The organism is Halomonas meridiana, from assembly GCF_009846525.1.
GTDB lineage: Bacteria > Pseudomonadota > Gammaproteobacteria > Pseudomonadales > Halomonadaceae > Vreelandella.
In genome coordinates, this window is record NZ_CP024621.1 from 336,878 (window position 1) to 562,916 (window position 226,039).

A 226,039-nucleotide genomic window follows, 5' to 3' on the forward strand; every position below is an offset into this window, starting at 1 on the left:
AGGCCAACTGCTGCTGCACCTCTTTGCCCAGACGCACGGCGGCCTTCTGACGTGCTTCGGTGAGCTGCTTGGCCTCGCTGCGGTAACGCTCGCGGTACTCGGCCACTTGGCTGCTGAGGGCTTCTAGATCGTCATCGCTGGCTTCGAGCTGCGCCACTTCCTGTTTGAGTTGGGCATGCAGCGCACAAATCTCTTCGGGCGCGACGTGGTGCTTACGGGCAATGCGGTGTACGTCGCCCATCCGCTCCTCTACCCACGCCAGCCGCTCTGGATCCAGTTCGGTAGTGCTGGCCAGTCGGTGCAGCTCACTGGCGGCTTCTTCGACTTGAATGCGTGCATCGCTCAACATGGTGAGCGTGTTGGCAAGCGTGCCTTTATCGCTGCCGGGCAGCGCGCTCAGGTGGGCGTAGGCTTGGTTGAGAAGCGACAGGGCGCCCCCTTCATCGCTTTCGCAGCAGTCGGCGGCAAACTGGGTTTCACGCAGGGTCTCTTCGGCGTGGGCCAGGGTGTGCTGTTCCTCTTCCAAGGTTTGCAGCTCGCCTTCGGCAAGGTCTAGCTGATCCAGCTCCTCGACTTGATAGCGCAGCAGTTGGCGTTTGGCCTCGACTTCGCTGCCCTCTTCACTGAGTTTTTTCAGCCGACGGCGAGCGCTGCGCCACTCGCGGAACGTCTCGGCGAGCTGCTGGCTGCGTTCGCGAAGTCCGGCGTAATCATCCAGTAGCGCCAAGTGCGTCTCTTCCCGCATCAAGGCTTGGTGGGCATGCTGGCCATGAATCTGAATCAACTGTTCGCCAAGGGATTTCAAATCGGCAATGGTCGCCGGGTGGCCGTTGATCCACGCCTTGGAGCGGCCGTTGGCAGTGACCACGCGGCGCAGCAGGCACTCGTCGGCGGGCAGTTCGCGGGCCACCAGCCATTCGGTAGCGGCGGGCAGATGCTGAATATCGAAACGGGCGGAGAGATCGGTTCGCTCGCAGCCGTGGCGCACGCTACCCGTATCGGCGCGCTCGCCCAGGCAGAGCCCCAGGGCACCCAACAGAATGGATTTACCCGCCCCAGTTTCGCCCGTAATGGCGGTCATGCCCCGGGTCAGGTCGAGTTCGAGACGATCAACGATCGCGTAGTCTTGGATCGCTAGCTGCGTAAGCATAAGGCCTCCTGAGGCGGTGCGGCACAGAAGCTGGATACTTATCCAATAATTGTTGTTTTATACAGTAGTCGATAACTCACTTCAATGCCCCTCTTGAGATGGCTTTTATGGCCCCCATATAGGCTGCATACGTGGTTAACACCCGCTACTTAACTCAGGTGGCCGCCACCGGCACCGTTACTTATTTCAGGAGCAAGGCATGGCAAAAGAACCGCAAACCCCGTTGGAAGATGAGCTGGCACGCCAAGAGCAGGAAGCAGAGGTCACCGACCAATCTGCCGAGGAGCGGTTGGTGGAAGGCGAACTGGAAGGGCTGATCGATGACGATGCGCCGCTGGAAGGCAGCGCCGGCAGCCCCGAAGCCGACGTGTTGGCCGCCCAGGTAGAAGAGCTGGAGCAGAGCCTAGCGGAAGCCAAAGACCAAGCGCTGCGCGCCGCTGCCGAAGCTCAAAACGTTCGCCGCCGAGCGGAGCAAGAAGCCGAAAAAGCGCGCAAGTTTGCCCTGGAGAAGTTCGTCAAAGAGCTGCTGCCCGTGGTGGATAGCCTTGAGAAAGCCTTGGAAAGCATGCAGGACGACGCGTCCGACGTGCATCGTGAAGGTGTCTCCATGACCCTCAAGATGCAGCTAGACGTGCTGAGCAAGTTTGGCGTCGAAAGCATCGAGCCCCAGGGCGAGCCCTTCGACCCACAGGTGCATGAAGCCATGGCGATGGTGCCGAACCCAGAGCTCGACCCCAACACCGTGATGGATGTGATGCAGAAGGGCTATCTGCTGAACGGCCGCCTCGTTCGCCCTGCCATGGTCGTGGTCAGCCAAAAAGCGAATTAAGCCGCGTTGACGCATTGCAGTAAAAAAAGCCCTTGAAATGCTGCAAGCGGCCCCCAAATAAAGGGCAACTCGCGGGAAAACCCGCAGACGCCAAGTAAGTAACAGCGGCGTAAAACATCAGTTTTGTTTCAACCGAATTCGAGGTTTTTGCTATGGGACGCATTATTGGTATCGACCTGGGCACCACTAACTCTTGTGTGGCCGTGCTCGATGGTGACAGCGCTAAAGTCATTGAAAACGCCGAAGGCGGTCGTACCACGCCTTCCATCATTGCCTACACCGACGACGGCGAAACCCTGGTAGGTCAGGCCGCCAAGCGCCAGGCCGTGACCAACCCGGAAAACACCCTTTACGCCATCAAGCGTCTGATCGGCCGTCGCTTCAAAGACGACGTCGTTCAAAAAGACATCAAGATGGTGCCCTACAAAATCGCTGAAGCTGATAACGGCGATGCGTGGGTAGAAGTGAAAGGCAAAAAAATGGCACCGCCGCAGGTAAGCGCGGAAGTGCTGAAGAAAATGAAGAAGACCGCCGAAGACTATCTCGGCGAAGCGGTCACCGAAGCGGTCATCACCGTACCGGCCTACTTCAACGACAGCCAGCGTCAGGCTACTAAAGATGCGGGCCGCATTGCCGGTCTGGACGTCAAGCGCATCATCAACGAGCCGACCGCCGCAGCGCTTGCCTACGGCATGGACAAATCCCGTGGTGATAAAACCATCGCGGTATACGACCTGGGTGGCGGTACCTTCGATATCTCCATCATCGAAGTCGCCGACGTTGATGGCGAAACGCAGTTCGAAGTGTTGGCGACCAACGGCGACACCTTCCTGGGTGGTGAAGATTTCGACCTGGCGCTGATCAACTATCTGGTCGACCAGTTCAAGTCGGACAGCGGTATCGATCTGTCTGGCGACAATCTGGCCATGCAGCGTCTGAAAGAAGCCGCCGAGAAAGCCAAGATCGAGCTTTCCAGCGCGCAGCAGACCGACGTGAACCTGCCGTACATCACCGCCGACAACACTGGCCCGAAACACCTCAACGTGAAGGTGACCCGTGCCAAGCTGGAGTCGCTGGTCGAAGACCTGGTTCAGCGTTCGCTCGAGCCGTGCAAAATGGCGCTGAAAGATGCAGGCCTGTCCGCGTCTGAAATCGACGAAGTGATTCTGGTCGGCGGTCAGACCCGTATGCCGATGGTTCAGAAGAAAGCGGCAGACTTCTTCGGTAAAGAAGCGCGTAAAGACGTGAACCCGGACGAAGCAGTGGCCGTGGGTGCTGCGATTCAGGGCGGTGTTCTGGGTGGCGACGTTAAAGACGTACTGCTGCTTGACGTGACCCCGCTGACCCTGGGTATCGAAACCCTGGGTGGCGTGATGACGCCGCTGATCGACAAGAACACCACCATCCCGACCAAGAAGACCCAAACCTTCTCGACCGCGGATGACAACCAGACTGCCGTGACCATTCACGTCGTCCAGGGTGAGCGTAAGCAAGTGTCGCAGAACAAGTCGCTGGGTCGCTTCGACCTCGCCGACATTCCGCCGGCACCGCGCGGTGTACCGCAGATCGAAGTGGCGTTCGACCTTGATGCCAACGGTATCCTGAACGTGTCTGCCAAAGATAAGGCAACCGGCAAAGAGCAGTCCATCGTCATCAAAGCGTCCAGCGGCCTCTCCGATGAAGAGATCGAGCAAATGGTACGCGACGCTGAAGCCCACGCGGACGAAGATAAAAAGTTCGAAGCGCTGGTGCAGCTGCGTAACCAAGCGGACGGCATGATTCACGCCACTCGCAAGACCGTTCAAGAAGCGGGCGACAAGGCGACCGATGACGAGAAACAGGCCATCGAAAACGCCATCGCCGAGCTGGAAGAAGCGGTGAAAACCGATGACCAGGACGATATCCAGAAGAAACTGGATGCGCTGACCGAAGTGTCCGGCCAGCTGGCGCAGAAGATGTATGCTGAGCAGGCAGACGCCGCGCAGGCGGGTGGTGAAGGTGCAGAAGAGGCCAACACCAAGCAGGACGATGACGTGGTTGACGCCGAGTACGAAGAAGTCAACGACGACAAGAAGAAGCAGTAACCCACCTCTTTCTGCCAAGGAAAGCGGTGACGCGGGAGGCAACTCCCGCGTTGCTGTTTCCGCGGCCGAGACGCCTATAGTGCGTAGCTAACCAGGAGGCGTAGGACCCATGTCCAAACGCGATTATTACGAAGTCCTGGGTGTCGAAAAAGGGGCCGATCAGAAAGAGATCAAAAAGGCCTATCGCCGTCTGGCGCAAAAATTCCACCCTGATCGAAACCCGGACGATAACACCGCAGCGGAAAAATTCCGTGAAGTGTCGGAAGCCTACGAAGTCTTGAGCGACGGCGAGAAACGCGCGGCCTACGACCAGTTCGGTCATGCCGGTGTGGATGGCCAGGGCGGCGGCTTTGGCGGCGGTGGCTTCGGTGGCGGCGGCGCTGGCGATTTCAGCGACATCTTCGGCGATGTGTTTGGCGATATCTTCGGTGGCGGCGGTGGCCGTCGTCGTGGGCCCAACGCACCCGCACGGGGTTCCGACCTGCGCTACAACCTAGAGCTGGATCTAGAGAGCGCGGTGGCGGGCACCACGGTGGATATCCGCGTCCCGCGCCATATCGAGTGTGACCGCTGTGACGGCGGCGGTGCCGAGCCGGGCTCCACCAAAGAGACCTGCCCCACCTGCCACGGCCACGGTCAGGTACGCATGCAGCAGGGCTTCTTCGCGGTTCAGCAAACCTGCCCGACCTGTCACGGCAGTGGCCAGCACATCAAAGTGCCGTGCCACAAATGTAACGGCGAAGGCCGCGTGCGTGAAACCCGCACGCTCTCGGTGAAGATTCCGCCGGGTGTGGATACCGGCGACCGTATTCGTCTCAACGGCGAAGGCGAGAGCGGCGTGAACGGTGGCCCGGCGGGCGATCTGTACGTTCAGGTTTCCATCAAGCCGCACCACATCTTCAAGCGTGACGGTAAACACCTGCAATGCGACGTGCCGATCAATTTCGTCGATGCAGCACTCGGTGGCGAGTTGGAAGTGCCCACGCTGGATGGCCGCGTGAAGCTGAAGATTCCGCCGGAAACCCAAACCGGCAAACTCTTCCGCCTACGCGGTAAAGGCGTGAAGCCCGTTCGCGGCGGAGCCCCTGGCGACCTGCTGTGCAAAGTAGTGCTGGAAACGCCCGTCAACCTCAACGACGAACAGAAAGACCTGCTTCGCCAACTGCAAGAGAGCTTCGATGGCAGCAACAGCCACAGCCACTCGCCGAAGAAAACCGGTTTCTTCGACAGCGTGAAGAAGTTCTTTGAAGAGATGAAGCCGTAAGAGCCCAGAGCGCTCTGAGGTAACAGCCCCAGCACCCCGGTGCTGGGGCTTTTTTATCTGCATCAACGCAGCAGGTGATCCATCCGCCACGACAAAGCCAGCGGATCAGGCTGGCTGTGCTGCGCGAGCCTAGCGTGAGACAAGCTGTGGCGACTTGCGTCACAATAACAGTATCCGCTTATCAATCGCTGGACGCTAACGAATGAAGGAAGTCACCTAATGCCTTTGGATGCTGTTGATCGCCCCTACGTAGGGATTTGGCTGCGCGTGCTGTCGGGGATGCTGTTTACGGGCATGCTGGTGTGTATCAAAGCCGTGAGCGATGAGGTGCCGGTGGGGCAGTCGGTATTTTTCCGTTCGCTGTTTGCGCTGTTGCCGATCGTGGTGTTTCTGGCCCTACGCCGGGAGTTTCCTCAGGGGTTGGCGACCCGGCGGCCGTTGGGCCATGCCTTGCGTTCAGGATTGGGCGCGGCGGCGATGTTTGCCTCGTTTGCCGCTGTGGCGGTGTTGCCGGTAGCAGAGACCACGCTGCTGGCGCAGTTGACGCCTATTTTTATGGCACTAGGCGGTGTCCTGCTGTTGGGCGAGCGCTTTACGTGGGTGCGTGCGCTGGCCATGGGGCTGGCGATGGGGGGAATGGCCGTACTGGTGTTGCCGAACGTGGGCGGTGCTTCCCAGTCGGGCCAGCTGGTGGGCTATCTATTGGCGGTGCTGAGCGCGGTGCTAACGGCGGGCGCGTTACTGACCGTGCGGCGCATTTCGCGCACGGAAACGGCAGGCGCTATCGCATTTTACTTCATTTTAGTGTCGGCCCTGGCGGGGCTGGCGACGCTGCCGCTGGGCTGGGCAGCGTTACGCCTAGAGGTGTTGAGCCTGCTCGTGCTGGCGGGGCTGTTGGGCGGGGCGGCGCATATCGCGATGACGCTGGCATTTCGCTATGCCGAGGCGTCGCGGTTAGCGCCGTTCGAGTACCTCGCCTTGCTATGGCCGGTGTTGGCGGATTGGTTGCTATTCGATATTCCGGCCTCGCACCACTTCTTCTTGGCGCTGCCTTTGATGCTGGGCGGTGTCGTCTTGGCGGCGCTAGAAGGTAAGCGCCTTAAATGGCCTCTTCGACGATAAGCTGAGGCCGCCCTTTCGAGCAGGGCTCGATGCGAGCGTTCACGTGGTAAACGCTGCGCAGCAGCTCGGGGGTAATGACGTCCTCCGTGGCGCCGCAGGCGATCAACCTGCCTTGTTCCAAGACCATGGCATGATCGGTAAAGCGCAGGGCGTGGCCAATGTCGTGTAGGGCGACCAGGATCAGCATTTGACGCTCGTCGGCTAGGCGTCTCAGTACGCTCAACAGGCTAATTTGCCGGTTGAGATCGAGCGCGGACGTGGGCTCGTCCAGCATGAGGATTTCAGGCTCCTGCACCAGCGCCTGGGCGGCGCTCACTAGCTGGCGCTGGCCGCCGCTCAAATCGCCGATGTCACGCTCGGCCAGCGCGCTAATGTTCAGCTCGGCAAGCGCTTTGTCCACTTGGGCAAGGTCGTCGGCTTGTACCGTCAGGCTACGCCCTTGCATGCGGGCCAGCAGCACGGACTCATACACCGATAAGACGGCTTTGGCACCGGTGTCCTGGGGCATGTAGGCCACGGGCCGCTCGGCGGTGGTGTGCGAAATGAGCACGTCGCCGCTGCCTTTCAGCAACCCCAGAATGCGACGAAACAGCGTCGATTTGCCTGCCGCGTTGGGGCCAAGCAGCGCCACGACTTGCCCGCCTTGAAAGCAGGGCGTGGAGATGTCGTGAACAATGGTTTTGCGCCCATAGCGGGCGCACACGTTCTTGAGCTGTAGCGTTACCATGCGGCCTTCTTGTGATTGAGCACGAGGAAAAGGAAGAAGGGAATGCCCACGAGCGACGTGATGATGCCGATGGGAATGATGGTGCCGGGAATGATGATCTTCGACAGCACCGACCCCACCGAGAGAATCAGCGCCCCGCACAGGGCCGAGCCGGGCAGGAAGAAGCGCTGATCTTCGCCCAGCAGCATACGGGCAATGTGCGGGCCCACCAGGCCAATGAAGCCAATCGTACCGACGAAGGCAACGGCGATAGCGGCCAGCAGCGACACAAGCACCAATACCTCTAGGCGCAGCGCGCGAGGGTTGACGCCCATGCTCTCCGCTTTAGCATCCCCTAGGCGCATGGCGGTGAGCGCCCAGCCGTGGCGTGCCAAAAGCGGCATTACCAGGGCGAGTACGCCAAGCGCGATCCAGAACTTTGGCCAGGTGGCTTTGGTGAGGCTGCCCATCGTCCAGAACACCACGGCGGCCACGGCCTCTTGGCTGGCAAAGAACTGGATCAGCGCCATCAACGAGTTGAAGATGAACACCATCGCAATGCCGAGTAGTACGATGGTTTCCACGGTGACGCCGCGTTTGAGGCTCAGCGCGTGAATTAAAAACGCGGTGAACATGGCCATCAGAAACGCGTTGATGGGCACCACGTATTCGATGGCGGTGGGGATGATAGCCACGCCAAAGGCCAAGCCCAGGGCAGCACCAAAGCTGGCGCCTGCGGAAATCCCCAGCGTGAACGGGCTGGCGAGCGGGTTGCTGAGGATGGTCTGCATCTGCGCGCCCGCCACCGAGAGGCTAGCCCCTACGACGATGGCCATGAGCGCGACCGGCATACGAATGTCCCACAGAATGACTCGCGCCTGCTGGCTGACGGCATCGGGAGTCACCAGCGCAGCGATCACCTCGGCCAAGCTGAAACGGGCGGGGCCGAGTGCCAAATCCACACAGAGACTGAGCAGCAGCGCGAGGGTCAGCCCCACCAGAATCAGCTGTCGACGCCACACTTGAGCGCGATAGAACGTGCGTCCGGTGGTTGGGTGGGCGACGTTGGCATTACTCATCATGAAGCGTTATCCAGTAGCCGGGCTGATAATCGATCGGCAGAAACCGGTCGTGAAGCTCTTCCAAGGTAGCCTCGGGGTCTAAATCTTCAAACAGCTCGGGATGGAACCACTTGGCCAGCTGCTGTACGGCAACGAAGTAGTAGGGGCTGTTATAGAACTGGTGCCAAATCGCGTGAACGTTCCCTGTCTCGACGGCGTCGATGCCGGTCATGGCGGTGCGGGTCGTTAACGCTTGCAGTTTTTCCCGTGCCTGCGCCTGGTCGGCGCCGGGACCAACACCAACCCAGTCACCGCCTGGCACGTAGGCATCCCAACTGCCGCCCGTGACCACCACGTGCTGCGGGTTGGCGGCGATGATTTGCTCGGGGTTGAGGTTGCCAAAGCTGGCGGGGATGATGCCGTCGGCGATGTTGGTGCCGCCTGCCAGCGTCACGTACTCGCCAAAGTTGGCAGGGCCGAAGCTCATGCAGCACTCATCCGAATAGCCGCCTGCACGATCGACGAAGACCCGTGGTCGTTCGGGATTGGCTTGCTCGATGACCTCCGTAACCCGGGCGAGCTGCGCTTCGGCAAAGGTGATGAACTCCTCGGCAGCGGCCTTGTCGTTCATCAACTGGCCGATCAGGCGCATCGATGGAATGGTGTTCTCGATGGGGTCTTCGCGGAAGTCCACGTACACGATGGGAATGTCCAGTTCCGCGAGCTTGTCATCGTAGGCGGCATCCTCGGTGGCTGCTTTTGCCTCGATGTTCATCAGAATCAGGTCAGGATTCAGCGACGCCGCTTGTTCGACATCGAAGGTACCATCTTTGAAGCCCCCAAAGGTGGGAATCGAAGCCATCTCAGGGAAGCGCTCTAAGTAGCGCTGGTAGTTGTCAGGGTCTGCTTGTGAGAAGTCTTCTCGCCAGCCCACCACGTGGGCCAGTGGTGCGTCGGGTTCGAGCATGCCCAGCAGATAGATTTGCCTGCCTTCGCCCAGGATGACGCGTTCGGCAGGGGCGTCTAGGGTGATCTGTCGGCCAGCAATATCAGTGACCGTGATGGGTGCCGCGATAGCCGACGCGCAAACGAGAGATGTCAGCGCACCGACGAAAGGAAGAGAGAGACGTAACAGCATAGTGGCATTGGTTACCTGAGTTCTTTAGCGTCTACGCTAACGATGAGTGTTTAATCAAACATAGATGTTGATGTTAATTGCTATTCTCATGTCGGCATTATCCTTAAAAGCGGGAAAGGTGTCGAGGTAAGCGATAAGCGTTAGCGTTGAGCAACACGCCGTTGCAACGAATTCTCATTCGTTGCTTGGCTCTTGCGGGGGCGGCGATTAGGCTAGTAGGGCATCACGTCTGTCGACTTGGAGAGAACCGCATGCCTTTATCCCGAGCAGAGATTGCCACCCCATCCGGCGCGCGGTTGATCAACCGCCTGTGCAAGCACTGGGCCCATAAACTTGAGGTGGAATACACCGAGCAGGACGCCAAAATCGTGTTTGCCAGCGGTACCTGCCTGATGCACGCCGAGCCAGAACGGTTGCTGGTCTCTATCGAAACCCTCGAAGAGGAGCACCTGGACCAGCTCGAAGGCGTGGTCGAAAGCCATTTGGTGCGGATGGCGAAAGACGAACCGCTAGAGATCGTCTGGGAAAATTGAAGTGATCGAGGGGCGGCGGCGTTAGCGCCGCATCGGCCGGGGTGGTCTGTTATAATCGCGGCCACCCTTTTTGTTTCTAGATTGATGCCAAATAGCGCACGCGTAGGAGTTTCCATGACCCGAATTGCCATTGTAGGCGTAGCTGGCCGCATGGGCCGCACGTTAGTCAACGCCGTCGAGCAAGAAGCCGATGCCTCCCTGGCGGGCGGTATCGTGGAGCCGGGCAGCTCCTTGGCCGGTGCCGATATCGGCGAGCTGGCGGGCGTAGGCAAGCGGGGCGTGGTGGCGGTCGATTCGCTCAGCGCCATCGTCGATGACTTCGACGTGCTGATCGACTTCACCGCACCGCAGGTGACGCTGGCGAACCTGGCATTCTGTGCCGAGCACGGTAAGCGCATCGTGATTGGCACCACCGGCATGAACGATGACGAACTGGCCGAGCTGGATAGCTACCGCGATAAAGTCGCCATGGTCTTCGCCCCCAACATGAGCGTGGGCGTGAACCTAACGCTGAAACTGCTGCAAACGGCGGCCAAAGCGCTGGGTGATGAAGGGTACGACATTGAAGTGATCGAATCGCACCACCGCCATAAAGTCGATGCGCCTTCCGGTACGGCCATCAAAATGGGGGAAGTGGTCGCGGAAAGCCTAGGCCGCACCCTAAAAGAGCACGGCGTGTTCGAGCGGGTAGGGCAGTGCGGCCCGCGCACCGACAAAGAGATCGGCTTTGCGACCGTTCGCGCAGGCGATATCGTCGGTGAGCATACCGTGATGTTCGCCACCGAAGGCGAGCGCATCGAGATTACCCACAAGGCCTCAAGCCGCATGACCTTTGCCAAAGGCGCTGTGCGCGCCGCTCGCTGGGTCGCCAGCCAGCCTCATGGCCGCTACGACATGCAAGACGTCTTGGAGCTTCATTGATTGGCAAAGCGTTCTTTACCCTATGCTGAAAATAAAGGGCTAGCCGACGGTCGGTAAATCCTGTAACATTCCAAAAATTTTGGCCGAGTGGCTTTCAATAGCCAGTAAAACGCCTGCAGCGAATGTCTGTGGTAGTCGATGTCAGTGGAAAGTGGACCACGCTTGTTGCACTGGCCGTTAGGTTAGAGAAAAGAGTCAGCGAACTGCTGCGCCATGGCCACGACCGTTACGGTGGCATGGATGAGAACAACAAGCGGGATGAAACCGATGTTTTTATTGTCGGCTTCGTCCCGCTTTTTTACGACCCGACGTTTGCACGCAAACGCCGGCAACCGGATCGCCGAGCCTGCGCCCACAGGCTCCCACCAGCATGGGAGAACTTGTCTTGAATAACCCCGCATTGAGCAAACCCGCGATATTGGCCCTGGAAGATGGCAGTGTGTTTCATGGAACGGCCATTGGCGCGGATGGAGTCACAAGCGGTGAGGTGGTGTTCAATACAGCCATGACCGGCTACCAGGAAATCCTCACCGACCCCTCTTATACCCGCCAAATCGTCACCCTGACTTACCCGCATATCGGCAATACCGGTATTAATTCCGAAGATGTGGAGTCCGCCTCCATTGCGGCAGCGGGCCTGGTGATTCGTGATCTTCCCCTGCTGGCCAGCAGCTTCCGCTCCGAGCAAACCCTCTCTGATTATCTGAAAAGCCAAAACGTGCTAGGCATTGCGGATATCGATACCCGACGCCTAACGCGTATTTTGCGCGATAAAGGTGCCCAGAACGGCGCGATTCTGGCAGGTGCCGATGCAGAGGGCGACGATGCCGTCGAGCGGGCGCTGGCAGCGGCGAAGGCGTTTCCGGGCTTGAAGGGCATGGATTTGGCCAAAGAAGTCTCTTGCAAAGAGGCTTACGAGTGGTCGGAAGGCGAGTGGACCTTGGGCGAAGGCTACGCGGATGCGAGCCAGGGCGAGCGCCCCTACCACGTGGTGGCGTTCGATTACGGCGTGAAGTTCAACATCCTGCGCATGCTGGCGGCGCGGGGCTGCCGCTTGACCGTGGTGCCGGCGCAAACGCCTGCGGCAGAGGTGCTGGCGATGAACCCGGACGGCGTGTTCCTGGCCAACGGCCCCGGCGACCCCGAGCCCTGTGACTACGCGATTAAAGCGATCCAGGAAGTGTTGGAAACCGACACGCCGGTGTTCGGCATTTGCTTGGGCCACCAGCTGCTGGCGCTGGCCTCCGGTGCCAAAACCGTCAAGATGGGCCACGGCCACCACGGTGCCAACCATCCGGTACAAGACCTGGATACCGGCACGGTGATGATCACCAGCCAGAACCACGGCTTTGCGGCCGATGAAGCGACCCTGCCGAGCAACGTACGTGCCACGCACCGCTCGCTGTTCGACGGCACTCTGCAGGGGATTGAGCGTACCGATCGTCCGGCGTTTAGCTTTCAGGGCCACCCGGAAGCCAGCCCTGGCCCGCGCGATGTAGCGCCGCTGTTCGATCGCTTTATCGCCATGATGCAGGCGCGCCGCTAGGTTCGCCGCGCTGCCTCTCATTGCCTAGTTACGCCGTTTTGATGCTCATCGTCACCACTTTTTGCGGGAACCGTTATGCCTAAGCGTACCGATATCAATAGCATTCTTATCATTGGCGCTGGTCCGATCGTCATCGGCCAGGCCTGCGAATTCGACTACTCCGGCGCCCAGGCGTGTAAAGCCCTGCGCGAGGAGGGGTACCGGGTTATTTTGGTCAACTCCAACCCGGCCACGATCATGACCGATCCCGCCATGGCCGATGCTACCTACATCGAGCCGATTACCTGGCAGGCGGTCGAGAAAATCATCGAAGCCGAGCGTCCTGACGTGATTCTGCCCACCATGGGTGGCCAGACCGCGCTGAACTGCGCGCTCGATCTGGACAAGCACGGCGTATTGGCCAAGTACGGTGTCGAGATGATCGGTGCCAATGCCGATGCCATCAACAAAGCCGAAGACCGCGATCTGTTCGACAAGGCGATGAAGAACATCGGCCTGGAGTGCCCCAAAGCGAAAGTGGCGCACACCATGGACGAGGCGTGGGAAATCCAGGCGGAGCTTGGCTTCCCGACGATCATTCGCCCCTCCTACACCATGGGCGGCTCCGGCGGCGGTGTGGCGTACAACAAGGAAGAGTTCGAAGAGATCTGCACCCGCGGTTTCGAACTGTCCAACAACCACGAGCTGCTCATCGATGAGTCGCTGCTGGGTTGGAAAGAATACGAAATGGAGGTGGTGCGCGATAAGAACGATAACTGCATCATCGTCTGCGCGATCGAAAACTTCGACCCGATGGGCGTCCACACCGGCGACTCCATCACCGTGGCACCGGCGCAAACGCTGACCGATAAAGAGTATCAGATCATGCGCGACGCCAGCCTCGCGGTGCTGCGCGAGATCGGCGTGGAAACCGGCGGGTCGAACGTTCAGTTCGGTATGGACCCGAAGACTGGCCGCATGGTCGTCATCGAGATGAACCCCCGCGTCTCCCGTTCGTCGGCGCTGGCCTCGAAGGCCACCGGCTTCCCGATTGCCAAGATCGCGGCGAAGCTGGCGGTGGGATATACCCTGGACGAACTGCAGAACGACATCACGGGCGGCCAAACCCCAGCGTCCTTCGAGCCGTCCATCGACTATGTCGTGACCAAAATTCCGCGTTTTACCTTCGAGAAGTTTCCCCAAGCGAACGATCGCCTGACCACCCAGATGAAGTCGGTGGGCGAGGTGATGGCGATTGGCCGTACGTTCCAAGAATCGCTGCAAAAAGCGCTGCGTGGCATGGAAACCGGTAACGACGGCCTCGACCCGATCATTACCGAGTTCACCGATGACGCCATGGCCCAGATCAAGGGCGAGCTGCAGGCGGCAGGGGCCGAGCGTATCTTCTTCGTGGCCGACGCCATGCGCGCGGGCATGAGCGTGGACGACGTGTTTGCGCTGACCAATATCGACCGTTGGTTCCTGGTTCAGCTGGAAGACCTGATTCTGACCGAAGCGGCGGTCTCCAAGCGCGCGTTGGCGGATCTCTCCGCTCGCGAGCTGTTCCAGCTCAAGCGCAAGGGCTTCTCGGATGCACGTCTAGCGAAGCTATTGGGTGTGTCCGAAAAAGAGTTCCGCAAGACTCGTCAGGCAGCCAATATCCGTCCGGTCTACAAGCGCGTGGATACCTGCGCTGCCGAATTTGCGTCGGACACGGCCTACATGTACTCCACCTACGAGGAAGAGTGCGAAGCGGACGTGTCTGATCGCCAGAAAATCATGGTGTTGGGCGGTGGCCCGAACCGTATCGGCCAGGGTATCGAGTTCGATTACTGCTGCGTTCACGCCGCCTTCGCCATGCGCGATGACGGCTACGAAACCATCATGGTCAACTGCAACCCGGAAACCGTCTCTACCGACTACGACACCTCTGATCGTCTCTACTTCGAGCCGGTCACGCTGGAAGACGTGCTGGAAATTGCCGATAAAGAGAAGCCGGTAGGCGTGATTGTACAGTTTGGTGGTCAAACGCCGCTGAAGCTGGCCCGCGAGCTGGAAGCTGCAGGCGTGCCGATTATCGGTACCACGCCGGACGCCATCGACCGCGCTGAAGACCGCGAGCGCTTCCAGGTGATGATCGACAAGCTCGGCCTGAAACAGCCGCCCAACGCCACTGCGCGCAGTTTCGAAGATGCCTTCGCCAAAGCCGAAAAAATTGGCTACCCCCTGGTCGTGCGCCCGAGCTACGTCCTGGGCGGTCGGGCGATGGAGATCGTCTACGACGCCTCCGAGCTCGAAAACTACATGACCAACGCGGTGAAGGTCTCTAACGACTCGCCGGTACTGCTGGATCACTTCCTGAGCGCCGCGGTGGAAGTGGATATCGATGCAGTCTCTGACGGCCAGCAGGTCGTAATTGGCGGTATCATGCAGCACGTAGAGCAAGCGGGCGTTCACTCCGGCGACTCCGCCTGTGCGCTGCCGCCTTACTCGCTGCCTGCCGACGTGCAGGACGAGATGCGCGAGCAGGTCAAGAAAATGGCCGTGGAGCTGGGCGTCAAAGGCCTGATGAACGTGCAGCTGGCGTGGCAAGATGGTGAGATCTACGTGATCGAGGTCAATCCCCGCGCCTCGCGTACCGTGCCGTTTGTTTCCAAGTGCATCGGCACCTCGCTGGCCCAGATTGCTGCGCGCTGCATGGCCGGTAAAACCCTCGCCGAGCAGGGCTTCGAGCGGGAAATCGTGCCGCACTTCTACAGCGTCAAAGAAGCGGTCTTCCCGTTCAACAAGTTCCAGGGCGTTGACCCGATTCTCTCGCCGGAGATGAAGTCCACCGGTGAAGTGATGGGCTCGGGCGATACCTTCGCTGAAGCCTTCTTCAAGGCGCAGCTAGGCGCGGGCGAAGCGATCCCGGCGCTGGATGGCGACCGTAAAGCGTTCCTGTCGGTGCGTGAACCTGACAAGCAGGGGATTATCGAAGTGGCCCGTTCTCTGCTAACATTGGGCTTCACACTTTGTGCAACACGCGGTACGGCAGCGGCCATAGAAGCCGCAGGGCTACCCGTGGAGCACGTCAATAAAGTCTACGAAGGCCGTCCCCATATCGTCGATCTGCTGAAGAACGACGAAATCGCCTACATCGTGAACACTACCGAAGGTCGTCAGGCAATTAACGACTCTTCGATCATTCGCCGTACTGCTCTCGCGCGCAAGGTGCCCTATGCGACCACCTTGGCGGGCGCTAATGCTGTTTGCATGGCGCTAGAGTACGGTAGGGAGATTACGGTGCGGCGCCTTCAGGATCTGCATGCAGGAGCAAGTCAATGAACAAGGTCCCGATGACGGTAGCGGGAGAAAAAAGCCTTCGCGAAGAGCTCAACCACTTGAAGGGCGAAGAGCGCCCCCGAGTGATTGCGGCCATCGCCGAAGCGCGTGAACACGGTGACCTCAAGGAGAACGCCGAGTATCACGCCGCCCGCGAGCAGCAGGGGTTTATTGAAGGTCGTATCCAGGAAATCGAGAGCAAGCTTTCGGGCGCCCAGGTGATCGATGTCACCAAGCTGCCGAAGACCGGTAAGGTGATTTTTGGAGTGACTGTGTCGCTCTTGAACCTGGATAGTGATGCCAGCGTTACCTATCGCATTGTTGGCGAAGATGAAGCCGACATTAAAGCGGGTCGCATTTCGGTCACCTCACCCATTGCGCGCGCGCTGATTGGTAAAGAAGAGGGCGATGTGGTGGTGGTGAAAACGCCCGGCGGCGACGTTGAGTACGAAATTGAGAGTGTTGAACACCTTTAATGCTGTGCGGATAGCGCCATAAAAAAGGCCCGATGCAGGTAGCTGCTTCGGGCCTTTTAGCTTAGCGGCGCTTGGCGCCGTGTCAGCATAGTACTGTGCGCGTTAGTGCCGCCCGTGATGGTTCTCGAAGCGGGTAACGTTGGAGAGCTTGGGGTTAGCCTTTGGGTTGCGGCGATAAAGCAGCGCCATTTTGCCAATGGTTTGCACCAGCTCGGCGTTGCTGTCAGCCAGCAGCTCGTTGATCATCGCAGCGCGGTCATCCCGTTCGGGTAGGGCGAGCTTTACTTTGATTAGCTCGTGATCATTGAGCGCGCGGCTGAGTTCTGCGAGCAGATTTTCGGAGACGCCGTTCTCAGAAACGGTGACCACGGGGTTCAAATGGTGGCCAATGCTACGAAATGCTTTCTTTTGTGCCTGTGACAAGCTCATGGTATCTTGCGGTATCCCGGTTAGCGCTTAACGTTCCATCTTACGGTGAAATGCCGCTAAGTGAAAGCAATCACGTGAACGCGCCCATCTCTTATTCCAGTGTCAGATTCCCACATGCAGCAAAAGCCCCCAAGCCGTAAACATTCAGTGAGCAAAACCAGCAACAACTGGAAGAAAGAACACTTCGACGACCAGTATGTGAAGCAGAGCTGGCAGGATGGCTACCGCTCCCGGGCGAGCTACAAGCTGCTAGAGTTGGACGAGAAAGATAAGCTGTTTCGCAACGGGATGACGGTCATCGACCTCGGCGCTGCCCCAGGTGGGTGGAGCCAAATCGCTGCCGAAAAAGTCGGCCCGGAAGGGGTCGTCATTGCGTCGGACATCTTGGAAATGGACGCTCTGGCCGGTGTGGACTTCATTCAGGGCGATTTCACCGAAGAGAGCGTGCTCAATGCGATTCTCGAACGTTTGGGAAATCGTCCGGTAGACCTTGTTATGTCGGACATGGCCCCCAATATGAGTGGTATGGCAGCCATCGATCAGCCCCAAGCCATGTATCTCGTCGAGCTGGCATTGGAACTGGCCCGGGAAACGCTTTCACCCAAAGGTCGGTTTTTGGTCAAGGTCTTTCAAGGCGAAGGGTTCGATGCGTATCTAAAAGAACTGCGCGGCAGTTTCGACCGTGTGGTCACTCGTAAGCCAGACGCCTCGCGTGCGCGCTCTCGGGAAGTCTACTTTTTAGCGGAGGGCTTTCGCGGTTAACCAGGGCTGGCAAGGCGCTGGCGCAATAGCAAAGATTTATCACCGCGATTGCCAGACAGGCAAGCGCAAGGTGTGTCACATTAGGCACAATGGACGAGCGTGACACAGATGGCCCAACGCCCAATGGGCTTTGGCAATGGTTGAACGTTAAGCTCTAGTGTAAGGTCAGAGTATTAGCGGTTAACCGACGGATTCTTGTAATGAGGGTAGTCCCTTGAACGATATGGCGAAGAACCTGATTCTGTGGTTGGTCATCGCGGCCGTTCTACTGACAGTGTTCAATAATTTCAGTACGGAAAGCGCACCGCAGACCACGAACTACTCCCAGTTCGTGCAGCAGGTGCAAAATCAGCAGGTACGTAGCGTCACCATCGATGGCTACACCATTACCGGTGAGCGCACGGATGGTTCGCAGTTCCAGACTATTCGCCCAGCAGCGGAAGACCCCAAGCTGATGGACGACCTGCTCAGCAATAACGTCACCGTGGTCGGTAAGGAGCCAGAGCAGCAGAGCATCTGGACACGTCTGCTGATCGCCAGCTTCCCGATTCTGCTGATTCTGGCCATCTTCATGTTCTTCATGCGCCAAATGCAAGGCGGCGCTGGGGGCGGTAAAGGCGGCCCGATGAGCTTTGGCAAGTCCAAAGCGAAGCTGCTCTCTCAGGACCAGATCAAAACCACCTTTGCCGACGTGGCAGGCTGTGACGAAGCGAAGGAAGAGGTCGAAGAGCTAGTCGACTTCCTGCGTGACCCGACCAAGTTCCAGCGCCTGGGTGGAACGATTCCCCGTGGCGTGCTGATGGTAGGCCCGCCCGGTACAGGTAAGACACTGCTGGCCAAGTCCATTGCGGGCGAAGCCAAAGTGCCGTTTTTCTCGATTTCTGGTTCCGACTTCGTCGAGATGTTCGTCGGTGTGGGCGCGTCTCGCGTTCGCGACATGTTCGAACAGGCCAAGAAGCAGGCGCCCTGCATCATCTTCATCGATGAGATCGATGCTGTTGGCCGTTCGCGCGGTACCGGCATGGGGGGCGGCAACGATGAGCGTGAGCAAACGCTGAACCAGCTGCTGGTGGAAATGGACGGCTTTGAAGCCAACGAAGGCATCATCGTCATCGCCGCCACCAACCGTCCGGACGTTCTCGACCCGGCGCTGCTGCGCCCCGGGCGTTTTGACCGTCAGGTCACCGTTGGTCTGCCAGACATTCGAGGCCGCGAGCACATTTTAGGCGTTCACCTGCGTAAGGTGCCGCTGGCCGATGACGTCAAGCCGCAGCTCATCGCACGCGGTACGCCGGGCTTCTCGGGGGCCGATCTCGCAAACCTGGTGAACGAAGCTGCTCTGTTTGCCGCACGCCGTAACAAGCGTTTGGTGGGCATGGATGAGCTTGAGCTTGCCAAGGACAAGATCATGATGGGCGCAGAGCGCAAATCCATGGTCATGACCGACAAAGAGAAGCTCAATACGGCTTATCACGAAGCGGGTCATGCGATCATCGGTTTGGTCATGCCCGAGCACGACCCGGTCTACAAGGTGACGATTATTCCCCGTGGCCGCGCGCTCGGTGTGACGATGTTCCTACCCGAAGAAGATCGCTACAGCCTGTCGCGTCAGCAAATCATTAGCCAAATCTGCTCGCTGTTTGGTGGTCGTATCGCCGAAGAGATGACATTGGGTGCCAACGGTGTCACGACCGGTGCTTCCAACGATATCAAGCGGGCGACCGAATTGGCCCATAATATGGTCGCCAAGTGGGGGCTCTCGGATGAGATGGGTCCGATCATGTACGACGAGGACGAGTCTCACCAGTTCCTCGGCGGCCCAGGCCAAGGTGGCGGCAAGCTGAAGTCGGGCGAAACCACGACGCGGCTCGATAAAGAAGTGCGCAAGATCATCGATGAGTGCTACGAGCAGGCGCGTCAAATCCTGCATGACAACCGCGATAAGCTGGATGCCATGGCAGAAGCGCTGATGAAGTTCGAAACCATCGATGCCAACCAGTTGAAGGACATCATGGAAGGTCGTGATCCTCGTCCGCCGGAAGGTTGGAACGACGGTGACTCCTCCGGTGGCGGCATGCGTGTCAGCGATGACAAGCCCGACACCAAGGCAGACGATCAAGCGTCGAACGCATCGAGCGACGATGGCGAAGAGGATGACGACGAGCCTCGTCGTCGGCCCTCCGATCCGCTGGGCGGCCCTGCCGGCCCCTAGGCCACGCAGGTCGCGCAGCCAAAGGCGTCCCCAATGGGGGCGCCTTTTTGTTATGCTGTGAGGCAGTGACAGTTACGTTTCATTTTTGATTTTAGGCGGCAGCATGACTCCGAACGTTGACCCTTCATCGCCTTCACGCCAAGCAGAGAGTGCGTTGCAGCTGCGCTGTGGGCGCCATACGCTTGATCTTTCATTCCCGCGCGTCATGGGAATTTTGAACGTCACGCCTGATTCGTTCTCCGATGGCGGTCAGCATGTCGCGCTGGACGATGCGCTGCGCCACGCCGAGCGTATGCTGGCCGAAGGGGCGGCGATGATCGACGTGGGCGGCGAATCGACCCGTCCCGGGGCAACGCCGGTTTCCGAGCAGCAGGAGCTGGATCGGGTCGCGCCGGTTGTCGAGGCGCTGGTGCGTGAACTCGATGCGTTGGTCTCGGTGGATACTAGTAGCGCCACGGTGATTCGTGAAGCCAGTGCCTTGGGCGCAGGCATGATCAACGATGTGCGGGCCCTAGAGCGCGAGGGTGCTCTGGCCGCCGCCGCCAGCAGCGGCTTGCCCGTATGTTTAATGCATCGTCAGGGTGAGCCCCAGAGCATGCAGCAAGCGCCGAGCTACCGCGACCCCGTCGAGCGTGAAGTGGCCGCCTACCTTGCCGACCGCATCGCTGCCTGCGAAGCCGTCGGCCTGCGCCGTCAGCGCTTGCTGATCGACCCAGGGTTTGGCTTTGGTAAAACCGTCGAGCACAACCTGCGGCTGCTGAAGTATATGGACTCGCTGAGGGCGCTGGAACTTCCCATTCTGGTTGGCATGTCACGCAAAAGCATGATCGGTAAAGTGCTGGGACGTCCTGTGGAAGAGCGGCTAGCCGGTGGCTTGGCGCTGGCGGCCATGGCGGTGGAGCGTGGGGCGAGCATCTTAAGGGTGCATGATGTAGGGCCAACGGTGGATGCCGTGAACATGGCGTGGGCGGTGCTGCAGGAAGGCTGTGAGCCGCCCGTGGATAAGGAACTTTGATAATGACAAGACGCTATTTTGGTACCGACGGCATTCGCGGTACCGTGGGGCAAGCGCCCATTACGGCCGACTTCATGCTCAAACTGGGCTGGGCGGCCGGGCAGGTGTTGCGCCGTGAAAAGGGGCGTACTCGCGTGTTGATCGGTAAGGATACGCGGATTTCCGGTTATATGTTCGAATCTGCGTTGGAGGCCGGTCTGTCGGCGGCCGGGGTCGATGTGTCGCTGCTCGGGCCAATGCCCACGCCGGGCATCGCCTACCTGACGCGCACCTTCCGTGCCGACGCCGGTATCGTGATTTCGGCGTCGCACAATCCGTTTGACGATAACGGCATCAAGTTTTTCTCTGCGGAAGGCAAGAAATTGCCAGACGAAGTGGAAGACCGCATCGAAACGATGCTGGAAGCGCCGCTCAGCACTGCCGATGCGGCGCAGTTGGGTAAGGCGACGCGCATCGATGACGCCGCTGGTCGCTATATCGAATTCTGCAAATCGACGCTGCCGGACCGGCTGAGCCTGCACGGGCTGAAAGTGGTATTGGATTGCGCTCATGGGGCCACTTACCATATCGCCCCCAGCGTGTTTCGCGAGTTAGGCGCGGAGGTGAGCGTGATCGGTGCTGCGCCGGACGGCTTGAATATCAACCATCAAGTTGGCTCGACGCACCCGGCGGCGCTACGCGCGGCGGTCATCCAGCAAGGCGCCGATTTGGGGGTCGCCTTCGATGGTGACGGCGACCGCGTGCTGCTCGTTGATGCCGATGGCCGCGAAGTCGACGGCGACGATATTCTCTACTTGATTGCTCGCGACCGCCACGAGCGCGGGCTGCTGGACGGCGGCGTGGTCGGCACGCTGATGAGCAATTTCGGCCTTGCCATGGCGCTGGATCGGCTCGGCATACCTTTCCAGCGTGCCAAGGTAGGTGACCGCTTCGTCATGGAAATGATGGCCGCCAACGGATGGGAGCTGGGCGGCGAAGCCTCTGGGCACATCGTTTGCGGTCACGTGCAGACCACAGGCGACGGCGTTGTATCGGCGCTACAGGTGTTGGCGCTGATGGTGCGCGAGCAGAAACCGTTGCCCGCCCTGTTGAAAGGGTTCGAAAAAGTGCCGCAATCGCTGGTCAATGTGCGCCTGCCCGCAGGATCGAATGCCAGCGACGTGATGATGGCCCAGCCGCTTCTCGACGCCGTGGCCGCCTTGGAAGCGGAGCTGGGTGACCAGGGGCGGGTGCTGCTGAGGCCATCGGGCACCGAGCCTTTGATTCGTGTCATGGTCGAAGGGCGCGCACATCTTGACGTCGATCGCTTGGCCCATAAATTGGCGGGCCAAGTCGAGGCGCTGCTTGGCTAACGATTTCGAAAAGTGGGAGCCGCTTTAGTGCGAAAAGCGCGCTGTGCCTGCGATTGGCCGTGCAACAGCGGTTGTCTTGACAAGGCGGCTCCTATACCATTTCGCTCCACCTTGAGTGAGGATTCTCCATGCGTACGCCATTGATTGCCGGCAATTGGAAAATGAACGGTTCCAAGGCGCTCATCGACGCGTTTGGCCAAGCCTTTGCGTCAGCGGCGCTGCCCACGTCCATCGACGTGGTCGTGATTCCGCCGTTTCCCTATTTAGACGCTGCGCGTCAGGCGTTTAGCGGCACGCCGTTGCAGTTAGGGGCGCAAACGCTTAACCCCCACCCCGCCGGTGCGCATACCGGCGAAGTGAGCGGCGGTATGCTCAAAGAGGTTGGCGCGGCTTACGTACTGGTGGGACACTCGGAGCGTCGGCAGCTCTACCGTGAAAGCGATGAGCAGGTGTGTGACCGCCTATTGGCGGCGCTGGACGCCGGGCTTACGCCGATTTTGTGTGTCGGCGAAACGCTGGAAGAGCGCGATGCGGGCCACACGATGGACGTTGTGCTAGGCCAAGTAGGCTATATCATGGATCGCCTATCGCCTGCACAGCGCTTGCAGGTCGTCATTGCCTACGAGCCTGTTTGGGCCATCGGTACTGGTCGCACGGCGACGCCAGCGCAAGCGCAAGAGGTCATGGCAGGCATTCGTGCCTATCAGGCAGGGTTTGATGCGTCGCTTGCTGAGCAGCTGACACTGCTTTACGGCGGTAGCATGAACGCAAGTAACGCGGCTGAGCTGCTGGCTCAGCCGGACATCGACGGCGGTTTGGTGGGCGGTGCCTCGCTCAAAACCGACGATTTCTACGCCATTTGTCAGTCAGCAGGATAACTCCATGCAAGTTGCAATTCTTATGGTTCACGTGGTGATTGCGGTCGCCTTGGTTGTACTCATCCTGCTTCAGCAGGGTAAAGGTGCCGAAGCAGGCGCGGCCTTTGGTGGCGGTGCATCGCAAACGGTCTTTGGTTCACGGGGTAGCGGTAACTTTCTTTCCCGCACGACCGGTATTTTGGCCGCAGGCTTTTTCGTGACATCGATGGCGCTGGCGTACTTTGCCACTCAGGCAGGCCAAGCACCGGAAGCCGGTATTCCCGATGCGCGAATGATCGAGCAGCAGCAAAACGTTCCAACGCTTGACGACTCCCCTGCAAGTATGGATAATACCGCGCCAGTGCTAGAGGAAAGCAGCGAGTAACATCTTGATGTCGCTTTCTTTAGCCTCCCCTGATGCCGAAGTGGTGGAATTGGTAGACACGCTATCTTGAGGGGGTAGTGACCTTACGGTCGTGCGGGTTCAAGTCCCGCCTTCGGCACCATCTGATTCGCTGGTTTACCAGCTTCCCAGAATGTCAGGATTGGCACCTGAGACGTAAGACGCATTTGAAACAAGTGCTCGGAATGAGTTCTTGACGTAACCTCTTCAAGTGTCTATTATCGTCGACCTAGATTGATGCGGGGTGGAGCAGTCTGGTAGCTCGTCGGGCTCATAACCCGAAGGTCATCGGTTCAAATCCGGTCCCCGCTACCATTTAGTTAGTAACATGGACATGTCTACAAGTGATCAAGATGGTACTTGGTAAGACAGCGAAAAGTTCGCGACATGTCGCTAAAATGGTACTACAGGTTTCTTTCGAAAAGCCCCTTCCTGTGAAGGGGCTTTTTGTTAGTAGCTTTTTGTAAATAGCTTTTTGCGAGCCAAGAGTGTCTCACGAGCGGATGTTGTCCGAATAGCCAGAGACACATTCCCAGGTAATGCCAATCAGCCACCTAGCTTTTCTTATGACTCCTGGCCAGGTGCCTGATGCAACGGCTATAGGAGCTTTGTCTGTGGCCACAAAACACGCTGCGCTTCACGCGCTGATCGAACCTGTCGTTGCCGCCATGGGCTTCGAGCTATGGGGTATCGACCATATTTCCCAGGGCAAGCATTCGCGGCTGGTGATTTACATCGAGCGCGAGAGCGGTGTCAGCGTGGAAGACTGCGCTGATATTAGCCGTCAAGTCAGTGCCGTGATGGATGTGGAAGACCCGATTCCCGGCGAGTATCGCTTGGAAGTCTCGTCGCCCGGCATGGCACGCCCCCTCTACTCCCTGGATCACTTTATCCGCTATCAGGGCCATCAGGTGGCTCTGAAGCTGCGCGTCGCGTTTGATGGGCGTCGCAAATACCAAGGGCTCCTCGCAGGTGTCGAGGGTGATGAAGTGCTGCTGCAACTGGAAGGCGAAGAGTACTGCTTTCCTATCGAAAGCATCGATTCTGCGCACGTTGTCCCGCAGTTCGACGAATAATACGGGTCGCGGCTTCCGGCAGGCGCCGGGATGATGCACAAAAGGACAGGTTTTCTGGCGAGGCAAACGCATGAGTAAAGAAATTTTAATGGTCGTGGACGCGATCTCTAATGAAAAAGGCGTCCCCCGCGATGTCATCTTCGAAGCGGTAGAAGCCGCGCTGGCCAGCGCGTCGCGCAAGCGTTTTGAGCATGAAGAGGCCAATGTGCGCGTGCATATCGATCGCCGCACGGGCGACTACGATACGTTCCGCTACTGGACCGTGGTCGAAGATGACGAATTCGAAACGCCAGACTACGAAATCAAAGAGAGCATCGCCGAGCAGCGCGATCCGCCGCTGAAACTGGGCGACGTGGTCGAGCAAAAGATCGAAAACGCCGTGTTTGGGCGCATTGCTGCGCAAACCGCCAAGCAGGTGATCGTGCAGAAGGTGCGTGAAGCCGAGCGCGCCGAAGTCGTGCGTCAATACGCCGATCGTGAAGGCGAGCTGGTGGCGGGTATCGTCAAGAAGACTACCCGTGACGGTCTGATCATCGACCTAGGTGAGAACGCCGAAGCGTTTTTGCCGCGCAACGAGATGATTCACGGCGAGCGCTACCGGATGAACGAGCGCGTACGTGCACTGCTGGTCAAAGTCGATCCGGATGCTCGCGGTGCTCAACTGCAGCTTTCGCGTACCTGTCCTGAGTTCATCATCGAACTGTTCAAGATCGAAGTGCCGGAAATCGCCGAGCAGCTGATCGAAATCAAGGGTGCCGCTCGCGATCCGGGGTCACGGGCGAAGATCGCCGTGAAAACCAATGATCGTCGCATCGACCCCGTCGGTGCCTGTGTCGGTATGCGCGGTTCTCGCGTTCAGGCGGTCTCGTCTGAATTGCAAAACGAGCGCGTAGACATCGTCCTGTGGGACGACAATCCCGCACAGCTGGTGATCAACGCCATGGCACCGGCCGATGTGGCGTCTATCCTAGTGGACGAAGACGCGCATGCCATGGACGTCGCAGTGGCTCAGGACAACCTGGCACAGGCGATTGGCCGTAGCGGCCAGAACGTCCGTTTGGCGTCTGAGTTGACCGGCTGGCGGATCAACGTCATGACCGAAGACGAAGCCGAGTCCAAGCGCGAGCAGGAAATCGACAGCTTAGTGGATTCGTTCGTCCAGCACCTGGGTGTCGATGAAGACGTCGCTCGATTGCTGGTGGAAGAAGGGTTCACCACCCTGGAAGAAGTTGCCTACGTGCCGCTGGAAGAGATGCTCGAAATCGAAGAGTTCGACGAAGAGCTGGTAGAAGAGCTGCGTGCACGTGCGAAAGACGAGCTGCTGACGATGGCCATTGCCTCGGAAGAAGCGCTAGACGGTGCCCAGCCAGCGGACGACCTGCTGGAAATGGACGGTATGGAGCGCCACTTGGCCTTCATCCTGGCTAGCCGCGGCATTGTCACAATGGAAGATCTCGCCGAGCAGTCTGTCGACGATCTGGTCGATATCGAGGAGTTGGACGAAGCGCGCGCAGCGGCACTGATCATGACTGCCCGTGCGCCCTGGTTTGAAGTCGATGACGCATCGGACTCAAACACACAGTAAACAGGTCACGGGCTGAGGAGGGTCACTATGTCAGATATGACAGTTAAAGATTTTGCAGTAAAGGTGGGCCGCGATGTGCCCCGCCTCTTGGAACAGATGAAAGAAGCCGGTTTGAAACACCGTTCAGAAAGCGACGCCGTCTCTGAAGACGACAAGCAGACGCTGCTGAGCTTTTTGAAGAAAAGCCACGGCGGCGGCGACAGCGAGCCGAGCAAGAATCGCATTACGCTGACCCGTAAAACCCGCAGCCGTATCAAGACCGGCGAGCGTGGTAAAACGATCGAAGTGCAGGTACGTAAGAAGAAAACGTACGTCAAGCGTGAGGAAGAAGAGAAGCCGAAAGCGCCTGAGCCCAAGCACTCTGGTCCGCGTCAGCTAGTGGGCGACATGGCAGAAGCGGAAGCCGAGCGTAAAGCACGCGATGCCCGCGCCGCGGAAGAAAAAGCCGCAGCGGCCAAAGCCAAGGCTGCCGAAGATGCCGCGCGTAAAGAAGCGGAAGAGCAGGCCAAGGCCAAAGCCGCTGAAGTGCCTGATATCGAAGTGCCCGAGCTGGAAATCGACGATACGCCAGCGGCCGATGACCTGCCGCCTGCACCGCCGAAAGAGGGTCGTACCGACCGTCGTACCGCACCGCCCAAAAAGGCGGCTGCGAAGAAGAAAGGTCGTGACGACGACGACGATCGCGGCGATCGCGAAGAGCGTAAGCGTGGCGGCGGCAAGAAAGTGAAGCGTGCCGAGCGCCGTGGCGGACGCCGCGGTGGCGCAAGCCAAAGCGGCAACGGCAAGCACGGCTTCCAGAAGCCGACGCAGCCGATCGTACGTGAAGTCTCGATCCCTGAGTCGATCAGCGTAGCTGAGCTGGCCGACAAGATGTCGATCAAGGCCAACGAAGTCATCAAAGCCATGTTCACCATGGGCGCGGCGGTGACCATCAACCAGACCATCGATCAGGATACCGCCGCGATCGTGGTGGAAGAGATGGGCCACAAGGTCAAACTGGTGAAGGATGATGCGCTGGAAACGGAAATGCTGGAAGGCATCTCCTACGAAGGCGAAGAGATCACCCGCTCACCGGTCGTCACCGTCATGGGTCACGTCGACCACGGTAAGACCTCGCTGCTGGACTACATCCGTCGTGCGAAAGTCGCCACTGGCGAAGCGGGCGGTATTACCCAGCACATCGGTGCCTACCATGTGGAAGATGACCACGGTGGCGTGACCTTCCTGGATACCCCGGGTCACGCGGCGTTTACCGCCATGCGTGCTCGCGGTGCGAAAGCCACCGACGTGGTCATCCTGGTGGTGGCGGCCGACGACGGCGTGATGCCGCAAACCATCGAAGCCGTCGAGCACTCGAAAGCCGCTGGCGTACCGATGGTCGTGGCCGTGAACAAGATCGATAAGCCCCAGGCCGATCCCGATCGTGTCAAAAACGAGCTGTCTCAGCACGGCGTCATCTCGGAAGAGTGGGGCGGAGATACACAGTTTGTTCACGTCTCTGCAAAGAGCGGTGAAGGCATCGAAGACCTGCTGGAAGCGATTCAGCTCGTGTCCGAGGTTCTCGAACTCAAAGCCGTGCCGTCTGCGCCGGGTAAAGGGGTCGTCGTCGAGTCGCGCCTGGACAAAGGTCGCGGTCCGGTCGCTACCGTGCTGGTACAAAACGGTACGCTAAAGAAGGGCGACATCGTCCTGGCGGGCCTGCACTACGGCCGCGTTCGTGCGCTGACCAACGAGCTGGGCAAGCAAGTCGATACCGCTGGCCCCGCGATGCCGGTCGAGATCCAGGGCCTGGATGGTACGCCGGATGCCGGTGACGACTTCATGGTCGTGGCCGACGAGAAGAAGGCCCGCGAAGTGGCTAACTTCCGTCAGGGTAAATACCGCGAAGTGCGTCTGGCACGTCAGCAGAAGGCCAAGCTGGAGAACATGTTCAGCCAGATGGGCCAAGACGAAGTGGCCAAGGTCAACATCGTCCTCAAAGCCGACGTACAGGGCTCGCTGGAAGCGATCAAAGGCGCCTTGGAAGAGCTTTCCACCGAAGAAGTACAGGTGGCCGTGGTCTCCTCTGGTGTGGGGGGTATCACCGGTACCGACGCCAACTTGGCGCTGGCCTCGGAAGCTATCGTGGTGGGCTTCAACGTCCGTGCCGATGCCGCTGCTCGTGAGATCATCGAGCGTGAAGGTCTGGATCTGCGCTACTACAGCGTCATCTACCACCTGATCGACGAAGTCAAACAGGCGATGAGCGGTATGCTCGCCCCCGAGTGGAAAGAAGAGATCGTGGGTGTGGCCGAAGTACGCGACGTGTTCCGCGCGCCGAAGATCGGTGCGGTGGCTGGCTGTATGGTCGTCGAAGGCACCGTGTCGCGCAGCAAGCGTATCCGCGTTCTGCGTGACAACGTGGTCATCTACGAAGGTGAGCTCGAATCGCTGCGCCGCTTCAAAGACGACGTACAAGAAGTGCGTAACGGTATGGAGTGTGGCATCGGCGTGAAGAACTACAACGATGTCCAGGTCGGCGACAAGATCGAAGTCTTTGACCAAGTGAAGGTCGAGCGCAGCCTGTAAGGCCGCGCGAGGAGCAACCATGCGCGAATTCAAGCGTACCGACCGAGTAGCCGACCAGCTCCAGAAGGAGCTGGCGGTACTGATCCAACGCGAAGTGAAAGACCCGCGCTTGGGCATGGTCACGGTGAGCGGAGCAACCGTCAGTCGTGACCTTGGCTACGCCGATATTTACGTCACCCTGCTGGGTGAACAGGATCCCGAGCGTATCAAGGAGAACCTGCAGGTACTGAAACGTGCAGCAGGGTTTCTGAGAAGCCAAATCGCCCAGCGCATCAAGCTGCGTCACGTACCCGAGCTGCGCTTTCATTTCGATGAAAGCGTGGTGCGCGGCCAGCACCTCTCATCGCTGATCGACGAAGCGGTCTCTTCTGACCGTGCCCGTCAAGCGGAAGACGAGGGCGGCAGTGAAGAGCAAGGTGAGGAGACGCGCTAATGGCCCGTCGCCGTCGCGGATTACCGGTCAATGGCGTGGTGCTGCTGGATAAGCCGAAAGGCCTCTCCAGCAATCACGCGCTGCAGCGTGTGCGCCGTCTGTTCGACGCGCAAAAAGCCGGGCATACCGGCACGTTGGACCCGATGGCGACAGGCTTGCTGCCTATCTGCCTGGGGGAGGCCACCAAGTTTTCCGCGCACCTGCTGGAAGCCGACAAGATGTATCGCACCCGGGTCGAACTGGGGGTGATCACCGATACCGGCGATGCCGAAGGCACGGTGCTGGAGCGTCGCGAGGTGCCAAGCCTTGCGGTCGAGGACATCGAATCCGTCTTGACGCGTTTTCGCGGTGAGATCGATCAGGTGCCCCCCATGTACTCGGCGCTCAAGCATCAGGGCAAAAAGCTCTACGAGTTGGCCCGCGAGGGGAAACAGGTTGAACGTGCAGCGCGGCGGGTAAGCGTGTATGATGCGCGCCTGCTTTCGTTCGAGGGCACGGCGTTCGAGCTGGAAGTCAGCTGCAGCAAAGGCACGTACATCCGCACGTTGGCGGAAGACATTGGCCACGCGCTGGGCTGTGGTGCCCATATCAGCCAGCTACGTCGGCTCAAAACCGGGCCGTTCGATGGCGATGCGATGTGGACACTCGAGGCGCTGGAAGCCCTCGCCAGCCAAGCCGACCGCGAGGCAGAACTGATGCCCGTGGACGTGCTGGTCGATCACCTGCCGTCGCTTAGCGTCGATGACACATCGTTTGGCCGACTGGCCCACGGGCAGTCAGCCACGCTCGCCATCGATGACCTGGCCCCCGATGCGTTGGCACGACTTTATTACGCCGAGACGTTTATCGGCCTTGGCGTTGTAAAAGGGCCGCGGGAAGTGGCCCCCAAGCGGCTGTTAAGTACGGTCGCTATCTCGTAAAGCGTTGCAAGGATGTGGCGATTTGCGCGAAAATAGTCGCTTGAGACTGCAAATATGCGTGGTCTCACCCATTCATTTTTAGGCATATTGCTTACTGGAGAGACAGATGGCATTAACCGCTGAGAAAAAGGCCGAGATCGTCAACGAATACGGCCGCGGCGATAACGATACCGGTTCCCCTGAAGTTCAGGTTGCACTGCTGAGCGCCAACATCAACGGCCTGCAGGACCACTTCAAGACCAACAAGCAGGATCACCACTCTCGTCGTGGTCTGATCCGCATGGTAAACCAGCGTCGTAAGCTGCTGGACTACCTGAAGCGTAAAGATTTCGAACGCTATCAGTCTCTGATTCAGCGTCTGGGTCTGCGCCGCTAAGTTCTTAACGGCAATGATTCGAAACGGGCAGCTCCTTGTGGGCTGCCCGTTTTTTTGTTTCTGGTAGCCGTACGGCGCGTCAACGCCTAGAATGGTGGCGAGTCAAACGACCCAAGCGAAAAGACAAGTAGCTATTAATGTTAAAGGAAGTAGCCGTGAATCCGGTCAAAAAAACGTTCCAATACGGTCGCAGCACCGTCACCCTCGAAACTGGGCGTATCGCTCGCCAAGCCACTGGTGCCGTGATGGTCACCATGGACGAAACCGTCGTGTTGTGTACGGTGGTGGCGAAGAAAGACGTCAACCCAGGCCAGCCCTTTTTCCCGCTCTCGGTACACTACCAAGAGAAAACCTACGCTGTGGGTAAAATCCCCGGTGGTTTCTTCAAGCGTGAAGGCCGCCCGACGGAGAAAGAGACCCTCACGTCGCGTTTGATCGACCGTCCGATTCGCCCGCTGTTTCCTAAAGGTTTCATGAACGAAGTGCAGGTCATCTGTACCGTTCTCTCCACCGACCGTAACCACGATCCGGATATCGCGGCCATGCTGGGCACCTCGGCAGCGCTGAGTATTTCTGGCGTACCGTTCAATGGCCCGATTGGTGCCGCCCGCGTTGGCTTCAACGAAGAGCAAGGCTACTTCCTGAACCCCACCGTTGAAGAGTTGACGACCTCCGAGTTGGACATGGTCGTGGCCGGTACCGAAAACGCCGTGCTGATGGTGGAGTCCGAAGCGCAAGAGTTGCTCGAAGACGAAATGCTGGGTGCCGTACTGTTTGGCCACCAGGAGATGCAAGTCGCGGTCAACGCCATCAAAGAGCTGACCGCTGAAGCCGGTAAGCCGCGCTGGGAGTGGCAGGCACCGGCAGAAAACGTGGCGCTGAAAACGGCCATGGCCGATGCCTTTGAAGCCAAAGTGGGCGAGGCTTATCGCATCACCGACAAGATGGCCCGCCAAGATGCACTCGCGGCGCTGAAAGACGACGCCGTCGAGCAGTTGGCGGCCGCGGAAGGCGAAGAGGAAGCGGAAGGCAAGTTCAGCAAGGATGACGTGAAAGGCGCGTTCGCAGCGCTTGAGAAGCGTGTGGTGCGTTCCCGCGTGGTCAAGGGCGAGCCGCGTATCGATGGCCGCGACAACGTCACCGTGCGTCCGCTGAACATCGAAGTCGGCGTGCTGCCGAAAACTCACGGTTCGGCCATCTTCACCCGTGGTGAAACCCAGGCCATTGCGGTCGCAACACTCGGCACGCTGCGTGATTCTCAGCTCATCGAGTCGCTGGAAGGGGAGCGTAAAGACCGCTTTATGCTTCACTACAACTTCCCTCCCTACTCGGTAGGTGAAGCTGGCTTCATGGGTGGCCCCAAGCGTCGCGAAATCGGCCACGGCCGTTTGGCGCGTCGTGGTGTTCAAGCGATGCTGCCGTCTGAAGAAGAGTTCCCCTACACCATTCGTGTGGTGTCGGAAATCACCGAATCCAACGGCTCTAGCTCCATGGCGTCCGTGTGCGGCTCCTCGCTGGCGTTGATGGATGCGGGCGTTCCGCTGAAAGCCCCGGTGGCCGGTATTGCCATGGGCCTCGTCAAAGACGAAGACGGCTACGCGGTGCTGACCGATATCCTGGGTGACGAAGACCACCTGGGTGACATGGACTTCAAAGTGGCCGGTTCTGAAGAGGGCGTCACTGCCCTGCAGATGGACATCAAGATTGAGGGCATCAACGAAGAGATCATGGAGACCGCGCTGCAGCAGGCCCACGATGCGCGCATCGGTATCCTGGCGCAGATGAACGCCGTGATCAGCCAGAGCCGTAACGAGGTGTCGGAAAACGCCCCCTCCATGGCGACGATCAAAATCGATCCGGACAAGATTCGCGACGTCATCGGCAAGGGCGGCGCCACCATCCGCAAGATTTGCGAAGACACCGGCGCATCGATCGATCTTGATGACGATGGCACCGTTCGCATCTACGCCGAAGACAAAGCCGCTGCCAAGAAAGCGATCGATACCGTACTGGCGATCACTGCCGAAGCGGAAATCGGCAAGCTGTACAAAGGCAAGGTCGTACGTATCGCCGACTTTGGTGCGTTCGTGAACATCATGCCGGGAACCGATGGCCTGGTGCACATCTCGCAAATCGTCCAGGAGCGCGTCAATAACGTGCGCGACTTCCTGAACGAAGGCGACGATGTCATCGTGAAGGTGCTGGATATCGACAACCGCAACCGCGTGAAGCTCTCAATCAAAGAGATCACCGAAGAAGAGAAAGCAGCGTTTGAAGCTGCCGAGGCGGATGTCGCTAGCTAACTAGCGCTCAGCGTAGGATGTACCGCCCCCGCAGCCCTTGGCTGTGGGGGCGGTGTCGTTTTGATAGGTCAGGAATGCGAGGACATAGCATGGAGCAGCAGGAATCGCCGCGTTGGTGGGCGGTGGTGGCCGTGATGATCGGTATTTTTTTGTTGGTGACCGCAGAGCAACTACCTATCGGTTTGCTCTCTCAGGTGGCAGAGTCGATGGGCGTGACCCCGGGTATGGCAGGGTTGATGGTGACGGTGCCCGGCGTCGTGGCGGCGTTTTCAGCGCCGCTGCTACCGGTGGCGGTAGGGCGTCTTGATCGCCGTATCATGCTGACGCTGATGATGGCAGTGATGGTGCTGGGCAGCGTGCTCTCCGCCATGGCCAGCAACTTTGCCCTACTGTTGGCGGCGCGAGTGTTGGTGGGGATCAGTATCGGCGGTTTTTGGGCCATTGCGGGCAGTATTGCGCCACGCCTGGTGCCTAGCGATCAGGTATCGCGGGCCATGACCATCATTTTTGGCGGCGTGGCGGCGGCCTCGGTGCTCGGCGTACCGTTGGGCACGCTGCTGGGTGATATCAGTAACTGGCGCGTTGCCTTTGGTGCCTTGGGGGGCTTGAGTTTGCTCACGGCGTTGGCGCTTTGGCGCTGGCTACCGCCACTGCCGCCTCGAGAGCCGGTGCGGCTTCGGGTGCTGGCGCAACAGCTAAAGAATCGTGGCGTGCGGGTAGCCGTATTGACCACGGGGTTTGTCGTGGTTGGCCACTTTGCGGCCTACACCTTCATTAGTCCTATTTTGCAAGAGATCAGCGGGGTAGCGCAGCGCCATGTCGGAAGCCTGCTGCTGCTGTACGGTGCGTCGGGGATTTTGGGCAATATCGTTGCGGGGATGTTTGCTGGCCGTCACCCCTACCGTGCGGTGCTCGCGATTCCTAGCGTACTGCTGGTGGTCGTGGCGATCTTCCCGGTGGTAGGCGTAGAGCCGACCAGTGGCGTGCTGCTGTTAATGCTGTGGGGCGCTGTATTTGGCAGCGTATCAGTGAGTATTCAGACGTGGATTCTACGCACGGCGCCCAACACGGAAGCCGCCACGGCGTTAATGGCGTTCGTCTTCAACATGTCGATTGGCCTTGGGGCCATGGTAGGTGGTCAAGTGGTCGATGGCACTAGTCTACCGGTGACGATGTGGGTCGCCTCGGGACTGTTTCTCATGGGCGTGCTATTGGTATGGCGCACGCCGTCGCGCATCGTTGGTGAAAAGCGCCGCTAATACGCGGTAGGCAAAAAAAGCCCCCGCCGTGGCGGGGGCACGCTTTAGCAAGGCACAGCGGGCGTTACGGACGCTCGATGGCCAGGGCAACCCCTTGGCCGCCGCCAATACATAGCGTCGCCAAGCCTTTTTTGGCATCGCGAGCAATCATTTCGTGGAGCAGTGTCACCAGCACGCGGCAGCCCGACGCACCAATGGGGTGACCTAGCGCGATGGCGCCGCCGTTGACGTTCACCTTCGACGTGTCCCAGCCCAGCTCTTTATTGACCGACAGCGCTTGAGCAGCGAAGGCTTCGTTGGCTTCGACGAGGTCTAGGTCATCCAGGCTCCAGCCCGCTTTTTCCAGGCATCGACGGGTGGCAGGGGCCGGTCCGATCCCCATGATGGCCGGGTCGACGCCTGCGTTGGAGTAGGCGGCAATGCGGGCTAGGGGCTCCAAGCCAAGCTCTTTGGCTTTTTCCGCCGAGCAGAGCATAACCACGGCCGCGCCGTCGTTCAGCGACGAGGCGTTACCCGCCGTCACGGTGCCGTCTTTCTTGAACGCAGGACGCATGCCAGCCAGCTTGTCTGCCGTGACTTCGCGAGGGTTTTCGTCGGTATCGAACACCACCGGGTCGCCTTTACGCTGCGGCACCTCGACCGGCACGATCTGGCCTTTGAATTTACCCTCTTTGATGGCGGCAGCGGCTTTTTGCTGGGACGCGGCGGCAAATTCGTCCATCTCTTCCCGGGTGATGCCGTACTTCTCTGCCAGATTTTCGGCAGTAATGCCCATGTGGTAGTTATTGAAAGCATCCCACAAGCCGTCGTGCACCATGGAGTCGATAGCTTTCCAATCGCCCATGCGCTGGCCGTTGCGCGAGTTCGGCAGGATGTGTGGAGAGGCGGACATGTTCTCCTGGCCACCGGCCAGCACGATCTCGGCATCGCCGCAGCGGATGGCTTGGGTCGCCAGATGCAGCGCTTTCAAACCCGATCCACACACCTTATTGATCGTCATGGCCGGGACGGTGTCTGGCAGGCCTGCCTTGATGGCTGCTTGGCGCGCCGGGTTTTGGCCAACGCCTGCGGTCAGCACCTGGCCCAGCAGCACTTCGTCGATCTGCTCCGGCGCAACGCCGGTGGAAGCGATAATGTCTTTGATGACCAGCGCACCCAAATCGCTAGCTGGAATCCCGGCGAGTGAACCCCCAAAACTACCTACAGCGGTGCGGCGAGCCGCCACAATGACCACGTCTTGCATACAATAACTCCTTGAGTAAGTGTCGCATCGTTCCTACGGCAGATAGACGTGTCGCCTATCCATTGTTGTTAGCGTCGTTATTAGCGTGTCGTGTCAGGCTTGGCTATCAGCATAGGGGAAGGTTGTGCATTGCGGCAATACGCTTTTAACGCCAATAAAAAACGGGCCGATCAACGGCCCGTTCTTAGCGCGTCAGTTGGCTTACGCCAGCTGTACCGGAATGGCGTTACTGGTATGGCTGACGTGGTTGCCTTCCTGTAGATACACCAACGCTGGCTGGTGATTCTCCAGCTCGGCCTCCGAGTAGTGCGCATAGCTGCAAATGATGATGCGATGCCCTGGCGAGGCCAAGTGCGCTGCCGCGCCGTTGATCGAGATCAGGCGCGATCCCTCTTCGCCACGGATGGCGTAGGTGGTGAAGCGCTCGCCATTCTCGACGTTGTAAATCTGGATCTGTTCGTTTTCGCGGATACCGGCCATATCCAGCAGGTCGCCGTCGATGGCGCACGAGCCTTCGTAGTTGAGAACGGCATGGGTAACGCGGGCCATGTGCAGCTTGGCTTTTAGCATGATGGTGTGCATGGAAACTCCTGAGTAACGGGCAAGCCTTGCAGGCTAGCGACGAGCAGCGCTGGGTAGCTGCACGCTGAGATTGTCGATGAGCCGGGCAGGACCGAGCTTGGCGGCGGCGAGCAGTACGGCATGATGCGTAGTATCGGTGACCGGGCCAAGGGTGGCATCCCGGAGTTCGAGGTAATCCGGCGTAAAGCCGGCATCATACAGCGCCGTTTTACCCCGGTGTAGTACCTGTTCGGCGGATTCCCCTCGTACCAGCGCATCACGCAGTTCGCACAGCGTTTTGTAGAGCATCGGCGCCGTGGCGCGCTCCTGCGCGCTGAGATAGCCGTTGCGGGACGAAAGGGCCAAGCCATCGTCGGCGCGCATGATCGGCACGCCGATGATCTCGATGGGCATGTGCAGGTCGGCCACCAGCTTACGAATCACCGCCAGTTGCTGATAATCCTTTTCACCAAAGCAGGCGACGTCCGGCTGCACCAGGTTGAATAGCATGCTCACCACGGTGGAGACACCGTCGAAGTGGCCGGGGCGCGAGCCACCGCAAAGCCCGTCGCCGACCTCGGGTACGTGAACACGAGTCTGCGCATCCAAGCCGTTGGGGTAAAGGGCGCTCACCGTGGGGGCAAACAGCAGGTCACAGCCGGCGTCGGTGAGCTGGCGCTGGTCGGCGTCGAACGTGCGCGGATAAGCGTCTAGATCTTCACCTGGGCCAAACTGCATGGGATTGACGAACAGGCTAGACACGACCACGTCGGCGTGCTGGCGGGCGGTGGCGATCAAAGCCAGATGGCCAGCATGCAGGTTGCCCATGGTCGGTACCAGCGCAATGCGCTGGCCCTTTTGGCGATAGTCGCGCAGCGTGGCGCGAAGCTCGGATATGTCTCGCAAAGTGCGCATAGTGAAGTCGCTGTTGCTCACTGAAAAACGGTTACGTAAAGCAGTTACTTAAAAACAGTGCTCTGGAGCGGGGAACGCTCGGGACTTGACCGCTTCATGGTACTGCTCGAAAGCACCCTGAATGGAGCTCGCCTCCGCCATGAAGTTCTTCACGAAGCGCGGTGTGCGGCCGTGGGTAACGCCCAGCACGTCGTGCATCACGAGAATTTGGCCGTCGGTATCCGGGCCTGCGCCGATCCCAATGACCGGCACGTCCAGCGCTTCGGTCACTGCTTTGCCCAAGCTGGCGGGCACGCACTCCAGCAGAATCACCGAGGCGCCTGCCTCGACCAGCACTGTCGCATCGTGGATGATCTGCTCGGCTTGCGCCGCTTCGCGGCCCTGCACTTTATAGCCACCCAGTTGGTAAACGGTTTGCGGCGTCAAACCCAAATGGGCGCACACCGGTACACCGCGGCGCGTCAGTTCGCGTATGCCGTCGGCCATCCACGCTTCGCCCTCTACCTTGACCAGTTCCGCGCCTGCTCGCATGAGCGCCGCGCCATCTTCTAAAAGGCGTTCGGTGGTGGCATTGCTCATGAACGGTAGGTCGACCATCAGCAAGCTGTGGCCTTTGCCGCGTGCGGCACAGCGGGTGTGGTAACAAATGTCATCGATGGTTACGGGCAAGGTGCTGCTGTGCCCCTGTAACACCATTCCCAGGGAGTCGCCTACCAGCAGGACATCGATACCCGCGGCGCTAGCAGCATGGGCAAAGGAGGCATCGTAAGCAGTCAGGCAGCTGAACGTTTCACCGGCGCGTTTATACGCCTGCAGGGTGCTCAGGGTGACGGTTTTCATGGCGTGCTCTCATTCAAACGTTATGGGGCCGATGCGGCGAGTGCGCACGAGGCGCCTGCGCTCTGCTCGGCCATTATTATCGCAGCGTCCCTGCCTGCGCGATGTGGCGTAACCGGCAATTGTTACCTGATTGGGGGCGTGGTGTCGAGATTTGTGTCAGATGGTAGCAGTGGCGGTGATATCGGTAGCACTTAAGTGCCGAATATCGCTCGTATTGAGGCGCGACAGCCACGCTTCGAGCGGTTGCTGGTGCAGCGTGATGGGCTGCTGAAGCGCCGTGGCGACCTCTGCCAGCGGTACGAGTACAAAAGCGCGGGCGTGCATCTGCCCATGAGGTACGGTCAAGCGGGGGTGCTGCAGGGTATGTTCGCCGTAAAGCAGCATATCTAGGTCCAGCGTGCGTGGCCCCCAGTGGCGTAGCCGCCGCCGCCGATGGCGCTGCTCCAGCACCTGTAGCTGGTCGAGGAGCGCCAGCGGCGATAGACGTGTCTCCAAACAGGCGACGGCATTGATGAAGTCCGGCTGATCTTGAGGGCCGATGGGCGCCGTGGCGTAGAGCGATGAGCTGGCCACTTGCCGTGACAACGGCAAGGCGGCCAATTCCTGGAGCGCCTGCTGCACCTGCCCAATGGGATTCTCTAAGTTGCTGCCAAGGCCGATATAGCAACGAACGGCGTTATTCACTGTTTGCCTTCCGCGGTTTGCGGCGCTTTTTACGACGGCGGTCGCCTTGGCTGGCCGGGTCGCTGCCAACCTTTTGCAACAGGCGACGCTGTTCGTGATCGTCGCCTTTCTGGAAGGCATCCCACCAGTCGCCAAGGCCGCGAGGAATTTCACCCGCCTGCTCACGTAGTATCAGCAGGTCAAAGGCGGCGCGAAAGCGCGGATGTTCACGGGTTTGGAACGCGCGCTTGCCCCGGCGCATCGGCAGGCGTGCCTGCAGCTCCCAAATTTCGCGCATGGGGATGCCAAACCGTTTGGGAATGGAGGTGTGCTGAAGCTGGCGCGATACGACCTGCTGAGCGGCGGTTTGTAGGGCGGGCACGGCAGGCATGCCCTCGCGCTCGAGCTCGGCCTGACGATGCACCACGGGAGCCCATAAAAAAGCCGCAAGCAGGAAGGCGGGCGTGACCGGGCGGTCGTCGGCAATGCGCTTGTCGGTATTGGCGAGCGCCTGCTCGATGAGCTCCTCTGCCCAGGCGGCGTCGGCCATGGCCTCTTCCGCTTCCGGAAAGAGCATGCCAAACAGGTTGTAGTGGCTCAGCAGGCGGAAAGTGATTAGCCCGTGGCCGGACATGAAGAGTTTGAGCACTTCATCGAACAGGCGTGCTGGCGGAATTTGCAGCAGCAGCGGCGCGAGGTCGTACATGGGCGCTTCGGTGGCAGGCTCGATGGTGAAGTCGAGCTTGGCCGCGAAGCGGACCGCGCGCAGCATCCGTACCGGGTCTTCACGGTAGCGGGTCGCGGGGTCGCCAATCAGCCGCAGCGTGCGCGATTCGATGTCCCGCGCCCCGTTGGCAAAATCATGGATCGTGAAATCGGCAATGTTGTAGTAGAGCGCATTGACCGTGAAGTCGCGGCGCAGCGCGTCCTCTTCGATATTGCCCCATACGTTGTCCCGCAGCAGCAGGCCATCGTCCGACTGGTGAGCGATATGGTCGCCGTGCTCGTCCTGGGGTTTACCACGGAAGGTGGTTACCTCGATGACTTCGCGGCCAAAGCGCACGTGAACGATGCGGAAACGGCGGCCAATCAGGCGTGAGTTGCGAAATAGGTCGCGCACCTGCTCGGGCGTTGCGTTGGTGGCAACATCGAAGTCTTTCGGCATTTTGCCCAGCAGTGCGTCGCGAATGCAGCCACCGACAAGATAGGCATCGAAACCAGCCCCATTGAGGCGGTACAGCACCTTGAGCGCGGCTTCACTGATTTGCTGACGAGAGACGGGATGCTCGGAGCGCGGAATAATACGAGGGCTGGGCGCATCGGAGGCGCTCTCTGGGGAATCGAGCAGGGATTTCAAGTGCTCTCCCGGACTATGTAATAAACGGGTAAATCCTTTAAACATGCGGCGATGTCGACTCGCAGTGTAGCGAAAACGGGTTCGAAAAACGTGACCGTATGGAGGACGGTAAGGGGTTGAGTGTATCCGACCCCCTGGGGCTTGCAAAGAGCGGTATGCAAAGAGCCGCCGACCAGAGCGTCGATGGGTGCCCATAAACGCGGAAAGGGGAGGCTACGTGAGCCTCCCCTATAAAGCAGACAATCAGCGTCCATGCTGCTGTTTTTATTCATGATGGCACATCGCCCTGAATACGCACCGCAGTCGGCAGGCGTAAAGAACCACTCTGATTCCGACCGCCTCGTATTCAAAACAATAATCCAACCGCGAACTTTTCTCTCCCGGCGAGTTGTTATTGGCTCCGGGGGTGTACACGTATGCTGCTATTGTTGTTGTTTGGGTGCAGACCCTTGTGTACGTCGCGTCCTTATTTGGGCACTTGCTGACTGTTGTTATTGTTCGCTGCGCTTTGTTGCATGGCTCCGCTTAGTGGCCTTGTGCTGCGCATGCAAGTAATGAGACTCAAGCCTGTTGTTCTTATTCGTGCCGTTATCTCTACCTGGCCCTGTTGTTTTTGTTTTGGCTCAGGTCGGGGCGGTGTCATGTTGTTCTTGTTAACGACTTACCGCGCTGCCCAGTTTGTTCTTCTTGCCTAGTAATAGTGCACTCGCCGTGCCACTCATTTGATACCCCATGTATTTCAGTGGTTTGGCGATTTTTGGGTAGGCCAGGGAACTATTTGGAAGAGAAAGTGTTACCCATTTTAACGGCTATTTTGCGTGTCATTGTGTGGGAAGGTAACAGTGGTTGGGTAACGATTTTTGGATATTTCTCAGGTAAATCAATCTATTAGACGTTAGTCTTACGGCCAATGACTAACGTCTTGACCGCTCTTATGGGGGCTAGCTTTGTCGGCGAGCGGTTTTCTTTCTCGGAATGCCCAGCCGCTGGCGGCGCTCCCACAAATTTTTACGACTAATCCCTAGCTTCTGCGCTAGCTCGGTTTCGCTCATTTGATCCTGGTGTTCCAGCACGAAATGTTGGAAGTAGTCTTCCAGCGAGAGGTCGTCTTCGTCGATGGTCGCCGCAGTCTCGCTGAGGGATGGAGCCGCGCTGGGCGCTGGCGGGTGAGAACGGTTGGTGACCGGACCAAGCCCTAAATCGTCGGGATGAATCAAATGGCCTTCGGCAAGAATCACACCGCGCTCTAGCGCATTTTCCAGCTCGCGCACGTTACCGGGCCAGGGGTAGTCGCGTAGATCCTGGCGGGCCGCTCTGGAGAGCCGTAGTCCTGGGCGTTCGTGGCGCTTGCAGGCCTTTTCCAGCAGGATGTCAGCGATTTTGAGTACGTCGTCTTCGCGCTCGCGCAGCGGTGGCAGGGCGATCTGCATCACGTTCAGCCGGTAGTACAAATCAAGCCGGAACTCGCCGCTTTTGGAAAGCGCGCGCAGGTCGCGGTGAGTGGCGGCAATCAGCCGAACGTTCACATGGCGGGTTTCCACGGAGCCAATTTTGCGGATTTCGCCCTCTTGCAGTACCCGCAGCAGGCGCGCTTGGGCATCCAGCGGCAGCTCGCCAATCTCATCGAGAAACAGCGTGCCGCCGTCGGCGGCTTCGACCAAGCCGGTGCGTGCCGCGCTGGCGCCGGTAAAGGCGCCTTTTTCGTGACCAAACAGCTCGGATTCGATCAGCGTTTCGGGAATCGCCGCGCAGTTCACGCAAATCAGCGGCGCTTTGGCGCGCTTGCTCTGCTGATGGATGGCGCGCGCGACCAGCTCCTTGCCAGTGCCAGATTCGCCTTGGATGAGCACGGTGACGTCCGCAGGCGCGGTTTTGCGGATGCGCGTGTACACCTCCTGCATGGCGGTACAGTCACCAATCATGGTTTGACGGCCGCCACCCTCGTCGGTGACATCCGGCGGCGTGCCCTGCTGCATCGACTGCTTGTGCAGAATACGCTCGACGGTTTCCAGAAGCTCGGTGTGGTCGAAGGGTTTGGCGACATAGTCGACCGCGCCCTGCTTGAGCGCATCCACCGCCGAACGCATGCTGGCGTAGCTGGTCATGATCAGTACCGGAGCGGGGGCCGCGAGTTCAATGAGCGTCGTGCCCGGCTCCCCCGGCAGGCGCAGGTCGCTGATGATGAGGTCAAAGTCGCTGAGTGGCTGCGTGCGGGCCTCTTCGGCGCTGGCCGCTTCGCTGACACTGTAGTGATGACGTTCCAGTAAGCGCTTTAACGCGCTGCGAATAATCGCTTCATCTTCAACAATCAGTATCCTGGGCATGGGGCAAGTGATCATCCTGTTGGTAAAGCGGTAGCCATAGCGTAATGGCCGTGCCGCGAGGCTTTCCGGGAGGTGGCGAAGCGACCTCTATTTTGCCTTGGTGCTCATTGATAATTTGATACGCCAACGATAGCCCAAGTCCGGTGCCTTCACCCGCCGGTTTGGTGGTGGTGAACGGTTCGAACAGGCGGTGTTTGACGCTGGGGTCGATCCCATGGCCGTCGTCAACGACGCGCCACCAAGCGTGACGGGCCTGAGTGCCTGCCTCAATTAGCACCGTTCCCTGGGGGGAGCAAGCATCCTTGGCGTTGCTCAGTAAATTTACCATGACTTGGGTAAGACGCTGAGCATCACCGCTCACCACAATGTCACTTGGGCAGTGATTGGTAAAGGTGACATCCTCCCCCGAGCGGGCTAAATGGATCAAGTGCAGGGCGTCGTCGCTGACCGTTTTCAGCGAGGCTGGGGCGGCAGGAAGCGGCAGTGCCGGGCGTCCGCCATGGGCAAAGCCCACCAGTGAGTTGACGATTTTAGTCACCCGCTGAGTGAGCTGCTGAATTTGGTCGGCGGTTTCCAAAAGCGCCGGGTCGTCGGTGTCGTAGCGCAGGTTTTGCGCCAGCGATGAGATGCCGGTAATCGGGTTGCCAATCTCGTGAGCGACCCCAGCGGCAAGCTGGCCAATGGAGGCGAGCCGCGCAGCGTGCACCAACTCCTCCTCCAGCCATTTCATCTCGGTATGATCCTCGACCAGAATGACGCTGCCGCCGCGGCTATCGTGGCCGCTGAGCACCGCTTTGTGCAGCGTCAAAAAGTAGTCTTTGCCGTGCAGCGTGACCGCCTGTTTGTACAGCGGCGTTTGGCTGGCATTCAGCACGCTGCCCAGTAGCGTGGGCCAGGGCGGCGGCAGGCTGTCGCGCCGGGAGCCGATCACGCTATCGCCGCTGATGCCAGAGAGCTGGGAGAGCGCTTGGTTCCACATCAGCAGCTCATCGTCGTCGCCTAACACGCACAGCCCCACCGGCAGATAGGCCAGGGTTTGCCGATGGTGACGGCGCAGCCCGTCGAGTTCTCTGGCAAGCCCGGTGAGACGCGAGCGGTAGGCTTCTAAGCGGCTCTCGACAAAGTGGATGTCGTCGGTGACAGGAGCATCGTCGTGGCGGTAGGGCAGGTAGCGGTCGACGATATCCCGCGCCACCGACGGCCCCATCAGCCCTGATAAGTTGGCCTGAATACGGTCACGTAAACGGCGCAGCGCATAGGGTCGGCGCTCTTGCGGGGTCAGGTTGAGCGCCTTTAAGGCGCGGTCCACCTCGCGACTGGCGGCTTCATCACCAAGTGCCTGAGCCAAGTGGGCGGGGAAGTCACCCGCCGTGGCGGCTTCCAGCGGTAGGCGTTTCGAGCGGATGACCGCATCCACCGAGCAGGCTTCTGCCGCCGAACGCTCGCCCTCTGAGATGCGCGTAAACAGCGACACCACGATCAGCAAAACGATATTCACCGCCAGCGAGATCAGCGTGGCGTTGTACCACGCGGGTGCATCGGCGGGCATCAACAGAGTGAACGGCAGTGCGGGAAGGGCGATATCGAACAGCAGCGGTAGCCATAACCCCCATAGCCAGACGCCAATACCGCCGATAAGGCCGGCAATCATGCCTTTGCGGTTGGCACCCGGCCAATAGAGCAGTGCTAGAAGGCCCGGCAAACACTGTGCCATGCCCACGAACGCGGCCAGCCCGAGGTTCGTCAGGGAGTGATAGCGCCCGACGCTTTCGGCAAACAGCCAGCCACCGACAATCACGGCCCCGACCAGCCCCCGGCGCAGCCACAGCAGCCAGCCGTAGAGGTCGCTACGCGCCTCTGGCGGACGGGCGACCAGCACGATGTGGTTTAGCACCATGCCGGAGAGCGCGAGCGCAATCATCATCATGGTGCCGCTGGCGGCCGCCAAGCCCCCAATGAACGCCAGCGCGCCGACCCACCAGTGCTCGGTCATCAGGTACGCCGCGTAAGCGGCCAGCGGTACGCTCTCGTTGGCCGACTGCGCCGCCCACAGGATCAGCGGCACCGGTAGCGCCATCAAGAGCAAAAAGAGCGGTAGTGTCCAACTGGCTTGCAGCAAGGTATGGCGAGAGAGGCTTTCGGCAAAGGTGATCTGAAATAGGTGCGGCATCATGAAGGCCGCCGCGAAAAACAGCAGCAGAAGCGTACGCCACTGGGGGGCTTCGAGCTGTGGGGTGGCGCTCTGGAGTGCCGCGCCCGGGCCTTCCAGCCAGCGCTGTAAATCTTGAGGGCCATCAAACACCCACCACAAGGCAATGGCACCGAGCCCGAGCATGGCCAGGAGTTTGATCACCGATTCGAAGGCAATCACGCTCAGCAGCGTATCGTGGCGGTGCCGATGACTGTGGCGGGCGCCAAACAGCACGGCGCAGGCGGCAATGATGCCACAGAACAGCAGCGCTACCGCAGCACTGTAGCGACTGCCGGTCAGTAGTTGCACGGCGTCACTCAAGGTTTGCACCTGAATGCCCAGTAGCGGCAGCACGGCGAGCAGGCTCAAGAGCGTCACCAGCGTTCCCGCCCAGCGGGAGCGGTAGCGAAAGGCGAATAGATCCGCCAGTGAAGAGAGCTGGTAAGTGCGGGTAATGCGCTGAATCGGTACCAGCAGCACAGGGGCGAGTAAGAAAGCTCCCGCTGGCCCTAGGTAGTAAGCGAGGTAGCCAAACCCGGCATTCGCGGCGAGTTCGATGCTGCCGTAGATGGCCCAGGCGCTGGCGTATACGCCGAGCGCTAGGGTATACACCATCGGGTGGCGAGTAATGCGCACCGGCACCCAGCCCCGCTCGACGGCCATGCCACAGCCAAACAGCAGCCCAAGATAGCCAAGCCCCAGTAATACGACGCCTACTAACTCAGCGTTCATCCAACTTCCTCTTCTGCTCGAGCCATAGCGTCAGGGCAATCAGGACCCCCCAAATGGCAAACGGGCGGTACCAGGCCACGCTCGGGTCAGCCCAGCCATCCATGAACAGCGGGGAGAGAAGATACCCGCCAAAGACAAGAAATAGCATGATGCGGTAAACGTACATCTTACGGCTCCGGTGGCGAAGAGCGGTGGGCCTGCGGGGCCAGCTGGGCCACCGACCAGTGCTCGATGGCCCAGCGTAGCTGCACGCTCGGCGCTTCATCGATTAGAGTCGGTGGCGGGGTCTGGTCGAGGAGTTGAAGCGCCTGAAATAGCTGGCGACGAATACCGCGGCTCTCCTCGGCCAGTGCAGGGGCGAGATTTTGCTTGGAGAGCTTTTGGCCGTCCGCCGTGACTACCAGCGGCAGATGCAGGTAGCGCGGCGTGGGCAGCTGTAGCGCTGCCTGTAACTGCTGCTGCCAAGGCGTGTTATCCAGCAGGTCGTACCCCCGTACGACATCGGTGATGCCCTGGTGGGCGTCATCCACCACCACCGCAAGTTGATAGGCCCATAGTTGATCTTTGCGTTTTAACACGACATCGCCCAGCTCGGTGGGATCGAAGCGCTGCTCGCCGAATAGCCGGTCGTGCCAGCCGACGGGGCGTTTGGCGAGGTCGCTGCGCAGCCGCCATGCGACCGGCTTGCTGGCATCGCGCACACCGTCTCGGCACCAGCCGGGGTAAATATCGTAAGCCTGCCACTGCTTGCGTGAGCAGCTACATGGATACGCCAGCCCCTGATCGATGAGCTGGTCCAGGGCTTGCTGGTAGGCATCATGACGATGGCGTTGCCATATTACCTCCCCATCCCATGTCAGGCCGAAGGCCTCTAGCTGGCGCAAGATGGTGCTGTCCGCGCCTTCTGGGCAGCGTGGTGGGTCGATGTCTTCGATCCGGAGCAGCCACTGGCCGCCCGCAGCGCGGGCATCCAAATAGCTGCCGAGCGCGGCAACCAGCGAGCCAAGATGAAGTGGCCCGGAGGGGGTGGGGGCAAAGCGCCCTCGATAGTGAGCGGTGGCGGTCATAGCAACCCGTGCGTGAAAACGGTCAAACGGTGAGAAGCACACAAGATGACAAACAAAAACGGGCACCTCAAGGGTGCCCGCTGTCGGCCATCGTCTTAGCCGGATGGCAGGGTGCTTAACCGCCTAGCTGCTTCTCTTTCAGCTCGGCCAAGGTTTTGCAGTCGACGCACAGTGTGGCGGTGGGGCGTGCTTCCAAGCGACGAATGCCGATCTCCACGCCGCAGGCTTCGCAGAAGCCGTAGTCGTCATCATCGATCTTCTCGATGGTTTCGTTGATCTTCTTCAGCAACTTGCGCTCGCGATCCCGGGTACGCAGTTCCAGGCTAAAGCCCTCTTCTTGCGTGGCGCGGTCGGCGGGGTCGGCGTAGTTGTTAGCATCTTCCTGCAGGTGGCGTACGGTACGATCCACCTCTTCCATGAGGTCCTGTTTCCAGTCCAGAAGCAGCTGGCGGAAGTGCGCGAGCTGCTTCTCGTTCATATACTCTTCACCCGGTGCCGGCTCATACGGTGTGAAGGACTTGGACGCTTCCGGTTTCTTTTCCGCTACTGGCATGGGAGTGCCCCTTACGTATGTGACTGCTGATCGACCATGAGCGTGTGTCACGATCTCACGCCAAAGGGATGCTTGTTTAGCTGAAAATTGCGCGCGATGCAAGCATAATAGTGCGCTTTCGACCATGGTCCCACATCTTGTGCGACCTGGGTCATGGTTTAACTACTGCTAGGTGAAGGAGCCGTTATGGCCTGGAATTCGCGTGTCGATCACGTTGCGCCTTTTCGCGTAATGCACTTATTGGAAATGGCTCAGGCGCGTGAAGCGGCAGGTCATGACGTGATTCACCTGGAAGTGGGCGAGCCCGATTTCGCAACGCCCGCTCCCATCGTCGCCGCCGGGCAGCAGGCGCTTGCCGAAGGCAGAACGCGCTACACCCCCGCAGCCGGTTTGGCGTCGCTGCGTGAGGCCATTGCGGGGCACTATGCCGAGCACTTCAATGCCACGGTGGATCCCGCCCGTATTCTGGTCACCCCCGGGGCGTCTGGCGCACTGCTGTTGGCCAGCCAGCTGCTCGTCGAGAGCGGCGACCGAGTGCTCATGGCCGACCCAAACTATCCATGCAACCGCCACTTCATGGCGTTGGCAGGGGCCGAGGTCGACGCCGTGCCGGTAGGGCGCGACAGCGGTTGGCAGCTCACCGCACCGCTGATCGAGCAGCATTGGCAGGCCAAGACGCGTTTAGCCATGCTGGCCAGCCCCTCAAACCCGACCGGGCATACGCTGGAGGCCCCGGCGCTCACGAAGGTGATCGATACGGTGGCGGCCAAGGGCGGCGATGTCATCGTCGATGAGATTTACCAGGGGCTGAATTACGACGACGCGCCGCTGTCGGCCACGTCATTGTCGGATGACGCCTTTGTGGTGAACAGCTTTTCCAAATACTTTGGCATGACCGGCTGGCGCTTGGGGTGGCTGGTCGCCCCGGAGCAGGCTGTCGAGCCGCTGACTCGGCTGGCACAAAACGTGTTCCTCGCCGCGCCAACGCCTTCCCAGCACGCGGCGCTGGCAGCGTTTACCCCGGAGTGCCGGGATATTCTGGAAACCCGGCGAGCCACTCTTAAGCAGCGCCGCCAAGTGCTGCTGGATGGCTTGGCCGAGCTAGGGCTTGCGCCGGATCTACCGCCCCAGGGAGCGTTCTATCTCTGGCTGGATATCTCCCGCTATAGTCGCGACAGCCAAGCCTTCTGCGAGCGCCTGTTGGTGGAGGAGAACGTCGCCATCACGCCGGGTATCGACTTTGCCGTACAGGGCGGCGAGCACCATGTGCGCATCGCGTTCACCAACGACGTGGCACGGCTGCAGGAGGCGGTGGTGCGCATCGCGCGCTTTGTGAGCCGCTTATGATGACCTATCCAGGGCTGGTGCCAGGTACGCTGCTGCGTCGCTATAAGCGCTTTTTGGCCGATGTTCGTCTGGATAGCGGTGAGGAGGTGGTGGCTCACTGCCCTAATACTGGCTCGATGAAGGCGGTGAACGTACCCGGCTGCCGGGTATGGCTCTCGCCCAGTCATAACCCCAAACGCAAGCTGGCCTGGACCTGGGAGTGGATAGAGTTGCCCGAGCCAGATGGTGGAACGGCACTGGCATCGGTGCACACCGGGCGAGCGAATGGCTTGGTCGAAGCAGCGATTAACGCAGGCGAGATAGCACCACTTACGGGCTATCAAACGTTAAAGCGTGAGGTAAAGGTAGGCGAAGCTCGGCTCGATTTTCGCTTGGATGATCCTGAGAAGGGCGCCGCCTTCGTGGAGGTCAAACAGGTCACGCTGAAAGAGGAGGATGGTCACGGCTACTTTCCCGACTCCGTGAGCGTGCGCGGCACCAATTTCCCGACTCCGTGAGCGTGCGCGGCACCAAGCATTTGCACACGTTGGCGGCGCTGGCCGAGCAGGGCGAGCGGGCAGTGCTGCTGTTCTGCGTGGCGCATGAGGGAATTGCGGACGTGGCACCGGCGACCCATATCGACCCTACCTATGCGGCAGCGTTAAGTGATGCGGTGAAAGCGGGTGTGGAAGTAGTGGCGTATGGCGTGAGGGTGGAGTGGCAGCAGAGTGTACCGGTAGCGGCCCGCCTGGCGCGGTCGCTACCGGTACGGGTTTAGCGTTCGATATAGAAGCGCTGGATAAAACTCACCGGCTCGGGGTTTTCATTGCGGTCGTAGCGCACGTCGAGATTGAAGCGCATCGGCTCGTCTTGGCGCAGGGTGAACGTGGCAAGATGGTAGGTGGCATCGCCATCGTGAACGGTGCGAAAACTGAGCGGCTCGCGGGTGTCGGTGAGGTCGCTAACATAGCCCTCAACGCTGGCGTTGACCGGTCGCGTGGAACCATCCGGCTGGCGCTCGCGCACGCTCACATTCACCAAACCGTGCCCGATACTGCGCTGGATACTGTTTGCCTGCGCCACTTCTGGAGTGAGAAAGCGCGTTTCGATGGCGTTGTAGTGGATCTCGTATTCGCCCACTCGCACCATCTGCTCTGCCGCTGCCTGGGTGGCGCTGAGCAGTGTCCCCAGCAGCACTAGCAGCAGTGGAAAGCGTCGCAGTGTCGCAATAGCCATAGCGTGTCTCCTCTCAAGGGTGAGCTAAGTGCGGTATTAGGCGCGTCGGCGCACTCGGAAAATGGCGATTTCACCAAACAGATTCGGCCACCACTTCGAGGTCCAGTGCCCCTTGTGGTCGCCAACGCCCACGGCGCGGTCAACAATCACCAGCCCTTTCTCTTTGCACAGGTGCTCGAAGTCGTTAAACGTCGATAGGTGGATATTGGGGGTGTCGTACCACGCGTGGGGCAGCGATTTTGACACCGGCATGTAGCCGCGTAACCCCAGGTGAATGCGATGACGCCAGTAGGCGAAGTTAGGGAAGGTGATGATTCCCTCCTCGGCTACTCGCAGCATTTCATCGAGCATTTTGTCCGGGCGGCGCAGCGCTTGCAGCGCCTGGGTCATGATGACCTGGTCATAGCTGTTATCGCAGAAGCTGCCCAGGCCGTCGTCCAGGTTATGCTCGATCACGTTGACGCCGCGTGCCACGCATTGGGTGATGCCGTCGGGGTCGATCTCTAACCCATAGCCGGTCACACCTTTCTCTTGGGCCAGCCGCTCCAGCAGAATGCCGTCGCCGCAGGCCAAGTCCAAAACGTGTGCACCTTGGGGAACCCAGTCGTAAATCAGTTCAAGATCCGTGCGCATTAGCGTGTTTCCTCCGCGCCTGCGGCGTCTAGGTGCTGCTCTCGGGCGACGCGGCCCATAAAGGCGCTGAACAGCGCTTGGTAACGCGGTTCCGGCAATAAGAAGGCATCGTGCCCATGGGGCGATTCAATATTGGCATAGCTCACCGATTTGCCCGCGCGCGTTAGCGCATCCACCAATTCCCGGGAGCGCGACGGCGGGAAGCGCCAATCGGTGGTAAAGCTGACGATCAAAAAGGGGCACTGCGCCGGTGCCAGGGCGCAGGCAAGATCGCCGTCGCAGCTGGCCGCCGGGTCGAAGTAGTCCAGCGCTTTGGTCATTAGCAGGTAGGTATTGGCATCGAAGGCGGTCGAGAAGGTATCGCCCTGATAGCGCAGGTACGACTCCACCTGGAACTCGACGTCGAAGCCAAAGTTCAAATCATCGCTGCGCAGGTCGCGGCCAAACTTGCTGCCCATGGCGTCTTCGGAGAGATAGGTGATATGTCCGACCATGCGGGCCAGCTTTAGCCCCCGTTTGGGCACGGTGTCGTGTTCGGCGTACCAACCGTCGAAGAACTCCGGGTCTGAGCGGATGGCTTGGCGGGCGACCTCGTTGAAGGCGATGTTCTGCGCCGAGAGGCGCGGCGTGGCCGCAATGACGACGGCATTGGCAACGCGTTCGGGGTAGGTGATCGTCCACTGCAGCACCTGCATGCCGCCCAAACTGCCGCCCACTGCCGCTGCCCAGCGCTCGATGCCCAGATGGTCGGCGAGACGCGCTTGGCTGGTGACCCAATCGCTCACCGTGACCACGGGGAAGTCAGGGCCCCACTGGCGGCCGGTGTCCGGGTTATGGCTCACCGGGCCGGTACTGCCGTGGCAGCCGCCCAGGTTGTTCAGCGACACCACGAAAAAGCGATTGGTGTCGATGGATTTGCCGGGGCCGATATGGGCATCCCACCAGCCGGGTTTGCGGTCCTCGGCGGTGTGGTAGCCCGCAGCGTGATGATGCCCCGACAGCGCGTGGCAAATCAGCACCGCGTTAGAGCGATCCGCATTCAGCGTGCCGTAGGTTTCGTAGATAAGCTCGTACTCCGGCAGCGTCTTACCGCAGGCAAGCGGCAGAGGCGTATCGAACTTAACCACGTGAGGAGTCACGAGGCCAACGGAGTCCGCTGGCCGGTCGTCATAAGCAAGAGTGTCTGAATCAGGCATCGAAAGCGCTAGTCCTGCAAAAATAAGTCCTGCAAAAAGTAAGCTCGGGGCGTTCGTTGCATCGATAGGCGCGTTATAGCCCTACGAGTGCCCCCGAAATGCCTGCTGCACGAATCAGCGAGCCCACAACAATGCCGTCTACCAGGTTGATGGCGATAAAGACCACGATTGGTGAAAGATCGATCATGCCTAGCGGCGGAATCACTTTTCTCACTGGAGCCATGATCGGCTCGACCAACTGCATCACCAGCAGTGCGCCGGGGTGGCTGGCATTCGGCGCGACCCAGCTCAGAATGATCATCACGATCATGGCAAAGAAGTAGATCTTCAAGATAGCGTTGGCCAGCGCGGCCACCCCGGCAATCAGCAGCCCTGCAACGGGCGGCATGCCCACGCCGATCACCATGAAAATGGCAATCATACTGACGACTTTCAGCACGAAACCGGCCGCCAGGGTGGCAAGATCAAAGCGACCGGCGACCGGCCCTAAAAAGCCTTGGAACAGCCCCACGACTGGCTGGGTGATTTTGACCACCGACTGGCTGAGCGGGTTGTAGTAATCCGCCCGCGATGCCTGCAGCAAAAAGCGCAGCATCAACAGAAACAGATAAATATTGATCAGCGAGTTCACCAGCATTAATCCGGCGCTGCCTAATTGACTTCCCATTGCGGCTTCTCCTCAAACATATCGTTCTTATGGCGTCATTCACGGCCCGTTAGCGGCGTGCGACTCATTCGTGTCCGCTGAGCTCTTTGGACATGGCATCGGCGCGCTCGGCGCAGGCCTGCATGGCGTCGGCAATGATCGTGCGTAGGTGCGCATCTTCCATATGCGCAATAGCGCGCTCGGTAGTGCCGCCGGGTGACATCACGTTCTGCTTCAAGGTGGCCGGGTCTTTGTCGCTGCGCTGGGCCATGGTGGAGGCCCCCAAGGCGGTTTGAATGGCCAAGCGGCGAGCGGTATCGGCAGGCAGGCCGAGCTTCACGGCGGCCTCTTCCATGGCTTCGAACATCAAGAAGAAGTAAGCCGGGGCGCTGCCGGAAACCGCGGTCACCGCATCCAGTAAACGCTCTTCCTCGACCCACTCGACAATGCCCACGGCTTCCATGAGCTGGGTGGCGAGGGTGCGCTGGGCATCGCTGACCGCCGCGTTGGCATACAGGCCGCTGGCGCCGATGCCGACCAGTGACGGGGTGTTGGGCATGCAGCGCACCAGGGCGTTGCCGCCGCCCAGCCACTGGTCGATGGTGTTGGCATCCAGGCCAGCAGCAATGGATATCACCAGCGGCGCCTGCTGCTGAACGCTTTCACGCAGGGCTTCACAAACGCCGCGCATGATCTGCGGTTTGACCGCCAGCACGACCACATCTGCACCGTTAACCGCTGCACTGTTGTCGGTGTGGGTATGAATACCCAGGCGCGCCGCGAGCGGAGCCAGTTCGCTTTCGTTGGGGGCCGTGGCGGTGATGTCGCTAGGTGAGATACCGCTTTCGATCAGGCCGCCGATAATGGCACCGGCCATATTGCCTGCGCCAATGAAGGTGATCTTGCTCGCCATGGGGGTATCCTTTTTCGCAAATGGCTGCGTCTTGCAGCGTGTAAAGTAAACCGTGTGTTGTGTGAGCCGCGTGCTGTGTGAACCGTAGTTAGCCCCGAGCGCCAAAAATGGCGGTGCCTAAACGTACCAGCGTGGCGCCTTCTAAGACAGCCGCTTCTAAATCGTCGCTCATGCCCATCGAGAGCGTATCCAGCGGCGCTTCAGGCAGTGCCGTCTGGAGCTCTTCCAAGAGCTGGCGCAGCGCTGCCAGCGGCTGGCGCTGTGCCTCTAGCGTCTCCGCCGGGGCGGGAATCGCCATCAGCCCGCGCAGGGCGAGGCCTGGCAGGGCGGCAATCTCTTGGGCCAGCGCTAAGGCGTCTTCCGGCAGCACGCCGGATTTCGATGCCTCGCGGCTAATATTGACCTGCAGGCAGACGTTTAGCGGTGGTAACGCTGCCGGGCGCTGTTCGCTCAGGCGTTTGGCGATCTTTAACCGATCAACGCTGTGTACCCAGGCAAACTGCTCGGCCACGGCGCGGGTCTTGTTCGATTGCAGCGGGCCAATGAAGTGCCACACAATGCCGTCAAGATCCTCAAGCGCCGCCTGTTTATCCAGCGCCTCTTGCAGGTAGTTTTCACCAAACTCGCGCTGGCCGTGCTGCCACGCTTCGCGCAGCATCTCGGCGGGCTTGGTTTTGCTCACCGCCAGCAGGGTGGCGCTGATGGGCGAGCGTCCGGCATCCTCAAGCGCCCGGCGCAGGCGTTCACGCGCAGATGCAAGTGACTCGGAGAGCGCGTTGTCTGTCATACTCAAGCACCTTACCGCAGCTGGGAAAGAGAGATGGATATTACCGAACTGCTGGCATTCTCGGCAAAGCAGAATGCATCCGACCTGCACCTTTCGGCGGGTCTGCCTCCCATGATACGTGTTGATGGCGATATTCGTCGGCTTAATGTGCCCGCCATGGAGAACAGCGACGTTCGGCGGCTGATCTACGACATCATGAATGATCGGCAGCGCCGCGACTACGAAGAGCACTTAGAAGCAGACTTCTCGTTTGAAGTGCCGGGCGTGGCGCGCTTTAGGGTCAATGCCTTCAACCAGGCACGCGGGGCGGGGGCGGTGTTCCGTACCATTCCCAATAAGGTGCTTTCCATGGACACCTTGGGCATGGGCGAGGTGTTCCAGCGCCTTTCGATGCTACCCAGGGGATTAGTGCTAGTGACCGGGCCCACGGGATCGGGGAAAAGCACGACCTTGGCGGCGATGATCGACTACATCAACGAACAGCGCTTCGAGCATATTCTGACCATCGAAGATCCGGTGGAGTTTGTGCACACTAGCAAACGCTGCCTGATTAATCAGCGGGAGGTTCACCGCGATACCCATAGCTTCTCTGGGGCGCTGCGAAGCGCGCTGCGCGAAGACCCGGACGTGATTTTGGTCGGCGAGCTTCGCGATCTAGAAACGATCCGCTTGGCGCTGACCGCGGCTGAAACGGGGCATTTGGTATTCGGCACCCTGCACACCACTTCCGCGGCAAAAACCATCGACCGGATTATTGATGTGTTTCCCGGCGAAGAGAAATCCATGGTGCGCTCGATGCTGTCTGAATCGCTCCAGGCGGTTGTCTCGCAAACGTTGTTGAAGCGTCAGGGTGGCGGACGCGTGGCGGCCCACGAGATCCTGATTGCCACGTCTGCGGTGCGTAACCTCATTCGCGAAGATAAAGTGGCGCAGATCTACTCCGCTATCCAGACCGGCGGCGCACTGGGAATGCAGACCCTGAATGCCTCGCTCGCTAAGCTGGTTAAAGAGGGCGTGGTGAGTATGGAGGAAGCCCAAGTAAGAGCTAAAGGCACGCTGACGTTAAAAGATGAGTAAGGCGGCACAAGGATAATAGACGCGATGAGTGAGCCAGCCAGCGGTATGACCGCGACCCAGTGGCTGCATCAGCTGCTGGGTATTATGGTCGAGCAGCAGGCCTCTGACCTGCTGATTTCGGTGGGCGCGCCGCCCAGCTTGAAAACGCCCAAGGGGCTGATGCCGCTGGGGCGTCAGCCGCTCTCCTCTAGCCAGGTGCGTAGCCTGGTGCTGAATGCGGTTCCCGAGAAGCAGCGGGAGCGATTTCAAGAGGAGCACGAGGCGAACTTTGCCCTAAGCTTGGAGAGTGCGGGGCGGTTTCGGGTAAGCGCCTTTCAACAGCGTAACGAGCCCGCCATGGTGGTGCGCCGTATTGCGCAGACCATTCCGACCCTTAGCGCGCTGGGCGTGCCTAGCCAGTTGGCGACGTTGGCCAATGCCAAACGCGGGCTGGTGCTAGTGGTAGGCGGCACGGGAACGGGGAAATCCACTACCCTGGCGGCGATGATTCAGGAGCGCAACGCCTCAGTCGGTGGGCATATCATCACCATTGAAGACCCCATCGAGTACCTGCATCCGCATCAGCGAGGCATCGTTAATCAGCGCGAAGTGGGGGTGGATACGGAGTCCTTCGAGGTGGCGTTGAAAAATACGCTACGCCAAGCGCCGGATGTGATCTTGATTGGTGAAGTGCGTACCCGCGAGACCATGGAGCACGCCCTCACTTTCGCGGAAACCGGGCATCTCTGTTTGGCGACATTGCACGCCAACAACGCGAACCAAGCCTTAGAGCGCATCCTTCACTTCTTTCCCCATGAGCGGCACGAGCAGGTGCTGATGGACCTGTCGCTGAATCTGCGTGCCGTGGTCGCACAGCAGCTGCTGCCTACTCAGCAGGGTGGCCGCTGCGCGGCGATCGAGATTCTGCTCTCGTCGCCACGGGTGGTGGATCTGATCCGAAAAGGACGTATTGATGAATTAAAGCAGGCCATGGCAGGCTCCCGCGACGCGGGGATGCAAACTTTCGATCAGGCGCTTTATGCGCTTTATCAAGCGGGCCAAGTCAGCCAGCAAGTGGCGCTGGCCCATGCGGATTCCGCCAACGACCTGCGGCTGATGATCAAGCAGGGTGACGCTGCTGCCAGCGGTAAGCCGTTAGATGCGCAGGTGCCGTCTCATCTGGCTCTACGCGACGGTGACGATTATTGATGGCCTTCGCCGCTAGGGGGCGTAAATACCGCCCAGCACCCTCGGGCCGCTGGCGCCTGTCACGGAAGGCAAGTTGCCGGGTAGTCCGTGCAGGCGCTGGTGGGCGAGCCAGGCAAAGGCTCCTGCTTCAATCCAATCCTCTGGCCAGCCCAGAGTAGCGGGGGAGAGCAGCGTGACCTTGGGCAGGTGCACGGCTAGCCTTTCCATCAAATAGGCATTGTGAGCACCGCCACCGCCCACCAGTAGCGTGGCACTGGGCTGGCTTAGCGGCAGTTGGGCCACCCCTTGCGCGACACTCACCGCCGTCAGTTCGGCCAGCGTTGCCTGAACATCACGGGGGGCTTCGTCGCCAGTGAGGTGGTCGCTCAACCACGCTAAGTGAAACAGCTCGCGCCCGGTGCTGCGCGGCGGCGGCTGATGAAAAAAGGGTTCTTGCAGCAGGCGGGCGAGTAGCGCTTGGTCGATTTGCCCGCTGGCCGCCCAAGTACCGTTCTCATCAAATCGCCCGGTGTGATGCTTGGCAAACCAGGCATCCAGCAGCACGTTCGCCGGTCCGGTATCGAAGCCCACCACGGCGCGCTCCTGCTCTTGAGGAAGCCACGTAAGGTTGGCAAAACCGCCCAGGTTCAGCACGAGCTGTTCGCTTGGGCGCTGCCCAAACAGCGCTTGGTGGAACGCGGGTGCTAAAGGCGCTGCTTGACCGCCAGCGGCCAAGTCCCGGCGGCGAAAATCGGCCACCACCGTACATCCCGTCAATTCTGCCAGCAGGCTCGGGTTATCTAGCTGTAGCGTATACGCCGGACCCCCCTGGTGACCTTGTGGCGCGTGCTCAATTGTCTGGCCGTGGCTGCCAATCGCCGTAATCTGAGCCGGGACGAGCCCCTGTTCCGTTAAGAGTGCTGTAACGGCCTGGGCCTGGAGGCGGCAAAAGGCATCCTCGGCGGCGGCCAGGTCGGCAAAGCGCGCTGCTGGCGCGTGGCAAAGGTGCAGTAGCTGCGCGTGCAGCGTATCGGGCATGGCAACGGCGGCCGTGGCTAATAGCTTAGGTGGCGTGCCAGGAGTGATGGCGACCAGGGCGGCATCAATGCCGTCCAAGCTGGTGCCTGACATGAGCCCGATATAGTAGGCCGTCGGTGTGGAGGAAGCGGTTTTCATCATGCGAGTCATCCAAAACGGGGTGAAGGCTCAACCAAGGCGGTGGAGCGTGATAACATCGCCCACTATTGATTATTTAAACGCCTTTAACGGCACATAGTACATGGAGAGAGGCAATGAGTGAGGTGGATCAGGCGTTAGCGCTGCTGTCGCGGGGGACGCATGAAATCTTGGTAGAAGACGAGCTGCGTAAAAAGCTCGCGTCCGGTCGCAAGCTGCGTATTAAAGCAGGGTTCGACCCTACAGCACCTGATTTGCACCTGGGCCACAGCGTACTGCTGACCAAAATGCGCCAGTTCCAAGATCTTGGTCACACCGTTATCTTTTTGATTGGTGATTTCACTGGCCGCATTGGTGACCCGACCGGTAAAAACGTCACCCGCAAGCCGCTGACCGAAGCCGACGTCAAGGCGAACGCAGAAACCTATAAAGAGCAGGTGTTCAAAATCCTCGATCCAGAAAAGACCGAGGTGCGCTTCAACGCCGAGTGGTTTGGCGAGCTAAGTGCCGCCAAGATGATCGAGCTGGCCGCGCAAAGTACTGTAGCGCGGATGCTGGAGCGCGATGACTTTGAAAAGCGCTACAAAGCCAACCAGTCCATCGCCATTCATGAATTCCTCTACCCGCTGGTGCAGGGGTACGACTCGGTCGCGCTGGAAGCCGACGTGGAACTGGGCGGTACCGACCAGAAATTCAATCTGCTCATGGGGCGCGAGATTCAGAAGCACTTCGGTCAGGGGCCCCAGGTGGTCATTACCATGCCGCTATTGGAAGGTCTGGACGGCGTGCAGAAAATGTCCAAGTCGCTTGGCAACTACGTGGGCGTGGATGAAGCACCGGGGTCCATGTTCAATAAGCTGGTCTCCATGCCCGATAGCTTAATGTGGCGTTACTTCGAGCTGCTCTCGCTCAAATCGAACGAAGAGATTGAGGCGCTGAAGCAGAGTGTCGAGCAGGGTGCGAATCCTCGCGATGTGAAAATGGAGCTGGCTCGTGAACTCATCGCTCGTTACCACGGTGATGAAGCCGCCGCGAATGCGCACAAGTCGGCGGGTAACCAACTGGCCGATGGTGAGCTGCCGGAAGACCTGCCGGAAGTAGAGGTCGATTTTGAGGGTGGCGAGCAGGCGCCGATTGCAGCCGTGCTCAACCGCTCTGGTCTGACCAAAAACAGCGCGCAAGCGAAAGACATGCTAAAAAACGGCAGTGTCAAAGTGGATGGTGAGGTCGTTGCTCAAGACACCATGCTCGCCACTGGTAAAGTGTATGTGATTCAAGCGGGCAAGAAGCGTTACGCTCGCGTGACCCTTGTTTGAACTTTCTGAAAACTTTTTCACATTAGCTCTTGCCAACCCGGTCGCGAATCCGTAAAGTACGCATCCGCTGCCGGGGACGCCAAGCGTTACCAGCGGTAAATGAGGCTAAAAACCTCTGGTTTTGTCAGGAAGTTAGCGCCATCTCGTTATTGATTGGATCGCTCGCTTCACTCGCTGAAAACAGCGGTTGACAAACACCACGGAATGCGTAGAATACGCCTTCCTCGCTAAGGCAACACGGTTCAGGTCATCGAGCCGGCACAGCGAAACAGCTCTTTAACAATTTGATCAGGTAATTCATGTGGGCGCTTGCCGATGAGGGTGAATCATCACCTATTATCAAGGCAAGCGACTCGTCAAACAGGCTTCGGCCTAATGAATGAATTCGTTTGACCCTTGAGCCAAGTTTGGTTCGCTTCTGTGGCTTTGGTCACAGGCAAGAACCGCATTGATCTTAAACTGAAGAGTTTGATCATGGCTCAGATTGAACGCTGGCGGCAGGCCTAACACATGCAAGTCGAGCGGTAACAGATCCAGCTTGCTGGATGCTGACGAGCGGCGGACGGGTGAGTAATGCATAGGAATCTGCCCGATAGTGGGGGATAACCTGGGGAAACCCAGGCTAATACCGCATACGTCCTACGGGAGAAAGGGGGCTTCGGCTCCCGCTATCGGATGAGCCTATGTCGGATTAGCTAGTTGGTGAGGTAACGGCTCACCAAGGCAACGATCCGTAGCTGGTCTGAGAGGATGATCAGCCACATCGGGACTGAGACACGGCCCGAACTCCTACGGGAGGCAGCAGTGGGGAATATTGGACAATGGGGGCAACCCTGATCCAGCCATGCCGCGTGTGTGAAGAAGGCCCTCGGGTTGTAAAGCACTTTCAGCGAGGAAGAACGCCTAGCGGTTAATACCCGCTAGGAAAGACATCACTCGCAGAAGAAGCACCGGCTAACTCCGTGCCAGCAGCCGCGGTAATACGGAGGGTGCAAGCGTTAATCGGAATTACTGGGCGTAAAGCGCGCGTAGGTGGCTTGATAAGCCGGTTGTGAAAGCCCCGGGCTCAACCTGGGAACGGCATCCGGAACTGTCAAGCTAGAGTGCAGGAGAGGAAGGTAGAATTCCCGGTGTAGCGGTGAAATGCGTAGAGATCGGGAGGAATACCAGTGGCGAAGGCGGCCTTCTGGACTGACACTGACACTGAGGTGCGAAAGCGTGGGTAGCAAACAGGATTAGATACCCTGGTAGTCCACGCCGTAAACGATGTCGACCAGCCGTTGGGTGCCTAGCGCACTTTGTGGCGAAGTTAACGCGATAAGTCGACCGCCTGGGGAGTACGGCCGCAAGGTTAAAACTCAAATGAATTGACGGGGGCCCGCACAAGCGGTGGAGCATGTGGTTTAATTCGATGCAACGCGAAGAACCTTACCTACTCTTGACATCCTGCGAATTCGGTAGAGATACCTTAGTGCCTTCGGGAACGCAGAGACAGGTGCTGCATGGCTGTCGTCAGCTCGTGTTGTGAAATGTTGGGTTAAGTCCCGTAACGAGCGCAACCCTTGTCCTTATTTGCCAGCGCGTAATGGCGGGAACTCTAAGGAGACTGCCGGTGACAAACCGGAGGAAGGTGGGGACGACGTCAAGTCATCATGGCCCTTACGAGTAGGGCTACACACGTGCTACAATGGTCGGTACAAAGGGTTGCGAGCTCGCGAGAGTCAGCCAATCCCGAAAAGCCGATCTCAGTCCGGATCGGAGTCTGCAACTCGACTCCGTGAAGTCGGAATCGCTAGTAATCGTAGATCAGAATGCTACGGTGAATACGTTCCCGGGCCTTGTACACACCGCCCGTCACACCATGGGAGTGGACTGCACCAGAAGTGGTTAGCCTAACGCAAGAGGGCGATCACCACGGTGTGGTTCATGACTGGGGTGAAGTCGTAACAAGGTAGCCGTAGGGGAACCTGCGGCTGGATCACCTCCTTAAACGATGTCTTCCCCTCGCGGTAAGCGCTCACAATGAATTACCTGATCAGATAGTAGAGCAAACGGTTTACGCACGATCCCCTCTTGGGTCTGTAGCTCAGTTGGTTAGAGCGCACCCCTGATAAGGGTGAGGTCGGCAGTTCAAGTCTGCCCAGACCCACCAAATTTTATCGAACACATCATGATCATGTGCTTTGTATAGTCAGACTATGCGGTGCCATGGCATGCCTTGTGAGACATAAAATTACCGAGAGGTCAGTGTGGTCAGATGGGGCCATAGCTCAGCTGGGAGAGCGCCTGCCTTGCACGCAGGAGGTCAGCGGTTCGATCCCGCTTGGCTCCACCATTCTCGACACCGTTTGTTGTTTTGTGACCATTGATAAGTCAGACGCATCAGCGTTGCCTTATCACTGTTCACTGAACAGTCGCTCTTTAACAATGTATATCATGCTGACATGAACGTTTGTTGAAACGTTCATACGTAATTGTTAAGTGATACGTCTCAAGCGTATCCGGCAATCGTTGTCATTGCGAGATACCAGACCCCTTCGGGTTATAGGGTCAAGCAATGAAGCGCACACGGTGGATGCCTAGGCAGCCAGAGGCGATGAAAGACGTGGTAGCCTGCGATAAGGTTCGGTGAGGTGGCAAACGACCTGTGACCCGGACATCTCTGAATGGGGAAACCCACTCAGCATCAGCTGAGTATCCTACGCTGAATACATAGGCGTAGGAGGCGAACCAGGGGAACTGAAACATCTAAGTACCCTGAGGAAAAGAAATCAACCGAGATTCCCCTAGTAGCGGCGAGCGAACGGGGACCAGCCCTTAAGCATGTGACTGATTAGGCGAATACGCTGGGAAGCGTGGCCATAGTGGGTGATAGCCCCGTAGCCGAAAATCTGATCATGTGAAATCGAGTAGGTCGGGGCACGAGAAACCTTGACTGAAGACGGGGGGACCATCCTCCAAGGCTAAATACTCCTGGCTGACCGATAGTGAACCAGTACCGTGAGGGAAAGGCGAAAAGAACCCCGGAGAGGGGAGTGAAATAGATCCTGAAACCGTGTGCGTACAAGCAGTAGGAGCGGACTTGTTCCGTGACTGCGTACCTTTTGTATAATGGGTCAGCGACTTATATTCAGTGGCGAGGTTAACCGTATAGGGGAGCCGTAGGGAAACCGAGTCTTAACTGGGCGACACAGTCGCTGGATATAGACCCGAAACCGAGCGATCTATCCATGAGCAGGGTGAAGATTGAGTAACATCAATTGGAGGCCCGAACCAGGATCTGTTGAAAAAGATTTGGATGACTTGTGGATCGGAGTGAAAGGCTAATCAAGCTCGGAGATAGCTGGTTCTCCTCGAAAGCTATTTAGGTAGCGCCTCACGTATCACCGCCGGGGGTAGAGCACTGTTTCGGCTAGGGGGTCATCCCGACTTACCAACCCGAGGCAAACTCCGAATACCGGTGAGTGCGAGCGTGGGAGACACACGGCGGGTGCTAACGTCCGTCGTGAAAAGGGAAACAACCCAGACCGTCAGCTAAGGTCCCCAAATCCTGGTTAAGTGGGAAACGATGTGGGAAGGCTCAGACAGCTAGGAGGTTGGCTTAGAAGCAGCCATCCTTTAAAGAAAGCGTAATAGCTCACTAGTCGAGTCGGCCTGCGCGGAAGATGTAACGGGGCTAAACCAGGTACCGAAGCTACGGGTTCATCCTCTGGATGAGCGGTAGAGGAGCGTCGTGTAAGCCAATGAAGGTGTGTTGAGAAGCATGCTGGAGGTATCACGAGTGCGAATGCTGACATGAGTAACGATAAAGGGAGTGAAAAACTCCCTCGCCGGAAGACCAAGGGTTTCTGTTCGACGCTAATCGGAGCAGAGTGAGTCGGCCCCTAAGGCGAGGCCGAAAGGCGTAGTCGATGGGAAACGGGTCAATATTCCCGTACCGGACATGATTGCGATGGGGGGACGGAGAAGGCTAGGTGAGCCAGGCGTTGGTTGTCCTGGTGAAAGTGAGTAGGCTGGTGTCTTAGGTAAATCCGGGACGCTAAGGCCGAGACACGAAACGAACGGACCACGGTCCGGAAGTCATTGATGCCACGCTTCCAGGAAAAGCCTCTAAGCTTCAGATCATGTGCGACCGTACCCCAAACCGACACAGGTGGTCAGGGTGAGAATCCCAAGGCGCTTGAGAGAACTCGGGTGAAGGAACTAGGCAAAATGGTGCCGTAACTTCGGGAGAAGGCACGCCGGCGTAGGGTAATGGGACTTGCTCCCCGAGCCCGAACCGGTCGAAGATACCAGGTGGCTGCAACTGTTTAGTAAAAACACAGCACTCTGCTAACGCGCAAGCGGACGTATAGGGTGTGACGCCTGCCCGGTGCCGGAAGGTTAAGTGATGGTGTTAGGCCTCGGCCGAAGCTCTTGATCGAAGCCCCGGTAAACGGCGGCCGTAACTATAACGGTCCTAAGGTAGCGAAATTCCTTGTCGGGTAAGTTCCGACCTGCACGAATGGCGTAATGATGGCCACGCTGTCTCCACCCGAGACTCAGTGAAATTGAAATCGCCGTGAAGATGCGGTGTACCCGCGGCTAGACGGAAAGACCCCGTGAACCTTTACTATAGCTTCACACTGGACGCTGATGTTGCCTGTGTAGGATAGCTGGGAGGCTTTGAAACCCGGACGCCAGTTCGGGTGGAGCCAACCTTGAAATACCAGCCTGGCATCATTGGCGTTCTCACTCAGGTCCGTTATCCGGATCGAGGACAGTGTGTGGTGGGTAGTTTGACTGGGGCGGTCTCCTCCCAAAGCGTAACGGAGGAGCACGAAGGTACCCTCAGCACGGTCGGACATCGTGCAATGAGTGCAAGAGCATAAGGGTGCTTGACTGCGAGACAGACACGTCGAGCAGGTGCGAAAGCAGGTTCTAGTGATCCGGTGGTTCTGTATGGAAGGGCCATCGCTCAACGGATAAAAGGTACTCCGGGGATAACAGGCTGATACCGCCCAAGAGTTCACATCGACGGCGGTGTTTGGCACCTCGATGTCGGCTCATCACATCCTGGGGCTGAAGTCGGTCCCAAGGGTATGGCTGTTCGCCATTTAAAGTGGTACGCGAGCTGGGTTTAGAACGTCGTGAGACAGTTCGGTCCCTATCTGCCGTGGGCGTTGGATGTTTGAGAAGAGCTGCTCCTAGTACGAGAGGACCGGAGTGGACGACCCTCTGGTGTTCCGGTTGTCACGCCAGTGGCATTGCCGGGTAGCTATGGTCGGACGGGATAACCGCTGAAAGCATCTAAGCGGGAAGCCCCCTTCAAGATGAGACATCCCTGAGGCCTAGAGCCTCCTAAAGGGCCCAGCGAGACCAGCTGGTTGATAGGCACGGTGTGGAAGCGCTGCAAGGCGTTGAGCTAACGTGTACTAATGGCCCGTGAGGCTTGACCCTATAACACCCAAGGGGTCTGGTCGCGATGATAACGATCGAGTGGATCGCCACTCAGAGAACCGGATACGCATCCGCCAGCCAAGGCGCTAGCGGACAAGAGACGATCACACAACACTCAGCATGATATGCATTACCTGTTACGCCTGACGACCATAGCACGCGTGAACCACCTGATCCCTTGCCGAACTCAGAAGTGAAACCGCTTAGCGCCGATGGTAGTGTGGGGTCTCCCCATGCGAGAGTAGGTCATCGTCAGGCACTTATACCGCAAAGAACCCAGCCAATAGGCTGGGTTTTTTGTTGCGCGCTCGAAAGCGCGCCATGACCAGCCCCGGGCACCCTGTGCTCGGGGCTTTTGGGCTGTGCCTTCCGAATGTCCAAGCATTGAAAAGTGACGCCACGGGTGCACAAAGTTTCCTTGAAACGACTGTTTTAAAAAAATAAATAACAGGGAGTTACTGCTCTTTGGTGGCGGCAGGGCTGCCGAGCAACTAGTATGAGCGGGTACCTATCATTTAAGCAGCATCTCAGGAGGAGACGCGATATGAGTACCCCATTGATGAAGAAGCTAGCGGTTGCGCTACTGATGGCCATGATGATGGGCGGTTTAGCTGCCTGTGATAACCAGGGCCCTGCCGAAGAAGCAGGTGAAAACATCGATGAGAGCATGGAAGATGCAGGCGAAAGCCTAGAGGACATGGGTGAGAATATCGAAGAGTCTGCAGAGGAGTAAGAAAACGACTCTTTGCAGCGTATCGATATGCTACCGATATAAAAACAGCCGCTTAGAAGCGGCTGTTTTGCGTTTTAAGGCTTGGAAAGTAGTTTGGTCATGCACCTGGGTTTTGCTCGATACCCTGTAGATACCAAGGTGCCTGATCGCGCATGGCACGCGTCAAGTGCCACGTTTCGTTGAACTCGGTTTGCTCACCGTTCTCTTCCAAAATACCGTGGAAGATGACGGTGGCTTCGGCGTGGCCATCGTACTCATTGATATCGCCAAGCTCTGCAAACAGTCGCACGATCTCAGTGCGATTATTGGCAGGCTGCTCGGCGCGCTCCTGGCGAAGCAGGTTGTAGAGCTCTGGCGTCACGTACTCCTGGATTTGATTGAAGTCGTTATTATCCCAAGCACGCTGCAGCGTCATGAAATGCTCTTTGGCACCGCCTAGAAAACGCTCCTTGTCAAACCAAGCCGGTGTGCTTTGTAAGCCACTGGCTAAGCTGCCTGGAGACGCTGTGACGTTGTTTGGGGTGTACTGAGTCTCTTGGCGTTCGCGCTGATAGCCTGCCGGGTGGGCGGATGCAGGACGACGCTGACGCATGAAGGCGCGGAAAGCGAAGATCGCCAGCGCAGCGACGCCTACCATGACGAGCAGATCCATCAGACGCAGCTCGTCAAACGCACCACCGAAGAAGAGCGCTGCCAGCAAGCCGCCTGCCAGTAGGCCGCCCATCATGCCACCCATACCTCCACGGCGAGCAGCGGTGGCGGCGCCTGCGCCCTGCTGGGTGCTTTGGGCCTGTTGCTGTGCGGGCGTGCTAGCCGGTCGGTCAGCGGAGCGTGACACGCTACCCATGCTGCTACCACCGCCTAGGCGGCGTGCCTCCGCGTGTTCGATGGCGGCGCTAACGCCCATAACGCTCACCAATAGCATGACAAAGAATTGCCTTAACATGTTGATTCTCCAATGAGGATGCAGGTAATGCCAACTGCTTCAGTGCGAAGCAGATAGAAAAGGGTGGGCCATCAGTTTACCGTGTAATACCTCGCCTAGGTGATGGTGAGAGTCACTATAAAGACAAAAAAAGGAGCAAAAAGTGCGTTTAGATCAGGCTCGAAGCATCTTGTTGATGATCGATTTTCAGGCGGGTTTATTGCCCGTGATCGAAGGCGGTGAGGCGGCTCTTGGAGAGGCGGCTTGGCTGGCAGGTATCGCCAACCAGTTGCAGGTGCCCGTATGGCTCACCGAGCAGTATCCCGAGCGACTAGGCGGGACCGCAGCGACCCTGCTGGAGAGCTTGGACACACATACGACATGGCAGAAGCGACACTTTAGCGTGACCGAGGAGCCCGCGTTTTCGCAGGCGCTGGCAGCGTTGGGCCGCAGCCAGGTCGTGGTGTGCGGCACGGAAGCCCATATTTGCGTATTGCAAAGTGCACTGGGCCTGTTAGCGGCAGGGTATGAGGTGTTTTGGCTGAGTGAAGGGGCCGCCAGCCGCCGTCCCGAAGAGGCGCGTCTTGCGCGCGAGCGTGCCTGTGCCCAGGGGGCGGTGGCGGTGTCTGCCGATATGGTGGCCTATGAATGGCTACACTGCTGCGATACGGCCACCTTTAAAGAGATTCACCGCCGGTATTTAAAGCCAAGATCGGCGCAAACGGTCACATTTTATTAACCTTAACGCTCCGTTTCGCGACGAGTGAATACGAGCGTATCGCCTTCGGAAGCGGCGGCATCAAAGCGGTAGCCTGCCACATCGAAATCTTTGAGCGCGTTGGGGTCATTGATCTGCTGCCGAATGATCCAGGCGCTCATCAACCCCCTCGCTTTTTTCGCATAGAAACTGATGATTTTGAACGTGCCGTTTTTCTCATCCTTGAAGACGGGAGTCACCACTCGGGCATCCAGTTTTTTCGCTTCGATGGCTTTGAAGTATTCGTTGGAGGCTAGGTTTACGAGTACCTTCGACCCACTCTCGGCGATCGCGCTATTCAGGGCAGGCGTCAGGATCGGCTTCCAATAGGCGTAAAGATCCTTGCCTGCGTCGTTGGGCAGTTTGGTACCCATTTCCAGACGGTAGGCTTGGATCAAGTCCAGCGGGCGGAGCAAACCATAGAGGCCCGATAGAATGCGCAAATGCTGCTGGGCAAACCGATTGTCTGCATCGCTGAAGGTTTCGGCTTCCAGGCCAGTGTAGACGTCTCCCTGAAATGCCTGCACGGCGGGTTTGGCGTTGTCCAACGAAAAGGGTGGCTGCCACTCGGCAAAGCGAGCCGCGTTCAGGCCTGCTAGTTTGTCGCTGATGCCCATTAGGTCGCTGATTTGCTGAGGAGAGTAACCGCGTAAGATATCGATCAGCGGCTGGCTGTACTCGAGAAAATCTGGCTGGCTGACCTTCTGGGTCGTCGGGGGTGTTTCAAAATCCAGCGTTTTGGCGGGGGAAATAACGCTCAGCATGGCGTGCTCCTTGTGCCGTGACAAAAGAGGGTCGCTTCTCGGCATGAGATGCGACCACTAAATAGCTAGCAAGATTATATCAAGCCTCGGCGGCGGCCGAGGCTATCGACACGATAGGAGCCGTTAGGGGCAGGGATTCGGCATGCGACGATGGATATCGTCGATGGCGGTCAAAACGTCGTCGTCGAGCTTCAGGCTCTCACTGGCGAGGTTGCTCTCCAGCTGCTCCATCGTCGTGGCCCCAATGATATTGCTGGTCAGAAAGCTGCGTGAATTGACGAATGCCAGCGCCATTTGCGCGGGGTCGAGCCCATGCGCTTTGGCCAGATCGACGTAGGCGTGTGTCGCGGCCTCGGCTTCGGGTGATGTGTAGCGCTTGAAGCGCTCATAGAGCGTCAAGCGGCCCTTTGGCGGCTGGGCGCCGTTGAGGTACTTCCCGGACAGCACGCCAAACCCCAGCGGAGAGTAAGCCAGTAACCCGACGTCTTCGCGATGGGCAATTTCTGCCAAGCCCACTTCGAACGAACGGTTCAGCAGGTTATAAGGATTTTGGATGGAGGCAACGCGTGGCAGGCCCAGCTGGTCTGAGAGCTGCAGCATTCGCATGACGCCCCAGGGCGTTTCATTGGATAGACCGACGGCGCGAATCTTACCGGCATCGACGAGCTCTTTCAGAGCGGAGAGCGTCTCTTCCAGCGGGGTGGCGTCTTCCTGCTCCGCATGAGTGTAGCCGAGCTTGCCAAAAAAGTTGGTGTGACGGTCGGGCCAGTGCAACTGGTACAGATCGACGTAGTCCGTTTGCAGGCGCTCCAGGCTGGTATCGATGGCCTGGTGGAGGTGGTCGCGGCTCATTTTAGGGCCGCCGCGAATATGTTCTAAACCTGGCCCTGCCGCTTTGGTGGCAATGATCACATCGTCGCGAGCGCCTCGGGCTTTTAACCAGCTGCCGATATAGGCTTCCGTTAACCCTTGGGTTTCCGCCTTTGGCGGAACGGGGTACATCTCCGCCGTGTCGATAAAGTTAATACCAAACGCTACTGCGCGGTCGAGCTGTTCATGAGCCTCAGCTTCGCTGTTCTGTTCACCAAACGTCATGGTGCCTAGACACAGTCGGCTGACCTCCATTCCGGTTCTACCCAGTGGGCGCGTTTGCATGGTTGTCTCCTCGCGTGGGCGAAAACGTTGCTGGAAAGTGAGCGATGCCAATCGCCATTACCAGCCTGTGGAAGGCATGTTAGCGAGGGTCTACAAAAGCAGCAAATCAAGAGGGTTGAGTCGGGGCGAAGGCAGGCGTATGCTTGCCAGCCCATCGACCGGCCAAGCGCCGGTTTATCGCATGGTTAGCCGTCGTGGAAGGTGAGATGGTTAGCCGAAGGTCTCAACAGATAGGCAGGGTGGTTTGCCATGCCGCAGGCATCATCGTTGTTTACCCGGTTGGAATTTCGTCTAGCCGAGCAGCTGTTTCACACCCGTTGGTTACTCCCGCGTTCACCGCGTACGCAGCGCCTCACCATGCGACTGTTCAAGCGGTGTGCCGAAGCGGGGCACCCGGATGCACAGTCCATTTATGGACACATGTTGTTTCACCGCAGCTTGTCTCCACAGGACAAGGCGCGTGGCGCACGCTACGTACTGGAAGCGGCCCAGGCAGGCGATGTAAAGTCGCAGTATCAGGTGGCACAAATTCATGAACACGGCTGTGTGCAGTATCCCCGCCGTGAAGATTATGCGGTGACTTGGTACGCCCGTGCGGCGCAGGCAGGCCACTACCTGGCTGCGGAGCGTTTGGCGCGTGCCTACCGCTTGGGTGAGCTAGGCTTAGCAGTGGACCATGAGCAAGCCGACTACTGGCAGCGCATGGCCGAACGGCAGCCTGCGGTGGAAATGGCCGCCGCCTGAGCCCCGTATCCGGTGGCGAGACAGAAAAGAGGAAATCAGTGTCCGAGACGCTACCTACAGTGCTAGATATCGAAGCGTCCGGATTCGGGCGCGGCAGCTACCCGATCGAAGTGGGCATCGCCCGCGCCGACGGTAGCTGCTGCGCGTTTCTTATTCAGCCGTTGGATGAGTGGGTGCATTGGGATCCCAAAGCCGAACTGCTGCACGGCATTTCGCGTGAGCGGCTGATGAAAGAGGGTTACCCGGTGCGCCAAGTGGCCCAGTGGCTCAACGATGAGCTGCGGGAACTAGGTAAGGCGTATAGCGATAGTTGGGGCTACGATAACACCTGGCTGTCGTTACTGTTTCATCACGCTGGCATGCTGCCCCGTTTTCGTCTGGAAGCGCTGCGCATCCTGCTCAGTGAAGAGCAGCAGGCGCTGTGGAGCGATACCAAAGAGTCCGTCGTGGCCGAACGGGGCATCCACCGCCACCGTGCAGGGGAAGATGCCCGACTGCTCCAGCTTACCTATCAGCGCACTCGCACACTGACTCTCAAAGCCTAATCGTAGCTCGACGTTCGTTAATCCAACTGGGCTTCCAGCGCCTCTAAAAGACGCTCTGGCGTCGAAGCGTCGAGCAGCATGTCACGTGTCGTTTGGGCCAGAAAGCCGTGGCTGACCGTGCTATCCAAAAACGCCAGCAGCGGCGCGTAAAAGCCTTCGGTATCCAGCAGCCCCATCGGTTTGTCGTGAAGCCCCAGGTAGCCCCACGTCCAGATTTCGAATAGTTCTTCGAACGTACCAATCCCGCCCGGTAGAGCAATGAACGCATCGGCATTCGCCGCCATGGTGGCTTTGCGCTCGTGCATGTTAGGGACGCGAATCAGCTCCGTTAAGCCAAAGTGTGCCTGTTCGCGCTCGACCAAGTGATCCGGCATAACGCCGAGTACGCGACCGCCCGCCTCGAGAGCCGCATTGGCCAACTCTCCCATGAGCCCGACCCGTGCACCGCCATAGACCAAGGTGTGGCCGCGCTGCCCAAGGGCCTTGCCAAGGGAGCGCGCGGCCTGCCGGAAGGCCGGGCTGTTACCTTCCCGAGAACCGAGGTAAACACAAATACGTGACATCGTCAGGGCGTCCTTATCGCAGAGGGGTAGAGAGAAGCGGGCGGCGTTAGCCTAGGCAGTGCTGAACGTCATAGTGTTCGTCCATCCACTGGCCGATGACATTGTTCCCGCACAGATGGTGAGCGTACTGGGTGTGTAGACAGCGCACCTGCTGCCAGTTACTGATGCCGCCTACACCGCGTTCGGTGAGTACGTCGGTGTAGCCCAGGCGAGCCACTTCTTCGCGCTGAGCCTCGCTCATCGAGCGCCAGCGGGCATCGACGTAATCGCGATGACTTTGCTGATAAGCGGCGAGGAAGTCCGGCTCTTCCTGCAGACGCTGCTCGAGGGACTTGATCACGCCCACGGCTTCGATGCGCGAAATTTCGATTTTCAGCAGGTCCGAGCAGAGCCAGTACAGCGTCGGGAAAGGTTTACCATCCACGATAGGTGCCATCCGCAGTACGAGCGGCGTACCTTGGGCGTCGGTGGCTGCAACGGCTTCGATACCGCGAGGCGCTCGCCCGAGCTGTTGAGTAATGATCGCCAGCTGGCGCTCGTCGGGTGCTTGGTCGGTACGAATTACCATTGCGTCAACGTCTCACTTTCGGTCGTCTTGAACAAATTTAGTCGAACGGCCAACGGCGCGGAAAAAGCAGCGGTTGAGCTGTTCAGGAGAGGCGACGTAGCGCCACTTCTCCTCGCAGTACTCGGCGGCGCGAGCCATCAGCACGTCGTAAAGTCGATTGAACGGGGCATCATAATCGTACGGGTCTGCACCGAACAAGCGGATATGCGGGTAGTCGGCGAAGCGCTCCATGAAATAGCGCTCCAAGTCGGCTTCCACGGCGCGGTGCTGCGCCGTGTTGTCCGGATCAATCCAGAGATTATAGCGGATGGCCATGGTGACTCCTGGAAGGCCCCACCATGTCAGGCGGGGGAATTAAGCGGAAGCGGGCGCCGTCTCTAAATGCGCCAACAACGCCTCACGCAGGGCGCCCTCGATAGGAACGGCTCGCTTCTCCTGATGATCGTACTGCACCATCACCGTGTGCCCCAAGTTGGTTAGCGTACCATGCTGCCGGGCTTCCTGGGTGACGGTAAACGAGCTGTTGCCCAAACGGGTCAAGTAGGTACGGATTTCGATATCGTGGCCGTAAAACAGTTCAGCGCGGTAGTCCACTTCCATGCGCGCCATGATCAACCGCCACTGTTGGGGGTTCAGGTCGGGCGTGAAGAGTTTGAACAGGTCATTACGCGCCAGCTCGAACCACGCGGGGAGGCGCGTGTTATTGATGTGGCCCAAGGCATCCGTATCGTAAAACGCCGGTTCTATGGTGCGAGTAAACATGACGTGATCCTTATTATTAGTGTGCGAAGTAGCCCTGCTCCAGAATTAACCCAAGCGAGCGCTTGGTCAAGTGTTGCGGCGCTGGCGCCATGCCGTCAACTGCATCCAGCCAAGTAGCCACAGCGTGGCGGCGAGAAACCCCGCCAGCGTTCCCCAGAATAGCCCCAGCGTACTATAAGTATAAGAAACGCATAGGGTATAGCTGAGTAGCGAACCAAGGCCCATGGGGTAGTGCTTGATGACCGTAGCGACGGGAGCGTGACCGTGCCCCACGTGAAGAATCAGTAAAAATGGCAGCATGGTGACGGGAAACGCTGCCAGCGTGCCAGCCCATTCGGGCGGCAGCCAGTGGGCAATGCGCGTGATGACAAAAATGATGGCTGTGGCGAGTCCGGCCCGTGCCACCAGCGCGGGCCAAGAGAAGGTGCTGCTGGCGGTGCTCTTCACATCTGGAATGGTGCGAAACAGCCAGCTAAAGAGACCAATGGCGCACAGGGTGACCAGCGTACCGCTAAGACGCGTGAAGTTGAATTGGGCCAGCAGCGTGCTGACCGCCAGCCACGCAGCAAAGCCCCCTAGCACGCCGCCCAATACCCCTTTGATGCCTGGCTGGCGGCCTGTGATGAGATACCCTGCGCCTAGCGCCATGGTCGCCGTGAATCCCGCTAGGGTATGCACGGCACTTTGGGTGGCAAAAGCAGGCGATATCTCCAAGCCGATAAAAAATAGCGCCAGTGCCGTGCCCAGCGGATAGCCCGAGAGCAGCCCAGCAATGCGGGGGCTAGCCCGCACGGCGACGGTGCCCAACCCCAGCACCATGCTGACGGAGAGGCCAAGCTTAGCCAGTTGCCAAGTGAGTGGAACGTCTACCATAGGGCGTTTTCCTTTCGTTATTATGGGGGCATGAACATGGCGCAATGGTTATTAGCGCAATGGGGATGTACCACCGTTTCATCATTATCCGTTTGGGAGGCTTGCTGCCGTGACCCATTCTCCAGACTCAGGCGCCCATGCGCTTTCCCCGCCGCCCAAGCCCGATGGTTGCGAACTTTGTCAGCGCGCATCGCCGCTGACCAAGCATCATCTCATTCCCAGAACGCTGCACAACAAGCCGCGTTATCAAAAGCGCCATAGTCGTGAGGAGCGGCTCACGGCCATCGTGTGGCTGTGCCACCCGTGCCATAAGCACATTCACCGGCTGTACAGCGAACGTGAACTGGCCGACCGCTTTGCCAGTTTGGCGGCGCTCAAGGACGATGCCGATATTCGCGCTTTCGTCGAATGGCTGGCCACCAAGCCGGCTGGTTTCAAGCCAAAATCGCCCGTGCGCAAGCGACGCTAGACCAGTCGAAGCCCTTGCTGGTCGCGCCAAGCAGCGTCCAACGCCTCGGTGAGCGGCTCGACGAGGTGGCCGGGCAGCGCGGCACGAGCCGCCTCCAGCGAATCGAACGAGCGATTGCGTAACCAACAGTAGGCCCAGGCGCAGGCTTCCTCGTCGCTTTGCGGGGTAGGCCGAGCAGGCATTTGGTTGAGGAGAAAAACGGCCGTGCGCGGTGCCCACAGGGGCATCTCGCCCTGCTGGTCTTGGCTCCACTGCTCCAGCGTGGCTCCGCTTGGCGTGGCCTCCGGAGTGCCTAATTTGGCGACCCTAGCGGTTTCCGCCAAAATCAGCGCGAGCTGGTCAGCATCCGCCTTTCCCAGCGAGCGCCATTGCCGCAACAGCGCCGAGAGGCCTGCGCGCATCTTGGTATAAAAGTCATCTTGCGGCATGCTCAGTGTCTACTCCCGTAGAAATAAGTGAGATGTGTTATGGCGTTCGATTTTGCCACGCCCGTGGAAAGGCGCGCTCCCGAAGGACAGTATGCCTCGCAGAAGTGGCACCGCTACGCGGCGGACGTGCTGCCGCTGTGGGTCGCCGATATGGACTTTCACTCGCCGCCCGCGGTGATCGACGCGCTCCAGCGACGGGTCGCTCACGGCGTTTACGGCTACGGCGAAGTGCCCGCCACGCTGAGTGAGGCGCTGTGTCAATGGAGCGCTCATCACTATGCGTGGTCCATTGAACCCGAATGGCAGCAGTGGCTGCCGGGCGTGGTGCCTGCACTGCACTTTGCCGCCATGGCCTTGACTCAGCCTGGCGAGGGCGTGCTCACCATCGCGCCGATCTACCCGCCCTTTCTGGCCGTGGCCGAACGTACCGGGCGGCTAGCGCAGCAGGCGATGTTAGCGGAGCCTGCTGCCCCTGGCGAGCCTTGGCGGCTGGATATCGAGGCGCTGGAAGCGGCCATCACCCCGCAGACTCGGCTGCTGCTGTGGTGTCATCCGCATAACCCGACCGGGCGCGTATGGACACTGAGAGAACTTGAGCAACTCGCCGCCGTGGTCGAACGCCACGATTTATGGGTGGTCTCCGACGAGCTGCACTGTGATTTGCTGCTGGATGAAGGCGCGCGCCACCGCCCCCTGGCGGCGCTGTTTCCTGAGCTGGCCAAGCGCACGATTACCCTCTGGGCACCCTCGAAAACGTTCAATCTGGCCGGGCTCACCAGCGCCTGTGCGGTCATTCCTGACCCTACGTTGCGGCACCGTTTCACCGAGGCTACCAAAGGCTTTTTGCCGGACGGCAACGTATTGGGCTTGGTCGCTGCCGAGGCAGCGTATCGCGAGGGCGAACCCTGGCGTCAAGCGCTGCTGGACGTTCTACGCCGCCATCGGACAGCGCTGGAAGCGCGTGTAGCAACCTGGCCTGGCGTGTCGCTGAGCGCACCAGAGTCGACCTATTTGGCGTGGCTGGATATGCGTGATGCGGGCTTGGGGGAGACCCCTGCCCAAACGCTTTTGAAAAAGGCAGGGGTAGCACTCTCTGAGGGGGCGGCTTTTGGTTGCCCTGGGTTCGTGCGGCTCAATTTCGGCACCACCGCTTCCCAACTGGAAGCGGCGTTATCACGGATGGATGCGCTGTTAAAAGCGTAACGTTGCCTTCGTCAGGCGCTATCAATAGAGCAGGGCGAACAGCTTGCGGCGATAGGTGACCGTGAGAGGGTGGTCAGCCCCTAACGCATCGAATACCTGTAGTAGCGTTTTGCGGGCCGCGTCATCGTTATAGGCGCGGTCCTGCTTCATCAGCGTCAGCAGTGCGTCGAGGCCGGCATCATACTGACCGTCGGCCACTTGGCGCAGCGCCCGCTGGTACTGCGCTTCGCTGTCAGTGCGATCACCCAGCGCAGCAATCTCTTCCGCTGAGAGCGCCTGTTCGCTGAACTCGATGCTGGCGCGAACGCCACGAGCGGGTGCTGCATCGCGCTCCTCTGGCGGCAGGTTATCCAGCACGCTTCGCGCTTCGTCGCCGCGCCCCTCCGCCACCAGCGTTTTGGCAAAACCAATGTGGTACGCGTAATGCTCCGGGTATTGGCTCATCAGCGTTTGGTAAATTTCCCGCGCGCCTGCGGCATCGCCCGCGCTCAGGGCGTCTTCTGCCTGCTCTTCGGGGCTGGGCGGCGCGTCACCGGGAGCGGGGAAGTAGCGGTTGAGCCACTCGCGTACTTCTTTCTCTGGCAAAGCGCCCTGGAAGCTATCCACCAAGCCTCCCTGGCTCACCAGCTTCACGTCCGGCACCGAGCGCACGCCTAACTGACCTGCGATCTCTGGATTCGCTTCGACATCTAGCGTTGCCAGCAAAAACGCACCGCCGTACTCGATGGCCAGCTTCTCGAGCACAGGCATCAGGTTTTTACACGGCTCGCACCAGGGTGCCCAGCAATCCAGCAGCACCGGTACCTGCATCGAGGCTTCTAATACCTGCTGGATGTTGCCCGCGTTGAGTTCAATGATGACCTCTTCGCGCGTCACGCTGGGGCGCTCGCCACCGGTAGGCGTGGCAGTGTTCGCGACAGGGTCGGCAGTCATCGGGTTGCCGGTACGGGGATCAATAATCGACATGGGTAAACTCTGCATCGCATGGAAAAGGTTGCTCCATGATATGCAGGCAGCCGCCCGGGGATTCAAGGAAGTGAAGGGAAATAAAGCGCGGAGACGGAAGAACGCACACAAAAAAGCCTATTCCCCTAAAGAATCGGCTTTTTCTATGTTTGGTAGCGGGGGTCGGACTTAAACCGATGACCTTCCTGGGGTGATAAAGAGCTGAGCCCGACGAGCTGCTTCCACAAGCATTGCTTACCGTATGCGCACAAAAAAGCCGATTCTCGAAAGAATCGGCTTTTTCTATGTTTGGTAGCGGGGGGCGGACTTGAACCGATGACCTTCCTGGGGTGATAAAGAGCTGAGCCCGACGAGCTGCTTCCCCAAGCATTGCTTACCGTACACGCACAAAAAAGCCGATTCCCTAAAGAATCGGCTTTTTCTATGTTTGGTAGCGGGGACCGGATTTGAACCGATGACCTTCGGGTTATGAGCCGGATTGATTTGATTTTCTTAGCATTGCTTTATTTGTTGTTATTTGTTCAAAGTAGCTGCTATATAAGAGTTTTCGTCGGTTTTTGAAATGCTATTTAGGTAATTTAAGGTCAATTTCGCACGCTAAAGAGTGTCACAAAATAAAAAGTAAAATTTACAGCATAAATGACCGTTAGGCTGCTTCTGAGGTCGGCAGCGGGTTAGCCGGACTCTGAAACCGGCGAGACTGGCATCATAAGTTTTGTCAGAAGGATTGTTTGGTATGCCAGTTCCCGTGAGATGGCGCTGGGCGGATGTTCCAATTGTCGGGCGATGGTTCGGATTTAGTAGTGAACCCGCATCTGCATGATGGCGGCTCGGGCTTCAGTAGAGAGGTCGCAATAGCAGTGAGTCGTGGCAAAACCATACCGGAGGTTCAGATATTGTATTTGGTCATTGAGACCGCCAACCCAGGTGCGAATAGTCAACGGCCTCTTATTGGTGATACGGCTACAGTGGAAGCAGCTTGAAGCATTCGATTGATGAGTTTATTATATCTGAACTGATATAAGTTTATGGCAGTCAAGGAGCCAGCGTGGCGCGCAAGAAACCTGTTGCATTCGTTGGAGACTCGAAGGATCGGCTGCGCGATTTCTCTCTGGACGCCAAGCGAGAAGCGGGGTTTCAGATAGACAAAATTCAGGCTGGAGGCCAGCCGGACGATTTCCGCCCAATGCCAAGCGTTGGCCCTGGTGTCATGGAAATCCGCATTCGGGAACACAACGGCGCCTTTCGGGTCTTCTACGTGGCCAACCGGGGCGACGCGGTATTTGTGCTCCACTGCTTCCAGAAGAAAACCCAGCAGACCGCCAAAAAAGACATCGACTTGGGCAAGCAGCGATACAAGGAGCTGCCCTGAGCCCAACCACCAAGCGAGGTTAGAAAATGACCATCGAGTATTACGACAGTGTGTGGGACGCCATCGAGGACACTCCTGAAGAGGCGCTGAACATGCGGCTGCGCTCCGAACTCATGGCGAGGATTGCTGGCCGTGTAAGGGAGTGGGATATTACTCAGAAAGAGGCTGCACATCGTCTGGGAATCACCCAACCCCGCCTCAACGACTTGCTGAACGGCCAGATTAATAAGTTCAGTCTCGATGCTTTGGTCAACCTGACGGGGCCAGCTAACTTCCATCTCGAACTGGAGATTGAAGACGAGAAGGAAGTAGCCGCCTGAGAGTGACCAGATAAACTGGGTTCAGCTAGACAAGTGAAGAAATCCTTGGCCTCAGTTCACTTGATGAGCTTTTAACGACTGACTGCCTCTCAAAGGCTAAAGCAATCTGGTTTGCCCGGAAGCGATAAATTTATACCCCATAGCCTTATAGCCTTTCTCACGCTTTCGGAACATTCGCTCAAGCATAGGCAGGCCAGTATCCAAGTAATCATAGACAGTTACTTCTAGTTTGCCTTCGGTATCTCGATGGAGTCTGCCTGCATACTGTGACAGCGTTCCTTTCCATGCGATGGGCAGAGCTAAAAACAGGGTGTCCAGTCGAGGCAAGTCAAAGCCTTCTCCAATGTATTTCCCGGTTGCAACGATGACTTGAACCCTATGCAACTCTTTTTCTGCCGACTGGCGCTCTTTGACGCGTATCCCACCACGTAAGATAACTGACGATATGGATTCAGCATCCAACAGTGTCGCCAAGGACTCGGCATGTTCTCGTCGTTCCGTCAGCACAAGGCAATTTGCTTGGTTGTGCGCACAGCTTGCAACATCCTGAACAATGGCCTCATTTCGGGCGCTGCTCTGGGCAAGCCAAAGGTAAACCGATGCGATATGGGGCCGCTCACTAGGCTGGCAGATGTGGGTGGGTGGCGTTTCGTGATGCTCTCGAACAATGACGCGTTGGATAAATCGGTTACTATGTTGCGCCTGGGCTTTGTGACGAATGGGCCCTGCAACCATCAACATGATTTTTTGGTGGCCATCCTGACGATCAGGCGTTGCTGTCAAACCAATGACGTATCGAGCGCTGACCTCATTAAGCAACATCTCGTAACGTGGCGCTGAGATATGATGGCATTCATCGATGATGACTTGCCCGTACTCCTTAACCAGCTTCGAGACCGTATTGTCTTTCTTATTGATCAAGCTTTGGTAAGTGGCAACGTCGACCTGCCCAGTAGGTTTCTTTTTACCGCCGCCAATTACACCGATGGGCGCCCCCTCAAGGAAGGTGTCGAGTCGCTCCTTCCATTGATCAAGTAGCTGACGACTGTGCGTGAGGATCAGTGTGTTGACTTGCCGCCTGGTTATCACGCCAATAGCCGTTACGGTTTTACCGAAAGCGGTCGGCGCATGAAGTATTCCGGTATCGTGTTGGACAAGTGCCTGCACCGCCTTGTCCTGGTCGCCACGCAGCGTTGCTTTTAGGCTGACTTCAGGTAAAAACTGGCCTGATACTCTAAGGTCATCAATGTCCACCGTGATTCCCTGTTCCAGCAGCAGATCTTGAAGCTCATCCAAGCAGCCTCTGGGAATAGAAAGATAACCTTGCTCAATATGTGCGCATAATATGTAGCGAGGGATGCCATGCGTCGAGAAACGAAGCGACTGTGTTTTGAAAAATACAGGATTAGCAAAGCTGGCCATTCGCTTTATTCGTGCCGCCAATGTTCCTGGAATGCCTGATAACTTTATATAAATGTGACTGGTCAGGATGAGCATGATGCTTTCAGGACATCCAGAAAGCTTCCCTGTATCAACCGGTAACGTTGACTCCCACGGCAACACAGTATCTGCAGTCACACCGGAATTAGCCTCCTTGCCGATCAGCTCTTCAAGCTGAGCTGATGAAAGTGTCTGTTGCTGACTGAGCAGTGCCCATTGATCCGGGTATGGCGTAAAGTTGTCGTCGACGAAGAAGGTGCATCCGCGACTTCGCGCCTCGTGTTGAAGCGGCAGGGCAATCAGATTGCCAAACCCACCATCAGGCATGGTGTCTTGGTTAGGAAATAGCCGGTCATAAGAGTCGAAGGATAAGCCTGGATGAAGCTCCATGGCCTTATCCAGCAATTTGAATCCCAACCTCCTCGCTGACGAAGCTTGAACAGCTTCTGAAAAGAAAACCCATAGATGGGCACCCGCACCGGACCGAGAAACCTCCACAAGATAGGGTACGCTTTCACCACGACAAACCTGGGCTAGTGCACGAACATCCGCTTTCCAGTCCCCCTTATCAAAATCCGCCGCCAGCAAGTAACAAGAGCTATCCGGCAGTAAAGGGTAAAGGCCGGTCACATGTTTGCCAGACAGGTGGTCATAAACTGCATCAAAATAGAGGGGCTTGAAATTTTTGTGTCGACATTCTTCGCACTTGATCCGTGGTTTCTGACAGATGCCCGGCATCCACTCATTCGCACAGGCGACAGCATAGCCGGAACGGCCGCCAGAACTCTGCCAGCGATTTGCATAGACATCTTGTCTGCCACGAAAGAGCTTACGGAATACGTCGACTTTCTGGCCGGGAGTTACTGGAGGTATAGCGCATCGGTGTGCAGAGCTATACAGCTCTTCCTTCCGAGAAAGGAGGTCAGCCTTTTCCTTCTCAAGCACTGATAGTCTCAGCTCAATAGCAGCGAGCTCTTGATCTACTCGGATACCTACTTCGCGCTTCATGAAGCCGTTCGGATCCCATGAATTAACGGGTTTGAAAAACTCACTCATATTCTAGCTTATTGCTAGCACTCGCATTGAAAGCCTCCCTCGTGGCCCTTAAAACCTTACGGGTGCACATTTTGATAAAATGATGGTTCATCAACAATCATAACCATTGAGGCATGCTGTGACGAAGTTAGTAATCTCTAAGATCAAATCTCCTTCCGGTGCGCTTGGTGAGATCGAACGTGGCAACCTTGCCGTCACTAATCAGATGCCTTTATCGTCATGGCTCGATGCTGAATTGGTCGATTCTTTGCTAGCCTACCATCCTGTTTCGGTTCGAAAAGTGTCCAGACACTATGAAGTGGTCAGTGGATTTCGAGCGTTTCATGCTGCCAATGCCCTGCTGGAAAGCGAAGAAGTTATTCCAGTGCAGGTCACGAACGATGATGAAATTCATTTGGTGAAAGGCGCACTCTTCGAACTCATTACCCACAGCTTGATGCACTGTCCAGATGCCATTGAGGCGAGAGAGCATGTTTATCGTCAACTAAATAAACTCTCCACCACTCTGCGTAAAACCTATGGCATCGAAATGCCGAACAAACTTTCTCGACGTAAACTCAAGACCTTGCTGGGTCTCAAAGGGCGGCGTATTACCGTTTCAAGACAGCGGAAGTCTGAGCTGCAACGAATCATGGAATCTCGGTGATATGAGCGATACTGGCCTAGAGCAACTAGCAAAATTGAGTGGTACTTCGGCAGACCGCGTAGAGGACCTGCTTTCCCTTTTAGAAGCGCCTGCCAGTTTGACCCATCTGGTATTAGTCATGAGCAACCTGCAGCGTGCACTGAAAGCGATTCAGGAGATCGAGGGCTTACGGGAGAACCTTGAGGAAGGAGATGAGGTAGAAGGGCAGGCGAGTCTTTTAAACTATCTGCCGCTGATAGGTCAGCTTGTTACTTCAGTGGAAGCATCAAATCCCTATAGCTGTCCAGACGAGTGGCTGGATCGATCAGGCAAACAGCGAGGCATTATTAATGACCATCCCGAATGGGCCATGCTGATTCTGACGCCTGGCTCTGAATGCTACGACCATGGTGGTTACTGGCAGCATACTGGTGTTGTCATGGCGTGCTCGGCCATTCAGCGAAGGCGGCATCAAGAACGTATTGGTTCTGAGATAACTGCCGCCTGCCGAGATATCCGCACAATTGGTCAAGGCAAGAAGGCCCTTTCGCTACTGGAGCAAGTAGATACTGATACCACTCTTAAAGGCTATTATCAGAAACATCTGCTTGAAGGAGTAGGTGAAGGTGATGAGGTTCGTGAATCCCTGGCTGGCATTGAACTGCTCGTTCGTAAGGTGCTCAGCCTTAAAGGCAAAACACGGGAAGGTGGAGGAGGAGGTGGCCGATCAGGTCGACTAGTTGAACGGCAGGTGGTGTTGCCGGACGGTGATGATGAGGATAGAGAAGGACCTGAGGTATCGGTTCAGTTCTCGGAGTCGATCGGCGACGAACAGTCTCAGGGGCGCCAGCGCACAGCGGGGCTACATCCTAAAGAGACCCAGAAGCTGCGCGCCGTTTCCTTTACGGAGAGTATAGCATCACCTACGTTAGGCTTTGATCTTAGGGATTTGATCAGGCGCCAGAAAAGCCGAATCAAGCATATCAGTCAGTCTAATCAGCGCCTTTTCTATCGCTATGCGAGTCTCGGTCGGGTCGAGTTGGCGACGGCGGCGGAACTCGCCTTTCAGCTATTTACTGGGCGAGGACGTTTTGAGCAACGTGATGCAGAAGGTGTTTATGCTGGCCTGCTACTGTTGCTGATGATCTGGCTTGGGCGACCCGTCGAGCAACTACTGGGAATGCGCGTCTACAACCATCAAGGTGAGCTGCCGAAACACCGCAAGGAAGTGCTCGCTTTTCTGATTGACGAGCACGCTTTCGTGTTGCCGATTCCCACGCCGGAGTGGCGCAACAGCCTTCAGGACGACGCGAAAACGCTGCTCTATACGGCCGGTGCTAGCACGCCTGCATTGGTAGATGACGTGGTAGTGGTCGCAAGCCCCGTGCGGATTGGCAAGTTTATCTCAAACCTTGGGTTAGCGCGAAAGGGGCGAGCAAAATACCGTGGATTGTTTCCCGAACACCGCCGTGAAGCGATTGAAGGTGCAATGCGTGCGGCGGTGTCGAAAGCCAACCGTGCCCATCGTATGCGGCTAACACCGCTGCGGATCAGTCAGGCCCTGTTCGATGAGATTGTTGGTCACTCCAGCGACTGGGTAGACGCTTACCTGCTGACCGGGCAACGTTTCACCATCGCTGATGTGGCCGCCCATTATTACAGCGTTCCAGCTGGCTACCTTGAGGCCCTTTATCATGAAGCGGCCGTATCGCTACGCAATAGTATCTATAAGTACCTGAGCGTCGAAGAGAAACACTATTATGCCTTTCAGCAACCCGTTTCGAACAGTGGCGACCACGGCAGTAAGTTGAACCTCAAGCCGATGTTGCTGACTCGTTTGGTCAAACATCTTAAGAATGATCTGCGGGCAGCAAAGCGTCTGGCACCCGGCGAGGAGAGCTGGCGGCAGGTGCACAATCATTACGTGGCCTATATGGCTTTCTGGATTCTTTTTGCGACCGGTTACAGGGCTGTCAATGACCTGGTTTTTCGTTGGCGGGAAATCGACTTTGATACAGGTTTTCTGGTGATCTCCGACAAAGACGACGAAGCGATGAGCCAAGCGAGGGTGGTCTGGTTGTTGCCGGAGGTGCTTGAGCAGCTACGTTGTTATGCCTATCACTTGGAAGTTTTGCAGGCCCGTCTGTATCAGCGTAACTCCCTTTATGAGCACCTAGATGCGGTGCTGAGCGAGCCACGGCCGAACGTACCGCTGATGTTCTTTATTAGTGACAGCTGGCAGGTGGTGCAGCTTTCACCGGAGAATCTGAGGCAGCAAGTACCTATTTTTACATTACCAATCAACGCCAGTCGGCACTATCTGCGCAGCACCCTTCGCGCCGAAGGCGTCCGTGGTGAGCTGGTCAACGCTTTCTTGGGGCATGCCCAGCAAGGTCAGGAGCCGTTTGGTGGATTCTCCACATTGTCTCCCGTTGAGATGTTTCGAGAATTAGCGCCGGTTCTAAGCAAAATGCGCCGCGAAGCAGGGTGGACGGTTCAGCAGGGGCTAGCGGATGTCTGATCAGGTCGAGGAGGTTTGGAGCGGCTGGAAGTTGATAAAAGTTCCAGAAGGAGCCGGCGGTGCCGAGGCGCGTCACAGACAGCATTTAATAAATAGGCGTCGCCACCAAATGGCAGTACTTGAACTGCTACAGAAAGCGCATCCCGGCCTGGTTCGAGGTCAGTATGGTGTCAAGGTGCTGCCCGAGACCACCCAGCAGTGGGAGGAGACCCTGCAAACAACCGACAGTGGTTCTGTCGTGGAAATGCGGAACAAGATCAACTTCTTGTCACTTGGGTTGCGGCGTGGGCAGCAGGAACTAGGGTGGGAAGTGGTCGTTCCAGCACCGCTGCACTTGGTCAGGCCCGCGGCAAGTGTCTTTACGCCCTCATCCTTTGAAGCAATGAGCTATTACCGTGACTGGTGCCGATATGCCGACTACGCGATTCAACAAGCAGATTTTCAGGCACTTCTTTTGCACGACAACGCGGACCAAGGACACCGTAGGTTCGAACCCGAAATGATCAGCTGGGGGCTGTTTCTTTATTGTGTTATGACGCGTGATAGTTTGCTGGGTACCAAGTTTTTGAATTCACTGCCTTTAGCCACCTCTACATTAGCCGTGTATAAGTCGTTTGCCTGGCTGGTTTTGCATGAGATGGTGCCGGGTGACATGCCTGGCAAAGTACCTCCACGCAGTCGCTGGCACTTGGGTGTGTCGACATTAGCCGTCTTGATGCGTCATATCGAGCAATTTGGCCATCCTGGTGAGAAGGTAAATGGCTATCAGCAGGCCAAGATGCTGACAAAGACATCATGGCTCCATTTTTGTCGTGCTATAGGGGCGAAGGCGCTGACACTTTCAGAGTGTCAGGAGCATGCTGCGACCGCTTTTCGACTGCATGTACCTGCTTATCTGGTCAATAGTGCGCTTGGCAAGCAGCAGGGTACTTCGCTTGCCGAGGCCCGTTGGCAGCAGTTGCTCTGCGGTGGGTACAGAGTACACGCGAAACAGGAAGCTAATCAGGTAAGCGATGAGGCCACAGTAGTTGAAACCGGGCTCCCACCGATGGCGACGAAGCAACTTGGCCGTGATCAGCCGTTATATGAGGGACGCAAGCTGCTTAAGTTGCTGCATGACATCCTCTACAAACGCAGGGAAGAGAAACGCCTAGGCTATGGGCAGCTTGCCCGAGAACTAGAGAATGCCGTTACCGCCTCTCAACAGATGGCGCCCATTGTCGAATGTCTCTGCCGTTGGTTGCTTTTTCTGCACCGCACAAAAAAACGCAAGCAGTCGACCCTGTATAAATATCTCGGTATCAGCATGCCGCTTTTACAGGCAATGGGGGACACATTAGTCGATCAGGATCGGCTTGCTATCTTAGTCGAAGCCTATCAGTGCGTGGTGGAGCAGGCGAAGACCGAGAAAAATCGCAGCTATCGTTGGACAGTGTTGCGCTCGTTTCATACGTTTCTTGTCGCTGATCTTGGCTTGGCCAACGTGTACATGGAGTTCAGCGGAGACGGCGCGGCGGTGTCACATCATGCCGATGCCAACTGCTTATCGGAAGAAGAGTACCGTCAAGTGTCGGGTTACCTGGCCTCCCAGGCGGCCAGTGCGATGGGTGCTATTCGTTACTGGATATTTGTACTCGGTTTTCGCGCAGGACTTAGGATAGGTGAGGCTCTTTCTATCCAGCTAGATGACATCTTGCTGAATCAGATGCTGGAACATACCGACGTTACCCTTCTAATTCGCAATAACGCCTATGTTGCCATCAAGAGTCATGATTCACGCCGACAGCTGCCCTTGCACTACTTGCTGACAGAGACTGAGTTAGATGACTTTAAGGCCTTTGTCATCAAACGGCACAGCGTGGCAACACATGGTCGTGTCATGCTGTTCGGCGAGGGGGGTAATTCTGTATCTCCATTGCGAGATGACATAGTGCAGACGGAAATTCATACAGGCATGCGGCGTATCACCGGTGATCCAAGCCTGCGCTTTCATCATTTGCGCCACTCGCTGGCTAACTATTTGCTGCTCTCTTTTCATGGTGTTGAGGTTCCGTGGCCAGTGCCTCAACATCATGCAGCTCTATGGGAGAAAGTGGTTAATGGCCCATCCCGCTCAGGGCTGTATTTCATAGCCCAAGTGATGGGGCATGCATCCCCCGAAGTAACTCTTCGTAGCTATTTACATTTTAACTGCCTATTGTCTGATCATTATTGCCACCAAAAATCTAACTCGGTAGAGGGCAGCCTTCCCAGCCATGCGATTGCTCAATTGGAAGCCTTGGATAGATTGATTGAGGTTAAATCGGCGACCCTACGTAAATGGCAAGAGCGCTTCGGTGAGCGGCCGCCTCTATGGCTCCAGAAGGCCTTTCCGATGTGCCCGTTGATTGATGTAGAGCAGCAGGATGTTATGCCCTATCCGGCACTACCAGATAAGGTTCTCCTTGAACGCCAAGGCCTGAGCGAGCTCTCGCTGGAACAAATTGCAGCCGCTTTAGACCTCTTGCATAAGAGGAGTTTTGAAGACGTTGAGCGTATCTTTAATCTTCGTGACGGCGAGGCAGAAGGGTTAATTTCATGCGCGGTACGAGTGCTGACCGCACGCACACGACAAGGGAAGAGTGCCTTTCGCCACTATCGGCTCACCAAAGGCAAGCAGCCAGCGGCGAGTAATAGTGCACCTCCCCGGTTTCCAATGCCGCACTCGCTTGCAGAACGTCCGGTGGCGTATGCGATGTACCAAGCGATCTGGTCGCAATGGTTTGAGCATCACCCCGATGTACTTCGTAAACATCTTCGCTTCTTCTATCGCTACCACCGTGCCACCGACGGGCATGTATGGATTCGTGATGTCGATGACGGTTTGGACTTTGTGAGTTGGGTGGTGAGTTTAGATGCTGGCGTCAAAGCTGTCATTGAGGTGATACCTAGTGCTCTATCATCTCTTCCTGCAAAAAAGCAGCTCAGTGAATGGAAGAAACGACTGCCGTCGCATTATCACAAGGTCGAGTGGCAATTAAAGTCAATGGGATCCCGCTTCAACAAGCCGCTTGGTACGGGGAATGTGAAGTTCTATGTTGTTAACCAAAATAAGCGTTCTCATAGTGGGTACCCTGCGCGCTATGTGTTGGTGTTGGCATGTATCGTGATGGCTGCAGTGGCCAGGCATGAACAGCAGAATAAGCCCTTGCAAGAAAAAAAGCGTATTCGGAGCTTATAAGTGCAGAATCCGAAATGGAAGAGTCAGACAAGTAAGCCATTAATAACATGGACTGCTATCTATGATCGTTAGGCTGGTTGATCAAGGGGGAGTTGTCGCCCCGGCCCGGCGCTGTAGGGGTAAGGTGTGTCTGAACGAAAGGAAGTGGTAAAAAGTAGGTGATTTAAGCAGAGCCAATAGATTTTTAGTGGTATTGCGTCCTGAGTGCGTTACTTGCTGAGGAGCTATATGAAATCCGGGCTAGCAAACGGCCAATATTGTCGATCAAGCAAATCTTCTAGGGTTGCCGGGCGTTGTGTCTGGCGCGTTAGCAGGACGGACAGTGGCCACCAGCCTTCTCATACAAGCTCAAATTCATATTGTGCACGGCAAATCGCTAATTTTTCCACAGCCGCCAGTCATCACCGTTCATTCGATGGTTACCACAACGCTGCCTGCTATTTTAAGAGCTCGTGATGAGAAACATGAGCTGCATCAGCAGGCTCTTTTTCTTTTCAAAGAGTTAAAACAGATACTGGATGACTATACCAAGCCGCAAGCCAGGGTAACGGCAAAATCAATGGAGCAACTGGTAACACAGCGAAGCGGTAAGTTAAGTAGTGCCATCACGCTGTTGGTGATCTGGATTGTGTCGGTTATCCGGATGGGCAAAGGAAGGACAGGAAGGCGCTCTAAGTCGTTCGAAAACAGTAATATTCATAACTACTGGGGGGTATTGTGTAAGCTTTTGAGGAGCTGGCGTACGATGTCGATCTGATGGTACTAGGTAGCAAAGAGGCCACCGTTTTTATGCAGGTTTGTTTGACTAGCAAAAAATCCAGTTAAGAGATATGAGCTATTTTAGCCATTTTTCATAGCGTAGCCGCTTTACAAGGTATTGAAGAGCCTGACTGGGATGAGCTTCCCGTTGCAGAACAAGGACGGCACGTGAGAGCTGAGATGCTCCCGGAACAACGGATAGAAACATCTCAACGAGACCCTGATATTGCATGTTTACTTCAGTTTGTATTGCCGTGCGCTTATCGCTTTGGTGTAAGGCTAAATGAAGCGAGAGGATTGCGCAGGCGAGTTTGGTGTGAATCTAAGGCTAACTGGGCTTTTAATATACGCAAGAGGAACCCATTCGAACATTAGGTTGGAAATTCCTAAGACTTTTTAATGGAAATTAGCAGCTGCTCCGGTTACGTTTGATCCCTTGGTGGCGAGAAATTTTTGCCTGCTACGCATCTTGGATAACGGATGTTCAGCCATGTGGCATGACAATGAGACGGCTATTGATTACCTGAATTTTGGCGTAGTGGCTGATGCTTGTGCGAGTATGCTTAAGCGCGCAAATGGCGCTCCTATTTCCATTGGAGTGTCTGGGGGATGGGGAGCAGGTAAGTCATCTTTGATAAAGATGGTTGCTGCACGGTTGCACACACTATCCGAATCAGATGGAAGCGAAAAACCAGATAATACCTTCGTCGTGCTAACTTTCAATCCGTGGCTATATCAGGATTTTGAATCTGCGCGAAGTGCTCTGCTTCAAATCGTAGGTGACGAGATTGTTCGGCTTGCGAAAGAAAACGAGACCATAGCAGATAAGGTTGATGAGCTATGGCGTCGTATCAACCTCCTCAGGATTGCTCAGTTGAGCGGTGAAGCCGCACTGACATTAACGACTGGCATTCCGGCTGGAGCACTCGGCAAAACGTTCAATTCCATCGTTAACTTCCTTTCTACGGACGCAAGAAAAACACAAGAGGTAGACGTGGATGCTGAGGGTATCGCGGCTGCGGCGGCGGGTTTATTGAGACCGAGTGAGCCGTTTTCCATGCCGGCTCATATCCAAGCCTTCCGTGACACGCTGGAAAGCCTTCTCGACGACCTAAAAGTCACCTTGGTCATTTTTGTCGATGATTTGGATCGGTGCCTTCCACAAACTGCTATTTCAACGCTGGAGTCTATTCGCCTGCTGCTATTTATCCCCCGCAGCGCATTCGTCGTTGCTGCCGATAACGACTTTATTAAGGCAGCGGTAAAAGTTCATTTCGATGGGGCTGGGATTTCGAGTGACGTCGCCACCAATTACTTTGACAAGCTCATCCAGGTTCCACTTCACGTTCCGCGGCTTGGTCTCAATGAGGCAAAAGCCTACCTGGCACTGCTCTTGCTCGAGCGAGAGGCCAAGGCTGGTACTTTCACTAAAGAGAAGTTCGAAAGCGCGCTCAAGCTTATTCCCGAAAGACTGAGAAACAGCTGGAGAGGCGATACGATCAATCAAGAGTTTCTCTATGAACTAGTCGGAACAGACGAAACATTGAGAAGCTTGATGAATCTCGCAGAGGGATTGGCGTCTCTGCTTCATCGCTCATCAGCAGTCAATGCTAACCCTCGGCTTATGAAGCGCTTCCTAAACACAGTTTATCTACGAGAGGCTCTTTCTGCGCCGCAGGGAATCAAGCTAGATATCGCTGCATTGGCGAAATGGCACCTTATTGAGCGTTGTGATGAAACTCTAGCTGAAGCGTTGGCTGGACAGGTGCATTCGGACAATGACGGTCGAGTAGAGGTTCTTGCTGAAGCAGAGAGTGCTGCTGCAAGCCAGGCTCGGTTGCCCGAGCCTTTCAAGGACAACCCTTTTACTCGTCAGTGGCTCGATTTGCCACCTGCACTTGGTACTGAAGATTTACGCCCATTGCTTCACCTGAGCCGTGACTCGGGCACGCGTGACTTTGGCGATGACAACATGACGCCTGACTCAAGAAAACTTCGTGATGCTCTAAAGACTGCCACTAGTGGGCATAAATCCCTCACAGACCTTATGAACAAGATTGGGCCTGATCAGACCGAACTGGCGATGTCCAAAGCATGGCTGAGCTGTAGCACCACTCGCAATTGGAAGCGCAATGATGAAATTGTGATGCTTATTGAGTGCTGCAAGGTTTTTCCGGAAATTGGAAAAAAAGCAGCCAGTTTGTTAGAACAAGCCCCTCTAAAGCAAGTCGGGCCCGGCATTATTCCCACCCTAGGTGCCCAACCATGGGCGCACGAGGTCTTAGATCGTTGGAAGGATCTTAACGAACTGCCTAAGACAACTAAGAATGCGATTGTGAACTTGAAGGCGAAGCGCTGATGGGGACTTCAACATCTAGTAGTGGTGGCCGTGCAGGATCTCCTTTTGACCCAGAATGGCTCGCTCCAGATGGAGCGGCACCAAGCAATCCTGATGGTGAAACACAGTCAGATCCTGAACAAGGCATTGGCGAGGGGGCGCCTGACAGTGATTCGCCTGTGGCAGGCGAGAATGTTATTGCTCCAGATCGTCGCTTTGGTCCTGCGCGATCGCAAATGGGTTCTTACCTAAAAAATGGCAATCGCGACAATCTTCGTGGTGCTATCCGGAGCATGGTGTCAAAAGGAATGGGAGGAGCAAGCCGTGCTGCTTCCACTATGCGTAGCACAGCAAAAGGAGCCGGGGCTCTCGGCCAGTTCCTCGAAGCAGTTCGAGATGGTACGGATCCGCGAGTAACGGACTGGGTCGCACGCTGTAGGGCGGCCAATCTTTCCGCTTCTGACTTGGCGCTTGAGGTCTTAAAAGAGGTTATCTCAGATTCGGGTAGTATTGACGAAGAATCTTTGCGTGACGCAGGTACTAATGCGCTAGCCAAGCTCTACGAGAACCACCCGAACGTCGATATTTTTGATTTAACAGATGCTCAAATTGCCGAAGTGATTGGTCTGACAATTGCTAATCAAATCTGTCAGCGCATCGATATGCAGCTCGGGCAGACCTACGAAAAACTTAAGCATGACCCAGCCCAGATCCAAGAGCGCCGAACGGACATAAGAGAGTGGGTCTGGGCAGAGGTACGGGTGACCCTGGAGGAGAAAAAAGCCTCACATACAGACCCTAAGAACTTGGCGCAATCAGTCCTTCAATCTGCTTTGCAGGTATTTGCCGAATGAACAAGATTTTATGCTCCACCGTGGATCGAATACCGCAGCAGCTGCAAGCAGGTGAGAGAGTTTTCTCGTATTTTAAAGGAGCCAAACGCAATGATGTTGGCGCAATTGCCAACCGTTGGCATGGAACACTGAAGCGAGCGGGATTCCGGCCATCACCGGTAGTTTGGGACTTTGTTCAGTTTTGTCTTGCGGTCTGTAGTGCTGACTTGGCCAGCCCCAGAAATACCAGTGCAGACGGGTGGACGCGCACGATCCAACTCACTGTAGGGCTTTGTGAACCGCTGCGGTGGGTACCACTCAAGCAACATCTTGAGGAAATGCTAAAGATTTTGACTGGCGACTACTGGACCCTAATTTTTAATGATGCAGGGGCTAAGCCTCCTCAGGGAGATGGTGACTATCTCCAGAACGACTGCGTTTCTTTGCTATCAGGTGGGCTCGATAGCCTGATTGGGGGCATCAATTTAGTGACTGAAGAAAAGCGCCCTTTGTTCGTTTCCCAGCTTGCGCATAAGGACTCGGAGCGGCAGCGACGCTATGCTAAATTGCTGGCAGGCACTGGCTCACATTATCAGTGGAGCCACGGCATAAGTTTCAAAGGTGTGCGGGAATCGTCAACTCGTGCCCGGTCCTTGGCTTTCTACGCGTTTGCCGTGCTCGCCTCTACAAAGATCAATTTGCCTAAGCCGCAGATCTACATTCCTGAAAATGGCTTTATCTGTATTAATCCTCCGTTGGTACCTGGACGAGTGTCGAGCCTGAGTACACGCACAACTCACCCGCTCTTCATTGGCATGCTCCAGAATGTGCTTGATGAACTGGGGATATCTGTGGAGCTGGTATTGCCTTATCGCTTGCAAACCAAAGGCGAGATGATGCGAGGCTGCCTCGATCCAGAGAAGTTGAGAGAGTTGGCTTCAGACTCCACAAGCTGCGGGCGGTTCAGGACTTATAATCGTCAGCACTGTGGTCGTTGTGTACCTTGCCTGATTCGTCGCGCTGCGTTCTTGGCTTGGGAACCAGAATCCGATACCACCGACTATCGTTTTCCATCCGTAGTAGGCAGCGATAAGTCCGGTGGCCCCGATGACCCTATGGCAGTAGCTCTGGCTGTGCTTGATGCCAAGCAGAGAGGACTGGATCGATTCCTGGGGGCACACTGACTTTTGCATCAATTGAGGAGCGTCCAGGCTATCGCCGAGTCCTCAAGCAGGGGCTTGCTGAATTGGAAGCCGTTCTTGCTCAGGATCAGTTGCTTTGATTGACTTTCATTGTCACGTAGATCTCTATCCCAAAGCTAGAGAAGTGCATGCCGAGGCACTGCGTCGTAACTTATTCACTTGGCTAGTAACTACGAGCCCGAAAGCCTTCCAGGCAACGAGCTCGGTGCTCAGTCATCACGAGTCAATGTTGATCAGCCCCGGCCTGCACCCTGAGATCGCTGGCGATCGTTTTCAGGAGTTGGATATTCTCATAGAGCTGATTGATGGTGCCAATGCTGTCGGTGAGATCGGTTTGGATGGCTCCAAGAGGTTTGCCTCTAGCTACCTAAAGCAGAAGCAAGTTTTTGCTACTGCCGTGAAGCGATGTCATGACTTGGGTGGGCGAGCGCTCAGTATCCATTCGAGGCAGGCGGTTCCAGACGTGTTAACGCTACTTAGAGAGTTCCCTGACCACGGTATCCCGGTTTTGCATTGGTTCACCGGAACGGTATCGGAGCTTAAAGCCGCCGCGGCGCAAGGCTGCTGGTTCAGCATTGGCCCAGCAGCTTTCCATTCTGCGGCCGGGAAGGCATTGGCCAAAAAGCTTCCGAAGGAAAAGGTCGTTCCTGAAAGTGATGGTCCCTTTGCACAGTTAGATGATCAACCCGTGATGCCATGGGATTTCGAAATCACGTCCAGTCTGCTTAGCAAAGCTTGGGCAATGCCATTGATAGATGTTCACTATCAATTGATTAGCAATGCCAAAGTATTGCTTGATCAGATGGGCCGTACTACGGCAGCGGCAAGTCTCATTTAATAGATAAGTTGCAGCTATAACCCTTAAGATGAGTGGTTGTGTAGCTGGTAGTCTCTTTTTGTCAATTGAGCGTGCGATGGTTGCCGTTAGCCATCACTTTCTCACGAGTAGGTTGAACTCAGTAAGGTGTTAGTCGTTCTCCATCATCGGCCGCTTGTGCATGGTTAGCCTCGATTACCACGACTGTCAATTACGCGATGACTAGCTTATTTGCAAAATCCCCAGAATAATGGACCAGAACATATACCCAAGATAAGGGTGCCTAAGCATATGACCACACCAACTAGTTTGCGTGAAGCAGAGATGGAAGCAAGATCGCGTCGAGCCGTGACGGAAAGCGGCGATTGGTTAACTGTCGATGAGATATTGCATTTGCCAGGCGTCAGCTCACGTAGTGACTGTGTTCATCCTGCGCAGTGGAAACAACAAGGTGACATTTTTACGATTAACGACCATGGTACCGAATACTATCCTGCGTTTGGGCTTGAGAAAGATGCTGGCTACAGACCATACCGCGTCATGTCGAAAATCATCGACATCTTCAAAGATGATAAAAGCGGGTGGGGAATGGCCTTTTGGTTCCAGTCGGCAAATAGCTATCTTGGCGGGCTAAAACCTCAGAATCTGATAGCCACAGATCCTGATCTCGTTATCGACGCCGCTCTTGATGAGGTTCAAGAAATCTTGCACGGGTAGTGAGTACAACGATCAGGAATATTGGCAACAACGATCGACACGCCTCAATCGATCCAACAAGGTAATGAGGTCTCTGTCCTTAACTGGATGGAAAAAGCTTCCCGCAGCAAGTGAGGTCTGTCTTGTGTGATAGGGCAGCCGCTATAAGCCCATAGGACTATGCTTTCACTGGGGTCGGTGTTACTCAGGGTACTTTCCCTCGATCAATCTGTATTGGAAGTTTTGTGGTGAGGTTTACTACCAAATAGGTGGAAGCCAAGCCAAAATAAAACCGCACACACCTGCAAGAACGCGCCAACTTGATACCTCATTAAGCCAGCTACACCCGAATCAACAGCAGGCTTGTCCTACCACCACTCACAAGTCATTCAGAAAGCCAGAATAATCATCGCTACCAAGCCGGTGAGACAAACGGCGCCTAGCAAAATCCTATCCTTCGCGACAACCACCTCTTTTCCTTATTATTATATTTATGGGGCAGAACCGTCATACCCCTATTTTGGCGCATCCCCCATTGCACAGGCTAATCGGCATTGCTGTTTGCCTTACGGCAACAGCGCTGCTGGAGGTGGTGTTTCTGATATTATTGGGAGTCGCTGTATCCTACGTCATATCCAAATTCCTAAGACGCACGCTTTAGTAATCGTTGATGCACTGGGCTCAAACCGGCCTGAGAGGTTGGTGTGAATCGCTTTCTTGGTACTGGATCGGAGCAATCGCTAGATGTCGGTAGTTTAGGAATCATGGTCAGTTTTGCGCGTACACTTCTGTACGCCTAGACTATAAATATATAGTGTTGGTGTACACCTGTGAAACAGATGACAGCTCTGCAGCGACTGGACAGCTGGGACAAAACCGGGCGAAGCGTATTCACGCGAAATGACCTGGCAAAGATATTTCATGAAGACAGCCCAAAAACCCTTCAGGAAGGGATCAACCGACTGCGTAAGCATGGCATTCTCGAAGGCGTAGCCAGGGGAGTCTATTGCTACTCCCTTTCGCGTACTCCCGACTCCTATCGGCTGGAACGAATCGCTCGGGCCATGCGCCGAGGGGAGTACAGCTACGTCTCGCTAGAGTCAGCCCTGTCAGAGTATGGGGCCATCTCACAAATCCCCGTCGATCGCCTAACCATTATGACAACAGGCCGTAAAGGGACGCACCGCACCCCTTATGGAACCATTGAGTTCACGCATACAAGCAGGCCCATCATCGAGCTGCTGCCGCGCATGCGTGACATTGGGCGGCCGCTCAAGATGGCGACGCCTGACGCTGCCTGGGCAGATCTCAAACGTGTGGGCCGAAATACCTATTTAGTAGATGTGGAGATGATCCATGGCCAGGATTGAGCCTGAGGGTTTTGCCAAGCTCGTTGACATGGCAATGGAAGATCCCGGACGCAATGCGATGCAGCAAGTCCTCGAAAAAGAACGTCTGCACTTCGACATTTTATTCGCTCCAGCGTCGAAGAGTGCGATACACGTAGCGGCTAGCCGAGGAGAACCCACGCGGCATCAACTCGAAGGCTACGACCCGGGCTAATACTCCGAAGCCTACGAGTTCGGGGTGATCGACTTCATCAACTGGGGCAGCGAGCAGATGCAGGAGAATCTTGGCTGTAGCGTCCCTAGCCTGCAAGTTGTGCGTGGCTAAATCAGCTGTTGTTGAGGGGAGGCATCCAGTCGGTTCGCCAGACATTCGTAAATCCATACGGTGCTGGCCCCCCACATCAGATGAACTGTAGTGGCATAGTGAATTTGGCCACCTACTTAGAGGTGCTAATATGCACCAAGACATCACTAGGTGGCAGCATGGTAACAAGACCAAAACGTAACTTTAGCCCTGAATTCCGACTCGAAGCAGCACAGCTAGTCGTCGATCAACACTACACGGTTCGTGAAGCGGCTGAAGCCATGAATGTGGGGTATTCGAGCATGGATAAATGGGTTCGTCAGTTACGCCAAGAGCGTGATGGCCAAAGCCCTAAAGCAACGCCCATGACACCCGATCAGCTCAGGATTCGCGAGCTTGAAAAGCGCATCCGTGACATTGAGATGGAAAAAGACATCCTAAAAAAGGCTACCGCTCTCTTGATGTCGGACTCCCTGAACACTTCTCGCTAATCGAGAAACTCAAGACGAGCTACCCGGTAAAAAAACTGTGTGACGTGTTTGGCGTGCATCGCAGCAGCTTTAAATACTGGAGACAACGTTCAAAAAGACCTGTGTGTGCCACGAAGACTAAGGAAATAGCCAAGGTCAGAGAGCTCTTTCGCGAGAGCGAAGGCTCTGCAGGGGCGCGCAGCATCGCAGAGATGGCGACAAGGCAGGATGTGCCGTTAAGTCGCTATCGCGCTGGCCGCCTGATGGAAAAGCTTGGCCTAATTAGCTGCCAAGTGCCTGGGCACACCTACAAGAAAACAGGTGATGAACATGTTGAGGTACCGAACCACTTAGCGCGTCAGTTTAACGTTGAGGCGCCCAACCGCGTTTGGTGTGGCGACGTCACATATATCTGGACTGGCAAACGCTGGGCTTATCTAGCCGTTGTCATGGACTTATTTGCTAGGAAAACGATTGGCTGGTCGATGTCGTTATCGCCCGATAGCGAACTCACCAGCAGCGCATTGAAAATGGCTTATGAGAGCCGTGGGCGGCCAAAAGGGGTTATGTTCCACAGCGACCAGGGCAGTCATTATACGAGCCGTAAGTTTCGTCAGACACTCTGGAAATGCCAGGTAAAACAAAGCCTAAGCCGACGTGGTAATTGCTGGGATAATGCGCCAATGGAGCGTTTCTTCAGGAGCTTAAAGGTTGAATGGGTGCCAACGTATGGCTATCGCTCATTCTTGCAGGGGCAGCATCATATCGTGAACTATTTAATCGGGTATTACAGCCAGCTTAGGCCTCACCAGCATAACGGTGCTATGAGTCCGAACCAGGCAGAGGAAAAGTACTGGGTTAACTATAAAGCGGTGGCCAGTTTTACTTGACCACTACAAACGGCAATCATTAGCCGGCGGCGATTGGCTGGATGAAGGTGAGGCGGCGAGAGGATATGCAGCACCGGAAACCAGACGAAATAGCTCGCTGCCCATATCGCCACGCCGTAGCCGCTGCCGTAGACCAAAGGATGTGCGATTCATTGGCGTGTGGCGGGGTATAGCGCCCCAGCGAAAGCACCATAGCAAAAGTGGCTGACAAGGCTTAGCTCGACATGCTGCTCTTCGTCCAATAGCCCATCCGCCTCCACCTTCTGCAGAAGATTCTGGATTATCTCACGCGGCAGCAACGGGTAGCGCTCTTCTCGTTGGAGTCGCCGATAGAGTGCCTCCATGGCAAGGGTCATGGGAATGGTGGCGAGCAGGCCGCCGATGGCACCGGCCAAGTAGCGATTCGTGGCTTCCTCCTTGAAGCATATGCTGGCTTACATGGCTCTCCATAGTCGAGAATATGGCCAAGCGCCCGGTACTACGTGAAGCGCCACGATGTATGTTTTATAGATTGCTCTTTGGAAACCGGTAGTTTTTTGTTGTTGATATCCCTAGGATCACATTGTGTGCCTATGCTGTCACAGCACTGATTTAGCAACAGTCTTCCGGACATATTTTTAAGCGCTTACCGTTAACATACCGCTGTCGAAGGGTAATGCCAGACCGTCTACTTTCAAGAAACCGCGTAAGCGTTTGAGAGGATAAGATGGGTAGGTTTGTTGGGAGGAGAAAATCACTATGTCGCAAAAATACGATCCGCAAAGACCTACTGTCGAAGGCAATGCTAGAAGTTCTTTTGAGCGTTTAAACGGATCTGTTCAGCATTACGATAAGCCGTTTGAGCCGGTGGACAGTGAGCACTGGGAAGCCGATCTCCTGGAGCCAACCAATGCCGTGAGGCCAGGAGAAGTTCCTACACACATTGCCCCGACGGGCACTCGCTATATCAGAGTTCATGAGGTACCACCAAAGCTCCAAGACGGTTTTATAAGCTATCTCACTGGTGCCGGGTGCCCAGTGGTTGAAAACGAGGATGGCCCACTGGCTTATGAGATCGATTGGATAGAATGGCGTCAGCACCGCCGTCCTGATCGTATTGCGGCGCATAATAGTACGGAAACAAGTGTTGCAGTGATGCGTACGTTCCCAACGATTGCTCATGAATGGAGGCTGTCTGATACAGACATGGCAGCGCTTCTAAAAATTAATATCGATAGTTATCGTGAGTGGGCAGCTACGCCTTTACAGACAAACTTATCAGCTGAGCAGCTTGAACGTGCATCCAACCTCCTAGGGATCTATCGGTCGTTAACATTGCTATTTCCTCAAGTAGAAGACCGGCAACGGTGGCTTCATGACTTGAACGATAACGCCCCTTTTAGTGGTCTCTCTCCCATGGAGCTGATGAATCGCGGTGGCTTATCGGCTTTGCGCTCTCTTCGAGACTATCTTGACGCCCAACGGAAAGTTGGATTGGCTTGAATTACTCCATAGCCATGGATTTCGAGAATCATTCTCGTAGCGCTGAAATTTAAAAACGACACCATTAAACAACTCTTAACAGAGAGGCCATCGTACTGCTGAGGATCTTATAGAATTGGGCCCAAGAAGAAGATCAACAACTCCTTGTCGGTTGGATCCTAAGTGCCTCAATTAGCGTTTGATAGAGCTTAATCTGGGTTTTTAGCCAATTTTCTATAGACTGGCCATAGAGGCTTGTTTGATGTCTCCGCCTCGGCTATGTGTGTCTGGGCCATGCTCACCAATTGGCGGATGTCTGGTAAATGCCTCTCGAACAGGAGAATCTCGTCGATTTTCGTTAGGGCTAAAGCAATTAGCTCTTGTTTTTCGATGTCTGCTAGGTTTTTTTTAGCAGCTCATTTCTATGTTCGAAAATAACATCGCGTGCACGCTCATGCGCTCTACGCCTTGCTTGTAGCAATGCTTCTATATTCTGTTCTTTCTCGGGTCTTGTCGTTTTGCCCAGTACATACGTTTCCCCGGAAGGAGTGGTGATGCGAAGAGGACGAGATGCTGCACCGGGGGAGTGATCAACGTCTTTTGCTGCCATCAGTCGTACCTCCTTCAAAATATTCATGAATTATAACCATGGTAAAGGCATATTTCTTGGCATTATGCTCCATTGCCATTCATTTTTCCTGCTGGCAATGCAGTCACTCGATTTTAGACCTCACCATGCATCCATTCGTGCATCTCTTGAGGACGTTTTACCCACAGCCGTACTAATTCTAGGTTCAAGTTCTCTAGGTGCGAGTAAGGCTATTTCATCAGCATGGGCGGATTGTGGTGTGAGGTTGGTCACCAGCTCTTTCTCAGAGTAGGGTAGAAATTTACTTCTTAGCCATTTTTCAGATCATTTGATCATGATTGCCAGCGTTAGTTAATGTGCCCAAACAATTCGATTGTCAGATGACAAACAATATTTATAACAGCTTTTTAGGTGCAGCGCATTCATCAAGCTGCTCCCGTCCTACTTCAGTTAGATCACGCCAAGCGCATACGTCATCTGTTTCATCAGCATTCGCGTCACATTGGTCGAGAAGTAGCTCAAGCTTGTAGGGCCTTAAACGTGATGGTTCGGGTGGTGATAAATCAGCACTAATTTGAGCCAACCTTTCAAGGAGCCAAGCTTCCACTGCTAGCCAAATAGCATCGTTCTCTTCTTTGCCCAAGAGATCAATACTATTGTCTGAACGATAAATGAAAAAGTCATCAGGAATCTTTATCGACCCTCCGCCCCGCAAGTACGCTATGATCTCTCCGCTCATTGCGGCCATATAGGCAACATCGCTTTGTAAACACTCCAGGGCTTCACGAAAGGTCTCTAAAGGTTGAGGAAAATGGTCGCGCAAATCGAAAGCACGGTACGCGAAAATTGCTTGGCCTATATCTTTCGTTGTTCCCATTTTTCCTCCGTTAAATGACCATTCCTTAGATTAAGATATGGCTCATGTTTGATTTTTCTATTGATTTTTTTTGAAAGGTCTTACATATTCTAGCGATGTCACCCCACCTTCAGTAGCACCCAGGTTTAGAGTTAGAAGTAACTTTATCGTGTTTTACCACCACTTGCTCGGCATAGGCGGAAGGAGTTAGCCCTCCAAGACTCTTCTTCGGTCTTTCTTCGTTGTACTCCCGCCGCAATGCTTTGATGACAACCTTGGCGTGGTGAATACTGATGAACCAATGCTCATTCAGACATTCATCTCGAAAGCGCCCATTGAATGATTCGATATAGGCGTTTTGATTGGGTTTTCCAGGCTCGATTAAAACAGTGCAACGCCACGTAGATGCGCCAACGACAGTATGGCGCGCCCACAAAATTCTTTTCCATTATCCGTGCGAATGGCGCTAGGTAGGCCACGTTATAAAGCCAGATGATCCAGAAGCCGTGTTAACGACAGCACGTCAATGGCACGTTCAGGCACAATAGTCACGGCTTCATGGGTAGCGTCGTCGACAACGGTGAGGTGCTTTATCACTCGCCCGTCTGCGGTACGGTCAAACACAAAATCCATTGACCAGACCTGATTGGCGGCGCCAGGACGACCCAATGGGTGGGCACCTTCTTGCGCTTGCGTCGTTTTACCTGCAACCGAGCCGCCGCGTAGAGGCGCTCGACGCGCTTATAATTGACCTGTTCACCGGCTTAACGCAGCTTCAGGTAGATCATGCCAGCGCTATAGCGACGATGCCGATGCGCCAAGGCAACAATGCGTTCACGCAATGCCTCATTACGGTCAGGAGCCGATTGATAGCGTAATGCACTGGCACTCACACGGATGACAAGGAGCGCTCGGCGCTCACTGAGGCCACGTGTCACCATAAAGCGCACCACATCTCGGCGAGCAGGGGCACTCACCACTTTTTTCTCCGCGCCTCGCGAGTGACCTCCATCTCTAGTAATAGCTCCGCGAGCAGCTTTTTTCAAGCGTCCATTTTCGGCTTCGAGCTCTTTGAGTCGCTTGGCATCGGGTACGCTCATGCCGCCAAACTTGCTGCGCCATAGATCGTAAGTGGCTTCTGAGAAACGGTGCCTACGGCATAGCTCCTTGATGGGCAGTCACGCTTCGGCTTCGCCCAGGAAACCAATGATCTGTTCTTCGCTGAAACGCTTCTTCATGTCCAATCTCCTTACGCATAGGATCGGACTCTAAAGTGTAGCGCTACTCAATCGGGGGGTAACGTCGGGTTACGAATAGGTTTCTTCAACGATAGAAATATATGTTAAATAAAAGGGCCAGCATAAAGGCTGGCCCAATATCTTAAATAGTGACTACATATTAATAGTCAACATGTAACTCATATCGGTTATTGTCATTTTCTTTAGTACCTCCAAGTGCATTGCCTGTCACTTCAAGTTGATAATTGCCTGGCTGCAGTTGGCGGACCATTTCAAAATGACCACGTGGGTTGGATGCTTCTGCTACCTGCTGTCCCGCTGCATTATAAAGCACAGCAGAGATACGGTTGCCAGTGCTGGTTGCGCCTGGAAAGTGCTCGCTTGCCACCTTCAGCGTAGTCGCTTGTTCAATGTTAATATTGAAACGCTTTGATTGGCCCTGGGCAAGCACTTGTGTAGAAGAGACGCCTCTTTCAAGTAGGGGCAGATCTTGGGTAGTCGTCCCATAGTTAGCCAATGCAGGGGTTGAAAGAATGCTGGCTACAAGCGTTCCAAAGATAATTGATTTAACTTTCATGATAATTACTCCAGTGGTTGATGACTTGTTTATATTAGCTGTGGTTTTTGAAATGAAGCTGAATTTAAAAATAAAAAAATAAAAAAAAACGCCACCATTTGGTGACGTTAAAAGTTATCCATTACCAGAGTTGTTAGAACATCAGTCTAACACCTGCAACAACTCCAGTGTCTTCCGTGTTGTCGCCACTTGCGCGGGTGAGATCTGCAGTGTCGCCGTACTCTTTCTCCCAATAAGCACCGATATAGGGGGCGAAGCGGCGGGTGACTTCATAGCCTAGCCTCAGGCCAGCACGAACGGAGTTAAGCCCTTCGCCCACGCCAAATTCTTCCACCTCACTGGCGGCCACGGCAATTTCGGTGCGCGGCTGTAGGTAGAGCCGCTGAGTCAGGCGCAGATCGTATTCACCCTCAAAACTGGCGGCGACATCACCATCTTCACTCACTTGCATAGCAACGTCGGTTTCAATGCCATAGGGCATCACCCCTTGTAGGCCGATAACCCCATAGGTGCGTTCGGCGTGATCATCGGAGAATACCCCCCCTTGGTAACCGATACCCCCCTGTAGCTCCCAAAAATCAGCCACTAATTGACTATAAAGTAGTTCCAAGGACTCAAACTCAGCATCTTCCCCATCGCCCTGGACATTCTCGCCTTCTGACTTTAGGTAAACGCGGTTGATATCACCGCCGTACCAGCCTTGAAAGTCCCATACCACGGCGTCTTGGCCTTTGTCGGGAACGGTGTATTCAAGCCGGTCGAACAGCCCCATGCCCATGTTGTGTTCCATCGTGGGTGCTGGCCAGTGATCCGGAGCTGCATAGCCATCTTCGGCAAAAGCGGTAGTGGCGGCGGCCATGCCGAGGGCGGCGCTGGCGAGGGTTAAGTAGTGCTTGGTTTTCATACTGCCTCCTTAAGAAACCTGAACAACGCGGAACATGCCGGCATCCATGTGATAGAGAAGGTGGCAGTGGAACGCCCAGCTGCCCTCGGCGTCAGCGGTGATCAGCGCTGACACGCGTTCGCCGGGCTTCACATTCAGGGTGTGTTTGCGCGGAATCAATTCACCCTGGCCGTTTTCCAGCTCCATCCACATGCCGTGGAGGTGGATAGGATGCTCCATCATGGTGTCGTTAATGAGGATAAGGCGCAGTCGCTCATCTTTCTCAAAATGAATGGGGCCGGTCACTTCGCTAAACTTCTTACCGTCGAACGACCACATATAACGTTCCATATTACCGGTCAGGTGCAGCTCAAGCTCACGGCCTGGTTCACGGCGGTCAGGCCATGGCGTGAAGGCTTTTAAATCGCGGTAGACTAAAACACGACGTTCATCAGAGTCGATGCCGATGCCCGCCTGGTCGTATCGAGAGCCGGGCTGGGCTTCACCGGCAACGAGCAAGCCATTTTCGCCGATTTTCGCCTGTTCACCCGCCATGCCACCCATATTAGAGTGATCCATGCCTTGCATGTTGGACATGCTGGAGTGGTCCATCCCCGCCATGCTGGAATGATCCATGCCTTCCATATTCGACATGTTTGAGCGATCCATTTCCGACATGTTGGAATGATCCATACCTTCCATATTCGACATGCCGGAGTGGTCCATCCCCGCCATATTTGACATGCCAGAATGATCCATCCCGCCCATACCGTGGGCACCCATGGCTTCCATACCGCGGTCGGCAATTTGACGGCGTTCAGGAATCTCCGCCTGCATGCCTTCACGTGGGGCTAGCGTGGCGCGAGCATAGCCGCTGCGATCCATGGCTTCGGCGAAGATGGTGTATGCCCGGTCGTCTTCAGGTGAAACCAGCACATCGTAGGTTTCCGCCACGCCAATACGGAATTCATCAACAGGAACGGGTTGCACCGGCTGGCCATCAGCGGCTACCACGGTCATCTTCAAGCCAGGTATACGGACATCGAAGTAAGACATGGCCGAACCGTTAATCACGCGTAGCCGTACCCGCTCACCGGCCTTGAACAGCGCGTTCCAGTTTTCCTGGGGGGAGTGGCCGTTGAGCAGGTAGGTATAAGTGCTGCCGGTGACATCGGCGATATCCCGCGAGCTCATACGCATTTGGGCCCACATACCGCGCATCTCGGCGGTTTGTGAGAAACCCTTTTCGCGAACATCGGCGAAAAAATCAGCAATCGTGCGTTCTTGGAAGTTGTAATAGCCTTCCATGGTTTTCAGATTACGGAACACCGACATCGGTTCTTCAAAGGTCCAGTCGGTGAGCAGTAACACATGCTCACGGTCGTAACGGATAGGCTCGCGCTCGGCGGCGTCGATAATCAGCGGCCCCGCATGGCCTAGCTGTTCCTGCAGACCTGAGTGGCTGTGGTACCAGTAGGTGCCGTTCTGCCGGACAGGGAAACGATAGGTAAAGGTTTCACCAGGGGCGATACCGGCAAAGCTGACACCAGGCACACCATCCATTTCCGGCGGTAGGATGAGGCCATGCCAATGGATAGAAGTAGGTTCATCAAGCAGGTTAGTGACGCGAAGCACCGCGTCCTGCCCTTCTTGTAAGCGAATCATCGGGCCTGGGCTGGTGCCATTGATGGTAATGGGGGTCGCCTCCTGACCATCAATCGGGTGTGATTCGCGACGGATGGCCAGTGATACTTCGGGGCCTTCTTCGACGCCCTGCGCGTAGACATTGCTGCGGCCCCAGGGGGTTGCCCAGGCGGGGGTTAGTCCCATTGCGGCAGCGGAACCTATTCCTAGGGCAGCGCCGCCTTTTAGGACCTGCCGGCGAGAAAGCGGGTGAGAAATGATGCTTGAGCGTGCCATGTGTAACTCCCATCAATGATGAATGGCACCATCTTGATGGAAGAAGCTGAATCAAAGCTGAAAAGTGATTAATTAATCACTTCAACTGCAAGAGGCAACGTAACCGTAACGCGCAGTCCACCCAGTGGACTACGCTCAAAACGCGAGTGCCCTGAGTAGCGGGCAATTAACTGCGCAAGAATCGACAGGCCTAAGCCGTAGCCGGGACGGCGTTCATCCAATCGTGTGCCACGCTCTCCTAAGCGCGAAAGATCTTCTTCTGCAACGCCGAAACCGTCATCATCAATGGTGAGCGTGAGTGTGGTAGCGGAGACGGCAATATCGCAATTAACGCACCTATTCGCCCATTTGCCAGCGTTATCGAGCACGATGCCTAATATTTCAGAAAAGTCGTGAGCCTCAATAGGCACTAGGTCTTTCTCGCCTGCCGAGTGGGTGAGGTTGAAGATACGCTCAGGGTAAAGGCTGCGGAACATCTCGATGAGTCGTGAACTATCTCGCGTGACGTTCGCCATTCGCCCCGCGTTAGGCCCTGCAATACGCGAACGACGCAGCTCTGCAGCTAACTGAGCGTTAATATCTTCAATACGACTGAGCAGTTTATGCCGTCGGTTTTCATCAATGGGCCGATTGCCGCGCAGTACTTGGGTAATTGCTGCCAGCGGGGTTTTTAAAGCATGAGAAAGATTGGCGACTGATTCCCGCGAGCGTTGTAATCGATGATCGATATCATCCATAAACCAGTTCAACTGGTCGACTAATTCATCTAGCTCGGAAGGGGCTACTAATAACAAGCGATCACGTTTGCCTGATCGCAAGGCTTCAAGTTGTTGACGCAGTTGCCAAAGTGGCGTGAGTCCACGGTTAACCGCTAGCATATTGAGTATGATGAGCATCCCTAAAAGCACAGCGGCAATCCCACCTACCCACCAGTGCAAAGTTGCAAGCCCTGCTTCTACTTGAGAAAAATCCTCACCCACTAGCAGCACACCCTGTGTGCCCTGCCACTCAAAATGACGTCGGTAGACGAGCATGTGCTGCGTTCCGCGATTCACGTCTATTAGGGCATCGCCGCTTTCATTTAGCAAAGGTGCTAGCTGTTGTTGCCACTGTGGGTCAGAAGCGCTGATCAAGCCGTTAAAGCGGAGTACGTAGAGATGATGAAAGACTTGATAGCCTTGGCTAACCGAGTCTAGCGCAGTCGGGACAGCCGTTTGGTCCTGCTCTAGCTGTGCGACCGCATGATTGGCTTCGCGCTGAAGACGCTCACCCAAAAAATCCCGAGCAAGATTCTGTAACAATATGCCATGCAGTAGCCAGGTCGTCACCACCACGAATAGCGCCACGCCACCTAGCCAGGCGAGTAGTCGAAAACGTAAACTGCGCCGATCAATGTGAAGCAAAGAAATACCCCTGGCCGCGGCGAGTTTGGATAATTGATTTGCCTAGATAACGGCGCAGACGAGCGACATAGACTTCGACCAAGTTAGGCGCGGCGGCATCCTGATCCAAGGCATAGAGCTGCTCTAGTAGCTGCTCTTTAGAGTGAATGCGATCAGGATGCAGCATTAAGTAGCGCAGTAACCGAAACTCGGTCGCCGTGAGCGAACGCCACGTTTCACCTTCTAGACACACTCGTTGACCAGCACCATCCAACGAAACGCCGTTAAGCGTGATCACTTGAGATAACTGACCAGACTGCCTGCGTAGCAGGGCCTTCAGGCGGGCCATCAGTTCTGCTTCGTGGAAGGGCTTGGTCAGATAATCATCGGCTCCCGTTTCAAGACCAATGACTTTATCTTCCCAGGTATCGCGGGCCGTCAGAATCAAAATAGGCGTGTCGCGTTTTTGCTTGCGCCACTGGGCGAGCAGATCCAGCCCCGAGCCATCTGGCAAACCGATATCTAAGATAGCCAATTCATAATGCTCGGTTGCCATAAGCGACTTGGCCGCTTTCAATGAAGCGGCCAAATCCACCAGGTAACCGTTGTCTTTGAGACTCTCTGCTAAGCTTTCCGCTAGCAAATCATCATCTTCGAGTAGCAACAGTTTCATGGATATACGTCAGATTAGAGAGAAAAATTGCCGTACATGCCGGATTCGTAATGGCCGGGAATGTTACAGGCATACTCTAGCTCGTTAACATTATCAGGAACACGCCATAATAGAGACCCAATCTCACCAGGCGCAATGGTGACGCCTTCCATGCTCATATTGGCCATATCGTGACCATCGCCGTTTGACATATTGGACATATCGTGGCCTTCACCGTGTGCCATATTCGACATGTCATGGCCTCCGCCATTGGCCATGTTTAGCATCATCTGGCGATGTTCTTCTTGGGCTTCTTTGCTACCAATCACAAATTCGTGTTCTAGATTGCCGGTGTTAGTAATTTCAAATTTAACCACCTCCCCTGCCGCCATTTCTAGCGCTTCAGGGTCGAACCACATATCGCCAGCTTCAAGGCTGATCGTGCGGTCAACGTCAGCCTCGGTTAGGCCATTGTCACCACTGCCTTGGCCGGGCGAAGCCCATGCCGCACTCGTTATCAAGCTTAGTGAAAGGGCAAACAAAGGCGTTGTTAAGGAGATTTTGCGCATGGTCATTTACCTCAGAGGTTAGTGTCACTTGTTCTTTATACGGTGTTAACCTGAAACGAGCCTGAACCTAACGTAAAAATATGATCTGCTACCCAAAAGCATTGCTAACATGATGATGGATCCTGACCCCCTGATTAGAGTCAACGCTGCAGCAATGACTTTTCGTCTTTTTGGTGCAATTGCCTATGGCAGCCTCCGCCTAAACCTCAGAGTACGGCCCACAAGAAGGCGACGTTAATGGTCGATCTCTGGAATGGCTCAACAAGGTGGTTGACCTGTTAGTCACCCATTCGGTGATGACACTCTTGTCAGCACCGCCGTGATCAACAAGATAACCGCGACCAGCACCATCTCCAGTGCAATACTTCTCTGTAACCGTCTTGGGGCTGTTGCGTCGCCGTTCTCAAAGGCCGGAACAAGCCGCCACTTGTTCGCGGCAGCAAATAACAGTAGCACCGCCACAATCAATACCTTGCCAATCAAGAACTGTCCATATGCCGTGGTGAGCAGTGGCGTGAGACCGCCTGCTAGTAGCGTGGCCAACGTGACGCCCGCCAGTACCAACAAGCCGACTCCGCTTATAGCGAGTTTCCCGAAACGGGTCAGAATGTGGGCGGTATTGTCCTGGTTGTGACCCCGTCCCACTAAATGGAACAGCGGCCACAGCGAGGCCACCCAGAATGCTGCCGCCATCAGGTGAACGATCAGCAAGCCAGCTAGAACGAGGCGTGGGGTGTTTACTGTATGCCCCACCTGCACGAAAGCCAGCATCACCAGTAACACGCCTACTAGGCTCAAGCTGTTGGCTGATTTCGAGAGCGCTAAGTTATTAAGCCGAATCGCCTGGACCAGCAGCAAGCCAGTTACCGCCAGTATTAGTCGGACCCCGGGCGCACCCTCGAACACGATTCCGAGCAGCATTGGGTTGGTTGCAGCAGCGATATTGCCGCCCCCAAGGTAACCAGCTTCTAAAGGCCACTGGAACAGAATCAGAATGACCCCCGCCCAGGCAGCAAAGATGCCCATGCGGGCGACGCGCCTCCGGTCGTGATCAGGGAGTCGGGGAAACGCTAGACGAAACAACACGGCCCCCGTCGCGACTAGGGCACTAAGGTAAATCCCGGCCGCCACGAGAATCATCGCGACGGTCCAGACATCAAGGCTATTTACTGAGGGCCACCAGACCACGGGTCAAGGCTCGACCGAGAAGTTAAAACCGTCAGACATCATGTGCCCGTCATCCGATAGGCCACGCCAGCGCACCTGGTAATCCCCAGCCGAAAGAATGTCACTGGGCTTTACGAAGTAGCGATCGACCTGTTCACTGCCTGGCTGACCATCAAGAGGAACGGGGCCGTCCGGGCCTGCCACTTCAAACTGGGTGATGCGCATCATGCCGCCAAACTCGATGCCAATCTCTGCTGGGGAATCCTGAATGGTGACGCCATCCTTAGGCGAAGTGCTTGCGCCCCCTTCATGGGCCAACACTGGGCTTGCGAGCGACAGCAACAGCGTTGCTAAGGTAGCGTGAATAATAGGGAGCGAAGTCGTTTTCTTTTGCATACCGTTTCCTTATATTTTTTTAGGCTTGAATGGTTCGTCGCGGAGGCTTCAAATCTGATTCGGTTGAGCCTTCAGACATCGTTCATTTGCCCTATTTGACGAACAAGGCACATGGCATCTTGCTCTTAAAGAACCAAGAGAGCATTCATGGATTCTTTGGCTGCTGGGTTTTCGCTTATTGGGTGAAGATGTATTTGAGCAGCATTTGTACGCGCTCTTCTTCATGGAACTGAGTCGGTGTTATAGCGTGCCAACCTGAAACAGAGCTGAAAATGGCGGAAAAAATGATCTGAAAAGGAGTCTCCAGTAAAGCCGGAGCGGTTCAGTATTGGCAAAGCATCATGAAAGTCCGCCCGCCATCTATTAGGTAGTGTTGCACTCAGAGACTGCACCCACCTTGCGGTTTATTACTTTTTGTACCAAGTTTTAGACAGCATATTCAGTCTACATTCAAGATTGTTATCTACGCTCGTACATATGTGCAGGTCAAATCTACTACTTTGTAATTTACGGCAAGGATCTGCTGGCTAATGACGCGAGGGATTCGCATGGAACTGTTGACTCTGCTTATTGTTTTATTACTGAGCTTAGGCGCCGGCCTGCTAGTGCAGTGGCTGCCTATGCGCCACCAGCCGATAGCCACCTACCCGCAGCGCGCGCCTTTTCTAGGCGGTGGTACGCCAGATAGCCACGCCTGGAGCCGCTATCACGTCCGCTATTATCCCATGACGCTGCTGCTGATCGCCTTCGAAATGGAGATGATGTTCATGTATCCATGGGCGGTTGTCTTCGTAGAGAAGGGCATGATGGCAGTAATGGAGATGGGCATGTTCCTGGCCATCCTGTCGGTTGGCATTGTTTACGCCTGGCGTGAGGGGGTATTCAAGTGGCAGTGAACTGGCTACGGAAACTCGCTTCGCATAAGCGGGCTCCCGTATTTCCTGTGCTGGGCAAGCAGGGCGATAAAGCGCTGCGGTACCTCGCGCTATCGCCGGAAATCGAACTGGTCGATTCGCCACGCCACGCCAGTGTGTTGCTGATTGCGGGGGAGGTTCCGGCTGATAGATTAGAGCCTCTACGTCGTGTTCACGATCAGTTGCCTGATCCTTTCACTACGCTGTGGTTTCGTAACGAACCGTGGCCTCATCTTGAAAACGTGGATCGGATCGATGATCTCACCGATTTACCTGCGGCTCTAACCAAAGCACATCGTGAACTGATGACAGGCCAGCGTGACAGTGGATGCCGCATCTTGTCGGATAGACCGCCCAATCCTTGGAAAGGTGAAGGAGACTTCGGCCAAGGTGGCGAAGGCATGATGGGTGGAGTGCCCTACGGGCGGCCCATGGCCATGAATATGCAGGACGATATCAGCGATGGTTTGACGCTGGATTCGCTGACTTTTCGGCTCGGGCCGTTCTTCATGGCATTTCCGCCCGGCATGGCAGCGGAGGTTACGTTGCAGGGGGATCTGGTTCAGTCATGGGAAACGCAGTTGGAGCCGTATCCGCAACGCCTCGACGCGGTGTTTTTCAACGCTCGGAAGCACCCCGTCCCCATCGCCGAGATTGAGCTCGCACGGGCCCGTCATCATCTGCAGCGCCTGTACCATGTGCTGCATCTTGCTGGGCTGGAAGCACTCAGCCTAAGTTCCTTGCGCCTGGCATACGGTTTGTCGACATCAAGCACGCTAGATGGGCTACGTCGACGCCTGGTTCGCAGTGGCTTCTTTCATCTGGCTGCTGTAGGCGGTGGTGTGCTCAATACAGAGCAGGCCCGACAGTTTGGCGGGCCTGCCGCTCGTGCTGCCGGGCTGGCTGATGATTTGCGTTCACACGATGCCGGTTATCGCCGTCTAGGGTTTTCCCCCGTATGCCAGGACGGAGGAGGAGTCTCGGCCCGTTGGAAGCAAATCTTGGACGAAGTCGAACAATCCTTAATGTTGGCACGCCAGGCCGAACGGGATGAGGTGTACACGAACGATGTGGATTGCATCGAGACGCCACGGGGGCCGTGGGACGAACAGCCTCCCGAAGATGCTAGCGCGATTCTTGACGAGGTCTTACCAGGCCTGGAGTGGGGCGATGCACTGGCTACTATTGCTAGTCTGGATATAGCGGCGGTAGCCGATGGAGGGGGCGGAACACAGTCGCCTGGTGAGTCACGGGCAGTGCCGGGAGGTTCGGGTAATGTTGTTAAGTGAGCTGATCCTGCCAGTACTGATGGTGATGTTCATGCTGACTGTCGGCGCCTACGTCGTAGCGGTGCTTGATCGGCTTATTGCCGGTGCATTCGGCGCCCCTCAGGCAGGCCGTGTCTGGCTTGCTCCCATGGCCCGGGGGGCTTGGCTGATGACCCAACACGCCAATGCCACCGAAGCACCGGACTGGCAGGCCTGGCGGCTGGCGCCGGCACTGTATTTGGCGTTGGCTGCTATCGGACTGGCCGTGGTGCCGTGGTCGGAGTCGCTGGTCGCCACTGACTTGGTCACCAGCGTGGTGCTGTGGGGCAGCGTGGAAGCATTAGCGACAGTGGTTATCTTCTTGCATGGCTGGTCGGCAAACGCGCTGCTGGCACTCATCGGCGGCTACCGTTATGTGGCGCTAGGGCTCTCTTACATCCTGATCAGCATGTTTGTGCTAATTGGCGTGGCATTGCCGGCCGAATCGCTACAGTTCACCCAAGTGGTCGCCTCGCAAGAAGCGCTGTGGAATGTCATACGCCAACCGCTGGGGTTGCCATTGTTTCTGATTGTCGGCCTAGGCATGACCTTCTGGGGCCCGCTCAACCTTGCTGATTCGAAGGACCTGGCTGGAGGAACGGCTTCTGAGATCTCTGGGCCACCTCGGCTGGTCTGGGATGTGGCTCGGGCGGCCATGTTGGTTGCTTTCAGTGGTGTGGCAGCAAGTGCTTTTTTAGGTGGCTGGATGGGACCTTGGCTACCCGGTCCGTTATGGGTGGCCATCAAGATGCTGGCAGTGCTACTCGTGTTGCTATTGCTTGGACGGGTACTGCCGCGTATTGCCCCTGAGCGCTGCGTCACCTTGATGTGGGTGGTGCTGTTACCACTGTCGTTTATCGACCTGGTGTGGGCTGGCATAGGGGCGCTGCTATGAATCACGGCATTGGCATTGATATCACGTTTCTGTCATTGGCCACGCTCGCGGTGGTCACCGGATGGCGAGTGTTTCGTACCGATTCCATGGTACGCGCCTCCTTTTTCCTGCTGGTGTCGTTCATCGCCGTAGGCGTGATCATGATTCTGCTGGCAGCGGAATACCTGGGCGTGGCGATGTTCTTCATGATGGCTGTGGAGATGACGGTCATGGCGCTGTTCATGGTCATGTTCATGATGAATCCTGCCGGCCTTAACCCGATGAATATGGTTCACCAGGAGCGTATCTCTATCGGGGCGGGGATTGTCGGCTTCCTGGTATTGGGCGCCATGGCGCTATTGGCTGCCTTTCCTGACCAGCCAGTCTCGGCAGACCTTGAGCCAGTTAGATCCCTAGGTAATGAGATGCTTGGTGACTCGATGCTGATCTTCGAGTCGGCGGGCATCGTGCTTTTAACCACCATGATCGGCGTGGTGGTGTTGTCGAGTCATCGGGGCCGCTATGGGGCGGCTGCAGTGGGCTCGCTACCGCCGGGGCTGGAGCCGGGTGGCGATCCGGCGGGTAAGCCCGAGGAAAAGGACGAAGACGAAGAGGGTGGCGGACATCACCACCACTGACAAGGACAGCAAAGCAGGGAGGCTTGCATGACACTAACCACACTTTTGCTATTGGCAGCGGCACTGATTGGTATCGGGATCTATGGTGCGCTTTCCCAGCAATCGTTCGTGATGCTGATGATGGGACTAGAACTGATCCTCAATGGCGTCATGCTCGCCGCGGTGGCGTTCTGGGCCTTTAGCGGGGCTGGGGCGCCAGAAGGGCAACTGCTAACGATCATTGTTATGGCGGTGATGGCCATTGAGATGGCCATGGGATTTGCCTTGGTAGTAGCCGTCTTCCGCGGTAAGCAGGCCGACATGACCGAGTCACTGACCGGGTTGAAGCACTGATGTTGTGGTTTGTTCCTCTTTTCCCAATGCTTGCCGCCCCCGGGATGTATTGGCTTGGCAAGCGCTTGTCCGCTAGGGATAGTGGTCGAGCCGTGTTGGGCCTGATGGGGGCGGCAGTCGCTGTCGTTACCCTGCTGCTCGCGAGTGTGGCGCTCATGGGGGACTGGGGTGGTGCCTATCGCTGGAGCTCACGGATCGTCCTGTCGGTTGGGATGACACCAGCGAGCGCTGTATTTGCCATCGTCGTGCCACTGATCGCTACACTGATCATAGCCTATAGCGCCTACCATGAGTCTGAGCCCCTCAGTGAGGGCGTGCCAACGCGTCCACCCGTCAGGTTGGTCGCTCTGCTGACGGCATTTGTCGGGGCGATGGAGCTTCTCGTGCTGGCTGAGGATCTGGTAACCCTGCTGATCGCCTGGGAGCTGGTCGGGGCCTGTTCATGGGCACTGATTGCCCACGAGTGGCAAGAGGCCGACAACCTGCGGGATGCCGCCTGGGCGTTCCTGGTCACTCGCTTCGGGGATCTGGGGCTGTACATTGCAGCGGCGGCAGCGTTTGCCGGCACTGGCTCGTTTGCCTTTGCTGACCTGTCCCAACTCGATGGGTGGCTACTGGATGTGTTTGTTGCCGGCGCCGTGTTGGCTGCAGCGGCCAAGTCCGCCCAGATTCCCTTCTCGCCATGGTTGTTTGCCGCCATGTCCGGGCCAACACCGGTGTCGGCATTGCTCCACGCGGCGACCATGGTCGCCGCAGGTATCTATCTGGTGATTCGGCTGCATGCGGAGATGGCTGCCGTTGCCTGGTTTGGGCCGGTTGCCATCACGTTAGGCTTGGCCACCGCCCTGGCAGGGGGCGTCGTGGCCTATCTGCAAAGGCATGCCAAGAAGCTGCTGGCCGCCTCGACATCCGCTCAGTATGGCTTGATGTGGTTAGCGGTTGGGGCAGGCTTTCCCGGTGTCGCCCTGGTGCACTTCGTCACACACGCCTTCACGAAAGCGGCTTTGTTCCTAGCTGCCGGCATTGCCGAACGTCATGCCGGCAGCTACTCGCTAAATACGATGCGCCTTGGGCGACTGCTTCCGGGGATTGCAGTGGCGACCATGGTCGCCAGTCTGGCGCTGGCAGGGGTTATCCCGCTGGGGGCATCCTGGAGCAAGGAGGAGATCATCACTGCTGCTGGTCATCAGGCGTCCTGGCTGGCCGTGATCGCCGCCATCGCTGGTGGGCTCAGCGCGTTGTATGCAACACGCTTTCAGTTGCTCGCATTTGGACAAGGTCTGCATGGCCCCACGAAAACGGCCCCATCACAGCCAGGGCACTCCTCGGTTGAGGCCGGCTCGCTCTACCTGCTTTCGGCAGGCACGCTAGTGCTATCTCTGCTCTGGTGGCCCGGTGTGGGAAACGATCTTGCTAACCTGCTATCGATCCAGCTTCCCCAAACCAAACTGTGGGAACTGATCCTGTCGCTACTGCTGGTGACGCTAGGCATTGGCGCTGGGTTTTGGGCGGTGCGCTGTGAGGGGTCGAATCAGAGCCGACAGAGCGAGACGCATGCTGCTATGGCGAACTGGTTTGGCCTACCAGCTCTGGCAGAGCGGGGGATTGCTACCTTCATGAGGTTCAGCCATGGCTTGGCACGTTTCGATGATCGCGTAGTGGATACTGGATTACGGGGCCGCGGAGTAAGCGCTGCGATATCCTTCAGCCATGGTCTGGCACGCTTCGACGATCGAGCTGTAGATGCTGGCATCCGCACCAGCGCCCGTTTTGGCGTGTGGCTGGCCAAGGTCAGTGATCGACGTGGCGAAGGGGCATTCGATGGCGCAACGAGCCTACTAGCGAGAGGCATTGACTGGGCGGGCCAAGTAGCGCGGCAGGTCCATACCGGACAGACGCATCATTACTACACCGGTATCGCGGCAGGGTTCGCCGTAATTTTTATAATCTTGGGCATAGGAGCACTCCTTTGATTCTCACCGCAACCTTGGGCCTCCCCATGCTGGGGGCTCTCGTACTCGCCGTTTCACGCCGTTGGACAGAGACCACGGCTCGCCTGTTTGCTGTGGGGGTTTCCCTATTACCTGTATTACTGCTGGCCTGGGCTTGGCTGCAGTTCGATACCCAAGGCGCACTATTTCAATTTGTCGAAGAGGTGCCTTGGGTACCCAGCCTGGGCATGGCATACCGGCTAGGCGTAGACGGCATCGCGCTGGCTATCGCGACGATGAGTGCCTTGGTCTTCGCTGCCAGTATTGCCTATCCCATTAACACGCAGAACCAGCCTCGGCAGTACTACGCTTGGATGCTCTTTCTGCAGTCCGTGTCGCTTGGCGTCTTCCTCGCGTTGGACCTGCTGCTCTTCTATGTCTTTTTCGACCTGAGCCTGGTGGGGATGTTTTTCCTGATCGGCCGCTGGGGCACGGTCAGGCCCAGCATTCAGCATTCAAGTTCTTTCTTTACACTTTCTGTGGTTCGCTACTGTTGTTGCTGGCATTCATCGGGCTTTATCTATCAGTCGAGCCACACACCTTTGACATGCGAGTGCTGATCGAGCAGCAGCCATTGGCGGGAGCGGGTGTGTCTGCTGGCCTGATATTTCTCGCCCTCATGCTCGGCTTCGCCATCAAGGCTCCCATCGTGCCCGTGCATACCTGGTTGCCCCAAGCGCATGTCGACGCTCCCGGACCGGCCTCGGCAGTTCTCGCCGGGGTGCTGCTCAAGATGGGCACCTACGGGATTCTGAGGATTCCGTACTCAATGATGGGGGAGACCTTTGCCCGCTACGCTCTGATTATCGCTCTCTTTGCTGTGGTTTCTATTCTCTATGGTGCCCTCGTGGCATTTGGCCAGGGAAATTTGAAACGACGCATTGCCTATACCTCTATCAATCATATGGGCTACACGGTGCTAGGGATCGCCGTGGCTGGCGCCTTGTTCCAGGATGCGGTATATGCCCGCGAGATGGCACTGATAGGGGCCACGGTAGAGATGGTGGCACACGGACTGATTACCGGGGCGCTGTTTCTGATCTGCGGCTCGTTCTGGCAGCGCACCGAGGAATACGATTTGGATAGCTATGGTGGGCTGCTCCGACAGGCACCGCTATTGGCAACGTTCGCCATACTCGCCTCGTTTGCCAGCCTGGGGCTTCCTGGTCTGGCCGGCTTCGTGGCGGAGTTCCATATCTTTGCCGGCACCTTTGCCGTCTACCCTTGGCTCGCTGTCATTGGTGTGCTGGGCATTCTGATCACGGCAGCGTTGTTTCTGCAGATGCTGCAAAAACTGTTCTTCGGGGCGATGCCGCAGCGATGGGCGAAGTTTGACGATCTGCGCCCAGCTGAGTGGGGTGTGCTCGGGGTGCTGTCGGCAAGCTTCGTGATCATCGGTATTGCGCCGCAGTTCCTGCTGACCCTCATAGAGGCTTCAGCAACGCTGTTGGTAGGAGCCCGCTGATGCCTATTGGTGATGTGTTGCCGGAAATCAGCCTGACGCTCGGTGCTGTGATTATCGTATTGTTCGCGGCTTTCGCCCGACAACATCAGCATGTCTGGGCGGCTGTACTGGCGTTGCTCACGATTGGGCTTTGTATTGGGTTGACCTTTACTCAGTGGGATGGACCGCCGCGGCTGACGTTCTCGGGTGTGTGGGCCCTGGACGGCATGGCACTCTCCAGCAAACTAGTCGTGTTGATTGCCGGCGCGCTGGTTATTGCCATGTCCCCTGAGTGGATGCAGACCGATCGCCGCCATGCCGAGTATTACGCATTGATGTTGTTCGCGTTGTTGGGTGTGATCATGATGGCGTCAGCCAGTGACACCATGGAACTGGTCGTCGGTGTGTTGCTGTCGTCGGTGGCCAGCTATCCGCTGGCTGCCTATCACCGCACCTGGGCACCCGCCCTGGAAGCTGGCATGAAGTATTTTCTGATGGGAGCCTTGACCAACACTTTACTGGCGATAGGCGTTGTCGTGTTGTTCGGCCTGACTGGTAACACAGGCTATCCAGAAATCGCACAAGGACTTTCCGTGGGTCACGACAGCCTGGCGCTAACCATCGCCACTGCCTCTATCATACTGGGCTTGTCCTTCAAGCTGGCGGCTTTTCCGGCCCACGCATGGATGCCGGATGTAGCCCAAGGTTCCCCGGCACCGGTGGCAGCCTTCTTGACCGTAATTCCCAAGATTGGCGCTGCCGTCGCATTGGCCCGTTTCGTGTCATTAATGCCGCCGGATGTCGCCTGGCGAGCGATCGTGGCTCTGATCTCGGTCACGACCATGACGCTGGGTAACGTGGCTGCCCTTCGACAGACAGATGTACGGCGCCTGCTGGGTTGGTCATCGGTTTCCCAGTCCGGCTATGCCTTGATGGCGATCGTGGTAATGGGAACAAGCGACCAGGCCCTACCGGCGCTGGTGTTCTTTTTGGCCAGCTACGCCATTGCTAACTTGGCGGCTTTCGCTGTGGTCACCTATCTGAGAGGGCGCACCGCACTGGAGAGCTATCAGGGGCTAGCCAGACAAGCCCCTATTGCCACAACGATATTAATCGCTTCGCTACTTTCTTTAGTGGGTATCCCGCCGCTGATCGGTTTTTTTGGCAAGCTCATGTTGTTCAGCGTCACGATCGAGGGGGGATACGCTTGGCTGGCATTCGTGGCTGCCGCCAACACCGTTGTCTCGCTGTTCTATTACCTGCGCATCGTGGCGCGGATGATGTTTAGCGATACCCGACCCACTGTGCATGTACTGGTGGGCCAGTGGGCACGAACCACCATGATCGTGTCTGGCTTGCTGTTGATTGTCGGTGGGCTTGGTGCAGAAATGCTAATGGAGTTCACGGATTCGATAGGCTTTGTGCGTTAGGCCTGGCCTGCCGAATCTAGCTAAACGGAGTAATACTTAGAGGGAGTTATTTATGTCACCTATTCAAGATTTAACTATCGAAACAATCGATAGCATTCATACCAAGGAGTGGCTGCGTGCGTACCAGCGGGTCCGTGCCGCTACCGAGGCAATATGTGAGCCTCTGTATAAGGAAGACTACATGGTGCAGAGCATGCCAGACGTCAGTCCCCCCAAATGGCACATTGCTCATGTTAGTTGGTTCTTCGAAGCCTTCATCCTCAAGCCGTTTCACCCCAGCTACCTGACCCTCGACCCCGCATACGATTACCTTTTCAACTCTTACTATGAGACCCACGGTACGCCGTTTCCTCGTCCTGAGCGCGGCATGATTTCGCGCCCCACAGTGGATGACGTCTATCGCTATCGCGCGCATATTAATCAGGCCATGGAAGAATTGCTCAACGACCCTCCGCAAGAACACCTGCAGGAGATACTCCATCGTCTGGAGCTTGGGTTGCCTCACGAGCAGCAACATCAGGAACTGCTGTTCATGGACATCAAGCATATCCTGGCCCAGAACCCGCTCTGCCCAGTCTATCGAGGTGATCTTGTGTCGGCACCCGCCCATGAGGTCGGTGAACTCGGTTGGCACGCTTATCCAGCCGGAGTGCGGCAGATAGGTCATGATGCCGACGATAGCCGTTTTGCCTACGACAACGAAATGGGGCGTCATCGTCAATTCATTGAGGCTTTCCAGATCGCTGACCGTCCGGTTACCAATGGTGAATTTCTCACGTTCATGCAGGCGGGGGGATACGACAAACCTGACTATTGGCTGTCGGATGGCTGGGCCACGGTCAAGGCGGAAGGCTGGAAGGCGCCACTTTACTGGGTCGAGCGGGATGGCATCTGGCATCACTATACGTTAGGCGGGCTGGTGCCAGTGGACGTGAATGCGCCGGTTTGCCATGTCAGCTTCTACGAGGCCGATGCCTTTGCCCAATGGGCCGGTGCACGCCTACCTACTGAGGCCGAGTGGGAGGCGGTGGCTCAACATGTCCCCCTGCAGGGCAACTTCGTCGAAAAAGGCCATCTTCAGCCGGTCGCGGCTGCCCCGGTCGGCTCCAGCGAGGGGCCGAGGCAGATGTTCGGTGATGTTTGGGAGTGGACCGGAAGCGCCTATCGGCCCTATCCAGGGTTTCGCAAGTTGCCGGGCAGCTTAGGTGAATACAACGGCAAGTTTATGTCGGGGCAGATGGTGCTTCGAGGTGGCTGTTGTGCCACCCCGGAAGACCATATCCGCACGACCTATCGTAATTTTTTCCCACCTCATGCCCGTTGGGCTTTTTCCGGATTCCGTCTTGCTAAGGAGAGCTAATCATGAGCCTGGCCGTACAATTCCACGACTTGCACCCGACCCCAGCCTCAACATCGCTTCGCGATGAGATACTGACGGGATTCAGAGCCGATCAAAAGTTCGCCTCGCCAAAGTTCTTTTATGATCAGCGTGGTTCTGAGTTATTTGATCAAATTTGTGAGCAGCCAGAATACTACCCGACACGGACCGAGGAGGCGATCCTCGCGGAGGCCGCCGATGATATAGCCGAGATAGCCGGGCATGAAGCGACGTTGATCGAGCTTGGCAGCGGGGCGAGCCGTAAGGTACGACTTCTACTGGAAGCCATGCGTCCTAGCAGTTACCTGGGAATCGACATCTCGCGGGATTTTCTGCTCGACAGTACACGACGACTAGCAGCGGATTACCCATGGCTTGAAGTTCATGCCGCCTGTGCCGATTTCTGTTGCAATATGGCCTTACCGGACGGGCTATGCTGCGAAAGACCGGTCGGTTTTTTTCCTGGTTCAAGTATCGGTAATTTCGACCCCCAAGCCGCTGAAGATTTTCTTTGCGGGCTGCATTCTTTGTTACCCACCGGCAGCGGATTGTTGGTAGGAGTCGACTTGGTTAAGGATAAGCCGACCCTTGAAGCCGCCTACAACGATGCAGCTGGTGTGACGGCAGCATTCAACCTAAATCTATTGGAACGACTACGGCATGAGCTGCACGCTAAAATCGATCCCGCCAATTTTGTCCATCAGGCATTCTTCAACGAAGCACACTCTCGTATTGAGATGCATCTGGTCAGTCAGTTATCTCAAGTCGTCACTATTGAAGGGGAGCGTTTCAGTTTTCTGGAAGGCGAGACAATCCACACTGAAAACTCGTATAAATATACGGTCGAGGGGTTTCAGGCGTTGGCGGGTCGTGCGGGATTTGAGGCGCTCTCGTCCTGGACCGATGCGAATAGCTTGTTTAGCGTCCACTACCTGACGCGTGCCTAGGGGACACTGATAGCGCGACCACTACAACTCCACATTAAGCGCTGATAGGGAAGGCCAAGAACAGGCCAATCCCGGAAGCACACATAAGGGGTCGCGCCAGTTCGCGATGTCACTTCGGCGCTGAGGGTAGCCACCTTGAATTGAGGGGCGCGCTTAAGGACCATTCCTTCGTAGCAGATAGCTGCAGTGATGCCGGTGGTCGTGGCACTTAGCAGGTCTCGGTCGGTTTGATGGCACGCATGCGTTCCCGCTGAAAGAGCTGGTGAGGGCGGAGCGATCTGCCGAACCAAGCATCATTACTGACATTTACTAACTGCGCCTAAGGCAGAAGGTTTGTGACTTCGGCACCAAAGACCGCCTGTAGCAGATGAGTACCTTATGGGCAACCCCGCTGCATTCAGGGCATGCGCTTCCCGTCCTTTTTAAAATCGGCATAGGGGTACCGGGTGTTGGCAATTCCATTAGAAATGAAAAGGGGTGCTGTCTCTGAAGATGAGAGGTGGCTAGACCGCCTTTTCGGGCAATCATGGCTTTAACTTCTCCAATCGTAATGACCAAGGGGTGACCTTAACGCTGCGTATCACCAGCAATTAAGGTGAACTGAAGCGCATGATGTAAGTCTTTCGAAAGCAACGCACCACCGTAAAAAAGTGCATGACAGGGGCTTTGGTTAGCTGGCGTGACATAGGCTGAATTGTAAATATGAAGAGAACAACAGCCTCATATGTGCCATTATTCGGGCGTTGCTACAGATGACTCAGGGAATGGAGCTTGCTCGCTTTCGTCTGCTTGGTGACGCCTTTGCTCTTGCGTCCATAAGGTCTTGAGATAATTCACCACATCGCGGATCTCGGTGGGAGCCAAAATCTCCTGGTACGCTGGCATTGTTAGCCTATCAGTTTTATTCCAGGGGTCGCGCCAACCTTCAGCAATAATTCGGTAGAGCATGGCATCAGAGTGTTTCCAGGTATGGCCCTCTGGCCCATGCGGTGGAGCTGGCAACTCACCTAGAGCATTTTGCCCTTCCCAATTGGGCATGCCTTCGCCTTGTATACCGTGGCAACTGGCACAGTATTGTCGGTAAACTTTTTTTCCGTCTTCCAACCGAGACGCATCACTTGAAGAAGGGCGGTCCTCAGCCATGGCGTGCCCTGCAATATTTAACGTCAGCCATGAGGCAATGAAAAACCAGCGCTTACGCATCGGGATAAGCCCAGGATTGGCCTTCGTCTTCACTGTGCAAAAGCTCCCCTTTCTGATTTAAACCATAGAGCGTGCCTTTGGGAGAGAGGGTGAGCGCAACGAGCACTGTGCCGTCACCAGTTACTTGTTGCCACTCTTGTCCACCCGTTTCGCTACGCCATAGGCCCTGCTGAGTAGCCACATAGACTCGCTTTGGGTTGTCAAGGCTATATGCCACATCATAGACGCTGCCAGCATCAAGTTCTCCGGTCGGTCTCCAGCCGCAAAAGCAGTCCATCGATAGACGCACCGCATCGTCAGATACCGCGTAAAGCCAGCCGGTCTGCATGCTGCCTTCCATGTCCGAGTGAACGAGTCGGTTAACCTTTTGTGAAGGGCCGCTGTCCATTTTCTTCCAGGTGTTGCCAGCATCCTCGCTTTGGTAGATGCCGTTTTCGGCAATCACCGCATAAAGTGTTTCGTCCTGGCGGCGATGCACGGTTAGCGCAGTCACCTCCCGGCTAGGTAGGTTAGCGCTGAGCTCTTGCCAGGTTTCTCCATTGTCGGTGCTACGCTGCACCCCAATTGAGGTGCCTGCAATATAGAGCGTTTGCGAGTCAGTATAGGGAACCGATACCGCTAGCAACTGGCCTTCAGTCACGTCTTCGGGCAAGGGAATCGCATTCCAAGCCATGCCTTCGTCGGTACGCTGAAATAGCTGGTTGGCCTCAATCTTAAACAGGCGTTTGCCTGTTACGTCATAATGCAATGAAAGCAACCCTTCTTCGGTTGCCAAGGCCGTACTGGTGCTGCCAAGGCTGACTGCGACCAAACCTGCCAGCAAGAAGACACGTAAAAAACGACTCTTGATGTTGTACATTTCAATATTTCCTTAAATAACCATTAACCGATAACACCGAGGGCAGGGAAAGTGCGCAATAACCAATATGACAGCTCGGATAGTTTGCCAGTGATCATTAAGCTACCCATCAGAATCATGATCAATCCAGCCGCGATATGTATAAAGCGCCCCCAGCGGCGCAAGAACTGCTGGTGCTTTATGAAGCGATCAAGTGAAAGGGCACTTAGCATGAAGGGCACGCCCAGACCCAAAGAATAAACGCCGAGCAACGCCATCCCGCTCCAGGCGTTGGCCGTGGAGGCGCTGACGGTAAGAATGGCACCCAGAATTGGGCCAATGCAGGGGGTCCAGCCAAATGCAAACGCTAAACCAAGTAAGTAAGCTGCACTGCGGGTTCCACCGACGTCCTTCAGTCGACCCATAAACCGCCATTCTTGATGAAACCAGCGCCATGGCATGAGCCCGGTCATGAAGGCGCCAAACAGGACGACGATAAGGCCACCGACTAGGTTTGCTTCTTGGCGATACACCAGCAGCAGACGACCAATGGCAGTGGAGCTGGCTCCCAGCAACAAAAAAACGGTTGAAAAACCGAGCACGAACCATATCGACTGGGTTAACACCCGCAGACGTTCTCGTCTATCCGCTTCCTGTAATTGTCCGAGCGAGCGGCCGGTCATGAAAGAAAGATAGCCAGGCACAAGTGGCAAAACACAGGGCGAAATGAACGAGATCAGGCCTGCCAGAAAGGCAGTGACCAGTCCTATATTGGCTACTTCAAGCATTACCCTTTACCCATGGCTAGGCTTGGAATTTTGATGAGGACTGCTTGATTGACTCGCTTTGATCGACTAGTTGGCGAGTGGTAGGCGCTGTTCCGGCATGCACTTCTGAAGCGTCTTCTACCCGAGCCTGAACATTGGTAGCGTCGCTTTGCTCGGTCGCTTCACCTTTTTTGTCTTTGCACTTCATCATGCATAGGCCTAATCCGCACATAATGAGACATGGCAATAGGCTCAATAGTATAGGCGCGATGCCCAGCAAAACCAGGTTATCCCAGCCAAAAGCAAGGCCGCCAGCCACTGCCACGCCACCCAGCAACATCAGGCCGCGTTGCCCTGTCAACCGGCCTTGTAGCCCCGATTTTTGTTTGTTCTGTTGGGTTTTGTCGTCACAACAACTCATGGTGCTACCTCATTATCTGGTTGCAATCATTTCGGCAAGAAAGTCGATCATGTCTTGAGTGTTCCACTCGGCTTCCCCCACGAGGCGCCCAATTTCTTTGCCTTGGCGGTCAAGTAGAAGCGTCGTGGGAATACCTACGGCCCCAAGATCTGCGCTAGCCATTCCGGTTTTATCTATATAGGGAGCCAGATGTTCAATGCCTATCTCTTGATAGAATTCATTAACAATCTCGACCCCCTTACGGTCGATCGATAAGGCGACCACCTCAAAATCATCGCTGCCAAGCTCATCTTGCAGGGCATCTAAAGTGGGCATTTCCTCTCGGCAAGGCCCGCACCATGTTGCCCAGATGTTTAGTAGAATCAGCTTTCCTTCAAAGTCAGCCAACGTGAAAGGGGTACCGTCGCTATCCTCGAAGCTGATTTGTGCCACGTCGTTGGGGGTAGCCCAGAGAAGAAACCCCTGTGGCCCTGAGCTTTCTGACGGGGTGGCCATGGCAAGGGATGTGGCAGTCATCAGAAATACAGCTACGAGATATCCTGCCAGGATGGGGAGTTTCATCGCCGCACTATCCTTTAGTAAGTCGCGTAAATGTCGGGGCTCTCAGTCGGTTGCGAGGCGATGGCATAGACTTCCAACGGGCCACGCTTTTCTCCCGACATGCCCGGTGAGCCAAGCGGCATTCCCGGCACACTCAGCCCTATGATAGAGGGCTTTTCATCAAGCACTTGGGTCACGCTCTCAACAGGCACATGCCCTTCGAAGAGATAGTCCCCTACGACCGTGGTATGGCAGCCCTGCAGTTCTTCAGGGACGTTATACTCGGCTTTCATTTTAACAAGATCATGGGTGTCGATCGTCTCCACGTCGAAGCCGTTTTGTTCCAAATACTTGGCATATTCGGCACAACACCCGCAATTGGGATTTTTGTAGAGAGTCGCTGATATATCAGCCGCCAATCCCGATACGGGAAAAGCCAGCAAAGACGTAACGGCAAGCGCTTTCCAATGTTTCATATGTTGTGTGTCCGGTTAGATATCAGAGAGGAAGGTCCAAGCGACGCTATCCGCATGATGAAAAGGTTGCTTGCGTACAAGCAACCCTATCCGAGCCGCTTTAAGCGTCGTCGTTCTCATGCTGCATGTTTTCCATCATGGCGTTACATTTTTCCATCATGGACTTCATATCGCCCATCATGTCGTGCATACCCCCTGCTTGCATCATATTGCTATGCATGGCGTTGCCCTCCATCGGCTTCTGTTGATTCTCTTCTTGGGCAAGAAGCGAGCTAGCTCCGAAGCTGCTGGCAGCAACAATGGCAGTAAACAGGATCGCAGTATTACGTTTACGCATGACACTCTCCTCTGTGTGTGAGTCACTCTGCCAAACGCGCTGGTGGTAGGACTTGATTACGGTTTTTTATCCTGTGGCAGAAGTGCTTTTTTAAGATATCCTTAAAGCAGACTTTAAGGTCAAGGCCTCATTTTAAATTTCGTTATACAACCTAAATGTTTGTCATGAGCGCTCAGCTGAAGACTTGACCTTTGGGCAGCCTAACGGTTGTAAGCTGGCTACGAATAAACGAATGAGGATAAGCCAATGCGAGTCTCAGAGCTGGCTCAGACGGGAGGAGTAACGGCAGAAACGGTACGCCACTATACAAGGGAAGGGTTATTGCAACCGCACCGCGACCCGCGCAACGGTTATCAACTCTACGATGCAGAGTCCTTGGGGCGCCTACGTTTTATCGATTGCCTGCGTTCGCTGGGTGTTAGTCTTCCAGAGATCAAGCAAATATTATCTTGGGCGGATCAAGGCACTGCAGAGTTTATTGAACCAGTACCACTCGCCACTCAAAGGGGACGTCTTTACTTGCGGGCTCAAGAGTTCCAGGTGATAGCGCGCTGGATAGATAATATGAATCAAGACAAGATGACTGAAAGTTTCAGCCTGAAGGAGCTCATCGAATCGCTTGGATCTAGAAAATCAGACGTCGAGATTAATGATAAGCGAGGTCATCATTAATGTTGCGATGGGGTCATGGCACCGTGCGTATCCACCATCCCTATCATGGATTCCAAATACCAGAGTTGCCAGACGGCAAACGCAATAATTAGCAGCGCTGCTAGCGTACGAGTCGCAGGACTACGTATCCATATTGAGACGCGGCGCGCTGCCACACCGGTCGCTAGGACGGCAGGCAGGGTGCCGAGCCCGAAGGCCCCCATCATCGCGGCGGCACGCAATGGCTCGGCTACGGCCAGACTCCAGGCCAGCATCGAATAGATTAGCCCACAAGGCATCCAGCCCCATAGCGAGCCAAGTGCGAACGCTTGGGGCACTTTTACAACAGGCATCAAGCGACGTCCTATTGGTTCGATGCGGCGCCACAGAACGCGCCCTAGTGCCTCGATACGTAGCAAGCCCTTCCACCAGTTGGCGATATAAAGCGCCATCAGTATCAACATGACCGCCGCCAGGATACGCAATACCAGGGCGAAGCTGTCCAATGCATGGTTGAGCACGGAACCGAGCAGGGCCACCAAGGCACCCGCGATCATGTAGCTGCTGATACGGCCTAAATTATAGCCGAGCAACAGAGCTGCTAAACGGCTAGGTTGTCGCATGCTGGGGGGCACAGCAAAGGTCAGGGCACTCATGATGCCGCCACACATGCCGATACAGTGCGCGCCTCCCAGCAAGCCGAAGACGAAGGCCGCCGCCAGCGGCGGCAGGCTCAGGTCGGCGGGATTCATTTAAGGAGCGCCTTTGGTGCTATCCGCCGTACCAAGGGAGGGGCTGGTGGCGAAGGTCGCCGGAGGGGAGCCGTACGGTGAGATAAGTTCGACCTGTTCGGGTGGATAGCAAAGTCCTTGATCGGAACAGCCCTGAAAGGTCACCACGACGGCCAACGGTCCGATCACGGTCTCGCTCGCCTCGATGGGCGCACTCACCAACACCTGATTGTAGAAAACATTAATGTCCCCCAAAGATGCGTGCGACATTGGCTCACCAGGTGGCAAAGCCAGCTCTCCGAAATTGATACTTCGAGAGAGACTCTCAATCGCAAACTGATGCCGATGAAGGTAATAGTCTTCGGCGACGGTGAAACCGACATAAACCCGATCATCGTCTCGCCAAGCGGTGGTTCGGAAGGCTTCTGTAGCCGGTAGAAAGTCACGTTGCGTCGAACGGTTAAAAGGGGAGCTTTTGTCACCAACCCCAAATATCTCTTCACGTGCCGCTACCGGTGTGACTATAAAGAGTGCCACCATTAGAAAAGCGAAGACTTGTTTCATGAGTTTAACGCCGCCTTTGGCTTATCCACTGGCTGACGTCTGGACCAAGCGACCAGAGCAAAACCCGCTATGAGCATCGGTAGTGTCAACAGCTGCCCCATGGTCAACCAGCCAAAAGCGATGAATCCCAACTGAGGGTCTGGGAGGCGCACGAACTCCACGATGAAGCGAAAGGCTCCGTACAGAAGCAGGAACAACCCAGAGATGAGGCCTCGCTGACGCGGTCGGCGCGATAGCCACCACAGCACGGCAAACAACACGACACCTTCAAGGGCAAACTCGTAGAGAGCCGAAGGATGGCGTGGCTCTGGGCCCAGCTCCATCATGGATGGAAACACCATTGCCCAAGGTACATCACTAACTCTTCCCGGTAACTCGTGATTGATGAAGTTACCGAGGCGACCCGCTCCCAGGCCGATCGGGACTAACGGAGCAATGAAGTCAGTCAGTTGAATAAAAGCCAGTTGATGTTTGCGAGCAAACAGCCAGGCAGCCACTAATACACCGGCAAGGCCGCCATGAAAGCTCATGCCTCCTTCCCAGATTTTTAATAACCAAAGGGGGTTTGCTTGCAGTTGTTCGAGCCCGTAAAACAGCGCATAGCCAAGACGGCCGCCAACGATGATGCCGATGGCGCCGTAGAAGATCAGGTCGCCCATATCATCGTGGCTTAGGCCGAGTCGGTGGGCGCGACGCCGACCCAACCACCAAGCAGCGACTAGCCCGATGACATACATTAAGCCATACCAGTGGATCTGAAGAGGGCCTATGGCGATGGCGATCGGATCAATTTGAGGGTATTGCAACATATACCTTCCTTAACTTAGCGTTACAGATGGAGTCATTAATAAAAAAATAATGCGTTTTCATAACCGTTTTATCGTTTCCACTTCTCGACTTCTTGGATGACTCGCTCAACATCTTCAGACGTTATGTAACCTGTATGTTTGTAACGAATAGTGCCTTCGGTATCGACCAGATAGCTTTCTGGGGCGCCATACACACCTAGCTCAAAACCTAGGTTACCCTCTGGATCAAAGATGTTGACTTCAAAAGGGTTCCCGAACTCGTCAAGAAACTCGAGCCCCTTTGCCTGGGTATCCTTGTAGTTGATCCCAACCAAGCGGACGCCTCGCGCGGCTAAATCCAATAACTGCGGCATTTCATGTTTGCAAGTCGGACACCACTCTCCCCACACATTGACTAATGTCACCTTTCCTTTAAAAAGAGATTCATCAACGAGCCTTGAGGGGTCTTCCAGCGTTGTCAGGCTGAATGGCGGAAACGGCTGAGCTAACAAGGGTGAATCTCTGGCGCTAGGATCCATTGATAAGCCCTGATAAAAGAAAAAGCTCAAACCAAAAAAGCCCAATAGGGGTAAAAATAGCAATGTCCGAAATTTCACGTGTACGTCTCACAGGTAGTAGCGGGTAAGTGCCTGCTGAGCATTGTTAATGCTTACGAAAGTTGATTTAGAGCACTCGGTTGCTATCGGTCATGGCTGTCGAGCCCATAAGCGTTTCGCCAGCAGAGGCAGCAATGTAATGCCACTGATGAGAATCAGCGCGATTGTGAGGCCACGGGAGTCGGCCGTAATCAGCACTTCGCCGAACATGACGATTAGATACGCCGTGGGGATCACGCCGGCCAGTGTGGCGATCAAAAAGCGCCAGAAAGACAGGGGGGTGATACCTGCCGCATAGCTGACGGCATCAAACGAAAGGAAGGGCACCAATCGGGATGCAAAAACGATGAGCATCAAGCCTGTCTGAGAGCGCTCCTTTCCCAGCCAGTTGAGGATGGGCCGCGTACGCGGCCAGCGTTGCATCACTTCATAGCCGAGCAAACGAGCAATGCAGAAAGCGAGCAGAGCACCGGCTTCGGCACCGATAACGACATAGATCGTCCCCCAAACTGGGCCGTAAAGCGCACCAGCCACCATCGCAATTGGGCCACTGGGAATCGGGCTCATGACAATGGCCGCCATCATCATAAAGATGATGGCCAACGGCCCCCAGACGCCCAGCCTATCAAGCCACTCACGCAAGGCCTGCTTGTCGGTCAAGACCGACAAGGCGCCGGTCTCCATCAGAATCCAATAAAGGGCCGCCAAGCCCATCAATAGAGTGAGCCCCAAAAAGAGCGTTTGCTTTACGCTAAGCTTGGTTGCCATGTGCATCTCAGTGGTCGTGATTGGGGAGACTCGCATCTCAGCCCTGTACCGTTATGGTGTATCATTCAACGCCCAATATTTCGCGAAACTGGTCGGTCGACACTGCGCCATTGATACGCTGAACTTTCCCGGCTTCATCACGGTAGTAGCTGGTCGGCGTTCCCGTAGCACCGGCCTCACGCATGATCTGGGCGTGATTTCTAAGAAGCGCTTGACTCTCCTCCGACGGCTCCACCGGCCTTATGCCGCCATTGCGAAATTCCAGTTCATGAGTTTCGAGAGCACTGGCCGGATTGTCGGATTCAAGGATTGCAGCAGCTTTGCGAAGACTGTCCTCTGATAGCACGCCGACCAGCACGTGACGAAGCTGTAACACGCCTTGCTCAATGAGCGGGCGCGAATTTTTCCAGAGTGCATTGCAGTAGGGGCAGTTGGGGTCTGTTAGTGTGTACACAATATGCGAAGCATCATCATTCCCCTCCGAGATAAAACGAGTGTTTTCAAACGCACTCCAGGTAGCTTCCAGCATGGGGTCCAGCACCAGAGCCTGAAGCTGGCTTTCCATAACGGCATTGCCCTGCGGGTCGATTAACGTACCAATGACGGCGTAGTCGGAAGAGGAGGAGATATAAGCTGCCATAGGCTCATTATCATAAGACAAGGCATAGCCTTGGAGACCGTCAGGCGCTTCGAAGCTGCCATGGAAGGTGAACCCTTGATCCACCAATGCGGTAATCGATTTGGGCAAGGGAGACTCAGTATTCGTGGCACTGCTGGCCTGACGACTCTCAGTGGCATCAGTACTTGCTTCCTGCGCCAACGCAGGCAACGTTATAAGACCTAACAGACCTGCAGCAGCTAGGCAATAAGTGATAGGTAGGATATATCTCATGGATGCTCTCTTTATTAGTTTCTGATCTACCCAAGGGGACGATTGTATTCGGTTGCCAGCTTCATCACTTCTTATTAAAAAACAGGTATTTGATGAGCGCAGCAACACCAAGCCCCAGCGCAATAATCAACAAGATCGCTATTAGGCCCATCCCTGCCATACCCCACATGCAGCTTTCACTTCCCATCATTTTGAATTCCTCGTTAACACGACATTGTTTGGTTTAGGCGCGATGAACAGCATCGTTTGGACGTGGTGTGGCATTGCCGGTATCCGATGTGAAACGGCGTAGCCGCAACGAGTTAGTCAGCACAAAAACACTGGAAATGCTCATGGCCGCCGCCGCCAGCATGGGGCTGAGCAATACGCCGATGAACGGATAGAGCACGCCCGCCGCTACGGGGATTAGTGCTACGTTGTAGCCATAGGCCCAAACGAAATTGCCGATAATAGTCCGGTGGGTACGCTTGGAGAGCGCTGTGGCATTGACGATGCCTCGCAAATCGCCACTCATCAGCACCACATCGCCAGACTCGATGGCGATATCGGTACCAGTGCCGATCGCAATGCCCACGTCGGCCTGCGCTAACGCGGGAGCATCATTGATTCCATCTCCCACAAAAGCGACACGCTTGCCCTCCGCTTGGAGACGCCGGATCTCTGCCGCTTTCTGGTCGGGCAGCACCTCGGCGAGAACCTGCTGGATGCCAACCTGCCGTGCGATAGCATCGGCAGTAGCACGGTTATCGCCGGTGAGCATGGCCACGCCCACCCCTTGCGCTTTGAGTGCTGCGATAGCCTCGGCAGAGCCTTCTTTAAGGGGATCCGCCACCGCGATGACTGCAGCAAGCTGACCGTCTACCGCGGCATAGAGTGGGCTCTTGGCGTTCTCGGCCAACACCTTGGCGCGTGTTTCTGCCTGGCCGAGGTTGATTTCCAGCCGACGCATGTAACGATCAGCTCCTACTTGCACCAAGTGGCCGTCGACCTCGGCTTCAATGCCGTAGCCAGGCTCGGCACTAAAGCGACTGACCGGGGGTAATTCCAGCCCACGGGCCTTGGCGCCCTGTACAATAGCCTCGGCGATGGGGTGCTCGCTTTGAGCTTCCACCGCCGCGACCAGTCGCAGCACTTCGTTTTCATGGCCGTTGATCGCTTCGAAGTCGGTCAGTTCGGGGCGCCCTTGGGTCAAAGTGCCGGTCTTGTCCAGTACCACCGTATTCATCTTGGCCAGCGTCTCAAGCGCCGCCCCTTTACGAAATAGCACTCCCATCTCGGCCCCTTTCCCGGTACTGACCATGATGGCCGTTGGGGTGGCCAGACCCATCGCACAGGGGCAGGCAATTAGCAGCACGCTAACGGTAGTGACGAAGGCAAAGGACAAAGACGGCGCCGGTCCGAAAGCGAACCAGAGTGCAAAGGTAATCGCGGCAATAACGATGACCACAGGAACAAACACACCAGCAACCTTGTCGGCTAATTGCTGAATGGGGGGCTTCTCCGCTTGGGCCGTTTCCACCATCTTGACGATCTGCGACAAGACGGTGTCGGCACCGACTCGCGTGGCCCGAAAGGTAAGTGCACCGTTCTTGTTGATAGTGCCACCGACGACTTCGGAACCCTTCTGTTTGACGACCGGCACTGGCTCACCGCTGATCATCGACTCATCAATGTAGGAGTGACCCTCCTCAACGATGCCATCGACTGGAACACGCTCCCCTGGGCGAACCAAAATACGATCGCCCGTGACGACGGCGTCGATAGGCAGCTCGACGGTTTCATCCTCGCGGATGACACGGGCAGTTTTCGCCTGTAATTGCAGAAGCTTCTTGATCGCCTCGGAAGTGCGACCTTTGGCAATGTGTTCAAAATAGCGACCGAGCAGAATTAGCGTCACAATGACCGCTGCCGCTTCGAAATAGCTCACGGCTGTTCCGACGGGGAAGAGCGCGGGCGCCAGCAAGGCGGCGACTGAATAGAAGTAGGCAGCGCTCGAGCCGATCATGACGAGGCTGTTCATGCCCGGATTAAAATGCCGGAGTTCGGCGAAGCCGGCACGATAGAAGCGTGCACCTGCATAAAACTGCACCGGTGTCGCCAATAACCACTCGACGCCCATCCAGGCGCGATGCGGCATTAGACTTGTTAACAGCGTGTCAAAAGCGGGAATCATTTTCCCCATGGCGATAATGACCACCGGAATCGTGAATATTGCCGCGAGCACGACTCGGCGGCGAAGCTCAGCTCTCTCCCGGTCCTCGCTGTCCGTCGGTGGCGGCGTATCGGTATCCTGTGGTTCATAGCCTGCCTCGCGGATGGCATGCTGAATACGCGGTAGAGAAACGACTCCCGGCAGGAAACGAACGAAGGCTTTCTGGGTGGCGAGGTTAACACTCACCTCCACTATGCCGGGCAGCTTCGTTAGCGTTCGCTCAATCCGAGAGACACAAGATCCGCAACTCATGCCGGTGACGGGTATGTCGAGGCTTTCTACCACCGGTTGATAGCCCGCCGTTTCAATGGCATTGAGTAGGTTAGCGGTTGCGGTACCTGCTTCGACCTGGATAGCCGCCTTCTGTGTGGCGAGGTTTACTTGAGCGTTGATCACTCCTGGCTGCTGGCTGAGTGCACGCTCCACACGCCCAACACAGGAAGCACAGGACATACCACGAATCTCGATGTCGACGTGTTGCGTCATAATGACGATCTCCCTGTTAATTTATCGACGACCCGATAGGCAAACTTGATTCCCATGTTCGCTGTCGAGAAAATGCCCAATCATTCAGTCTGCTCAGCGATAGCTTCAACAATCGGGCAGCCTTCCTGCATAGGCCCTTCGCCTGCACACTCACTCAATGTTTTCGATAATACGGCTTCAATCCGCGTGAGGTGTTTGATCTGCTCGCGCACTTTATGCAGCTTCTCGCCGGCGATGCGTTTAGCTTGTGCCCGGTCGCCATTAGCATCCTGAAGCATTAACAGCTCCCGAATCTCTTGTAGCGTGAAGCCCCACTGCTTGGCATGAACGATAAACTGCAACCGATCCACGGCTTCTAATGGGTAACGCCGATAGTTGGCATCGGTCCTCCTCGGAGGAGGCATAAGTTTCTCTTTTTCGTAGAATCGAATCGCCTGGCTAGCGACTCCACTTCGTTCGGCAAGCTCGCCGATACTTAGTGTTTGCATGACGTTACCTCACGACATTGCTAGTCTGAACGTCCAATAACCTGACTCAGTTGATATGCCTCCTACACCGGCCGAGGCTCCTATTGATTCGGTTGGCGCACGACCCTAAGGTAGGGCGTCTTAGTGTTCCAACCTTCGGGAAAGTGTTGCTTGGCGTCATCATTTGATAGCGATGGCGAGATGATGACATCGTCACCGTTTTGCCAGTTAACGGGCGTGGCCACTTTGTGTTTGTCGGTTAACTGCAGCGAATCAAGAACACGCAGTATCTCGTCGACATTACGTCCAGTGCTGGGCGGATACGTCAAAGTGAGACGAATTTTCTTGTCAGAATCGATGATGAAGACCGTACGCACCGTCAGTTTAGGATCGGCTTTCGGGTGAATCATTCCATACAGCTTCGCCACCACCTGATCTTCGTCAGCCAGCAAGGGGTAGTTCAGAGCTGCGCCCTGAGTCTGTTCAATATCCCTCGCCCAGTCGTGGTGAGAGCTAAGTGGATCCACCGAAACCCCAACCAGCTTGGCTCCCCGCTGGGTGAATTCGAGCTTTCGCTTGGCAAACGCGCCCAGTTCTGTGGTGCATACTGGCGTAAAATCAGCGGGGTGCGAGAACAGCACCGCCCAGCTGTCGTCAAGCCATTGGTGAAAGTTGACCGTACCTTGCGTAGATTCGATCGTGAAGTTTGGTGCTGTCTCGCCCAGTTGTAGCGTCATGGAAATGTCCTCATGTCATTCATTGAGTGGCCACCATAACTTTGAAGTCAACTTTAAGGTCAAGCGTGATGTGTAATATTTGCAGTTCGGTAGGAGACAAATAATTTGCCAATAAAGGTTGACCTTAAAGCAGCTGTAAGCCTTAAAATTATTATGGCGCTAAAATGGACATGATATGAGGTAGCACCATGGGATTGGTATCAATACCCTTGTTGTCTGTCTCCATAACTTAAGTTGCGATAACACATTGGAATCTCTCTCTTCCATCGGCTTGGTCGGTGCCTTTATCGGCGGATTGGTCTCCTTCTTTTCGCCCTGCACGCTGCCCCTGTTACCGGCCTACCTCTCGGTGGTCACAGGTGGTAGTGCCGGTAAAGCCGACAGGCGGTTAGAGGCATTGACCCTCAGTGCCTTCTTCGTCTTCGGCTTCAGCATCGTGTTCATCCTACTCGGGCTCGGCGCCAGTAGTATCGGGCAACTGATGCGAGGGTATCGCCAAGAATTCAACTGGGTTGCCGGCTCAGCGGTGATCGTGCTGGGCCTCTTCATGACCGGCGTGTTCCGGTTGCCGCTTTTCCAGCGTACCCTTCAGTTCACTCCCAGTGTCCAGGGTGGCTCCCCTTTGTCGGCGACTGTATTCGGGGTATCTTTCGCCATCGGTTGGACACCGTGTATCGGTCCTATACTGGGCGCTATTCTGATGGCCACGTCTAACGCTGCTAGTGCCCAGTCTGGAATGATTTATCTCAGTGCCTACTCGGCTGGCCTAGCGCTGCCTTTTCTTGCCAGCACTTTACTGATTAACCGATTCGCTCTGCACCGGAAAAGCCTAGGAAGGTGGAGCGCCTATGCTCGCCCCGTCGCGGGCACGGTTGTGATTCTGATGGGTATCGCCATCGTCTCAGGTAGCATGACGCGGCTTTCCAGTATCATGGTCGACCTTTTTCCTTCCCTGGCGACACTGGGGTAGCCTAGCCATTCGATAAAGTTCTGCGAAGTGTTGACCTACTCAAACAGTTGAAAACTGTGAACATAGTAAGAGCTTCTGAGCCAAGCTCGAGAAGCTGGCTAGGATCCTCCGCTCTACATTTTGCCCAAGTAATCGCGTCTAGAACTGTCATGCAGCGGCCTGGCAAGGGATAGTCCCCAACCGATTTTGCCTCTGGTCTCACCGAAAGCAGCCCAACGAACTCGTCGATAATCTCGGCTTCACGAATTTTGTGTACATCCCCAGACGGAACTCTGATCATTAAGCAGAAGCCTATCAATAGTCTCCTTTTCTGACGGAGAACCGATACTGCCAACCTTCAGTGGCGGGCGAGAATCTTCGCTGCGATGGGCGAAGTGATCATTTGAATCACGGCAAAAAAAGCGGCTGGAATCGCGATTTCTGATGGCAAACCGGAAGCAGCGACAAACGCTGCGGCAATGCTGAATTCCTTTTTACTGACCGTGAAAAGATAGGTAATCACCTCTTTGCGATCGGAGGTGAGTAACCGTGAGGACATACCTACCAGGTATCCAATCAAATTGAGGCACAGGGCCGCCCCCGCAATCACAAACGCATACCAACCATAGCCAATGATCGTGGAGGCATTCGGCCCGACCACGGCGAGTAGGATCAGCAGATACAGAATTGACCCTATCCCTGCATACGCTGAATCATGCCGTGCAAAGAAAGCCGAAAACTTTGTCCGCAAGGTGACCCCAATCACGGTAGGGACAAGCACGATCAGTGTTAATTCAAGAATAATTGATCCAAGCGGTACGTCTAACTGGAGGCCGGTGAGCCATAAAAACAGGAAGGGCACAATAAACGGGCATAACGCGGTATTGACTGCGTTGAAAACAGCGGCAAGCGCCACATTGCCTTTCGCCATTAGTGCCAAAAGAGGAGAGGACACATCCGTCGGCAGAGTGCCGAGCAAAGTTTGGCCAGCAGCCAGCGGGCCGCTTCCAAAAAATAGACGGCCCGTCAGCCACCCGGCAATCGACATCGGCCCATAGACCAGCCCCAATGCCAACAACTGCCGTGACGGCTTACGGAACACGATGCGCACTGCATGCGCATCGAATGTGAGGCTGATGATCAACATCAGTAATGCCAGTAATGGCCCAATCGCGAACTCAAGTATTATTCCGGTGGCCGGAAAGAGTAAGCCTACCCCCGCGACGAACATCACAAACCAGACAAGGTGCGCCTCGACAAAATAAATGAATCTACTCATGGTGGATTGGACGTTACCGGTTGAAGTGGATTGAGCTCCGTATCTAAAACATGATCACTTCGGCCCAGCACGCCATGACTTGCTTGGGAGCAAGGGACGCTCTTCCCAATCCAGCGATGCAAATAGACAATGCTCAAGGGTTGAAGCTTTAGTTGCTAGAGGTTTTATAGTACCAAGAACAGATAATTCGTGAGAGGGTAACAGATGGGACATCATCATGATCATCCCCACATTGATCCTGCCTCTGGCGACCGGCGCGTCAGCATCTCCATTTGGGCCAATGGGCTCTTAACCATCGCTCAAATCGTCGGTGGCATTATGGCGGGAAGCTTATCGCTGATCGCTGATGCATTACATAACTTTTCAGACATGGCAGCGTTAGTCATTGCCTTTGCTGCTCGTAAAATCGCCAGACGGCCCGCCGATGCGCACATGACCTTTGGCTATGGCCGCATCGAGATAGTGGCAGCACTCATCAACTACACCACCCTCATTATTGTCGGCGTCTACCTGATTTACGAAGGCGCTATGCGGATGATCGATCCCCCTGAGATAGAGGGATGGACGATCGTGATTATTGGTGGCGTCGCGCTTGTCGTCGATGCCCTTACCGCCGTGCTCACGTGGTCAATGCAAAAAGAGAGTGTCAATATCCGCGCCCTTTTTCTGCATAACTTATCGGATGCGTTTGCCTCCATCGCTGTGATTATCGGTGGTTCGCTTATTTTACTGTACGACATGCGCTGGGTAGACCCCGCCATCACGATAGGGATTGCGCTATATATTCTTTACCTTGCCTTCTCTGAAATTGGTGGCCCTATCCGTACGCTAATGCTGGGATCTCCACCGGACATTGACGGGCAGGCAGTCATTGAGACCGTCCGAAATATCGAGGGAGTCCAGGATATTCACCATGTGCATCTATGGCAGATGCAGGAAAACATGGCAGCCCTTGACTGCCACGTGGTTCTGACAGAAACCGGCTGGCAGCAGCTTGAATCCGTCAAAGCAGAGATCAAGGAGCAGCTTAAAATGCGCTTCAGTATTGCTCATTCCAGCCTAGAGTTTGAGCATAGTGATCACGCGCATCAAAATGCCAATCTATATGGGCACGAGTGACAGACCGAGGCCGACTCCCGGCTCAGGTAGGTAGCGAGCGACTTACTCCCATAGCGATTGGCTTATTTTTCCACCCTACTTTTCCACCCCATCGTTGAGACAGAGAGAGAAACATGTTCAAAAAAGCGTCTTTTATATTAGCCGGTACGTTAATGCTAACCGCTGCAATCGTCGCCGTATCAAAACCTGCCCTCTTAGATATGCAAGCTCAGGCAGCAAAGGAGAGCGGTGTCCAGGCTGAGGACTCCTTGGTGCGTTCACACTCCCCCATCTTGGGGCGAGAAGACGCGCCGGTAACGATTGTGGAATTCTTCGATCCGGCTTGCGAAGCCTGCCGTGCTTTCTATCCCCTGACAAAAAGTATTCTGGAAACCTACCCAGAAAAAGTGCGGCTCATCGTGCGCTACACTCCTTTCCACGGCGACGTATCTGATAAGGCCATTCGGGTATTAGAAGTCGCTCGTCGTCAGGGCGTCTTTGAACCGGTACTGGAGAGGCTGCTGGCTCGCCAGGATCAATGGGCCTCACATGGCAGTTTTGATGAATCCGCTATCCTCGATATCGCGAGCCAAGGGGGCCTTGATTTAGCGACTGCTGAAGAGCAACTGACTTCTGCTGAGGTGCAGGCGGTGATTGACCAAGACATGGAGGATGTCAGAGCCAATCAGATTCGCCAAACACCCACCTTTTTTGTCAATGGCGAGCCTTTAGATCCCTTTGGTATGCAAGAGCTGATTGATGCCGTTGAGAGTGAAGTAGCGGAGATCTCTGGGGAAGAGGATGGCCAGTGATGCAGCGCTGGTGGTTACTAGGCTTTATGGGCTTTTACCCCTTGCTAGCCGAAGCCAATTGGCAAACGCATCTGTTATTGCCGCCGTCTGAACTTAGCCCTGTCAGGTTACAGGCGGCTAGCGAGCAAGAAGGCACATTACCGCTCGATAGCGTTGATACCCTAACCTTTGGGCGTGATGTCGTCATTGATACCACCCTCTACGAGGCCTTGGCAGCAGAAGGTGTACCAACGCGTTTCGCCACTAAACTGGAAACACTGCTCAGCGAGTTTATCGCAGCACCATTGGAGTTCTCAGGCAAAGAGCGTATTCAATTAGTGTGGGAGGAAGATCGACGCCAGGACGGCACCCGAGTTGGGCCACCACGCCTCAGTTATGCCGCTCTGCCTGACCAGACAGAGCCCTTAGAGGTTATATGGCCGGTCACTCCAAAGGGGGACGTTGCTCTTTTCAAAAGCGACACCCTGCTAGGCACGTTGCGGTTGCCCGTTCTTAGTGCTCGCTTAACGTCTCGCTTTGGAAATCGGCGACATCCTGTGTATGGAGGGATGCGTCCTCATAATGGGATTGACTTGGCTGCGCCGACAGGAACGCCGGTCATTGCCACCGCACCTGGGCGCGTATCCTTTATGGGTCGCCAAGGAGGATATGGGCAGGTGATCGAGGTGGAGCACGATACAGGGGCAGTTAGTCGCTACACACACCTTAGCCGATTTTCCCCACAGTTAGTGGTTGGGAATTTAGTCAACGCTGGGGAGCCGCTCGGAGAGGTAGGTTCGTCCGGGGTCGCCACGGGGCCCAACCTACATTACGAAGTGAGAGTCAATAACCAGCCTGTTGACCCCCTTGATCAAGGTCAACGCATCATGTTGGGCGAACAGTCGACTCAAAGTGAATATCAAGCGTCACTTTACGAGGCAAGAGATCGCTTAGAACAAGCTATCGGTACGGCTTCTATTTACGATCTGATTTCACTTAACGAGCAATAAAATTTAGATAAGTGGATTAAATGGTGGGTGTCACCGTTGCATGAGAGTGAGGCAAACCGACCTCTCATCGGAATATCTGGTTGATGCTTGAGCCTACTGTGAGTACATATTTCCTTCGCTAATTCCGGCAAGAACGCCACACGCTTCAATTTCTCGATCATCATTGCAACATGCTCGCAGTGAAACGAGATGTTTCTCAAGCGTTTGCAGAGCGGTTATCTGCGATTGCACATGAGAGATGTGCTCATCAAGCATTGCGTTGACGGCAGTACACGGCTGGTGAGGGTCGTCCTGATAGCGTTGTAGCTCGCGAATCTCTGTCAGTGACAGATCAAGGATTCGACAGTGACGGATAAAGGCAAGCCGCTCACCATGCTTCTCGTTATAAATGCGGTAACCATTCTGCTGGCGGTCTGGCAGCGGCAACAGGCCCTGTTTTTCATAGAAGCGGATCGTCTGCGTGTCGATACCCGCTATCTGGGCTAACTGACCAATGCGCATCAGGCTTACTCCTTAACGGATCATCTGTCCTATTGACCTTATAGTGACTATATAGTTTTAAATGATGACAAACTATGTTGGCTAACTGGAGCCGTACCGTGCGTAAAACCGGTGGAGGCCCATGTGGCTGCGACGCAACGTCTGCAACGGATACCGATATGCCGGTCTTCTCCGAAGCGTCAGGGAAGTATGTCAGTGTGTATGCCGTGCCGAAGATGGATTGTCCTTCAGAAGAACGGATGATCCGCTTGGCGCTGAATGGCTTTGATGAGATTCAAACGCTGTCATTTGACTTGTCGAACCGCCGGTTGGAGGTCTTGCATGATGGTGAGGCTGAGCCCATTACCGCGAAACTGGCAACCTTGGGGCTAGGTGCTTCTCTTCAGGAAACTGTCATTGCCGACCCAGAGACAATTAGGGCCGCTGAGAGCTCGGCGGCTTCTGCGACGCAGGAGTCTGGCACCCTGCGCGTGTTGCTCGGCATCAATGCGCTCATGTTCGTGGTGGAAATGACTGCTGGCCTGATCGCCCAGTCTACCGGCTTGATCGCTGATTCCTTGGACATGTTTGCCGATGCAGCTGTCTATGGCCTGGCCCTCTATGCCGTAGGGCACAGTGCGAAGATGCAGATACGTGCCGCGCATCTGGCTGGGGTACTGCAACTGATTTTGGCTATCGGCGTGCTCGTCGAAGTGTTGCGACGTTTTGTATTCGGTAGTGAGCCTGAATCACTGATGATGATGGCCATCGCCTTCGTCGCGTTGATCGCCAATACCGGTTGTCTGCTGTTGATATACAAGCACCGCGAGGGCGGCGCGCATATGAAGGCAAGCTGGATATTCTCGGCCAATGATGTGTTGATCAATATGGGCGTCATCACCGCCGGTGCCTTGGTCGCCTGGACGGGGTCTAGCTACCCTGACCTGATTATCGGTACCATCGTGGGCCTAATCGTCCTCAACGGCGCCCGGCGCATCCTAGCACTCAAGGCATAAGGCTGCACGGTATGCAGCTATCGATGCCTGGGACACTTAATCGAAGTGGCTGTATAAGTGCGCTAGGCCTGAACGACTACGAGTAGCGTGAGGTCCGGAACTAGTAAGGCAGCGTATCTAGGAATCTACCAAGGAAGGAAGATGATGGATAGTATTTGGCTGGTACTCGGCTTGGCGCTGTTGCCCGCGTTGGGAAACTTCAGTGGCGGGCTTGCTGCGGAGGCCTCCCGAACGACAGGGCGCCGTCTCAATTACGCCCTTCACGGTGCTGCCGGCCTCGTCATTGCGGTGGTGGCGGTGGAAATCATGCCACGTGTGCTGGAGAGCCTTTCAGCCTGGCTAATCGCCCTCGCTTTCGCGCTGGGTGGCATTGTTTACGTAGGCCTTGAGAAGCTCGTTGAGAGTCTCCAGAAGCGGCAAGGTCAGCAGAAAGAAGGCAGTCAGACGAGTGTCTGGATGATCTATATCGCCGTGTCCATCGACCTGTTCAGCGATGGCCTCCTGATCGGGGCGGGGTCGGCGGTCTCACCGTCGGTCGCGATAATACTGGCGGCGGGGCAGGTGCTCGCGGATGGCCCTGAGGGGTTCGCGATGATCGCCAACATGAAAGACAAAGGAATTCCCCGCAGCAAGCGCTTGCTGATCTCTGCCTCCTTGGCGGTTCCCGTACTCTCGGCAGCCATCTTCGCTTATTTCGTGCTCAGGGACCTACCGGAAGCGTTCAAGCTAGCGGCATTGACGTTCACGGCAGGCCTTCTCACGGTCGCTGCCATCGAGGACATGATATCCGAGGCTCATGAGAGCGGAGAAGATACCCACGTCTCGCCGCTGGCCTTCATAGGCGGCTTTGTCCTGTTCGTTCTGGTATCGGCAGGCTTGGAAGGGGTTGTGTCACAAGGCTAATGTACAGCTCTCCAATAAAGCCCCTGTCGTGCTGACCCACGAAGCAGCCCCTGTTTACGGTGCACCTAATCGTGGACAGAAATATTCACTTTCCCCCCAGGTCAGTCCCGCCGAATGGGTTGATGTGCAAGAATGCCAAGCGTGGGCTATTCACGTTGGCGGTCATGGACGATTGCCACCCTTACGGGGCTTGTTGAGCCATTGGGTGGCTTATTAGGCGCTGGGGTCGTCAGCATGTCACAAGCGTTGCTTCCCTGAGGATTGGCCTTTGCGGCGGGAGCGATGCTGTATGTGATCAGTCATGAGATTATTCCCGGAACTCATCGGAGCGGGCACAAAAAAAGGCCACGCTGGGCCTTTCCATCGGATTGGTACTCATGCTGTTTTTGGATGTTTCTCTGGGCTAACCATTGGGCGTGGGGCGTAGCGTTAGTTCTAACCCAAGTCGTGAGCCCCTCCGTGCGATTTTTCAGTGATACAGAGCTGATGATCACTGATGACCTCAATGATTCGGCAGCTTCCCACTTTGCCACCGGCACACTGCGTGACCATCCGTTGAAGCTCCTCACGCAGTGCGGACAGTCGCTGAAGGCGGGACTCCACTTTCTTTAGGTGATGTGTGGCGATGGCATCAACTTCTTGGCAAGGCATATCAGGTTGATCTGACATGGCCAAAAGCTCTCGCACTGACTCTACCGAAAAGCCAAAGTCGCGGGCATGACGAATAAAGGTCAAGCGCCGCACAGCGTCGTCTCCATAGCGGCGCTGCCCCCCACCGGTTCGTGTCGCATCGCGCAACAGCCCAATACGCTCGTAATAGCGAACCGTTTCTGGTTTGCAGTCGGCTCGTCGTGCTAACTCACCAATGCTGATACTTTGCCCCATCATCGACATGGTAAAACTCCTTACGCAGGGCTTGAAGCTATAGTTGCTACAAGGTTTACACTGCGAAACCATAGCCCATTGGGAGAAGATGCACCATGAAAACATCAACGCAGGCGACAGCGCCTACCTTTTTGACGCTGCGTGTTGAAGGCATGGACTGCGGCGGTTGTGAGCGCAAGGTCGTGTCGGCGCTAGAGCGGCTGGACGGCATTGAGGAAGTCACGGCAAGCTCGATCACGGGATCGGTGAAGATTCATCACCACGATCACGGGGCCCCCTCGCGGAAGACCATTGAGGGCATCCTGAACGAACTAGGCTATCAAGTGGCTTCCCATGATGGCCAAACACACGCATCTGGCTCTGCATCCCCTTGGTGGCAAACCGCTAAAGGGCGCTTGGTCATTATCACAGGAAATCTGCTGATAGTGGCCTTCGCGCTTCGTTTAGCATGGCCTGCGCTGGGCAATGTGCCTTTCATTCTGGCCACGCTGGTCGGCTTAATGCCCATTGCGCAGAGTGCCTGGGGCGCCCTCAAGATGCGCAACCCCTTTACCATCGAGATGCTGATGTGCATCGCTGCGCTTGGCGCATTGGCCATCAATGCTGCCGCTGAAGCTGCGATGGTCGTGTTCTTGTTCGCCGTAGGTGAGCTACTCGAAGGGGTAGCTGCTTCACGGGCGCGCCGCAGTATCTCAGCCTTGGCAAATTTAACACCCTCAACGGCGAGGCTGATGGACAATGGCCATCTGCGTGACGTCTCGGCGGAGTCACTTAAACCCGGCCAGCGTGTGCTGGTGCGGCCCGGTGATCGCGTTCCCTGCGATGGACGCATCCTGGTGGGCACCTCCGACATTGACGAGTCGCCGGTAAACGGCGAGTCCATACCCCGTTCGCGAGCGCCTGGTGATGACATTTTTGCTGGCACAGTGAATCTTGATGCCGCCCTGGAGGTGGAGGTAACACGAGGCGCTGATGACAATACGATCGCACGCGTTATTCGCCTGGTTGAAGAAGCACAGGCCGCCAAGGCACCGATAGCACGCTTTATTGATCGTTTTGCGTATTACTATATGCCCGCCGTCGTCTTACTCGCCCTCCTGATGGCGATAGTGCCACCGCTGGTATCGACCATGGCATGGTCGGAGTCGATTTACCGTGCGTTAGCATTGCTGTTAATCGCATGCCCCTGCGCATTAGTCATTTCCACCCCAGCCGCCATCGCCGCAGGCCTCTCGGCGGGCGCTCGGCGCGGCCTACTGATCAAAGGGGGAGCCGTTCTTGAACAGTTAGGTAAGCTTCGCTTGGTGGCATTAGATAAAACGGGCACCCTCACTGCGGGTACCCCAAGAGTCACAGATGTGGAGTCTTGGATCGCTGAGGAAGACGATAACAGCGTATTGCGGCTCGCCGCTGCGATAGAGCGAGATTCCAGTCACCCTATCGCCACGGCTATCGTTGAGCATGCCCGACAATCGGGCCTAAACCTCCCCACCGCCACCGGCAGCCGCGCTCTGGCGGGGCGCGGTGTCTCAGGCCAGGTGGAGGGTCGCGAGCTGAGCTTAATGACGCCTCGTCACCTTCACGAGAAAGTCATCCTGGAGGAAAGTCTCAGTGCTCGGATTATCGCGTTAGAAGAAGCCGGTAAGAGCCTCGCTCTCCTCGTCGAAGGCGAGCGTTTGTTGGGCTTGATCGCTGTTCGCGATGAGCCACGCGAAGATGCCCTTGAAGGCCTAGCGGCGCTATCCCGTTTAGGCGTACAGGCGGTCATGCTCAGCGGTGATAATGCCCGCACCGTCGCTGCCACTGGGGGTCGCTTAGGCATTGAAGCGTACGGCGAACTAATGCCTGAAGACAAGGCAGCGTATGTTCGAGACTGGCAAGCGACAGGTCGTGGCCCCATCGGTAAAGTAGGCGATGGCATCAACGATGCACCGGCACTCGCGGCAGCCGATGTGGGTATCGCGATGGGTGGCGGCACGGATGTGGCGTTGGAAACCGCCGATGCAGCCTTGCTCAAGAACCGCGTTACCGGCATCGCTGAGCTGATAGACCTCTCTCGTGCCACGCTACGCAATGTGAAAACCAACGTTGTTCTCGCCCTTGGCTTAAAAGCCATTTTCCTGGTCACCACAGCGCTGGGTATTACCGGTATGTGGATTGCGGTGATGGCCGATACCGGTGCTACCGTCCTGGTGACGTTGAACGCCATGCGACTGCTGGGTTATCGCTTTTCGCCCAGTACCGCATTGACAGGCCTGTCACAAGGAAAAACAACGTCATGAGAACAGCGCAACACGACAGCCCTTCACGACGTTGGCCATGGTTCACATTTGCTTGCGTGTTGGCTCTAGCCGATCAACTGGTCAAAGAAATCGTGCATGCCCAGATGTCGTTTGGCCAAGTCATTCCGCTAACACCGTTTTTTAACTGGGTTTACACCGGTAATACAGGGGCCGCTTTCAGCTTTCTCGCGGAGGCAGGTGGTTGGCAGCGCTACCTCTTTCTTGGTTTAGCGTTGGTGGTGGTCGTCGTATTGCTCGTGCAGCTATGCAAACCCAAGCCGCGCTTGGAAGCCTGTGCGTACAGTCTGATTCTTGGCGGCGCACTCGGTAATACCGTTGATCGCTTAGCGCGTGGGTACGTCGTCGACTACCTGGATGTTTACTGGGGCGAATGGCATTGGCCCGCCTTTAACATGGCCGATATCGCGCTGTTTGCAGGTGTATTGATGTTCGCAGTGGCGTTATGGCGTGAAAGTCCTGCTTTTAAGCGCGCTGAGTAACGGTATGGATTCGGTCGATCAAGAAAAAAAATATACGCTTTTTGCTGGGCGACCCTCACCAATAGTCGATTGCGTTGTAGCGCTAGCCGCTGGGGTATTGACCACCTTGAGTGCCGCCCCCTTTTCTCTATGGTGGCTTGGTCTAGTGGCCGTGGCACTGGTCTATTGGAAGATACAGTCGCTAACGCCCGCCATGGCCACCCTGCGTGGGTGGTGCTATGGGGTAGGCCTGTTCGGTTCTGGCACATCATGGGTCTTCGTTGCTATTCACGATTTCGGTGGCACCGGGGCCTTGGTGGCGATGCTCCTCACCACTCTTTTTGTCAGCGCTCTGGCGCTCTTCTTTGCAATCCCCTTTGGGCTCTATCGACGCATCGCGGGGCCACGGTTCGCCTTTCTTAGCTTTGCCGGTATGTGGGTGATGAGCGAATGGCTACGCACCTGGTTGCTCACCGGCTTTCCCTGGTTATTGTTAGGCACCTCTCAGATAGATTCTCCATTAGCCCCATGGGCGCCCGTTGGTGGTGTGTACTTGCTGTCACTCATGACCGCGCTGACAGGTACGTTAGGGGTAGAGGTACTGCGTCGCCGCTGGGTTTTCCTCGTCCCAATCGCCGCCTTGTGGATCGTTCCATTCCTATTGCCCGCCCAATGGACAACCCCTGCTGGCAAGCCCATCCGGGTGGCATTGCTGCAAGGGAATCTTGATCAGCGCATTAAGTGGACTGCCCAAGGGCAGCGCGAGGCGGTCAATATCTACACAACAATGACACAAGAGCAAGCAAGGGACATTGATCTCATCGTTTGGCCCGAGGCAGCCCTTCCCATGCTTGAGCAGGAAGCACAGCGAATACTGGAGCAAGTAGCGTCCGACCTGGGGCCTAACACCGCCTTGTTGACCGGCATTTTGCAACGCGACAGTGAAGGGCGCTCTTATAACAGCGTCATAGGGCTAAATGATGTGCAGGGCGAATACCAGAAAGCGCACTTAGTACCCTTTGGCGAGTATTTGCCATTCCAAAGCCTCCTCGCTGACACCCTTGCTTTTTTCGACTTGCCAGCACCCCGCCTGACCCCAGGGTCAGACGGACAGGCTCCGTTACACGTGGCTGGAACCACCATTGGCACTGCCATCTGTTACGAGATCATTTTCGCCGACCATGTCGCCCAACAGGCGCGTAATGCCGAGCTGCTATTCACGGTTTCCAACGATACGTGGTTTGGGCGTTCCATTGGCCCACACCAACATCTTCAAATGGCGCGTCTACGTGCCTTAGAAAATGGTCGTCACCTACTTCGAGCTACCAGTAATGGCGTGACGGCCATCATCGATTCACAAGGTCACGTCACAGCCCGTGCCCCACAGTTTGAACAGGCCAGTTTAACTGGCGAGGTGACCCCGATGCAGGGCCTAACTCCTTTCACACGCACCGGTAGTGGCCCCGCTTGGATACTCGCTGCCTTGCTGACGCTGCTCGGATTACAACTCAACTTATCTCGATCAAAAAACGACGCATTAGATGAAAAAGGAACCTAGCGATGCTCTCTGTAAATAACGCAGCAATACTTAAGAGACTCCTCCCATGGCCAATGCAGATGGGCTTCATAATGAGTGTGATGGTTTCGTCTCTGGCATGGCTCCCTGTCGCCATGGCGGCACAACCTTCCACTACCCAGGAGACGGAATGGCCCAAGGGGCATTACCCGCTACCTGAAGAAGGCAATATTATCGGAGAGGCTGACACCTTCATCGTGAAGGATTACGACGATACCTTGATAGATATTGCCAAGCGTCACAACCTTGGCTATTTGGAGATGACCCGTGCAAATCCAGAGGTCAGCATCTGGGTCCCAGGGGTGGGCACGGAAGTAACTATTCCAGGACGTTTCATCCTGCCGAATGTCGAACGTACTGGGGTCGTCATCAATATCGCCGAGCTGCGGCTTTACTACTACCCAGATGTCAAAAACGGTGAGACACCGCGCGTTGAGACCTATCCTATCGGCATCGGTCGCGAAGGGTTTGATACCCCTCTCGGTGTGACCGAGACCACCATGAACATTAAAAACCCCGCATGGTACCCGCCTGAGTCGGTAAAACGTGAAGCTGAAGCACGCGGCGAAACCGCGCCAAGTGTTGTCCCGCCCGGCCCCGATAACCCGCTGGGAGACCACGCCATTATCTTAGGCTTCGATGGCTATTTGATTCACGGTACCAACCAGCCCGATGGCATTGGCATGCGTGCAAGCCGTGGCTGTATACGCATGTTGCCTGACGATATTGAATCAATTTTTGACCGCATACCGGCGGGCACCCAGGTCAATATCATCAACCAACCTATTAAAATCGGTTGGGACAACGGACAGCCGCTGGTACAGGCATTTCCACCGCTTGGAGAAGAAGAGCATAGTATGGCGGCACTCTCAGAGACCGTGACACGCCTCAACCAATACAATGTCGATAACGTAAACGTCGATTACGAGCAGCTCAGCGACGTCCTGTCATTCTCCAGCGGGCTTATAACCCTCCTACATCCTAACCCGGAACAGGAGCCACAGCGTCACAGCCCCGAAGAGAAGGCTATCGAGGGCATTTATGAAGAACTGGTTTTGACGTCATCTCAACGATCATGACATTCACACAAAAAGCCCATTGAGCGCTGACATGCAGGTTGGGGAAGGCAGCCCCCTGCTAATAAGATGGGGAGACTCATTTCAACTTGTGCTTTTCGTAAGGTGCATTTTCCAGATTAGGCGTTCCGTCTCACTCAGCTATGATGCCGTCCTTCTAAACCTTAAATTGACACGATGATTGAGCATATTTCATTCAAAAATTAGCTGGTCACTGTCCAGAGAGGCCCATACGTTCAAGCACACTAAGCCTAAGAAGGAAAATGTTCCCTGCGAAGCTTCTGTGATGAATGCAGTAAAGTAGGCATTACTCGTGGTGATTTAACCTAATAGGCATCTATTAATTTGTCAGCCTTAATGTGTCACGAAGGCCATCGTATATAGTGGTTATCAATGACAAATATGTGCCGATGCACATTTTTGAGATGATGGTGGGAATGGCTATGAGGTTCCGGCCCCTCCCACCCTTCATGCTCGTGTTGATGGTGTTCATCGTGATAGTGAAGATGGCTATGACGTATAGGCGAGTGCTCGTGCGCAATCTCTATTGTATCTCGACGATGCCAAGCAAGCATCGCAAGCCCTGTCGCCGTTAAAGCTACTGTCCCGTGCAAAGCGAACGTTCCCGTCAGCCCCAGTTTTACCCCCAGCCAGCCTGCCAACAGATAGGTGATCAACCAGCAACAGTGGGACAATGAGAATTGGGCAGCAAATAGCACTGGGCGATCCTCAGGCTGGCAAGAACGCTTGAGCAAGCGCCCTGCAGGGGGCATGACCATCGAAGCGCCTGCACCCAGTAGCAACCATAGCCCGACAAGTCCCGCAAACGATGTGCCTCAAGTAGAGACCGAACGCCATGATAATGCCACCAAGCATCATGACTGGTCGTTCAGGCAATCGATCCAGTACCTTGGGTAGCAGTAAGGCCACCAGCATGGAGCCCCCGCCTGCAGCCGCAAATGCCAAAGCTACTTCTTTCTCGCCAAGCCCCAACATAGAGCGAACAAGCACTACCGTATTGACGATCTGCATCGCTCCGGCGGCTGAGACCGCAAAGTTCAACGCCAACAGACCCCGCAGACGAGGTGTTTTAAGATAAATCCGTATGCCGTGAGAAACGCGACGCTAAACGCCGGAAATTTCTTCTAGTGATAGTGACTCAGGCAACATCACCGATATAACCAGGGAGGCAGAGATCATGAACGCCAGGGCGTTGAGTACAAACAGGACATCAAAACTCATCACCATCAGCGATGCTGCTGCCACCATCGGGCTAAGAAGGTTCTCTAAGTCGTAGGCAAGGCGTGACAGGGATAATGCTCGCGTGTATTGCTCCTCGTTTTCTAGGATGTCCGGTATTGTCGCCTGGAAAACGGGTGTGAAGCCTGCTGAGCAAGCATTGAGTAGAAAGATCAGCACATAGATTTGCCACACTTCTGTAACGAAAGGCAGTGCGCAAACCACGGATGCTCGCAGCAAGTCGAGGCTAACCAACAACGTGTGTCGAGGTAGGCGTGAGGCGTAAGCACCACCAGTGGAGCAATGCCCACGTAGGCGACCATCTTAATCGCCAGCGCTGTGCCTAGTACGACACCCGCCTGCCCCTCAGTAAAATCATGAACCAGTAACGCTAGGGCAACGGTGGTCAGACCGGTGCCAATCATTGCAATGACCTGAGCGAAAAAGAGATGGCGATAGACGCGATGGGCGAGTACATCGAGCATAGAGCGTTCCTCAAGCAAGTGAGGGGGGGCTTGGATGTATTTACAGGTAGCGGGCAATGGCCTTGAACTCTTCAGCCCGCGCCCGCTGCGTTTGATCCTGAGAGCCCAAGGCATTCTCTAGACAGTGATCGATATGATCTAAAACCAAGGCACGTTTGGCCTGTTGAATAGCTTTCTCAACCGCATGAAGCTGCTGGGCAATTTCCAGACAGTGGCGACCACCCTCTATCATCTGCGTCACGCTCGAAAGGTGCCCCCGAGCCCGGTTTAAGCGCTTGATGATATCGGGATGTGACTGGTGTGTATGTATTGTCATTTCTTTCCCTTATTTTATTCCTATCCCCCTGGAGGGGATGTTAATCTATTGCCGCTACGCGGCGCTACAGCGTAAGCAAACTGTTATTTACATTTTTACCGTCAATTTTTGTCCTGGGCGCTTTAAATGCCCAATCGGCTGCGCCACCGTCTTCGCTATCTGACCCTGCTATTGCTGTTTTTGCCTAGCCTACTTCTTACCAGTGTGGGCGAAGCGAGTGCACATGGCGCAATGAGCATGGTTGGCGTTGAGTCATCTCACCATGAGAGTGTGCAGAATGGCCATGGGCATACCCATGGCCACATGCATGAAGACGGTCGCCAACTCCCTCATGAGAGCGGCAGTCACTTCCACGAACAAGCGGACCGGTTGGGGGCGAGCATTGCCATCGCACTCAACGTCCGTCATGCCCTGCGGCTAGGCGAACGACGCGCTTTTCCCCTGCGTCGAGTCTACCGCTTGGAGCGGCCTCCACGGCCAGTCGTCGCTTGATGACTGGGGCCATCCATCGGATGGCCAAGACTAACGACAGACCCGTGGAGGTTGCATGTTTCCATCCCAAGTAAGGGGTGTGCTCGGCTTGCCTATGATGAACCGACGCCACGCCTTAGCCTTTCTAACCCTGCTGTTAATGCTACTGGGCGCCAGTGGCGAGGCGCTTGCTCACGCGGTGGCTGAAGGTGACAAGGGCTATATCCAGGAGATCTATGGCGTTCATCTGCTCTCGTTTATGTATCTCGGTGCCAAGCACATGGTGACGGGGTATGACCACATCCTGTTTTTGTTAGGGATCATCTTTTTCCTCTACCGAATGCAGCATATCGCCATTTACGTCAGCCTCTTTGCCATCGGTCACTCGGCAACCATGCTGTTAGGGGTGTACTTCAATATCGGCATCAATAGCTATCTGATCGACGCCATCATCGGACTCTCCGTTGTTTATAAGGCGCTCGATAACATCGGTGCGTATCAGCGTTGGTTCGGCTTTCAGCCCAACACTAAGGTAGCCACGTTGGTTTTTGGTCTGTTTCATGGCTTTGGCCTGTCGAGCAAGATCATTGAATACGATATCTCGCCCGATGGTCTCGTCCCTAACCTCCTGGCATTCAACGTAGGCGTAGAGATCGGCCAGCTACTGGCATTGAGCGCCATTCTCATTGTGATGGGCTTCTGGCGACGTACTACTGGCTTCTTACGCCACGCGTATACCGCCAACGTCGCCATGATGTGTGCTGGTTTTATGCTGGTGGGTTATCAACTGACCGGCTATTTCATTGCTTAATTAAGGGGAGTCCCCGATGTATAACACTGATCTTCCAACCCGTGCCGAACTGCCGTCAACGGGTAAGTTACTTCGCTCTACGTTGATGGCCGCCGTTATTGCCGTCGCTTTGCTGATCACCGTCGTGCTGCCCTGCTGAGTATGTCATTGACCCCACCGGCGCTGGGCGCATGTTGGGGCTGACTGAGATGGGAGAAATCAAAACCCAGCTGGCTGAGGAAGCCGAGCTTGACCAGGCCAACGATCAAGCCAGTGCCCAGCAGGCGTCTCAACCCACTGCATCTCAAGAGATCGTCAGTGATAGTCAGCCTGCAACGGTAAATGGTGCTGATGCTCAGACTGCGACGCCCAAGACAGAGATCGCTCCCCAAACAGCCAATTCTCCCTCAGCAAGTGATCCAGTCGCACCTTCACCGGCCGATTCTGAAAGGGTGATGACCGACGCCAGCGTGGCGCTGGCGGAAGCATTGGCTTCCGAGGAAGCCGCTTCCCAGATGGCGCAAGCGGAAGAAGCGTCTCCATGGAGTGATGAGGTGAGCTTTACCCTGACGCCAGGGGAAGGCACGGAGTACAAACTCACCATGCAAGAAGGGGCAGTTGCTACCTTTGCCTGGGTCTCCGAAGGTGGCCCCGTCAACTTTGACACGCACGGTGATGGCAATGGGAGCTCCATTAGCTATGAGAAAGGCCGTGGCGTGCCCGAGGATGAAGGTGAGCTTGAAGCTGCTTTCACCGGCAATCATGGCTGGTTCTTCCGCAACCGTAATGACAACGACGTGACCATTGTCTTGCGTGTGGGAGGAGATTACGGCGAGTTAGTGAAGGCCCTGTAACGGATTAGCCCCTAGTGTTCTCTTGAGTGCTAGAGGCGTACTTTGTACTAGCGTAAAGTGTTCGTTAGTGGCCTTAATTGATTAACTTGCAGCTTGCGACGTCACCCCCTGCTTGAGTAGTGCTACACTTTAGAGTCCCTCAATAACAGAGCTAAAAATAGGCTTGAACCGCCCCGGTTATTCCGGAGACCGGTTTGTTTGAGTCAAGCAGCTTCACCCGACTCTTCCAGTTGACGATAATACGTCCTTTCTCGTTCTGCTGGTGGAACGTTTCCGATGGGTTCCAGCAGTCGGCGGTTGTTGAACCAGTCAACCCACTCCAGCGTGGCATACTCAACGGCATCCAGTCCCCTCCATGGGCCACGATGATGGATCACCTCCGTTTTGAACAAGCCGATGATGGTTTCAGCCAGCGCATTGTCGTAGGAGTCGCCGGTGGTGCCGACTGAGGCATTGATACCCTCGTCAGCCATACGCTCGGTGTAGCGGATCGAGAGATATTGGCTTCCCCTATCACTATGATGGATCAACCCTTGTCTGTGTTTTCGTGCCCACAGAGCTTGCTCCAGAGCGTCCAGCACCAGTGCCGTTCTCATCGACGTCGCTACACGCCAACCCACGATACAGCGTGCATAAACATCGATAACGAACGCAACGTAAACGAAGCCAGACCAGGTAGCGACATAGGTAAAATCGGCTACCCAAAGCTGATTAGGACGCATAGCCGTAAAGTCACGTTTCACTAAATCAGGTGCCCGTTTCTGGCCGGGATCACTGAGGGTCGTGAAGGGGCGTTGGCCTCGCACCACGCCGCGAATTCCTAGGCGGCGCATGAGCCGTTCTACAGTGCAACGAGCAACATTAACGCCTTCACGGCGGAGTTGCCGCCAGACCTTACGGGCACCGTAGACGCAGAAGTTTTCTTCCCACACGCGCTGAATCTCAGCGGTAAGAAACGCATCCTGTCGATACCGGTCTGCCCGCCGTTCAGGATCAGCTTCAAGTGCCTTGTGGTGGTAATACGTCGATGGGGCGATTGGCAGTTGACTACAAATCGACTCGACCCCGAACTGAGCACGATGCTCGTCGATAAATGACACCATCAATTGGGTTTGCGGTCGAGCTCCGCCTGGGCGAAAAAAGCAGCCGCCTTACGGAGAATTTCATTAGCGCGCTTCAATTCGACGTTTTCACGCTCTAGCTGCTTGAGTCGTTCATTTTCAGGCAGGTTAACCGAGCTGTTTTCCTGCGTGAGTTCTGTGCGTTTGCACCAGGCTCTCAAAGTCTCTGGTGTACAGCCGAACTTGCTGGCAATGGAGCAGATCGCCGCCCACTTGGACGGGTATTCGCCTTGCTGTTCAAGGACTAATCGAACAGCTCGCTCCCGGACTTCTGGGGAATATCGTTTTGGTGAGTTCATAACTCCATCCTCTCAAGATATGGAGTCTCCGGTAAAGCCGGGGCGGTTCAATCATCTAGCAAAATCTTTGCTTCTACCTTTGCCAGTAATTGCTCCACTTTTTTTCTGTTAGTAGGCGTGTCTTTCAGTGCAGTTTGCTCACGTAACCTCAGGCCTTGGTAGAAAAAATCCAGATAGAGCTTACCCGTCTCTTTTCGTTGGCGAACCTTACCCATGGCTATAGCCTCCATTTGCCATCGGAATCGAAATGTTGCCATGAGCGGCTTTCAGCATTTCTTTTTCAACGGCTTCCCACAAGAACAAAATTTTCCGTCGGCCAAATGGCTTGATGTAGTGGGTGCCCTCGATAAGGACGCTGTCTTTTAGCTGCTGTCGGATAGTGCGGCAGTCGTACTTGATGCGCTGGGCAAGCTCTTCGGTCGTGAGATAGGTATAAGATGAATCCATCGAAAACCTCCAGAAGGAGTGGTATTCTGCGTGACTAAAAGGCATTCCAAGTATCAGAATGTCATCCTGAATGACATTTTAGACAGCAAAATACCATTTGCAAGCATTTTTTGCCATTCAGGATGACAAAAAGCATTTACAGGAGATTTTGATGGTTCGTTGTCATCTCGCGCGCTTGATGGGTGAGCACAAAATGAAGATCGTGGATGTTGCGCGTGAAACAGGTCTTAACCGCAATACTGTTACGCTTCTTTATAAAGAAACCGCTCAGCGAATCGAGCTGGATGCACTGGATAAGCTATGCAAGCTTTTCAGTTGTGAGGTGGGTGATTTGCTAGAAATTCAAAAAAACCATGAGAAAAATGAGAGTTGATTAATACTGCCAGTAGTTGACTGAAGGTCGCAAGAATAAATTACGCACGTAAGCAACGGAGCGAATGTGTCACATATACGTCACAGATGTGTCACAGGAAGTTTGCAGACGAACAGAAATAAAAAAGGCAGATCAGTAAGTAACTGATCTGCCTTTCAAAATATTGGTAGCGGGGACCGGATTTGAACCGATGACCTTCGGGTTATGAGCCCGACGAGCTACCAGACTGCTCCACCCCGCATCAACGTGTGGCGTATTCTACGTATTTTTGACGCTAAGTCAACCCCTGCCATGAAACGTTTCCTTGCTGGCGGTCAGCTTCATCGTGCTGCAACATTGAAAGAGTAAAGCTATGCTTCCAATAGGCATAATAAAAAGCTTACTGTCGGTGTGTCGCCCAATAGAACAAGCGGCGTGCTGTGAGTGAAAGAAGCGCGAAAGCGCTTATTCAGAATGGCTTGCGACGCCATAACAGTGCTTAAGGTCCAAGCCATTTGTCATATCAGGGAGGTAGTCAATGGCCAATCAAGCCCCCGTCGCCTGGGTAACTGGTGGAACTGGTGGAATCGGGACGGCAATTTGCCGTTCGTTGGCGGATGCGGGTTATCTGGTCGTGGCGGGGTATCACAATCCCGACAAGGCCAAGACCTGGCTGGCAACACAACAAGCCGACGGCTATAACAACATCGCGCTGTCGGGTGTTGATTTATCCGACCACAATGCCTGCGTCGAAGGTGCCCGTGAGATCCATGAAACGCATGGTCCGATCAGCGTGCTGGTCAACTGTGCCGGTATCACTCGCGATGGCACCATGAAAAAAATGTCCTACGAGCAGTGGTATCAAGTCATCGATACCAACTTGAACAGCGTCTTCAACACCTGCCGCAGCGTCATCGAAATGATGCTGGAGAACGGTTACGGTCGCATCATCAACATCTCTTCCATCAACGGGCGCAAAGGCCAGTTCGGTCAGGTGAACTACGCCGCAGCCAAAGCGGGCATGCATGGCTTGACCATGTCGTTGGCGCAAGAAACGGCCACGAAGGGCATTACCGTAAACACCGTTTCGCCTGGCTACATCGCCACCGATATGATCATGAAAATTCCGGAGCAGGTGCGCGAAGCGATTCGTGAAACGATCCCGGTCAAGCGCTACGGCACTCCCGAAGAGATCGGCCGCTTGGTGACGTTCCTGGCCGATAAAGAGTCAGGTTTCATTACAGGGGCTAACATCGATATCAACGGTGGCCAATTCATGGGCTAGGCCCAAGCCATCTGACACGGGCTCTTTCCACAAGAAAGAGAACGCAAAACGGGAGGCGATCTGCCTCCCGTTTGCTATGTGACGCTCACCTATTGAGGGCTACGATTAGGGCTGCGGTGGGCGCGCTAGGCGGCCCAGTAGGTTGTCCAATTCGTTGACCTCTTGCTGCCAAAGACAGTTTGGCATGGGGCCGAGGGCCAACAGGTCGACCAGCACTTCCTCCAGTTCGTCCGCTTTGCTGCGTTCGGCGTTCAGGCCGTTATTCAAGCGCTCTACCTGAATGGCAAGCCGCAGCGGCTCGTCTCGCTGCTTAACGCTGCCTAGGGCAAGCAGCGATAGATGCACCCGCAGTCGAGCCAACTGCTCCTCGACGTCGCCCTGCTGTTCGCTGGAGAGAGGCAGCGTGGTAGACGAGCGAGCCTCGTTTCGCCGTTGATGCGCATCGCCATACGTTGCGGGCAGCGGTGTGGACAGCTCGCTATTGGCGTCCACCGGCGCTGGATGACCACCACTAAGCGCCTGATGGTCGGCCGCTAGGTGCGCATTGATCAGGGGCAGGAGGGCGTGCCACTGCTGTACCTTGTCGACGACCTCAAGGCGGCTCAAGCGTTCGCGTTTGGCGCGTACGATGCCGCCAAGCCGCTTCTGCATGCCGTCGCTACGGCGGTTGCGGGGCAGCGGCTCTAGCTGCTGAAGGCTGGCTAGGTAGGCGTCCAGCCGCTCGGACTCGTCGGCGTGTGTGGGTTGCCAGCTATCCATGTCGTCGATGAGGCGCTGAAGCTGGTCAAGCGTTTGCTGCTGACGAGCGGCTTGCTCATGTTTTTGAGCGTCGCGCTGCGCAAAGAGCTGGTCACAGGCGCTGCGGAAGGTCTTCCAAAGCGCTTGCTCATCGCCCTTCGGCGCACGCCCTAGTGAACGCCACTGCTGCTGTAGCCGCTTGGTGTGTGCAATGCGCGCTGTCAGCGACTGCTCGGTATCGTTCTGTAGCGCTTGGACCTGCTCGATCAGTGCGCGCTTTTGCGCAGCAATCTGCTCGGCGCGCTGGTCGATCAGCGCTTGCAGGCGATGGCGAATCGCCCCAAAGCGGCGGCCAATGGCTTCGGCGTGCTCCCGGGGGACGGGTGAGTAGTAGCGCCACTGGTGGCGCGCTTTGTCACGAATCTCCCGCAGCACGTCGGGGTCGGCGTCCTCGGCGGGCTGAGCCAGTAGCGTTTCGAGCTGCTCACAGAGCGCTTCGCGTCCGCGCAGGTTAGCGTCGCGCTCTTGATCGAGCTGGGCGCGCCAGGGCGCGAGACGCTCATGGATACGATCGGACGCTGCCCGAAAGCGCGCGGACTGCTCTTTATTGGCCGCCGCATCGCCTAACGCCTTCCACTCTTTCACCAGTTGGCGATGATGACGGTCCAGCGCTGATTCGGCCATGTGGGGGTCGTCGGCCAGAGCGTCGATACTCGCGCAGAGCTGCTCACGCTTGGGGCCTGCCACAAAACCGCGCCAGTCGCGCAGCTCGGCAAGCCGCGCGCCAAGATGTTTCAAGCGACGCTTGAGCGGCTTGGCCTCCTCGCCCGTAAGGGCATCGAGAGTCGGCTTCAAACGTTGATGGAGGCGGCTGGCGCTCTTGAACGCGCCGCGCTCCAGCAAGTGCTCGAAATTATCGAGCTCCGCTTCTAACGCGTTGAGCGACGCTCCGGTGGGGGTGGCTGCCACTGGCTGGGTAGCCAGCTGCTTTTGCGCCTGGGCAAGCAGCGCGGGCGGCGTCAGTGTCTCGGGCCAGCGGCACGCTTTGACATGCTTGGCTAGCGCTTGGTCATCGCTGTTGGCCAGGGCATGCTCCACGGCGAGGCTTTCCGATTGCCAGCGCTGCCACGCCTCCATGCTCTGTTCGTACTGCGCCAGCGCCTGGCTGTAACGCTGCTGAGTGGTGTCGTTAGGGGGGTGGAGATCGGACAGCGCCTGCCAGCGCTGGCCTAAGAGCTGGCGTTGGGCGCGCAGGCTGTCGATATCCTGGGCGGTCAGTTCGTCGGCGTGGGCCAGCCCTTCCAGGGTCTCTTCTAACCCCTCTAATAAATGGTCGCGAGTGCTTTCCGCTTCGGCACGGCGAGCGAGGCTTTGTTGACGCGCCTGCTCCTGGGTATCGTGATCGTGCAGGGTTTTGCGGCAACTCAGCATGGCCTGATGGAAGCGCTGCTCCTGGCTGAGGCTGGGTGAATGGCTGAGCTGCTGCCACTCGCGCTCCAAGTGGCGCAGGCGACCACCGTAAAGCGGCTCCCAGGGCGCACGCGCGTGCTGCTCTAATTGGTTCAATAGGTGCTCGCGCTGGGCCTGCTGCTCTTCGAGCCACTGTTCGTCGTTGCGCCGCTGGGTGAGCTGCTCCTTGGCGTAGCGCATGACCTGGCGATCACGCCGCGCCTCTTTCAATAACCGCTTGAACGACGCCTCACCGCTAATACGCTGCGCGGCCTGATGGCGTACCGCGGCCACGCTGTTGTGGCACGCCTGGTGGACGAGATCGTCTTCATCGTGCAACTGTTCAACGGCAGTGAGCCGCAGCCCCAGGTTATCGCCCTGCAGGGCAATCGCGTTGAGCAGTCGCTGGTCGCTCAGCAGGGCTACCTGCGCTTGGCGCTGCTGTAGGTCGATATGGCCCTCGGCACCGGTGAGGCGTTGACACACGGCATTGAACCACGCTTCGTCCTCGTGATGCTGCGGATAGGCGGCCAGCAGTTTGTCGATATCGTCGAGCGCGAGCAGGGCCGCGAGCTGAATGCTACTGTCGCTGTCGCCAGCGAGAGACAGAAGGGCCTCCCGCTGCTCTGAATGCTGCGGGTCGAGGGATTGAAGTGCCTTGCGGCGCACCTCGGGATCGGGGTGTTGCCACCGAGGAGCGAACAGGCGTCGTAACAGTCCGTGCATGGATCATCCTGCTGTGAGGTGCGGAACGTGAAAAAAATCAGACATCGATGAGCAGGCGGTTGCAGTCCTCGTCGCTGTCGCTTAGCTTTGCCGTTGCGCGGTGAGTTTTCCAGCCGGCCACCCCGCAAGGCGCGAGATTGCGCTACCCTTATCTTACCTGAACATGACATGGAGTTCGGCCATGAGCCTCAACGCCAACAGTGCCGACGTAGCCTTCACCTTCAAGGGCGGCATGCTGCCGATGACCGTCATGGAGTTGACGAGCGCTGACCCGGAGCGTATCCGGCGGCAGCTTGCTGGCAAACTGTCGCAATCTCCCGCGTTCTTTCAGCATACACCCGTTGTGCTTAGCGTGGAAAAACTCGATGAGCCGCACCTCGCCCTGGAGCGGATCTGCGCAGTATGCCGTGATCACAAGCTGTTACCCGTGGCCGTCCGTGGCGGTGCCGAGCCGATTCGTCAGTCGGCGTGGGCGCTGGGGCTGGGCTGGTTTGCCCCCGTGGAAGAGGGGCGAGCCCGTGCGTTGGAAAGCGTCGAGCCCTTTGCCGACCCCGACGAGGTCGACAGCGAACCGGAGACGAGCGGTTTGGGAGCCACCCGGCTGTACCGGGGGACGGTGCGGTCCGGCCAGCAAGTGAGCGCCGCCGAGGGGGATTTGATCGTGATCGGTGCGGTCAACGCCGGCGCAGAGGTGCTGGCCGCAGGCAGTATTCACGTGTACGGGGCCTTGCGTGGCCGCGCGTTGGCCGGCATTCATGGGAATACCCAGGCAGGTATTTACTGCCGCGAGCTGGAGGCCGAGCTGCTCTCCGTAGCGGGTAATTACAAACGGCTGGAGGATATCGACTCCCAGCTATTAGGGCGGGCAGCCGAAGTCCATTTTATTAAAGAACAGTTAGATATTAAGCCGCTGGGGTAAGCCGCATGAGGGAGTGCCGGTTAGTGCTTCTTGCCTAGCGACGCCACCGCTGCGATCCGTTACAGTGTGCTGTTTTGATGACATTGATGTTCCCGTTATGCGGGCAGCGCCACGCGATCGCGCTCGCAATGAACGACTTCAAGAAGGAAGTGACTCTTGGCCAAAATTATAGTTGTGACCTCAGGTAAAGGGGGGTCGGTAAAACCACCAGCGCCGCGGCGATTTCGACAGGGCTCGCGCTGCGTGGCAAGAAGACGGTGGTGATCGACTTCGACGTAGGATTGCGCAACCTGGATTTGATCATGGGCTGCGAGCGTCGGGTGGTGTACGACCTGGTCAACGTGATTCAAGGCGAGGCGGGGCTGAATCAAGCGCTGATCCGCGATAAGCGCGTTGAGAATCTGTTCATTTTGCCAGCCTCGCAAACCCGGGATAAGGACGCGCTCACCCAAGAGGGGGTCGAGAAGATCCTGGAGCAGTTGAAAGACGACTTCGACTACATCCTGTGCGACTCTCCCGCCGGTATCGAACGCGGTGCGCAGTTGGCGATGTACTACGCCGACGAAGCCATCGTCGTGACCAACCCGGAAGTCTCGTCGGTACGTGACTCAGACCGTATCCTGGGACTTCTAGGCTCGAAAACCCAGCGTGCCGAGCAGGGGCTTGACCCGGTAAAAGAGCACCTGCTGATTACCCGTTACAACCCTGCCCGTGTCACTTCCGGCGACATGCTGACGCTGGACGATATTCGCGAGATTCTCGCGATCGATCTACTGGGTCTGATTCCCGAATCCGAAGCCGTACTGCGTGCCTCTAACCAAGGGGTGCCCGTCACTCACGATGGTTCGAGCGATGCCGGTCAAGCGTATGCCGATACCGTGTCACGCCTGCTGGGAGAGGAGATGCCGCTGCGCTTCCATGAGATGCAGCGCAAAGGATTACTGAGCAGGATGTTTGGGGGTAGTCGTCGATGAAACTGCTGGAGTTCTTGAAGCGTGAGCGCAAGAAATCCGCCTCGGTGGCCAAAGAACGGTTACAAATCATCGTGGCGCATCAGCGTAGCCAGCGTGGTCAGCCTGACTACATGCCGCTGCTTGAGCGCGAACTGCTCGAAGTGATTCGTCGTTATGTGCATGTGGACGACGACGCCATTCAAATTTCGCTGGATAGCGAAGATAACTGCTCGGTGCTGGAGCTCAACGTGACGCTGCCCAAAAGCTAAGCGTACACGAGCACGGTGAGGGGCGGCGAGAAGCGCCGCGGGTGTGCTAGTCTTGGGCTTTTGTTCCCATCCAGCGAAAGATGTTACGGCGCATGGGTGGGCTGTCACGCTCAAGGGAGTTTGCATCCATGGCGCCACCGAATGCCGCCCCTGCCAGTTTTCTCTGGCACGATTATGAGACCTTTGGTGCCGATCCGCGTCGCGATCGGCCCGCTCAGTTTGCTGCATTACGCACCGATGCCGACCTCAATGAAATCGGCGACCCTATCGAGCTGTACTGTAAGCCCGCCGATGACTACCTGCCGCACCCCGCCGCCTGCCTAATTACTGGCATCACGCCTCAAAAAGCGCAGCGTCGTGGGCTTCCCGAAGCCGAGTTCGCGCGCCAGGTACAGAGCGCCATGAGCGAGCCCGGCACCTGCGTGGCCGGCTACAATAGCCTGCGTTTCGATGATGAAGTCTCCCGCCACCTGTTTTATCGTAACCTGCTCGATCCCTACGCCCGTGAGTGGCAAAACGGCAACTCCCGCTGGGATTTGATCGACGTGGTGCGGGCGTTCTATGCGCTGCGCCCAGAGGGCATCGAATGGCCCCTGCGGGAAGATGGTGCGCCCAGCTTTAAACTGGAGCACCTCACTGCGGCGAACGGCATCGCCCATGAGGGCGCCCACGATGCGGTGGCCGACGTGCGCGCCACCATCGCGCTGGCGCGGCTGTTGAAAGCGCGTAACCCTAAACTGTTCGATTACCTGCTCGGCCTGCGCGGCAAGCGCGCGGTGGCCAAGCAGCTCGATCTCCCCAGCGCCAAACCGCTGCTGCACATCTCCCGCCGTTACCCGGCCAGCCGAGGCTGTAGCGCCTTGGTGATGCCCCTGGCGGAGCACCCTACCAACCCTAACGGGGTGATCGTGTACGATTTGAGCGTCGACCCCGGCGATTTGCTGTCGCTCAGCGCCGAGCAGATTCGTGAGCGGGTGTTCGTCAGCCAGCAGGATCTTTCTGAAGGGGAGGCGCGCATCCCGCTCAAAGTCATTCATATCAACCGCTGCCCGGTGATCTTTCCAGCCACGGTGCTGAAAGACGTGGAGGGCGAGCAGAAAGGCGAGTACGGCGCGATCGTGGCGCGCTTGGGGATTGATATCGCCGCCTGCCGAGGGCACTGGAAAACCCTGCGCGAGGCCAGCGGCGTGGCGCAGAAGGTGGCGGAGGTGTTTAGCGGCGGCTATGAAGAGTCGCCACAAGACCCCGATTTAATGCTCTATTCCGGTAGCTTTTTCTCCGCTGCCGATCGCCAGCAGATGGAGCGGGTGCTGGCGATGGATCCTTGGGACTTGGTGGGCCAACGCTTTGCCTTTCAAGACCCGCGCCTGGAAGAGATGCTGTTTCGCTTTCGCGCCCGCAGTTACCCGGACACCCTAGAGGGCGAAGAGCGTGAGCAGTGGGAGGCGTTTCGTTGGATGCGCATGAATGACCCGGCGCTATCGGGTTTTACGCTTAAAGCATTTGCCCGGGAAATCGAGCGTTACAATCAGCAGCCGCTCACCGATCATGAGCGGCAGATTCTCGAAGAGCTGGTGATGTTCGTCGAAGCCATGATGCCAGCCCAGGCGTTCGATGCCTGAGCTGGCGAGCGGTTAGCGTGGGTCGAAGGGCGCGAGCGTCTCACGGTAAGCGCCGATGTCGCTGGGTGCATCGCCCGGGTTGAATCGGATGTCTAGCGGGTGAGCGAGCAGCGAGGGCCACAACGCCTGTAGCTCTTCGACGCTGACCTCGAGTGCCCGCTGTGCGATGTGCGCCTGACGGTCAAAGCGTACCTCGTCCAGTGCGGTGGCTTGCCAATAGCGGTTAGCCATGCCCTGCAGGCTGGTATCCCGCTGGAGCAGGCGGTCATGAACCGCTTGCCGGTGGGCCGCCAGCTCTTCATCGCTCAGTGTCTCGAGACGCTCACCGGCGGCTGCCATGAAAGCGTCCATTCGTTCGGCAATGGTGCCGCTATCCACATCCGGTGACTGTACGACCAGGCCAATGCCCGGCGCTTCCAGCAGCGGTGAATAGCCCGCGTTGACGATGTAGCCAAGCTGCTCCTCGGTACGCAGCTGTTGATAGAACGGCGTGTCCAGCCATTGGACGAGCACGCTCAGGCGCGCCTGCTCGTCGATGCTGGTGTCGCGTCCCTGCAGGTAGCGCAGTACCAGTGACTCCTCACGGGTGCTATGGGGGTGAAGTACCGTTGGCTCCTCGCTCGCCTCCAATGGCGACAGAGGGGGAATGTCATCCCGCGTTAAGCGGGGTGTCAGTGCGCCGCGAATAAGGTTGGCCTGCTCCCGTGCCTGGTCGGCAGTCAGGTTACCCACGGCCATGGCGTCGATGTAAAGAGCATCGAGGAAACGCTCGCGGAAATCTTCCAGATGATGCTTCTCAAGCCGCTGGCTGGCGGCCAGCAGTTCGTCCGTCGACCACTGCGGGGAGAGCAGCGCCTCACCCAGGGCTCGGCTGGCTTGGCCGGTCAACGACGCGCGTGGCGCGTTGCGCCACTCCCGCTGTAGCTGATAGCGCACCCGCTCAAAGGCGCCAGCAGAGATATCCGCCTGCTGAAGCTGCTCGATGGCTTGCTCGATGAGCGGCGTTTGGCCATCCCGCCAACCAGAAAACGACAGCGTCATACCGCGCGCGTGGGCGTATGCGCTAAACGACTGCCCGGCAAGCCACGCGGGGTAAAGCGACTCGTTGAGGCTGTCGTTCAGCCAGCCTGCCAACAGACGCATGAGTACCGCTTCTTCTGCCGAGTAGCTAGCGCTGGGATGCTGCAGGCTCACCCGCCACTCCACGCTGGGCGTATTGAAACGGCTGTCCTGCATGTGCCAAGCGGTAAACGTGGGCGTCTCGATTAGTGTCGAAGGCTGCTCGTCCTGGCCCGCCTGAAGGGTGAGGTCGCTGGCAATGAAGGGGTTCGGCTCGGGAAGCGCGAGACCGTCCAAGGCCTGACCGGTCGTGGTGGGCGGCTGCTCTTTCCACTGAGTGTTGAACCAGGGGGTTACGGTGTCGCTCTCTACGTCCGGCGCGGAGTAGACGCGCAGCATGTTGTCGGACGTTAGGGCGTCCAGGTAGCGCTGCTGGCGCTCGCTATCCATGCCGTCCATGCGGTACGCGGCGTATTGCACGTCCTCGACCGGGTAGCGCGAAAGGCTCATGGCTAGGCGGGTAGCCTCTTGCTGAGGAGCGCCGTGCTGCTGAAAGCGAAACGCCTGCTCGCTGAGGCTTTTTTGCTCGTCGTAGCGCCACTCGGCCAGCCCTTCTGCCCGAATCTGCTCGACCGCGGCAAACAGCGTGGCTTCGATGTCGTCGAGGCGTTCGGCACCTGCGGGCGTCAGGCTAATGGAGACGGTAAACAGCGCCTCATTGCCATCGCCGCGCCCCACGCCCGCAGAGAGCCCGTCGGCCAAGCCCGTCTCACGCAGCACGGCCAGCAGGCTGCCGTCGCCCTCATCGCCCAGTAAATGCGCGATGAGCTGAGTTGGCTTGGTGCGATACTCGTCGGTAGGGTCAGGAACGGGGAAGTAGAAGCGCAGTTGGCGACGATCCTGCAGCGACTGGCGCTCGATATAGCGCGGCAGGGTGTCGGGGTCGATCAGTGGCGTGTCAATCGTAGGGGCGCTCAAGTCGTGATCGGGAATATCGGCAAACCGCTCCACCACTAAGGCTTCCAGTTCGTCGAGCGGTTGGGGGGCTACTACCGCTAAGTTCATCACGTTGGCATCGTAGTAGCGGTGGTAGAAGTCGATCACCCGCTCGCGCAGCGTTGCCTCGCCTTCGGGCGGGTTTGCCAGCGTGTCTCGGCTGCCCACTGCAAAGCCGGTGGTGGGGTTCTCCGGGTTGAGCAGTTGATTCAGCACGTCGTTCTCACGCCGCGACTCATCGCGAATGCGCGCCATGTACTCGGAGTGCACGATGTTGCGTTCGCTCTCCAGATGGTCGGCATTGAACAGCGGCGAGAGGAAAAACTCGCTAAAGCGGTCTAGTGCGCCGGGCAGCGCTGAAGGCTCAATATCGAAAAAGTAGTTGGTGTCCTGCTGAGCCGTAAAGGCGTTATGAGAGCCTGCGTTGTCGGAAATGTATTGCTGGTAGGCATCCGACTGGGGGTAGGGCTCGGTGCCCAAAAACAGCATGTGCTCCAGAAAGTGGGCCAAGCCCTGGAGGTCGTCGGGATCCTGCGCGCTGCCGACCCGCACGTTCATGGACGCGGCGGCCTTGTCGGCATCGGGGTCGCTGACCAGCAGCGCCTGTAGGCCATTATCGAGGGTGATGACCCGGTAGTCGCGGTCATCGAAAGGGCTGATGGTCGGGGTAATGGCCTCGGCGACCGGGCTCTCTTCTGCCCAGAGGGGAGTGGCGGGCGCCAAGAGCAGGCCGATGGTCAGGCCAACAACCGCGCGCCTTGCCTGCAGGCGAGGCGGAATAACAGACATAGTGGGCAACATTACGGCTCCTGTGACACGGTCCAGCGCAGCATTGGCCCCGTAGGGTGCGCGCAAGAGGGTGACTGGTAGGCAGGGTTATTCACATGCTTTGATACCGGAAAAGCGCCCAACAGTTCCAGCGGGGCGGGCACCAAAAGCGGTGTCAGCGACGCAACGTCCGTGTTGGGGTCTAGCCATTGGTGTAGCGCCTCTGGTGGAAGGATCACCGGTAAGCGATCGGTGAGCGACGATAGGCAGGCATTCGCAGGCACGCTGATCAGCGCCGTCGAGTCGGTAAAGGCGGTCAGCGTGGTGTGATAACGGCACCAAAGCGCGCCGAGCAGCAGCGGGGTGCGATTCACGTGGGTCACCAAAAACGGCTGCTTACTGCGTGCCTGGGGCTTCCACACGTAAAAGCCGCTCACCGGAATCACGCAGCGCCGCGCACTGAAGGCCTCCTGGAACATGGCGCGTTTGCTGAGCGTTTCCGCCCGCGCGCAGTGCGGGGCGTGGTCGAGAACCTTGAGCCACGGCGGCGTCAGCCCCCAAAAGAGCGGCGTGTGGGTCAACTGCCCTTGCTCTAGACGAAGGGCCGACACGGGCTGGCGCGGTGCTAAGTTGGGAGACTCGATGAGCGAAGCAGTGCTTTTGAGGTTGGGCGCAAGGCGGGCGAGCGATAGGCGCTGTACGTGTAGGCGTCCCGTCATGCCGGTCTCCTTTAGGCGCGATACCTGCGGCGCTGATGCAAAATGGCAAAGGGAAGTCGTAATACGTTAAATGTGGCGTTTTAGTGTCGAAAACAGTGTTCGATGTAAGGTATCCTATCGTATACCTTGCTCACGCTAAAGCGCGAGGAGGCATTCTTCCCTGTTTGCCGTTGACCTGAAGAGATCGCCATGGCCCGTCCTAGACAGCATGCGCCCGATGCCCTCCACGCGCAGGTCATGCACGCTTGTGATGAGTGGTTGGCTAAGCAGCCAGTCCATGGTTTATCACTGCGTGCTTTGGCCAGAGAGGTGGGCTGCGCGCCCAGTACGCTGCTAAAACTCTACGGCAGCTTTAACAATTTATTGCAGCACGTCAACGTCGAAACCCTCGCACGTTTGCAGCACACCATTACGAGCCTGGCCGAAGACGACCCCGAGCCGTGGTTGCGCTCTCTGGCCCACGCTTACTGGCGATTCGCCGAGCAGGATTGCTACCGTTGGCAGCTACTGTTCGACTACCCGCTGGCTCAGGAAGGCGAGCTGGACCAGCGTCAGAGCGATCTCATCGAAGCCCTGTTTACCCAGGTGGAAACGTCGTTAAAGCAGTACCAGCCCGTTCTGGACGATCTGGAAGCGCGCCGCCTTGGCCGCACGCTGTGGGGCAGCGTTCACGGCTTGGTGCAGCTGGGGTTGAACGAGCGGCTTGGCTACTGGCAGGGGCAGCAGCTCAAGGTCGATGAGCTGTTGGATCAACTCATGAGCACCGTGCTGGCCGGGTTACGACACCGGGGGGCAGCGACGTGACATGGGGGATCAACGCCACTCGGTGCCTGCTGCGTCGTGTCATTTACGTGGCCATGCGCGGCTGTTACCGGCTGTCGGTGCATGGTCAAGGTCACGTACCTAAACAGGGCGCGGCGCTGGTCGTCTGTAACCACGTGAGCTTTATGGATGCGCTGGTGTTGGGTGGTGGCAGCCCTCGTCCGCTGCGCTTCGTGATGGACCAGCCCATTTTTGAATCCCGCTGGCTGAAGTGGTGGTTTCAACTGGTGGGGGCGATTCCCATCGAGTCGGAGCGCCATAGCCCAGGAGCGCTGCGGCGTACCTTGGATGAAGTGAGCAAGGCGCTGCGCCAGGGCGATATCGTGATGGTGTTTCCCGAGGGGCGTTTGACCCCCGATGGCGAGATCCACACGTTCCGCCGTGGGCTCGAAACCATCCTGGCTCGTGACAATGTGCCGGTGATTCCAGCAGGGTTGGCCGGGCTGTGGGGGTCGTGGACGTCTCACTACGGCGGTAAGGCGCTGAAGAAGTGGCCGTCACGCTTTAGGGCGCCGGTGAGCCTCCATTTTGGCCCGCCCATTGCCGTCCATGAAGTCGAAGGCGTCGCGTTAAGGCGCTTTTTGGAGCAGCGTGTCAGAGCATTGAAGGCCGCAGGCGACAGCGAGATCGCCCGCAGCCAGTCAACAACGCAGAGTTAGCGGCGAGGCAGACGCAGCTTTTGCCAGCAGCGCGCTGACGTGATCAGGTTGTCGCGAATCTCCAGAATCTCCATCCGCGTATTGCCGATTTGTAGACAGGCCGGGCCTTCCGGGAAGGCTTCCAGGTGCTCCAGAATCAATCCGTTCAGCGTCTTGGGGCCGTCGGTGGGCAACTGCCAACCGAGCATCTTATTGATCTCGCGGATATTCGCCGTGCCTTCGATGACATGGCTGCCATCGTCCTGCTGATGAATCTCGTCATCTTCGGACACGTCGGTCGTGAACTCGCCGACGATCTCTTCGAGAATATCCTCCAGCGTGACCAATCCTTCTACATCGCCGTACTCATCCACCACGATGCCGATCCGTCGCTTCTGCTTCTGAAAATTCAGCAGCTGGGTATGCAGCGGCGTGGACTCGGGAATGAAGTAGGGCTCCCGCGCTTCTTGAACGATGGCCGCTTTGGTGACTTCGCTGCGGGATAAGAAGCGTGCGGCGTTACGCAGGTGCAACATGCCAATGATGTTGTTGATATCGCCTTTGTAGACCGGCAGGCGTGTGTGCTGACTGGTCCGAATTTGAGTCAGAATATCTTCCAGCGAATCGTCCAGGTCGATGCCCAGCACTTCGTGTCGGGGCACCATGATGTCGTTCACCGTAACGTTCTCAAGGTCCAGAATCGACAGCAGCATGGCCCGGTGGCGGTAAGGGATCAGCGTGCCTGCTTCGTGCACCACGGTGCGCAGCTCGTCGCGGGTCAGGCTGTCGCCGCCGTTATCCACGCTTTTGACACCGACTAACCGCAGCAAGCCGTTCGACATCACGTTGACCAGCCATACCAAGGGGTAGAGCAGTTTGAGCAGCGGCTCCAAGGCAAAGGAAGTGGGGTAAGCGATGCGCTCGGGTTTGATGGCCGCGTACGTCTTGGGCGTCACTTCCGCGAAAATCAGAATGGTGATGGTCAGCAGTGCGGTAGAAATAGCAGGGCCTGAGACGTCGCCAAAAAAGTGAATGGCGATGATGGTGGCAATCGAGGCTGCAAGGTTATTGACGAAGTTGTTGCCAATCAGGATGACGCCAATGAGACGATCGGGCCGGGTGAGCAGGCGCATGACACGCTTGGCGCTTCGGTCGCCGCTGTTGGCTTGATGGCTAAGCCGGTAGCGGTTGATCGACATCATGCCCGTTTCAGAACTGGAGAAGAAGGCAGACAGCAAGATGAGTAAGGCTAGCAGGCCGAACAGTAACCCCAGGGGGAAGTCGTCGCTCAAGTCGAAAGTTCCTTTATGGCGTATTAAGCTCGATTTGTAGAAGTATGGCAGTAGCGTGTCAAGCGCGCGTCCAACGCTGCGTTAACCGCTAGGCCCATAGGCTTAGCGGTTAAGCAGAATTTCTAGCACGAATTTACTACCAAAGTAGGCCAGCAGCAGCAGAGCACAGCCGCCAAGGGTCCAGCGCACGGCACGCATGCCGCGCCAACCAAACCGGTAACGCCCGACCAGGAGCGTGGTAAAGATGACCCAGGCGCCCAGCGACAGCACGGTCTTGTGAACCAAGTGCTGAGCAAACAGGTTGTCGAGGAAAATCAGCCCGCTGATGATCGATAGGGTGAGCAGCACGATGCCTGCCCACACCAGCTCGAACAGCACGCGCTCCATGGTGGTCAGCGGTGGTAGCGACTGAACGATGCCGCGAATGTGATGATGACGCAGCGCCTGATTCTGCAAGCCCACCAGCACCGCCTGAACTGCCGCAATGGCCAGTACGGCAAAAGCCAGTGCAGAGCTGACCGCATGCAGCAAGATGCCCGGCGTCAGGCCGCTATGGCTGCCTTGGCTCGGTAGCCACGTCGCCACGATCAGCGCAATACCGGCCAGTGGGAAAAGCGCGATGCCGGCATTCAGTACCGGTTTGAAGAGGCTGGCGACGAGCACCACGTTGACGGCCACGGCCATCAGCAGCGTGGCGCTGGTGGTAAAGCCGGGGAGCAGGCCGGGGGAAGCGCCCACCAGTTTGACGACGACGGGAATGTGTAACAGCAGGCCGAGTGCACCCAGCAGGCGCACCATGCCCTGGCGGGGAGGCACCCGGCGAAACAGCGTCATGCCCTGCCAAATGGCAGCGGCGACATAGAGTATAAAAGCGATCGTGGCGAACGGGAGCGCCTGCATGATGCTATCCATGCGCCTTGCAGCGCGTTGTTGAACAATAGGGCCAAAACGGCGACAGCGTTTGCTGAGGAGCACCTTACCAGTGTGCCTCAGGCTTTCGTCCGTTCCCTCTAGAACGGCTACCCTACTATAACCAATCAAGGCGGCGTCGCACAGCCATCGAGCGCCAACGCTGACGACCATGGAGACTCAGGCCGCGAGCGCGTATAATCGCCGCCACATTCGTCCGGTGAATACGCCCGGCGACAGCGACGGAGGCAGAGGCCCCATGTTTCAGAATCTGAGCGAGCGTCTTTCCCAGACGCTGAAGTCGATCAAAGGCCAAGCACGGCTAACCGACGACAACATTAAAGATACGTTACGCGAAGTACGCAAAGCGCTGCTGGAAGCCGACGTGGCGCTTCCGGTCGTTAAAGCCTTCATCGAGCGTGTGCGCGAGCGGGCGGTCGGCCAAGAGGTATCGAAAAGCCTCTCGCCGGGCCAGCAGTTCGTCAAAATCGTCCAGCAAGAGCTGGAAGCGATCATGGGCGAGGCCAACGAAGGCTTGAGTTTGAAGGGCTCGCCTGCCGTCGTGCTCATGGCGGGTTTACAGGGGGCGGGTAAAACCACCTCCGTCGCCAAGTTGGCCCGCTACCTGCGTGAGCGCGAGAAGAAGAAAGTACTGGTCGTCTCGGCGGACGTCTATCGTCCGGCCGCCATCGATCAGCTCGAAACGCTGGCGAAAGAGGTTCAGGTCGACTTCTTCCCCTCGCGCTCCGATCAGCAGCCGGTCGATATCGCCAATGCGGCCATCAAGCACGCCAAGATTCAGTTCCATGACGTGGTGCTGGTGGATACCGCCGGCCGCCTGGCCATCGATGAAGCGATGATGGCGGAAATCCAGGCGCTGCATAAGGCGATCGCTCCCCAGGAAACGCTGTTTGTCGTCGATGCCATGACCGGCCAGGACGCGGTGAATACGGCCAAGGCCTTCCATGACGCGCTGCCGCTCACCGGTGTCATTCTGACCAAGGCGGACGGTGATGCACGCGGCGGTGCCGCGCTCTCGGTACGCCATATCACCGGCAAACCCATCAAGTTCATGGGCGTGGGTGAGAAGGTCGACGCCCTCGAACCCTTCCATCCTGACCGGGTCGCGTCGCGTATCCTCGGCATGGGCGACATGCTGTCGCTGATCGAAGAGGCCGAACGCACCGTCGATAAGGACAAGGCCGCGAAGCTGGCCAGCAAGGTCAAGAAAGGCGACGGTTTTGATCTGGAAGACTTCCGCGACCAGCTCCAGCAGCTCAAGAAAATGGGCGGTATGGGCGGCTTGCTCGGCAAGCTGCCGGGGATGGGGCAAATGGCTGAATTGGCGCAAGGCCCTGGCCCTGAAAAAGAGCTGGGCAAGCTGGAGGCGTTGATTAATTCCATGACGCCCAACGAACGCCGCAAGCCCGATATCATCAACGGCTCTCGCAAACGCCGTATCGCGGCGGGGGCTGGCCTTCAGGTGCCCGACTTGAATCGCCTGCTCAAGCAGCACAAGCAGATGCAGAAGATGATGAAGAAAGCAGGCAAGAAGGGCGGCATGCAGAAAATGATGCGTGGCATGTCGGGCATGATGGGCGGCGGTGGCGGACCGGGTGGCCCCGGCGGCATGGGCGGTATGGGTGGTCCAGGCGGTCTACCCTGGCGTTAACACGCCTGGCGAGCACGCTTGAGTGCGCTCGGCACAGTTGACGGCCTGTGAGTTTTCTGGCTGTCAGGCTTTCCAAGCCGGGCGCATTTGCGTAGAATGCGGCCTCTTCATGCGTGGGTGTTGGGAAAACGTGCGTTAGCGCGGCCCTCGACACTACCCAGTGAAGGTCCTGATGGCGCCTCGTCCAGGCTCGTATGAGCCGGTGGCGCGCCAAGAAAACAGTATGACGAGTGTTCTGATAGCGGCTTGCGCTATGTCCCACTCGCGTAACCTCAACCGAAGGATAGTTATCGTATGGTTACCATTCGTTTGGCACGTGGTGGCGCCAAAAAGCGTCCCTTTTATCACCTGACTGTGACCGACTCTCGTAACGCCCGTGACGGCCGTTTCATCGAGCGTATCGGCTTCTTCAACCCGGTTGCCCGTGGTCAAGAAGAGCGTCTGCGCGTCGATCTGGACCGCGTGACTCACTGGCAGAGCCAAGGCGCCCAGCTGTCTGGTCGTGTTGCTGAGCTGGTTAAAGAAGCGCGCAAACAGGCATAAGCCTGTTGCCCGTCGCACGTTGTAGCAATAGATGCTGTTGTAGCTGGAGTGGTCGTCGATGACGCGTTTCAATACTAGCCATACTGACGACACGCACGTGGTGCTTGGTAAGCTCACCAGCCCTCACGGGATCAAAGGTTGGCTGAAGGTATACTCTTACACCAATCCCATGGACAGCATTCTAGAGTACCCCGAATGGTGGGTGCGCCAAGGGGAAACCCTCACGCGTATGACCGTCCTGCAGGGGAGTCGGCAAGGCAAAGGGCTTGTCGTGCAGCTGAAAGGTGTAGATGACCGAACCGCCGCCGAAGGGTTGGCACAAGCGGACATCCTGATGCCCAAAGAGGCACTGCCCGAGCTTACCGACGATGAGTATTACTGGCATGAGCTTGAAGGTCTCACTGTCTTCACTCAGTCAGGCGAACGGTTAGGGCAGGTCAGCTACCTGTTTGAAACCGGCGCGAACGATGTCATGGTGGTGCGCGGTGATAACGACGCAATCGACAAGCGTGAGCGTCTGTTACCCTTCCTGCCCGATGATGTGATCGTTGAGATCGACCTAGAAGATGGCCGCATGGTGGTCGACTGGGACCCTGAGTTCTGATGAGCCAAGACGCTTTGAACGAACTGTCAGCGGACGATCCAACGGTGGCGTCAACGGTGCCCGAAGAGCGTCCAACAGATGTACCGGCGATGTGGATTGGCGTGGTATCGCTGTTTCCCGATATGTTCGATGCGATTACCCAGCAAGGCGTGATCGGTCGAGCGGTAGAGAAACGGCGCATTTCCCTGGAGTTCTGGAATCCGCGGGATTACGCCACCGACCGCCACCGCAGCGTGGACGATCGCCCCTATGGCGGCGGCCCAGGCATGCTGATGAAGGTAGACACGCTTCGAGCGGCTATCTTCGACGCTCGCCAACGCGCCGAGCAGGCCACCGGCCTGACGCCAACGGTGATCTACCTGTCGCCCCAAGGGCGTCGGCTGGATCAGCAGGGCGTACAAGCGCTCGCTTCGGCAGGCCCGCTGGTCGTGGTCGCCGGGCGCTACGAAGGTATCGACGAGCGCGTGGTGGAGAGTGACATCGATGAAGAGTGGTCGATTGGTGACTATGTGTTGAGCGGCGGCGAGCTGCCCGCGATGGTGCTGATCGATGCAGCGGCAAGGCTGGTACCCGGCGTGCTGGGCCACCAGGATTCCGCGATCGAAGACTCGTTTAACGACGGTTTGTTAGACTGCCCGCACTATACCCGTCCTGAAGTGATCGACGGGCGCCGAGTGCCTGACGTGCTGCTAAGCGGAAATCATGCAGCCATCAAGCGCTGGCGGTTGAAGCAGTCGCTGGGGCGTACCTGGCAACGTCGTCCTGATCTGTTGGCAGGACGTACGCTTAACGCCGAGCAGCAGGCGCTGCTAGACGAGTTTATCGAGGAATACGCTTTGTCCTCTACGGCGGCCTCCCGCCCGTAGCGCAAAGCGGCGGTGCAGGACGCCAGCCATGTGTGCGTACCTGCGTCACCCATAACGACTCCCGCGTAGCTCGCTTCGAGCGCCGGGATCACGGTTTGCCCCTTCCACGACTGCGTGGCAAGCCATTACGTTATTTAGGAGTATGAAGATGAGCAGCAAGAACAAGGTGATCCAGGCGATCGAAGCCGAGCAAATGAGCAAAGAGATTCCTGCTTTTGCACCGGGCGACACCATCGTCGTTCAGGTTAAAGTAAAAGAAGGCACTCGTGAGCGTCTGCAGGCGTTTGAAGGTGTGGTCATCGGTAAGCGTAACCGTGGCCTGAACTCCGCTTTCACCGTGCGTAAAATCTCCCACGGTGTTGGCGTCGAGCGTACCTTCCAGACCTACAGCCCGCTGGTGGACTCCATCGAAGTCAAGCGTCGCGGTGACGTTCGTCAAGCCAAGCTGTACTACCTGCGTGAGCGTAGCGGTAAGTCGGCGCGTATCAAGGAAAAGCTGGCTTAATCGCCACTTTTTCTCGGGCGCTTGGCGCTCGGATACGGAAAACCCCGTCACCGCTTTGCGGGGCGGGGTTTTTGTTTATGGCTTTGCAATGAGACCGTTAGCCTATGAGCGTGATCGATGCGTACCTGGATGCCCTTTGGTTAGAGCAGGGCGCCAGCGACCATACGCTAGCGGCCTATCGGCGTGATTTGACCGCTTGGCAAGAGCAGCTTGAACGCGATGATGAAACGCTGCTCACGGCGTCCCCCGCGCGGTTTGGCGCCTGGATGGAGCAGCGCCGCGAGCAGGGATACCAGCTGCGCAGCAATGCACGGGTGTTGTCGTCGCTACGCAGTTTCTATCGCTGGGCACGACTGTATGGGCATATCGACAGCGACCCGCTGGCGAATGTCTCGCTGCCCAAAGTACGCCCCAGCCTGCCCAATACGCTGGAGGAAGACGAGGTTGAGCGCCTGCTGCTGTCCCCGGATGTGGACACGCCGCTGGGTGTGCGTGATCGCACCATGCTGGAACTACTTTACGCCTGCGGACTGCGGGTATCGGAACTGGTCGGGCTGACCGGTGACGCGGTCAATCTGCGTCAAGGCGTGGTGCGTGTGCGCGGTAAAGGGGATAAAGATCGTCTGGTGCCGATGGGAGAAGAGGCCGCCGAGTGGTTAGCGCAATATATCGAAACGGCGCGGCCAGTCTTGATGCAAGACCCCACACGCCCGGCGCTGTTCCCCGGGCGAGGCGATAAGGCCATGACGCGGCAGACGTTTTGGCACCGTATCAAAGCCCATGCCATCACGGCGGGCATTGCTCGGCCGCTCTCTCCTCACACGCTGCGCCACGCCTTTGCGACCCATTTATTGAATCATGGGGCGAATTTGCGGGTCGTACAGCTGCTGTTGGGTCATAGCGACCTTTCCACCACGCAAATTTATACCCATGTTGCCCAGGCACGCCTGGAGCAACTGCATGCTGACCACCATCCGCGAGGTTAACCAAAGAATGCACCCACGTATGCCATCCGTTGCGAAATCCTGTGCCCCTTGGCTGGTGCTGGCGGGCAGTTTGTTGCCTATGACCGCCTTCGCCGATGACGTGGCCGAGCGCTTGGCTGAGAACTTACAAGTGAACGGCCAGCCGATGCCGGTAGAGCAGGTGAGCGCCACGCCGATGGAAGGGATCTATCATGTTCGTCTGGAGAGCGGTGAGTCGTTTTACTCCAATGCCGACGGTAGCCACTTTTTGGTAGGGGACCTCTACCAAAATGCGGATAATGGACTAGTGAATCTGACCGAGCAGTCCCGCAACCAAGAGCGAGCAGCGGCGCTGGCGGCGATTCCCGAGAGCGAGCGCGTCGTGTTTAGGGGCGTCGAGGAGCCCAAGGCCACGGTGGTGGTGTTTACCGATCCTACCTGCCCCTACTGCGAACGCCTCCATGAAACCGTTCCCGAACTCAACGAGCGGGGGATTGCGGTACACTACCTCGCCTTTCCGCGGGCCGGTATGGGCAGTGGCGCTGCCGATACCTTGCAGCAGGTATGGTGCTCCGAAAACCGCAGCGAAGCGATGAATCAGGCCAAAGAGGGCCAGACGATCGCCGCTTCGGCCAGCTGCGACAACCCGGTGGCCGACCAATACGCCCTGGGGCAAGCGCTAGGGGTGCAAGGGACGCCCGCCATCATCCTGCCCGATGGGCAAATGGTGCCTGGATTTGTACCCCCCGAGCGGCTCGTTGCCATGTTAGGCTTGGAAGACGAATAACGTCACATGAGTGGCGAACGAACACGCTGAGACACTGATTCAAGAAGTGGCACCTGCGGGTGCCCAACACGAAAGGGGAAGTATTTTGAAACCGGTAAGAGTAGGCATTTGTGGGTTAGGTACTGTAGGTGGCGGCACCTTCAACGTATTGACGCGCAACGCGGACGATATTAGCCGTCGTGCAGGCCGCCCGATTGTGATTGAGCAGGTGGCTCACCGCAGTATTCATCCCGACTGCGATATTACCGGCATTAATGCGACGACCGACGTCTTCGAAGTCGCCAACAACCCCGACGTGGACGTGCTGGTCGAACTGATCGGCGGCTACGATATCGCTCGTGAGCTGGTACTCACCGCGATTGCCAACGGCAAACACGTGGTCACCGCCAACAAGGCGCTGATTGCCGTCCACGGTAACGAAATTTTCCGCGCCGCCCATGAAAAGGGCGTGATCGTTGCGTTTGAAGCCGCCGTCGCGGGAGGCATTCCCGTCATCAAATCGTTGCGTGAAGGCCTAGGCGCTAACCGTATCGAGTGGGTCGCGGGCATTATCAACGGCACCGGCAACTTCATTCTGACCCACATGCGCGACGAAGGCCGTGCCTTTGAAGACGTATTGGCCGAGGCCCAGGCGCTTGGCTATGCCGAAGCCGACCCGACGTTCGATGTGGAAGGCATCGATGCCGCCCACAAGCTGACCATTCTTGCCTCCATTGCTTACGGCGTGCCGTTGCAGTTCGAAAAAGCTTTCACCGAAGGCATTTCGCGTATCACCGCCGAAGACGTGGAGCAGGCCGACAACCTCGGTTACGTCATCAAGCATCTGGGGATCTCCAAGCGCACCGATCAAGGGCTGGAGCTGCGGGTTCACCCCACGCTGATTCCCAAAGAGCGTCTGCTGGCAAACGTCCACGGTGTGAAAAACGCCATCGCCGTCATGGGCGACGCGGTTGGCCCCACGCTGTACTACGGTGCGGGAGCCGGTGCCGAGCCAACGGCGTCAGCCGTGGTGGCGGATCTGCTGGACGTGGCGCGCGACATCGCTACCGACCATCACTACCGCGTGCCGTACCTGGCGTTTAGCGGCATCGACGAAGATGTCAGCCAGCTGCCGATCATGCCGATGGAAGAGATCACCACGGCGTACTACCTGCGCCTGCTGGCGGTGGATCGCCCCGGCGTGCTGGCCCGTGTAGCGACCATTCTGGCCGAGCAGGGCATCTCCATTGAAGCGCTGATTCAGAAAGAGGCCACTGAAGGCGAGCTGGTACCGATCATTCTGCTGACGCATCGCACCAAAGAGAAGCAGATGAACGAAGCGATCCGCGAGATCGAAGCCATGGCCGATATCGCAGGCCCCGTCACGCGTATTCGCGTAGAAAGCCTGGACGAAGGAGAGTAACCGATGCGCTATATCAGCACGCGTGGGCAAGCGCCCGCGCTCTCTTTCGAAGAGGTGGTGCTCACCGGTATGGCCAGCGACGGCGGCCTCTACGTCCCGGAAACGCTGCCTGAGTTCTCTAAGGAGGAGCTGGCCGACATGGCCGGGCTCTCCTACGCCGAGATCGCCTTTCGGGTGATGAAGCCGTTCGTCAACGGCGAGATCGACGACGAGACCTTCCGCCGTTTGGTGACCGAGGCGTACGCCACGTTCAACCACGACGCGGTGTTGCCGTTAAAGCAGCTGGATGCCAGCCACTTCCTGTTAGAGCAGTTCCACGGCCCGACGCTGGCGTTTAAAGACGTGGCGCTGCAACTGCTGGGGCGACTGCTGGATCACTTCCTGAAAAAGCGCAACGAGCGTGCGGTGATCATGGGGGCCACCTCCGGGGATACCGGCTCTGCGGCCATCGAAGGCTGCCGCCACTGCGACAACCTCGATATTTTCATACTGCACCCCCACAACCGCGTCTCCGAAGTGCAGCGCCGTCAGATGACCTCGGTGCTCGCCGACAACGTCTTCAACATCGCCATCGAGGGCAACTTCGATGATGCTCAGGCGATGGTCAAAGCCAGCTTTGCCAATCAAGACTTCTTGAACGGCACGCGGCTCGTGGCGGTGAACTCGATCAACTGGGCGCGCATCATGGCCCAGATCGTCTACTACGTGGCCGCAGGCGTGGCGTTGGGCGCGCCCCAGCGGGAAGTCAGCTTCTGCGTGCCCTCGGCTAACTTCGGCAACGTCTTTGCGGGCTATATGGCTTACAAGATGGGCCTGCCGGTGAAGCAGTTCATCATCGCCACCAATGCCAACGATATTCTGCACCGCACGTTGGCGGCTAACGACTTCTCCAAGAAAGAGCTGGCGGCCACGCTGGCACCCTCTATGGATATCGTCGTGTCGTCCAATTTCGAGCGCCTGCTGTTCGATGCCTACGACCGCGATGGTGCCGCCGTGGCAGCCCTGCTGGAGCGCTTCCAGCAAGAGCCCACCGCGCTTGCCGATGCGCCGCTGGCCAAGCTGCGCGAGAAGTTCGCCAGCCACAGTGTCGATGACGAGACGATTCTGGAAGTGATTCGTGAAGCCCATCATCGTACCGGCGAGATTCTCGATCCGCATACGGCTACCGGCTACCGAGCGGCCGAGCGGGCACGTGTAGACACCTCCACGCCGATGATCACCCTGGCCACCGCCCACCCGGCGAAGTTCGCCGAAGCCGTGGTAAAAGCGGGCTTCCAGGGCGTGCCGCTGCCGACCCACATGGACGACCTGCTGGAGCGCGAAGAGCGCTATACGGTGTTGCCCGCAGAATTGAGCGCGGTACAGCAGTTCGTTGCTGACAACCGTCGCTGAGGTGATATGACCCAGGTGTCACCCCTTTCTCAGCAGAGTAACCAGCCCCGCCTAGAGCCTCGTCCCCTGGACGAGGCTGTCTATTTGCGCGCGCAGTCAGAAGGGCTGAGCGAGCTTCAGGCAAGGCTTTTAGCGTCGCGGCTGCCCGGCTATACCGGGGAGCTTGCGCCGCTGGTGTCGCCCAGCCTGCGCTATCTCGTGCATCCTGAACAACTCGCCGATGGTCGCCGGGCTGCCGAGCGAATTGCCCAGGCAGTCGCTGAAGGCGAGTCCATTGGTATTCTGACCGACTACGATGTGGACGGCATCACCTCCCACGTGGTCATTCGGCGTACGCTGGTCGAGCTATTTGGCGTGCCGGAGCACAAGCTGCATAGTTTGATTGGCCATCGTATTCACGACGGCTACGGCATCAGCCTGCCGCTGGTGGAGCGGACGCTGAGCTTAAAGCCGCTGCCGACGCTGGTGATTACCGCCGACTGCGGCAGTTCTGACGAGCCGCGCATTGCGCGGCTGAAAGCAGCCGGTATCGATGTGGTGGTCAGCGATCACCATGCGCTGCCCCTGGAAGGCCCACCGCCCTCGGCGTATGCCTGTGTGAACCCGACCCGCAGCGACTGCGACTACCCGGATAAAACCATTGCAGGTTGCATGGTGGCGTGGCTGCTGATGTCGCTCGCCCGCGGCGTACTGGTGGAGTGGGGAGCGTTGCCGGAGGCCACGCCGAAGCTCTCACCGTGGCTCTCCTATGTGGCGTTAGGCACCGTGGCGGACTGCGTCTCCCTCGGCGGAAGCCCCGCCAATCGGGCGGTGGTGAGCTACGGCTTAACGCTGATCAACCGCATGGACGCCGCCTGCTGGCGGGCCATGGCAGCGCGCTTAGGGGCTGACAGCGTGCCCTTCAACGCTGAAACCTTGGCGTTTCAGATGGGCCCGAGGATCAACGCCCGTTCGCGGCTAGATGACCCCTACGCGGCACTGCACTTTATGCTGGCAGAGAGCGACGGCGTCGCGAACCGGCAGCTTGAAGTGCTGGATCAGGATAACCAGTCCCGTAAGGCCATCGAAGCGGACATGGCCGAGGAGGCGCGGGCGCTCGCCGCTCCCGCCTTAGAGGCCAACGAGCCTGCCGTTGTGGTGCTGTTGGAAGATGGCCACCCCGGTGTGCAGGGCATCGTCGCTTCAAGGCTGGTGCAGGCCTACGGACGCCCAGCCGTGGTGCTGACGCGGGCAGCGGCACCCAACATGCTCACCGGCTCTGGCCGCTCCATCGAGGGGCTGCACCTAAGAGATGCCCTGCAACGCACCTTCGAACTTGCGCCCGAGGCGCTGCCGCGCTTCGGCGGGCACAGTGGTGCCGCAGGCGTGGGCGTGCCACGGGAGCAGCTAGCGGCCTTTAAAGCCGCGTTTTTGCAAGCGGTGGGCGAGCAACTTGGCGATACCCCGCTCTACCCGCGTCTGTGGACCGATGGCGAGCTCTCGACTGCCCAGCTCTCGTTAGCCACGCTTGAAGAGATCGAAGCCTTGGGTCCCTACGGGCGGGAATTCGACCCGCCGCTATTTGAAGGGCGCTTTATTGTGGAAGCGCTGCGCCCAGTGGGGGCAGAAGGTTCGCACTTGATGATGGAGCTCTCCATGGGGGCCGTGACCAGCAAAGCGATCTGGTTTCGTGCGCTCACGCCGGGGGAGCTGCCCTCGTTTAGCGTGGGCGATACGCTGCACTGCGCTTACAAGCTCAATCGCAACCGCTGGCGCGGTCGCGAGTCACTGCAGCTGATGGTGGAGCACGCTAGCCCCGTTTAATACTCTCCGCTATCCTCGCGTCCTTGGCCGCTTAAGCGGCCGCTCTAATAATCCCAAAAAAGGACGCACTCATGCGCATGGAAGACCTGCCTAAAGACCCCCACAAGCCCTATGAAGACATCATGGCGATGCTGTTGGGGACGCTGTTTGTTGCTCTCGGAGTGACGTTCTACACTCACGCAGTGCTGCTTACCGGCAGCACCGCAGGGATGGCGCTACTGCTCAATTACCTGACCGGGTGGGGATTTGGCGTGTGGTTTTTTGCCATCAACCTGCCGTTTTACTATCTGGCGATCAAACGCATGGGGTGGAGCTTTACGCTGCGCACCTTTGTCGCCATCGGCTTGGTCTCGCTGTTCTCCGAGCTTACTCAGGGGTGGGTCGAATTTGCCAACATGCCGTCGCTCTACGCGGCGCTGATGGGCGGCGCATTGATGGGGATTGGCATGCTGATGCTGTTTCGCCACCGCACTAGCCTCGGCGGTATCAACATTCTCGCCCTCTACCTCCAGGACAAGCACGGCCTGCGGGCGGGCTATGTGCAGCTCGGCATCGATGGCGTGATTCTGCTTATCGCCCTAACCCAGCTACCCCTAGACCGCGTAGGCTACTCGGTACTCGGCGCACTGATGCTCAACCTGATTATCGCCCTAAACCATAAGCCGGGACGTTACATAGGGGTTAGCTAGGCAGTTGCTAGTTAAGCCAAAACCACCAGACGACCAAGCCAATGACGGCGATACCCGCAAGGTTGATCAGTAAACTCATACGGCCTCCTGTTGGCTGGGCTTCCATAACCGCAGGCGGTTGGCGTTGCTGACCACGGTGATCGAAGAGAGTGACATGGCAGCGCCTGCGATAATGGGAGAGAGCAACATGTCAGTCATGGGGTAGAGCACGCCAGCGGCAATCGGGATGCACAGCACGTTATAGCCAAACGCGCCGATCAGGTTCTGTTTGATGTTAGAGAGCGTGGCACGGCTCAGTTCAATCGCCGTGGCCACGCCGTGCAGCGAGCCGCGCATCAGCGTAATACCGGCGCTCTCCATGGCGATATCGGTACCCTGGCCAATGGCAAAACCCACGTTGGCCCGGGCCAGCGCGGGGGCGTCGTTAATACCGTCGCCCACCATGCCGACCACTTCGCCTGCCGCTTGGCGGCGCTCAATCTCGGCGTGCTTGTCGTCGGGCGTCATGCCTGCCTTGAACTCGCTAATGCCTACCTCGCGGGCCACCGCAGCAGCGGTATGCTCGTTATCGCCCGTCAACATCACCACGGTTAACCCATCATCCTGCAAGCGCTTCACGGCGGCAGCGGCATCTTTGCGCAGCGGGTCGCTAACGCCGAAGAGGGCGGCCAGCTTGCCATTCACCGCTAAATAGACCAGCGAGCGCGCCTTGGCTTCCAGCTGGCGAATGTGCTCGTTTGCTGGGGAAAGGTCGACGCCAGATGCTTCCAATAAGCGCGCATTGCCCAGCAGCAGCGTGTCATTAGCTTGGCTGGTGCCTTTCACACCGCCGCCGGTCACGCTATCAAAGCTAGCCAGCCTATCGGCGCGGGCATCATGCTCTTCGGCGTAGGCCGTCAGCGCTTTGGCAAGGGGGTGCTCGGAGCGGCTCTCTAGGGCGGCCACCCAGGCCAGCACTTGGGCGCTATCATCGTGCAGCACCGTTGCCTCGGTGACGCGCGGTTTGCCTTCGGTCAGTGTTCCCGTTTTATCGACGACCAGCGTGGTCAGGCGGCTCGCGGTTTGCAGCGCTTCGCCGCTACGCACCAGCACGCCATGCTCGGCGGCTTTGCCCACGCCAATCATGGTAGAGATCGGGGTGGCCAAGCCCAGCGCGCAGGGGCAGGCGATAATCAGCACGGTGGTCGCGGTCACCAGCATGTGAATGACCACCGGAGCAGGCCCCAAGTTGTACCAGGCCAGCGCCGTCAGCACTGCTATGATCATCACGGCGGGCACGAACACGCCGGAGATTTTATCGGCCAGCTCGCCAATCGGCGGGCGGGAGTTTTGTGCGCTGGCCACCTGCTCGGTGATACGTCCCAGGCGGGTATCGCGGCCAATGCGGGTGGCGCGGTACACCAGGCTGCCGTTGCCATTCACCGTGCCCGCGCTCACCTCGTCATCCGCTGTTTTGTGCACCGGCACGGGTTCGCCGGTGAGCATCGACTCATCGATATAGCTCTGGCCGTCGAGCACTACGCCATCCACCGGCAGCCGCTCACCGGGGCGCACGCGAATATGATCATCCAGCGCTACGTCGTCTACCGCAATCTCTTGCTCCACACCGTTACGAATGACCCGTGCCGTTTTTTCCTGTAAGTCGAGCAGGCGTTTCAGCGCGCTGCTGGTGCGGCCTCGGGCGCGTAGCTCCATAGCGTTGCCCAGCAGAATAAGCCCGACCACCATGGCCGACGCTTCAAAATATATGCCCTGAGCCACCTCCGGCAGCCAGGGGGCGAAGAGCACCACCATCATCGAGTAGAGCCAGGCGGTGCCGGTGCCCATCGCCACTAGGGTGTCCATGTTGGCTTGATGATGCTTGAGCTGTTTCCAGGCGTTGGTGAAAAAGTGCCGCCCGGGAAAGGCCAAAATAGCGAGCGTCAGCAGGCCAATCACCAGCCAGTACAGGCGGCCAACGCCCATGGGGTGTGGGTGATAGACGAACATGCTCAGCATCAGTGGAATCGCGAGGGAGAGTGACAGCACGCTGCCCTTGAGGCGCTGGCGATAGGTAACGGCCTCTTGCGCCTCGCGAGTACGCTCGGCTTCGCGCATATCCACAATCGGCTCGGCGCGATAGCCCGCCTCGGCAACGGCGGCCATTAGCGCTTCCTGAGTAGCGCTGCCGGTGACGTGTGCGGTGTGGGTGCCAAAATTCACCGAGGCGCTGTTTACACCGTGCGTGTTGGCCAGTGCTTTTTCGACGCTTTTGACACAGCCCGCGCAGGTCATGCCGCTAATCAGCAGGCGCAGTTGGGGTGCATCCGCGTTGGCGCTCTGCGATTCAGCGAGTTCAGGCGCGTCGGGATGTAGTGCGTCACTCGCGTCGTCGCTGGGTGGATAGCCTGCTTCTTTGAGTGCACTATCCAGCGCCTGATCATCGAGGGAGCTGGTCACTTCCAGGCGCTTTTCGGCAGGGAATCCATCCACCTGGGCGGCCGGGTCCTGGGCTTGAATGGCCTCACGCATGCGCTTGACGCAGCCCTGACAGCTCATGCACGGAACGGTGCGTATCAGCATCACGGTTTGCTCGGTGTCGCGCTGCATGGGGCCTCCTCAGGAAAACTTTCGATCAAACGGCACAGGCTGTGACCATCGGGGGTGCCGTCGGGCATGTCTTGCCAACTGTCGAGCGCTTGCTCCATTCGCTGGGCGAGCGCTTCGAGTTCGGCGATGCGTGCGCGTATTTGCGGCAGCCGATGAGCGAGCAGATCACGCACTAGCGGGCAGGGGGAGTCGCCTTGATCGGCATGAGCCAGAATGTCGCGAATTTCCGCGACGCTGAATCCCAGTTTTCGCGCCCGCTGAATAAAGTGCAGCCGCTCCAGGTCGTTATTAGAAAAGAGCTGGTAGCCGTTTTCAGGGTGCCTACGAGGGGAGAGCAGGCCTTCGCGTGTGTAGTGGCGAACCGTCTCTGGCGTCACGTGAGCACGCTTGGCTAGCTCCCCCACTTTTAAATCGCTCAATGACATGCCCAATCCCCGTGTAATTGACGTTCTGTGAGTGTAAAACCCTTGGGTAACCCATAGGTCAAGCGTTACCGTTACCTCAGTCGAAAGGACTAAAACACTGATTTAAAACGGTCGTGCGACTAATGTATAAGTAAAAAACAAAATAAAACGCTCGTTTGCCCTTGAACCAAACCCGACATTGGGCGAAAACTGAGATGTAGGAACAACGCGGGTGGATGGCAGAGTCCGCCGGATCATCGGGAGAGAGGCCCACAATGCATAATAACTTCAAAAAACTAACCCTAGTGGCCGCGGTAGCAGCAGTAGCTTTTGCTAGCCAAGCCAACGCAGGCGGATATCAAATCAACGAGCAAAGCGTCAGCGGCCAGGGCTACGGCCATGCAGGACGCAGCTCCAACGTTCATGATGCCACGATCGTGTACGGTAACCCGGCGGGTATGTCGTTCCTCGACCGCGCTCAGATTACAGCGGGTGGTACTTTCCTAAGCGTCGATACGGATATTAGTAATGTCTCGGCCAACCGTACGTTGGATGTCGGGGTTGCTCAAGGCGGTGCCCCGGTAGGGACTCAGGTGCCCATCGGTGCGATTCCGGGCACGAATGATGGCGATATGGTGCCGGGTACTTTAGTGCCTTTCGCGTTCTATGCTCACCCAGTCAATGAACAACTGGCGTTTGGTTTTGGCGTTTACGCCCCGTTCGGTTCTAAAACCGAGTACGAAGATACCTTCCAAGGCCGCTACTTTGGCGACTACACCGAGCTTCGTGTAGTGAGTGCGCAGCCGACCGTCTCTTACCGCTTTAACGATCAGTGGTCGGCCGGTATCGGCATCACGTACAACCAGGTAGAAGGCGAGCTGCGTCGTCAATTGCCTACCAGCGCCGCTTTCAATGCCGCCGAAGATATAGATTCGCGGGTGGAGGGTGACGACGATGGATGGGGTTATAACCTGGGGGTGATTTATCAGCCAGTGCCCGAAACCACGCTGGGTTTGACCTATCGCTCAGCCGTGGATTACGAGCTGGAAGGCACCTTCCAAGCCACGGATCCGTTGGGTAACGTAGTGCGTGCGGATACCGCTAATCTGGATCTGACTACGCCTGAAACGGTCAACTTCTCGTTGACCCAGCAGATGACGGATCGCCTGAAGCTGATGTTTGGGGCTTCCTGGGTGCGCTGGAGTCAGTTCGAGGAAATATCGATTCTGGGCAGCCAGGGTAATGAAATTACCAACGAGCAGCAGAACTATTCGAACGCTTGGGCCTTTGCGACGGGCGGCGAGTACCAGCTTACGCCGAGTCTTGCGCTGCGCGCGGGTGTGACGCTCGACTTCACACCCACCAATGACCAAGACCGTAGCGTACGTATCCCGTCCGACGAGCGCCGTATCTTCTCTATCGGGGCGGGTTGGAGCCCCACACCCGACCTGACGTTGGACTTCGCTTACTCCTACCTCACCGAGCGCAGCACCTTTGTTGAGCAAGACCGCCAAGATTTGCTTGCCAGTGCCCAAACCGGTGGTGTCCCCGTTGGCGGTGCCACTTACTCTGCGGACTACAAAAACGAAGCCCATGGCTTCGGTGCCCAGCTGACCTATCGGTTCTGATCGGCTGCTCGCGCTTACTGATCGATCTGCGACACACTGACCCGGCTTCGGCCGGGTTTTTTACGTGAGGAACGAAGGGCTGGGTGGATGCGGTGAGCGCTGGGTTTCGTTACAATGCGAGCCAGAATATCGCCGCTGGGGTAGCTCGCGCAGGTGTCTCCGCCTAACCGTGAGCCGCTCCAGCGGCGCCTGTCTCTTTTATGCTGTGTTGAATACGGCCGTGAGACATCACCCATTACTGACCAAGGCTAGAGCGATCCATGTTGGAAACCAACCCGATTCATCACCAGATCAAGGACCTGTCTGAGCGGACAGACGTTCTTAGGGGGTATCTTTGACTATGCCGAGCGTAAAGATCGGCTAGAAGAAGTTTCCCGCGAACTCGAAGACCCCAACGTCTGGAACGACCCAGACTACGCCCAAAAGCTGGGCAAAGAGCGCGCCTCCCTCGAAGCCATCGTGGCGACCATCGACGAGCTGGACCAGGGCTTGGCGGATAGCCGCGACCTGCTGGAACTCGCCGAGATGGAAGAGGATGAAGGCACCGTCGAGGAAGTGCGTAAAGAGCTCAACGGCTTGCAGGGCGCGCTGGAAAAGCTCGAGTTTCGCCGCATGTTCTCGGGAGAGATGGACGAGAACAACGCCTATCTGGATATTCAATCGGGTTCCGGGGGCACCGAGGCGCAGGATTGGGCCAACATTCTGCTGCGCATGTACCTGCGCTGGGCCGAAAGCCACGGCTTCAAAACCGAGATCATCGAGATTTCGGCGGGGGAAGTGGCAGGTATCAAGTCGGCGTCCATCCATATTCAGGGCGATCATGCGTTTGGGTGGCTGCGCACGGAAACCGGCGTTCACCGCTTGGTGCGCAAAAGTCCGTTCGATTCCGGCGGCCGCCGTCACACCTCGTTTGCATCGGTGTTCTTGTCGCCGGAAATCGACGATAGCTTCGAGGTCGAGATCAACCCATCCGACTTGCGTGTTGATACCTACCGCTCCAGCGGTGCCGGGGGGCAGCACGTCAACACCACGGATTCCGCCGTGCGGATTACCCACGAGCCGACCGGCATTGTGGTGGCGTGCCAGAGCCAGCGTAGCCAGCATGCCAACCGCGACTTTGCTATGAAGCAGTTGAAGGCGAAGCTGTGGGAACACGAAATGCAAAAGCGCAATGCGGCCAAGCAGGAGGCGGAAGACTCCAAAGCCGATATCGGTTGGGGCAGCCAAATTCGCTCTTACGTGCTGGATGATCAGCGCATTAAAGACCTGCGCACCGGCGTTCAGTCCAGCAACTGCGACAAAGTGCTCGACGGCGATTTAGACCAGTTTATCGTCGCCAGCCTGAAGCAGGGTTTGTAATCTTTTTAGCGTTCGAACATGAATAGGGTGCCCGATGGCTAACCAAGACGCGTCTTCTCTCGATAATGAAAATCACCTGATCGCCGAGCGCCGTGCCAAGCTGGCGGCCCGCCGTGAGCGGGCGGCCGAGCAGGGCAAGAGCGCTTTCCCGAACGATTTCCGCCGCGACAGCCTCACCGTCGAGCTGCACAACTTGCTGGGCGAGAAAGACAAAGCCGAGCTGGAAGCGTTGAACCACCCAGCGTCGGTGGCCGGTCGTGTGATGCGCAAACGCGGTCCTTTCATCGTGATTCAGGACGTGGCGGGCCAGATCCAGCTCTACGTGGATAAAAAGGGGCTGCCGGAAGACGTGCTGGAAGACATCAAGGGCTGGGACATCGGCGATATCGTCGCCGCTCGTGGCCCGGTGCACAAATCCGGCAAGGGCGATCTGTACGTCATGATGGTCGAGGCGCAGCTGCTGACCAAGAGTCTGCGTCCGCTGCCGGACAAGTTCCACGGCCTGACCGATCAAGAAGCCCGCTATCGCCAGCGCTACGTGGATCTGATCATGAACCCGCAGTCGCGTAAGGTCTTCGAGACCCGCGCAGCGGTGATCAGCTCTATGCGCCGTTTCTTCGAAGCCCGTGGCTTCATGGAAGTGGAAACGCCGATGCTGCAGCCGATTCCCGGCGGTGCGGCGGCGCGTCCGTTCATCACTCACCACAATGCGCTGGATATCGATATGTACCTGCGTATTGCCCCGGAGCTTTACCTGAAGCGCCTGGTGGTGGGTGGTTTCGAGAAAGTGTTCGAGATCAACCGCAACTTCCGTAACGAAGGCTTGTCCACGCGGCACAACCCCGAGTTCACCATGGTGGAGTTCTACTGGGCCTACGCCGATTACCGCGACCTTCTGGACATGACCGAAGCCATGCTGCGCACCGCGGCGCAGGAAGTGCTGGGCACTACTACGATCACGTACCAAGGGGCCAGCTACGATTTCGGCCAGCCCTTCAAGCGTCTCACCCTGCGCCAAGCGATTCTGGATCACGGCGACGGCATCACCGACGCCGAGCTGGACACCCTGGATGCTGCCCGTGCTGCGGCAGAAAAGCTCGGTATCAAGGTCAAAGAGAGCTGGGGGCTAGGTAAAGTCCAAACCGAGATTTTTGAAGAAGTGGCGGAACACAAGCTGGACCAGCCGACGTTCATCACCGAATACCCGGCCGAAGTCAGCCCGCTGGCGCGTCGTAACGATGCGGACCCCTTCGTCACGGATCGCTTCGAGTTCTTCGTCGGTGGCCGCGAGATCGCCAACGGTTTCTCGGAGCTGAACGACGCCGAAGACCAAGCAGAGCGTTTCCGCGAACAGGCGGCCGAAAAAGACGCCGGTGACCTGGAAGCCATGTACTATGACGCCGACTACGTGCGCGCCTTGGAGTACGGCATGCCGCCGACGGCGGGCGAGGGCATCGGCATTGACCGCTTGGTGATGCTGTTTACCGACAGCCCCTCCATTCGAGATGTGCTGCTATTCCCGGCCATGCGCCCCGAGGTGGGTTAACGCTCAACCAGGCGGTAGCGGACGAAAAGTTGGTAAGGGCGCGATTTAGCGCCCATAATGGTCAACGTTTCGACGGCGAGGAGAATCCCATGAAACTGCTAAATCGCTCTGCCCTGAGCGTCAGGCCGACCCAGACCTTCGTGGACTGGATCAATGCGCTCGAACCCACCATGGGAGACGACGACCTGACCCTGGACGACGTCGAACGTGAAAGTACGGTATACCTGATCCCCGAGATGGATACCCCAGAGGCGTTGGAGACGTTCGTGCGTGAGCGTCACGTAGAAATCCTAGAGACCGAGCTACGCGCTTGGGAAGAGGATGAGCGTCAGTGGCCAGAAAAACTCGATTGGTCGCTGTTTCAGGACTTCCTGCGCGTGGAGCACAGCTACCTCGCCATCGACCTGGACGACGAAACGGCTCTGGAAATCTCGGATGTTGACGACGCACTGCTGCTCGACAACGAACAAGATTAGCGTGCTATTATTTTTAGCATGAGCGCACTGTAAAACCGGCTTCGGCCGGTTTTGCCGTTTCAGAGGGTGTTGTTCAGGAATTTATCACCATGCGACTGTTTGAAACTCGCCCCGGCGACGATGGGCTGCCCGGGCCTGAGCGTTTGTTGGCCGTGCTGGCGCTAGTGACCGGCACGCTGATGGCGGTAGTCGATACCACCATGATCAATTTGGCCTTGCCGACCATCGCGGCGGACCTAGACGTCTCGGCATCCCGGGCGGTGTGGATCACCAATCTCTTTCAGGTCGTCTGTGCGGCCTTTTTGCTCGTGTTTGCCGGAATCAGCGAGTTGATCACTCGCCGACGGCTGTATCTGTTTGGCTTGGCCACTTTCGTGCTGGCGGCACTCGGTGCCGCGCTGTCGCGTAACCTCGAAACGCTGCTCGTTTTTCGTGCGCTGCAGGGCTTGGGCGCGGCGGCCACGCTCTCCATCGGGCCGTCGCTCTATCGCGCTATTTTTCCCTCTCGGCTGCTTGGCAGCGCGCTGGGGCTGAGCGCTCTGGTCGTGGCTGGCGGCTATGCCGCAGGCCCCACGCTCAGCGGTGTGATTCTCTCGTTCGTGGAGTGGCCGTGGCTGTTCGCGCTCAACCTGCCGCTGGGACTCTGCTCACTCTGGCTGGCGCGACGCGCACTGCCGAAAGAGACGCCGCGCCAAGGCAGCTTCGATACGCTGGGGGCGCTCTACTCGATGCTGATGCTGGCGAGCTTTTTTATCGCCATGGACGCCGTGGGACACGCCGCGCCGGTGTGGCAGAGCGGCGGCTGGGGGCTACTGTCAGTGGCAGCCTGCGTGCTGTTCGTGCGTCGCCAGCACCGGGCACCTTACCCGTTGCTGCCGCTCAGTGTGTTTGCCGAAAAGCGCTTTACGCTGGCGGTGTCGGCCTCCGGCTTGGCGTTTATCGGTCAGGGACTCACCTTTGTAGCGCTGTCGTTTTTCTACCAAGAACAGATGGGGTTTTCGCCTCTGGAGACGGCGTGGCTGTTCACGCCATGGCCGCTGGCGATCATGCTGGTGGGGCCCGTCGCAGGGCGCTTGGCGGATCGCGTTAACCCCAGCCTGCTGTCGAGTACGGGACTGGTCCTGCTGATCGTCGGACTGGTGGCGCTGGCGCTGGTGGACGAGAGCACGGGAGTGGTGGGTAGCCTGTGGCGGACGGCACTCTGCGGGATCGGCTTTGGGCTTTTTCAGCCGCCGAATAACCGCGAAATGATGGGCAGCCTGCCGCCAGAGCGCAGCGCCAACGTCTCTGGTGTGATGAGTACGACCCGTACGGTGGGGCAATCCTTCGGGGTGGCGCTCGTGGGGGCGGCGCTGGCGCTGGGAGCGCCGATACAGGTCACGCTGTGGCTGGGGGCAGGAACGACGCTGTTGGCGCTACTGGCGAGCCTGTCTCGGGTGTCGCTGGCCCAACGGGCGCTCATCGAGCGGCGGGCATCGTCTGTTGGGAAGTAAGGGCGTACAATAGAGGCGTTGCTGACGGAAGGAGAGTCCCATGGCGATACAGACACAAATTGAGCAAAAGTTGGCGTCGCTAACCCCAGACGTGCTCCGAGTCGAGAACGAGAGCCACATGCATAACGTGCCGGCCAACTCGGAAACGCACTTCAAAGTCACCCTGGTAAGCGATAGCTTTGACGGCATGATGCCGGTGAAGCGTCATCAGCAAATATACGCCCTGTTGGCCGACGAGCTTTCGGGCCCGGTTCACGCGCTGGCGTTACATCTCTATACGCCCCGTGAGTGGCAGGCGCGCGGCAGCGAGCGTCCCAACTCTCCCAACTGTCGTGGCGGCGGCCAGTGACCCCAGAAGCCACTCGTCGGCACTATCTGGATGCCATGGGCATTACGTCCTGGGCGTCCCGTTATCAGTTGCCCAACGCCCTGCCAACCGGCGCCTGTGAGTGGGAGGACGCACCGGCCAAAGCGGCCCCGCGCGAGCGCCTGCAGGCGTTGCTGGACGACGCCCCTGCGCCTCGCCCGCCGCGTCAAGCCGATGCCGAGCCAAACGCGCCGTCGGTGACGTCACCTTCAGCCGTCAAAGCGCTGTTAGGGCAAGCCGTGACGGCGCCTCAACCGGAAGCCGCCCCTGCGCCTGAACCGGCGGCCCCGCCCCGCGAGCGCGCCAAACCGCTGAACTTCAGTCTTTCCTGCGTCTGTCTTGGCGGGCGGTGGTTGAGTCTCTGTGAAGGCACGCTATCGGTGGTGGAACAACAGCTGCTGGCCAATATACTGCGTGCTGTGGACATCTGGCGCGGTGAGCTGCCGACGGTGACTCACTTCACCTGGCCACCCATGGCCACCGCTTTCGAGCCGGAAGAGCCCCTCGAAGAAGCCCAAGAGGGCGTGGCGGCGTTCATTGCCGGGGCAGCAAGTCGGCAAGGCTGGCAACTAGAGCAAGTGCTGTGGTGGGGCGCAGAGACGGCCTCGCCCGACTTGGCGCGCGTCATCGCACTTGATGAAGGGCAGAGCCAAACGCTCGCGCTACCGGTTTGGCAAGGCCCCTCGCTGGCAGCGCTCATCCAGAACGCTAGCGCCAAGCGCGCGCTATGGCCCCATTTGGTGGCATTAGGCAAGCAGTGGGGCAAGGTGTGATTCGTCGGCTGAGCGCGGTCGACCGAGCGCTTTTGCTCGCGCTCGAAGCCCTCGCGCAAAGCGGCGCCAGTGGCCAGCAGCTAGAGGAGGCGCTGGCCGATGAGCAAGCTTGGGTCTTGGGAGATTGGCAGGGCGACGCGCTCGCAGGCTACGCCCTGGTCGCGAAACTACCGTTCGATGCCGAATTACAGGCCATTGGCGTGCGGCCTGATTGCCAGGGGCAAGGCATAGGGCGACGCTTGTTGGATGAGGTCATTGCCATGGCAACGGGCTGGCAAGCCGAGCGATTACTGCTGGAAGTACGCGCCGGAAACCAGCGAGCCCTTGCGCTCTATCGGCAGGTAGGTTTTCAGGAAGATGCTCGTCGGAAGGGCTACTACCCGGCCGCCAACGGCGCGACCGGGCGGGAAGATGCGCTACTGATGTCTCGAACGCTGGCTTAGGACGCGCTGCTGTCGTCCATACCGTCGAACTTGCTGAGCACACCCTGCAAACGGCGCTCCCACTCTTCGCGCTCTTGTTTTAGCTGCGCATTTTCGTTGCGCAACTCTTCGTTTTCCAGCTTCATCATCTCCAACGCCTCGACGGTGTCGGTGACTTTCTGCTCCAACTGATTGAACAACTCAAGGCTCATGCCTACCTCCAGTAACGAACGACAGGCGGCTGCCTGTCGTCTTGCCATAAAATGGATCGCGATGTGTGACGTAATGGGGCGAGCGTAACGCCGCTGTTACTTGGCGGCAAGCGCTTTACGCGGGTAACCGTCGATAGAGCCTGGCCATGCTTTCACCTGCCTGGGTTTCACGATGGAGCTGCCAGTTGGCCGGTACCGTTGGCGTCAGGCTCTGTTCGGTTTCCAAGTAGATCATCGCCTCCTTGGCTAACCATCCGTGTGCTTCTAATGCGCTGCAGCAAGACGCGGCCCATCCCTGGTGGAAGGGCGGGTCGAGAAACACCACGTCCATCGGCTGTCCTGGCGACGCGACGAACGCTAGGGCATCGGCGGTGATGACCTTGCCCTGCGCGGCTTTCAAGGTGGTGAGATTCTCACGAATATGCGACGCCACCTGGGCGTCACGCTCGACGAACGTGACCTCGGCGGCCCCCCGTGAGAGCGACTCGATGCCTAGCGCGCCGGTGCCTGCAAACAGGTCCAGCACCTGCTTGCCGTAGAGGGCCTGGCCTAGCCAATTGAACAGCGTTTCGCGTACGCGGTCCGGCGTGGGACGCAGGCCCGGGCGGTCGAGTACGGGTAGCTGACGGCGGCGAAAATCACCGCCGATGATGCGCAGCTTCCCCGGCGGTTTGGCTTGGCCGCGAGAGGATGTCGATGGGCGCGAGGAAGCGCGAGAAGGGCGTTGTCGTTTCATATCGCGATTGTAGCGGGCTACTTATCCAAAGTCTTGGTCTGCGGTGGTAGGATAATCCCAATGATCACCTATTTAGTCGGATGACACCTATGTTCGGTTTTTTCAAACGTAAGAAAAAGCACGACTCCCAGCAGGAGCCTCAAGACGCCCAGGAGCAGCCAGCGCTGCCGGAAGAGCCCGAAGGCGCGCCCGATACGGCGCCTGAGGCGGAGGTTTCAGCCCCGGCGACATCGCCGGCCGAGCCGCAGGAAGAAGAATCCCTCAAGCCGGCAGCGCGCGAGGACGCCTACGCGCTCGCTCAGGAGCAGTCGCCCGAGCCGGTGAACAAAGAGGACGTGCAGCCCACCGGGGTCGATGAGGACGTGGCCCCGGCGCCGATGATGGATACTGTGCCAGAGCCAGAGCCAGAGCCAGAGCCAGAGCCAGAGCCAGAGCCAGAGCCAGAGCCAGAGCCAGAGCCAGAGCCAGAGCCAGAGCCAGAGCCAGAGCCAGAGCCAGAGCCAGAGCCAGAGCCAGAGCCAGAGCCAGAGCCAGAGCCAGAGCCCGCCGCGAAGCCAGCCCTTCAAGAGAAGCCAGTGGCGGAAAAGGGCGAAAAGAAAGGCTGGTTTGCGCGCATCAAGTCTGGTCTAGGGAAAACTCGCGCCAACCTGACCGACGGCCTGGCCGATCTGTTCCTCGGCAAAAAGCATATCGATGACGAGCTGCTGGAAGATCTGGAAACTCAGCTGCTCATGGCCGATGTGGGTATCGAAGCGACGAGCGAGATCATCGAGCGCTTGGAAGCGCGGGTGTCCCGCAAAGAGCTGAACAACCCCGAGGCGCTCTACCGTGGCTTGCAGGAAGAGTTAGCCGCGCTGCTGGCCCCCGTGTCGGCTCCGCTCAGCTTCGAGAAAGAGAGTGATGGCCCCTTCGTGATTTTGGTGGTCGGGGTCAATGGCGTTGGTAAGACCACCACCATCGGTAAGCTCACCCAGCGCTTTCAGCGCGAAGGTAAGAGCGTCATGCTGGCGGCCGGGGATACTTTCCGTGCCGCGGCGGTCGAGCAGTTGAAGGTGTGGGGCGAGCGGAACAGTGTGCCGGTCATTGCTCAGCATACCGGTGCCGACAGCGCTTCGGTGATATACGACGCGGTGGCGGCCGCCAAGTCTCGCGGCGTGGACGTGCTGATCGCCGATACCGCCGGGCGGCTGCACAACAAGAGCCACCTGATGGAAGAGTTGAAAAAAGTCCATCGGGTAATGCAGAAGCTCGATGACACAGCGCCCCACGAGGTCATGCTGGTACTGGATGCGGGCACGGGGCAGAACGCCATTTCCCAGGCCACGACCTTCAACGAAGCGGTGCCGATTAGCGGGATTACCCTGACCAAGCTGGATGGCACCGCCAAAGGCGGCATCATCTTCGCGCTGGCAAAGCAGCTCGAGACGCCGATCCGCTTCATTGGGGTAGGCGAAGGTCTGGACGACCTGCGCCCCTTCAACGCCAACGATTTCGTCAACGCGCTGTTTGACCGCCAAGGAGACGATGGCCGCGCATGATTGCCTTTGAGCACGTGGGGAAGCGCTATGGAGGGCGCTTCGAGGCGCTGGCACACCTGAACTTTCGCGTCGCGAGAGGTGAAATGGTGTTTCTCACCGGCCACTCGGGAGCGGGAAAAAGTTCGCTGCTGCGCTTGATCATGCGGCTGGAAAAACCCAGCCGGGGACGCGTCGTCGTGGCCGGGCACGACATCGCCCAACTCCACGCCAGCCAGGTGCCGTTCTACCGCCGTCAGATTGGCGTAGTGTTTCAGGATCATCAGCTGCTGTTTGATCGTAGCGTGTTTCACAACGTCTCGCTGCCGCTGGACATTCAGGGGGTGGAACCCCGCGAAGCGGCCCGGCGCGTGCGCGCCGCGCTGGACAAGGTTGGCCTGTTACACCGTGAAAAGGCCTTGCCCATCGAGCTGTCGGGCGGTGAGCAGCAGCGCGTGGGCATCGCCCGCGCCGTGGTTAACAAACCCGCACTGCTGCTGGCCGACGAACCCACCGGAAACCTCGACCCCCAGCTCTCTGCCGATATCATGGCGCTATTCGAAGACTTTAACCGTATCGGCACCACGGTGATGATTGCGAGTCACGACTTGGCGCTGATCGCGCGCCTACGTCATCGAATTCTGCGCCTGCGTGATGGGCGTCTCGTCGCCGATGAGGGGGCCGTATGAAGCGCTCGACCACCCCTCGCCAAAGCGGCGCTGCTCCGCGTCCGCGCGCCGCCCGCGCGCCCGTGAAGACCGCTACGCCTACACCCGAGAAAACGCCCCGCAGCGGCGCTCGCTCTCAGCAAACGCGCGTTAGCAGTCGCCTGCGAGCGTGGGGCCGTCACCATCGCGCCATGGCGCTGGATAGCCTTTTTCGACTGGTGCGCTACCCGCTGGGCAACTTGCTGACCATGCTGGCGATTGCCATCGCCCTGGTGCTTCCCGCAGCCCTGTGGCTGACGCTGGACAGCGCCAAGCTGCTGGACGCCGAGCTGGATGAAAGCGCATCGCTCACCGTGTACCTCGAGATGGGCGTCGACGCAGCGCAAGCGTCCCGAATCGAAGAGGCGGTGAGCGCTGATGACGGCGTGGCCAAGACGCGCATGATTAGCCCTGAGCAAGGCATGGCGGATTTTCAGCAGTCGCTGGGTATCGACGATACCCTAGCAGGGCTCGAGGACAATCCGCTCCCCGCGAGCATCGTCATTTCCCCCCAAGATGTAGAGCCCGCTGCGATGGCCGAACTGGCCGAGCGATTGGAGGGGTTAGCTGGCATCGACGAAGTCCGCGTGGATTTAGCCTGGGTCGAGCGGCTGCGCCATTTGGCGGCACTCGGCCGCCGCGTTGCGCTGGCGCTGGGCGTGCTGTTCGGTTTCGGTGTGCTGCTGGTCGTTGGCAATACCATCCGCTTGGCGGTGGAGAGTCGGCGTCGAGAAATCGAAGTGGTGATGCTGATCGGCGCGACACACGCCTTCGTGCGTCGACCCTTCTTGTACAGCGGTGCCTGGTATGGCGCGGGGGGAGGGCTCCTGGCGCTGGGGCTGTTGGCCTTGGGCAACCACTGGCTATCGTTGCCAGTGGCCGCGCTGGCGGCCAGCTACGGTGCCAGCTTCAGCTTGCCGCAGTTGGACGTGACAGGCTCTACAATTCTGCTATCTTGCAGTACACTACTTGGCTGGCTAGGCGCTTGGCTTGCCGTCACGCGTCATCTGTCCAGTATTCGCCCGCGCTGAGCCGACGCCTGCACCGCTGTCATCATAGAGTTACATGCAGCGTCTAGACTCGATACCCTGTGTCATGCGGGCAACCACGGGGAATATCTACCCCCGTTGGTCGATGCAGTGTTGGCATCGGTCATTTGAACCTTAGGCTTCGACTAAGGTCTTAAGCGTTAATGCAAGACGTTTGGCAGCACGTATTCACGTCACGCCAGCACGTCAACCACGATAGGTTTTAAGGGAGACCACCTGCACATGAGCACTAGTCTTCTACCGGTGGGACAGCTTTCGCCAGGTAACGACCTGGGAGGCTATATTCAAGCGGTGAATGGCATCGCTGTGCTGAGCGTCGAGGAAGAGCGCGAGCTAGCGTTCCGCCTCTACGATGAGGGCGATTTGGAGGCAGCGCGCCGGTTGGTGCTGTCGCACCTGCGGTTTGTGGTGCACATTGCCCGCAGCTACTCAGGCTACGGCCTGCCGCAAGCGGACTTGATCCAAGAAGGCAACGTAGGCTTGATGAAAGCCGTGAAGCGCTTCGACCCGAATCAAGGGGTGCGCTTGGTGTCGTTCGCCGTGCATTGGATCAAAGCCGAGATTCATGAGTTCGTGCTGCGTAACTGGCGTATCGTCAAAATCGCCACCACCAAGGCGCAGCGTAAGCTGTTCTTCAACCTGCGCAGCGCGAAAAAGCGTTTGGCATGGCTGAACAACGACGAGGTCGATGCGATTGCCAAAGACCTCGACGTGAAGCCGGAAGTCGTGCGCGATATGGAAGGCCGCCTCTCGGCATTCGATGCCGGGTACGATGCGTCGCCCAGCGACGACGAAGAGAGCACGTACCAAGCGCCAGCGTACTTCCTCGACGATGCCTCCGCCGACCCGGCAACGCAGCTCGAAGATAGTGACTTCGAAGAGGACTCCACGCGCCGTCTTCAATTGGCGCTCAAAGGGCTGGATGAGCGCTCGCGGGATATTCTGCAGCGCCGCTGGCTCACCGACGATAAAGCCACGCTGCACGATTTGGCCGATGTGTACGGCGTTAGCGCCGAGCGTATTCGCCAGCTCGAAAAGAACGCCATGAAGAAGCTTCGCCAGAAAATGGGCGACGCGGTGATCGCAGCGTAACGCTGAGTCGTCACGATAAAAAACGCCCCGACGGTTCGCACCGCCGGGGCGTTTTCGTTTGCCTCGTTCGTCTGTCACGTCATGCAGGTTGGGCCGTGGCCCGTAACAGCTGGCCCGAGATCAGCGTCCACTGGTCGTCCCAATACTCGGTAGGTAGCCGTTTGAAGTCGCTGCGTACGTATTGCGAAATACGCCCCTCGGCCTGAGCGATCAACAAATTGGCGGCGGCCGAGGCGGAAATGCTGGTGCGCAGCCCTTCGCGCAGCTCGGCTTCACGGAGCACCTGCTTGAGCTGGGTCTCTAGGCGCTCGAAGAGCTGGTGTACCCGCTGGCGCAGTCGAGCGGTCTCTCCGGTGAGCACATCGCCTCCCAGTACCCTGGCAAGCCCTGGGTTCTTCTCGGCAAACCCAAGCAGGAGCGAGAGAATCGTTCCGCAGCGGGTGGTTGCGTCGGGAATATCATCGAGAATGCGGGTGATTCGGGCGAAAATGCTCTCTTCGATAAAGTCGATCAAGCCCTCGAACATGCGCGCCTTGCTGGGAAAATGGCGATACAGCGCCGCTTCGGAAACGCCCACTTGGCGCGCCAGGGCAGCCGTGGTGATGCGTTTACCGCTATCCTCTTCCAGCATGATGGCCAGCGCCTGCAGTATCTGCTCGCGGCGGCGAGGTTTGCGATCGTCACTCATGACTCTTGCCCTCCGTCGCGATTAGCCTGCGTCAGTGATCAGGGTGCCTACCCCGGCGTTGGTGAAAATTTCCAGCAGTACGGCGTGGGGCACACGCCCATCGATGATGTGGGCGCTGTTCACGCCGCCTTTCACCGCGTCCAGCGCGCAGCGGATCTTGGGGAGCATCCCGCCGTAGATGGTGCCGTCGGCAATCAGACCGTCCACCTGAGCGGTCGTGAGCCCGGTCAGGACCTTGCCTTCGCTGTTCATCAAGCCTGCCACATTGGTGAGCAGCATCAGCTTTTCGGCGTTCAGCGCTTCGGCCAGCTTTCCTGCCACCAGGTCGGCGTTGATGTTGTAGCTGTTCCCTTCGTCATCGACCCCGATAGGCGCGATGACCGGGATGAAGTCGCGAGCGGCCAGCATCTCGATGAGGTCGGTGGAGATCGACTCCACTTCGCCCACGTGGCCAATATCGATGATCTCCGGCGCGGTCATCTCCGGGCTTTGGTGCTCTACCTTGAGCTGGCGAGCGCGAATTTGAGCGCCATCTTTTCCGGTCAAACCAATCGCTTTGCCGCCGCTTTGGTTGATCAGGTTGACGATGCTCTTGTTGACCAAGCCGCCCAGTACCATCTCGACCACGTCCATGGTTTGGGAGTCGGTGACCCGCATGCCGTTGACGAAGCGGGATTCGATATTGAGCTTCTCCAGCAGACTGCCAATTTGCGGACCGCCGCCGTGCACCACTACCGGGTTGATGCCAACCTCTTTCATCAGCACGATGTTACGAGCAAACGAGTCGATCAGCGTGTCTTCGGTCATGGCGTTGCCGCCGTATTTGACGACGACGGTTTTACCGGAAAATTGCTGAATATAGGGAAGTGCTTCTGACAGCACTTCCACAACGACCTGAGGGTCGCGGCTAGCTGAACTCATGACGATGTCCCTTGGCTCTTTTTTAATGTCGGTTGCGTCGCTGTGCGCGGCTGGCAATCACAGCCTGTTTAACACGTCGCGCGTTCTAAAGGCGCGATCATGCCGTTGTGGTGGCCGGTATGGTCAGTGTAGGTGCGACACCGTGCAGCGCGTTTGCAAAGCGTTCACGGATGCGAGCAAGTGCTTCGCTGTCCTTTCCCTCGAAACGCAGAACCAGTGCAGGCGTCGTGTTTGAGGCGCGGCATAATCCCCAGCCGTCTGGGTAATCAACGCGAATGCCATCCAGCGTGGTTTTGATACCTTCGCCGAAGTCGCCCTCTCTGGCAAGCGTCTCGATAATGGCAAATTTTTCTTCATCGGCAACGCTGATATTGATCTCTGGCGTGCTGACATCCTGGGGGAACTGGTCGAAAAAAGCGTCCGCATCGCCTTGGAACTGGGCAAGGATCTCCAGCAGTCGAGCGGCCGAGTAGAGGCCGTCATCGAAACCGTACCAGCGCTCCTTGAAAAAGAGATGACCGCTCATTTCACCGCCCAGCAGCGCGCCGGTCTCTTTCATCCGCGCTTTGATGAGCGAGTGGCCGGTGCGCCACATCTCGGGGTCGCCGCCTGCCTCGCTAATCACCTTCGCTAGGTTGCCGGTGCACTTGATATCGAAGACGACTTTGGCGCCCGGGTTGCGCGACAGCATATCGGTGGCAAACAGCATCATCAGGTGGTCGGGATAAATCATGCGCCCTCGGGGCGTGACGACGCCTAGACGGTCACCGTCGCCATCGAAGGCCAGGCCGATGTCGGCACCGGTCTGTTGAACGTGGCGAATCAGGTCCTGCAGATTTTCAGGCTTACCGGGGTCGGGGTGATGGTTGGGGAAGCGCCCATCGATCTCGGCGAACAGCGGCGTGGTGGCGACGCCCAAACGTTCGACGAGCTGGGGGCCTAATTCGCCCGCCACACCGTTGCCGCAATCCACCACGGCGCTGAGCGGGCGTGCCAGTGTCACATCACTCAAGATGCGCTCCAGGTAGGTGGCGCGCAAATCGTGGTGGCGAACGCTACCGTCGCCGTGGGTGAAATTACCTGCCTGAATGCGCTCAAAGAGCGCAGTAATCGCGTCGCCCGATAAGGTGTCGCCCGCCAGGACGATTTTAAAGCCATTGTAGTCCGGCGGGTTGTGGCTACCGGTGAGCATCACGCCTGAGCGGCTCTCTGCCAGCGTATGCGTGGCAAAGTAGAGGACCGGTGTGGGCACCATGCCGATGTCGATCACGTCCCGCCCTGCGGCCTGTAGGCCGCGAATGAGCGCCGCCTGCAGGCGCGGCCCAGAGGTGCGGCCATCCCGGGCCACGATCACCGTCTGTTCGCCCCGAGCGGCCGCTTCGGAGCCGACGGCGCGGCCAATCAGCTCGGTGGTGGCGTCGTCAAGTGTGTCATCTACTACGCCGCGAATGTCATAGGCGCGAAATATCGAAGCGGGTACGGTCATCATCGATCCTTGAAAACGCTGATAGGGGAGTGAGTCGGCGCGTTATTGACGTCCGGTGCTGCCAAAACCGCCGCTGCCGCGGGACGAGTCGGTGAAGCGATCGACGAGGTCGAGATCAGCTTGCACCACGGGCACCAGAACGTATTGGGCGAGCCGTTCGAAGGGGGTGATCGTGAAGCTGGCCTGACCGCGGTTCCAGACCGAGATCATCAGCTCGCCCTGGTAGTCGGAGTCGATCAAACCTACCAGATTGCCCAGTACGATGCCGTGTTTATGGCCAAGGCCAGAGCGCGGAAAAATCATGCCCGCTAAGCCTGGGTCTTCGATATAGATGGCCAGCCCAGTGCGCACGAGCTGACACTCGCCAGAGGCGAGCGTCAGCGGCTCATTCAGCAACGCCCGTAAGTCCATGCCTGCAGAGCCTGCCGTGGCGTAGGTGGGCAGATAGTCATGCAGACGCTCGTCCAAAACGTGGCACTGTAGGCGCGGGCGGGGGCTACTCATGGTCAGGCTCCAGAGGTGGTCAAGGAGAGTTGTGTGAAAGCGCGTTGAACGATCAGCGCGGCCAACTGGGTTTTGGGTTGCGGCGCCGCCGCCCATTGCTCGCTTCCATGGGGCGTTCGCCATAGCAGGAGCGCTGCGTTGTCGTCGCTGCCAAAGCCCAGGCCCTGCTGGGAAACGTCGTTGGCGACGATCATGTCGAGCCCTTTGCGGGTGAGCTTGTCCTGGGCGTAGCGCTCCACGTCCTGGGTCTCGGCGGCAAAGCCCACGACGAAGGGGCGCTGGCCGTCTGGCAGTGCCGCCACGTCGGCAATGATGTCGGGGTTTTTCACCAGCGTGAGCGTCAGGGTGTCCTGGTCGTCGGTTTTTTTCAGCTTGTGCTCGGCCGCATGGGCGGCGCGGTAATCGGCCACCGCTGCGCAACCAATGAACAGCGCTGCCGTTGGTGCGAGGCGCAGCGCTGCCTCGTGCATCTGCAGGGCCGTATCGACGCTGATCCGCTCGACCCCATGAGGGGTGGGCAGATTGACCGGGCCGCTGATCAGCGTAACCCGTGCTCCTTGCGCGGCGGCTTCGGCTGCCAGGGCATAGCCCATCTTGCCTGAGCTGTGATTCGACAGGTAGCGGACGGGGTCTAATGCTTCCCGGGTAGGGCCAGCAGTAATCACCACGTGCGGAGCATCTTGGGAGGCAATGGACGGTGGAGCAAAATGGCGGCGAAGCGCTTCAATGATCTCCTCAGGTTCGCTCATTCGCCCTGGGCCGACGTCACCGCAGGCTTGGTCGCCTGCGGCGGGGCCAATGAGCTGCCAGCCGTCGCTGGCCAGCTGGGCGACGTTGCGCTGAGTGGCGGGGTGGCGCCACATGGCTTGATTCATCGCTGGCGCGATGAGTCGTGGCGCCTCGGAGGCCAAGCAGAGCGTAGTGAGCAGGTCATCCGCCATGCCGTGCACCAGCCGCGCGATCAGGTCGGCCGTGGCCGGGGCGATGACGATGGCATCCGCCCAGCGGGCGAGCTCGATGTGTCCCATGCCGGCTTCCGCGTCAGGATCGAGGAGCGAGGTCCGCACGGGCTCGCCCGAGAGCGCCTGAAGCGTGAGGGGCGTGATGAAGGCTTGGGCCCCCTCGGTCATGACCACGCGCACTTCGCAGCCCGCCTGCTTGAGCAGCCGTACGATCAGCGCGCTTTTGTACGCCGCGATGCCCGCGCTAACGCCGAGCAGCAGGCGCTTACCCGCAAGTGACGACAAAGGGGAGTGCGAAAGTGAGGCCATGGTGGGCAGTCCAGTGTGACGATCAACAAGGGGCTTACCATACCATTTGACCGATTATTTTGGCATGCTCAGGCGAGCGCTGATAAAGCTAGGTAAAGTGAGGTGTGCGGTAGGCATCGCTCATCAAGTGTAGAGGCAGGGAGGCGTCGAATGGGAATTAATCACTGGCCTGAGGGCGAGCGGCCACGGGAAAAACTGCTCAATATGGGCGCTCAGGCGCTCTCGGATGCGGAGCTTTTGGCTATTTTTCTTCGCGTAGGGGTGCAGGGGCGCTCTGCGGTGGATTTGGCGCGGGACCTGCTTACCAGTTTCGGGGGATTAAGGCAGTTGCTGGAAGCCGACCAAACCCAGTTCTGTGCCGCTCGTGGGCTGGGGAGCGCTAAATTTGCGCAACTACAGGCCACACTTGAGCTTTCAAGGCGGCATTTAGCCAGTCAACTGGCGCGTGGCAATGCGTTAACCTCACCTGCCTTAGTGCGTCACTACCTGAGCTCTCAACTGCGTCATTTGGGGCATGAAGAGTTCGCGGTACTTTTTTTGGATACGCAGCACCGAATTATTCGCTATGAATCCCTGTTTCGCGGTACCCTAGACAGCGCATCCGTTTATCCCCGCGAAGTTGCCAAGCGTGCGCTGGAACTACATGCTGGCGCTGTCATCCTGGCCCACAATCACCCCTCGGGTGTGGCTGAGCCCAGCGATGCCGATCGACGTATCACCGAACGCTTGAAAGATGCCCTTGCACTCTTTGACGTGCGGGTTCTCGATCATTTTGTGGTGGGAGACGGAGACGTGGTGTCGTTTGCCGAGCGTGGCTGGCTATAGCCGTCATATCAGCAGGAGAAAACGTGCGGCGGGTTGTAAGGCCAATGCCTCTTTTCTAAGTAAATTGTCCAAAAACGCGCTTTTTTGGCCTTTTTGGGCGGTTTCGCTTGCTGGTAGCTAGGTGCTCTGGTATAAAGTGCCACCTTTGAACTTGGGTTGAATAACGGATTTGGGTACAGCTAGGCGGTTAACTGCGTCGACTCCCTCCCTGCTCCGGTTTGCCCGACAGTTTTGAACAACTCGCCAAGCGGTTGGAGGCTCTCATGTCCAAAGTATGTCAGGTTACCGGCAAGCGTCCGGTAACTGGTAATAACGTTTCTCACTCCCAGCGTAAGACACGTCGTCGTTTCTTGCCGAACCTGCACACCCATCGTTTTTGGGTTGAATCCGAAAACCGCTTCGTCAAGCTGCGCGTTTCCTCCAAAGGCATGCGCATCATCGACAAGAAAGGTATCGAGACGGTTCTGGCCGACATCCGCAAACGCGGCGACGCTATCTAAGCTAGCTTCTGGTAAGCACTTTTGGGAGAGTTAAACCATGCGCGATAAGATCAAGCTGGTGTCTAGTGCCGGTACTGGCCACTTCTACACCACTGATAAGAACAAGCGGAACACCCCGGATAAGTTCGAATTCAAGAAATACGACCCGGTGGTCCGTAAGCACGTCATCTACAAGGAAGCCAAGATCAAGTAATCGCGGTTACGATGATCGGCTTTCACCGCAGGCGAGCGCCTGTTGAAAAACCCGGCCCAAAGCCGGGTTTTTGCATGTCTGTCGTTAGTGCCCTGGCTGGTCCTGGCTGTCACGGCGCTGTCATCATAGGCTTTCATCATGCCCGAACTGCCTGAAGTAGAAACCACACGACGTGGCATTGCCCCCTATCTCGAAGGGCAAGAGATTACCGAAGTGCGAGTGCGCCAGCCGCGCTTGCGCGTGCCGGTGCCTGACGATCTGGCCGATCGCCTGATCGGCGCGCGCGTCGGCGAGCTGGCGCGCCGCGCCAAGTATTTGCAGATGCCGCTAGCCATGCCCGATGGCCATGCCACGCTGCTGTGGCACTTGGGCATGTCGGGAAGCCTGCGTATTGCGCGCCTGGGCGACGTGCCTAAAAAACACGATCATGTGGATCTTGTGACGGCCAGCGGCTATGTGCTGCGCTACCATGACCCGCGGCGGTTTGGTTTCGTCGACTGGCAGCAGGGCGACGGCAGTGGCGATACCCGCCTTGCGCATCTTGGCCCCGAGCCGCTGAGCGAGGCCTTCGATGGCCAGTGGCTCTACCGCCTGTCCCGTGACAAGCGCGTGGCGGTCAAACCCTTTTTGATGGATAACCGCGTGGTCGTGGGTGCGGGCAATATCTATGCCGCCGAAGCGCTGTTCATGGCTGGTATCGACCCGCGCCGTGCGGCGGGGCGTATCTCCCGGGCGCGCTACGATGCGCTGGCGGCCGCCGTCAAAGAGGTCTTGGCGGCAGCCATTACCCAGGGCGGCACCACGCTGCGCGATTTCGTCAGCGGCCAAGGAGAGCCCGGTTATTTCGCCCAGCGGCTGAACGTTTACGGTCGCCACGGGCAGCCCTGCCTGCGCTGTGGCAGCGAGCTTAGGCGGATCACTCTGGGCCAGCGGGCCAGCGTTTTTTGCCCCGGCTGCCAGCGCTAATCGCCGCCTTGGGCGGCGACCTGTTTTGCTTATGCGGGCAGCGCGTCGACGTTGCTCGCCTGCTCTTTTGGAGATTGTTGTGACTCAACGCCTGCGCCTGAACAAGAACGCCGATCGCCGCTTGAAGGCTGGCCATCTGTGGATCTACTCCAACGAAGTCGATATCAAAGAGACGCCGCTGAAAAACTTTGCGGCGGGTGAGCCTGCGCTCGTGGAGGCGTCCAACGGAAAAACGCTGGGCGTGGCTTACGTGAATCCCCACTCGTTGATCTGTGGGCGCGTCATGTCCCGCGATCCTGAAATGCGCCTGGACCGCTCGCTGTTCGTGCATCGTTTCAATCAAGCGCTCGCGCTGCGTCAGCGCGTGTTCGATCAGCCGTTCTATCGTCTGATTCACGGTGAAGGCGATCTGCTGCCGGGCTTGGTGATCGACCGGTTTGGCGATGTGCTGGTGGTGCAGCTCAACACCGCCGGTATGCAGGCACTGGCAGAGGAGATCGTCGATGCGCTGGAGAAAGTCGTCAAGCCGAGCGCCATCGTCTTCCGTAACGACACCGGTGGCCGCCGTCAGGAGGGTCTGGAAGCCCACGTGGAAGTGGTCAAAGGCACGCTGCCCGATGAAGTGCTGCTGGTCGAAAATGGCGTCACCTTTGCCGTACCGGTGCTGAACGGCCAGAAAACCGGCTGGTTCTACGATCACCGCGTCAACCGCGCTTGGCTCAACAGCCAAGTGGCGGGTAAGCGCGTGCTGGATGTCTTCAGCTACGTGGGTGGCTGGGGCGTTCAGGCAGCGGCCAGCGGGGCATCAGAAGTGCTCTGCGTGGACGCATCCGGTGCGGCGCTGGAGCAGGTGGCGCGTAACGCCGAGCTGAACGGTGTTCAAGAGCAGGTGGCGATTGGCGAAGGCGACGCCTTTGAAGCCCTGGCGGCATTGAAGGCCGATGGCGAGCAGTTCGACGTGGTGATTCTCGATCCGCCTGCGTTCATCAAAAAGCGCAAGGACATTCCCAACGGTGAGCGCGCCTACTCGCGTCTCAATCGTGAGGCGATGCGTTTGCTGGGCCGCGACGGCCTGCTGCTGTCGGCGTCGTGCTCCATGCACTTGGCGTCCGAGCGCTTGGTCGACGTAGTCCGCGGCGCGGTGCGCCACCAGGATCGTCACGGCCAGGTCATCTTCCAGGGCCACCAAGGGCCGGATCATCCGGTACATCCGGCCATTCCGGAAACGGCCTATTTGAAGGCGCTGGGCGTTCGCGTATTCCGCGATTGAACCCCCCGCTAACCGTCAATATGAGGTAGAACAAGGAGAGAGCCACATGGAGTGGGCATTGCCAGACCCGTTTGTGATCGACCTGAAGGTGCTGCCCGAGGCGATCGATGCCTATCAGCACGTCAATAACAGCGAGTACTTGCGCTGGGTTGAGCAAATTAGCTGGGCGCACTCCGAGGCACTGGGGCTCTCTCTTGAGCGCTACCGATCGCTGGACAGGGCAATGGTGGTACACCGCCATGAGCTGGACTACCTCGCACCCGCCTTTTCCGGCGATGCGCTGCAGCTTGCGACTTGGATCGTCGCCTGCGACGGCCGGTTTAGCCTAACCCGTCGCTTTCAGTTGAAGCGTGTGGAGGATGGCAAAACGCTGCTCAACGCCCGCACCCGATTTGCGTGCGTGGCCCTCTCCAGCGGCCGCCCGAAGCGTTTGCCCGACGAGTATCAGCGTATCTATGGCAGTGCGGTGATCGAGGAGCGATGAGGCGGCGCTGAGGAGCGTCGATTTTTTCGTGTGCCGCGCTCACGCACTAGATATTTCTGTTAAAAAACGCCTTAGCCGGCGTTTTTTTCGTTTTGATTCATAGGGGTGGTGGTCCTCACCGGCTGTGCTGTAATGCAGTGAGCAACGTGTCGTTCATCCGAATTGTGGAGAATTCAGCCATGAAAATTGCCGTTCCCAAAGAGATCAAAAATCACGAGTACCGTGTCGCCCTTACGCCGACAGGGGTGCGCGAGCTAACCGGGCGTGGCCACCATGTCTACGTGGAGAGTGGCGCGGGCGACGGCGCAGGCTTTCCCGATAGCGCGTATCAAAGCGCGGGCGCCACCATCGAAAAAAGCGTGGAGGCGCTGTGGCAACACGCCGAGCTGATCTTGAAAGTCAAAGAGCCGCAGCCAGAGGAAGTAGCGCGTCTCACCCCGGAGCATACGCTATTTACCTACTTGCACTTGGCCGCTGAAAAGTCCCTCACCCAAGGGCTAATGGAAAGCGGTGCCACTTGTATTGCCTACGAAACCATTACCGATGCCAAAGGCGGCCTGCCACTGCTTGCTCCCATGAGCACCGTCGCTGGCCGAATGGCCGTACAGGCGGGGGCGCATAGCCTGGAGAAAGCGCAGGGCGGTTCTGGCGTACTGCTGCCGGGTGTCCCCGGTGTGTCGCCAGGCAAGGTGACAGTGATCGGCGGTGGCGTGGTGGGCGAGAACGCTGCTCGCATGGCGCTGGGACTGGGCGCGGACGTCACGATTCTGGATAAATCCATTGCCCGGCTGGAAGTGCTGGATGATCGCTATCAGGGGCGCATCAAAACCGTTTACTCCACGGCCGACGCGCTGGATCACGCGGTACGAGAGTCGGACATGATCGTGGGGGCCGTGCTCATTCCGGGGGCTGCAGCCCCCAAGCTGATCACGCGTGCCATGCTGGCAGACATGAAGCTGGGGAGCGTACTGGTAGACGTGGCGATCGATCAGGGCGGTTGTTTCGAAACCAGCCGGCCCACCACCCACGCCGAGCCTACGTATCTCGTGGATGGCATCGTTCACTACTGCGTGGCCAACATGCCCGGCGCCGTAGCGCGGACCTCTACGCTAGGGCTGACCAATGCCACTCTCCCTTTCGTGCTGGCGCTCGCCGATAAAGGTTGGCAACGAGCCCTCGCCGACGATGCGCACTTTTTACCCGGCTTGAACGTACATAACGGTCAGATCACGTACCGCGCGGTCGCAGAGGCCTTTGGGTTGGAGAGCGTGGACCCCGGCAGTGTAGTGGGGTGATAAAGGGGTGAAGCGTGGTCTAGCGCTCAATAGTGGGGCGGAACGTCATCTTCAGGGCGGAAACTGCCTTGGGTATCACCCGCCTGGAGCGCCTGATGCTGTTCCCGTAGCCGTTCGCGCATCAAGGCGCTAAGTTGCTCGAGTTTTTCCAAGCGGCGCTCTTGCTGGGCGACCGCTTGGTCGAGCGTATCCAACCAGTGTTCCTGATAAGCCAGCCGACTCTCCATCGATTCAAGACGTTGAGTGAGCTCGGCAGGCGATAATTCGTTTGTCATGATAACATCGTCACCTTGTGTAGTATGCTCGGTACTGTTAGGAATGGGCCTGGTAGTTCGAGTATTGTCCTTCGTCTGTTACCCATACAACAAGAGAGCTTTCATCATCTATGAACCCAAAAGTTGTTTTTCGCTGTTTCTTTATCAGTATCTTACTCGCCGCCCCCACGCCGCTTTTGTTGGCGGGGATCGTTCATTTAACCAATGCACCGATGGCTGATCAGTGGTTGGCCGAAGCGGCGTTTAGTGTGTATGCCGCCGTGGCCCTTGGCTGCTTTGTCATGTTGTTTGTGGGCACGTTAGCCGCAGCGGCTCTGGCACCGCCGATGGTGGTGAAAGCGGATGTGGCACGAGTAAAACCAGCACCGCGCCAGCCTCAAGCGCCTGCTCCGGTGGCGGAAGATGATGAAGAGGAAGATATCATCGACCCCAACGATGGCCGTGAAGAGGGAGAGGTCAAGTGGTTCAACACCAATAAAGGGTACGGCTTCATTACCCGCGATAACGGGGAAGACGTGTTCGTTCACTTCCGTGCGATTCGTGGCCGTGGCCCGCGCATGCTGGCAGAAGGTCAGATCGTTCGCTATCACGTCATTAAAAACGATCGCGGCCTGCAGGCCGATGACGTCAGCATTATCGAGTAAGCGTTCAGGCGCTGCCGCATAGGCGTAGCGCTAACGGGCGTGTCGGCGTGCCGATAGAGAAAACCCCCGCAACGTGCGGGGGTTTTTGCGTTTAGCGGCCTGAGTCCGGCCATTCGATGGCGCTCTCCTGCCCGCCGGGCAGCACTTGCCAAAAGCGGTCAGGGTCATCGCCGGGGTGCCAGCCTCCCAGCGAGCAGCGGACTTCCACCTGCAGCGCTTCGGCGGCGTGCTGGGCGCACTCTTGGTCGGTGTGCCACGGCGTCTGGCTGCTGTCGAACCAGAGACTGGCAAAACCATCGGCAGCGTTGTCCACCAGCAGCACCGGCACGCTATCGCCCTGATGTTGGCCGCGGGTTTTCCATTTCCCCTTGCCTGCCGGGCTGAGGGGCGGTGCGCTCAGAACCTCGGCCAGCCAAGCATTGACGTCATCCAGCGTGACCCGCGCCAGATACACTTCGATATCCGGAAACCGCTCCATCATACGCTTACCTCATCGGTGGTCAGCAGCGCTTGCAGGGTTGCTTCGTAGATGCGGCTCAGCCCATCCAAATCGCTGGCCCGCACGCGCTCGTTCACCTTGTGAATGGTGTCATTGAGCGGTCCGAGTTCGACCACTTGGGTGCCTAGGGTGGCAATGAAACGGCCATCGGAGGTGCCGCCGCTGGTGGAGAGCTGCGGACGCTCACCGGTCACGGCTTCCACGCCACGAATCGCCGCATCCACCAGCTCCCCTTCTGCGGTCAGGAATGGCTCGCCGTTCAGGGTCCAATCAATGTGGTACTCGAGGCCGTGCTGATCCAGAATCGCCTCGGTGCGTGAGCGCAGCTCGTCATGGGTGACTTCGGTGGAGTAGCGGAAGTTGAACACCACCTCTACCTCGCCAGGAATCACGTTGGTGGCCCCGGTACCGGCACGCATGTTCGAGATCTGAAAACTGGTCGCAGGGAAGAAGTCGTTGCCTGCATCCCAATGCTCGTTGACGAGCGCATCCAGAGCGGGCATCGCTTGGTGAATCGGGTTGCGCGCTAGGTGAGGGTAGGCCACATGGCCCTGCACGCCTTTCACATGCAGCACGCCGCCCAAAGAGCCACGGCGCCCGTTTTTGATCACGTCGCCCAGGCGAGCGGTAGACGAGGGTTCGCCCACGATGCAGTAGTCCAAGCGTTCATTGCGCTCGCGAAGGTGTTCGACCACCGCGCGGGTGCCGTCGATGGCGGGCCCCTCTTCATCGGAGGTGATCAAAAATGCGATCCGCCCCTCGTGGTCGGGGTAGCGGGCGACAAAGCGCTCCACCGCCGTCAGCATCGCTGCCAGGCTGCCCTTCATGTCCGCCGCGCCGCGCCCGCACAGCATGCCTTGGTCGTCGATACAGGGCTCGAAAGGCGGAAATTCCCAGTTGGTGTGTGGCCCGCTGGGCACCACGTCGGTGTGTCCGGCAAAGGCAATCACCGGGCCGTGATGACCGCGTACTGCCCAAAAGTTCTTCACGTCGCCAAAGGGGAGCTGCTCAATATGGAAACCGAGCGCCGTTAAGCGCTCGATCATCAGGTCCTGGCAGCCTTCATCGTCGGGTGTCACCGATGCCCGGCTAAGCAGCTCGAACGCCAGCGTCAGCGTCGGCGACAGTGAGTCAGGCTCAGTTATGGGCATGCAGCGCCTCGTTCAGCGCAATGGCGCTTTTATTGGTCAGGCACTCGATGCGGCCAGTCTGTGAGTTGCGGCGCAGCAGCAGGTCGTCTTGGCCTGCCAGCTCGCGGGCGGCAACGGTATTGACTTCCTGGCCCTGGTCATCCAATAGCGTCACTTTGGAGCCTGCGGTGATGTAGAGGCCAGCTTCGACGGTGCAACGGTCACCCAGCGGAATGCCGATGCCGGCATTGGCACCAATTAGGCAGCCTTCGCCCACCTTGATGATGATGTTGCCGCCGCCCGATAGCGTGCCCATGGTCGAGCAACCGCCGCCCAGGTCAGAACCTTTGCCGACCATCACACCTGCGGAAATGCGTCCTTCGATCATGCCGGGGCCTTCGGTGCCCGCGTTGAAGTTGACGAACCCTTCATGCATGACCGTGGTGCCTTCGCCCAGGTAAGCGCCCAGACGTACGCGGGCGGTGTCGCCGATGCGGATGCCGGTGGGCACAACGTAGTCGGTCATTTTGGGGAATTTGTCCACGCAGTCGACGGACAGCGTACGGCCAGCCAGGCGTGCCTTGAGACGGCGGGCGGGCAGCTCTTCGATGTCGATGGCGCCTTCGTTGGTCCAGGCGATGTTACGCAGCAGGCCGAACATGCCGGTCAGGTCCAGGCCGTGAGGCTTCACTAAGCGATGCGACAGCAGGTGCAGCTTCAGGTACACCTCCGGGGCGGTTTGCGGCGGCTGGTCGCTCTCCAGGAACATCGCCACCAGCGGGCGCTGGCTAGTGGCCAGCGACTCGGCCAGGGCGGCCTGCTCGGAGTGGCCTGCCGCTTCCAGCGCTTTGGCCAGGCGGGTGCAGTCTTCCGGCAGGAAGCTCACCGGGGCATTGCCTGCCGGTGCATCCAGCGCTTCTTGGGCGGCGGCGACCAGACTCGCGTCCGGATTGAGCAGCGGGGCCGGGTAGTAGATTTCCAGCCAGTCGCCCTGGGTGTTTTGGGTGCCGATTCCAAGCGCGAAGCTCAGCATAACGCGTATTCCTTAGAGGTTAGTGAGAGAAAGTGAGTGAGAGAAGTCGAGTCCAGGTTAGCCGCTTAGCGTGTCATAGTCGCCGTCACGGTAGCCGATCAGGATGGTGCCGTCGTCGAGTTCCAGCAGCGGCCGCTTGAGCAGCGTCGGGTGCTGGAGCAGCAGCTGACGCGCCGAGTTGGCATCGTAATCCTTCTCTTCGTCAGAAAGATCCCGCCAGGTTTTGCTGCGCTTGTTGATTACCTCGACCAGCGGAACACGGTTCAGGATGTGTTCGAGTAGCGCCGCCGACAAGCCATCTTTACGCAGGTCGTGGGTTTTATACATCAGCGCTTTGTCGTCCAGCGCTTTGCGCGCTTTGCGGCAGGTGTCGCAGTTATGAATGATGTAGAGCGTCAGCATAGAGCCTCCTGTCGTCGTCTTAGGCGGCGCGGACTAGCCGCGCTCGATAAGTTGGCGAAGGCGCGTGGCCGCTTCCAAGGTCGGCTCAAGCTCCGCCACTAAGGCTAAGCGTAGCCGACCCGCGCCAGGATTATGGCCGTTGTGGCCTGGGCGGCCCATTAAACTGCCGGGAAGCACGCTCACGTGTTGTTCGCTGAATAGCCGCTGGGTAAAGGCGATATCGTCGCCGCCCGGTACCGCAGGCCAGAGGTAGAAGCTCGCTTCGGGGGTGGGGAAGTCCATCACCGGGGCGAGTACTTCCGTCACCGCGCTGAACTTTTCCCGGTAGGCGTCGCGGTTGGCGCGCACGTGGGTTTCGTCCTGCCAGGCTGCGATGGACGCGTGCTGCAGCGGCAGCGACATGGCGCAGCCATGATAGGTGCGGTAGCGCTTGAAAGGGGCGAGTAGGCCCGCATCGCCCGCCACGAAGCCGGAGCGTAGGCCCGGTAGGTTGGAGCGCTTGGAGAGCGAGTGGAAGACCACGCAGCGGCGGTAGTCATCGCGGCCAAGCTCGGCGCAGGCCTGTAAAAGCCCGGGCGGCGGCGTGTTCTCGTCTAGGTAAAGCTCGGAGTAGCACTCGTCGGAGGCGATGATGAAGTCGTGCTCATCGGCCAGGGCAATCAGCTGTTTGAACTCGGCCAGCGGCGTGACGGCCCCGGTCGGGTTGCCCGGCGAGCAGATAAACACGATCTGCACGTCGCGCCAAGTGTCGGCGCTGACCGCTGAAAAATCGGGGCGGAAGCCGTTTTCGGCGGTGCAGTCCAGGTAGAGCGGCTGGCCGCCTGCCAGTAGCGTCGCGCCTTCGTAAATTTGGTAGAACGGATTGGGCACGGCCACCTTGGCGGGGCGCGTGCGATCCAGCGCGGCCTGCACGAAGGCGAAGATCGCTTCGCGAGTGCCGTTCACCGGCAGTATTTGGCGTTCGGCGTCCAGCCCCGCGAGGCCAAAGCGCTGGGTCGCCCAGGCGGCGATCGTCTCGCGTAGCGCGGGCAGGCCGTTGGTGGCCGGATAGCGGGCCATGTCGAGCTGGTGGGCAATGAGAGCGTCCAGCGCGCCTTGATAGGGGGCGTGCTGAGGTTCGCCGATCGTCAGCGGAATATGCGTCAGTCCCGCCGGGGGCGTGAGTGTCGCTTTGAGGGCGGCCAGCTTTTCAAACGGATAGGGGTGTAGGGCGTTGAGATCAGGGTTCATGGCGCGTCCGTTGAGAGCGTAAGGGCGGGAGCGGTAGGCAAAACCATTTATCGAACCGCCGATTATAGGCAAGCCCTGGGGCAGGCTCAAACCTAACCACCAGGGCAGGGCGACTTTATGGTTTAGACGCCTAGCACTTCTATCAGCCGTTCGCGAAGCTGCTGCTGGCGTTCGGGGTCGGTGAGCGGCTCGCCTGCCTTGGTGGTAATGAAGAACACGTCCTCTACCCGCTCGCCCAACGTGGCGATCTTGGCGGCCGAGAGGGCAATATCCTGCTCCATGAAGATGCGCCCTACCCGAGCCAGCAGGCCGGGGCGGTCGGGGGCGGTCAGTTCCAGCAGGGTACGCTCGTTGGCCGGGTCCTGTTCGATCACCACTTCGGTTGGCACTTTGAAGTGTTTGAGCTGGCGCGGCGTGTGTCGTGTGACGATCTCGGGGTAGTCGTCTGGGTCGTCCAGCTCTTCTACCAGGTGGCTGCGCATCTCTTCGATGCGCTCCGCGTCGCGAATCGGCTGACCGTGGCTATCCAGCACGATGAAGGTGTTGAGCGTCCAGTCGTTGTGCGACGTGGCAATGCGCGCATCGTGAATCGAGAGCCCGAGCTGTTCCATGGCGGCGGCGGTGGCGGCGAACAAGTCATCCACCGAGCGGGTGTGAATGAACACTTTGGTGCCGCCTTCGGCCATGTCGGCGGTGGGCGCGCTGATCAACACCAGCGGCAGCGGCGAGGGCTGGTGCGCCAGAATGCCTTGTGTCTGCCAGACGATCTCGCTGGGCGCGTACTGCAGGAAGTAATCTTCCCCCAGCGACTCCCACAGCTGGTCGATTTGGCCACTATCGACGCCCACCGTTTGTAGCAGCGAGCGTGCCTCAGTGCGGGTTTCGCGCACCCAGTCGTCGCGATCCGGCGGGTTTTTTAGCCCGCGCCGCAAAGCGCGTTTGGTTTCGGCGTGGAGCTGGCGCAATAGAGATGCCCGCCAGCCGTTCCATAGGGTGGGGTTGGTGGCGTTGATGTCAGCGACGGTGAGCACGTAGAGGTAGTCCAGGCGGGTCTCGTCGCGCACGATCAGTGCGAAGTCGCGGATTACGTCGGGGTCGCTGATATCACGCTTCTGGGCAGTCATCGACATCAGCAGATGATGCTCCACCAGCCAGCTCACTAGGTTGGTGTCGTGCTGGGAAATGTGGTGGCGATGGCAGAACTGCTCGACATCCCGCGCGCCGATTTCGGAGTGGTCGCCGCCACGGCCTTTGCCGATGTCGTGGAACAGGCCCGCAATCCACAGCAGGTCCAGCTTGGGTAACTGGTGGATGAGCGTCGCTGCCACGGGGAAGTCGCCCTTGGCCTCTGGCTTGCGGAAACCGTGCAGGAATTTCAGTAGGCGCAGGGTATGGGCATCGACCGTGTAGATATGGAACAGGTCGTGCTGCATCAGCCCCACGGCGCGACCAAACTCCGGCAGGTACTTGCCGAGAATGCCGTAGCGGTTCATGCGTCGCAGCTGGCGAGGAACGTTCCCCGGTGCCCGCATGATGGCCATGAAGAGTCGCTGGTGGCGCGGGTCTTCCCGGTAGTGATCGTCGATTTGATGGCGATGGTCACGAATCAGCCGAATGGTGTCGGCGCGAACCCCCTCGATCTCCGGGTGCTTGGCCATCAGCAGGAAGAGTTCCAGCATGGCCGCGGGGCGCTCGCGAAAGAGGTTGCGCGAACGTACCTGGATATAGCCGCCCTTGGTTTCGAAGCGCTCGTTGAGCTTGACGGTTTCTAGTGACTCCTTGCCGCGCAGAATCACTTCGTCAAAGTGCTGCAGCAGCATGTCGTTGAGCCCGGCAAGGGCCGTTACATGGCGATAGTAACGCTTCATGAACTGCTCGACGGCGAGCCGTTCGGGAGTGTCCTTGAAGCCGAACATCTCGGCAATGGTGCGCTGGTGATCGAACAGCAGCCGATCTTCGGCCCGGCCTGTGAGCATGTGCAGGGCGTAACGCACCTGCCAGAGAAACGCCTGGCCCTGGCTGAGAATGCGCAGCTCGGCGTCGTTCATGAAGCCGTTGGCGACGATGTCGGTGTACTGCTCGGTGCCAAAATGGCGCTTGGCCACCCAGCCAATCATCTGGATATCGCGCAGGCCGCCGGGGGAGCTTTTGAGGTTGGGCTCCAGGTGGTACTCGGAGTTGTTGTAGCGGTAGTGGCGGGCGATCTGCTCCTGCCACTTGGCCTCGAAAAAGCGGTCGGCGGGCCACAGGTTCGGCGTGCTCAAGCGTTCGCGCATTTTCTCGCGCAGGCTCTCCGGCCCGGCGATGAGGCGCGACTCCAGCAGGTTGGTGATCACTGTCACATCCGCGTCGGCTTCCCGTTCGCAGTCGTTGAGTGAGCGCACGCTGTGGCCGATCTCCAGGCCGATATCCCAGAGAAAGGTGATAAAAGCGCTCAGCGGCTCTCGGTAGGGGGTGTCGTCGTCGTGTTCGAGCAGTAGGAGGAGGTCGATGTCCGAGTGGGGATGCAGTTCACCACGCCCGTAGCCTCCCACCGCTACCAGCGCGACGCCGTCGTCGGGCCAGGCGTGCTGGGCCCAGGCAATAGCGAGAAGCTGGTCGAGATACCACGCCCGGCCGCGGACTAGGTCGCGGATATCGGCACCGGCACGAAACTGCTCGTCCAGCCGTGCCTGAATGTCCCGTAAAGCCGCTTTGAAGGGGGCGATGGGAGAGCGTGACCCGGCAAGCTCGGTGCGAAACAGATCGAGATCGTAAAGCGACGTGTCCGGCTCGAACCGGTAGTGGTGAAGAAGCATCAGCGATTCAGGAAGCTAAAGTCTTCGTCGCTGCGTGCCGTCAGCACGTCAACGCCGGTGTCGGTGACGAGCAGGGTGTGCTCCCACTGGGCCGATAGGCTGCGATCTTTCGTGACGGCGGTCCAGCCATCGCGCAGTACCTTGGTTTTGTAACCGCCCACGTTGATCATCGGCTCGATGGTGAAGCACATGCCCGCTTCCAGGCGGATGTCGGCATCGGGGGCGTAGCCGTCGTAGTGCAGAAACTGCGGGTCTTCGTGAAAGTCGGCACCAATGCCGTGGCCGCAGAAATCACGTACCACCGAGTAACCATGGGCTTCGGCGTGCTGCTGAATCACACGGGCAAGCTCAGAAAGGCGCACGCCAGGCTTGACCAGCTCGATGCTTTTATACAGGCACTCTTGGGTGATGCGGCACAGGCGTTCGCCCTGAATGGTGTCGCCCACCACGAACATCACGCTGGAGTCACCGTGGTAGCCATCGGGCGTGCGCACGGTGATGTCCAGGTTCATGATGTCGCCGTTTTTGAGCTTTTTGGCGTCATCGGGGATGCCGTGGCACACCACATGGTTGATGGAGGTACAGGTTGCTTTGGGAAAGCCGTGGTAGTTCAGCGGTGCCGGCGTCGAGCCCAGCTCGTTAACGATGTACTCGTGGCACAGGCGGTCGATCTCGCCGGTGCTGATGCCCGCTTTGACGTGGGGCGTGATCATTTCGATAACGCTGGCCGCCTGGCGACCGGCTTCGCGCATTTTCTCGATTTCAGAAGGCGTCTTGATGGGAACGTTCATGAATTCTCGATGTGGCTTCTGGGTAAGTGATGAGCGGCCAATTGCGCGTTGAAACGCGCCTGCGGCTTCATCTTGGCAATGATCTATGGTATAAAGCCGCGCGCTTTCCTGCAATCGCCATCCAATGCTTCTTTACTGGCTGGCGCGGCGCGAAAGGGCAACGAGATCGCAACGCAGCACCGCTGGGTTGCACAACAGCAAGCCTTGAAAACACACATGCACCGGCACATGGTCCCGGGTGCCTTTAGCGACGTTCGACGACGCTACTGGTCGGATCCATGGGGTGCGTGGAGGCCTAACCCGAGTTTCAGGAGTTTTACCATGTCTCACGTCAATATGCGTGACCTGCTGAAAGCAGGTGCTCACTTCGGTCACCAAACCAAGTACTGGAATCCGAAGATGGGTAAATTCATCTTCGGCGCGCGCAACAAGATTCACATCATCAACCTCGAGCACACCCTGCCGGCGCTGAACGAAGCGATCGACGTGGTCGAGAAGATGGCGGCATCCAACAACAAAATTCTGTTTGTTGGCACCAAGCGCAGCGCTAGCAAGATCATCAAAGAAGAAGCGAATCGCGTTGGCCAGCCGTTCGTCAACCATCGCTGGTTGGGCGGCATGCTGACCAACTTCAAGACCATTCGTCAGTCCATCAAGCGTCTGCGTGACCTGGAAGTCATGCGCGAAGACGGCACCTTCGAGAAGCTGACCAAGAAAGAAGTCTTGATGGCAACGCGTGAGCAAGAGAAGCTTGAGCGTTCTATCGGCGGTATCAAGAACATGGGCGGCCTGCCGGACGCACTGTTCGTTATCGACGTTGACCACGAGCGCATCGCGATCAACGAAGCCAACAAGCTGGGTATCCCGGTCATTGGCGTGGTAGATACCAACTCCAACCCGGATGGCGTTGATTACGTGATCCCGGGTAACGATGACTCCATTCGTGCCATCCAGATCTACGTGAAGGCGATTGCCGACGCGTGTGGCCGTGCGAAAGAAGGTCGTCCGGACGAGTTCGTCGAAGTGACTGAAGAAGAAGCCGCTTCTGCCGACACAAACGCTGCCGCCGAGTAAGGCGACAGGGGTGCGGCGGGCAGGTTGAGCCGCATCGTGTTAAGAGGGGGCCTTATGCCCCCTTTTTCCCGCTTTGGGTTCGCCCTGGCGGGCCGATCACGCCGGATCAATGCCGGCAAGCGCTCTGCACAGTGATACGCAACGGTCATTTATCGTGCTTATACTCTGTAGCGCGTTTAACTCTCAGTTAGAACCATTTCCGAGGTGAAATCTCATGGCAGCTATCAGCGCCTCTCAGGTGAAGGAACTGCGCGAACGTACCGGTCTTGGCATGATGGAGTGTAAAAAAGCACTCACCGAAGCCGACGGTGACATCGAAGTCGCGATCGAAAACCTGCGTAAAAGCTCTGGTCTTAAAGCCGCGAAGAAAGCGTGTCGTACCGCTGCTGAAGGTGCGGTCGTTACTCGCGTAGCAGACGATGGCAGCTACGGCGTCATGGTCGAAATCAACTCTGAGACCGATTTCGTTGCCCGTGACGACAACTTCATCGACTTCTCCAACAAGATCGCGGATGCGTTCTTTGCGGCGAAGAACGAAGACGTGGCCGCGGTGATGGCGGGTGACCTTGAGTCCGCTCGTGAGCAGCTGGTTCAGAAAATCGGCGAAAACATCGGCGTACGTCGTGCCGTTGTCGTCGATGCCGTTGACGGTGGTCTGGTGGGCGAATACGTTCACGGCGGCCGCATTGGCGTTCTGACCGTCCTGAAAGGCGGCACCAGCGAAGCAGCCAAAGACGTTGCCATGCACGTTGCGGCGATCAACCCGGCCGTTGCCCATCCAGAAGAGATGCCGCAAGAGCAGCTGGACAAAGAGAAAGCGATCATCCTGGCCCAGCCGGACATGGCCGGTAAGCCTGAGCAGATCGCTGAGAAGATGGTTCAAGGCCGCCTGAAGAAGTACCTGGCCGAGAACAGCCTGACCGAACAGCCGTTCGTCAAAGACCCGAACCAATCCGTTGCTGAGTTCGTCAAAGCAGCCGGTGGCGAAGTGGTCAGCTTCACTCGCTTTGAAGTGGGCGAAGGCATCGAGAAAGAAGAAGTCGACTTCGCTAAAGAAGTCATGGAACAGGCTGGCCGTCGCTAAGGTCAGAGGTTCCAGCAAGAAGATGGCGTGCGCGCGAGCGCACGCCTTCGTGTATCCGGCCCCTGTGAAATACAGGCGCTGCCTCGCCCACCTGTGCCCAGGTCTGCCTCAGGAGAGATGCCATGTCACGTGATGTTCAAGAGTCTACCCCCACTGCTGCCACCAAAATCGACAAGTCGAAGTCGAAGTACAAGCGTATTTTGCTGAAGCTGTCGGGCGAAGCGCTGATGGGTGAGCACGATTTTGGTATCGATCCGAAGGTATTGGATCGCATGGCGCTGGAGATCGGCCAGCTGGTGGGAATTGGTGTACAGGTCGGTATCGTGATCGGTGGCGGTAACCTGTTCCGTGGCGCGGCGCTCAACGAGGCCGGTATGGATCGGGTCACGGGTGACCACATGGGAATGCTGGCAACGGTGATGAATGCGCTCGCCATGCGCGATGCGCTGGAGCGCTCCAACATTCGCTCCCGCGTGATGTCAGCGATTCCCATGAGTGGTGTGGTGGAGCATTACGACCGCCGCACTGCCATCCGCTATTTAACGTCGGGCGACGTGGTGCTGTTCTCTGCGGGCACCGGAAACCCGTTCTTCACCACGGACTCTGCGGCCTGTTTGCGCGGCATCGAAGTGGATGTCGACGTCGTCATCAAGGCCACCAAGGTGGATGGCGTGTACAATAAGGACCCGGTGAAGCACCCCGACGCCGTAAAATACGACCAGCTCTCCTATGACGACGCTCTGGACCAGAAGCTGGGCGTAATGGATTTGACCGCAATCTGCCTGGTACGTGACCATAATATGCCGGTGCGGGTATTTGATATGAACAAGCCTGGTGCCCTGCTTAACCTCGTGGTTGGAGGCAAGGAAGGCACGCTGATAGACAGAGGGTAACAACGTGATCAACGACATCAAGAAAGATGCAGAGTCTCGCATGAAGAAGAGCGTTGAGGCGCTGCACAGCAACTTCAACAAGATCCGCACGGGCCGTGCTCACCCTAGCATCCTGGATGCCGTGACCGTCGAGTATTACGGTGGTCAAGTGCCGCTGAACCAAGTGGCGTCTGTGAACGTTGAAGATGCGCGTACCTTGACCGTGGCTCCTTGGGAGCAGGGAATGGTGCCGAAAATCGAAAAAGCGATCATGACCTCTGACCTGGGTCTGAACCCGTCCAGCGCTGGTAACGTGATTCGTGTACCGATGCCGATGCTGACCGAAGAGACCCGTAAAGGCTACATCAAGCAGGCGCGTAGCGAAGCGGAAACGGCGCGTGTGGCCGTGCGTAACGTGCGTCGTGATGCCAACGGTGACTTCAAATCCTTGCTCAAGGACAAAGAGATCACCGAAGACGATCAGCGTCAGGGCGAAGACGAGATCCAGAAGCTGACCGACAAATATATCGCTGAGATCGACAAGGCGCTGGCCGCAAAAGAACAGGATCTCATGCAGGTATAACCCCCTGCGTTCACTCTGCCACGGGCGGCTTGGCCGCTCGTGGGCCATCGCTTGGCTTACTTATGACTGATCTTTGGTGCGAGAACCCATGACGTCTCCGCAGCTTCCCCAAGAGCAGCCGGGCGGCACGACGCTTTCTCGATCCGAGGAAGCGCTGCCGTCCCATGTTGCTATCATTATGGATGGTAACAACCGCTGGGCGCGGGCACGTGGGCTGTCGGGTGTGCGCGGTCACCGCGCCGGTGTCGAAGCCGTGCGCGCAGTGATCGAGCGCGCGACAGAGCGAGGCGTCCCGACGCTGAGCCTGTTCGCGTTCTCCAGCGAGAACTGGAAGCGTCCCGCCGCTGAGGTGAACGCGCTCATGGAGCTGTTTTTGATGGCGCTCAAGCGCGAAGTCAAAAAGCTCAACGAGCGCAATATCCGCCTGTCGATTATTGGCGAGCAGCGTGGCTTTTCCCATGCGATTCAAAAGCATATCCAGCGCGCCGAAGCGCTGACCGCCGAGAATACCGGCATGCATCTGGTGATTGCCGCGAACTACGGCGGCCAGTGGGACATCGCCCGTGCCGCCCGCCAGCTTGCCGAGCAGGTGGCCGCCGGAGAGCTGGCGCCCGAGGCCATCGACGAAGCACGCTTGGATGCGGCCATGAACACCGACCAAGTACCGCCGGTGGATCTATGTATCCGTACCAGCGGCGAGCAGCGGCTCTCGAACTTCATGCTCTGGCAATTGGCCTATGCCGAACTGCATTTTTCGCCCTTATTATGGCCAGATTTCGATGGGGCGGCCTTCGACCAAGCACTCGACGATTTCTGCTTACGACGTCGCCGCTTTGGAATGACCGACGAACAAATAGAGGCGCAAGGTGCTTAAACAGCGGATGATCACCGCAGCCTGGTTGGCGCCTGTGACGCTGATCGGTCTGTTCGGCTTACAGGGAGGTGCCTTTGCGCTGTTTACAGCGCTGATCGTGCTGTTAGGTACCTGGGAATGGACCAACCTGGCGGGCGTAGGCGCTTCGCGTATCCGGCTGGCACTGGTCGCGGGAATGGCGGTGCTGCTGGCGCTTTTATGGCTCGGCGGCGCGGCGTATGCGGTGTGGCCGCTGTGGCTCGCTGCTGCCGGTTGGCTACTCAATCTCTACTGGGTGACCCAGTACCCCCACAGCAGCCAGCAGTGGCACACCACGTCGCGCCGCCTGCTGATGGGCGTTTGGGTGTTACTGCCGTGCTGGGTGGGTTTCAACGTGCTGCGCGATAGCGGTGCGGTGTGGCTGCTGTTCGTGCTACTGCTGGTCTGGACGGCCGATATCGGCGCCTATTTTGCCGGCCGTCGCTGGGGCAAGCACAAGCTGGCCCCACGGGTGAGCCCGGGAAAATCCTGGGAAGGCGTCTACGGCGGGTTGGCCGCCACGACGCTGCTGGCGATGCTCTTTGCGCTTTGGCAGCCTCTTGGACCCATGGGCGGGGTAGCGCTGGTGGTGATTACTGCCGTGGTGACGCTGACCTCCGTGCTAGGGGATCTGTTTGAGAGCATGTTGAAGCGCTACCGCAATATCAAAGACTCCAGCCAGCTACTGCCGGGCCACGGTGGTGTGTTGGACCGTATCGATAGCCTGACCGCAGCTATTCCCATCTTCGCGCTGTTCTATCTGCAGGTACTGTCACTTCAGGTGAGCGCGCTATGAGTCACGTCTCAGTTCAGTCGGTCACCGTGCTCGGTGCGACCGGCTCCATCGGTAAAAGCACCCTGGACGTCATCGCCCGCCACCCCGACCGTTACCGTGTGCATGCGCTGACGGCGCATACGTCGAAAGAGGCGTTGCTCGACCAGTGCATCGCGCACTCACCGCAGTTTGCCGTGCTGGATACCGATGCCGATGCCCAGTGGTTGCAGCAAGCGCTGCGCCGCGCAGGTGTCAGGACAACGGCGCTGGCTGGACAGGAGGCGCTGTGCGAGGTTGCGCGGGCGGCAGAGGTCGATACCGTGATGGCAGCGATCGTTGGGGCGGCGGGGCTGCTGCCCTCACTGGCGGCCGCCGAGGCGGGCAAGCGCGTCCTGCTGGCCAACAAAGAAGCGCTGGTGATGAGCGGTGCGCTGTTCATGGATGCCGTCGCGCGCTCTGGGGCCACGCTGCTGCCGATCGATTCTGAACATAATGCCATCTACCAGTGTCTACCCAGCGAGCATCGTGGCGGGTTAGCCAAGCACGGTGTGCGGCAGCTGCTGTTGACGGCCTCCGGTGGGCCATTCCGTGGCTGGTCGGCGGAGCAGATCGCCAGTGCCACGCCCGATCAAGCCTGTGCGCATCCCAACTGGTCCATGGGTCGCAAGATCTCGGTGGATAGCGCGTCGCTGATGAACAAAGGCCTCGAACTCATCGAAGCATGTTGGCTGTTCGATGCCACGCCCGAGCAGATTCAGGTGGTCGTCCATCCGCAGAGCGTCATTCACTCCATGGCGGCCTACGACGATGGGTCGGTGATCGCCCAGTTGGGGAATCCCGACATGCGAACGCCCATCGCCTATGGCTTGGCTTGGCCTGAACGGATCGACGCCGGCGTGGAAACGCTCGATCTGTTCCAAGTCGCCCGGCTCGATTTCGAAGCCCCTGACGAGACACGCTTTCCCTGTCTGCGCTTGGCCCGGGAGGCCATGCAGGCCGGTGGCGCGGCCCCGGCGGTGTTGAACGCGGCCAACGAAGTGGCCGTCGAGGCCTTCTTGGCGGGGCACATCACGTTCGGGGCGATTCCAGAGCTGGTCGCAACGGTCATGGGGCTGGCGTATCCCGGTCAAGCCGATTCGCTGGAGCGAGTGCTGGCGGCGGATCGCTGGGCGCGCGAGCAAGCGGCACTCACCTTACGTCAGTTAACCGCTTAGTCTCAGTCAACGCTGAGCAGCGCGTCGTGGAAAGGAGCGAAAAGTGGGCCTGATACAGAATATCTTAGCCGTCATCGTCGTGTTGGGACTGCTAGTGACCTTTCATGAGTTTGGTCACTTCTGGGTGGCGCGTCGCTGTGGCGTCAAAGTGCTGCGGTTTTCGGTAGGGTTTGGTAAGCCGCTGTGGTCGACGGTGGATCGCCACGGCACCGAGTTTGCGGTGGCGGCCATTCCGCTGGGCGGCTACGTCAAGATGCTAGACGAGCGCGAAGCGCCGGTGCCAGACGATCAGTTACATCACGCCTTCAACCGCAAGACCGTGTGGCAGCGCATTGCGATCGTCGCCGCAGGCCCCATTGCCAACTTCCTACTCGCCATCGTCGCCTACTGGGCGCTGTTCGTGGCGGGCACGACGACCGTGGCCCCCCTCGTAGGCGAGATCACGCCGAACTCGCCCGCTGCTCAGGCTGGCTTGGAACAGGGAAGTGAGATCACCGCCATTCAGGGCGAGTCGATGCGCTCCTGGGAGGAGATCAACCTGAAACTGGTGTCCATGATCGGTTTCAGCGGCGACCTCACCATCGAGGCCATGCCGGAGGGAGCAAGTGCGACGCGCGGCTATCAGCTGCCGGTCGATGATTACATGGTGCGCCAAGACCCACCGCAGCCACTGCAAACGCTGGGCTTCTCTCCTTGGCAGCCTAACGTGCCGGCGGTGCTTGGTCAGGTCGTCGAAGGACAGGCGGCCGAGGCGGCCGGGCTTCGAGCCGGTGATCGTATCGTCTCGCTCAACGGTGAACCCATCGACGACTGGATGCAATTTGTCGCGGTGATTCGCGATAGCGCTGGCGAGACCCTGCGCGTTGGGTACCAGCGTGATGGGGAGCAGGGCACGCTTTCGCTCACCCCAGGACGTAATACGCTGGAGAGTGGTGACGAGGTTGGGTACATTGGAGCCGGTGCAGAGCCGTTTAGCTGGCCTGAGTCGCTGCAGCGCGAGATTCGCTACGGGCCGATCGAGGCCGTCGGGCAAGCGCTGTCACGCACCGGTGAGATGGTTCTGCTGACGGTGGATGCGATCCGTAAGATGTTGGTAGGGCTGATCTCCCCGTCCAACTTGTCCGGGCCGATCACCATCGCACAAATTTCCGGCGATTCGGCGCGCGCGGGGGTAGAAGCCTTCGTGGGCTTTCTCGCGTATCTTTCGATCAGTTTAGGGGTGCTGAATTTGCTGCCCATCCCCGTGCTCGATGGCGGTCATCTGCTTTACTATTTCGTCGAGGTATTACGTGGGCGGCCGGTTTCTGAGCAAACACAAGCGATAGGGCTACGCATCGGGTTAGCCATGGTCGGCACCCTGATGTTGATGGCGCTCTATTTCGATTTGATGCGCCTGTGGTAATAACGCGTGTAGCGCGCAGGATGCCTTGTCATCTGCCTGCACAAATGTATATGGTGCCTGTCTTAACCGACGGGCAGACCAACGCGAGCGAACTGACTGCATGAAAATCAAGACCCTTGGAATGGCGGCACTCTTGCTGGTAGGCGCCAGCGGCGCCCAAGCACAATCCTTTGATGTTTCAGACATTCGTGTGGAAGGACTGCAGCGGGTTTCCGCCGCCTCGGTCTTTAATGCGTTTCCCGTGAGCGCGAACGACCGCGTCGACGAGCAGCAGCTCGCCGCCGCCGCACGGGACCTGTTCGCGACCGGACTGTTTGAAGACGTCTCGTTGGCCCGGGAAGGCGACGTGCTGGTGATCCAAGTGGTCGAGCGGCCTACCATTGCGCGCTTGAACATCGAAGGCAATGACCAGATCTCCGATGAAGATCTGCGCAACGGCCTGCGCGAATCGGGCCTGTCGGAAGGCCAAGTGCTACAGCTCTCCACCCTCGACGAGATCGAGCGTGAACTCGAGGGCGTGTATCAAGCCCAGGGGCGCTATAGCGCTGGTATCAATGTGGACGTCGAGGAGATCGATGAAGGCCGCGTACAGGTCAACATCGATATCAATGAAGGCGAAGTCGCCAAGATTCGTCAGATCAACATCGTCGGCAACCAGGATTTCGACGATGAAACCCTGCGGGACATTTTCGAGTTGAACGACCGCCCAGGGCGCATCTTCGGCTGGTTCTCCAACGACGAATACTCTCGGGAAGCGCTTTCTGGCGATATCGAGCGTCTACGGTCATTCTATCTGGACCGTGGCTACGTCAACTTTGACGTCACGTCGACCCAGGTATCGATTGGCCCCGAGAAGTCCGACATCTTCATCACCCTCAATATCGATGAAGGCGGTCAGTACCGCGTAGGCGATATCCGCTTTGCCGGCGATCTGCAGATCAGCGAAAACGAAGCCCGCAACCTGCTCGAAATCAACAGCGGCGATATCTTCTCCCGTGGCGATGTCAACGCCTCGACGGAAGCGCTGCGCCAGCGCCTGGGCGCGGAAGGCTTCGCCTTTGCCGAGGTGCAGGGCATTCCTGAAGTGGCCGATGACGGCGAAACGGTCGATCTCGTGATCGCCGTGAATCCAGGTCAGCGCGCTTACGTGCGTCGTATCGAGTTCTACGGCAACACCACGACCCAAGACGAAGTGCTGCGTCGTGAGATGATCCAGCTCGAAGGTGCCCCGGCATCGACGGAGTCGATCACTCAGTCGCGTCAGCGTCTGGAGCGTTTGGGCTTCTTTAGCCAAGTGGAAGTCGACACGCAGCCGGTGCCGGGTGAGCCCGATCTGCTGGACGTGACCTATAACGTGGAAGAGCAGCCTTCAGGTTCGGTCTCTGCCAGCGTCGGCTTTTCGCAGAGCGCGGGCGTGATCTACGGGGTCGGTCTGGCTCAAAACAACTTCCTCGGCACCGGTAACCGCGTCAACGTCGGCGCCCAGCGCAGTGATACCTTCACCAGCGTCAATTTTGCCTTCACCGATCCTTACTGGACGCTGGACGGCATCTCTCGCGGGTACAACGTGTTCTACCGCGAAACCGACTATGCGGACTCCGATATCTCGACCTTCTCGACCGATGCCTACGGTGCCGGTATCAACTTCGGCTACCCCATCAGCGAGCTGTCGCGTCTGAACTTTGGTGCCAGTGTCGAAGACGTCACGGTGAAGACCTACTTCGACACCGCCTCTGAAATCCGCCGCTATGTGGAAGATCAGGGCGAAAACGCACAAAGCCTCAAGCTGACCGCGAGCTGGACACGCAACAACCTGAACCGCGGCATCATGCCGACCGCCGGTAACTACCAGCGCGTCTCGTTGGAAACCGGCGTGCCGGGTAGCGATGCGGAGTACTACAAACTCCAGGCCCGCGCACAGCAGCTCTTCCCGTTTAACGATGACGAAACCTGGGCGCTGAAGTTCAGCGGCAATCTGGGCTACGCCGATACGCTGGGCAGCAACGACCCCTACCCGTTCTACGAAAACTTCTACGCAGGCGGCCTGGGCTCGGTGCGTGGTTTTACCTCCAACACCTTGGGTGAGCGCACCACGCCCGCCCGTGAGGGTGGCCGTGACCGCACCTTGGGCGGTAACGTACTGGTAGAAGGCTCCGCCGAAGTGCTCTTCCCGATGCCGTTCGTAGAGAACCAGCGCTCGGTGCAGCCTTCGCTGTTCTTAGATGCCGGTAACACCTTCTTGAGCTCGTGCTACGACGTGCTCGACGCCGATGCAGGACGCCAGCAGTGCAGCTCCGGCGTGGATCTAGGCGACTTGCGCTACAGCGTGGGTGTGGGTCTTTCGTGGCTGACGCCGGTGGGCCCGCTGACGTTCAGCGTGGCTGAGCCGCTGAATGACGAAAGTGGTGACGATACACAGTTCTTCCAGTTCTCGCTGGGTCAAACGTTCTAATTTAAGGAGTATCACCATGATGCGTAAACTGACCGCTGCTGTGTGTCTATTGGGGGCGATGACCCTCCCGGCCTACGCCGCTGAAGTCGCGGTGTTGGATTGGCGTGCGGCACTGATGAATACTCAGTCGGCCCAATCCTCGCTGAGCCAGCTCGAAGGGCAGATCGGCAGCCAGCAGCGCGAAGCCGAAGCGCTGGGTGGCGAGCTGCAGCAACTCCAGACGCGCCTTCAGCAGGAAGGCGAGACCATGTCGCAATCCGAGCGCGAGTCGCTGATTGCTGAACTGCAGGAGAAGGGCGGCCGCTTCGAACAGCTGCGCCGTGAAGTGCTGCAGGCACAGCAGGCTTCCGAGCAGCAGTTCCTGCAAGGGGCCGAAGACAAGCTGGAGCAAGCAGTAGAGCAGGTGCTGGAGCGTCACAACATCGACGTGCTAGTGGAGCCGCAAGGCGTACTGCACTCCTCGACGGACCTGCCCAACGTGACGAACGAAGTCACTCAGATTTTCGATTCGCTGAACTAATTTTATGACCCTCGGTGCGGCTTAGCCGCACCACTGCTTCCTTGGGCTCCCATGACGCACGCTTCTCACTACCTCACCCTTGCGGACATCGCACGTCATCTCGACGTTGATTTCGAAGGCGACGCCAATCAGCCAATCCGCGGTTTGGCAACGCTCAAGGAAGCAGCGTCGGATCAGGTCGCTTTTCTAGCCAATCGCGCCTACTTGAAAGACTTAGCCACGACGAAGGCGGCGGCCGTTCTGCTGCATCCAGAGCATGGCAAGAACTGCCCGGTGCCACGCTTGGAGATGGAAAACCCTTACTTGGGTTACGCCAAGCTGTCGCAATTGTTCGATCCGTTACCGGCGCGAGACGTGCCGGGCATTCACCCCTCTGCCGTCGTCGCCGATGGCGTCACGCTGGGCGATGGTGTCTGTGTGCAAGCGAATGCGGTGATCGAGTCTGGCGTCGTGCTGGGAGATCGCGTGGTCGTCGGGGCAGGCAGCGTGATCGGCGCGGACTGCGTGATTGGCGACGACACGCGGCTGCACGCCAATGTCACCGTGTGCCACGGCGTCGTGATGGGCAAGCGCGTCATCCTGCAAAGCGGCTGTGTGATTGGCGGTGACGGCTTCGGCTTTGCTCACGATGGGGCAGGCTGGCACAAGATTGCGCAACTGGGTGGCGTGGTGCTTGGCGATGACGTGGAAGTCGGCAGCTGCTCCAGCATCGACCGGGGCGCGCTGGGGGATACGGTGATTGGTAACGATGTCAAAATCGACAGCCAAGTCCAGATTGCGCACAACGTCACCATTGGTGACCACAGCGCGCTGGCAGGCTGTGTTGGCATCGCCGGCTCTACCAAAGTGGGCAAGCACTGTATGCTGGGCGGCGGTGTCGGGCTGTCGGGCCACCTGACCATTTGCGATGGCGTTCAGGTCACGGGCATGAGTTTGGTCACCAATTCGATTCACGAGCCGGGGGTGTACTCGTCGGGTACCGGCGCCATGAGCAACACCCAGTGGCGAAAAAATGCGGTGCGCTTCAAGCAGCTCGACGATATTGCCAAGCGCTTGGCGCGGGTGGAAAAAAGCCAGCGAGAATCGTGAAGAAAGAAGGATTTCCTGAGGGAGTGGCTTGAGGCTTCATAGCAGCAGGTTATAATCCACTGCCTTTTTACCAGTAGGATTACTGGTGCGCGCCTGATACTGCTCAGGCCTTTTGTCATTTTAGAGGTCGTTACGATGGTTATGGATATCAACGAAATTCGCGAATACTTGCCCCACCGCTATCCGTTCTTGCTGGTGGATCGAGTCACGCAGTTAACCGTGGGCGAAACCATCGTTGCGTACAAAAACGTGAGCATCAATGAGCCGTTCTTCAACGGCCATTTTCCTCACCACCCCATCATGCCCGGTGTACTGGTCGTTGAAGCGCTGGCTCAGGTATGCGGTATCCTAGGGTTCAAAACGGTCAATAAGCTGCCGGCCGACGGCTATGTATACTACCTCGTAGGCAGCGACAATGTCCGCTTCAAGCGTCCTGTCATGCCGGGTGATCAACTGACGCTGGAGGCGAACGTGATTCGCGGCAAGCGCGGTATCTGGAAGTTTGCCTGCCGTGCCACGGTAGACGGCGAGCTGGCCTGCGAAGCAGAAATCATTTGTGCCGAGAGGAAGGTGGCTTGATACATCCTACTGCTTTGGTCGACCCAGCGGCACGGCTTGCTGATGACGTTGAGGTTGGCCCGTTCAGCGTGATTGGGCCTGACGTCACGATTGGCGCAGGCTCGGTCATCGGCCCCCATGTGGTGATAAAAGGCCCCACGGTGTTGGGAGAGCGCACGCGTATCTTTCAGTTTGCCTCGGTGGGCGAAGACT

General features: G+C 57.6%; 217 protein-coding genes, 5 tRNA genes, 3 rRNA genes, 5 pseudogenes and 1 other annotated feature (2 of these 231 cut by a window edge). Of the genes and pseudogenes, 134 read left to right on the forward strand and 96 right to left on the reverse strand.

Going from position 1 to position 226,039, the window contains the following annotated elements; genetic code table 11:
* Positions 1–1,150: the 5' portion of a DNA repair protein RecN gene (gene recN, locus CTT34_RS01730; protein ID WP_159340782.1), read on the reverse strand. 524 nt of this gene lie to the left of the window's left edge; 1,150 of the gene's 1,674 nt are visible here — the first part of the coding sequence; its start codon is at positions 1,148–1,150; the stop codon falls past the left edge of the window.
* 199 nt (positions 1,151–1,349) lie between these two features.
* Here recN and grpE point away from each other — a divergent pair, with 199 nt between their 5' ends.
* The 4 genes from grpE to CTT34_RS01750 all read left to right on the forward strand — a co-directional run bounded on the left by grpE (position 1,350) and on the right by CTT34_RS01750 (position 6,449).
* Positions 1,350–1,979, forward strand: coding sequence for a nucleotide exchange factor GrpE (grpE, locus tag CTT34_RS01735; protein WP_159340783.1), 630 nt, complete (start codon positions 1,350–1,352; stop codon positions 1,977–1,979).
* Positions 1,980–2,131: 152 nt separating this feature from the next.
* Positions 2,132–4,063, forward strand: a complete 1,932-nt coding sequence (gene dnaK / locus CTT34_RS01740) for a molecular chaperone DnaK (protein ID WP_159340784.1) — start codon at positions 2,132–2,134, stop codon at positions 4,061–4,063.
* A 109-nt stretch (positions 4,064–4,172) separates the two neighbouring features.
* Positions 4,173–5,327 (forward strand): molecular chaperone DnaJ, encoded by a 1,155-nt coding sequence (gene dnaJ / locus CTT34_RS01745; protein WP_159340785.1) that lies wholly within the window; start codon positions 4,173–4,175, stop codon positions 5,325–5,327.
* A 219-nt stretch (positions 5,328–5,546) separates the two neighbouring features.
* Positions 5,547–6,449 (forward strand): DMT family transporter, encoded by a 903-nt coding sequence (locus CTT34_RS01750; protein WP_159340786.1) that lies wholly within the window; start codon positions 5,547–5,549, stop codon positions 6,447–6,449.
* On the opposite strand, the gene CTT34_RS01755 is transcribed toward CTT34_RS01750, so the two are convergent.
* Genes CTT34_RS01755 through CTT34_RS01765 form a run of 3 tightly spaced genes read right to left on the reverse strand, consistent with a single transcriptional unit; the run spans position 6,427 to position 9,354 of the window.
* The gene (locus CTT34_RS01755; protein ID WP_159340787.1) at positions 6,427–7,176 is read right to left on the reverse strand and encodes an ABC transporter ATP-binding protein; all 750 of its coding nucleotides are present in this window, start codon (positions 7,174–7,176) and stop codon (positions 6,427–6,429) included. The genes CTT34_RS01750 and CTT34_RS01755 overlap by 23 nt on opposite strands.
* On the reverse strand, positions 7,170–8,234 hold the full coding sequence (locus CTT34_RS01760; protein WP_390620277.1) for a FecCD family ABC transporter permease: 1,065 nt from the start codon (positions 8,232–8,234) through the stop codon (positions 7,170–7,172). The genes CTT34_RS01755 and CTT34_RS01760 overlap by 7 nt, the downstream gene beginning before the upstream one ends.
* Positions 8,227–9,354 carry an ABC transporter substrate-binding protein gene (locus CTT34_RS01765; protein WP_159340789.1) on the reverse strand — a complete coding sequence of 376 codons (1,128 nt, stop codon included), beginning with the start codon at positions 9,352–9,354 and terminating at the stop codon, positions 8,227–8,229. Before CTT34_RS01765 ends, CTT34_RS01760 begins: the two co-directional genes overlap by 8 nt.
* A gap of 251 nt (positions 9,355–9,605) precedes the next feature.
* Between CTT34_RS01765 and CTT34_RS01770 the strand changes: the two genes are divergently transcribed.
* From CTT34_RS01770 to greA, 5 genes are all read left to right on the forward strand, one after another.
* Positions 9,606–9,887 (forward strand): DUF2218 domain-containing protein, encoded by a 282-nt coding sequence (locus CTT34_RS01770; protein WP_139527961.1) that lies wholly within the window; start codon positions 9,606–9,608, stop codon positions 9,885–9,887.
* Positions 9,888–10,001: 114 nt separating this feature from the next.
* The gene (dapB, locus tag CTT34_RS01775) at positions 10,002–10,808 is read left to right on the forward strand and encodes a 4-hydroxy-tetrahydrodipicolinate reductase (protein WP_159340790.1); all 807 of its coding nucleotides are present in this window, start codon (positions 10,002–10,004) and stop codon (positions 10,806–10,808) included.
* A gap of 400 nt (positions 10,809–11,208) precedes the next feature.
* Positions 11,209–12,354 carry a glutamine-hydrolyzing carbamoyl-phosphate synthase small subunit gene (carA, locus tag CTT34_RS01780; protein ID WP_174788540.1) on the forward strand — a complete coding sequence of 382 codons (1,146 nt, stop codon included), beginning with the start codon at positions 11,209–11,211 and terminating at the stop codon, positions 12,352–12,354.
* A 75-nt stretch (positions 12,355–12,429) separates the two neighbouring features.
* The gene (gene carB, locus CTT34_RS01785; protein ID WP_159340792.1) at positions 12,430–15,660 is read left to right on the forward strand and encodes a carbamoyl-phosphate synthase large subunit; all 3,231 of its coding nucleotides are present in this window, start codon (positions 12,430–12,432) and stop codon (positions 15,658–15,660) included.
* Positions 15,657–16,133 (forward strand): transcription elongation factor GreA, encoded by a 477-nt coding sequence (gene greA, locus CTT34_RS01790; protein WP_139527965.1) that lies wholly within the window; start codon positions 15,657–15,659, stop codon positions 16,131–16,133. Before carB ends, greA begins: the two co-directional genes overlap by 4 nt.
* Positions 16,134–16,235: 102 nt before the next feature.
* On the opposite strand, the gene yhbY is transcribed toward greA, so the two are convergent.
* Positions 16,236–16,562, reverse strand: coding sequence for a ribosome assembly RNA-binding protein YhbY (gene yhbY, locus CTT34_RS01795; protein ID WP_062360548.1), 327 nt, complete (start codon positions 16,560–16,562; stop codon positions 16,236–16,238).
* Between the two features lie 114 nt (positions 16,563–16,676).
* On the opposite strand from yhbY, the gene rlmE reads away from it, so the two are divergent.
* The 16 genes from rlmE (at position 16,677) to CTT34_RS01875 (ending at position 33,683) form a co-directional block, all read left to right on the forward strand.
* Positions 16,677–17,324: a 23S rRNA (uridine(2552)-2'-O)-methyltransferase RlmE gene (gene rlmE, locus CTT34_RS01800; protein WP_159340793.1), complete on the forward strand. Its 648-nt coding sequence runs from the start codon at positions 16,677–16,679 to the stop codon at positions 17,322–17,324.
* Positions 17,325–17,538: 214 nt separating this feature from the next.
* Complete coding sequence (gene ftsH / locus CTT34_RS01805) at positions 17,539–19,536, forward strand: ATP-dependent zinc metalloprotease FtsH (RefSeq protein ID WP_159340794.1); 1,998 nt, start codon at positions 17,539–17,541, stop codon at positions 19,534–19,536.
* Positions 19,537–19,639: 103 nt separating this feature from the next.
* The gene (gene folP, locus CTT34_RS01810) at positions 19,640–20,551 is read left to right on the forward strand and encodes a dihydropteroate synthase (RefSeq protein WP_159340795.1); all 912 of its coding nucleotides are present in this window, start codon (positions 19,640–19,642) and stop codon (positions 20,549–20,551) included.
* A gap of 2 nt (positions 20,552–20,553) precedes the next feature.
* Positions 20,554–21,903, forward strand: coding sequence for a phosphoglucosamine mutase (gene glmM / locus CTT34_RS01815; RefSeq protein WP_159340796.1), 1,350 nt, complete (start codon positions 20,554–20,556; stop codon positions 21,901–21,903).
* Positions 21,904–22,031: 128 nt separating this feature from the next.
* Positions 22,032–22,781 (forward strand): triose-phosphate isomerase, encoded by a 750-nt coding sequence (gene tpiA / locus CTT34_RS01820; protein ID WP_159340797.1) that lies wholly within the window; start codon positions 22,032–22,034, stop codon positions 22,779–22,781.
* A 4-nt stretch (positions 22,782–22,785) separates the two neighbouring features.
* The gene (gene secG / locus CTT34_RS01825) at positions 22,786–23,145 is read left to right on the forward strand and encodes a preprotein translocase subunit SecG (protein ID WP_159340798.1); all 360 of its coding nucleotides are present in this window, start codon (positions 22,786–22,788) and stop codon (positions 23,143–23,145) included.
* A 34-nt stretch (positions 23,146–23,179) separates the two neighbouring features.
* A tRNA-Leu gene (locus CTT34_RS01830) sits at positions 23,180–23,266 on the forward strand.
* Between the two features lie 135 nt (positions 23,267–23,401).
* Positions 23,402–23,478: transfer RNA gene (locus CTT34_RS01835), tRNA-Met, on the forward strand.
* 299 nt (positions 23,479–23,777) lie between these two features.
* Entirely contained in the window at positions 23,778–24,239 is a 462-nt protein-coding gene (gene rimP / locus CTT34_RS01840; RefSeq protein ID WP_044629473.1) for a ribosome maturation factor RimP, read from the forward strand.
* A 70-nt stretch (positions 24,240–24,309) separates the two neighbouring features.
* Positions 24,310–25,824, forward strand: coding sequence for a transcription termination factor NusA (gene nusA / locus CTT34_RS01845; protein ID WP_159340799.1), 1,515 nt, complete (start codon positions 24,310–24,312; stop codon positions 25,822–25,824).
* Between the two features lie 27 nt (positions 25,825–25,851).
* Complete coding sequence (infB, locus tag CTT34_RS01850; protein WP_159340800.1) at positions 25,852–28,392, forward strand: translation initiation factor IF-2; 2,541 nt, start codon at positions 25,852–25,854, stop codon at positions 28,390–28,392.
* Positions 28,393–28,411: 19 nt separating this feature from the next.
* Positions 28,412–28,825, forward strand: coding sequence for a 30S ribosome-binding factor RbfA (rbfA, locus tag CTT34_RS01855; protein WP_159340801.1), 414 nt, complete (start codon positions 28,412–28,414; stop codon positions 28,823–28,825).
* A complete protein-coding gene (gene truB, locus CTT34_RS01860) occupies positions 28,825–29,745 on the forward strand; it encodes a tRNA pseudouridine(55) synthase TruB (protein WP_159340802.1) in 921 nt (306 codons plus the stop codon). Before rbfA ends, truB begins: the two co-directional genes overlap by 1 nt.
* A gap of 106 nt (positions 29,746–29,851) precedes the next feature.
* Positions 29,852–30,121: a 30S ribosomal protein S15 gene (gene rpsO, locus CTT34_RS01865; protein WP_009723734.1), complete on the forward strand. Its 270-nt coding sequence runs from the start codon at positions 29,852–29,854 to the stop codon at positions 30,119–30,121.
* 137 nt (positions 30,122–30,258) lie between these two features.
* Entirely contained in the window at positions 30,259–32,424 is a 2,166-nt protein-coding gene (gene pnp / locus CTT34_RS01870; protein ID WP_159340803.1) for a polyribonucleotide nucleotidyltransferase, read from the forward strand.
* 89 nt (positions 32,425–32,513) lie between these two features.
* Positions 32,514–33,683: an MFS transporter gene (locus CTT34_RS01875; protein ID WP_159340804.1), complete on the forward strand. Its 1,170-nt coding sequence runs from the start codon at positions 32,514–32,516 to the stop codon at positions 33,681–33,683.
* 64 nt (positions 33,684–33,747) lie between these two features.
* On the opposite strand, the gene CTT34_RS01880 is transcribed toward CTT34_RS01875, so the two are convergent.
* From CTT34_RS01880 to dksA, 11 genes are all read right to left on the reverse strand, one after another.
* On the reverse strand, positions 33,748–34,926 hold the full coding sequence (locus tag CTT34_RS01880; RefSeq protein WP_159340805.1) for an acetyl-CoA C-acetyltransferase: 1,179 nt from the start codon (positions 34,924–34,926) through the stop codon (positions 33,748–33,750).
* Positions 34,927–35,127: 201 nt separating this feature from the next.
* Positions 35,128–35,508, reverse strand: coding sequence for an aspartate 1-decarboxylase (gene panD / locus CTT34_RS01885; protein WP_058578292.1), 381 nt, complete (start codon positions 35,506–35,508; stop codon positions 35,128–35,130).
* A 33-nt stretch (positions 35,509–35,541) separates the two neighbouring features.
* Positions 35,542–36,402: a pantoate--beta-alanine ligase gene (gene panC, locus CTT34_RS01890; RefSeq protein WP_159340806.1), complete on the reverse strand. Its 861-nt coding sequence runs from the start codon at positions 36,400–36,402 to the stop codon at positions 35,542–35,544.
* 48 nt (positions 36,403–36,450) lie between these two features.
* The gene (gene panB / locus CTT34_RS01895) at positions 36,451–37,242 is read right to left on the reverse strand and encodes a 3-methyl-2-oxobutanoate hydroxymethyltransferase (RefSeq protein ID WP_159340807.1); all 792 of its coding nucleotides are present in this window, start codon (positions 37,240–37,242) and stop codon (positions 36,451–36,453) included.
* A gap of 156 nt (positions 37,243–37,398) precedes the next feature.
* Entirely contained in the window at positions 37,399–37,926 is a 528-nt protein-coding gene (gene folK / locus CTT34_RS01900; RefSeq protein ID WP_159340808.1) for a 2-amino-4-hydroxy-6-hydroxymethyldihydropteridine diphosphokinase, read from the reverse strand.
* Positions 37,919–39,307, reverse strand: a complete 1,389-nt coding sequence (gene pcnB, locus CTT34_RS01905) for a polynucleotide adenylyltransferase PcnB (protein ID WP_159340809.1) — start codon at positions 39,305–39,307, stop codon at positions 37,919–37,921. The genes folK and pcnB overlap by 8 nt, the downstream gene beginning before the upstream one ends.
* An 896-nt stretch (positions 39,308–40,203) precedes the next feature.
* Entirely contained in the window at positions 40,204–41,586 is a 1,383-nt protein-coding gene (locus CTT34_RS01910; RefSeq protein WP_159340810.1) for a sigma-54-dependent transcriptional regulator, read from the reverse strand.
* Complete coding sequence (locus CTT34_RS01915) at positions 41,564–44,509, reverse strand: ATP-binding protein (RefSeq protein WP_159340811.1); 2,946 nt, start codon at positions 44,507–44,509, stop codon at positions 41,564–41,566. The genes CTT34_RS01910 and CTT34_RS01915 overlap by 23 nt, the downstream gene beginning before the upstream one ends.
* A complete protein-coding gene (locus CTT34_RS18235) occupies positions 44,499–44,675 on the reverse strand; it encodes a hypothetical protein (protein WP_167520868.1) in 177 nt (58 codons plus the stop codon). Before CTT34_RS18235 ends, CTT34_RS01915 begins: the two co-directional genes overlap by 11 nt.
* Position 44,676: 1 nt before the next feature.
* On the reverse strand, positions 44,677–45,576 hold the full coding sequence (gene gluQRS / locus CTT34_RS01920) for a tRNA glutamyl-Q(34) synthetase GluQRS (protein ID WP_159340812.1): 900 nt from the start codon (positions 45,574–45,576) through the stop codon (positions 44,677–44,679).
* Positions 45,577–45,691: 115 nt separating this feature from the next.
* Positions 45,692–46,129, reverse strand: coding sequence for an RNA polymerase-binding protein DksA (gene dksA / locus CTT34_RS01925; RefSeq protein WP_139527987.1), 438 nt, complete (start codon positions 46,127–46,129; stop codon positions 45,692–45,694).
* A gap of 186 nt (positions 46,130–46,315) precedes the next feature.
* Here dksA and CTT34_RS01930 point away from each other — a divergent pair, with 186 nt between their 5' ends.
* Both CTT34_RS01930 and sfsA read left to right on the forward strand, forming a co-directional pair.
* Entirely contained in the window at positions 46,316–47,476 is a 1,161-nt protein-coding gene (locus tag CTT34_RS01930) for an aminotransferase class I/II-fold pyridoxal phosphate-dependent enzyme (protein WP_159340813.1), read from the forward strand.
* Positions 47,473–48,233, forward strand: a pseudogene (gene sfsA, locus CTT34_RS01935) (DNA/RNA nuclease SfsA). The gene CTT34_RS01930 and the pseudogene sfsA overlap by 4 nt, the downstream one beginning before the upstream one ends.
* Here sfsA and CTT34_RS01940 read toward each other — a convergent pair.
* From CTT34_RS01940 to CTT34_RS01965, 6 genes are all read right to left on the reverse strand, one after another.
* Positions 48,230–48,691, reverse strand: coding sequence for a DUF4426 domain-containing protein (locus tag CTT34_RS01940; RefSeq protein WP_159340814.1), 462 nt, complete (start codon positions 48,689–48,691; stop codon positions 48,230–48,232). The pseudogene sfsA and the gene CTT34_RS01940 sit on opposite strands and share 4 nt — an antisense overlap.
* Before the next feature lie 36 nt (positions 48,692–48,727).
* Positions 48,728–49,324, reverse strand: coding sequence for a methionine biosynthesis protein MetW (gene metW / locus CTT34_RS01945; protein WP_159340815.1), 597 nt, complete (start codon positions 49,322–49,324; stop codon positions 48,728–48,730).
* Positions 49,324–50,520, reverse strand: coding sequence for a homoserine O-succinyltransferase MetX (gene metX, locus CTT34_RS01950; RefSeq protein ID WP_159340816.1), 1,197 nt, complete (start codon positions 50,518–50,520; stop codon positions 49,324–49,326). Before metX ends, metW begins: the two co-directional genes overlap by 1 nt.
* Positions 50,521–50,593: 73 nt before the next feature.
* Positions 50,594–51,187: a YggT family protein gene (locus tag CTT34_RS01955; RefSeq protein WP_159340817.1), complete on the reverse strand. Its 594-nt coding sequence runs from the start codon at positions 51,185–51,187 to the stop codon at positions 50,594–50,596.
* 64 nt (positions 51,188–51,251) lie between these two features.
* Positions 51,252–52,079, reverse strand: a complete 828-nt coding sequence (gene proC / locus CTT34_RS01960; RefSeq protein ID WP_159340818.1) for a pyrroline-5-carboxylate reductase — start codon at positions 52,077–52,079, stop codon at positions 51,252–51,254.
* Positions 52,080–52,167: 88 nt separating this feature from the next.
* Positions 52,168–52,866, reverse strand: a complete 699-nt coding sequence (locus CTT34_RS01965; RefSeq protein WP_159340819.1) for a YggS family pyridoxal phosphate-dependent enzyme — start codon at positions 52,864–52,866, stop codon at positions 52,168–52,170.
* A 33-nt stretch (positions 52,867–52,899) separates the two neighbouring features.
* Between CTT34_RS01965 and CTT34_RS01970 the strand changes: the two genes are divergently transcribed.
* Together CTT34_RS01970 and CTT34_RS01975 are read left to right on the forward strand one after the other, a co-directional pair.
* Entirely contained in the window at positions 52,900–53,943 is a 1,044-nt protein-coding gene (locus tag CTT34_RS01970; RefSeq protein WP_159340820.1) for a type IV pilus twitching motility protein PilT, read from the forward strand.
* Positions 53,944–53,967: 24 nt separating this feature from the next.
* The gene (locus CTT34_RS01975) at positions 53,968–55,131 is read left to right on the forward strand and encodes a PilT/PilU family type 4a pilus ATPase (protein WP_159340821.1); all 1,164 of its coding nucleotides are present in this window, start codon (positions 53,968–53,970) and stop codon (positions 55,129–55,131) included.
* A gap of 12 nt (positions 55,132–55,143) precedes the next feature.
* Here the strand turns inward: CTT34_RS01975 and CTT34_RS01980 are convergent, their stop codons facing one another.
* A complete protein-coding gene (locus tag CTT34_RS01980) occupies positions 55,144–56,286 on the reverse strand; it encodes an anhydro-N-acetylmuramic acid kinase (RefSeq protein ID WP_159343684.1) in 1,143 nt (380 codons plus the stop codon).
* Between the two features lie 116 nt (positions 56,287–56,402).
* Here CTT34_RS01980 and tyrS point away from each other — a divergent pair, with 116 nt between their 5' ends.
* From tyrS to CTT34_RS02015, 7 genes are all read left to right on the forward strand, one after another.
* The gene (tyrS, locus tag CTT34_RS01985) at positions 56,403–57,602 is read left to right on the forward strand and encodes a tyrosine--tRNA ligase (protein ID WP_159340822.1); all 1,200 of its coding nucleotides are present in this window, start codon (positions 56,403–56,405) and stop codon (positions 57,600–57,602) included.
* Between the two features lie 456 nt (positions 57,603–58,058).
* Positions 58,059–59,591, forward strand: a 16S ribosomal RNA gene (locus tag CTT34_RS01990).
* 86 nt (positions 59,592–59,677) lie between these two features.
* A tRNA-Ile gene (locus CTT34_RS01995) sits at positions 59,678–59,754 on the forward strand.
* 107 nt (positions 59,755–59,861) lie between these two features.
* A tRNA-Ala gene (locus CTT34_RS02000) sits at positions 59,862–59,937 on the forward strand.
* A 213-nt stretch (positions 59,938–60,150) separates the two neighbouring features.
* Positions 60,151–63,041 (forward strand): 23S ribosomal RNA (locus CTT34_RS02005).
* A 142-nt stretch (positions 63,042–63,183) separates the two neighbouring features.
* A 5S ribosomal RNA gene (gene rrf / locus CTT34_RS02010) occupies positions 63,184–63,299 on the forward strand.
* The 16S, 23S and 5S rRNA genes sit together here with 2 tRNA genes alongside, the layout of an rRNA operon.
* A 286-nt stretch (positions 63,300–63,585) precedes the next feature.
* A complete protein-coding gene (locus tag CTT34_RS02015; RefSeq protein ID WP_159340823.1) occupies positions 63,586–63,774 on the forward strand; it encodes a hypothetical protein in 189 nt (62 codons plus the stop codon).
* 97 nt (positions 63,775–63,871) lie between these two features.
* Here the strand turns inward: CTT34_RS02015 and CTT34_RS02020 are convergent, their stop codons facing one another.
* The gene (locus tag CTT34_RS02020; RefSeq protein WP_159340824.1) at positions 63,872–64,720 is read right to left on the reverse strand and encodes a Tim44 domain-containing protein; all 849 of its coding nucleotides are present in this window, start codon (positions 64,718–64,720) and stop codon (positions 63,872–63,874) included.
* Between the two features lie 142 nt (positions 64,721–64,862).
* Here CTT34_RS02020 and CTT34_RS02025 point away from each other — a divergent pair, with 142 nt between their 5' ends.
* Positions 64,863–65,438: an isochorismatase family protein gene (locus CTT34_RS02025; protein ID WP_159340825.1), complete on the forward strand. Its 576-nt coding sequence runs from the start codon at positions 64,863–64,865 to the stop codon at positions 65,436–65,438.
* 2 nt (positions 65,439–65,440) lie between these two features.
* Here CTT34_RS02025 and yaaA read toward each other — a convergent pair whose 3' ends face one another.
* Positions 65,441–66,220 (reverse strand): peroxide stress protein YaaA, encoded by a 780-nt coding sequence (gene yaaA, locus CTT34_RS02030; protein ID WP_159340826.1) that lies wholly within the window; start codon positions 66,218–66,220, stop codon positions 65,441–65,443.
* 123 nt (positions 66,221–66,343) lie between these two features.
* Positions 66,344–67,375: an NADP(H)-dependent aldo-keto reductase gene (locus CTT34_RS02035; protein ID WP_159340827.1), complete on the reverse strand. Its 1,032-nt coding sequence runs from the start codon at positions 67,373–67,375 to the stop codon at positions 66,344–66,346.
* Positions 67,376–67,624: 249 nt separating this feature from the next.
* Here CTT34_RS02035 and CTT34_RS02040 point away from each other — a divergent pair, with 249 nt between their 5' ends.
* Positions 67,625–68,119: a tetratricopeptide repeat protein gene (locus CTT34_RS02040; RefSeq protein ID WP_159340828.1), complete on the forward strand. Its 495-nt coding sequence runs from the start codon at positions 67,625–67,627 to the stop codon at positions 68,117–68,119.
* 38 nt (positions 68,120–68,157) lie between these two features.
* Positions 68,158–68,664, forward strand: a complete 507-nt coding sequence (locus CTT34_RS02045) for a hypothetical protein (RefSeq protein ID WP_159340829.1) — start codon at positions 68,158–68,160, stop codon at positions 68,662–68,664.
* A 17-nt stretch (positions 68,665–68,681) separates the two neighbouring features.
* On the opposite strand, the gene CTT34_RS02050 is transcribed toward CTT34_RS02045, so the two are convergent.
* The 5 genes from CTT34_RS02050 to CTT34_RS02070 all read right to left on the reverse strand — a co-directional run bounded on the left by CTT34_RS02050 (position 68,682) and on the right by CTT34_RS02070 (position 71,430).
* A complete protein-coding gene (locus tag CTT34_RS02050; RefSeq protein ID WP_159340830.1) occupies positions 68,682–69,227 on the reverse strand; it encodes an LOG family protein in 546 nt (181 codons plus the stop codon).
* Positions 69,228–69,273: 46 nt separating this feature from the next.
* Positions 69,274–69,795, reverse strand: coding sequence for a DUF501 domain-containing protein (locus CTT34_RS02055; RefSeq protein ID WP_159340831.1), 522 nt, complete (start codon positions 69,793–69,795; stop codon positions 69,274–69,276).
* Between the two features lie 12 nt (positions 69,796–69,807).
* On the reverse strand, positions 69,808–70,110 hold the full coding sequence (locus CTT34_RS02060) for a hypothetical protein (protein ID WP_139528238.1): 303 nt from the start codon (positions 70,108–70,110) through the stop codon (positions 69,808–69,810).
* 39 nt (positions 70,111–70,149) lie between these two features.
* On the reverse strand, positions 70,150–70,557 hold the full coding sequence (locus CTT34_RS02065) for an acyl-CoA thioesterase (protein WP_159340832.1): 408 nt from the start codon (positions 70,555–70,557) through the stop codon (positions 70,150–70,152).
* Positions 70,558–70,623: 66 nt separating this feature from the next.
* On the reverse strand, positions 70,624–71,430 hold the full coding sequence (locus CTT34_RS02070) for a hypothetical protein (protein WP_159340833.1): 807 nt from the start codon (positions 71,428–71,430) through the stop codon (positions 70,624–70,626).
* 109 nt (positions 71,431–71,539) lie between these two features.
* On the opposite strand from CTT34_RS02070, the gene CTT34_RS02075 reads away from it, so the two are divergent.
* On the forward strand, positions 71,540–71,899 hold the full coding sequence (locus CTT34_RS02075; protein ID WP_159340834.1) for a hypothetical protein: 360 nt from the start codon (positions 71,540–71,542) through the stop codon (positions 71,897–71,899).
* Here the strand turns inward: CTT34_RS02075 and CTT34_RS02080 are convergent.
* Complete coding sequence (locus CTT34_RS02080) at positions 71,896–72,327, reverse strand: hypothetical protein (RefSeq protein WP_159340835.1); 432 nt, start codon at positions 72,325–72,327, stop codon at positions 71,896–71,898. The genes CTT34_RS02075 and CTT34_RS02080 overlap by 4 nt on opposite strands.
* Positions 72,328–72,366: 39 nt before the next feature.
* Here CTT34_RS02080 and CTT34_RS02085 point away from each other — a divergent pair, with 39 nt between their 5' ends.
* Positions 72,367–73,530, forward strand: coding sequence for a MalY/PatB family protein (locus CTT34_RS02085; protein ID WP_159340836.1), 1,164 nt, complete (start codon positions 72,367–72,369; stop codon positions 73,528–73,530).
* A 21-nt stretch (positions 73,531–73,551) separates the two neighbouring features.
* Here CTT34_RS02085 and CTT34_RS02090 read toward each other — a convergent pair whose 3' ends face one another.
* A complete protein-coding gene (locus CTT34_RS02090; protein ID WP_159340837.1) occupies positions 73,552–74,496 on the reverse strand; it encodes a thioredoxin family protein in 945 nt (314 codons plus the stop codon).
* Positions 74,497–75,544: 1,048 nt separating this feature from the next.
* Here CTT34_RS02090 and CTT34_RS02095 point away from each other — a divergent pair.
* Positions 75,545–75,868 carry a type II toxin-antitoxin system RelE/ParE family toxin gene (locus CTT34_RS02095; RefSeq protein WP_035565904.1) on the forward strand — a complete coding sequence of 108 codons (324 nt, stop codon included), beginning with the start codon at positions 75,545–75,547 and terminating at the stop codon, positions 75,866–75,868.
* Positions 75,869–75,894: 26 nt separating this feature from the next.
* Positions 75,895–76,188, forward strand: a complete 294-nt coding sequence (locus CTT34_RS02100; protein WP_159340838.1) for a helix-turn-helix domain-containing protein — start codon at positions 75,895–75,897, stop codon at positions 76,186–76,188.
* Positions 76,189–76,284: 96 nt separating this feature from the next.
* On the opposite strand, the gene CTT34_RS02105 is transcribed toward CTT34_RS02100, so the two are convergent.
* Entirely contained in the window at positions 76,285–78,684 is a 2,400-nt protein-coding gene (locus tag CTT34_RS02105) for a TOTE conflict system archaeo-eukaryotic primase domain-containing protein (RefSeq protein WP_254436438.1), read from the reverse strand.
* Positions 78,685–78,802: 118 nt separating this feature from the next.
* Between CTT34_RS02105 and CTT34_RS02110 the strand changes: the two genes are divergently transcribed.
* From CTT34_RS02110 to CTT34_RS02165, 12 genes are all read left to right on the forward strand, one after another.
* Positions 78,803–79,330 (forward strand): ParB N-terminal domain-containing protein, encoded by a 528-nt coding sequence (locus CTT34_RS02110; protein WP_159340839.1) that lies wholly within the window; start codon positions 78,803–78,805, stop codon positions 79,328–79,330.
* Between the two features lies 1 nt (position 79,331).
* Positions 79,332–81,830 (forward strand): hypothetical protein, encoded by a 2,499-nt coding sequence (locus CTT34_RS02115; RefSeq protein WP_159340840.1) that lies wholly within the window; start codon positions 79,332–79,334, stop codon positions 81,828–81,830.
* On the forward strand, positions 81,823–85,050 hold the full coding sequence (locus tag CTT34_RS02120) for a site-specific integrase (protein ID WP_159340841.1): 3,228 nt from the start codon (positions 81,823–81,825) through the stop codon (positions 85,048–85,050). Before CTT34_RS02115 ends, CTT34_RS02120 begins: the two co-directional genes overlap by 8 nt.
* A gap of 322 nt (positions 85,051–85,372) precedes the next feature.
* A complete protein-coding gene (locus tag CTT34_RS02125) occupies positions 85,373–85,807 on the forward strand; it encodes a hypothetical protein (protein ID WP_159340842.1) in 435 nt (144 codons plus the stop codon).
* A gap of 492 nt (positions 85,808–86,299) precedes the next feature.
* The gene (locus CTT34_RS02130) at positions 86,300–88,168 is read left to right on the forward strand and encodes a KAP family P-loop NTPase fold protein (protein WP_159340843.1); all 1,869 of its coding nucleotides are present in this window, start codon (positions 86,300–86,302) and stop codon (positions 88,166–88,168) included.
* Positions 88,168–89,001, forward strand: a complete 834-nt coding sequence (gene qatB / locus CTT34_RS02135; RefSeq protein WP_159340844.1) for a Qat anti-phage system associated protein QatB — start codon at positions 88,168–88,170, stop codon at positions 88,999–89,001. The genes CTT34_RS02130 and qatB overlap by 1 nt, the downstream gene beginning before the upstream one ends.
* Positions 88,998–90,164 (forward strand): Qat anti-phage system QueC-like protein QatC, encoded by a 1,167-nt coding sequence (gene qatC / locus CTT34_RS02140; RefSeq protein WP_254436439.1) that lies wholly within the window; start codon positions 88,998–89,000, stop codon positions 90,162–90,164. The genes qatB and qatC overlap by 4 nt, the downstream gene beginning before the upstream one ends.
* Before the next feature lie 94 nt (positions 90,165–90,258).
* Complete coding sequence (gene qatD, locus CTT34_RS02145) at positions 90,259–91,020, forward strand: Qat anti-phage system TatD family nuclease QatD (RefSeq protein ID WP_159340845.1); 762 nt, start codon at positions 90,259–90,261, stop codon at positions 91,018–91,020.
* A gap of 270 nt (positions 91,021–91,290) precedes the next feature.
* Positions 91,291–91,716, forward strand: a complete 426-nt coding sequence (locus CTT34_RS02150; protein ID WP_227404197.1) for a hypothetical protein — start codon at positions 91,291–91,293, stop codon at positions 91,714–91,716.
* A gap of 818 nt (positions 91,717–92,534) precedes the next feature.
* Positions 92,535–93,065, forward strand: a complete 531-nt coding sequence (gene abiEi, locus CTT34_RS02155) for a type IV toxin-antitoxin system AbiEi family antitoxin (protein ID WP_254436478.1) — start codon at positions 92,535–92,537, stop codon at positions 93,063–93,065.
* The gene (locus CTT34_RS18660) at positions 93,052–93,258 is read left to right on the forward strand and encodes a hypothetical protein (protein WP_162527870.1); all 207 of its coding nucleotides are present in this window, start codon (positions 93,052–93,054) and stop codon (positions 93,256–93,258) included. Before abiEi ends, CTT34_RS18660 begins: the two co-directional genes overlap by 14 nt.
* A gap of 269 nt (positions 93,259–93,527) precedes the next feature.
* A protein-coding gene (locus tag CTT34_RS02165) for an IS3 family transposase (protein WP_159340847.1) occupies positions 93,528–94,708 on the forward strand; the annotation gives its coding sequence in 2 pieces (ribosomal slippage) (positions 93,528–93,795 and positions 93,795–94,708; 1,182 coding nt in all).
* 149 nt (positions 94,709–94,857) lie between these two features.
* Here CTT34_RS02165 and CTT34_RS18365 read toward each other — a convergent pair.
* Entirely contained in the window at positions 94,858–95,103 is a 246-nt protein-coding gene (locus CTT34_RS18365; protein ID WP_227404199.1) for a hypothetical protein, read from the reverse strand.
* Between the two features lie 343 nt (positions 95,104–95,446).
* Between CTT34_RS18365 and CTT34_RS02175 the strand changes: the two genes are divergently transcribed.
* On the forward strand, positions 95,447–96,190 hold the full coding sequence (locus CTT34_RS02175) for an antitoxin Xre-like helix-turn-helix domain-containing protein (RefSeq protein WP_159340848.1): 744 nt from the start codon (positions 95,447–95,449) through the stop codon (positions 96,188–96,190).
* 376 nt (positions 96,191–96,566) lie between these two features.
* On the opposite strand, the gene CTT34_RS02180 is transcribed toward CTT34_RS02175, so the two are convergent.
* The 11 genes and pseudogenes from CTT34_RS02180 to CTT34_RS02230 all read right to left on the reverse strand — a co-directional run bounded on the left by CTT34_RS02180 (position 96,567) and on the right by CTT34_RS02230 (position 106,398).
* On the reverse strand, positions 96,567–96,779 hold the full coding sequence (locus tag CTT34_RS02180) for a hypothetical protein (RefSeq protein WP_159340849.1): 213 nt from the start codon (positions 96,777–96,779) through the stop codon (positions 96,567–96,569).
* A gap of 373 nt (positions 96,780–97,152) precedes the next feature.
* Positions 97,153–97,635, reverse strand: a complete 483-nt coding sequence (locus CTT34_RS02185; protein WP_159340850.1) for a hypothetical protein — start codon at positions 97,633–97,635, stop codon at positions 97,153–97,155.
* 109 nt (positions 97,636–97,744) lie between these two features.
* Positions 97,745–98,792 (reverse strand): annotated as a pseudogene (locus CTT34_RS02190) (IS3 family transposase).
* Positions 98,793–99,012: 220 nt separating this feature from the next.
* On the reverse strand, positions 99,013–99,429 hold the full coding sequence (locus CTT34_RS02195; RefSeq protein WP_159340851.1) for a hypothetical protein: 417 nt from the start codon (positions 99,427–99,429) through the stop codon (positions 99,013–99,015).
* Positions 99,430–99,562: 133 nt separating this feature from the next.
* Positions 99,563–100,333, reverse strand: coding sequence for a copper resistance protein B (locus CTT34_RS02200; protein ID WP_159340852.1), 771 nt, complete (start codon positions 100,331–100,333; stop codon positions 99,563–99,565).
* 9 nt (positions 100,334–100,342) lie between these two features.
* Positions 100,343–102,232 (reverse strand): copper resistance system multicopper oxidase, encoded by a 1,890-nt coding sequence (locus tag CTT34_RS02205; RefSeq protein ID WP_159340853.1) that lies wholly within the window; start codon positions 102,230–102,232, stop codon positions 100,343–100,345.
* A gap of 68 nt (positions 102,233–102,300) precedes the next feature.
* On the reverse strand, positions 102,301–103,635 hold the full coding sequence (locus tag CTT34_RS02210; RefSeq protein WP_159340854.1) for a sensor histidine kinase: 1,335 nt from the start codon (positions 103,633–103,635) through the stop codon (positions 102,301–102,303).
* Positions 103,622–104,287 (reverse strand): response regulator transcription factor, encoded by a 666-nt coding sequence (locus tag CTT34_RS02215; protein ID WP_159340855.1) that lies wholly within the window; start codon positions 104,285–104,287, stop codon positions 103,622–103,624. Before CTT34_RS02215 ends, CTT34_RS02210 begins: the two co-directional genes overlap by 14 nt.
* Positions 104,288–104,301: 14 nt before the next feature.
* The gene (locus CTT34_RS02220) at positions 104,302–104,835 is read right to left on the reverse strand and encodes a cupredoxin domain-containing protein (RefSeq protein ID WP_159340856.1); all 534 of its coding nucleotides are present in this window, start codon (positions 104,833–104,835) and stop codon (positions 104,302–104,304) included.
* A 282-nt stretch (positions 104,836–105,117) separates the two neighbouring features.
* On the reverse strand, positions 105,118–105,861 hold the full coding sequence (locus tag CTT34_RS02225) for a copper resistance D family protein (RefSeq protein ID WP_254436440.1): 744 nt from the start codon (positions 105,859–105,861) through the stop codon (positions 105,118–105,120).
* A 165-nt stretch (positions 105,862–106,026) separates the two neighbouring features.
* On the reverse strand, positions 106,027–106,398 hold the full coding sequence (locus tag CTT34_RS02230; RefSeq protein WP_159340858.1) for a copper resistance CopC family protein: 372 nt from the start codon (positions 106,396–106,398) through the stop codon (positions 106,027–106,029).
* A gap of 548 nt (positions 106,399–106,946) precedes the next feature.
* On the opposite strand from CTT34_RS02230, the gene CTT34_RS02235 reads away from it, so the two are divergent.
* The 11 genes from CTT34_RS02235 to egtD all read left to right on the forward strand — a co-directional run bounded on the left by CTT34_RS02235 (position 106,947) and on the right by egtD (position 117,654).
* A complete protein-coding gene (locus CTT34_RS02235) occupies positions 106,947–107,294 on the forward strand; it encodes an NADH-quinone oxidoreductase subunit A (RefSeq protein WP_035556078.1) in 348 nt (115 codons plus the stop codon).
* On the forward strand, positions 107,285–108,601 hold the full coding sequence (locus CTT34_RS02240; protein WP_159340859.1) for an NADH-quinone oxidoreductase subunit D-related protein: 1,317 nt from the start codon (positions 107,285–107,287) through the stop codon (positions 108,599–108,601). The genes CTT34_RS02235 and CTT34_RS02240 overlap by 10 nt, the downstream gene beginning before the upstream one ends.
* Entirely contained in the window at positions 108,588–109,514 is a 927-nt protein-coding gene (locus CTT34_RS02245) for an NADH-quinone oxidoreductase subunit H (protein ID WP_159340860.1), read from the forward strand. The genes CTT34_RS02240 and CTT34_RS02245 overlap by 14 nt, the downstream gene beginning before the upstream one ends.
* A complete protein-coding gene (locus CTT34_RS02250; protein WP_159340861.1) occupies positions 109,511–110,131 on the forward strand; it encodes an NADH-quinone oxidoreductase subunit J in 621 nt (206 codons plus the stop codon). The genes CTT34_RS02245 and CTT34_RS02250 overlap by 4 nt, the downstream gene beginning before the upstream one ends.
* Positions 110,132–110,158: 27 nt before the next feature.
* Positions 110,159–110,464 (forward strand): NADH-quinone oxidoreductase subunit NuoK, encoded by a 306-nt coding sequence (nuoK, locus tag CTT34_RS02255; RefSeq protein ID WP_035413666.1) that lies wholly within the window; start codon positions 110,159–110,161, stop codon positions 110,462–110,464.
* 65 nt (positions 110,465–110,529) lie between these two features.
* Positions 110,530–112,437 (forward strand): NADH-quinone oxidoreductase subunit 5 family protein, encoded by a 1,908-nt coding sequence (locus tag CTT34_RS02260; RefSeq protein ID WP_217352977.1) that lies wholly within the window; start codon positions 110,530–110,532, stop codon positions 112,435–112,437.
* Positions 112,434–113,015, forward strand: a complete 582-nt coding sequence (locus CTT34_RS18370; RefSeq protein WP_254436441.1) for a hypothetical protein — start codon at positions 112,434–112,436, stop codon at positions 113,013–113,015. Before CTT34_RS02260 ends, CTT34_RS18370 begins: the two co-directional genes overlap by 4 nt.
* Positions 112,949–113,920 (forward strand): complex I subunit 4 family protein, encoded by a 972-nt coding sequence (locus CTT34_RS02265; protein WP_254436442.1) that lies wholly within the window; start codon positions 112,949–112,951, stop codon positions 113,918–113,920. Before CTT34_RS18370 ends, CTT34_RS02265 begins: the two co-directional genes overlap by 67 nt.
* Positions 113,920–115,329 (forward strand): NADH-quinone oxidoreductase subunit N, encoded by a 1,410-nt coding sequence (locus tag CTT34_RS02270; protein WP_159340863.1) that lies wholly within the window; start codon positions 113,920–113,922, stop codon positions 115,327–115,329. Before CTT34_RS02265 ends, CTT34_RS02270 begins: the two co-directional genes overlap by 1 nt.
* Positions 115,330–115,381: 52 nt before the next feature.
* Positions 115,382–116,689 carry an ergothioneine biosynthesis protein EgtB gene (egtB, locus tag CTT34_RS02275; protein ID WP_159340864.1) on the forward strand — a complete coding sequence of 436 codons (1,308 nt, stop codon included), beginning with the start codon at positions 115,382–115,384 and terminating at the stop codon, positions 116,687–116,689.
* Positions 116,690–116,691: 2 nt separating this feature from the next.
* Positions 116,692–117,654 carry an L-histidine N(alpha)-methyltransferase gene (gene egtD, locus CTT34_RS02280; protein WP_159340865.1) on the forward strand — a complete coding sequence of 321 codons (963 nt, stop codon included), beginning with the start codon at positions 116,692–116,694 and terminating at the stop codon, positions 117,652–117,654.
* 732 nt (positions 117,655–118,386) lie between these two features.
* Here egtD and CTT34_RS02285 read toward each other — a convergent pair.
* From CTT34_RS02285 to CTT34_RS02315, 7 genes are all read right to left on the reverse strand, one after another.
* The gene (locus tag CTT34_RS02285) at positions 118,387–118,890 is read right to left on the reverse strand and encodes a c-type cytochrome (RefSeq protein WP_227404209.1); all 504 of its coding nucleotides are present in this window, start codon (positions 118,888–118,890) and stop codon (positions 118,387–118,389) included.
* Positions 118,850–119,716 carry a WD40/YVTN/BNR-like repeat-containing protein gene (locus CTT34_RS02290; protein ID WP_159340866.1) on the reverse strand — a complete coding sequence of 289 codons (867 nt, stop codon included), beginning with the start codon at positions 119,714–119,716 and terminating at the stop codon, positions 118,850–118,852. The genes CTT34_RS02285 and CTT34_RS02290 overlap by 41 nt, the downstream gene beginning before the upstream one ends.
* A 23-nt stretch (positions 119,717–119,739) precedes the next feature.
* On the reverse strand, positions 119,740–120,483 hold the full coding sequence (locus CTT34_RS02295; protein WP_113271214.1) for a cytochrome c biogenesis CcdA family protein: 744 nt from the start codon (positions 120,481–120,483) through the stop codon (positions 119,740–119,742).
* Between the two features lie 16 nt (positions 120,484–120,499).
* Positions 120,500–120,883, reverse strand: coding sequence for a hypothetical protein (locus tag CTT34_RS02300; RefSeq protein WP_159340867.1), 384 nt, complete (start codon positions 120,881–120,883; stop codon positions 120,500–120,502).
* Between the two features lie 12 nt (positions 120,884–120,895).
* A complete protein-coding gene (locus tag CTT34_RS02305; RefSeq protein ID WP_174788515.1) occupies positions 120,896–121,444 on the reverse strand; it encodes a TlpA family protein disulfide reductase in 549 nt (182 codons plus the stop codon).
* 14 nt (positions 121,445–121,458) lie between these two features.
* Positions 121,459–121,899 (reverse strand): DUF411 domain-containing protein, encoded by a 441-nt coding sequence (locus CTT34_RS02310; RefSeq protein WP_159340868.1) that lies wholly within the window; start codon positions 121,897–121,899, stop codon positions 121,459–121,461.
* 100 nt (positions 121,900–121,999) lie between these two features.
* Positions 122,000–122,236 carry a hypothetical protein gene (locus tag CTT34_RS02315; protein ID WP_035562998.1) on the reverse strand — a complete coding sequence of 79 codons (237 nt, stop codon included), beginning with the start codon at positions 122,234–122,236 and terminating at the stop codon, positions 122,000–122,002.
* A 246-nt stretch (positions 122,237–122,482) separates the two neighbouring features.
* Between CTT34_RS02315 and CTT34_RS02320 the strand changes: the two genes are divergently transcribed.
* Positions 122,483–122,908, forward strand: a complete 426-nt coding sequence (locus tag CTT34_RS02320; RefSeq protein WP_035563000.1) for a MerR family transcriptional regulator — start codon at positions 122,483–122,485, stop codon at positions 122,906–122,908.
* Here CTT34_RS02320 and CTT34_RS02325 read toward each other — a convergent pair.
* From CTT34_RS02325 to CTT34_RS02365, 10 genes are all read right to left on the reverse strand, one after another.
* On the reverse strand, positions 122,905–123,639 hold the full coding sequence (locus CTT34_RS02325) for a sulfite exporter TauE/SafE family protein (protein WP_113271216.1): 735 nt from the start codon (positions 123,637–123,639) through the stop codon (positions 122,905–122,907). The two genes, CTT34_RS02320 and CTT34_RS02325, sit on opposite strands and share 4 nt — an antisense overlap.
* A complete protein-coding gene (locus CTT34_RS02330) occupies positions 123,640–124,182 on the reverse strand; it encodes a protein-disulfide reductase DsbD domain-containing protein (protein ID WP_022522186.1) in 543 nt (180 codons plus the stop codon).
* The gene (gene lgt / locus CTT34_RS02335) at positions 124,179–124,991 is read right to left on the reverse strand and encodes a prolipoprotein diacylglyceryl transferase (RefSeq protein ID WP_035563007.1); all 813 of its coding nucleotides are present in this window, start codon (positions 124,989–124,991) and stop codon (positions 124,179–124,181) included. The genes CTT34_RS02330 and lgt overlap by 4 nt, the downstream gene beginning before the upstream one ends.
* A 68-nt stretch (positions 124,992–125,059) precedes the next feature.
* A complete protein-coding gene (locus CTT34_RS02340; protein ID WP_053856991.1) occupies positions 125,060–125,587 on the reverse strand; it encodes a DsbE family thiol:disulfide interchange protein in 528 nt (175 codons plus the stop codon).
* 90 nt (positions 125,588–125,677) lie between these two features.
* Positions 125,678–126,355 (reverse strand): TVP38/TMEM64 family protein, encoded by a 678-nt coding sequence (locus tag CTT34_RS02345; RefSeq protein WP_053856992.1) that lies wholly within the window; start codon positions 126,353–126,355, stop codon positions 125,678–125,680.
* Positions 126,356–126,416: 61 nt separating this feature from the next.
* Positions 126,417–127,247: a thiol:disulfide interchange protein DsbG gene (gene dsbG / locus CTT34_RS02350; protein ID WP_022522190.1), complete on the reverse strand. Its 831-nt coding sequence runs from the start codon at positions 127,245–127,247 to the stop codon at positions 126,417–126,419.
* Between the two features lie 64 nt (positions 127,248–127,311).
* Positions 127,312–127,437 (reverse strand): hypothetical protein, encoded by a 126-nt coding sequence (locus tag CTT34_RS18540; protein WP_258955997.1) that lies wholly within the window; start codon positions 127,435–127,437, stop codon positions 127,312–127,314.
* Between the two features lie 33 nt (positions 127,438–127,470).
* Positions 127,471–129,945, reverse strand: coding sequence for a heavy metal translocating P-type ATPase (locus tag CTT34_RS02355; RefSeq protein WP_159340869.1), 2,475 nt, complete (start codon positions 129,943–129,945; stop codon positions 127,471–127,473).
* Positions 129,946–130,025: 80 nt separating this feature from the next.
* On the reverse strand, positions 130,026–130,433 hold the full coding sequence (locus CTT34_RS02360; RefSeq protein WP_035563017.1) for a heavy metal-responsive transcriptional regulator: 408 nt from the start codon (positions 130,431–130,433) through the stop codon (positions 130,026–130,028).
* A gap of 80 nt (positions 130,434–130,513) precedes the next feature.
* On the reverse strand, positions 130,514–131,149 hold the full coding sequence (locus CTT34_RS02365; protein WP_159340870.1) for a peroxiredoxin: 636 nt from the start codon (positions 131,147–131,149) through the stop codon (positions 130,514–130,516).
* Positions 131,150–131,396: 247 nt separating this feature from the next.
* Here CTT34_RS02365 and CTT34_RS02370 point away from each other — a divergent pair, with 247 nt between their 5' ends.
* Positions 131,397–132,119 (forward strand): cytochrome c biogenesis CcdA family protein, encoded by a 723-nt coding sequence (locus tag CTT34_RS02370; RefSeq protein WP_159340871.1) that lies wholly within the window; start codon positions 131,397–131,399, stop codon positions 132,117–132,119.
* Between the two features lie 337 nt (positions 132,120–132,456).
* Here the strand turns inward: CTT34_RS02370 and CTT34_RS02375 are convergent, their stop codons facing one another.
* Positions 132,457–133,377 (reverse strand): bile acid:sodium symporter family protein, encoded by a 921-nt coding sequence (locus CTT34_RS02375; protein WP_159340872.1) that lies wholly within the window; start codon positions 133,375–133,377, stop codon positions 132,457–132,459.
* A gap of 204 nt (positions 133,378–133,581) precedes the next feature.
* Here CTT34_RS02375 and CTT34_RS02380 point away from each other — a divergent pair, with 204 nt between their 5' ends.
* The 3 genes from CTT34_RS02380 to CTT34_RS02390 all read left to right on the forward strand — a co-directional run bounded on the left by CTT34_RS02380 (position 133,582) and on the right by CTT34_RS02390 (position 136,276).
* Positions 133,582–134,496: a cation diffusion facilitator family transporter gene (locus tag CTT34_RS02380; protein ID WP_159340873.1), complete on the forward strand. Its 915-nt coding sequence runs from the start codon at positions 133,582–133,584 to the stop codon at positions 134,494–134,496.
* A 113-nt stretch (positions 134,497–134,609) separates the two neighbouring features.
* Positions 134,610–135,287, forward strand: a complete 678-nt coding sequence (locus CTT34_RS02385; protein ID WP_159340875.1) for a DsbA family protein — start codon at positions 134,610–134,612, stop codon at positions 135,285–135,287.
* Complete coding sequence (locus CTT34_RS02390; protein WP_159340877.1) at positions 135,287–136,276, forward strand: M23 family metallopeptidase; 990 nt, start codon at positions 135,287–135,289, stop codon at positions 136,274–136,276. The genes CTT34_RS02385 and CTT34_RS02390 overlap by 1 nt, the downstream gene beginning before the upstream one ends.
* Before the next feature lie 93 nt (positions 136,277–136,369).
* Here CTT34_RS02390 and cadR read toward each other — a convergent pair whose 3' ends face one another.
* Positions 136,370–136,777 (reverse strand): Cd(II)/Pb(II)-responsive transcriptional regulator, encoded by a 408-nt coding sequence (gene cadR, locus CTT34_RS02395; RefSeq protein ID WP_101146561.1) that lies wholly within the window; start codon positions 136,775–136,777, stop codon positions 136,370–136,372.
* A gap of 98 nt (positions 136,778–136,875) precedes the next feature.
* Between cadR and CTT34_RS02400 the strand changes: the two genes are divergently transcribed.
* Positions 136,876–137,772, forward strand: coding sequence for a cation efflux transmembrane domain-containing protein (locus CTT34_RS02400; protein WP_159343689.1), 897 nt, complete (start codon positions 136,876–136,878; stop codon positions 137,770–137,772).
* A 141-nt stretch (positions 137,773–137,913) separates the two neighbouring features.
* A complete protein-coding gene (locus tag CTT34_RS02405) occupies positions 137,914–138,675 on the forward strand; it encodes a ZIP family metal transporter (protein WP_232774881.1) in 762 nt (253 codons plus the stop codon).
* 435 nt (positions 138,676–139,110) lie between these two features.
* Here CTT34_RS02405 and CTT34_RS02415 read toward each other — a convergent pair whose 3' ends face one another.
* Positions 139,111–139,569 carry a MerR family transcriptional regulator gene (locus CTT34_RS02415; RefSeq protein WP_101146562.1) on the reverse strand — a complete coding sequence of 153 codons (459 nt, stop codon included), beginning with the start codon at positions 139,567–139,569 and terminating at the stop codon, positions 139,111–139,113.
* An 86-nt stretch (positions 139,570–139,655) separates the two neighbouring features.
* On the opposite strand from CTT34_RS02415, the gene CTT34_RS02420 reads away from it, so the two are divergent.
* Genes CTT34_RS02420 through CTT34_RS02435 form a run of 4 tightly spaced genes read left to right on the forward strand, consistent with a single transcriptional unit; the run spans position 139,656 to position 144,976 of the window.
* On the forward strand, positions 139,656–141,842 hold the full coding sequence (locus CTT34_RS02420) for a heavy metal translocating P-type ATPase (protein ID WP_159340879.1): 2,187 nt from the start codon (positions 139,656–139,658) through the stop codon (positions 141,840–141,842).
* Positions 141,839–142,342, forward strand: a complete 504-nt coding sequence (gene lspA, locus CTT34_RS02425; RefSeq protein WP_159340881.1) for a signal peptidase II — start codon at positions 141,839–141,841, stop codon at positions 142,340–142,342. Before CTT34_RS02420 ends, lspA begins: the two co-directional genes overlap by 4 nt.
* Positions 142,343–142,346: 4 nt before the next feature.
* Complete coding sequence (lnt, locus tag CTT34_RS02430) at positions 142,347–143,879, forward strand: apolipoprotein N-acyltransferase (RefSeq protein ID WP_159343690.1); 1,533 nt, start codon at positions 142,347–142,349, stop codon at positions 143,877–143,879.
* Between the two features lie 53 nt (positions 143,880–143,932).
* Positions 143,933–144,976, forward strand: a complete 1,044-nt coding sequence (locus CTT34_RS02435; protein ID WP_159343691.1) for a L,D-transpeptidase family protein — start codon at positions 143,933–143,935, stop codon at positions 144,974–144,976.
* A gap of 359 nt (positions 144,977–145,335) precedes the next feature.
* Here CTT34_RS02435 and CTT34_RS18685 read toward each other — a convergent pair.
* The 4 genes and pseudogenes from CTT34_RS18685 to CTT34_RS02450 all read right to left on the reverse strand — a co-directional run.
* A pseudogene (locus CTT34_RS18685) lies at positions 145,336–145,788 on the reverse strand (MFS transporter); the annotation flags it as partial.
* 310 nt (positions 145,789–146,098) lie between these two features.
* On the reverse strand, positions 146,099–146,470 hold the full coding sequence (locus CTT34_RS18690) for an MFS transporter (protein WP_368027034.1): 372 nt from the start codon (positions 146,468–146,470) through the stop codon (positions 146,099–146,101).
* Positions 146,386–146,697, reverse strand: a complete 312-nt coding sequence (locus tag CTT34_RS18695; protein WP_159340883.1) for a hypothetical protein — start codon at positions 146,695–146,697, stop codon at positions 146,386–146,388. Before CTT34_RS18695 ends, CTT34_RS18690 begins: the two co-directional genes overlap by 85 nt.
* A gap of 40 nt (positions 146,698–146,737) precedes the next feature.
* Positions 146,738–147,013, reverse strand: a complete 276-nt coding sequence (locus CTT34_RS02450; RefSeq protein ID WP_159340886.1) for a metal-sensing transcriptional repressor — start codon at positions 147,011–147,013, stop codon at positions 146,738–146,740.
* Positions 147,014–147,139: 126 nt separating this feature from the next.
* On the opposite strand from CTT34_RS02450, the gene CTT34_RS02455 reads away from it, so the two are divergent.
* Genes CTT34_RS02455 through CTT34_RS02465 form a run of 4 tightly spaced genes read left to right on the forward strand, consistent with a single transcriptional unit; the run spans position 147,140 to position 149,128 of the window.
* Positions 147,140–147,505, forward strand: coding sequence for a hypothetical protein (locus tag CTT34_RS02455; RefSeq protein WP_159340888.1), 366 nt, complete (start codon positions 147,140–147,142; stop codon positions 147,503–147,505).
* A gap of 55 nt (positions 147,506–147,560) precedes the next feature.
* Positions 147,561–148,295: a HupE/UreJ family protein gene (locus CTT34_RS02460; protein WP_217352979.1), complete on the forward strand. Its 735-nt coding sequence runs from the start codon at positions 147,561–147,563 to the stop codon at positions 148,293–148,295.
* Between the two features lie 16 nt (positions 148,296–148,311).
* On the forward strand, positions 148,312–148,434 hold the full coding sequence (locus CTT34_RS18550) for a hypothetical protein (protein ID WP_264478602.1): 123 nt from the start codon (positions 148,312–148,314) through the stop codon (positions 148,432–148,434).
* 31 nt (positions 148,435–148,465) lie between these two features.
* Positions 148,466–149,128: a RodZ family helix-turn-helix domain-containing protein gene (locus CTT34_RS02465; protein ID WP_227404218.1), complete on the forward strand. Its 663-nt coding sequence runs from the start codon at positions 148,466–148,468 to the stop codon at positions 149,126–149,128.
* Positions 149,129–149,331: 203 nt separating this feature from the next.
* Here the strand turns inward: CTT34_RS02465 and CTT34_RS02470 are convergent.
* From CTT34_RS02470 to CTT34_RS02480, 3 genes are all read right to left on the reverse strand, one after another.
* A protein-coding gene (locus CTT34_RS02470; RefSeq protein WP_159340751.1) for an IS3 family transposase occupies positions 149,332–150,548 on the reverse strand; the annotation gives its coding sequence in 2 pieces (ribosomal slippage) (positions 149,332–150,263 and positions 150,263–150,548; 1,218 coding nt in all).
* Positions 150,157–150,273 (reverse strand) — a sequence feature (AL1L pseudoknot). (Overlaps the previous gene by 117 nt.)
* Positions 150,549–150,595: 47 nt before the next feature.
* Positions 150,596–150,763, reverse strand: a complete 168-nt coding sequence (locus tag CTT34_RS02475) for an Arm DNA-binding domain-containing protein (protein ID WP_159340890.1) — start codon at positions 150,761–150,763, stop codon at positions 150,596–150,598.
* The gene (locus CTT34_RS02480) at positions 150,756–150,995 is read right to left on the reverse strand and encodes a hypothetical protein (RefSeq protein WP_008958743.1); all 240 of its coding nucleotides are present in this window, start codon (positions 150,993–150,995) and stop codon (positions 150,756–150,758) included. Before CTT34_RS02480 ends, CTT34_RS02475 begins: the two co-directional genes overlap by 8 nt.
* A gap of 151 nt (positions 150,996–151,146) precedes the next feature.
* Here CTT34_RS02480 and CTT34_RS02485 point away from each other — a divergent pair, with 151 nt between their 5' ends.
* Complete coding sequence (locus CTT34_RS02485) at positions 151,147–151,368, forward strand: helix-turn-helix domain-containing protein (RefSeq protein ID WP_159340904.1); 222 nt, start codon at positions 151,147–151,149, stop codon at positions 151,366–151,368.
* 164 nt (positions 151,369–151,532) lie between these two features.
* Here CTT34_RS02485 and CTT34_RS02490 read toward each other — a convergent pair.
* Positions 151,533–151,609 (reverse strand) — tRNA-Met (locus CTT34_RS02490).
* A 276-nt stretch (positions 151,610–151,885) separates the two neighbouring features.
* Here CTT34_RS02490 and phbB point away from each other — a divergent pair.
* On the forward strand, positions 151,886–152,632 hold the full coding sequence (gene phbB, locus CTT34_RS02495) for an acetoacetyl-CoA reductase (RefSeq protein WP_159340906.1): 747 nt from the start codon (positions 151,886–151,888) through the stop codon (positions 152,630–152,632).
* Between the two features lie 105 nt (positions 152,633–152,737).
* Here the strand turns inward: phbB and CTT34_RS02500 are convergent, their stop codons facing one another.
* Positions 152,738–155,545, reverse strand: coding sequence for a DUF349 domain-containing protein (locus tag CTT34_RS02500; protein WP_159340908.1), 2,808 nt, complete (start codon positions 155,543–155,545; stop codon positions 152,738–152,740).
* Positions 155,546–155,726: 181 nt separating this feature from the next.
* Here CTT34_RS02500 and minC point away from each other — a divergent pair, with 181 nt between their 5' ends.
* The 4 genes and pseudogenes from minC to sbcB all read left to right on the forward strand — a co-directional run bounded on the left by minC (position 155,727) and on the right by sbcB (position 159,308).
* Entirely contained in the window at positions 155,727–156,464 is a 738-nt protein-coding gene (minC, locus tag CTT34_RS02505) for a septum site-determining protein MinC (protein ID WP_159340910.1), read from the forward strand.
* Between the two features lie 156 nt (positions 156,465–156,620).
* Positions 156,621–157,438 (forward strand): annotated as a pseudogene (minD, locus tag CTT34_RS02510) (septum site-determining protein MinD).
* Positions 157,435–157,686: a cell division topological specificity factor MinE gene (gene minE, locus CTT34_RS02515; RefSeq protein ID WP_016915987.1), complete on the forward strand. Its 252-nt coding sequence runs from the start codon at positions 157,435–157,437 to the stop codon at positions 157,684–157,686. Before minD ends, minE begins: the two are co-directional and overlap by 4 nt.
* Positions 157,687–157,814: 128 nt before the next feature.
* Complete coding sequence (gene sbcB, locus CTT34_RS02520; RefSeq protein ID WP_159340912.1) at positions 157,815–159,308, forward strand: exodeoxyribonuclease I; 1,494 nt, start codon at positions 157,815–157,817, stop codon at positions 159,306–159,308.
* Positions 159,309–159,320: 12 nt separating this feature from the next.
* On the opposite strand, the gene CTT34_RS02525 is transcribed toward sbcB, so the two are convergent.
* Both CTT34_RS02525 and CTT34_RS02530 read right to left on the reverse strand, forming a co-directional pair.
* A complete protein-coding gene (locus CTT34_RS02525) occupies positions 159,321–162,164 on the reverse strand; it encodes an insulinase family protein (protein WP_159340914.1) in 2,844 nt (947 codons plus the stop codon).
* Positions 162,164–162,850 carry an SOS response-associated peptidase gene (locus tag CTT34_RS02530; protein WP_159340916.1) on the reverse strand — a complete coding sequence of 229 codons (687 nt, stop codon included), beginning with the start codon at positions 162,848–162,850 and terminating at the stop codon, positions 162,164–162,166. The genes CTT34_RS02525 and CTT34_RS02530 overlap by 1 nt, the downstream gene beginning before the upstream one ends.
* A gap of 189 nt (positions 162,851–163,039) precedes the next feature.
* On the opposite strand from CTT34_RS02530, the gene CTT34_RS02535 reads away from it, so the two are divergent.
* Together CTT34_RS02535 and CTT34_RS02540 are read left to right on the forward strand one after the other, a co-directional pair.
* Positions 163,040–163,654, forward strand: a complete 615-nt coding sequence (locus CTT34_RS02535; protein WP_159340918.1) for a TetR/AcrR family transcriptional regulator — start codon at positions 163,040–163,042, stop codon at positions 163,652–163,654.
* Positions 163,655–163,707: 53 nt separating this feature from the next.
* The gene (locus CTT34_RS02540; RefSeq protein ID WP_290441535.1) at positions 163,708–164,331 is read left to right on the forward strand and encodes a 1-acyl-sn-glycerol-3-phosphate acyltransferase; all 624 of its coding nucleotides are present in this window, start codon (positions 163,708–163,710) and stop codon (positions 164,329–164,331) included.
* Here CTT34_RS02540 and CTT34_RS02545 read toward each other — a convergent pair.
* The gene (locus CTT34_RS02545; RefSeq protein WP_159340922.1) at positions 164,328–165,602 is read right to left on the reverse strand and encodes an HlyC/CorC family transporter; all 1,275 of its coding nucleotides are present in this window, start codon (positions 165,600–165,602) and stop codon (positions 164,328–164,330) included. The genes CTT34_RS02540 and CTT34_RS02545 overlap by 4 nt on opposite strands.
* Positions 165,603–165,704: 102 nt before the next feature.
* On the reverse strand, positions 165,705–166,502 hold the full coding sequence (locus CTT34_RS02550; protein ID WP_159340923.1) for a cytochrome C assembly family protein: 798 nt from the start codon (positions 166,500–166,502) through the stop codon (positions 165,705–165,707).
* 268 nt (positions 166,503–166,770) lie between these two features.
* On the opposite strand from CTT34_RS02550, the gene ffh reads away from it, so the two are divergent.
* From ffh to CTT34_RS02605, 11 genes are all read left to right on the forward strand, one after another.
* Entirely contained in the window at positions 166,771–168,183 is a 1,413-nt protein-coding gene (ffh, locus tag CTT34_RS02555) for a signal recognition particle protein (RefSeq protein WP_159340925.1), read from the forward strand.
* 294 nt (positions 168,184–168,477) lie between these two features.
* Positions 168,478–168,726, forward strand: a complete 249-nt coding sequence (gene rpsP / locus CTT34_RS02560; RefSeq protein ID WP_009098555.1) for a 30S ribosomal protein S16 — start codon at positions 168,478–168,480, stop codon at positions 168,724–168,726.
* 58 nt (positions 168,727–168,784) lie between these two features.
* A complete protein-coding gene (rimM, locus tag CTT34_RS02565) occupies positions 168,785–169,330 on the forward strand; it encodes a ribosome maturation factor RimM (RefSeq protein WP_159340927.1) in 546 nt (181 codons plus the stop codon).
* 89 nt (positions 169,331–169,419) lie between these two features.
* The gene (gene trmD, locus CTT34_RS02570; RefSeq protein ID WP_159343694.1) at positions 169,420–170,196 is read left to right on the forward strand and encodes a tRNA (guanosine(37)-N1)-methyltransferase TrmD; all 777 of its coding nucleotides are present in this window, start codon (positions 169,420–169,422) and stop codon (positions 170,194–170,196) included.
* 148 nt (positions 170,197–170,344) lie between these two features.
* On the forward strand, positions 170,345–170,701 hold the full coding sequence (gene rplS / locus CTT34_RS02575) for a 50S ribosomal protein L19 (RefSeq protein ID WP_054640811.1): 357 nt from the start codon (positions 170,345–170,347) through the stop codon (positions 170,699–170,701).
* Between the two features lie 104 nt (positions 170,702–170,805).
* Entirely contained in the window at positions 170,806–171,687 is an 882-nt protein-coding gene (xerD, locus tag CTT34_RS02580; RefSeq protein ID WP_159340930.1) for a site-specific tyrosine recombinase XerD, read from the forward strand.
* Positions 171,662–172,453 (forward strand): DsbC family protein, encoded by a 792-nt coding sequence (locus CTT34_RS02585; RefSeq protein WP_159340932.1) that lies wholly within the window; start codon positions 171,662–171,664, stop codon positions 172,451–172,453. The genes xerD and CTT34_RS02585 overlap by 26 nt, the downstream gene beginning before the upstream one ends.
* Positions 172,454–172,538: 85 nt before the next feature.
* Positions 172,539–173,855, forward strand: coding sequence for a homoserine dehydrogenase (locus CTT34_RS02590; protein WP_159343695.1), 1,317 nt, complete (start codon positions 172,539–172,541; stop codon positions 173,853–173,855).
* Between the two features lie 3 nt (positions 173,856–173,858).
* A complete protein-coding gene (gene thrC, locus CTT34_RS02595; protein WP_159340934.1) occupies positions 173,859–175,247 on the forward strand; it encodes a threonine synthase in 1,389 nt (462 codons plus the stop codon).
* Between the two features lie 6 nt (positions 175,248–175,253).
* Positions 175,254–177,050, forward strand: coding sequence for a single-stranded-DNA-specific exonuclease RecJ (locus CTT34_RS02600; protein WP_159340936.1), 1,797 nt, complete (start codon positions 175,254–175,256; stop codon positions 177,048–177,050).
* A 71-nt stretch (positions 177,051–177,121) separates the two neighbouring features.
* Complete coding sequence (locus CTT34_RS02605; RefSeq protein ID WP_159340938.1) at positions 177,122–177,739, forward strand: YitT family protein; 618 nt, start codon at positions 177,122–177,124, stop codon at positions 177,737–177,739.
* A gap of 75 nt (positions 177,740–177,814) precedes the next feature.
* Here the strand turns inward: CTT34_RS02605 and CTT34_RS02610 are convergent, their stop codons facing one another.
* Both CTT34_RS02610 and CTT34_RS02615 read right to left on the reverse strand, forming a co-directional pair.
* Positions 177,815–180,328: a heavy metal translocating P-type ATPase gene (locus CTT34_RS02610; RefSeq protein WP_159340940.1), complete on the reverse strand. Its 2,514-nt coding sequence runs from the start codon at positions 180,326–180,328 to the stop codon at positions 177,815–177,817.
* On the reverse strand, positions 180,301–180,753 hold the full coding sequence (locus CTT34_RS02615; protein ID WP_159340942.1) for a MerR family transcriptional regulator: 453 nt from the start codon (positions 180,751–180,753) through the stop codon (positions 180,301–180,303). Before CTT34_RS02615 ends, CTT34_RS02610 begins: the two co-directional genes overlap by 28 nt.
* 254 nt (positions 180,754–181,007) lie before the next feature.
* Between CTT34_RS02615 and CTT34_RS02620 the strand changes: the two genes are divergently transcribed.
* From CTT34_RS02620 to rimI, 8 genes are all read left to right on the forward strand, one after another.
* Positions 181,008–182,360 (forward strand): OmpP1/FadL family transporter, encoded by a 1,353-nt coding sequence (locus tag CTT34_RS02620; protein WP_159340944.1) that lies wholly within the window; start codon positions 181,008–181,010, stop codon positions 182,358–182,360.
* A gap of 260 nt (positions 182,361–182,620) precedes the next feature.
* Positions 182,621–183,719 (forward strand): peptide chain release factor 2 gene (prfB, locus tag CTT34_RS02625; RefSeq protein ID WP_159340946.1). Its coding sequence is split into 2 segments (ribosomal slippage): positions 182,621–182,695 and positions 182,697–183,719, totalling 1,098 coding nucleotides; the frame shifts between segments, so codons are not numbered across the junction.
* Positions 183,720–183,753: 34 nt separating this feature from the next.
* Positions 183,754–185,265 carry a lysine--tRNA ligase gene (gene lysS / locus CTT34_RS02630; protein WP_159340948.1) on the forward strand — a complete coding sequence of 504 codons (1,512 nt, stop codon included), beginning with the start codon at positions 183,754–183,756 and terminating at the stop codon, positions 185,263–185,265.
* Between the two features lie 89 nt (positions 185,266–185,354).
* Positions 185,355–185,741: a hypothetical protein gene (locus CTT34_RS02635; RefSeq protein WP_062359457.1), complete on the forward strand. Its 387-nt coding sequence runs from the start codon at positions 185,355–185,357 to the stop codon at positions 185,739–185,741.
* Positions 185,742–185,830: 89 nt separating this feature from the next.
* A complete protein-coding gene (locus tag CTT34_RS02640; protein WP_159340950.1) occupies positions 185,831–187,234 on the forward strand; it encodes an MFS transporter in 1,404 nt (467 codons plus the stop codon).
* Positions 187,235–187,274: 40 nt separating this feature from the next.
* Positions 187,275–187,583, forward strand: coding sequence for a BolA family protein (locus tag CTT34_RS02645; RefSeq protein ID WP_159340952.1), 309 nt, complete (start codon positions 187,275–187,277; stop codon positions 187,581–187,583).
* On the forward strand, positions 187,580–188,374 hold the full coding sequence (locus tag CTT34_RS02650; RefSeq protein WP_167520869.1) for a hypothetical protein: 795 nt from the start codon (positions 187,580–187,582) through the stop codon (positions 188,372–188,374). The genes CTT34_RS02645 and CTT34_RS02650 overlap by 4 nt, the downstream gene beginning before the upstream one ends.
* Positions 188,329–188,817, forward strand: a complete 489-nt coding sequence (gene rimI / locus CTT34_RS02655; protein WP_159340953.1) for a ribosomal protein S18-alanine N-acetyltransferase — start codon at positions 188,329–188,331, stop codon at positions 188,815–188,817. Before CTT34_RS02650 ends, rimI begins: the two co-directional genes overlap by 46 nt.
* Here the strand turns inward: rimI and CTT34_RS02660 are convergent.
* A complete protein-coding gene (locus CTT34_RS02660; protein WP_159340955.1) occupies positions 188,814–189,008 on the reverse strand; it encodes a cell division protein ZapB in 195 nt (64 codons plus the stop codon). The two genes, rimI and CTT34_RS02660, sit on opposite strands and share 4 nt — an antisense overlap.
* A 115-nt stretch (positions 189,009–189,123) precedes the next feature.
* Complete coding sequence (gene rsmD / locus CTT34_RS02665; protein WP_159340958.1) at positions 189,124–189,744, reverse strand: 16S rRNA (guanine(966)-N(2))-methyltransferase RsmD; 621 nt, start codon at positions 189,742–189,744, stop codon at positions 189,124–189,126.
* A gap of 89 nt (positions 189,745–189,833) precedes the next feature.
* On the opposite strand from rsmD, the gene ftsY reads away from it, so the two are divergent.
* From ftsY to rpoH, 4 genes are all read left to right on the forward strand, one after another.
* Positions 189,834–191,282 carry a signal recognition particle-docking protein FtsY gene (gene ftsY / locus CTT34_RS02670; protein ID WP_159340960.1) on the forward strand — a complete coding sequence of 483 codons (1,449 nt, stop codon included), beginning with the start codon at positions 189,834–189,836 and terminating at the stop codon, positions 191,280–191,282.
* Complete coding sequence (ftsE, locus tag CTT34_RS02675) at positions 191,279–191,947, forward strand: cell division ATP-binding protein FtsE (RefSeq protein WP_159340963.1); 669 nt, start codon at positions 191,279–191,281, stop codon at positions 191,945–191,947. The genes ftsY and ftsE overlap by 4 nt, the downstream gene beginning before the upstream one ends.
* Complete coding sequence (gene ftsX, locus CTT34_RS02680; protein ID WP_159340965.1) at positions 191,944–192,996, forward strand: permease-like cell division protein FtsX; 1,053 nt, start codon at positions 191,944–191,946, stop codon at positions 192,994–192,996. Before ftsE ends, ftsX begins: the two co-directional genes overlap by 4 nt.
* A 240-nt stretch (positions 192,997–193,236) precedes the next feature.
* The gene (rpoH, locus tag CTT34_RS02685; RefSeq protein WP_159340967.1) at positions 193,237–194,106 is read left to right on the forward strand and encodes an RNA polymerase sigma factor RpoH; all 870 of its coding nucleotides are present in this window, start codon (positions 193,237–193,239) and stop codon (positions 194,104–194,106) included.
* A 79-nt stretch (positions 194,107–194,185) separates the two neighbouring features.
* On the opposite strand, the gene slmA is transcribed toward rpoH, so the two are convergent.
* From slmA to coaBC, 5 genes are all read right to left on the reverse strand, one after another.
* Entirely contained in the window at positions 194,186–194,794 is a 609-nt protein-coding gene (gene slmA / locus CTT34_RS02690; RefSeq protein WP_159340969.1) for a nucleoid occlusion factor SlmA, read from the reverse strand.
* Between the two features lie 21 nt (positions 194,795–194,815).
* Positions 194,816–195,715, reverse strand: coding sequence for an acetylglutamate kinase (gene argB, locus CTT34_RS02695; protein WP_159340971.1), 900 nt, complete (start codon positions 195,713–195,715; stop codon positions 194,816–194,818).
* 97 nt (positions 195,716–195,812) lie between these two features.
* Complete coding sequence (locus tag CTT34_RS02700) at positions 195,813–197,201, reverse strand: phosphomannomutase/phosphoglucomutase (protein WP_159340973.1); 1,389 nt, start codon at positions 197,199–197,201, stop codon at positions 195,813–195,815.
* Positions 197,202–197,243: 42 nt separating this feature from the next.
* Positions 197,244–197,705: a dUTP diphosphatase gene (gene dut, locus CTT34_RS02705; protein ID WP_159340975.1), complete on the reverse strand. Its 462-nt coding sequence runs from the start codon at positions 197,703–197,705 to the stop codon at positions 197,244–197,246.
* Positions 197,706–197,707: 2 nt separating this feature from the next.
* Positions 197,708–198,976 (reverse strand): bifunctional phosphopantothenoylcysteine decarboxylase/phosphopantothenate--cysteine ligase CoaBC, encoded by a 1,269-nt coding sequence (gene coaBC, locus CTT34_RS02710; protein ID WP_159340977.1) that lies wholly within the window; start codon positions 198,974–198,976, stop codon positions 197,708–197,710.
* 150 nt (positions 198,977–199,126) lie between these two features.
* Between coaBC and radC the strand changes: the two genes are divergently transcribed.
* The 7 genes from radC to ald all read left to right on the forward strand — a co-directional run bounded on the left by radC (position 199,127) and on the right by ald (position 204,509).
* A complete protein-coding gene (radC, locus tag CTT34_RS02715; RefSeq protein ID WP_159340979.1) occupies positions 199,127–199,801 on the forward strand; it encodes a RadC family protein in 675 nt (224 codons plus the stop codon).
* Positions 199,802–200,064: 263 nt separating this feature from the next.
* Complete coding sequence (rpmB, locus tag CTT34_RS02720; RefSeq protein WP_038481085.1) at positions 200,065–200,301, forward strand: 50S ribosomal protein L28; 237 nt, start codon at positions 200,065–200,067, stop codon at positions 200,299–200,301.
* A gap of 37 nt (positions 200,302–200,338) precedes the next feature.
* On the forward strand, positions 200,339–200,494 hold the full coding sequence (gene rpmG / locus CTT34_RS02725) for a 50S ribosomal protein L33 (RefSeq protein WP_009098622.1): 156 nt from the start codon (positions 200,339–200,341) through the stop codon (positions 200,492–200,494).
* 138 nt (positions 200,495–200,632) lie between these two features.
* Positions 200,633–201,460: a bifunctional DNA-formamidopyrimidine glycosylase/DNA-(apurinic or apyrimidinic site) lyase gene (gene mutM / locus CTT34_RS02730; RefSeq protein ID WP_159340981.1), complete on the forward strand. Its 828-nt coding sequence runs from the start codon at positions 200,633–200,635 to the stop codon at positions 201,458–201,460.
* Between the two features lie 79 nt (positions 201,461–201,539).
* Positions 201,540–202,730: a class I SAM-dependent rRNA methyltransferase gene (locus CTT34_RS02735; protein WP_159340983.1), complete on the forward strand. Its 1,191-nt coding sequence runs from the start codon at positions 201,540–201,542 to the stop codon at positions 202,728–202,730.
* 46 nt (positions 202,731–202,776) lie between these two features.
* Entirely contained in the window at positions 202,777–203,214 is a 438-nt protein-coding gene (locus CTT34_RS02740) for an acyl-CoA thioesterase (RefSeq protein ID WP_159340985.1), read from the forward strand.
* A 179-nt stretch (positions 203,215–203,393) separates the two neighbouring features.
* Positions 203,394–204,509, forward strand: a complete 1,116-nt coding sequence (gene ald, locus CTT34_RS02745; RefSeq protein WP_159340987.1) for an alanine dehydrogenase — start codon at positions 203,394–203,396, stop codon at positions 204,507–204,509.
* A 26-nt stretch (positions 204,510–204,535) separates the two neighbouring features.
* On the opposite strand, the gene CTT34_RS02750 is transcribed toward ald, so the two are convergent.
* Positions 204,536–204,784, reverse strand: coding sequence for a SlyX family protein (locus tag CTT34_RS02750; protein WP_159340989.1), 249 nt, complete (start codon positions 204,782–204,784; stop codon positions 204,536–204,538).
* Between the two features lie 110 nt (positions 204,785–204,894).
* Here CTT34_RS02750 and CTT34_RS18555 point away from each other — a divergent pair, with 110 nt between their 5' ends.
* Complete coding sequence (locus CTT34_RS18555; protein WP_159340991.1) at positions 204,895–205,428, forward strand: cold-shock protein; 534 nt, start codon at positions 204,895–204,897, stop codon at positions 205,426–205,428.
* A gap of 91 nt (positions 205,429–205,519) precedes the next feature.
* Here the strand turns inward: CTT34_RS18555 and CTT34_RS02760 are convergent, their stop codons facing one another.
* From CTT34_RS02760 to map, 7 genes are all read right to left on the reverse strand, one after another.
* On the reverse strand, positions 205,520–205,909 hold the full coding sequence (locus CTT34_RS02760) for a hypothetical protein (RefSeq protein ID WP_159340993.1): 390 nt from the start codon (positions 205,907–205,909) through the stop codon (positions 205,520–205,522).
* Positions 205,906–207,078 carry a succinyl-diaminopimelate desuccinylase gene (dapE, locus tag CTT34_RS02765; RefSeq protein WP_159340994.1) on the reverse strand — a complete coding sequence of 391 codons (1,173 nt, stop codon included), beginning with the start codon at positions 207,076–207,078 and terminating at the stop codon, positions 205,906–205,908. The genes CTT34_RS02760 and dapE overlap by 4 nt, the downstream gene beginning before the upstream one ends.
* Positions 207,065–208,090, reverse strand: a complete 1,026-nt coding sequence (dapD, locus tag CTT34_RS02770; protein WP_159340996.1) for a 2,3,4,5-tetrahydropyridine-2,6-dicarboxylate N-succinyltransferase — start codon at positions 208,088–208,090, stop codon at positions 207,065–207,067. Before dapD ends, dapE begins: the two co-directional genes overlap by 14 nt.
* Positions 208,091–208,147: 57 nt before the next feature.
* On the reverse strand, positions 208,148–208,492 hold the full coding sequence (locus CTT34_RS02775; RefSeq protein WP_159340998.1) for a Spx/MgsR family RNA polymerase-binding regulatory protein: 345 nt from the start codon (positions 208,490–208,492) through the stop codon (positions 208,148–208,150).
* 33 nt (positions 208,493–208,525) lie between these two features.
* Positions 208,526–209,722 (reverse strand): succinyldiaminopimelate transaminase, encoded by a 1,197-nt coding sequence (gene dapC, locus CTT34_RS02780; protein WP_159341000.1) that lies wholly within the window; start codon positions 209,720–209,722, stop codon positions 208,526–208,528.
* 122 nt (positions 209,723–209,844) lie between these two features.
* Positions 209,845–212,520: a [protein-PII] uridylyltransferase gene (locus CTT34_RS02785; protein WP_159341002.1), complete on the reverse strand. Its 2,676-nt coding sequence runs from the start codon at positions 212,518–212,520 to the stop codon at positions 209,845–209,847.
* A complete protein-coding gene (map, locus tag CTT34_RS02790; protein ID WP_159341004.1) occupies positions 212,520–213,311 on the reverse strand; it encodes a type I methionyl aminopeptidase in 792 nt (263 codons plus the stop codon). Before map ends, CTT34_RS02785 begins: the two co-directional genes overlap by 1 nt.
* A gap of 321 nt (positions 213,312–213,632) precedes the next feature.
* On the opposite strand from map, the gene rpsB reads away from it, so the two are divergent.
* From rpsB to lpxA, 13 genes and pseudogenes are all read left to right on the forward strand, one after another.
* The gene (rpsB, locus tag CTT34_RS02795) at positions 213,633–214,385 is read left to right on the forward strand and encodes a 30S ribosomal protein S2 (protein ID WP_159341006.1); all 753 of its coding nucleotides are present in this window, start codon (positions 213,633–213,635) and stop codon (positions 214,383–214,385) included.
* Between the two features lie 214 nt (positions 214,386–214,599).
* The gene (tsf, locus tag CTT34_RS02800) at positions 214,600–215,469 is read left to right on the forward strand and encodes a translation elongation factor Ts (RefSeq protein ID WP_159341008.1); all 870 of its coding nucleotides are present in this window, start codon (positions 214,600–214,602) and stop codon (positions 215,467–215,469) included.
* A gap of 122 nt (positions 215,470–215,591) precedes the next feature.
* Complete coding sequence (pyrH, locus tag CTT34_RS02805) at positions 215,592–216,362, forward strand: UMP kinase (protein WP_139528317.1); 771 nt, start codon at positions 215,592–215,594, stop codon at positions 216,360–216,362.
* Positions 216,363–216,366: 4 nt separating this feature from the next.
* Positions 216,367–216,924 carry a ribosome recycling factor gene (gene frr, locus CTT34_RS02810; RefSeq protein WP_159341010.1) on the forward strand — a complete coding sequence of 186 codons (558 nt, stop codon included), beginning with the start codon at positions 216,367–216,369 and terminating at the stop codon, positions 216,922–216,924.
* Positions 216,925–217,012: 88 nt separating this feature from the next.
* Positions 217,013–217,798 carry a polyprenyl diphosphate synthase gene (gene uppS, locus CTT34_RS02815; protein WP_159341012.1) on the forward strand — a complete coding sequence of 262 codons (786 nt, stop codon included), beginning with the start codon at positions 217,013–217,015 and terminating at the stop codon, positions 217,796–217,798.
* Entirely contained in the window at positions 217,791–218,612 is an 822-nt protein-coding gene (locus CTT34_RS02820; protein ID WP_159341014.1) for a phosphatidate cytidylyltransferase, read from the forward strand. The genes uppS and CTT34_RS02820 overlap by 8 nt, the downstream gene beginning before the upstream one ends.
* Positions 218,609–219,805, forward strand: a complete 1,197-nt coding sequence (gene ispC / locus CTT34_RS02825) for a 1-deoxy-D-xylulose-5-phosphate reductoisomerase (protein WP_159341021.1) — start codon at positions 218,609–218,611, stop codon at positions 219,803–219,805. Before CTT34_RS02820 ends, ispC begins: the two co-directional genes overlap by 4 nt.
* Before the next feature lie 43 nt (positions 219,806–219,848).
* Entirely contained in the window at positions 219,849–221,207 is a 1,359-nt protein-coding gene (gene rseP / locus CTT34_RS02830) for an RIP metalloprotease RseP (RefSeq protein WP_159341023.1), read from the forward strand.
* A 100-nt stretch (positions 221,208–221,307) separates the two neighbouring features.
* Positions 221,308–223,659: an outer membrane protein assembly factor BamA gene (gene bamA / locus CTT34_RS02835; protein WP_368027051.1), complete on the forward strand. Its 2,352-nt coding sequence runs from the start codon at positions 221,308–221,310 to the stop codon at positions 223,657–223,659.
* Between the two features lie 19 nt (positions 223,660–223,678).
* Positions 223,679–224,179: an OmpH/Skp family outer membrane protein gene (locus CTT34_RS02840; protein ID WP_159343698.1), complete on the forward strand. Its 501-nt coding sequence runs from the start codon at positions 223,679–223,681 to the stop codon at positions 224,177–224,179.
* A 51-nt stretch (positions 224,180–224,230) separates the two neighbouring features.
* A complete protein-coding gene (gene lpxD / locus CTT34_RS02845) occupies positions 224,231–225,268 on the forward strand; it encodes a UDP-3-O-(3-hydroxymyristoyl)glucosamine N-acyltransferase (RefSeq protein WP_159341025.1) in 1,038 nt (345 codons plus the stop codon).
* A 135-nt stretch (positions 225,269–225,403) separates the two neighbouring features.
* The gene (gene fabZ / locus CTT34_RS02850) at positions 225,404–225,847 is read left to right on the forward strand and encodes a 3-hydroxyacyl-ACP dehydratase FabZ (protein WP_044629712.1); all 444 of its coding nucleotides are present in this window, start codon (positions 225,404–225,406) and stop codon (positions 225,845–225,847) included.
* Positions 225,844–226,039: pseudogene (gene lpxA / locus CTT34_RS02855) on the forward strand (acyl-ACP--UDP-N-acetylglucosamine O-acyltransferase) (it continues 571 nt past the right edge of the window). The gene fabZ and the pseudogene lpxA overlap by 4 nt, the downstream one beginning before the upstream one ends.

Bases quoted from the DNA above. Each gene is read 5' to 3' on its own strand.
- grpE (WP_159340783.1), top strand. From the start codon at position 1,350: ATGGCAAAAGAACCGCAAACCCCGTTGGAAGATGAGCTGGCACGCCAA.
- dnaK (WP_159340784.1), top strand. From the start codon at position 2,132: ATGGGACGCATTATTGGTATCGACCTGGGCACCACTAACTCTTGTGTG.
- dnaJ (WP_159340785.1), top strand. From the start codon at position 4,173: ATGTCCAAACGCGATTATTACGAAGTCCTGGGTGTCGAAAAAGGGGCC.
- CTT34_RS01750 (WP_159340786.1), top strand. From the start codon at position 5,547: ATGCCTTTGGATGCTGTTGATCGCCCCTACGTAGGGATTTGGCTGCGC.
- CTT34_RS01755 (WP_159340787.1), bottom strand. From the start codon at position 7,176: ATGGTAACGCTACAGCTCAAGAACGTGTGCGCCCGCTATGGGCGCAAA.
- CTT34_RS01760 (WP_390620277.1), bottom strand. From the start codon at position 8,234: ATGAGTAATGCCAACGTCGCCCACCCAACCACCGGACGCACGTTCTAT.
- CTT34_RS01765 (WP_159340789.1), bottom strand. From the start codon at position 9,354: ATGCTGTTACGTCTCTCTCTTCCTTTCGTCGGTGCGCTGACATCTCTC.
- CTT34_RS01770 (WP_139527961.1), top strand. From the start codon at position 9,606: ATGCCTTTATCCCGAGCAGAGATTGCCACCCCATCCGGCGCGCGGTTG.
- dapB (WP_159340790.1), top strand. From the start codon at position 10,002: ATGACCCGAATTGCCATTGTAGGCGTAGCTGGCCGCATGGGCCGCACG.
- carB (WP_159340792.1), top strand. From the start codon at position 12,430: ATGCCTAAGCGTACCGATATCAATAGCATTCTTATCATTGGCGCTGGT.
- greA (WP_139527965.1), top strand. From the start codon at position 15,657: ATGAACAAGGTCCCGATGACGGTAGCGGGAGAAAAAAGCCTTCGCGAA.
- yhbY (WP_062360548.1), bottom strand. From the start codon at position 16,562: ATGAGCTTGTCACAGGCACAAAAGAAAGCATTTCGTAGCATTGGCCAC.
- rlmE (WP_159340793.1), top strand. From the start codon at position 16,677: ATGCAGCAAAAGCCCCCAAGCCGTAAACATTCAGTGAGCAAAACCAGC.
- folP (WP_159340795.1), top strand. From the start codon at position 19,640: ATGACTCCGAACGTTGACCCTTCATCGCCTTCACGCCAAGCAGAGAGT.
- glmM (WP_159340796.1), top strand. From the start codon at position 20,554: ATGACAAGACGCTATTTTGGTACCGACGGCATTCGCGGTACCGTGGGG.
- tpiA (WP_159340797.1), top strand. From the start codon at position 22,032: ATGCGTACGCCATTGATTGCCGGCAATTGGAAAATGAACGGTTCCAAG.
- secG (WP_159340798.1), top strand. From the start codon at position 22,786: ATGCAAGTTGCAATTCTTATGGTTCACGTGGTGATTGCGGTCGCCTTG.
- nusA (WP_159340799.1), top strand. From the start codon at position 24,310: ATGAGTAAAGAAATTTTAATGGTCGTGGACGCGATCTCTAATGAAAAA.
- infB (WP_159340800.1), top strand. From the start codon at position 25,852: ATGTCAGATATGACAGTTAAAGATTTTGCAGTAAAGGTGGGCCGCGAT.
- rbfA (WP_159340801.1), top strand. From the start codon at position 28,412: ATGCGCGAATTCAAGCGTACCGACCGAGTAGCCGACCAGCTCCAGAAG.
- truB (WP_159340802.1), top strand. From the start codon at position 28,825: ATGGCCCGTCGCCGTCGCGGATTACCGGTCAATGGCGTGGTGCTGCTG.
- rpsO (WP_009723734.1), top strand. From the start codon at position 29,852: ATGGCATTAACCGCTGAGAAAAAGGCCGAGATCGTCAACGAATACGGC.
- pnp (WP_159340803.1), top strand. From the start codon at position 30,259: ATGTTAAAGGAAGTAGCCGTGAATCCGGTCAAAAAAACGTTCCAATAC.
- CTT34_RS01875 (WP_159340804.1), top strand. From the start codon at position 32,514: ATGGAGCAGCAGGAATCGCCGCGTTGGTGGGCGGTGGTGGCCGTGATG.
- CTT34_RS01880 (WP_159340805.1), bottom strand. From the start codon at position 34,926: ATGCAAGACGTGGTCATTGTGGCGGCTCGCCGCACCGCTGTAGGTAGT.
- panD (WP_058578292.1), bottom strand. From the start codon at position 35,508: ATGCACACCATCATGCTAAAAGCCAAGCTGCACATGGCCCGCGTTACC.
- panC (WP_159340806.1), bottom strand. From the start codon at position 36,402: ATGCGCACTTTGCGAGACATATCCGAGCTTCGCGCCACGCTGCGCGAC.
- panB (WP_159340807.1), bottom strand. From the start codon at position 37,242: ATGAAAACCGTCACCCTGAGCACCCTGCAGGCGTATAAACGCGCCGGT.
- pcnB (WP_159340809.1), bottom strand. From the start codon at position 39,307: ATGTTTAAAGGATTTACCCGTTTATTACATAGTCCGGGAGAGCACTTG.
- CTT34_RS01910 (WP_159340810.1), bottom strand. From the start codon at position 41,586: ATGCCCAGGATACTGATTGTTGAAGATGAAGCGATTATTCGCAGCGCG.
- CTT34_RS01915 (WP_159340811.1), bottom strand. From the start codon at position 44,509: ATGAACGCTGAGTTAGTAGGCGTCGTATTACTGGGGCTTGGCTATCTT.
- CTT34_RS18235 (WP_167520868.1), bottom strand. From the start codon at position 44,675: ATGTACGTTTACCGCATCATGCTATTTCTTGTCTTTGGCGGGTATCTT.
- gluQRS (WP_159340812.1), bottom strand. From the start codon at position 45,576: ATGACCGCCACCGCTCACTATCGAGGGCGCTTTGCCCCCACCCCCTCC.
- dksA (WP_139527987.1), bottom strand. From the start codon at position 46,129: ATGCCAGTAGCGGAAAAGAAACCGGAAGCGTCCAAGTCCTTCACACCG.
- CTT34_RS01930 (WP_159340813.1), top strand. From the start codon at position 46,316: ATGGCCTGGAATTCGCGTGTCGATCACGTTGCGCCTTTTCGCGTAATG.
- CTT34_RS01940 (WP_159340814.1), bottom strand. From the start codon at position 48,691: ATGGCTATTGCGACACTGCGACGCTTTCCACTGCTGCTAGTGCTGCTG.
- metW (WP_159340815.1), bottom strand. From the start codon at position 49,324: ATGCGCACGGATCTTGAACTGATTTACGACTGGGTTCCCCAAGGTGCA.
- metX (WP_159340816.1), bottom strand. From the start codon at position 50,520: ATGCCTGATTCAGACACTCTTGCTTATGACGACCGGCCAGCGGACTCC.
- CTT34_RS01955 (WP_159340817.1), bottom strand. From the start codon at position 51,187: ATGGGAAGTCAATTAGGCAGCGCCGGATTAATGCTGGTGAACTCGCTG.
- proC (WP_159340818.1), bottom strand. From the start codon at position 52,079: ATGGCGAGCAAGATCACCTTCATTGGCGCAGGCAATATGGCCGGTGCC.
- CTT34_RS01965 (WP_159340819.1), bottom strand. From the start codon at position 52,866: ATGACAGACAACGCGCTCTCCGAGTCACTTGCATCTGCGCGTGAACGC.
- CTT34_RS01970 (WP_159340820.1), top strand. From the start codon at position 52,900: ATGGATATTACCGAACTGCTGGCATTCTCGGCAAAGCAGAATGCATCC.
- CTT34_RS01975 (WP_159340821.1), top strand. From the start codon at position 53,968: ATGAGTGAGCCAGCCAGCGGTATGACCGCGACCCAGTGGCTGCATCAG.
- CTT34_RS01980 (WP_159343684.1), bottom strand. From the start codon at position 56,286: ATGAAAACCGCTTCCTCCACACCGACGGCCTACTATATCGGGCTCATG.
- tyrS (WP_159340822.1), top strand. From the start codon at position 56,403: ATGAGTGAGGTGGATCAGGCGTTAGCGCTGCTGTCGCGGGGGACGCAT.
- CTT34_RS02015 (WP_159340823.1), top strand. From the start codon at position 63,586: ATGAGTACCCCATTGATGAAGAAGCTAGCGGTTGCGCTACTGATGGCC.
- CTT34_RS02020 (WP_159340824.1), bottom strand. From the start codon at position 64,720: ATGTTAAGGCAATTCTTTGTCATGCTATTGGTGAGCGTTATGGGCGTT.
- yaaA (WP_159340826.1), bottom strand. From the start codon at position 66,220: ATGCTGAGCGTTATTTCCCCCGCCAAAACGCTGGATTTTGAAACACCC.
- CTT34_RS02035 (WP_159340827.1), bottom strand. From the start codon at position 67,375: ATGCAAACGCGCCCACTGGGTAGAACCGGAATGGAGGTCAGCCGACTG.
- CTT34_RS02040 (WP_159340828.1), top strand. From the start codon at position 67,625: ATGCCGCAGGCATCATCGTTGTTTACCCGGTTGGAATTTCGTCTAGCC.
- CTT34_RS02050 (WP_159340830.1), bottom strand. From the start codon at position 69,227: ATGTCACGTATTTGTGTTTACCTCGGTTCTCGGGAAGGTAACAGCCCG.
- CTT34_RS02055 (WP_159340831.1), bottom strand. From the start codon at position 69,795: ATGGTAATTCGTACCGACCAAGCACCCGACGAGCGCCAGCTGGCGATC.
- CTT34_RS02060 (WP_139528238.1), bottom strand. From the start codon at position 70,110: ATGGCCATCCGCTATAATCTCTGGATTGATCCGGACAACACGGCGCAG.
- CTT34_RS02065 (WP_159340832.1), bottom strand. From the start codon at position 70,557: ATGTTTACTCGCACCATAGAACCGGCGTTTTACGATACGGATGCCTTG.
- CTT34_RS02070 (WP_159340833.1), bottom strand. From the start codon at position 71,430: ATGGTAGACGTTCCACTCACTTGGCAACTGGCTAAGCTTGGCCTCTCC.
- CTT34_RS02080 (WP_159340835.1), bottom strand. From the start codon at position 72,327: ATGCCGCAAGATGACTTTTATACCAAGATGCGCGCAGGCCTCTCGGCG.
- CTT34_RS02085 (WP_159340836.1), top strand. From the start codon at position 72,367: ATGGCGTTCGATTTTGCCACGCCCGTGGAAAGGCGCGCTCCCGAAGGA.
- CTT34_RS02090 (WP_159340837.1), bottom strand. From the start codon at position 74,496: ATGTCGATTATTGATCCCCGTACCGGCAACCCGATGACTGCCGACCCT.
- CTT34_RS02100 (WP_159340838.1), top strand. From the start codon at position 75,895: ATGACCATCGAGTATTACGACAGTGTGTGGGACGCCATCGAGGACACT.
- CTT34_RS02105 (WP_254436438.1), bottom strand. From the start codon at position 78,684: ATGAGTGAGTTTTTCAAACCCGTTAATTCATGGGATCCGAACGGCTTC.
- CTT34_RS02115 (WP_159340840.1), top strand. From the start codon at position 79,332: ATGAGCGATACTGGCCTAGAGCAACTAGCAAAATTGAGTGGTACTTCG.
- CTT34_RS02120 (WP_159340841.1), top strand. From the start codon at position 81,823: ATGTCTGATCAGGTCGAGGAGGTTTGGAGCGGCTGGAAGTTGATAAAA.
- CTT34_RS02130 (WP_159340843.1), top strand. From the start codon at position 86,300: ATGTGGCATGACAATGAGACGGCTATTGATTACCTGAATTTTGGCGTA.
- qatB (WP_159340844.1), top strand. From the start codon at position 88,168: ATGGGGACTTCAACATCTAGTAGTGGTGGCCGTGCAGGATCTCCTTTT.
- qatC (WP_254436439.1), top strand. From the start codon at position 88,998: ATGAACAAGATTTTATGCTCCACCGTGGATCGAATACCGCAGCAGCTG.
- CTT34_RS02150 (WP_227404197.1), top strand. From the start codon at position 91,291: ATGACCACACCAACTAGTTTGCGTGAAGCAGAGATGGAAGCAAGATCG.
- abiEi (WP_254436478.1), top strand. From the start codon at position 92,535: ATGACAGCTCTGCAGCGACTGGACAGCTGGGACAAAACCGGGCGAAGC.
- CTT34_RS18660 (WP_162527870.1), top strand. From the start codon at position 93,052: ATGGCCAGGATTGAGCCTGAGGGTTTTGCCAAGCTCGTTGACATGGCA.
- CTT34_RS02175 (WP_159340848.1), top strand. From the start codon at position 95,447: ATGTCGCAAAAATACGATCCGCAAAGACCTACTGTCGAAGGCAATGCT.
- CTT34_RS02180 (WP_159340849.1), bottom strand. From the start codon at position 96,779: ATGGCAGCAAAAGACGTTGATCACTCCCCCGGTGCAGCATCTCGTCCT.
- CTT34_RS02185 (WP_159340850.1), bottom strand. From the start codon at position 97,635: ATGGGAACAACGAAAGATATAGGCCAAGCAATTTTCGCGTACCGTGCT.
- CTT34_RS02195 (WP_159340851.1), bottom strand. From the start codon at position 99,429: ATGAAAGTTAAATCAATTATCTTTGGAACGCTTGTAGCCAGCATTCTT.
- CTT34_RS02200 (WP_159340852.1), bottom strand. From the start codon at position 100,333: ATGAAAACCAAGCACTACTTAACCCTCGCCAGCGCCGCCCTCGGCATG.
- CTT34_RS02205 (WP_159340853.1), bottom strand. From the start codon at position 102,232: ATGGCACGCTCAAGCATCATTTCTCACCCGCTTTCTCGCCGGCAGGTC.
- CTT34_RS02215 (WP_159340855.1), bottom strand. From the start codon at position 104,287: ATGAAACTGTTGCTACTCGAAGATGATGATTTGCTAGCGGAAAGCTTA.
- CTT34_RS02220 (WP_159340856.1), bottom strand. From the start codon at position 104,835: ATGCGCAAAATCTCCTTAACAACGCCTTTGTTTGCCCTTTCACTAAGC.
- CTT34_RS02225 (WP_254436440.1), bottom strand. From the start codon at position 105,861: ATGGGCATCTTTGCTGCCTGGGCGGGGGTCATTCTGATTCTGTTCCAG.
- CTT34_RS02230 (WP_159340858.1), bottom strand. From the start codon at position 106,398: ATGCAAAAGAAAACGACTTCGCTCCCTATTATTCACGCTACCTTAGCA.
- CTT34_RS02235 (WP_035556078.1), top strand. From the start codon at position 106,947: ATGGAACTGTTGACTCTGCTTATTGTTTTATTACTGAGCTTAGGCGCC.
- CTT34_RS02245 (WP_159340860.1), top strand. From the start codon at position 108,588: ATGTTGTTAAGTGAGCTGATCCTGCCAGTACTGATGGTGATGTTCATG.
- CTT34_RS02250 (WP_159340861.1), top strand. From the start codon at position 109,511: ATGAATCACGGCATTGGCATTGATATCACGTTTCTGTCATTGGCCACG.
- nuoK (WP_035413666.1), top strand. From the start codon at position 110,159: ATGACACTAACCACACTTTTGCTATTGGCAGCGGCACTGATTGGTATC.
- CTT34_RS02270 (WP_159340863.1), top strand. From the start codon at position 113,920: ATGCCTATTGGTGATGTGTTGCCGGAAATCAGCCTGACGCTCGGTGCT.
- egtB (WP_159340864.1), top strand. From the start codon at position 115,382: ATGTCACCTATTCAAGATTTAACTATCGAAACAATCGATAGCATTCAT.
- egtD (WP_159340865.1), top strand. From the start codon at position 116,692: ATGAGCCTGGCCGTACAATTCCACGACTTGCACCCGACCCCAGCCTCA.
- CTT34_RS02290 (WP_159340866.1), bottom strand. From the start codon at position 119,716: ATGTACAACATCAAGAGTCGTTTTTTACGTGTCTTCTTGCTGGCAGGT.
- CTT34_RS02295 (WP_113271214.1), bottom strand. From the start codon at position 120,483: ATGCTTGAAGTAGCCAATATAGGACTGGTCACTGCCTTTCTGGCAGGC.
- CTT34_RS02300 (WP_159340867.1), bottom strand. From the start codon at position 120,883: ATGAGTTGTTGTGACGACAAAACCCAACAGAACAAACAAAAATCGGGG.
- CTT34_RS02305 (WP_174788515.1), bottom strand. From the start codon at position 121,444: ATGAAACTCCCCATCCTGGCAGGATATCTCGTAGCTGTATTTCTGATG.
- CTT34_RS02310 (WP_159340868.1), bottom strand. From the start codon at position 121,899: ATGAAACATTGGAAAGCGCTTGCCGTTACGTCTTTGCTGGCTTTTCCC.
- CTT34_RS02315 (WP_035562998.1), bottom strand. From the start codon at position 122,236: ATGCGTAAACGTAATACTGCGATCCTGTTTACTGCCATTGTTGCTGCC.
- CTT34_RS02320 (WP_035563000.1), top strand. From the start codon at position 122,483: ATGCGAGTCTCAGAGCTGGCTCAGACGGGAGGAGTAACGGCAGAAACG.
- CTT34_RS02325 (WP_113271216.1), bottom strand. From the start codon at position 123,639: ATGAATCCCGCCGACCTGAGCCTGCCGCCGCTGGCGGCGGCCTTCGTC.
- CTT34_RS02330 (WP_022522186.1), bottom strand. From the start codon at position 124,182: ATGAAACAAGTCTTCGCTTTTCTAATGGTGGCACTCTTTATAGTCACA.
- lgt (WP_035563007.1), bottom strand. From the start codon at position 124,991: ATGTTGCAATACCCTCAAATTGATCCGATCGCCATCGCCATAGGCCCT.
- CTT34_RS02345 (WP_053856992.1), bottom strand. From the start codon at position 126,355: ATGGCAACCAAGCTTAGCGTAAAGCAAACGCTCTTTTTGGGGCTCACT.
- dsbG (WP_022522190.1), bottom strand. From the start codon at position 127,247: ATGAGATATATCCTACCTATCACTTATTGCCTAGCTGCTGCAGGTCTG.
- CTT34_RS18540 (WP_258955997.1), bottom strand. From the start codon at position 127,437: ATGATGGGAAGTGAAAGCTGCATGTGGGGTATGGCAGGGATGGGCCTA.
- CTT34_RS02355 (WP_159340869.1), bottom strand. From the start codon at position 129,945: ATGACGCAACACGTCGACATCGAGATTCGTGGTATGTCCTGTGCTTCC.
- CTT34_RS02360 (WP_035563017.1), bottom strand. From the start codon at position 130,433: ATGCAAACACTAAGTATCGGCGAGCTTGCCGAACGAAGTGGAGTCGCT.
- CTT34_RS02365 (WP_159340870.1), bottom strand. From the start codon at position 131,149: ATGACGCTACAACTGGGCGAGACAGCACCAAACTTCACGATCGAATCT.
- CTT34_RS02375 (WP_159340872.1), bottom strand. From the start codon at position 133,377: ATGAGTAGATTCATTTATTTTGTCGAGGCGCACCTTGTCTGGTTTGTG.
- CTT34_RS02380 (WP_159340873.1), top strand. From the start codon at position 133,582: ATGGGACATCATCATGATCATCCCCACATTGATCCTGCCTCTGGCGAC.
- CTT34_RS02385 (WP_159340875.1), top strand. From the start codon at position 134,610: ATGTTCAAAAAAGCGTCTTTTATATTAGCCGGTACGTTAATGCTAACC.
- CTT34_RS02390 (WP_159340877.1), top strand. From the start codon at position 135,287: ATGCAGCGCTGGTGGTTACTAGGCTTTATGGGCTTTTACCCCTTGCTA.
- cadR (WP_101146561.1), bottom strand. From the start codon at position 136,777: ATGCGCATTGGTCAGTTAGCCCAGATAGCGGGTATCGACACGCAGACG.
- CTT34_RS02405 (WP_232774881.1), top strand. From the start codon at position 137,914: ATGATGGATAGTATTTGGCTGGTACTCGGCTTGGCGCTGTTGCCCGCG.
- CTT34_RS02415 (WP_101146562.1), bottom strand. From the start codon at position 139,569: ATGTCGATGATGGGGCAAAGTATCAGCATTGGTGAGTTAGCACGACGA.
- CTT34_RS02420 (WP_159340879.1), top strand. From the start codon at position 139,656: ATGAAAACATCAACGCAGGCGACAGCGCCTACCTTTTTGACGCTGCGT.
- lspA (WP_159340881.1), top strand. From the start codon at position 141,839: ATGAGAACAGCGCAACACGACAGCCCTTCACGACGTTGGCCATGGTTC.
- lnt (WP_159343690.1), top strand. From the start codon at position 142,347: ATGGATTCGGTCGATCAAGAAAAAAAATATACGCTTTTTGCTGGGCGA.
- CTT34_RS02435 (WP_159343691.1), top strand. From the start codon at position 143,933: ATGCAGATGGGCTTCATAATGAGTGTGATGGTTTCGTCTCTGGCATGG.
- CTT34_RS18695 (WP_159340883.1), bottom strand. From the start codon at position 146,697: ATGCTCGATGTACTCGCCCATCGCGTCTATCGCCATCTCTTTTTCGCT.
- CTT34_RS02450 (WP_159340886.1), bottom strand. From the start codon at position 147,013: ATGACAATACATACACACCAGTCACATCCCGATATCATCAAGCGCTTA.
- CTT34_RS02455 (WP_159340888.1), top strand. From the start codon at position 147,140: ATGCCCAATCGGCTGCGCCACCGTCTTCGCTATCTGACCCTGCTATTG.
- CTT34_RS02460 (WP_217352979.1), top strand. From the start codon at position 147,561: ATGTTTCCATCCCAAGTAAGGGGTGTGCTCGGCTTGCCTATGATGAAC.
- CTT34_RS18550 (WP_264478602.1), top strand. From the start codon at position 148,312: ATGTATAACACTGATCTTCCAACCCGTGCCGAACTGCCGTCAACGGGT.
- CTT34_RS02465 (WP_227404218.1), top strand. From the start codon at position 148,466: ATGTTGGGGCTGACTGAGATGGGAGAAATCAAAACCCAGCTGGCTGAG.
- CTT34_RS02475 (WP_159340890.1), bottom strand. From the start codon at position 150,763: ATGGGTAAGGTTCGCCAACGAAAAGAGACGGGTAAGCTCTATCTGGAT.
- CTT34_RS02480 (WP_008958743.1), bottom strand. From the start codon at position 150,995: ATGGATTCATCTTATACCTATCTCACGACCGAAGAGCTTGCCCAGCGC.
- CTT34_RS02485 (WP_159340904.1), top strand. From the start codon at position 151,147: ATGGTTCGTTGTCATCTCGCGCGCTTGATGGGTGAGCACAAAATGAAG.
- phbB (WP_159340906.1), top strand. From the start codon at position 151,886: ATGGCCAATCAAGCCCCCGTCGCCTGGGTAACTGGTGGAACTGGTGGA.
- CTT34_RS02500 (WP_159340908.1), bottom strand. From the start codon at position 155,545: ATGCACGGACTGTTACGACGCCTGTTCGCTCCTCGGTGGCAACACCCC.
- minC (WP_159340910.1), top strand. From the start codon at position 155,727: ATGAGCCTCAACGCCAACAGTGCCGACGTAGCCTTCACCTTCAAGGGC.
- minE (WP_016915987.1), top strand. From the start codon at position 157,435: ATGAAACTGCTGGAGTTCTTGAAGCGTGAGCGCAAGAAATCCGCCTCG.
- sbcB (WP_159340912.1), top strand. From the start codon at position 157,815: ATGGCGCCACCGAATGCCGCCCCTGCCAGTTTTCTCTGGCACGATTAT.
- CTT34_RS02525 (WP_159340914.1), bottom strand. From the start codon at position 162,164: ATGTTGCCCACTATGTCTGTTATTCCGCCTCGCCTGCAGGCAAGGCGC.
- CTT34_RS02530 (WP_159340916.1), bottom strand. From the start codon at position 162,850: ATGACGGGACGCCTACACGTACAGCGCCTATCGCTCGCCCGCCTTGCG.
- CTT34_RS02535 (WP_159340918.1), top strand. From the start codon at position 163,040: ATGGCCCGTCCTAGACAGCATGCGCCCGATGCCCTCCACGCGCAGGTC.
- CTT34_RS02540 (WP_290441535.1), top strand. From the start codon at position 163,708: ATGCGCGGCTGTTACCGGCTGTCGGTGCATGGTCAAGGTCACGTACCT.
- CTT34_RS02550 (WP_159340923.1), bottom strand. From the start codon at position 166,502: ATGCAGGCGCTCCCGTTCGCCACGATCGCTTTTATACTCTATGTCGCC.
- ffh (WP_159340925.1), top strand. From the start codon at position 166,771: ATGTTTCAGAATCTGAGCGAGCGTCTTTCCCAGACGCTGAAGTCGATC.
- rpsP (WP_009098555.1), top strand. From the start codon at position 168,478: ATGGTTACCATTCGTTTGGCACGTGGTGGCGCCAAAAAGCGTCCCTTT.
- rimM (WP_159340927.1), top strand. From the start codon at position 168,785: ATGACGCGTTTCAATACTAGCCATACTGACGACACGCACGTGGTGCTT.
- trmD (WP_159343694.1), top strand. From the start codon at position 169,420: ATGTGGATTGGCGTGGTATCGCTGTTTCCCGATATGTTCGATGCGATT.
- rplS (WP_054640811.1), top strand. From the start codon at position 170,345: ATGAGCAGCAAGAACAAGGTGATCCAGGCGATCGAAGCCGAGCAAATG.
- xerD (WP_159340930.1), top strand. From the start codon at position 170,806: ATGAGCGTGATCGATGCGTACCTGGATGCCCTTTGGTTAGAGCAGGGC.
- CTT34_RS02585 (WP_159340932.1), top strand. From the start codon at position 171,662: ATGCTGACCACCATCCGCGAGGTTAACCAAAGAATGCACCCACGTATG.
- thrC (WP_159340934.1), top strand. From the start codon at position 173,859: ATGCGCTATATCAGCACGCGTGGGCAAGCGCCCGCGCTCTCTTTCGAA.
- CTT34_RS02600 (WP_159340936.1), top strand. From the start codon at position 175,254: ATGACCCAGGTGTCACCCCTTTCTCAGCAGAGTAACCAGCCCCGCCTA.
- CTT34_RS02605 (WP_159340938.1), top strand. From the start codon at position 177,122: ATGCGCATGGAAGACCTGCCTAAAGACCCCCACAAGCCCTATGAAGAC.
- CTT34_RS02610 (WP_159340940.1), bottom strand. From the start codon at position 180,328: ATGCAGCGCGACACCGAGCAAACCGTGATGCTGATACGCACCGTTCCG.
- CTT34_RS02615 (WP_159340942.1), bottom strand. From the start codon at position 180,753: ATGTCATTGAGCGATTTAAAAGTGGGGGAGCTAGCCAAGCGTGCTCAC.
- CTT34_RS02620 (WP_159340944.1), top strand. From the start codon at position 181,008: ATGCATAATAACTTCAAAAAACTAACCCTAGTGGCCGCGGTAGCAGCA.
- lysS (WP_159340948.1), top strand. From the start codon at position 183,754: ATGGCTAACCAAGACGCGTCTTCTCTCGATAATGAAAATCACCTGATC.
- CTT34_RS02635 (WP_062359457.1), top strand. From the start codon at position 185,355: ATGAAACTGCTAAATCGCTCTGCCCTGAGCGTCAGGCCGACCCAGACC.
- CTT34_RS02640 (WP_159340950.1), top strand. From the start codon at position 185,831: ATGCGACTGTTTGAAACTCGCCCCGGCGACGATGGGCTGCCCGGGCCT.
- CTT34_RS02645 (WP_159340952.1), top strand. From the start codon at position 187,275: ATGGCGATACAGACACAAATTGAGCAAAAGTTGGCGTCGCTAACCCCA.
- rimI (WP_159340953.1), top strand. From the start codon at position 188,329: ATGGCCCCATTTGGTGGCATTAGGCAAGCAGTGGGGCAAGGTGTGATT.
- CTT34_RS02660 (WP_159340955.1), bottom strand. From the start codon at position 189,008: ATGAGCCTTGAGTTGTTCAATCAGTTGGAGCAGAAAGTCACCGACACC.
- rsmD (WP_159340958.1), bottom strand. From the start codon at position 189,744: ATGAAACGACAACGCCCTTCTCGCGCTTCCTCGCGCCCATCGACATCC.
- ftsY (WP_159340960.1), top strand. From the start codon at position 189,834: ATGTTCGGTTTTTTCAAACGTAAGAAAAAGCACGACTCCCAGCAGGAG.
- ftsE (WP_159340963.1), top strand. From the start codon at position 191,279: ATGATTGCCTTTGAGCACGTGGGGAAGCGCTATGGAGGGCGCTTCGAG.
- ftsX (WP_159340965.1), top strand. From the start codon at position 191,944: ATGAAGCGCTCGACCACCCCTCGCCAAAGCGGCGCTGCTCCGCGTCCG.
- rpoH (WP_159340967.1), top strand. From the start codon at position 193,237: ATGAGCACTAGTCTTCTACCGGTGGGACAGCTTTCGCCAGGTAACGAC.
- slmA (WP_159340969.1), bottom strand. From the start codon at position 194,794: ATGAGTGACGATCGCAAACCTCGCCGCCGCGAGCAGATACTGCAGGCG.
- argB (WP_159340971.1), bottom strand. From the start codon at position 195,715: ATGAGTTCAGCTAGCCGCGACCCTCAGGTCGTTGTGGAAGTGCTGTCA.
- CTT34_RS02700 (WP_159340973.1), bottom strand. From the start codon at position 197,201: ATGACCGTACCCGCTTCGATATTTCGCGCCTATGACATTCGCGGCGTA.
- dut (WP_159340975.1), bottom strand. From the start codon at position 197,705: ATGAGTAGCCCCCGCCCGCGCCTACAGTGCCACGTTTTGGACGAGCGT.
- coaBC (WP_159340977.1), bottom strand. From the start codon at position 198,976: ATGGCCTCACTTTCGCACTCCCCTTTGTCGTCACTTGCGGGTAAGCGC.
- radC (WP_159340979.1), top strand. From the start codon at position 199,127: ATGGGAATTAATCACTGGCCTGAGGGCGAGCGGCCACGGGAAAAACTG.
- rpmB (WP_038481085.1), top strand. From the start codon at position 200,065: ATGTCCAAAGTATGTCAGGTTACCGGCAAGCGTCCGGTAACTGGTAAT.
- rpmG (WP_009098622.1), top strand. From the start codon at position 200,339: ATGCGCGATAAGATCAAGCTGGTGTCTAGTGCCGGTACTGGCCACTTC.
- mutM (WP_159340981.1), top strand. From the start codon at position 200,633: ATGCCCGAACTGCCTGAAGTAGAAACCACACGACGTGGCATTGCCCCC.
- CTT34_RS02740 (WP_159340985.1), top strand. From the start codon at position 202,777: ATGGAGTGGGCATTGCCAGACCCGTTTGTGATCGACCTGAAGGTGCTG.
- ald (WP_159340987.1), top strand. From the start codon at position 203,394: ATGAAAATTGCCGTTCCCAAAGAGATCAAAAATCACGAGTACCGTGTC.
- CTT34_RS02750 (WP_159340989.1), bottom strand. From the start codon at position 204,784: ATGACAAACGAATTATCGCCTGCCGAGCTCACTCAACGTCTTGAATCG.
- CTT34_RS18555 (WP_159340991.1), top strand. From the start codon at position 204,895: ATGAACCCAAAAGTTGTTTTTCGCTGTTTCTTTATCAGTATCTTACTC.
- CTT34_RS02760 (WP_159340993.1), bottom strand. From the start codon at position 205,909: ATGATGGAGCGGTTTCCGGATATCGAAGTGTATCTGGCGCGGGTCACG.
- dapE (WP_159340994.1), bottom strand. From the start codon at position 207,078: ATGCCCATAACTGAGCCTGACTCACTGTCGCCGACGCTGACGCTGGCG.
- dapD (WP_159340996.1), bottom strand. From the start codon at position 208,090: ATGCTGAGCTTCGCGCTTGGAATCGGCACCCAAAACACCCAGGGCGAC.
- CTT34_RS02775 (WP_159340998.1), bottom strand. From the start codon at position 208,492: ATGCTGACGCTCTACATCATTCATAACTGCGACACCTGCCGCAAAGCG.
- dapC (WP_159341000.1), bottom strand. From the start codon at position 209,722: ATGAACCCTGATCTCAACGCCCTACACCCCTATCCGTTTGAAAAGCTG.
- CTT34_RS02785 (WP_159341002.1), bottom strand. From the start codon at position 212,520: ATGCTTCTTCACCACTACCGGTTCGAGCCGGACACGTCGCTTTACGAT.
- map (WP_159341004.1), bottom strand. From the start codon at position 213,311: ATGAACGTTCCCATCAAGACGCCTTCTGAAATCGAGAAAATGCGCGAA.
- rpsB (WP_159341006.1), top strand. From the start codon at position 213,633: ATGTCTCACGTCAATATGCGTGACCTGCTGAAAGCAGGTGCTCACTTC.
- tsf (WP_159341008.1), top strand. From the start codon at position 214,600: ATGGCAGCTATCAGCGCCTCTCAGGTGAAGGAACTGCGCGAACGTACC.
- pyrH (WP_139528317.1), top strand. From the start codon at position 215,592: ATGTCACGTGATGTTCAAGAGTCTACCCCCACTGCTGCCACCAAAATC.
- uppS (WP_159341012.1), top strand. From the start codon at position 217,013: ATGACGTCTCCGCAGCTTCCCCAAGAGCAGCCGGGCGGCACGACGCTT.
- ispC (WP_159341021.1), top strand. From the start codon at position 218,609: ATGAGTCACGTCTCAGTTCAGTCGGTCACCGTGCTCGGTGCGACCGGC.
- bamA (WP_368027051.1), top strand. From the start codon at position 221,308: ATGAAAATCAAGACCCTTGGAATGGCGGCACTCTTGCTGGTAGGCGCC.
- CTT34_RS02840 (WP_159343698.1), top strand. From the start codon at position 223,679: ATGCGTAAACTGACCGCTGCTGTGTGTCTATTGGGGGCGATGACCCTC.
- lpxD (WP_159341025.1), top strand. From the start codon at position 224,231: ATGACGCACGCTTCTCACTACCTCACCCTTGCGGACATCGCACGTCAT.
- fabZ (WP_044629712.1), top strand. From the start codon at position 225,404: ATGGTTATGGATATCAACGAAATTCGCGAATACTTGCCCCACCGCTAT.